Origin of the sequence: Sphingobacterium ginsenosidimutans, assembly GCF_039536865.1 — a bacterium.
Taxonomy (GTDB): Bacteria; Bacteroidota; Bacteroidia; order Sphingobacteriales; family Sphingobacteriaceae; genus Sphingobacterium; species Sphingobacterium detergens.
On sequence record NZ_BAAAZK010000002.1, the window covers coordinates 1800788 to 2031473 of the forward strand.

Here is a 230686-nt window from a genome sequence, read left to right on the forward strand (position 1 = left end):
CCTGTACAAAATCCAATGTATTCACAGCTCCCCGATTACTTATATACAATTGCTTAAGTGACTTACAATTGGCTATTGGGGATAAATCCTTAACACTTCCCGCAATTAATAAATTGCGCAAATTCCTTATTTTTTCAATAAATTTTAGTGAAATGCTCGTATAAAAAAACAGTTCCAATTTCTCAATCTGGTCGATCGGTTGATCTTTGAGAACATCCAAATCTTTCGCGCTATTGATCTCAATCGCTAATTCCATAGTACCTATTTTTATGCTTAACTCAAATATACTGAATGCAATAACCAACCCAATTATGCATTTACAATCCGTCAAAATCGTTTATGATTCGTGAAATTACTGAATATATCGACTGGTGATTTGTATCATATATTGAAAAAAACAGCACAAATATTAAATGAATAAGATTTTTTTACTCACAATTATTATTTTTACCGAACAGAAAAGTTTGAAAAATGATAACAGTAGCGATAATAGAAGATGAACCCGCTGTTCGTAAGGAGATCAGTTACCTTATACAAGAGGAAACCGACACAGCACTAATTGGTTGGAGCGACAGTGTCAGAACTGCTGTAAAACTAATTGAAGAAAAGAAACCGGATGTGATCCTAATGGATATTCAGCTAAAGGATGGTACTGCTTTCGATCTTCTAAAAAAACTCAATGTTATCCCACAAAACGTCATATTCATCACCGCATATAATCATTTTGCGATCAAAGCGATCAAGTATGGTGCGCTGGACTACTTGTTAAAACCTGTTGACCAAACTGAATTAAAAGAAGCATTAGAACGCTACCGTCGTCGCAGTGATAATAATCCACAATGGATGCAACAGCTAAATATGGCACAGAATGCAATGCACCACGGTGATTTGCCCGAAAGTATTGCTTTGACATCCATTCATAATGTGCGTATCGTTGCTGTTCATGAAATCGTCTACTGCAAAGGTGATGGTCCATATACTTTTTTCTTTCTGAGTGATGGTTCCAAAGAGCTCATATCCAAACCGCTGAAATATTATGAGGAATTGTTACCCGCCCCCTATTTCCTACGTACCCATCAGTCCTATCTGGTAAACCGTAAGTATATAACCGGTGTTAACCGTTCAGAGTATATCGTATTGAAAAACAAGGAAGAGATACCTATTTCGTCTCGACGGAAAAACATAGTTTTAACCCAGCTTTTCCCAGAGAAATGAGATATCTGTTACGAAGTATTTTCTTTTTGCTGCTTATTTTACATATTGTAGCTTGCGACAAAAAACCGACTTTTTCTTCCCGAGACCATGATGCTGTTTTAGCACAGATAAAGGAGCTCGAAGACATAAGGTTGACACCGACGAACGGCGACTCACTCAAGAGAGCTTGGCGACAACTCGGTGAAAATCCTAACGTAAAAAATGACACCGTATTCTTTGCAAAAGTTAAATACAACACCGCTAGGCTATATGCCATGCTCCAGCAAGATTCCGCAGGCTTTTTTGTAGAGCAGGCACTTGAATTGATCGAACCTACCGCCGGTAATCTAAAATACAAAGCACTTATCTACAATGGTATTGGCAATATCCGTAGTGCCGAAGCAAAAGAACGCGAAGCAGGCTATTACTACAACAAAGCAGCTGCGATCGTTCTCTCGGACAGCACCGCAGGACTTTCTGCCGAAGCGAAATCGGCTATATTGCTCTCTGCGGCACAAAATAACCTAAGTTCGTTTCAATACAATCTCGCTGAAAAAATGAATCGAGCGGCCCTCAATCTCTCAGATTCGCTTCCAAAGGAGCATATCAATCGCCAGCGTGCTTTCGTGCAGATGATTTATACACTAAATTCATTGCAGAGGCCCGCCAAAGAAATAGCGCCATACCTCCACAAACTAGAACAACTCCACCGACTATTTCCAGATAAGTATAATATCAGTTTTTTATACGATTCGAAAATACAATACTTTGAAACAACACAACAGCAAGATTCTTTGCTACATTACCAGCTACTGAAAATAGAAATTGATGAGCGACTGAGCAATATCAAGGAGTCCTCTGTGTTGATGAATAATCTATTTGTAAACTACTGTAATGTTGCAGTAATTTATGTGTTATTTAAGAAGCCTGTGCAAGCAGCTCAATATATTACAAAAGCTAAACATCTTAGAAAACAGTTCACCAAATTGATCTTTCCGCATAATGAAATACTCTTTCAAAAAAGCTTAGCCGAACTGTACCGCTTACAGGGCAAAAAGGAAGAAGCAATAGCCGTCCTAGATAATATCGTTCAATTACAGAAAAATGTCTATCATTCGGAAAACACACAAGCTATTGCCGAAATGAATGCATTGTATCAACTACAGGCCAAAGATCAGTCCATTCGCACATTGAATGAAAGCATTAAGATCAATAAACTACAATTACAGCAAAATCGTCTGTGGCTGGTCATATCCTCTTTGGGTCTTATCTTATTGATTATTATATTATTCTTTCTATACTATAGTTTCCGTCAGCGACGCCTAAGCCAGGAGAAAGAAAAAGTCCTGCTGCAACAACAACTATTGCGCACACAGATGGAACCACATTTTATTTTCAACACCTTAGCAGCAGTACAGAGTTTTGTGCGATTAGATAAGAAAGAAAGTGCCATCAAATATCTCAATCGCTTCAGTCGTCTGTTGCGGAGCAATCTGGAGTTAAGTCGAGAAAATCTGGTGCCTTTAAATGAAGAGATCGAAACACTGGAAAATTATCTGACCTTACAACAAATGCGCTTTGAAGATGCTTTTACCTATCATATTACACAGCCAGACGAACAGGATCTGAGTGCTATCATGTTACCTCCGATGTTGATACAGCCTTATGTAGAGAATGCCCTACTACATGGCATTGATCTCGAAACCTGTAAAGGCAATATCGACATTCATTTTCAATTGGATGGCGATATTTTATCGGTGGACATCCTTGATAGCGGTAAGTCTGAACCAAATATCCAAGAAACTCCACATCGCTCACTCTCTGGAACAATCAGCCACGAACGGATGCAACTCTTGGGTAGGAAAGCAAGCATAAAAATCACGAAAAATCCTGAAGGCGGGACACTTGTCAAATTGCAGATACCTGTCACCTCCTGAATTTTTTAAGACAATGATTTGGTTATTTTTTATATTTCAATTCGGACTCTTTATACTTGCCACCATTATCGCATTGGATTTGGCCCGTATTGCAATTTTCCTTTTTTACCAAAAAGATAAAACTCGCTTACTTAGGAATACCATTGTAAAGACTCCTTCTCCTATTCCATCGGAAAAATCAGGCTACTATTTGTTATAGAAATATGCCTGCTCATTGCCTTGCTATTTTTTGCAACGAAGGTTGATACAATGAATTTATTTCAACAAACGAGCATATAGACTACATGTCGACGCTGACTGCAGTGTATAATTGTCCGCATCTGAACAAAAACATGTTCGAATATGAACAGTCTCTCTCTCCAATAACACAAAATAAATCACTGAAAATCAATACACTAAAACAATGGCAAATCAATTGCAATTCTATTTTCACATGAAATAGTCATCTATTTATAATTGATACCGCTATGTTAAAAAACTACATAAAAACTGCTTGGAGAAGCTTAAAAAATCAACGCTTCTTCTCATTAATAAAAATAGGCGGTTTTGCCTTTAGCATAGCGATCTGTATGCTTATTGTTTTATATGTAAAGCATGAGTTGAGCTATGATAAATTCTACAAAGATGCTAACCTACTTTTCAGGGTCGTAGGCGTGGTCAATAAAGACAATACTGTTCTAAAAGGATTATCGCTACCGGCTCCGGCCGGTGCTACTTTAAAAGAAGAATTTCCAGAAATTATTGCCTCCGGAAGATTATTAACAAATCCACTTTTTGGTGCAGGAACCAATCAAGTCGCCACAACTGGTAATGCCGAATTATTTTCCGAAGAAGGCTTCTGTTTTGCGGATCAAGCGATTATGGATTTCTTCCCAACCAAGACAATCTTCGGTTCATTAAGCCATGCGCTTGACAATCCAAAGACCATTGTCATCACCAAGCGGAAAGCAGCGAAACTGTTTAACGGAAATCCGATCGGAAAACGCATCTATTTAAATAATGATAAGTCAAACGAGTATTCCATTACGGCAGTCATCGATGATATTCCCACAAACTCCAATCTATATGGATTTGATTTCTTTATGACTTTAAGTGGTCATGAGCCTTATGAAGGTGAAAAATTAAATTGGCTGGCCTCCAACTATACAACCTATTTTAAAGTCAGAGAAGGGACCGATATACAACAATTAGAAAAGAAAATAACAAAATCTTACATTCAGGATCATTATAAACCCGCTATGATTAAAGCAGGTATGACGGTCAATGAAGAGATTTGGAATACTGCAAGAATGACCTTACAGCCCTTGGAAAAGATTCATCTATATTCCAATGATGTGCAAACGCATAAGATTGAAAGCCAAAATCGTGGTGATATTCGATTGGTCTATATTTTTGGTGGAATAGCAATATTTATATTGATTATCGCGATGATCAACTTTATCAATCTGTCTACTGCCAATGCTACTACACGTGCGAAAGAAGTTGGTGTCCGAAAAACAATCGGTTCCGGTCGAAAGGCCCTCATTATACAGTTTATGACGGAGTCATTTTTATACAGTGGAATCTCGATTGCATTTGCCTTATTTTTCGCAGTGCTTCTACTTCCCTTTTTTAATCAGATTGCTGGCAAATCCTTGGCTTTTCCTTGGACAACCTGGTATTTCATCCCCGCCCTGGTCGTCTTCGGTTTATTGATCGCTGTGATATCCGGAATTTATCCTGCAATGTATCTTTCTAAATTTAAACCGATTGCTGTATTAAAAGGAAACCTAAATCTAAAATCTAGCCGCAACTGGTTTCGAAATGGACTTGTTATCTTCCAGTTCGCAACATCTATTATCCTGATCATTGGCACCTTGGTCATCAACCAACAAATAAAATATATTTTAAATAGAGACCTGGGGTTCAATAAAGAGCAGGTGCTCATATTAAGAGGAACAGGCACTTTGGATGGAAAGCAAAGATTACTAAAAAACGAATTAAAGGAATTGTCCAGTGTGGCTTCTGTCTCTATTGGTGATTACCTACCAGTTACAATGGATGGCGTAAAGCGTAATGGAAATTCATTTTGGAACGATGGTAGACAAAATCAAGACGTGGGTGTAGGCGGTCAGAACTGGATTGTTGATGATGATTATATCGCCACCTTTGGCATCAAAATCCTCGAAGGACGTAATTTCAACATGAACATGCCAACCGATTCCGCAGCGATAATAGTCAATCAGAAGATGGTAAAAGAGTTGAATATCAAAAATCCGATCGGTGCAAAAATTCGAAATTATGCAACTTATACAATCATTGCTGTAGTCGAAGATTTTATCTTTGGAAACATGCGCAATGAAGATGTTAAACCGCTGGCATTGGTTATTGGTGGTAGTCCGAATATGATGTCCATCAAACTTAAATCGGACAAAATGGAACAAAGTATTCAGGAAATCACGAACGTTTGGAACAAATTCTCTCCAAATCAAAAGATCCAATACACCTTCTTGGATGAAGGATTCGCCATGTTATATGCAGATGTACAACGTACTCAGGTTATTGTCTCAACCTTTGCAGGATTAGCGATATTTATTGCCTGTTTGGGCCTATTTGGACTTGCCGCATTTGTGACCCAGCAACGGACAAAAGAGATCGGCATCCGGAAGGTTCTTGGAGCCAGTTTACTAGGAATTATAAAATTGTTATCCACTGATTTTATAAAACTTATTTTCATCGCCATTCTAATCGCCTGCCCTATTGGCTGGTGGGCCATGAACACCTGGTTACAGGACTTCAATTACAGAATCAGTATTCAGGCTTGGATATTTATACTCGCAGGAATTGCCAGCATGTTGATTGCTTTTGGAACCATCTTTTACCATGCGTTAAAAATAGGACGAATAAATCCGGTCAATAGTTTAAAAGATGAATAAATACCTTTCATACATTTCACCGAAACAGGGTATATCGTATTGCTGTCGGTGAAATGTTGTTATTAAAAAACCTCTCTTAGTAATTTCAACTAAATTACTTAACTTAGCATATAGACCAAACGATTACGTTTTGAACACAATTCTTAAATTTATAGTTGCTTAGTTAGCCTCACAAACCACAGGCTAATCATTCTTTTATTTGGATAATCCTATCCAAACAGGTTTTCATTTGATTTTATTATTCACCCTACTGTTATAGCAAATATTTCTTTTTTGCTATGCAAGCTATCCATACCCTCGTGTTGCAATAGCAGAAACATCGTGAATAATATCAAAAAAATTAACAAAGAATATTAAGCACGACTATAAATAATGCAAAAGGAATATTCATGGACTGTCGGTCCAAACAATACACCACTACTAAAGAAATCATGTAGCCACTGCGATAGTAAACAATTTTATTGCAGTGAAAAATTCAGAATAAATGCACAGAAAAAAAACGTTGACGTATGGTTGATTTATCGATGTGTTAAATGCGATAGCACATACAATTTGACTATATTTTCACGTACCCGACCGACTGCAATAGACAGTATATTGTTCAACAAATTTCAAAATAACGATACAGAACTGGCTTGGAAATATGCGTTTTCCGAAGAAATGAGAAGAAAGAATAAGGTGGAAGCCGATTTAGCTACAGTAGCCTATGCTTTGCAATATGACCAGATTTCAAGCGATGAATTGCTGTCTTTGAATGAAAGGATCTTAACATTCGAGGTTGATTATCCCTTTGACTTCCAACTTAGATTATCAACCCTCATTCGTACCTGTCTCAACCTTTCCTCAAGGCAGCTCGATCAACTAATCATGCAAGAAGCAATTACAGTAGCGGGAAAACACCTACAGAAAAAGCATAAGCTAAAAAACAAAGACCGCATAGAAATTGATTGTAAAAAACTAAAAAGCATACTGTGTAACAAGATCCAAAGTATACAGTAACGGATTGGTTAATTTGGGTTTCCCTTAAATTCAATGAATAACAAAAAATAGGGTTTAAATTCATCAAGAACTTAAACCCTATTTTTTTTATCAGACTGAAGATCCAAAATATTATTTGGTATCATTTATCAAAATTCACCTTTTTATATGCTCCTTAATCCTGCGAATAATTCAAAAAAGCAGTCCAAAGAATAAAGGCATCCTCCTACGATTTGAATAGTTGACAATTTAATCTTTCAACTGCATTTTCACCGCCAAGACATGCTTACATACACCGCGTTTTCCCTGATGATTTGTATACCAATTGCAGGTACATCGCGCCTGTTCCCCTTCAATTAAAACGGTATGCTGCACACCCGAACCTTCTACCCGAGCCTCCAATATCCGTCCTTCCCGCCGTATAATCTGTACGCTATCAGTTTGCAATAATTTTTTCGCATTCTTTAAACGGGGATTAAGCGACAATATGCGTTCTGTTTTAAATGGCAGCCGTCGATAATAGTGTTTTGCCTCATGCATGTCATACCCCAATAATCCGATGGACGATAATGAGGCAGTTAAGCTATCCATGGTATCAAAGGCGATATCATGCTCTATCGACAGTAGGGTTGGGTTGAATAGTTCATTAGATTTCAGCAGGCTATTAAGTCCGTAAATCCATTCCTGCGGAACCTCCTGCACCATATTCTCCAGTACATTCCCTTCACCTGAAAACCCGCGATAATTGTCCGGAGAGAGCGCCAGAGTCATGCGCATTTTTCCAAAATCAGCCACCACACAGACACATTCGCCACCTGCAGCCTGATATACACGCATCAGGTCAACATAAGGTAACAATGATTCCAATAGTCGCAGACGTTGGATACCACCAATTTGTACTGCATCGGCACTCTTCAATGGTGAAAACAAGAATTTATTCCCCCTTTTGCTCAAGTAATAGTTCCCCTTGACCGAACCTCGTGGAATACTTTGAAATAACTGGACGACCTGCAATTTCTGTAAGACAAAAACTTCTTCCATTTCGGCAAGATACCACTGTACACTGGTCAATCCTTTGACCCATCGCAAAGGTAGCGTGACCTTTCTTTCTACGACAGTCCCCCCATCACTGTGCAGTGAAACTTCCTTTTCGCCGACTCCCATCACCATTGATTCTGACTTTTTGATGCTATTCAATGCATTTAACATCGGTTCATTAAAATCAACATTTGTTGTACCAGCGGCCAAAAATTCTCCATCTATCGCCTCTTCCAAAAGATCCAGTCGTGCATACACACCGTTACAGGAGGAGAAACCTTCAAAGCGAAGCTGCTCAGTTCCAGCAGAAACAATTGGATCTCTTAAACTCGGTGGTACAGGGCCAAAACTCGACCGAACGACCTTAGATAACGTCAATAAACATTTTGAACTCAATAAAGGATCAACCAATTTGCCCCAGAAAAAACAGGGCACTTCATTGACATCTTGCAACTCTGCCTGATGAGCAAGTACGAGCTGTTGTATTCCATTTCGTTCGGCCAGCATCGATGGTCGTGCAAAGCTTACTTCTAAATCTTTTAATGCCATTTTACAGTTTATTAAATTTTAATACAATGGGTTTTAACGCTGCAACTTTTTCCCATTCCGCGATTTTTTCCTTCAATTGTTTATCCTCTTTTTTGCCCAGACGAAGCGCAAGGTCGTACGTTTGCTCGATCAGCTTTTTAAAATTAGCTGGCATTTTTGTTTCCCAGCTGACACGCAACAGCAGGCTTTTTAACAGTTGATATAATGCATCGTTGTGAATCGGGCTGATGTCGCGGACTACTTCAAACAAATCCAGAAAACGGTTTATAGGTGCGTAGGCTTTACCTATTAAATCACCCAGATAATCACCCAGTGTCTGAACATCCAGCTTTCCTTTCTCCACCCATTGCATGACCAATTCCGCTGCCAAAGTACGTGTATTCTTTTCTTTCGTCAATAAGCTACAGGCGATAAACAATTGTGTGCTTGGATCAGTAGCGCCATGATAATCCAACAAGGCCGTCAACAGCGCTGGTATGGTCTTCGAAGTCTCCAATGCATAGGAATTGAAACGACAATTTAACACGAGACTTAGCGGTTCAGCCACCTGGGGAGTCAAGCTAAAAAAATAGCGGATATCAGCCTCGCTCACGTAATAAAAATATTCATTTTTCCGGGTGGCATAAACATCCATTGCATACAATAATGGTGTCGGTGTTTCCTGATAAGTAGGCATTGGAATAGCCAATTCCTGACCGATCAAATATTGCTCATTCTGTTTTGTCTTATAATCGTAGCTCGTATTGTAATTCGGTTTAATCTGATAGCTGGGACGATAAGATTCGACCACAAAAGGAAAACTGGCTAAGGCTCCGGTCTCGAATACAGGAAACTTTCCGTCCGGCTGCCGTGTCCGCGCAGCCGTTGCCCATACGGCCAGCCACTCCTTTTCATCGCCTTCTTTTTTGAATAGACGTTGAAGCCAGTTTTTTCCTTCCCCAACCTTGATATTGTCAGTATATCTCAAGGCGAATGCGAGCAACTCACGTAATTCCGCCGTTTGGATATGCTGTAATTGTGCCTTGATATCTTCGCCATCTATACGTGGCATCCTACTGATTGCAATAGCTATATCGACAGGATCTATGGCAACCTCTTGTTGCTCATGCGCAATGATCCGATCGATTAAGACCTCGGCTGATACCCAATAAGGCGCATGACTTGGCGTACTGAGCAATGAAACAGCAACATTTTGCTGTAAACGACCTTGAAATATAGCCAGTAAATGATCCAAAATCGAAATCGATCTGAATTCACTGTTATAACGGCTCTTATAGCGATATATCGTCTTGGGTTGATAAATAATATTCAGCAGCACGTTACCAAATAAACTGGCATAAGAAGCCTCATTGTAACCACTCTTTAACTGTTTGAGGTAAGGATCCAGTTGTCTGACATAATCCGCTGGAAATTCATCCCGCTTGGTTAACCAGGCATGGATAAGCAATTCCATATCCAAAGGATCCCCTCCCTTGATTATCTTTCCCCAATGAAATAAGATATCACTCCAATTGGCGAGATAAGTGATTGGTTGATCGAGGTGTATATCATTCCCTTTTGGGGCTTCATATTCATACACTTCATCCATTCCCCGCAATGGGGACAATACTTCTGCTTCACTCAACGGAGCCTCTTCCAGCCAAGGCTTTAGTTGACTACTGATATCCCCCATGAGTTGCGTGGCATACATCGTCAACCTCATTTTAATCTCCTCATCCTCCACAGCAGCATATTTGGCAATCAATTTTGCCGCGCGTTCCTGTAGCGAAAGATCAGATAACATAAAGATGGGAGTAATCGCCGAACATACAGCCGAAGCAAGTTCTTTTTCCTGTTTCAGCCATTTGTCAAATTGGATCAGAAGCGTCTTGATACCTCCTTTCAAATCATTACGCATAAAAACAGGTTCCAACCAAGATAAAAGCTCATTGCTGTCCAATTCCGAGCTTCCGATCAGAGGCTTCAGTCGATCAATGGCAAAATTAACGACCGCAGCCTGCTCATGATGCAATAAGGGGAAAAGATGGTTTTGATGTTGCAAAATTACCGCATCATTAATATTCAACTTCGTCAGAAGCTTTCGGAAAAAGCTTTTGAGATTAATATTCCAATCTTTTGTCTGCGTTTCAAAGAGTTGTTGTATAAAAAGATCGGTATCCAATTTTCCTTGTTCCAATAATCTCGGGAAAACATAGTCCCATACCAACTCCGATTCCTGCGTCTGATAATCATAACGCAAATAGTTGTTTTGCAGATTCGTTTCGTAGGCAAGCAACAAAGGTACATCACGTGTATAAGCCTTCTCGTCTTCAATCAATCTATCCAAATAGGCTTTCTTCTCCGGTTCATTATAACCTAGATTTGGGGCGTTGCCCAATGAACGTGCGTAGACTTCAGGTTTAAATTCAAAGTAGCCCCACTCTTCCAATAAACGGATGTTGTCATAGGTAATCGCCATCCATTCATTTTTAACCATTTGTTCCGCGGCATAGTCTGCCAACCAACTTGGTTTTGCCCAATCCAGTACCTTTTTTACCGAGGAGATATGCAGTGAGTTTAAAGGATCTATCAATTCAGTCCAGGTCGTCGTATCACTCAACGAAAAAGTCGCCAATGCACTCAATGCAATCAGTCGTTGTTGCGCCTGATCCGCACGTTGCCCCCAATTGTAATTGGCGTGTTTTTTAAATTCCGGTTCTTTGGAAAGATCCGTCCATGATAACCAATATTTCTTTGCTTTTCGGATTTCTTTTTTGATAAACTCGACATTCCCTTTTAAATGTCGGTCAAGAAATGGAATCAGACCATCAATATTTGTCTGACGAATAAGTTCAAGGTATTCATCGGCAATAGCTTGCTTGGATTGGGCAGCTCCTTTTTTCTCTGTGGGAGCGACGATCGACAAGCCATCATCCGAATAACCTTTTTTTATTTTCTCCGCAATCAATTTCTCAGCATCTTTCAAACAAGTTTCATCTGAATCAAAGGCTTTTGTCTTCGATTGTCCGTCGGTACCGTTTCGTCCGTAAGTTACCGTATGACTATTTCCCTTGGTTTCTATTTGCCAAAATTTATCCGATGATCCGTCAATTAATTTTAAATGTCTAAACATAATGATTCCGATTTATTAAAGCTGACAATCCTGTCACAACACAACTCACTATCAAATGGCAAATTGGCTTTTACGCAACAGGTGACTCACTCAAAGATACATTTTCAATGTATCTACAAGATAACGGAAATCAGTGATTTTTAAAAATTTATAGTCTACCGCAAAAAAATAAAGAAGTCGTCTATCAAGTGAAAGCGAACCTTCCAAAAATTGAATAGTTGACAAAAGCTTGGTGGAGAACGCAAATACCAGATTTAAAAAAAAGCCAAACAGAAAAGAGCCCGGCGGAATACCGGGCTCTGCTATAAAAAAAGGTAATTTTGTTTATCCATCCAATGATTTTGGAATCAATCCATTTTTTGTACTTCGTTTAAAGCATGGATATTTTCGCTGCTTATTTTTGCTGAAGTTTATCCGATAGCATCTTCATATAAAAACCACCTACAACACTACGTGCCTTAAAATTCTCACGTATCCCTGTATTCGCGTCGTAAAAATCATTTAGTGGAACACGAGATTCTGTTTGGATCGCATGGTTGTAAACCGGATGCACCAAAGCTTCGAATTCATCCCGTGTTGGTGCAAATGTAGCAGTCCACAAAATCCAGTCGTTTTTGGTATATGCTTTTCGGCTATCCAATGGAATTCCAAATCTACTTTGCTTGGTGAGGTAATACTTGATCTCCGTGTTATAGACTTTCTGTGGAAACAGATTTAGTCCCAGCACCTTGTCCCAAATCAGATTATATTTTTGGCTCCAGGTATTTTTATCGTCAAATGTCAGCGCGTAATGGTCTCCGGCATCTGCCATTTCCATCCATTTTGGCACCATCTCCTCTGCAATGGCACGATATTTCTTCGCCGTCTCAGTTTCGCCGATTGCTTCAGCCATTTGCGCATAACAGGCGATTCCCACAATAGCCTTTACCGATAAGTTTACGTTACGGGCGAGATGGCCTGCAAAATCATCTGTACATAATTGCGTTTTAGGGTCGAAACCATCCTTTACAAGATAGTCTACCCAAGTGGTGAGCGTCTTCCAGTGCTTGCGTGCATAGCTTGCATCCCCCTGTACTTTTGAAATCGCAGCGGTCAAAATAATCATATTTCCAGACTCTTCGACCGGCATTGGCTCACCATAAGTCTGTCCATTGGCCAATGGATATGTACCTAGATCATGTGCTGCCCAAGGGTGAGGATATTTGCCACTTTCACTAAAGTAAAAGATACCCGTCAACATGCCCTTCAACAATTCCGGATTATAGATCAGGTATAAAGGTGCCGATGGATAAGTGACATCGACCGTATTAATAAAACCACCACTGTTGTTCTCTTTGGACAACCAGAGCAATTCGTCCTGTGGACTTTTCACCAAGGTGTGCGCAGCAATACTCTGACGATAGGCCAGCGTTGTTAAATGGGCATATTCCTTTCCGCCAGATTTTAACGCATCTGTGTAAACCTGTTTATCAAAAGCAACACATCTGTCCATTACTGAGCGATATTCATTGGCTGCTAAGGTAAGCTGATTTTCAATCGTTTCCTGACCAGAATTATTCCACCAAGGCCGCAGATCTTTTTTGAAATATTGGATAGCATAAATCTCATCATAACCAAGTTCAACAAAACGTTCAACTTCTTTATTGCCCACCGTCCCAAAAGGAATGATTGTATTCAAAGATAATGCTGTTCCCTTTGTACTTGTTGACTTTGTATTCCCTTTTCTAAAGTCATCCACAGCTGTTGCCATTGGACTTACAAACTGCTTCGACTGATCTTTTTTGGGTGCGGCAACATAAAAATAGCCCCAGTCAATACGCATATCATCGGCTCCTTTTTGCAATATAGGTTGTTCGACTGTTCCTGTTTTCAAAATAGCTAATTTGTCAGTCTCATATTTTTTAGCAACGACCTCCTGTGATGGTTTATAAACCGCAATGTTGGATGCCGCACTTAAAAAGACTTTTACAGCATGTTGTTTTCCATCATTTGCTTTTACCTGATAAGTAATATAAGATACAGGACGAGCCAATAGATTAAGATCATCCATCAACAGCGGCGATGTAAATGTGAGCTTCAGATCGACTTTGCCTGCCTGGAAATTATATATGGTACGCGTGGCTGTTATCTCCACATCTTTCTGTACGGCAGTTTGTATTTTAGGTCCCCCCTCTTTAAGCCTATCTACTAGTCCAAAGTCAAGAAAACGGCCTCCGGCAGTATTGCGCAGATGAATAGCGATCTGATTTTGACCCGCCTTTAGGTCCGACTTATTTATCGGCAAATACTGAAAGCTGTTTGTCCACCCCGCCTTTTCATAAACCTTTTTCCCATTTAAAAACACCACGACATTATCATCATGGTTTAATTTTAAGAAGAGTTCGTTGATGCCTTGCGGGTCGGTCACATTAAAGGCACGACGTACCCAGATATCATCCGATTTCCACAAAGTCTTGACATGTTTTTGATCGTCTCCCAGAGGAGCAGCACCTGATTTCCAGCCACTGGCTTTATAAGAAGAGGACTGCCAATCTCCTTCGGGTTTAGACTCGGTATATTGTACAGTAAAAGACTGATCTTCCGCAGTGGGAAGAATCGTTTTATAATTGGGTTCCTCCTTACCAAGAAAACGATAAATATTGCCGTCGACATTAATCAGTCCCAAGAGCGAATGATCTGCTTCGGTCCAATGTTTGGTGGTTGATGCATTCAACTGATCCGTCATTGACCAGATACTAAAGTTTGGATTGTGGGTAATCAATGGGTAAGCTGGAGCTTTTCTTTGTTGCGCCTGTGCATCAAAAAAGCTCGATATACAAGCTAACAAGCAACAAATACTCACTTTTCCGAGTTTGTTCATCTTAAAAATAGGTTTTTTAAAAGGTTTAATCATATATTTTGATAAAATTAGCGATCTAGCTGTTTTCAGGCATAAAAAAGAATCATTAAAAATGCCTAAAGAAAAATATAAGCTTCACAACAAATAACGTTGGAATAACTGACATTCAGCAGCCTCTTCGTATCATTTTATATGCAATTTATATCATATTGCAGCAAGTCCCCCACAGATTACCGGATAAAAAAGATAATCGAAAAAAGATTAGAACATCCGATAACTGGGTTCAACAAAAAACATTATTATCTTTGGCTATCCGATCAAGATCAGATTGGTCAGGCTGATAGATTGGAATCAATTTTACCTTGGAGAATATGAGAAGATTTTACATTTTTTTCTTTACAATTATACTGTGTTTTTGTTCAACAATCGTTGGGCTTTATGCACAGGAGAACGATTCAATCAATAAAAAAGAACTTGGTTTAAGCACCTTATTAAATGATATCCGACAACAACAGATCAACGATTCACTCGAACGTCAGAAACTACAGCATGAAATCGCCAGTCTCAAAAGTCAGAATAGTCCCAAGAAAGAAAATCTAAAACAGCAGCTCAATAATTTTGACGAAGAAAACAATCTGCGCAAGCAACAGTTAAAAATCAAAGTTGACTCGATCAAAAAAAACACCAAGCGTTATGCTGTCGCACCATTTAATGACACCCTCTTTTATATCTATAACAAATTAGGTTCATCCCTAGCCAAAGATCGCGCCTACAATGTGGTCAGCAGAATTGAGAATCTCTATGAAGATGATTTTGTAAAAGTAGATTCCTTCAAAATTGAAAACAACGAAATCAGCGCCGATATTGTTTACAAAGATCTGATCATTACTTCCATCACAGAACTTGATGCCCTACTGGAAGGGAAAAGCAAAGAAGAGATTGCCACACAATACCTCAAGCTTATCCAACAGGCCATCAGTAAGGAAAGAGCGGACAATAGCATTACCAAAGTGCTGATCCGTACAGGACTTGTCCTCCTTATCCTTGTGGTCTTTTCGATTTTGGTGTATTTTATCAATAGACTAAAAAGATATGGCACGAATCGTCTATTGGCCGAACGTACAGAGCGGATCAAAGATGTTAAGATCAAAAATTACGTGTTCCTTACCTCCGTTCAGAAAACCCGTATTTTCATTAACACAATCAATATTGCGCGTTGGGGACTGATTGTATTGATCGCTTTCATCATGCTTCCCATTGTTTTCAGCGTCTTTCCGTTTACGCAAAGCTGGGCCTCCAATCTGATCGGACTTTTTACCAAACCCCTGAAAAAAGCGGTATTCGCCATTTGGGATTATATTCCAAATCTGATCACTGTTTTTGTCATTCTATTTGTCATGCGTTATGCGGTAAGGTTTGTAAAATATATTTTTAATGAGATTGATAAAGGTAAATTAGAGGTCAATGGCTTTCACCGGGAGTTTGCTATGCCTACATTTACCATTGTCCGGTTTCTATTACAGGCCTTTACATTGGTACTTGTATTCCCTTATCTTCCGGGCGCCAATTCAGACATCTTCAAAGGGATATCTGTTTTTATCGGAGTACTATTTTCTTTGGGATCATCCTCAGCTATTTCCAATATTATTGCGGGTCTTGTCATTACCTATATGCGCCCTTTCCGTATCGGTGACCGGATCACAATTGCGGATAAGACAGGTGTTGTCATTGAAAAATCACCCTTGGTAACCCGGCTAAGGACAATTAAAAATGAGGAAATCACCATTCCAAATTCATCCATCCTATCGGGCAATACGGTTAACTATTCTACTTTTTCAGAAGAAGGAATATGTTTTCAGGTTGAACTCACAGTGGGCTATGAAGAACCTTGGCAACGTATACACGAATTGCTCTTAAATATTCCCACACGTATAGCACGTGTCAATCAACTTCCGGCACCATTTGTATTACAAAAAAAACTAGACGATTTTTATGTCCTCTACGAGCTGAATGTTTATATTTCCAAATCTGGGGAAATTGAGCTGGCCAAATCCGAGATTTATCAACATATTCTCAATGACTTCCTAGCAGCAGGTATTGAAATGAATGGCCCACATCTATTTGCAAAATTGGATCATGTACCACAATACCAGCCTAAAAACACAGATAAATAATATTAAGGTCTGTGATCTATTTCTGGATCACTTTTATTGGCATGTAGCATCATTTTGGCGAGATTTCCCAACTGTACCAGTGCAAAACGTAGTTCATCCGTCCAGGGTAGTCCCAAGCAGAGACGCATACAATTTTGAAATTGATTTTGCAGGGTGAACATTCTCCCCGGAGCAATACTCATTTTCTTTTTTAATCCGTAGTTGTAAAGCTTTGTCGTGTCTATGTTTTTTGGCAACTCGACCCAAAGTGCTAACCCTCCTTGGGGTCTACTGATCCGCGTCCCTTCCGGAAAAGATTCCGCGATCACATTGGCAAACCGTTGATAGTTTTCCTGCAATGTTTTCCGAAGATCATAGAGATGATGATCATATCTTCCGGTCATTAAGAAATTACCCACTGCCTCGTGAATTAATGTTGTGGACGACAAGGCATGGATTAATTTCAAGCGGAGAATCTGATCCTTGTATTTCCCCGCAGCGACCCAGCCCACCCGGTAACCGGGGGCCAATGTTTTTGATACCGAGCCACACCATAACACATTGCCCTCTTCGTCAAAGGTTTTACAACATTTGGGTCGTTCACTCCCAAAATAGATATCGCCATAAGTATCATCCTCAATCAGTGGAACAGCGTGCTTAGCAAGTAACCTGACCACTTCCATTTTATTTTTATCGGGCATACAATAGCCTAATGGGGTATTGAAATTGGGCACAAGTAGACAAACATTGATCTCGGGCAGTAAGCGTTCAAGCGAACGGATATCAATCCCCGACATTGGATCGCAGGTCAATTCGATAACCTTTAATCCCAAACTCAGAACCAATTGCAAAATACCGGGGTAGCAGGGACTCTCCAATGCAATGGTATCTCCCGGCTTGGTCAATGCCATCAGACAGAGCGACAAAGCATGCATACAACCATTCGTTGTGATGACATCATCCGCTGTCAATCGACCATCCCAGCCCAGGGAACGGGCCGCTACCATCCTACGCAATTTCAGATTCCCCTGTAAAGGTTCATATTCAGCGCCGCCGGCATCTAATTCCCGGGTGGCAAGTACGATTTCCTTTTTTAATTTAGCCAAAGGCAGTAAATCTCCTGAGGGAACACCGATGGAAAACAAGGTTAGGTCTTTACGACCCATATTCGCGTAGACGCTACTGATCAGCTCATTGGGCTCAACACTATCCGCTATAAGCTGTATTTGACCTGTTTCCGGAAGTTGTAACTTATGTTGATTCAATGCGTTAACAAAATATCCCGACTGCGGTATCGAATAAATTAGTGATTGCGCCTCCAACGCGAGGAATACCCGCTTAGCTGTATTCATACTGATACCATGTTCTTTACTCAACACGCGCACCGATGGTAACCGTTCATTGGGTCTGAGAACACCATTTTTTATTTTACTCGCTATATTTTGAGCCAAAACACTGTATAGAAAGTCTTTTCCCATCTTGTAAATATAACTGTATCCATCAATTAAACAAAAACTGTAACTGTACTCAATCTTGACTATTCGCGAGATTTGTATCAAAATTTAGATAATCTAACAATGAGCATCAATACAGAAACAACGGAATCATCAAATGGCTGGCTAAACGGTTTACTTGGCGTCATTATATTTAGTGGATCATTGCCTGCAACACGGATAGCAGTCCTAGATTTAGATCCATTCTTTGTGACCGTAGCCCGCGCTACTATCGCAGGTATACTCGCCCTTATCGTATTATTGATCAACAAGGAAAAATTCCCTCAAAAAACACAGTTTTTATCCCTTGGTATTGTGGCGTTGGGCGTAGTTATTGGTTTTCCCTTATTGAGTGCCTTGGCCCTACGTTATGTGACTTCCGCGCATTCCATTGTCTTTGTAGGTATACTTCCCGTATCAACTGCAGTTTTTGGTATCATTCGTGGTGGCGAGCGTCCCCGTCCGGTGTTCTGGATATTTTCGATATTAGGCAGTCTTTTGGTTGTCGGGTACGCCCTCAAGCAAGGTATATCTTCCGCTCCTGCTGGTGATATACTCATGCTATTATCTGTTATTCTTTGTGGACTGGGCTACGCCGAAGGGGGCAAGCTTTCAAAGACATTGGGAGGCTGGCAAGTAATTTCCTGGGCACTGGTATTTTCATTACCAATAGCTCTGCCCTTGACTTATATTTTTCTTCCAACCACTGTAGCCCATGTAAGCATCGGAGCCTGGATAAGTCTTGTTTACGTTTCCCTCTTTAGCATGTTTATCGGTTTTATCTTTTGGTATAAAGGATTAGCCCAAGGTGGAATCGCCTCTATTGGACAGCTACAGCTCCTTCAACCCTTCTTTGGTCTAATCTTAGCTGCTAGCCTACTTCACGAAGAAGTGAATATCGGGATGTTATTCGTTACCATTGGTGTCATACTCTGCGTGGGTGGCGCTAAAAAATTTGCCAAATAAAAAGACATGAAGCGCAACAGACCTTGTCAGCTGACAATTATAAAACCAACACATACATCAGTTCAGCTGCGACAGTACCATCAGGCCATTCAACCTCACGGGAATGCGTATAGGTAAAATTAAAGGCTTGATTTGCTGCCTTTGACGATTCATTCCCCGCGCGATGCGATACGGTGATCTGTGCACATCCTTTTTCGCGGGCCCATGCAATACGTGCCTGATAAAATAATTTTGACAGTCCTTTTCCGCGATGAGGTTCGCGAACAAAAGAAGCAATCAGAATAGCATTTGAGGCATCATCACGGTCCACGACCACGCCCGTTAATCCAATGATATCCTCTTGATCATATAGTCCAAACATCGCACAATTTTGATTCTCAAGTAGTGCCACTCAATCCCGCTGGCTGTAAGCCCCCTCTCGTTGATAATTACTTCCAAATACCCCGGGATCTGTATGTAACGCTTCTAGCCTAACCTTCTTGTAATCTTCCCATTGTGCTGGAGCCAAGCGCTGCAATACGTAATTTTCTTTCTTCATTTCTTCTTTTACTATCACCAAAGGTAAATATAACCAACAATCTCGATTAAACCCACGAAAATTGTCACTGGACTATCCGCTTTATTGAATTTGGACCATTTATTCCCATCACTTTAGCTCTATTTTTGATATGATCAAAAAAATACCCATTGTATGTACGTACCCAAACATTTTCAATTTGAAGAATATACGGAACAGATCACATTTATGAAACAATATAGTTTTGCAACGATTGTATCCATAAAAGACAATATCCCTATAGCAACACAACTTCCCTTTCAGATCAAGGAACATGCAGATAAGCTCTTTTTAAGTTCGCATTTTGCTGTTGCAAATGAGCAAGCCAACTATATCGTAGAAAACACTTCATTGGTTATTTTTTCAGAACCACATGCCTACATATCCCCTATGCATTATGACAAAGAGGAAAGCGTCCCAACCTGGGACTATATCGCTGTACATGCCTACGGAACAGCACGGATTATAAATAATGAGGACGAAAAAACAGAAGTGCTTGAACAGATGATCAAGACCTATGACAGTGCTTATTTAAACCAATGGCGAGGACTTTCGGATCGTTTTAAAAAGGGCATGATGCGCGGCATCGTCGCCTTCGAATTGGAAGTTACGGATCTACGGGGACAAAAAAAGATCAGTCAGAACAAAACAGCTATCGAAAGGGAACGTATTGCGACATATTTAGAAAAAGGAGGCAATCCGATCGAAAAGAGCATCGCTAAATCTATCAGAAACTTACAGTCTTAATTTATTACACACGGTCACATGGACAAAAATTCAATAAATATAAAAATCCTCAAAGTGAAAATGACTAATATTGATCTATTGCAAAGTATAAGTCAGCAGACCTTCATCGAGGCATTTTCCGAAACCAATACAGCAGAAAATATGAGGAAATACATGGCGAAAAAATTCTCGAATGAAACATTATTGGCTGAATTGAGCAATCGAGGGTCGGAGTTTTATTTTGCACAACTCGGTAATAGGGTCATTGGCTACCTCAAAATAAACAGTGAACAGGCGCAAACAGAACTACAAGATGAGCATGCACTGGAAATAGAACGTATCTATGTATTACAAGAATTTCATGGAAAAAAAGTAGGGCAGCTTCTTTATGAAAAAGCATTGGATATCGCAAAATTAAAAAACGTAGACTTTATCTGGTTGGGTGTATGGGAGAAAAATCCCCGTGCGATTAGTTTCTATAACAAAAATGGTTTTGTCGCTTTTGATAAACATATTTTTAGATTAGGAGACGATGAGCAAACTGATATTTTGATAAAAAAAAGTGTCATTAACAATTAATTTCAAACTATGAATGCGACTATCAGTGACAATATAAAAACGATACTCCAGCGTATCGAAAAGGCTTGCCAGCGTAACGGCCGGGATCCGCAAGAAGTAACATTATTGCTCGCAACAAAAACTGTAACATCGGATCGTATTAAAATTGCGTTAAAAACCGGACAGACTTTGATTGCCGAAAACAAAGTGCAGGAACTAAAGGAGAAATACGAAGACCTGAAGGAAATTCCACATCGCAATCATTTTATTGGACACTTACAGACCAATAAAATCAAAGAAATCCTGAAATATAATGTCTCCTGTGTGCACTCTGTAGACCGCTTCGATTTAGCTCAAAAGCTCCATCAGCGACTCACAGCCGAAAATAAAACCATTGATATACTCATCCAGGTCAATACATCTTACGAAGAAAGTAAATATGGTGCTGACCCAGATCAGGTCATTGACCTCGTCAGGCAGATCGCCCCTCTGAACAGCTTACACATAAAAGGATTGATGACGATCGGCCTCCTGAGTGCCGAAGCTGATCAAGTCCGTAAGTGTTTCCAGTTGCTCAAACAGATTCAACAACAAATCATTATGCTCGATATTCCGAATGTATCGATGCAAGAATTATCCATGGGAATGAGTGGGGATCTGGAAATAGCGATTGCCGAAGGCGCAACTATTGTACGCGTAGGTACAGCGATATTCGGACAGCGAAATACCCCCGATAGTTATTATTGGAACGAGAATTTGATTTAAAAATAGCGCTTATGAAAGTACATTTTATACAGCATGAAGATTTTGAAGCTCCGGGAGCCTATTTGCAATGGGCATTAGCACGACACCATAAAACGAGTTTCTCCAAGGTATATCAATATGAAGCGCTACCACAAGACGGCACGATGATAGACTTTTTAGTTATTATGGGTGGTCCTCAAAGTCCGGATTCGTCTCAACAGGAATATCCCTATTATGATGCACGGGCTGAAATCGCATTAATCAGGCAATGTATACATGCTGGAAAAGCCGTTGTTGGGGTCTGTCTAGGATCACAATTGATCGGTGAAGCCCTAGGGGCAACATACGAACCGAGTCCGGAGAAAGAAATAGGTGTCTTTGGTATCCAACTTACCCAAGACGGTTTGGCAGATCCGAAAGTTGGGCATTTTGGCGAATTTCTACCTGTCGGTCACTGGCATAATGATATGCCGGGACTCAGTCTAGCCAGTCAAGTTCTTGCGGTCAGTGCAGGTTGTCCACGACAGATCGTAAGGTACACCGACCTGGTTTATGGCTTTCAGTGCCATATGGAACTCAATGCGGAAGTTGTCGAATTGCTGATTCAGGCAGAGACAGATCTTTTACACAAAAGCAAACTACATAAATTTGTGCAGACTCCAGATCAAATCCGCAGTTACGACTACACCGAGATGAACAATAAGCTATTTCAGTTTCTCGATCAGCTGGAAATTGCCTATCAACATACAAAAAACAATTTTTAGAACGGATCGAAGCAATCCAAATCCGGTTCCTCAGCCATAGATAGCAATCCAACATTACAGTGCATGTACAACGGATTTGAAAATGACCGACGGCAAATCATCTGTAGTAGATTTAGCAGATTTTAGGAACGAGGTATGAAACCATCATGATTTATTCAAACCGAGAGAACCGAACGATTGAGCTCACGAATACCTTAAAGTACTAATTTAATGAGTAAACGAGTTCATGAATACCATATAAAACATACGCTCGATGAATAAATCTGATAGCTTCATCACAACAAAAAAAATTTATATAGACGAAAAAAAACTGTAGATTTAGTTATCAAACAAAACGTCGATGGATTTTACACTTAAGCATTTTTTTAGATCAGCCACGCTATTAATCTTCGGTCTACTGTTATTTTCATGTTCGGTCAAAAAGAACGATGAAAATCTCATTTGGTATGAAAACCAAGTGATAGAACAGGCTGTGCCCGAACAGGATTCAGTTTACAGAATACAGGTTGGTATGATGGCTTCTTCTTTTTGGTTGGATAACAAAGGCAACGAGCGGAAAGATCAGTTATCTCTTTTACAAGAGAGTCTGAAGCAACGGAATCCCCTTACTATAGGCGTTGAAAAAGGAACCAATAAAATCATTCGTGTTACTAAATAGCAATAAACGATTAGCACTCCGTAACGCTAACACGAATGATTTCAACAGTCTTTAATATAAAAACCCGTCTGATCCCAGTTTAAATTATAAATTTTGTCCTCCCTATCAAAAGGGAATCAGGCTATTTTTTCCATTAAGTAAATCTGAGGTGTCTCTTGCAGCTTCTCCTCAACCATTCGCCCAAATGCGAGGATATAAGGTTGCTGGTTATGTGCATCTAGTCCGGCTTGGCTTTCCCAGATTTCATAAAATATAAACTGATTCTCATCTTCAGCCCGCTGATGCAGATCATACTGTATACAAGCAGCTTCCTTTCGGCTCTCTTCGACCATATGCTGCAATGTATGCATAACCTCGTTTCGAAATCCTGGATTTGCTTTTAAAATAGCTGTTATATAGATCTTCATGATAACTGAGTTTCAAAATAAAACACCTCTTCCAAATATGCCTTATATTCCTTTTCGTAATTATCCACACGCTCCTGCGTTGCACCTTTCTCCATATCATGGAAATGAAAACTTCCAATACTTTCCAGTCCTGCAAACTGATTCATCTTATGAAAGCCAAACAGAACACCTTCATCAACAGAATGTTGGTCAAAAAACTCACCTTCCATCGTAAATGCCGTATCCGGCGCATTCCAACTTGAGGTTACAAAATACTTTTTCCCATGCATCAATCCACCGGTACCGTAATTGATTGCCGGATTCTTACGTGAACGACCATCACTCCGATAGATGCCATTATTGTGTCCAGCTGTAAACACTTCATCTATATAAAGCTTGAGGCGATTAGGCACCTGAAACCACCATACAGGGAAGTGATAAACAATGATATCCGCCCATTTAAAATTTTCAGCTTCGACCATCGCGTCAAATTCATCATTTACATTGGTCACACGGATTTCAAATCCATTTTTAACTAAGGTTTGCGCTGTCCAATTTGTAATTGTGGTATTAAAAGAACCACCTGAGTGTGCGAACTCCTGTCCGCCATTGATAATAAATATATTCATCTCTATTATTTTTATTATTGATAATACAAATTTCTATCATTTTTATAGATCATACAAATAATTTAAATTGTACATTTGTATCATTAAAATAATAGATATGAAATGGAACTTAGAATGGCTTCGTACTTTTAAGGCGATTTATGAGACCGGCACACTGTCAGCAGCCGCACAGGAATTGTTTATTTCGCAACCTGGCGTGAGTCTACATCTTAACTCTTTGGAAGCCTTTACGGGGCACAAACTATTCGATCGGTCAGCACGTCGGATGGTACCGACAGAGAAAGGAAAAATTTTATATAATTACATTATTGATCCGCTTAAAAAGCTAGAAATAGGTGAGCAACATTTTCACAATCGAGCTCTCGATGAACGTATTACCATTAGCATCGGTATGTGTTTTGAAACCTTTCAATACACACTTGAGGAACATATTGCCCAACTTCCCTTCAACCTCATTATTAAATTCGGCGAGTATCCACAGATGCAACAGGATCTGGACAATGGCCTACTCGATTTAATTATTACACCGCAAAAAGGCAATCAGCAGAATTTAGTCTATCAGCCCTTTTCAAAAGAGCGTATCGTGCTGATCGCAGGTTGCCAAACAGATACAACCGAGTTGGAAGCTTTATTGCAGGACAATAAGATTAAGGAAGCTTCGCAGCTCTTAAAAAAACAGCTCTGGTACAGCACCGCAGCGGATATGGATCACCTCAGGAATTTCTGGTCAACACATTTTGGCGAACATCCTGATTTCAGCCCCAATTACATTGTACCCAATATCAGTTCCATTATACGTTGTCTCAGCAATAACAAAGGCTTTTCTATTGTTCCTGATTTTTTATGTGCAGAAGCTATTGCTTCCGGCAAAATAAAACTGGTCTGGGAAGGTCAATCTCCAGTCGAAAATACACTTTATTTTGGTACACGCAAGAAAACAATGTACCAAGAGGAAATCAGCAAATTGGAAACATTGCTGCAGGAAAAATGGTAGATTTCCCTTATTGATTCAGCATCTTACTTAAGAATTCGGGGGTCACGCCAATATAGGCGGCCACTTGCTTTTGCGGAAGACAGGCTATCAAGCTAGGATAACGTATGCAAAATCGTTCATAACGCTCCTTTGCAGTCAAACGGAGATTTTCCATGGCACGGCTCTGGTAATATACCAAGGCGTTTTCCGCCAACACCCTGAAATAAATATTCAATTTTGGGATCTCCCTATACAATCTATTGAGATCCGTTTTTGCGATCATGGCAATTTCAGAATCAAATACAGCATCAACGGCAAGATACCCCGGCTTACCCGTGACTAGGCTATACATATCCCCTATCCACCAACCTTCGGGTGCAAACTGCTGAATATATTGATACCCATTTTCATCCACACAATAACTGCGCAGACAACCCGAAACGACAAATAGTGCATAACGGCTCACATCCCCTTCCAACAATAAAAACTGTTTTTTCTTGACCTTTTTTATTTTGACAAAGGAAAAGAAAAGGTCCATTTCCTCCTTAGTAAGATCAATCTGTTTCAGGATGTTTTCCGTTAATATATGTTGGTCCATGCGACAATACTCATTGATATTTAACAAATATAGTTTATCCCTAACCCCGAACCAAAGTTTCTATCAATTGTTTATTGTCTGCAGAAAGTCAGCGACAGCGACCTTCTGCAAATTTAAATTCAGTTAAATATTGACCGATGGTCGTCCTGATGCTATGGTATGCGCTTCCTTCATCGCTTCGGAATAGGTCGGATGGGCGTAAGAAATCCTGGCCATACTATCCGCCGTAATTTCATATTCCAGCCCTACGACTGCCTGCGCAATAAGATCTGCAGCCCTTGCTCCCAGCACATGCACACCCAACAGTTCACCATAGACCGGATCCGCCAAAACTTTCACAAAGCCCTGCGTGTCCATTCCCGCACGTGCACGGGCATTGGCAGAAAATGGAAAGCTCCCAACAGTATATTTCATTCCCTTCGCCTTGAGTTCCTCTTCGCTGAAACCGACAGATGCGACTTCAGGCCAGGTATAAACAACAGCGGGTATTCGATCATAATGTATATGCGGTTTTTGACCATTGATCTGTTCGACAACAAATAGTGCTTCCTCCTCCGCTTTATGGGCCAACATCGCCCCACCGATCACATCTCCGATAGCATAAATATTAGAGGCAGCGGTCTGCAACTGATTATTGACCACAATTGTTCCCCTGGCATCCAACTGAACATCCGTATTTTCCAGCCCCAATCCTTCGGTATAAGCTTTGCGACCTACAGCCACCAACACATAGTCAGCCGTTAATTCCTGCTCCTGCCCAGAACGATCTTTGAACGAGACCTGCGCGCTATCACCCAAATTTTCTGCTTTATAGACAGCCTTTTGAAGCAGTATGCGAATACCTTCCTTTGACAGGATTTTTTTGAGCCCATCCCCAAGTTCATGATCCATATTTGCAAGAAGATGATCCGCATATTCGATGATCGTAACTTCAACGCCCAATCGATTGAATATCGAGGCCATTTCCACGCCAATCACACCACCACCAATTATAACCATGTTTTTTGGCTGCGCCTTTAGGGATAAAGCCTCCGTTGACGTGATAATTCTTTCCTTATCAATCACTACCCCAGGAATAGTAGCCGGTTTCGACCCTGTGGCGATAATGATCTTATTGCCCTGAATAAGTTCGGTCACATTGTCTTTCTTTACAATGCTTAATGTCGAATTATCCACAAAGGAGGCTGTACCCTGAATCACCGTTATCTTATTTTTACGCATAAGAAAATTAAGCCCCTGTGTATTCTGTAGTACCACCTGATCCTTACGCGCATACAGCCGTCTAAAGTCTACAGACAAGCCATCCGTCGTAATTCCATGTGCCTCAAAATGATGTACAGCATCATGATAATGATGGGTGCTGTCCAAAATAGCCTTTGTCGGAATACAACCAACATTGGTACATGTTCCACCTAATGTATTGTATTTTTCGACCAATACCGTTTTATACCCCAATTGGGCAGCACGAATAGCCGCAACATATCCGCCGGGCCCAGAGCCAATAATGACCAGATCATATTGTTCCATATCTCAAATTATTTTTGTACCTAATTCCTATTTATCACGCTAACACCTGCCTTTTGAGCTACCTATATTTGTTATTAATTAATAATACCACTTGGTATATAAATAATCAAAAAAAAGCCTACAAACGCCCAATTAAAACAATTAAAAATTTAAAAACGAATAACATGATGCAAATATATAAAATAAAATACCATTAAGTATATTTTATTATTAACCAAAAAAGAAAAGCATGACCACTATATAAGCGAATTGGCGGCTCCGATACCTCTCCATAGTCAATTGGAATTTATGGCAAAAAATGCCGCTGATATTTTATAACTTCACAAGGAATAAGCAATAAAAACATCATTTGTCGATGAAAGAACATCAATATAAAGCGACTGTTGAATGGACAGGCAATTTAGGAAGTGGTACAGATCATTATAAAAACTATGAACGAAGCCACCAGATCAGCATAAAGGACAAAGTGATTATCCAGGGCTCTTCTGATCCTGCATTTCGTGGAGATCCCAACAAGCACAATCCCGAAGATCTTTTACTTGCGTCCTTATCCTCCTGCCACATGCTATGGTATCTTCATTTCTGTTCGGTCAACAATATTATCGTGGAATCTTATATTGACCATGCCACAGGAACAATGATGGAGGAAGAAAGTGGCAAGGGCTTTTTTAAAGAGGTCATACTTAGCCCCTCAATCCGTGTACAGCGACCTGAAATGATCGCCAAAGCAATAGCGCTCCACAAAAAAGCCAATGAATATTGTTTTATTGCAAATTCAGTGAATTTTCCAGTCCTCCATCAGCCCCATGTAAGTGCTGAAGGATGATTTTACCTGTTCCCTAAGCGTTCCTGTAATTCTCTTCTGAAAGTAATCCCAACGGGGAGACTCATATTATTGATCTGCACCATACCATGTTCATATTTGCTGACCTTGTTGATGGAGGCAATATACGATTTATGGATGCGGACAAATTTGGACGCAGGTACCTGGGTTAAGATCTGTTGGGTGGTACTGGCAGTCAGGTAAGTCTGCGCCGGTGTCACGATTTTTACGTAATTACCAAAACTTTGGATAAAATCGATCTGAGAAAGCTTCACCTCAATCAATCGACCATCCATACGGATACTTATTGTTTTTGGCTCCTCCTCCTGTGGTATTGTACTCTGGTTAAAAGATAGAAAGCGCTGTACAGCTTTAATAAAACGGGGAAAAGATATTGGTTTCAACAAATAGTCCACCACCCCATAGTCGTAGCTTTCCAATGCGTACTCCGAATAGGCTGTTGTCAAAATCGTTTTGGGTGGATTGTCCAACATTTTCAAGAATTCCATTCCGGTAATTTCGGGCATATCGATATCCAGAAAGATCAGATCAACCCGGTTATTGCGCAGATATTCCAGTGCTTCAAAGGCATTATAGCATTGAGCGACCAATTCCAGATCAGCGCTTCTTTCAATATAATTTACCAATACATAATGTGCAGCTGGTTCATCGTCAACCACAATACAGCGATTTTTCTCCATGGCTAAAGATTTATAACTAAAGACACCTCAAACTCCTCTTTACTTGCATTTGTATTTAACTGATAGCGATTGGGATAGAGCAATTTTAATCGCGCTATCGTATTTTCCAAACCTATTTTTGCCGAAAATACATTCCGTTTTTTCACGGGAACTGAATTTCGTACATGCAAATATAAGTTCCCTTTTTCAATCCTGATCGAAATTGCTACGTAACAATCTTCTATACTACAGGTACCATGTTTAAAGGCATTCTCTACAAATGTGATCAATAGCATTGGTGCGATTTGGTACTTAACACCTTCTTCACGCTGATAATCAAAGTCAATCTTGGTTCGATAGCCCAACCGTTCACGTTCCAATTCGATATAACTCGAAATAAAATCAATCTCATCATCCATTGAAACAAATTCCTTGTCGCTACTTTCCATCTGATAACGCAGCAGTTGTGACACTTTAATAATCAATTCAGAGGTACGTTCCGGAAATTTAAGGCTGATGCCATAAATGGTATTTAAGGTATTGAACAAAAAATGGGGGTTCAGCTGTTTTTTCAAATTAGACAATTGTGTCTGATTGGAGAGTAATTCCCGTCGCGTTTTCAATCGTTGAAAACGATAGAATTCAATAAATTGGATACTTCCCAAAATACAGATCAACGAGCCCAATAATACACCGACCTGATAATGGAATGTTTTCTGTGCGAGACTTTTATACAAAAAACAGTTTTTATAAATAAAGTTTTCCGTTATTTCTTTTAGCACTAAAGCAAACACCAGCAATATTGCGATCGACGATAGCGCATACAATGTGGCTTTATTCTTTTTAAGTAGAAGAGGCAGCAGAAAAAAACGGTTCACCTGCGCATGGATATATAAGATCAAAAAATAGATCACCCCCATCAAGAAGCCTTTCCAGCTCAAAATCAGAATCCAGTCATTCAGCGTAAAGAGGATAAACGAGAAAACCAGTAACATGGTTTCCTGTATGATCTTATTTTCCAGAACCTTTCTCATACTCCCTTATTTTGTTAAAAATCTGTTACAAAGTAAAAGTATTAAGTTTACAACCACCGAAAAATAAATGACGAATTACATTGGTCACTTTTAAACGCCATAGATCATTTTAAACGGACTATACAACAAGGTCCAGCCTTATCTTCGTTTCCATAAAATGATATATAACCTATGCTGAAATTGAATTTAGTGTTGTCATTGGCTGTATCACTTGCGACCTCAACCTCATTTGCACAAAAGCTTACCATCCGTGATGCCGTAGACCAGGGTCTTGCAAATTATGGAATTATTAAGGCAAAGGCGTATTATGTCCAGTCAGCACTACAGACCAACGAACAGGTAAAACGCGACTTCTGGCCTAATTTGACCGTTGTAGCGCAACAAGATTATGGAACTATCAATGGACAGAATGGCCCATTGTATGGATTTGGTGGACTCGGTGTTGCTTCTTCGGGTGCGGCGCTTCCGGAGCAAAATTGGAATTCCGCTTTTGGAGCGCTTTATCTTGCCAACATCAATTGGGATATCTACACCTTTGGCCGCAGAAAAGAGCGCATCGAATTGAGTAAAGCGGACAGCAAACGATTGGAAATTGATCTTCAACAAGAACAATTCCAACATAAGATCAAGATTGCCGCAGCCTATCTGAATCTTCTGGCGAGCCAGCGTCTTCAAAAAAATCAACAGAAAAACCTTGACCGCGCTCTGGTATTCTTTAACATTGCGGCTACCAAAGCCAAGAACGGGATTTTACCCGGTGTCGATTCAACCTTGGCCTCGGCAGAAGTATCCCGTGCGAAGATCAGTTTGAATCAGGCCGGAGAGAATGTGAAGGAGCAAAACAACAAATTAACGGTACTGATGGGGATCAACGCAACAGATCTTCAGATTGACACTGCGCTGGTAACAAAAACACCCACCCAGCTACTGACCACCGACCCGACGTTGGTGGACAACAACCCTGTGCTTCAATATTACAAAAGCCGGATTGAAGTTGGTGAACAACAACTGCGACTGTCAAACAAGGAATACCTGCCCACCTTATCGGCCTTCGGTGTTTTCCAGGCAAGAGGTTCTGGCTTCAAAAGCGATTACACGACAGACCTCCATGCCTTTACAAGAAACTACTGGGATGGTATCCGCCCCAACCGACAAAACTATCTTTTGGGCTTGGGAATCAATTGGAATATAACCACGATCGCCCGAATCAACAAAAAAATCAGCGCACAACGGTATACCAACGATGCTTTACGGGAGGAATATCAAACCACCGCAGCACAATTTGTTGCACAGCTGGATGCCGCCGACGTTAAGATCAGATTAGCACAACAGAGCGATATCGAAGCCCCTCGACAGGTATCAGCGGCCCAACAGGCCTACAATCAAAAGATGGCTATGTACAAAAACGGTCTGGCAACACTTGTGGATGTCACCCAAACCCTATATACACTTAATCGAGCCGAAACAGATCGCGAAATCGTCCATATCAACCTGTGGCAATCACTTTTGCTGAAAGCAGCAGCAGCGGGGGATTTCGATATTTTCAACAAAGAACTATAAATAACACCGCATGAATTTAATACGTTTTGCCTTACGTAAGCCGATCTCCATCCTTGTGTTGGTCATGGGCCTTATTGTATTTGGAATAGGCGCAGTACGCACGATCAAGGTTGACATTTTACCCAAAATGAACCTTCCTGTTATTTATATTGCGCACCCCTTTGGAGGTTATTCTCCAGATCAGATGGAGTCTTATTTTGCTAAAAACTACGTCAATATCCTGCTTTTTGCCAACGGAGTCAAATCCATTGAGACCAAAAATATCCAGGGGCTGACCTTAATGAAAATCTCCTACTACGAAGACACCAACATGGCTCAGGCTGCAGCCGAATTGAGTGCATTGGCCAATCGTATCCAGGCCTCCTTTCCCCCGGGATCACAACCACCCTTTATTATCCGGTTTGACGCGTCTTCACTTCCAGTAGGGCAGCTGGTACTCAGCAGTGATAAACGCTCCAACAACGAACTACAGGATCTAGCCAACGTCTATGTACGAGCTTCTTTTACCTCCATACCGGGATTACTTTCCCCGCCACCATTTGGAGGTAGTCCGCGTACAATCGAAGTCAATGTTGATCCCGATCTGATGCGCAGTCACAACATGACCCCTGATCAGGTCGTCGAGGCTTTAAAACTCAACAATCAGACTGCGCCTGCCGGAAATGTCCGTATAAAAGATAAAAACTACATTACACCCACCAACAACACCATTCGTAATGTGAAGGATTTTGAGAAAATCCCACTCTTTAAAGGTGGTGTACAAAATCTCTATCTGGGTGATATTGCTACGGTGAAAGATGGTGCCGATGTCACGGCAGGTTATGCACTCGTCAATGGCAAACGATCAGTCTACGTCAGCATTGCCAAAGCCGGTGATGCCTCCACTTGGGAGGTCGTACAAAATCTGAAGGCCGCACTTCCAAAAATACAGAACACCCTGCCCGAGGATGTCAAATTATCCTATGAGTTTGACCAATCCGTCTATGTCATCAACTCCGTCAAAAGTTTGATTACCGAAGGCGCTATTGGAGCAATACTCACCGGCCTGATGGTCTTATTATTTTTGGGCGACCGTAGAGCAGCTTTAATTGTTATCCTAACAATCCCAATCTCTGTAATTTCGGGCGTACTCTTCCTGAAACTATTTGGACAGACGATCAATCTCATGTCACTGAGTGGATTGGCACTGGCAATCGGCATCCTCGTTGACGAGAGTACGGTTACGATAGAGAATATACACCAGCATCTGGATATGGGCAAACCCAAAGCACTGGCAATCTGGGATGCCTGTAAGGAAATTGCCCTGCCAAAGCTGTTGATTTTATTGTGTATCCTTGCTGTATTTGCGCCAGCATTTACAATGACAGGTATTCCGGGATCCCTATTCTTACCCTTAGCCCTGTCCATTGGATTCTCCATGATCATCTCCTTCCTGCTTTCACAGACTTTTGTACCGGTCATGGCCAACTGGCTTATGAAAGATCATCACAAGACCGGTCCACATAAAATAAATCCAAAAGGACTGAATGCAGATGAAGTAAAATTTGCCGAAACGGGTCTATCCGTCGAATCCGAACAAGATACCCTGAATCAAAAGAAACTTCTTGTCGAACGGGAAGATTTTAACAACGATGGAAAGATCAGCCTGTTTGAACGCTTCAGAAATCGGTTTATGAAAATGATCGACAGACTGTTCAAACAGAAGAAAATTATCACCGTCGTCTACCTAGTTGGTGCCATAAGCTTGGTACTCGTTTTACTCAATACGATTGGACAGGACGTATTTCCAAAGGTCAATTCAAGTCAATTTCAGATGCGTCTGCGTGCGGTTGAAGGAACCCGTATCGAACGTACCGAAGAGAAAGCCAAACGCGCGTTGGCCGAACTTGAAAAACTTGTTGGAAAAGAACATATAGGCATCTCCTCTGTATACATTGGCCAGCACCCTGGACAGTTCTCTGTATCGCCGATCTACCTATTTATGGCCGGGCCTCATGAGGCAGTTTTTCAAATCGCACTTAAAGATTACGAGCACGATATGGACAGCTTCCGCGATGAATACAGAAAGCGACTCAAGGCCGCTCTTCCAGATGTTCAAGTTTCCTTTGAACCCATCGAACTCACCGATAAAGTCCTGAGCCAAGGTTCACCAACACCGATCGAGGTACGAATTGCTGGCAAGAACAAAAAGAATAATGAGAAATATGCAGGTAAATTAATCGAAGAACTGAAAGCTATTCCCTATTTCAGGGATGTACAGCTGGCACAATCCATCAAATACCCGTCCTATGACATCAATATTGACCGGGTGCGTGCCGCTCAGCTAGGTATTGACCTTGCAGAAGTAACCCGATCACTGATCGCGGCAACATCGTCCTCTCGTTATACGGAGAAAAACACCTGGATTGATGAAAAAGCGGGACTATCCTACAATGTCCAAGTACAGGTTCCCATTGATAAAATGAAAGACGAGAAAGAGATTGGAGAAATACCATTGTTAAAAAATTCGTCAAGGCCAATACTGAGCGACATTGCAACCATTACGCCATCTTATACTTATGGCGAGAATGACAACTTAGGTGCTATGCCCTACATTTCCGTCACGGCCAATATCGACCATACGGATCTGAAAACAGCCTCCAATGATGTACAACGTAGTATTAAAGCTTTGGGCGAACTTCCACGCGGTCTTTCGGTGGAGCAAATCGGATTGGGAAAAGTATTAAATGAAACCATGGACAGCCTACAGGCAGGTCTGGCTGTAGCAATCATTGTGATATTTCTGATGCTTTCGGCCAACTTTCAGTCGTTCAAAGTATCCATGGTTGTTCTCACCACCGTGCCAGCAGTTGTCCTTGGATCCTTACTGATGCTCTTAATGACCGGTTCAACACTCAACATGCAATCCTATATGGGTATTATTATGTCTGTGGGTGTATCCATCGCCAATGCCGTGCTATTGATCACCAATGCAGAGCATATCCGCAAGCACAATCAAAATGCATTGGCAGCAGCACGGGAAGCAGCCTCACTGCGTCTACGTCCTATTATTATGACCAGTTTGGCCATGATTGTCGGGATGTTACCGATGGCTATCGGTCATGGTGAAGGCGGTGAACAGGTATCCCCATTGGGACGTGCCGTTATCGGAGGCTTACTCTTCTCCACCTTTGCAGTACTGGTGATTTTACCTTTAATATTTGCTTGGGCACAAGAGAAAAGTAGCACCCAATCGATCTCCTTAGATCCCGAAGACGAAGAAAGTAAACATTATATCGCAGCATTAAAACCTTTATCATGAAACACAATCTCCTAAAAATATTATCCGCAGTAGGCCTACTCGCCTACTTAACCGGATGTCAGTCCGCTGCCGAGGAAAACAGTACAAAAGTAGCAGCAGTAACGGCAAGTCCAGCAATGGAAACATTTGCGCCGTCCAAACAGAAACTAACTAACAAAATGCAGATACCGGGCGAGATCAGTGGATTTCAGCAGGTGGAAATTTATGCCAAAGTGAGCAGCTACGTACGGGCATTAAAAGTTGATATTGGCAGTCGGGTTCAGGCCGGACAGCTGTTAGCTGTACTTGAGGCCCCAGAATTGAGTTCACAATTGTCAGCTGCAAAATCAAGGTTAAAGTCGCAGGAAGCGATTTACATGGCCACCAAAAGTACCTACGATAGACTGTTCGAAACCAGTAAAGTCGAAGGTACTGTAGCCCGACTGGATCTTGAGGTCGCCGAAGCGAAAAAGAATGCTGATTTTGCCCAATTTCAGGCGGCAAAATCAGCCTATGCGGAGGTACAGAATCTATTGAACTACCTCGAAATACGTGCACCATTTGATGGTGTTATCGCGACACGTAATGTCAATCAGGGTGCCTATGTCGGACCAGCGGGCAGAGGTTCGGAGATGCCCATCATGACCATCCAGCAACAGAGCAAGCTCCGTTTGGCTGTTGCCGTACCCGAACAATATGCCGGCTTCCTGGCAGCAGATCAACCGCTGCAGTTTACCGTAAAGTCCTTACCGGGCCAACAGTTTTCAGGTAAGATCGCACGCAAGTCAGGGGCGCTGGATAGCAGATTCAGATCTGAACGAGTTGAAATCGACATTACCAATACCAACAACAAACTCCTCCCGGGTATGGTCGCTGAGGTCGAGTTGCCCCTGACTTCTCAGGATAGCACCTTTGTTGTTCCCAAAGCCGCAGTTTTTACCTCAGGTGAAGGAAGTTTTGTCATCGCCGTTGTGGACAACAAAACAAGTCGTGTTCCGGTACAAAAAGGACGTAGCATTGACGGACAGGTAGAAATCTTTGGCAACCTTAATCCGACCATGCGGCTCGTGAGTAAAGCCGATGAAGAAATCGCGGATGGCACCACCGTTAAATAAAAACAAGAAAGCTGTCCTAAGAATAAAAACGTAGCCCATGCGCATTGATCGTTGAAAAGAGATGCTCGGGAATACGAATAGATTAAAAGCCAATAGGCTGTCCAAAAATATCGGACAGCCTATTGGCTTTTATTATTTTCACACGACTATATGCCCATAAATTTAAAGGCGTTGGCAGATTTAAATAGTCCATTTGAGATGCCATTAATTGCTACACCCTGTTTTAAATCCAGTTTCATTGCAGGGGCGCCCTTTTTCAAATCAAATTTAGTAAGATCCACCCATAAAGTTCCCGGAGTCAACACATTCTCAAAATAATAAACTTTATTCTTTTGATCTGCGACTGACCGCCATCGGGTAGAGGAAATATTAGGTTCAGTTTCCGAGCTGATACCAAATGGAACAGAGCAATTACGAATGACACTAAATACACTCGCGACAGCAGTTCGTGTATCCTCCGTTTGTGGGATGGCATTGATATAATACGAAGCACGCACAAAACGATCTGCAGCCCGATTGGTACCCGGAAGCATAATTGTCCCCGGGATTCCCTGCCAGTATCTGTTTAAAGCCAGCTGTTCCTCAAATACGGGTGAATTTGTCATCACCGTATATGCTGCATTATGGTGAATAACCAATTTTCCGTTGATGTATTCAAAGATGGCATTGTCACCCGTTGCATCCGAAAGGGATAGATGTATTGTTGTAAACTTTTCGGTTCCCGGAATATAGTCACTCACAATTACAAAGGGCTCGTCCTGCAAAACCTTCACCGCCTCAGCTACCGTCGCAAAATTGTCAAGTACATATTGTGCCCATGCCGAGATTGCTACCCCCTTTTTTGTTCCGGCGGGATCAAATTTAGGATAAGTAGACTCGACCAGCCAAAGGACATTGGCGACCAGTCCCTTTTCATTCAGTCCATCCACGGTCGCAATATCCCATGCGCTAGCAATCACACTACCGTATTGTGATGTCCAGGTCAGCGATTGCGGCCCCACTTCACCACTTCTTTGCATACCCCGCGGAAATACCCAAATGTTAGCAGCAATGTCATCCTTCCAGTCCATGCTACGCGCTGTAATAACCGTTTGACCGGGTCCTTTGTAAACCACCCTGGTGCAGGCATTCGTCTCTCCATGCAGGAGGACTACAATTAAGATAATTGAAAAAAGATACTTCATAAAATAGCTGTTTGACATATTAACAAATACTTAATGATTTTGTTTAGACAAAACTATTAAACAAAAAAAACACCATTAAAAGCAACTTCCCCAGACAGTTTAACATCTCATCCGCTGAAAGATCCTGTTTTCTAGTCTCAGATCATTTTTTTGTAGTCTGTTTTTTTTAGTTTTTAACCTTATTTTTTGCTATTTTCAAAATATGTCGCTACAACGACAGTGAATCATTTGACTAAAAAATCAATAGCTAAAGGACATGTTGAAGATCATTACATCAGGGATGAAACTTGGACTTATCTTATTTTTGATCCAAAGTATATTGATTTGTATCGATGGGCTGCGTGACAAAAAGACCAAAGCGGCTATCGGTATTGTTCTCGGTAATAAAATCAACCCCGACGGTAGCCCCTCGGAGAGACTACAGGAACGATTAAATAAAAGTATCCAGCTATACAGGGCAGACCGGATTCAGATGATCCTTGTCAGCGGAGGCTTTGGAAAGGAAGGTTTTTGGGAAGGCGACAAAATGAAAGACTATCTGGTGCTGAACCATATTCCATCGCAGAAAATTATTGTGGACAACTATGGTAATGATACCGAAAAAACAGTGGTCAACAGCATCCGTATCATGGACAGTCTACACTATAAAAGTGCCATTTCCATCTCCCAATATTTCCATCAGACACGAACAAAAGCGCTCTTTCGAAAAAAGGGATTTGTCAATATCGAAAGTGCAAGTCCTATCTATTTTGAATGGCGTGATGGCTATTCCATCTTCCGGGAGTTTGTTGCCTACTACAAAGAGGCCTTATAACGCTTATAAAAAGGAGCTGTGTAAATCCATTTATTGTACCTTATATTTGAGCGCATCTCCCCGCTGATAACCATCCACGAGTCATTCAATCAAAAAGAAGTTTGTTTTATCGTCAAAGCAAATTATATTTACGACACACTAAACCAATCAAATGAAAGAGAAATTTATTGACAGAAAAGACCAACAGGCAAATAAAATATTTGAAAGACGAACATTAGCAAACGACTATCGGACCATTCTCCCACTGTTAAAACCCGGTTTAGCCATCCTCGATGTAGGCTGTGGCACAGGAACACTGACAAATGAAGCCGCATCACTAATCGCGGACGGCACAGTGATCGGTTTGGACAACACCCAATCTTTTATTGATATAGGGAATCAACAGTACGGTGACAGCGCCAATCTTAGTCTGGTCTGTGATAATATTTTCAGTTATGAGCCACCACATCAGTTTGATCTGATTATGACGGCAAGAACAGTGCAATGGCTAAGTGATATTCCTGCGGCCTTACAACGGTTCAAATCCTGGTTGAAACCCGGAGGACAGCTTTCGATCCTGGATTATAACCATACCGCAATTGAATGGAACCCAGCACCACCGTCCAGTATGTTGGAGTTTTATCATACATTTCTGAAATGGCGTGCCGATGCAGGTATGAACAACCGTGTCGCAGATGAAATCGCCACTTTACTCCAACAACAGGGATTTACAGCCATTGAGACGATCAACGCCGATCTGACCTATACCAGGGGCGACGATCATTTTCAGACCAATCTTGGAATCTGGATCAAAGTTGCCCAGTCGCAACAAATGGTAATAGAAGGATATATTACAGATGAACTGCGTTTAAAAGCCATTGAAGATTACAGCAACTGGATCGAAACAGAAGCCCTATCAATGACACTCAAAATGAACGACGTAAGAGCTAAAATTTAATAAATTCAATATGATCCCTATACACACAGCATTCTTTTCTATTTTCCTGTTACTCTCCGCGTTTGACCTGTTTGCACAATCGAAAGATACGACAATCAGTGTTGGTCAGCATAGTTTACATTTTAATATTATAGCTGGAAAAGGAATTCCTATCATTTTTGAATCAGGAGGCGGAAACGATGCTTCTGTATGGCAGAAACTATTGGCTCCACTATCAGCTAGATTAGGTGCACCATTAATCACCTACGATCGGGCGGGTTTCGGAAAAAGTGGCATAGATACCGCAAATGTCAATCTATCGACTGAAGTCGCTGATCTAAAAAGGGCGCTGAATAAATTGGGTTATAACGAACAATATTTCTTTGTTGCACATTCCTTTGGTGGTAATTATACGCTGAAATTTGCCCATGAAAACAAGGGGCAGGTACTAGGTGCGGTGATGATAGATATTGTCTCGCCTTATTTTATGACAATGGAGCGTGGAAAATCATTAAAGATAGAATATGCCGACCGACTTCAAGAGATCAAAAAAGAGAGCTTAGGATTCTATCATTTGACGATGAATTATGAGAATTCAACAGCTATTTTGCATGAAGTAGCGCCACATGCGACCATTCCAATGACAATTATCGGCTCAGGCATTACCGCTTTTGAAGAACCCGATAGAAGTAAATGTGTTGCCGCATTAAAAAAGTTTGCAGACGAAAAGGACAACAGAAAGTATGTCCTGGAGCCGAACGCACAACATCACATCTTTTACGATAATCCGGCTTTAGTGATCGAAGAAATCCAGTCATTATACAAAAAAACAACCTCAACAGAATAATTTGATCTGTTTGGAAATAAATTTATTTGTAGCTTAGTATTATTGTCAATGTCCAATCAATACAATATTTTATGAACAATCAAGCGCAGAATGTTATCGATTCACCCAGCAACAATACCGTTTTCATGGTATGGAATTTTCAGGAAAATAAAGAGCTGAAACCGGTCTTTGAACGGATCTGTGCCCTGGTCGTCAATCTGAATAATTCGGCTCAGGTACGTTCGACTGGTATAAAAGCGAGTATTGTCATGGGGATCAGTTATCATGCCTGGAAAAAATTGGCACTACAGGAGCCATTACCTAAAGAATTGGTTCCTTTTGAGCCCATCGTAGGTCAAAAACATGTCGCTGTTGCTACCCCGGGTGATCTCCATTTTCATATTCGCGCTGAAGAGCAAAGCTATTGTATTGACATGGCAGCCGAAATTTCCGATGTACTGGCAGCAGTTGCTGACTGCAAGGAAGAAATCCACGGCTTTCGTTATTGGGATGGAAGAAGCATTCTAGGTTTTGTCGACGGCACCGAAAACCCGACAGGTGAAGACCGTGCTTTCTTTGGTATTATTGGAGATGAAGATCAAGCCTATCAAGGTGGCAGCTATCTTTTTGTTCAAAAATACATTCACGACATGAACAGCTGGCGGGCCTTACCGGTATCCGAACAGGAAAAAGTTATTGGGCGAAGTAAAACCAATGATATTGAAATGTCGGATGACGTAAAACCGGCCAATTCGCATTCGGCCTTAGCCAATGTAGGCGATGATCTCAAAATCGTTAGGGACAATATGCCTTTTGGTAATATCGCCAATAATCAAATGGGCACCTATTTTATTGCTTATGCCAGTAGATTTAGCACCGTGATACAAATGCTAAAACGAATGTTTATAGGTGAACCAGATGGTAATTATGACCGTATTCTGGACTTTAGTGCAGCTCAGAGTGGCACATTATATTTCTGCCCTTCTATTGATATGCTGAAAGATTTTGCCGGATAGAGCAATCTTTAGGGCTTAAAGACAATCATTACCACTCAATATATTACGACTATGCAAATCGACGTTATCCAAGTAAACGATAGAAATATCGCTGAAGTAAAAGACACTGCTATCCTCATCAACAATCTCGATGATGGTTTACAGATCATGGTAGACTGTGGCGCACAGGAAGCATACAAAGCAATCTTATACCAAGAAAATATTTCGGCTGATTTTTTTGAACTTAAAACGAAGTTGGCGGGGGAAATTCTTCAAAAATATACGCAGTACGATTTTGACGTTGCTATTGTTGGTGACTTTTCCATCTATAATAGCAAAAGTCTGAATGATTTTATCTACGAAAGTAATAAAGGCCGTAAGATCAACTTTGTTGCTACGCGAGATGAAGCCATTACTAGACTATCAAAGGGTTAACGGTACAGCTCGATCCATTCAAGGCGGCCTGTCAACCTCCTTTCATAAAAAATAAGCGGCTAATAAAATAACCGCTTATTTTTTATTCCTGCTGCAACCAATCCTCGTAGGACATTACCCCCAGTTCTGGCCTCCCCTCGCCTTCCAATAGGGCAATAAATTCCAATTGATTTCCATCTGGATCGTTAAAATAAATTGCCAATGCCGGCATCCAGGCAAATACCATTGGTTTTTCTACACCATCTTTCAAAAAATTGTAAGGCTGCAAATCCCTTTCTTTGAGATAGTCTACTGCGTAATTCAAGATATCTTCTTTACTGGCTCTAAAAGCAAAATGCCGCGGTTGAAAATTTGCTTCCTCCTGCCAGAGTCCCAGCATATATTCCTTACCTGTACCGACCCACAAAAAGACGATAGGTCGATTGGGATCACGATGTGCAATCCGCAAACCAAGCACCTTCGTATAAAAATTGACAGACTCCTCCAGATTACGTACCTGGATATGCGTTTCATATAATCCTGTTATCTTCATTGTTTCAATAGTTAAATGTGATCCGGTTTCCATACATCATTCCAAACTTTTGTTGGCATGAACCGATGTATTTATTCCTCTATGACAATTTAAGTTAAATTCCGATCTCCCAATTGGCAAAATCAGAAATAAGACAGAAAAATGATTATTTGAAGTCCAACTTTTGATTTAATAGAAAAACAACCTTATCTTGTGTAGAAGACACATTAGCCATGTACAACACATTAGAATTAAAAAAATACACAGCCGAAGATTTCGCTCTTTTTAGAGAACTTACCAAAGACGATGAAATCATGAAATATATTTCAGGCAAGGGATTGACAGCTGAGCAGGCCGAGAAAAAATTCGCTTCAATTCTCGAAATCAATACAGATCCATTATTGGGCTATTTTATGGTGATAGATTCCGATAGCCAATTATTTTTGGGCGACTGCAAATTGGTCAACTATAGAAAAGATCCAACCGTCTTTGAGATCGGTTATTTGCTTAAAAGGGAGTTTTGGCGTAAAGGTCTCGGCACCAAAATCTGTGAATCTCTGCTGGCCATGGCCAAAAGCATCGACGCCAATAAGGATGTGATCGGCATCATTGATCCAGATAATGCGGCCTCCAGACAATTACTGACAAAGTTTGGTTTTCAAAGCTACTTTGTTGGTATAGAAGATGAGGTTGCTACAGAAAAGCTTATTTTAAAACGCACATAACCTATTTTATCCAACCGAAAGAATAAGGTCAATTGCACATGACAATCCCCCCTATGAAGTTTAGTATCAAGATCAATCCAAATACACACGACAGCCTACAAGACACTTTATCTTTCTTTGGTGTAGATTGCAATCGCCCTTACTACATCTCATCCGGCAATCCCCTTTTCGAATACCCCAGAAATTCCTTCCGTATTGATTTTTACGCCATTTGCATTTGCACGGCCGGAACGATTACAGTAGAAATTGATAATCAAGAATATACACTAGCACAGCATAGCTTACTTGTTTCAGCACCTTCCACCGTCATCAAATTTACAGCGGTCAGCAAGGATTTCAGAATGAAACTACTTTTCTTTGACAAGTTGTTTCTACTTAAAAACATTGCCAACCCATTTTTTATAGAAAAACTGGGACTATTCAACAATGCAACATTCGCAATTATACCCGAGGCAGAAAAACTCGCCGGAAAATTATTAAGGCTCCTCGAATATTTAAGCGAGGTAACCCTCAGGGCGACACGTTTTACCCCCGACATTATTCGCACCATTATATTTAACCTGCTGCTAGAAATAGCCGATGTGCTCGCCGTGGAGGACCAACATGCAGTTGAAACAATTCAGGAGGCCAATAGCCTCTACTTTAAGTTTACGGACCTGGTACAGCAACACTGCAGCCAATCCAAAGATGTGAAATATTACGCCGATCGGTTATTTATTTCAAACAAATACCTGATTAGTATTGTTAAGAAGGCATCTGGAAAGACGCCACATGAAATCATAGACGAAAATTTGCTCAAAGAAGCGTATGCCCTACTCGGAAATCCTGAGAAGACCATTTCCGACATCGCCTACGCCATAGGCTTCAATTCGATCTCTGCATTTGGACGTTTTTTCAAAAAGTACTCCATGTTATCGCCTTCTGAATATCGAAAAAGACAAAATATGTAAAAAAAGGAAATTCGGTAGAACAATAGCGAATTTGAGGGCATAAATGATCTAAGGAGTATGGCTAACTTTACTCAAGAATTAAAAACAATAAGAATCATGAAAGAAATCACCTCAAAATTCGACAAAGTATTAAATGCATCTGCTGAATATGGAAATGTAAATCATGAACCGGATTCAAGCACAGAACAACAACGTAACACGCCTAAAAAGGCAATGCCTTTTTCAGATCAGATAGGAAATTACCAACGCAATAAAGGTATACCGAACAAATCCTACAAAGACAGCAAAATCTATATTGTCGGTAGCGGGATTGCGGGGATGTCTGCAGCATACTATTTCATCCGTGATGGACATGTCCCTGCGGAAAATATCACCTTCCTGGAGCAGTTACATATCGAAGGCGGATCCCTGGATGGTGCCGGCAATGCCAAGGATGGTTATGTCATCCGTGGTGGACGTGAAATGGACATGACTTATGAAAATCTATGGGATATGTTTCAGGATATTCCAGCATTGGAAATGCCAGCTCCCTACAGTGTACTTGACGAATATAGATTGATCAACGACAACGATTCCAACTATTCAAAAGCAAGACTTATCCATAATCTTGGTGAAATCAAAGATTTTAGCAAATTTGGGTTGGCCAAAAAAGATCAACTTGCAATTATCAAACTCCTGCTAAAAAAGAAAGAAGAATTGGATGACCTGACAATTGAAGATTATTTCAGCGAATCTTTCCTGAGCAGTAATTTCTGGACCTTTTGGCGGACCATGTTTGCTTTTGAAAACTGGCATAGCTTATTGGAATTGAAACTGTACATGCATCGCTTCCTTCATGCAATTGATGGATTAAACGACCTTTCTTCCCTTGTATTTCCTAAATACAATCAATACGATACCTTTGTCACCCCATTACGCAAGGTGTTACAAGATAAAGGTGTTAAGATCCAGTTTAATGTACTGGTCAAAGATCTTGACATACAAAACAACACCGAAGGAAAAACCGTTGCGGGTATCATTACCGAACAAGATGGTCAGGAAGTACGTATCCCACTAGGTCCAAATGACTTTGTCATTGTCACGACCGGTTCAATGACAGAAGACACCTTCTATGGTGATAATACCAAAGCACCGATCATCGGTATAGACAACAGTACCAGTGGACAGAGTGCCGGCTGGAAACTCTGGAAAAATTTGGCTGCTAAATCAGCTATTTTTGGTAAACCCGAAAAATTCTGCAGCAACATTGAAAAGTCAGCCTGGGAATCTGCTACCCTGACCTGTAAACCCTCGGCTTTGATTGAAAAATTAAAGGGCTATTCGGTCAATGATCCCTATTCAGGAAAAACAGTCACCGGCGGTATTATTACAATTACAGACTCCAACTGGTTGATGAGCTTTACCTGTAACAGACAGCCACACTTCCCTGGCCAGCCCGACGATGTCCTTGTACTTTGGGTTTATGCCCTATTTATGGACAAACAAGGAAATTATATTAAAAAGACTATGCCTGAATGTACCGGAGATGAAATTTTGGCCGAACTATGTCATCATCTGGGAATCATTGATCAATTGGATGATGTCATCAAAAATACCATCGTTCGCACGACATTTATGCCCTATATCACATCGATGTTTATGCCTCGTGCTAAAGGCGATCGCCCAAGAGTCGTTCCAAATGGCTGTAAAAATCTAGGTCTCGTTGGACAGTTCGTCGAAACCAACAACGATGTCGTATTTACCATGGAAAGCTCAGTCAGAACTGCACGTATAGCTGTGTACGAGCTCTTGAATCTCAACAAGCAAGTGCCTGATATCAATCCTTTACAATATGATATCCGTCATTTGTTGAAAGCCGCACGGACACTCAATGATGATAAGCCGTTCATCGGCGAAGGACTATTGCGTAAAATCCTGAAAGGATCTTATTTTGAACATATTCTTCCCGGAGGAGATGAAGAAAATGAAGATCATGAATCATTTTTGGCCGAGCAGTTCGGTAAATTCAGAGATTGGTTAAAAGGAATTAAGGGTTAATTCTAATCCACACGCCAAATCGCCTATGTCTTTAGAAAAGACATAGGCGATTTTATTCTCAATCCGCAGACACGCTAATTCGCATAGACTGCATTTAGCCAGCCAAAAACAGATTTGTTTTGGGCACTTGGTCCCATGGGCTTAGGCAGTTTAAGGACAGCAAGCAGCGCGTCAAATGCATCCGCAATCAATAGATCATCACGATTGCTAAATAAAGTGATAACAAGGTCTTTCTGTTGATCTAAATAAACAATATTATGGAAGCCCGTTGATTCTCCCGAATGGAAGAACAGCCTATTTCCCTCCAAAGGATAGATAAACCAGCCTAAATTGTAGGAAACACCATCTTTTACCGGAAGGCGCTCTGTTTCCAGAAAATCCTGTATAACAGCTTCGGGAAAACGCTTATGAAGCAAATAATTGGCCCATTGATGGTACTCCAAAGCCGATAGATAAACTCCGCCATCACCTTGAGTCGCACTGGTCACACTCTGATCAGCAAACACAAAGGTATCCCCCTTAGGATGATAACCGAAAGCCCGATTGGGGATATTTGAATCAACAGTATAGACGATTCCATCGCGGATACCATTCGGCAGAAACAAATGCTTTTTTACGAATGCTGCAAAAGGCTCCTTTGCCACCTTTTCCACAATCAAAGCCAACAGGCAATAGCCCGTATTACTGTACCTGAATTGACTCCCCGATGGAAAATAAACAGCATCAGTCTGCCGGATATAATCCAGCACATCCTTATCCGAAACCTGTGCTGTTCGATCACTTGGTATCAATGCCTCATAATCCATTATTCCCGAACGGTGTTGGAGTAATTGAGCGACGGTAATACCCTGCAAAGCCAAGGGCAAATCGTCAAAAAAGAGTCCCAATTGATCCGTTGGTTTTAGCTTGCCCTGAGCAAATAAACTGCAAATAGCTTGCGCTGTCACCTGCTTACTGACGGAGGCCATCCGAAAATGGGTCTTTTCTGTGATCTTTTGTTTCGTTTTCAGATCCGCTATTCCGACTGCATAGTGGTAACGGATCTGTCCATGCTGACTAATCGCAACAGCTATCCCAGGTTCATCTCCCTTAGGATAATAGCTGGAAAGCGTTTTATCTAATAAAGATTTCTCCATATTTTGTCCCGTCGCATAGCTGGTTACACACATAAAAAATAAAACGAGTTTTAGGTACATGATACTATAGTGCTGCATTGCTTTTATTTTTGTGTATTAATACAATTTAAGATCTGTATAGGTGGTACCAATAGGTATTATTCTATCAGCTATCCAGATCTGGGCTCGATCAAACTTTGTCATTTTGCCTTTTGCAACAATAAACGCCCTGTGGCAACGCACAAAATCAGACTTTGGCAGCAATTCGCTGAGCTCACTGATGGTGATCCTTGAGCTAATCAGTTTATCCGACAGATGTATTTGCGTATAGTTACCGGAAGCTTCGATATAGTGTATATCTTCAAATTCGATCTTTACATGTTCATAGCCATCTTTTACAAAAAAATAGCCCTTGTTGGTCTCAGCCTTTGCAGATCTCAGATGGTACAATTCATGTGCTTTGTTGCAGGCCTTTAGAAATCGAGCCATGGAAAAAGGCTTTAACAGATAATCAATTGCGTCAAGTTCAAAGCTCTGCAAAGCATGTTCGGAATAAGCGGTTGTAAAAATAATCATGGGAACCGTACTCAGGCTTTTCAGAAACTCGATACCTGAAATATCAGGCATCTTAATATCCAGAAAAATCAGATCAACATGTTGCCGCTGTAAATAACTGATTGCCATAAATGCATCTGTGAATGTTTCTCTCAATTCAATAAAGGGAACCTTTGACGTGTGATGGCTAATGACCTCCAAGGCCAACGGCTCATCATCTATCGCTATGGCTATCATACAAATTATTGGTTTAAAATCTTGTCAAGCTGCTCGTAAAGCTGCTGTCCATGACTCGATCGAAGCGCTTTTTCAACGACCAATTTTCCTGTTTTATCAAATATAAAATATTGTGGGTAATATTCCGCTTCGTCCTTGGCATTTCGTAGCAGCTCCTTCCAAAAGGGATCTATCTGTTCCCTATTTTTACCTAGTCAATATGTAAGGTCAAGTGGACAAAAAATTCCTGTGCATTTTCACGAATGATCAGCTCATGCCTGTCCTTATACAACAGCAATAGGCGTTTCCGTACATTGTCAAACCCCACACCACTTTTTAACTTTTCAGGATCATTGTCATTTTTGAGATTGATACTGTTACTGACATCAAAGAATAGCACATTGCCCCTGACCTGTAAGGAAATTTTGATATACGAGGGTTTCTGTAAACTAATACCATGTTTGAACGCATTCTCAACAAAAGGAATAAGCAACATCGGGGTAATTTGGTAATTTTCAAACTGCTCTTCAATCAACGTTTCGATCTTAATATCGGCAGATTGTGAGGTCCGAAGAGTTTGCAAGGCGATATAATTATTCAGGTATTCGACCTCTCGGATCAGCGAAATCTTATCCTGTGTATTCTCATGAAGCATAAACCGCATCATGTCCCCCAGCCGCTGGATGCCCTCCCCTGTTCTTTCGGCTTTTTCCTGCAAAGCGGTACCATACAATGTATTTAATGCATTAAACAAGAAATGTGGATTGATCTGTGACTTTAAGAAGTTGAGATTAGCATCCGATTTACCCAGTTCGGTACGTAGTGAGGTCAACTCAGAATTTTGTAAAACACGTTTTCTATACAAAAACCATGAAAGTGGAATACTGACCAATAACTGTGTAGGTAGATGAAACAACGCTACGATAAAAATTACTTCGGAAGTCCGGTTAAAGAAGAACAACGCCAAAATACATAAGGGTAACATGAGGACCAAACTAATGACAAAGATGTGCCAAAAATAGCTACTAAATTTCTTTTGTTGCCTGTACAGTTCAGGCAATAGGTAATAAAGCGAATAAATCACAATACCGACCGCAGAGAGCACCACCATGGTCCAGAGGATTGCAAACTGAAAATTTGATCTGGATGTAATCCATAAAAATAATCCTACAAACCAAAATCCTATCCCGAAAGCCAGATCCATCTTCATCTGTCTTTGGACAGCTGTATTTCCGTCCATATTTTTGAGCAGATAAGCAATAAAATACTTGCCACAGGTATAAACCGAAATAAGGATAACCATTAATGCCGTCTTATTAAATGCATCAAAAAATAGACGATTATATCCCTGTTGAATTGTCTTATAGGCCAACAACTCATAGGTATGACTGTATGTCTTAGCAATACCTAGAACTAGGCTAACGACAGCTATCAGCAGAACGATCAGGGAGTAATTTAATGCTTCGCGTTTCCTATCAATAAGTGCGGGGATCAGTATAAAATTCAGCGCCAAAAAACTTAGATAGACCGCTAAAATATAAAGGAACTTGGGCACAAAAAAGTTAAAGAAATAGGAATAGCTTATGCCTACGGTATTGAATTGTTCATGGATACCACCATCATTCCTTTGATTGGTGTCTGATACAAGGTTATAGCTGAATATAATAAAAAGCAGCGTTGCTAACCAGAATTCTACTTTTCGAAAATCTTTTAGTTTCATAATGTAATCAATTATTCATTTGTGTTTGCATTTAATGGTATTCATGAATGCTTCACATTTTGTTGTTAAATGGTCAAATGGAATATCCAGTTTTTCTTCGCATTGTTTTTGCCTTTTCAACATGGATATTTCATCTACGATTGGTTTTGATGATACAATACTAATAGAAATGAAAAGTTAAATAGAAAAAATGTGACGAATGCCCTAAAAAATGGGATGGGTAATTATTCTAGGAATTTCTTAAGTTCCCGATTGAGGCTTCTGACCGAAATACCGAGATAGGCAGCCATATCCTCTTTCTTGATCGCAATATCCTGCTGGGATTGGATTTCCAATAAACGATGTAAACTATGTTCCAGACTGTATAACTGCTGGTAAGATGCCCGGCTCGAGGTATGCACAATACGTTGTGCCATCACATCCAGCAACATATTGCTCCATGTGATATCTCTTTCCAATAGCTCCCTAAAATACGTTTTGGAAAATGCATAGACCGTCACATCGGTCATGGCCTGTATACTACACAGACTGGGAATATGACGAATGCTTTCGATCTCCCCAACGATTTCCCCGACCGAAAGAAATTCAACGATATACTCCTTGTCATTGGCCTCGGTAAAATAACACTTGGCTATCCCTTCACTGATAACCATAACCTTGGTGGATGCTGTTCCCTGATCATATAAGTTTTGCCCCTTGGTATACTTTCTGACCACAATATCTTCCTGACGCTGCTGCTGAGCGTAAAGTGTTATCGTACGATCCAAAAATGATTGATTTGTTCTTAACATAATGATCCGGGACAAATGTCCTTTTAATAATGATTTCCTTTTGAGAAATTAGCTTCATAAAATTACAAAAGTAGATTTAAAAACAGCATGATTTATTCAAGACGACTCTTCGATGTGAGTGGGTTAGATGAACTCTTGAATACTATGCCGCCGAAGGCAGCGTGAACCGAGCGCAGCGAGCTCACGAATACCTTAAAATACCAACTTAATGAGTAAACGAGCTCATGAAGACCATTGAAAATAAATGATGAACAACTAATGATACAAATGAAAAATAAGATAACAACCATCGCTTTTGATGCCGACGATACCCTCTGGGCCAATGAATCCTATTTTCAGGAAGCAGAAAGACAATTTTGCCTGCTTTTAGAAAACTACCTTCCACAACATACCGTCTCGCAGGAGCTCTTCGCTACCGAGATGAAGAATCTGCACTTATACGGCTATGGGATCAAAGGCTTTATGTTGTGTATGATTGAGACCGCCAATCGAATCTCGGAAAACAGGCTGCCCGTTGAGATCATTAATCAAATTATAGCGATCGGACATGAACTCTTGCAGAAGCCCATTGAATTGCTTCCCGGTGTGACTGAAACGCTGACCCAGCTAAAGGGCAATTACAGACTGGTCGTTGCAACCAAGGGTGATCTCTTGGATCAGGAACGGAAGTTAAAAAATTCGGGACTGGAAGACTATTTTCACCATATCGAAATCATGAGCGATAAAAGAGAAAAAGACTATCGTAAGTTACTCAAGCATCTGGATTGCGCACCTGATCGCTTTATGATGCTGGGCAATTCACTCAAATCCGATATCCTTCCGGTACTCGAGCTCGGCGGGTTTGGTGTTCATATTCCCTATCATGTGACCTGGACACATGAACAGCATGAGGTTAATTTAGAACACGAACGCTTTATTGCCATTCAACGAGTCGATGAGATCCTGACACATCTGGGCTAAAGGCATTTGAACAGCGTAAGCTAGCACATTGTCTACAAAACACTAGCTTATGCTGTTTGACGCTTAATAGGTCATCTGCTCGTCCATTTCATATTTCATACCCGGATAACCGAGTATACGTCGCATCAATGCCATCTGACCGCAGAGATAATCCTGCCGTCCAATGCACATCCCTATAAAATTGAGTTTGTTCTCCTCGACAAAAGGAACGTTCATATCAATTTTGAAAATCTCCGCCAATTGCGCATCGTCTACTTCCAACAGACGCTGATAGACTTTTGGGGAAATGGCATAGAAACTATCTTTCAATTCTTTTAAACTTGGGTAGTTAAATTGTTCATCCAATGTTTTACCCATAAAAAATAAGTCGTGGTAGGGATCTTCCTCCTGAAGGCCCAAAATGTATGCAATCCCATAACGTACATTGACAAAATTACCGGCCATCCACACCATGTGGTTGGTCTGCCCGTTGATACGTTGACGTGCGTGCTCCTCCGTGATACCATCCAAAACATTGATAAAACTTTGACTGTGCATCCGATACGCAGGAATAATGACTTCTAATTTTGCTGATTTTGGTTTATCCATTGCTCATTGATCTATAGGTGCCAGGCACCTGGTTATTCATCAAAGTTAGCTGATTTAGCGCATGCTACTCTTGTCGTATGGCAAGAATATAAAAAGTTATGGCTTTCTGCTGTCATTGCATATCAGGGCGAATTTGTGTAGGTTTGAAGGACAAATTCTAAATTTCTTCAAATTTCAACGCTTATCTTAGCATCATGAAGATACTGATCATCGAAGACGAGGAAGAACTGGCCAAAGGTATAGCAACATACCTCTGTGAGCAACAGTATTTATGTGAGTTTGCCAACTCCCTGCATGATGCTTTGGATAAAATCCAGTTGTTTCAGTACGATTGCATCCTACTCGATATCGGTCTGCCCGATGGTAATGGTTTGCGTTTATTAGAAGAACTGAAGAAAGATAACAAGCAGGATGGTGTCATTATTATCTCGGCAAAAAATGCCGTAGATGATAAGATTGCCGGACTTCAACTTGGCGCAGACGATTATCTTACCAAGCCATTTCACCTTTCGGAGCTTGCTGCACGAATTTACTCCTTAATGCGCCGGAAACAATTTAACAATTCAAACGTTGTCAGCGTCAACGAAATTCAGATTGATCTGTTAGCGAAAACAGTACTTGCAAACAATAATCCTGTGATCCTGACCAAGAAAGAATTTGATCTGCTGATGTTTTTTATTGGAAACAAAAACCGGGTTATCTCTAAAAGTACATTGGCCGAACACCTGTCAGGAGATATTGCCGATATGCTAGATAATCACGATTTTGTTTATGCCCATGTCAAAAACCTCAAAAAAAAGTTGCAGGATGCCGGAGCCTATCCGTATATAAAAACGGTATATGGTACAGGATATAAATGGGAACATCAAAGCGATATCAGCACATGAAGCCACTACTCAAGAAAATAACCAATCCCTTCCTACTCTATGTGTTGATTGTACTTGGCGTTAGCGTCCCAGTTTATTATGTTGTTATTGATGGTATCTGGAAAAGCGAGCTTGACGAACACAATAAAATTATTGTTGAAAAGACGGCCTTCGAGCTCAACGGCCTACAGCTTTCTGACGACAAATTACAACACAGCATAGCGATATGGAATAGCATACAGCCAAGTACAGATATCCGCAAACTAGGGACAAACGATTCAGGCAAAGACAGTATTTACACCATAGAAAAACAAAAATCGTATGTTGCGCATGAAAATATAGATCGTTTTCGATGCCTCTCGACAGTGGTTCAAATCAATGGCAGCCCCTATCGCTTTACTGTCGAAACCAATATTGAAGAGTCCATAGAGACGATTGCCGCTATCGCTGCCACTACACTCTTTTTCTTTATTATGCTTGTTTTGGGGATACTGATCCTTTCAAGAAGGATATCAACAAAAGTCTGGGCACCTTTCCGGGATACTGTCGAAAAATTAAAATCATTTAATCTCAACAGTCAACATCAAATTACCTTTCAACAGACCGATACCATTGAATTTCATGAGCTGAATCAATCTTTGGAAAAACTGCTCAAAAAAAATGTAGCCGTCTACCGTTCACAAAAAGAATTTACGGAAAACGCCTCCCATGAACTGCAGACCCCCCTGGCTATCCTCAAAAATAAACTTGATATCCTACTCCAATCACCCAACCTAAGTACAGAACAATACTTACAAATTGAAGATATGCACAGGGCACTCAGCCGGAGTACACGTATTAATCGAAACCTCCTATTGCTGGCAAAAATTGACAACAGTCAATTTGACCATTCAGAGACATTGCGGCTGGACAGCTTGTTATTACAGTCCATTTCGACCATGCAGGAGCATTTTGAACAAAAACAGCTTACCGTTGAAGAAAATATCCAACCAGATGTGCTGTTTACAGGCAACAGCAGTCTGACCGAAATTCTGATCAATAATTTATTGTTGAATGCCATTCGTTATAGTGCATCAAACAATATGATCGCCATCCAACTGACCGAAACCTATTTAGAAATCGACAATCCGGGAGAAGTCGCCCTCGACCCCAACACCCTATTCAAACGCTTTTCCAAGCTTTCAAAAAATAATCTGGGCAGCGGACTGGGACTAGCAATTGTGCTGGAAATCGCGCGATATCAGGGATGGACAGTCCAATATCGTTTTGAAAACAAAAAACACATTTTTTCGGTCCAATTCTAAAAATTCCAAATATATTCTAAATTGCTTCGCAGCTTTACTTCGTACTATTTAAGAAGAAAGCTATGAAATCCACTACGCGCACAAGACCGCATCTTTGTTTATTTCTCTTCATGTTACTGTGTTTGGCGGGGTCCATGCCGACGACAGCACAGGTAAGCACAGCCACAATTTCGGGCATCGTCAAAAGTCAAACGACCAACAGTCCTCTGCCTTATGTCAATCTTGTCCTCAAACATACTACAGACAGCAGCTTCGTGACCGGAACAGTGAGTGATGATGCTGGACGATACAAACTTAGCAGTGTCGCCAGTGGCCATTATACACTGGAAGTTTCCTATACAGGATTCAAAACCGTCAAACAGTCCATTTTTGTTGGGACACTGTCTCCTTTCCTCGAACTGCCCACAATCGTTTTATCAGAGAGCGCTACCCAATTGCAAACCGTCGAGGTAAATGCAACGCGGAGTGGAATTAGCCAGCAATTGGACAAAAAAACCTATACTGTCGCTGACAACATCAGTCAAAGCGGTGGCTCAGCATTGCAACAGATGCAAGCGCTACCGGGAGTCACTGTTCAGGACGGCAAAGTGCTGTTACGGGGAAATGAAAAAGTAGCGATTTTGATTGACGGTAGGCAGACAGCCATGACTGGCTTTGGCAGTCAGACCGGACTCGACAATTTACCCTCCTCAGCGATCGAAAAAATTGAAATTATCAATAATCCCTCAGCAAAATACGACGCCAATGGGAATGCCGGAATTATCAATATCATTTTGAAGAAAAACAAACAGCTGGGATTCAATGGCAAGGTCGGTTTTACCACCGGACTGGGATCCCTCTGGGAGAGAAAGGAAAACCTGCCGACTATCCGGCCCCAATATACCCTGACCCCCAAAATCAACCCCACTCTTTCCCTGAATTATCGAAAAGATAAAGTCAACATCTTTGTCCAGGCAGACAACCTCTATACACATACATTAAACAAAAATGAATACGTAACACGTACCTACGATGATGGCACCCTGATCAAATCGCAGTTGAAACGCAACAGAAACACCAATTTTCTGACCACAAAAGCTGGAGTAGACTGGAATATGGATGCTCAAAACAGCTTAACCATCTCAGGCATGTATGGGAGTGAAAAAATTATAGATCGTGGTGATCAACCATTCTTTAATGGCGATTTATCCCAGCGCAACCGCCTTTGGCAGTTTTTGGAAGACGAGCTAAAGACGACAGCAATGGCGACAGCCTCTTTTCAGCATAAATTTAAAGAAGCGGGACATCTGCTCAATGCAGGTTTCAACTATACATTCCATCGCGAAGACGAAAAGTATTTCTACGATAATTATCTCCCGAATAGTACAGGGAAAGATGCGTTCAAACTACTGTCTGATGAACAAGTATATGATTTCAACCTCGATTACATCAAACCTCTTAAATATGGACGGATAGAGACCGGAATCAAGCTACGTGACAGAAAAATACCCACCAATATGCAGTTTATTCCCGGCACAAATTCCGTATTGGATAGCAATGCAGGTGGTTGGGCCACTTATAAAGAGTTGATTCCTGCCTGGTACGGAAACTACATCTATGAAAATGAGAAATGGGAAGCTGAATTAGGTATACGACTGGAATATGTACGTATCCAATATGATGTCAATCCCAACCATCCCACCTACAAAAGTGACGGATACAATTACACACAGCCCTTTCCAAATGTACGCTTAGCATATAAACTGGATGACAACAATAAACTGTCCATCTTCTATAACCGTCGGGTAGACAGACCCAATGAGGTCGATATCCGTATATTCCCAAAGTATGATGATGCCGAAATTATCAAGGTCGGAAATCCAGACTTACGGCCCCAGTTTACCAATTCCATCGAACTCGGATACAAACGCAACTGGACGAAAGGCTACCTCTACACAGCACTTTTCCACCGCTTTGCCGACGGAACAATCAGTAGAATCTCCACAACGAGTCCTGGTAGCAATTGGATTTATGCCGTATTCCAAAATGCCGGTCGTAGCTACAATACGGGTATGGAAGCAATCTGGAACCAAAAGGTCAGTGATAGCTATTCTTTTAATATCAATGGTAATCTCTACCGTAATCAGATCAATGCCTTTTCAGTTGAAAATCGATATCCCCAACCCAGTCTATTTTCAGCAGAGAGACAGACCCTGATTTCCGGTAACTTAAAATGGAACAATACCTTTCACCTCAAATCAGGTTGGGATGCTCAATTTACAGCGATCTACCTTGCTCCGGACCTGATCCCACAAGGCAAATTGTTTGCACGGTTTTCCATCGATGCCGGAGTCAAAAAAAGTATACAGCACAACAAAGGAGAAATATTCCTGAATGCCACAGACCTTCTCAATACGATGGTCAACAAACGTGAAATCCAGGGAATGGGCTTCCGCTATACCAGTGCCGACTATTATGAAACTCAGGTGATCCGCATCGGTTACAATTACAAATTTTAAGATTGATTAAAAACACTTTACATATGATCAAACCTGTCTTATTGTTGCTTGTGACAGCACTCTTCCCATTTAGCAGTGCTATCACGCAGATATTACAACAGCCCAAAACGGTAATTACCGAAGAACAGGGAAGTACCTTGGCATTAGTCAAAGATCCCCTTCGCTTAAATACGGTCACCGATCTTAATCAGCCGTCCCAGCGCTGGAAAAATGATTCAAACGCGAATTTATGGCCGATACAGGGCGATACGATCACCCATATGTTCAAAAATGCATCAAAGATGTCTACGAATTCGCCCTATAAACTCCGGTATACCAATTTTATTGTACCAACGGTGTTCATCGGGTTTGGTGTAGCCAGTTTAAGCAGCGATGCCCTTAAAAAGCTAAATTCGTCCACCAAAGACGAAATTGCCGAACATCGATTAAGCCACATGAAATTGGATAATTATAGTCAATATGTTCCGGCACTTATGGTTTACGGGCTCAATGCATTTGGTGTGAAAGGTAAACACAATTTTAGAGACAGAACAGTGATTTACCTCACCTCACAATTGATTTCCGGAGCGATGGTGATTCCGCTGAAACACCTGGTAAAAGAAGTTCGTCCAGACAGTTCCGATGCCCTATCTTTTCCCTCGGGACATACGGCGACGGCATTTTCTTCCGCCCAATTTATGTATCACGAATACCGGGACAGTAACTTTTGGCTAAGTATTTCGGGGTATCCCTTTGCTATATTCACAGGTATTTACCGTACGATCAACAACCGTCACTGGGTAGGCGACGTCGTTGCTGGAGCTGGCTTCGGCATATTATCGACCGAACTCGCCTATTGGCTCCATCCCAAAATCAATCAGCTGCTGTTCAAAGATAAACCGAATACCTCATCCATGGTCATGCCCTTCTATCAGAACCGGCAATTTGGGTTAAGCTATGCACGGCAGTTTTAAAGAATTCCACCCGAGGCAACAAAAGAATAGTCTTCAAATAACGAAACCAAGGTAAATTTGATAACTTTGTCCTGTACCGTCCATACGCTTTGGTCGAAGTCAATATTGAGGTTGAAGTATTAACGAATAATCTTTCGCTGTTGTATGAAGATTCTTTTAGTCGAAGATGATGTCCGTGTCGCGGGACTAATAAAACGCGGGCTGGATGAAAACGAATTTCAGACCGACATTGCCTATGATGGTATTTCAGGAAAGAAAATGGCCCTGCAGCACGATTTCGACCTGATTATTACCGATATCGTATTACCCAAGATGGACGGGCTTGATCTCTGTAAGGAAATCCGCCATATCAAACCCGACCTGCCCATCATCATGCTTACCGCACTCGGTACCACAGATGACAAAATAGAAGGTTTTGATGCTGGGGCGGACGATTATCTGGTCAAACCTTTCGAAATGCGGGAGCTATTGGCGCGGATACGGGTGCTGCTCAAACGCTATCAGAAACAGGACAGCACTACAGGAACCATCCTGCGCTATGCGGATCTGGAAATGAATCTGCATACCAAAAATGTCAGACGCAACAATATCGATATCAGTCTGACACCCAAAGAATTCAAACTACTCCACTACCTGCTGCTGCACCCCGAACGTGTATTGTCAAGAATGGAGATTGCCGAAAAAGTCTGGGAAACCCATTTCGATACCGGCACGAATTTTATTGATGTCTATATCAATTACCTCCGAAAAAAAGTAGACAAGGATTTTGATAAAAAATATATCCACACCAAATCTGGGATGGGCTTTATTTTAAAACAGGACTAATGCAGATCAGAACGCGAATCACCATACTTTTTACAGTCGTCACAGCGACCATCCTGATGGTATTTGCCTGCACGGTTTATTATTCGGCCGTAGAGAATCGGGAGAATGAATTTTATGCCCTCCTCAAAAAAGAAGCCTACACCAAAGCAAATCTGTTTTTAAATGCACAGGTAGACAGAAAAACACTGCAAGATATCTACCACAACAACCGAAAAATTCTCAACGAGGTTGAAGTAGCCATCTATGACACCCGTTTTAAGCTATTGTACCATGATGCCGTAGACATTGATTTTGTCAAGGAGACGCCGGCTATGTTGCGGGATGTTGTCAAAAAAAAGGAAATTGGCTTTTATCAGGACAAATGGCAGGTGATCGGCATTACCTATGCATACAACAATGCGAATTTCATCATCACTGCTGCCGCTTATGATCAGTATGGTTACAATAAACTTCAAAATCTGTTATCGACCATCATTATTGTTTTTATTTTTGCGGTCTTTTTAAGCTATGCCGCCGGAATATTTTTCTCAAAAAAAGTATTCCGTCCGATTCAGGCCATGACGCAAAAAGTCAAAAACATATCGGCCAATAGCTTGGATGCAAGACTTCAGAGCACAGGTAATAAAGATGAACTATCCGAACTGGCAAACACCTTTAACGATATGCTGAACCGTCTTGAAAACTCCTTTGATGGCCAAAAGCACTTTGTCTCCAATATTTCCCACGAACTGCGCACACCTTTGGCAGCAATGATTACCGAACTCGAAATTTCCACGAATAAAGACCGAAGCACCGCTGAATACAAGGTTATCATTGACAACACGCTAAACGACGCCCAGAAACTAAAAAAACTGTTTAATAGTCTACTGGATTTTGCCAAGGCGAGTTACGATAGTTCAGAGATTTCCTTCAAAGCACTACGTGTCGATGAAATCCTGCTTGACGCCTGCCAGCAGGTTTTGCAGGCCAATCCCGATTATAAACTCGACATTTTCATTGATCCCGCTCTGGAAGACGAGCAGATGATTTCGACTGTCGGCAATGGATACCTCCTCCAGGTCGCTTTTGTAAATTTAATTGAAAACGCCTGTAAGTTTTCCGATAACCAAAAATGTTCCATAGCGATTAAATCCAGTGGAACGTCTATACAACTAGAATTTAAAGATGACGGCATAGGCATCGAGCCTCAGGATCTTGAACGCATATTTACCCCTTTCTATCGCGGCAACAACAAAGCCTACAGTGAAGGGAATGGCATCGGTCTCTCACTGACCAAAAAGATTATTCTACTGCATCAAGGCGAAATTCTTGTCCGCTCAACGAAAGGCATCGGTAGTGTATTCCAGATCAATCTACCCCATCCATCAGCACTCTAATAAAATTCTAATATTTTTCTAAAGCCTCTCTAACTGCCTTCCAGCAGAGGCATAGATAGCTTTGCACCATAATTTTTTAGAAACAGAAACGCCGGTCATCAACCGCCCATTCGTTGAACAGTTCTTGAATGAGTAGAAGATGGCTTTTAGAAACTAAAAACAATGGTTAACCGCGCTATCAAAATTCCTATCCATCCCCTTAGATTCATGGGCTGGATCGCTGCCCTCACGATCATGCAAGCATGCACTCAACGCTCCGCTGTATCTTCGGACGAATCCTCGGCCCTGCATTTCGCAGGTGACACCCTGACGATCAACGCACATGCGCCACTGCTGTCCAAGATCAAGTGTACCGCCGTCGTCCAGCAACCGCATCAGTTGACATTCAGCACCGCCGCTATGGTCAAAATCATCCCCAATAGTTATGTTGAAATCCCCATGCCCTTTGCGGGGCGGGTTGTCAGATCCTACGTGAGCCTGGGGCAGAAAGTAGCGGTCAATACAGCCTTATTTTCAATCAGTTCTTCGGATTATTTCGATGCACAACGAACATACCTTGAGGCCAAACAAACCTATGCCCTGGCAGCAAATGTTTTAAAACGTCAAAAAGATCTGCTTAGCCACGGTGTCGGTACACAAAAAGAACTTGAAGAAGCGGAAACCAATTTTGCCATTAGCAACACGACGCTCAATAATGCGACAGCAGCTTTAAAAATATATGACAACAACCCGGCGCAGGTCGTGCTTGGTCAGCCCCTGCTCGTCCGTTCACCCATCCATGGTGAAATCCTCAGCAATACCATTGTCCTTGGCCAATACAATAAAGAAGACGCTCCAGCTTTACTCCGGATTGCCGAACTGTCGAAAGTATGGGTTTCGGCCTATATCAAAGAAAAAGACCTCGGTGCCATAGATCAGATCCGCAGTGTCGAAGTGCGCATTGACAACCAGCCCACAAAAAGACTGCAAGGAAAGATTGTCCATATCAATCAGTTTGTCGACGAAGCAAATCGCAATATCGAAGTGCTAGTTGAATGCGACAATAAAGATCGGCTGCTCAAACCCGGTATGTATGTCAATACGCAATTTGAACAGCTAGCTGCTGCCAGTATATTTATTCCTGCGAAAGCTGTACTCCAATTTAATGATAAAAGCTTTGTCTGGGTACAGCTAGCACCGCACACATTTATGAGGCGATATGTACAGACCGGTGTCACCGAAAATGAGCAGATTCAGATTATACAGGGTCTGTCCAACGGTGAACAGATCATCGGTGAGGGCGCATTTTATCTACTAGCAAGCAACTAAATCTTTATCCAAAAATCGTATTACAATGAAACAACTTGTTAGCCAGATCATCGCCAAGAGATGGGTTATTGCAGCTGCTTTTCTCCTTATTGCATTTTTCGGTTATTACGCTTGGAAACAGCTTTCGGTTGAGGCTTATCCCGATATCGCAGACGTGTCCTCACAAATCGTCACTCAGGTGCCGGGCCTGGCCGCCGAGGAAATGGAGCAACAGATAACAATTCCCATTGAACAGACCATCAACGGATTACCCGGAATGGAAGTCATGCGTAGCAAAACCACCTTTGGACTATCCATGGTCACCATCGTGTTTAAAGACGGTGTTGACGACTACTGGGCCAGGGCCCGTATACAGGAACGCCTGGCAGATCTCAGTCTCCCCTACGGGGCAGTACCCGGATTAGATCCACTTACCTCGCCGACAGGAGAAATCTTTCGTTATATTCTCGAAAGCAATACCCAGGATCTACGGAAATTGACCGAACTCCAAAACTTTGTCATTATCCCTAAAATCAAACAGGTGGCGGGAGTAGCCGATGTAACCAATTTTGGGGGCATCACGACGCAGTTTCAGGTCGAACTGGACCCTAAAAAACTTGATCAATATGAAGTTTCTCTAGGCGAAGTAACCGCAAAGATCGAAGCCAACAATGCCAATGCAGGAGGAAGCATGATGAACCGTGGCGACCAATCCTATGTGATCCGAGGTATCGGCCTTGTCAAATCGCTGGACGACCTCGGCAATATCGTTGTCAAATCGGTCAATGGAAACCGTATCTACATCCGGGATCTTGGACAGGTAAAGCTTGGCAACCTCGCGCGTAAAGGCGCTTTGGGCTACAGTGACAAACGTGGAGTAGACTATTCAGATAATATTGAAGGCATTGTATTGCTATTAAAGCATGAGAATCCCTCCAAGGTATTGGCCGGTGTAAATGCGGCGGTCGAGGAACTTAACAGTAAAATCCTTCCGAAAGATGTCAAAATACACGTGGTCCTGGATCGCACGAGCCTGGTCGACAACACCCTGCATACCGTATCCAAAACACTGCTCGAAGGTATGGTACTCGTCATTCTTATACTGATCCTTTTTCTGGGGAGCTGGCGTGGTGCTCTATTGGTTGCCATCACCATTCCACTCTCGTTGTTGATCGCCTTTATATTGATGCATTTTACAGATATACCTGCTAATCTATTATCGCTAGGGGCGATAGATTTCGGAATTATCGTGGATGGTGCCATTGTTATGCTCGAAACCATTCTGAAAAAAAGGGAAGAAAAACCCGATGCTCCATTGGTCGAGCAGACCTTAACAACGAAAATTGCTGAAGTGGCCAAACCAATTTTCTTTGCCACCATCATTATTATCACAGCCTATCTTCCTCTTTTCGCTTTCGAACGGGTAGAAAAGAAACTGTTTACACCGATGGCCTATACCGTTGGTTATGCGCTATTGGGGGCTCTAGCGGTATCCTTGCTGTTGATTCCCGGACTGGCTTACCTCATCTACCGCAAACCACAAAAAGTTTATCACAATAGATGGCTGGAAAAATTAACGGCGCTTTACCATCAGCGGATCAAAAAAATAATGCTGCGTCCCAGACGAGTGTTTGTTCCCCTCGGCCTTGTTCTTTTAGCGACAGGACTACTGACAGCATCCGTGGGTAAAGATTTTTTGCCTACACTTGACGAAGGTTCGATCTGGTTACAGGTCTCCCTCCCTCCGGGTATTACCGTAGAGAAATCCAAAGAAATGAGCGACAGTCTGCGTGCGCGTACCTTGAAGTACGAAGAGATCTCCTATGTCATGGTACAAGCCGGACGCAATGATGATGGTACCGACGCCTGGACCCCTTCACACTTCGAAGTCAGTGTGGGTTTGAAGCCATACAAAACATGGAAATGGGGAAAAACCAAAGCAGATCTCGTCAATGAACTGGCCGCAGAATATGCCCAAATGCCGGGCTATAATGTAGCTTTCTCACAACCGATGATCGATGGTGTCATGGACAAAATCGCGGGAGCACATAGCGAACTCGTGGTCAAACTTTTTGGGGATGATCTGAAAGAAACCCGGCGTGTTGCCGAAGACCTCATGACCACACTTAAAGGAGTGGAAGGCGCTGTTGACCTGGCCATTGACCAGGAGCCACCACTCCCACAGTTGCAGATCATCGTTGACCGGGACAAAATTGCACAATATGGATTGAATATTTCGGATGTCACCGACCTGATTCAAATTGCAGTTGGCGGCAAAGCTGTATCTCAGGTCTATCAGGGGATTAAAGTATACGATATCACCTGTCAGTATGCTGAGAACGAGCGAAACTCGCCGGAAAAGATCGGCAATCTGATGTTGTATCCCGATAATGGCACACGTATCCCCTTGTCGCAAGTCGCCACGGTCAAACTCAATACCGGAGAAAGTACCATTTCACGCGAACGCAATAGCCGCCAGCTGACCGTCAGATTGAATGTACGGGGGCAAGATTTAGGTACTTTCCTGACCAAAGCCCAGCAGGCAATCGACCAGAAGCTGAAATACGATCCACAGAAAATCAGACTGCAATGGGGTGGTCAATTTGAAAATCAGCATCGCGCCTACAGCCGACTGGCGGTCATCGTCCCCCTGACACTGGCGATTATATTTATCCTGCTGTATAGCACCTTCGGTTCTTTTGGACAGGCCGGCTTACTTATCGGTATTGTACCGCTGGCACTCTTTGGTGGAATGCTTGCGCTCAATATACGGGGTATGACCCTAAATGTATCTTCGGCAGTGGGTTTTATCGCTCTTTTTGGTGTTGCCATACAAAATGGTGTATTGATGCTTTCCCAGTTCAATGTGCTACGAAAAAATGGAATGGCCTTAGAAAAAGCTGTCATTGAAGGCGCTTTCAGTCGATTCCGCCCTGTACTGATGACCGCGACGGTGGCTACACTTGGCCTACTTCCAGCATCATTGGCGACAGGTATCGGATCAGATGTTCAACGGCCTCTGGCCACCGTGATCGTCTATGGTTTACTCTTTTCTACCCTGCTGACACTGTTTATGCTTCCACCCTTGTATTATCTGATGGAAAGAAGAAGGAAACACAGCAGTGGGTCCGGACCATCAACCGATCACATACAAGCGGAGACAAATTCCTAAAATCAAAACCACATTCTGTTTAAAGCAATACAGCTGCTTTAAACAGAATGATCAAGATAAAATTTCGATGAAAACACAGATCAGACTTCTTCTTTCCTTTATGCTGCTCATTGGAAATGCTGCTGCACAAACAATAGACTCAACTTTTACTCATAAAAATTTGGACTACAGCAGCTTTATTGCCCAGGTTGGAAAGAACAACCTCGGTTACGCCGCTGAAAAGTTCAACCTTTCAATCGCCGAGGCGAATATCATCAGTGCCGGTATCTTCCCCGATCCCGAATTCACCGTAGGGCTCTTTGACAATAGCGAAAGAAGCAAACAACTCGGGCGAGGTTATACCGCCGGATTGAGCTGGACGGTAGAATTGGGGGCAAAACGGCAGACACGTCGCCAGGTTGCAAAGGATGAGGCCGAAACCACCCGTCTCCTATTCGAAGACTATTTCCGAAATCTACGTGCCGATGCCACCCTTGCTTTTTTATCAGTAAGGTGCAACCAGCAATTGGCAGCAACCTATCGCAGTTCCTATCAACAACTCGCTCAGCTCGCCAGCTCAGACAGTATACGTTATCAACTAGGCGCTATTCCACAAATTGACTACCGCCAGTCAAAATTGGAAGCCGCCCATATGCGCAATACGCTTTCGGCAGCCGAAGCCACAGCCAATTCCTCCCTAGCGGGATTATCACTGCTTATGGGGGATAAGAGCCCCATTCTTTGGCTACCACAAGGATCTGATGTTTCTTTTGATCGCAACTTTTCATTAAGTACATTGCTATCAACCGCAGTACGAGAGCGTGCTGATCTTAAGGCTGCGCTACAAAACAAACAGCTCTCCCATAGTCTGCTCCAGCTGGCAAAGGCAAACCGTGTGTTAGATCTCGGTATTTCCATCGGCTTTACCTACAATGGTGAGGCCAGAAATGAAACCGCACCGACACCACAGTTTAATGCCATCAATGCCGGCCTAGCCATACCACTAAAATTTTCCAATTTTAATAAAGGCGAGCTGAAATCTGCTCAGTTCAAAATTGAGCAAGACGAATTGATCTATCAAGATGCAGCATTACGCATCCAGACTGAGGTGAATCAAGCTTATATGCAATATAAAGCCACTCAAAAACAGGTACTGCAATTTAATAATACAATGCTGCTCGAAGCAAAAGCAATCCTGGAAGGAAAGATCTACAGTTACAATCGGGGCGAAACCGCCCTGCTGGAAGTGATCAACGCACAACGCTCCTACAATGACACCCAACTTGCTTACAATGAAGCGCGCTACAATTATGCGGTCGCATTGGTGGAATTACAACGTGCCGCAGCCATTTGGGATATTGATCAATTGTGACACCGTTATACCGGTGAAATCTGATTCTTTTTAAGCTTCTTATACATGCTTTTCAAGGAAGGGGAAATCAGTATCAGCAGCAAGATGCTGATACTGATTATGGACATCAATTCATAGTAGTCCATGCCATACCGGACGAAAGACTGTATATTAACCCGCTCGCTGATGAGCTTCAATCCCGCGGCATGCTCCTTGTACTGCAATCCATGTTGCAGTACCCTGTGAGATTCCCGCTGAATATAGTCTTCAAATATCAGATTGCCTGATTGCAGCTGATCTCGAAAAACCTCCCGGTGCTGGGCATGTTCAAATAATTTAAAGAAATTCTGCAGACCGATACTACTGGTATAGCCCAGGTAACGGACGGCCAAACAAGCTGCCGCCGCTGAAGCTCCCAGATGAGGGCGTACACTGGCAATCACAAATAAGATTGTTGGCACCATGATCAGACCGACACCCAGCCCATGCAATACCAACGGCAACCAGAAGTGATCTTCATTGCCCTCACTTTCAAATGAAAAAAACATATATTGATGAAAGGTCAGCAGGCAACAGTAGCCAACAATCCAGATCCATTTCACTGTGCACCGTTTTAATAACCAGTAGAAGGATAACATAACACCACATACAATCCCGAGGATATTAAACCATTGAATATAGGACAGGTGAATGGGATCCAGGCGGATGACCTGTAGAAAATACTGATTGGAAATCGCCAGCGAAAACCGTTCGATATACATCATATACAGGACCAAGATTCCGAACAGGAACTTTCTATTTCCAAAGATGGACAGCTCAATATAAACACGTTTGATTGCTTTCTGCCTCATGATAAACAGCCCCAACAATAAAATTCCACCGAGCAATACGATCAGCATAGAACTGTCCGAAAACCAATAAAGTTCCTGCCCATAGACCATCAAATAACCGAAGCTTATCACAGTCAAGCTGTAAAGGACAAAACTGGCCCAGTCCAGGGAAAATAAAGGGTACGGTCGATTATGCCGGATGGGTTTCATTGTGACGATGATCAGTAGTAGCCCTGGTACAAAAGATAAGGCAGCATACAGGTAAAGTTCATCAAAGTTAAATGAATCTATAAATTCCGCTGTCACAAACGTATTGAAAGGCGAGCTACAGAGCAGCATACCAAAAAATATGGCATAACTTCCCTCCTTGGCCCTTTCCGTTTTCAGTCGGGAAAATATCATGGATATGGAGAGATTGACAGCCGATGCGAACAGCATGCCCTGAAAAAAGCGTAAGCCATATATCCAACTGATCTCGTTAATGCGATACATCAGGTAACAAATGAGCAGCTGTAAGAGATTGAAAATGATGTAGTACTGTTTGACCGGGAAATACTGAAAAAAGCGACGTTCCAGGACATAGAATCCGACAAATCCCGCATAGAAAAGAATAATGAGGAATTGAACATCACTGGGCTGTGCACCGTAGAACCCCGCGGTGACATTGACATTGGCACCGGGCAGAAAAAACAAGACCATGCTTGGCATCAATCCGCTGAATAAAATCAGCTTAATCAGCCATTCAGGTACCCAGTCTTTGAAGATCTCTTTCACTGTTATTGATTTTTTGAGACCGAAACATTGACATTCATTCCTGAGAGTAATTTTGCAGTTCCCTTATCCCTATCCAGTTCGATACGAACTGGAACCCGCTGTACGATCTTCACAAAATTACCAGTCGCATTGTCCGGTGGAAGCAATGAAAAAGAAGATCCTGTTGCTGGCGAAATAGAAATTATCTTTCCATAGAATGTTTCATCCGGGTAGGCATCCGCAACAACCTCTACACGCCCACCAAGGTTGAGATAACGCAATTGCGTTTCCTTAAAGTTGGCTGTCACCCAAGTTGGTGTCTCTGCATTGACAATAAATCCCAACACCTCGCCCGGATTTACCATCTGTCCTTTTTCAATGCTACGTTTCCCTACCCGACCATCATAGGGAGCCCGGATTACGGTATATCCTACATCAAGATGCTTTCGGTTTGCTGCAGCTGACAACCGTGCTTTCTCCGCATTGATCACCCCCTTTTTTACATCAACATCATTCACCCGATCCCGCGATGCCTCCAACTTATGCTGTAATGCGGCAAGTTCACTTTTGTACACCTCCAGTGTGGCTTTTATATCTTCCAGTTGCTGCGCCGTAGCAGATTTTTCATCAAACAGAAACTTATAGCGATCGTATTCCAGTTGCTGCTTCGTCATCCGCGCTTCGGCAGCAGCAATGGATTTTTCCAACGATTCATGTTCGGCCTGCAATATTTCCTTTTGGCTGCCCAGCACACTGATTTCCGCATTTTCTTTGTTTATCGAAGCCGAAGCTTGCTCAGCTTCATATTTGTATTCCCGATTGTCGATCAGTAGTAAGGTATCGCCGCGCTTGACCGATTGATGATCTTTAAAGTGAACCGAAACAATGTAACCACCCACACGGGAAATAATGGGATTAATATACTGGGTCACTTGTGCATCATTGGTATAGGTATACCGGATGCGCAGCCAGAGTATCCTTCCGCCCCATAATAAAAGTGCCAACAAAGCAATCCCAGCCAACCAATTGGTGATTCTGGTCAATTGTACATCGGTCATTGACCGGCCTGATTTAGGTTTCATTAGATAGTACCCTTCAAAAATTCAATAAAATAATAATGTTTCTGTATCGCGATCCGGGCGGATTCCAGATCAAAATTTGTCTTGAGGCATTGCATATCTGCATCCAATAGATCCGTAATCAGCGCCGAAGACTTGAAATACCTATTTTTTATAATACGGGCATTTTCTTTGGCCAGCGTTAGATTTTTTTGGCAGACAGCCTGTTGTTCCAGTGCTAGATTATAATCCAGATAAGCCTGCAACAGTTCATTTTCCACCACTTCCTCCTCATGATGGTGTTTGACCTCCTCTCGCTTTAGTGCGACTTGAGCTCCCCGGACAATATTTTTATTGAGGTACAATGCGGATATTGGGATGTTCAATTTAAGTCCTACTATATTTAAATTGTACCAGCTCCCATTATATGGATATAGAAATACCTGTGGATTCGCAAAAGTAAATGTATTGGTCAGGCCTAGTGCGGGTAGGTAGTTTGACTTCGCCTGTTTGATACTTAGTTTTTTCAACGCAACTTCCTGTTCGGATTTCAGCAGTACAAAAGCTTGTTGTTTGGCAACAGCAACGATTTCCGCATAGTTCAGCGGATGACTTTCCATCGTGGCACACATCGGGATAATTTCTTGTCGTATATCGGCGATCAGCTGCAATTTTTGGTTGATGATCTTGATATCATTAGCGATCTGTATCAAAAGCAGTTCACGCTTGGACAATTCGAGGGAAATCCTTAAGACATCACTATGCAGCACAACACCGGCTGTATAACGGTGTTCGATCTCTTTCAATTGTGTCCGCTGATCGTTGATATCCTGCTCGATCAGTAATTTGTTGCGATAGGCTAAATCTAGATCCAGAAACAAGTTACAGATCTCCAGCTTGATCTGTGCCGTGGAACTTTTCCAATCAATGTTGGCCAGTTCCATTTCGAGCTTTTTTGATTCGATTTTCATAAGATCCCGATGGCCGTTGTAGAGGTTCAGGTAGAAATCGAGTCCGGTATCATACAGGTAATGAATAACATCATGTTGTGATGGTTTGGCAAATATACCTTGATCGTAGACCGGCATATTGCTCGCATAACTGGCAGAAGCCCTGACACCGATTTTCGGCAGCAATTCCATCCGTTGCTGCCGCAGGGCTATTCCTTTTTCCTGTAATTGCAAATGCGACTGTTCGATATACTTACTGTTTTGCAACGACTTACTGATCAGATCAGCGAGTGAGGTGCGTAGCGAGTCCTGGGCCTGCGTTTCTAAAACCGAGCATACAAGTACCACGATGGTGCCCATTGCTTTTGCCCAATACGGCGAAAAAAAGTTCAATGTCTTTCTGTTATTTTTTTGCGTTGCAAACTTAGACACTAATTGGAAAATGAATTTCTTCACAAACGCCAATATGTTATGTAAAAAAGACATTTTTTGATCAATTTCAAATAAAAGATCGAAATCTGCCAAAAATAGAGGCAAGAAAGAAAACAATAAGATCGCTTTGCTTATTATACCTATATACTATTCACAGTAGCTATCGCGCTTATATCTTTTACATGCCAAATTGATTATGATTGATTATGAAAAAAGCTATCTTATTACTTCCATTACTTCTGATACAAATGAGCCAGGCACAAGAATTTCCATCCGCAGTGGATTCTGATCCCAGCAAACTGGGATGGATGACGGGATTTCCGCCACCACAGGATCGAATTATTTCAGCATTGGACGGTACATTTTTTAAGTTTCCGGCATTGCGTTACAGTGTTTGCCATATGCGTGAATTCTTTCCGTCGAAAGTCGTCCCTTCCGACCCCATCAACCGTTATTCTTTTTCCACTGCTGAGGATTCCGCCATTGATGCTTTGAGTTTTCAACCTCTTGGAGATGAAAAGTCTATCAGTTGGGCGGAATCTCTTTTAAAAAATTATACTGATGGTATCCTTATTCTTCATAAAGGGCGTATTATCTACGAAAAATATTTTGGTGCATTGACCCAGAATGGCAGGCATGCTGCTATGTCCGTCAGCAAAACATTAACCGGCACGCTAGCTGCTCAACTGATTGCTGAAGGCGTTTTGGATGAAAACAAATACTGCCGGGATTACATTCCCGAACTTGCACATTCCGCCTTTGGCGATGCAACAATACGTCAGGTACTGGACATGACAACAGGCCTGGAGTTCAGTGAGGACTATGCTGACCCCAAAGCAGAAATATGGGCCTTCTCCAGAGCAGGAGATCCCTTCCACTTCCAACGAAGTCCTGATGAACCGGCAAACTACTTTGATTACTTAAAGACGGTTAAGAAAAAAGGTCAACATGGTGACGCATTCGGCTATAAAACAGTCAATACAGACGTTATGGGCTGGATAATTTCTCGGGTATTAAACAAGCCCTTGTCACAAGTCCTTTCCGAAAAAATTTGGCAGCCCTTGGGAACCAATTTTGATGCCTACTATCTGATTGATGGTGCTGGAATATGCTTTGCGGGCGGAGGACTCACGACCAACCTCCGCGACATGGCCATGTTTGGTGAGATGGTGCGCAATAAGGGTTATTTTAACGGAAAACAGATCCTCGCGAAGGAAGTAATTGAATCCATCCGCTCTGGCGGAAGCCAGGCTGCTTTCGCAAAAGCCGGTTATACCAATCTAAAGCAGTGGAGTTATAAAAACATGTGGTGGGTAAGCCATAATGCCGATGGAGCCTTCTGTGCACGTGGCGTCCATGGACAGACCGTCTATATCGATCCCAAAGCAGAAATGGTTATCGTCCGATTTGCCTCTCATCCCCTGGCATCTAATTCAGCCAACGATGGATACTCCCTACCCGCTTATCAGGCGGTGGCCGACTACCTATTAAAAAAATGAAACCACTAATAATCAATACATTATAGTTAATCAACTTATTTTTCAGTTTTAAAACTGAAAAATAAGTTGATTAACTGAAAAATAAGTTATAGCTTTATAACTATGGAAGAATTAACAAAAAAAGAAGAAGAAGTTATGCATGCTGTATGGAAATTAAAGCAGGCTTTTGTCAAAGATATTATTGAATATATGGATCCGACACAAACAACGCCTTATAATACCATATCATCCATTGTACGGATTTTAGAGAAAAAAGGGTATGTGGGTTTCAATTCCTATGGAAAGACTTACCAATATTATCCGCTGATCTCCAAGATGCAATACCGAAAGTTTTTCTTTTCGCGTGTCATGAACAAGTATTTTGATGATTCTGTCGAAAATCTGGTATCATTCATTGTCAAGGAACAAAAAATCAGCGAAACAGACATCGAGAAAATCAAGGAAATTATCAATAAAAGTAAAGAAGATGAATAACCTATTTTCCTATAGCATAGAGGCCAATATCAGTTTACTTATTTTAGTCTCGCTCTTTGTCCTGGCTTTTCGGCAGCTTTCATTTTTTCGTTGGAACCGGCTTTTGCTTATTGCGTTGGTGAGCTTTTGTGCGCTGGTTCCTCTTCTTAAATTTAAGACCGATTATGTCAAATTAATCGATTCCAAAACAAATTCAAATCAGGAAATACAGTCGCAAGAGCAGTTGGGTTATTCCAATGTCCCTTTTTTGATCGAACCCGAAGAACAGCTCAATCTATGGGACCGAATGGAGTTTAAAAAAATACTCGCCTATGCTTACTTATTGATCGCCATCTTCTTTCTGACACGATTAGTTTATCGCAGCTTAAAGCTCGTATGCTGTTTAAAGAAGATGGATTTTCAGGAGCATCAGGGAATTAAAGTAATCCCGCCGTTTAATCGCTTCAATAATTGTTCGATCTTTCATTATATCGTTATGGATAAAAGCGCACTTGAAAGTCCCGAAGGCAAGCTCATCTTTGCCCACGAGGCACAGCATATTTTAAAAGGACATGCCTGGGACAAATTATACATCGAGCTGATGTGCTGCATCTTCTGGATAAACCCCGCCATTTATTGGGTTCGGAAAGAACTGCATCGCCTACATGAATTTCAGGTCGATATAGCGGTGGCTGAATACTATGGAAAGACCAATTATGCGAGCTTCCTGCTGAATATGACACAACAAAATCAACAATTAGATTATATGCAAAGTAGAATTTTAAAAAACCAAAATGAACTGGTAGAACGCATCGACAGGTTGATGCGAAATCTATCACCACGCACGAAAGGTTATCAGTATCTGCTGTTTGTTCCTTGTATATTCGTGTTAATTGTCTCTTTTTCTTTTATTGATCCTCCGAAAGAAAAGATCTCCACTACTAGCGCTGTCAAAAATAGCGCAAAGACCATTGTTCTGGATCCGGGACATGGTGGCAAAGATAGTGGTGCCACCAACAGCAGGGGCCTCAAAGAGAAAGATCTCACTTTACAGGCTTGTAAGATGATTCAAAATGAACTTGAAAAAGAAGGTTTTCAGGTTGTATTGACCCATTCGAAAGACGAATTTATGATGCTTAAAGACCGTGCGGCCTTTACTGGTGACGCATTAATTTCAATTCATTTTGACATTGATCCTTCAAACGCCAAGCAGCCAATCGGCCTACGGTATCCAAAAGCTGTTGAACTACCCAAGATACAGGATCAAAGCCGAGAACTTGCGTTCCGTCTCACACAAAATTTAAAAAATCAAGGATTAAGCACGCAGAAACCGGTTGAAAGCCATAATCATGCGATCTTACGGGGAGCAAAAATACCAGCGCTCATTGTTAGCTTAGGGAATATGAATACCTTTTCCAACACATTGGATCCACAATTTATCAGCGCTTTTACCCAAGCCCTAAAAAGGTCTCTGTCGGAATAGTTTTCCGTAAAATTATCAGATCAATTCTTTTTACAAAGAAGCCAAACAATAGAAGATTCCCTATAGGGAATCTTCTATTGCGTTCCAGAGTTCAATGCGCTTTTGAAGCGCCTCTTTACTGACTATTTTCATTTCTTCCCACTTCTCATCATCCTCTTTGGCCAGATCGCTGATCATCTGCATTGCCAAAGGGCCATGCTCATCACCGTCCAAATCAATATGACGTTGGAAATAGTAGATAAAATTATCTAAGCTCGATTCAGGGAAGTTGGTTTTCAGCTCCTGCAAAATGGAGGTAAACATACCCGGGATAAGATCCTCACGACCAAATGTGAAAGCGGCAGCAATTTTATGTACCTCCCCCTCTTCGATCAATTCGAAAGTAAAATTCAGAAAATCTTTGATCCTTTTATCCAAGGTTGTCAATGCAATGGCATCAAAAATACTTTTGGATTTCTTGGCGTTCACGATAAACTTGTTAACCAGGTGCAGGTCTGCCCCCATTTCACTCATTGCGTCCAGATACATTTCAAAATGGCTCAAACGGCGACCATCAATATATTCGTCGGATTCTTCCGCTAATACAATTTCGTTAATCAGATAGCGTGTCGAAGGATGCTCACTTGCAAACCAAGGCAAAGTTGTACAGGTCAATTTAATCTGCAAAGCTTTTAATAAAGACATAAAATCCCATACAGCGTACACATGCCCTTCGGTAAAAGAACGTAGATTCTTGATCGTTTTGATTTTAGGATACAAGGAGTGTTGCAATAATACCTCGCGTTCGGCAGCAATGTATTCGTTAATTTCCGCAATTCTATTCATGCCGCAAAAGTATTGTCTTATCTCTGTTTTTTAAAGTATTTTCGACGAGATTACAGTAACATGATAAATTATCGGGCAAGCTATCCACTTCATAACCAAACCACAGCCAAAAACCCAAACTCACTTTTGCCGGCCTTAGTCTTCTTATCCACACCCAATTACCAAAAAAACAAAAATATTTTTAATATTAAAAAATAATCTACTATATTTGTAGAGTATTCAGAATTGCATGATGCAATACCAACCGAGTGTAGACACCGCGGTGGTAAATTAATACGGGTTTCGACCAAAATAAACGTTATACAACGGTTATTTTCCCCAACAAGATCTGGATACAGTTTATGGTTTAATCCTTTAAATTTTTAAATTGTATGGCTACAACAACAAATCTTTACCAACACTTACTGGAAAAATTCAGCTACTATTCCACAGACGAACTAATACAGCTCAATAACGATACAATCTTGGGACAGGGTTGGGGCTCGGCCAAAGCGACCTTTCGGACAGCGCTGCTCAGTACTTTCTCCAAAAGAGGACTGGATCTATCCAACATCATTTCCAAGGAAGACGGTTTTACCTCAGTGAAGCATGTCCCTGTACGTTTGGAACACAATGTATTGATTCCATTGCAATCTTAAGACAGCAGTCATAGCACTTTCAGCGTAAAAGCACCGACTACCGTCTTGTCTTTTCTGTTTTTCATATTTACATGTAATTGTGAATAACACATGTTTATGCAATGAGATTTTTAAGACAAAAGGATCCCCGGCCTGCAAAAATTGCAGACTAGGGATCCTTTTATTTTTCTTTTGTATGATAGGCGACCCAGTTATGATCTATACATACCTGAAGTTGTTGTGATTTGGGTGAATAAATCTGATAATTCAGTATTTTACCATCTTTCCATTCCATGTCTATGGTATGATTTCCTTTGATGCGCATTCCCCTGACCTGACCTTCTTTTTTCCAGGCTTCAGGGATTGCTGGCAGGAGATACACACTGTCCTTATGCGACTGCACCAGCATCTCAGCGATACCAGCTGCTCCACCAAAATTACCATCAATCTGGAAAGGTGGCCCGGCAGTTAACAAATTTGCATAAACACCGCCCCCAGCGCCATAATTGATATGTGTATCGACACGTGGTGTCATCAGCTGCCGAAATAATTTATAGGCACGCTCGCCTTCATGCAATCTGGTCCAAAACAGTAGTTTATGGGCAATGGCCCAGCTCGGCCCATCATCTCCTCGTACATTCAGACTCTTTTTAGCGGCTAGCTGCCAGTCTGGATGTTCGTCATAACGGATCAGATAGCCTGGATACAAACCATACAAATGCGAGATATGCCGATGCTGCGGATCAACTTCTTCATAATCTTCGATCCATTCCATGATACGGCCATCTTTGGCTAGCTGCACTGCCGGTGCTAAGCGTTTCAATTGCGCTGAAACATTCGTTAAAAAAGGATCCGATTGTTTGCCTAATAATGCTGCCGCATGGATGACATTTTCAAATAATTCGCGTACGATCTGATTATCTATCGTTGGTCCCATCGTGACGTTTGCCTGGTGGCCATTAGGAAGCTTAAAGGAATTTTCGGGAGATACCGATGGCGAAGTCAACAACCAACCTTTACCGGGGTATTCAGTCAGGGCGCTGGCGTAAAACTGTGCCGCGCCATAGAGTATTGGGTATATCCGTCGCAGATAGTCCATATCTTCGCTATAAAGGTAATGTTCCCACAGATTATTGCACAGCCAGCCCGAGCCTGCATTGGCAATGCCCCAAGAAGCGGATTCCCCCGGCTCGGTATAGCCCCACACGTTGGTGATCACATGAGCCACCCAGCCCGGTGCGTTATAGTACGCTTTCGCGGTCTTTGCTCCTGGCGCCATAAGGCCTTCCACAAGACTCACCAACGGTTCATTGAGTTCACCCAAATTGGCCGCTCCCAGGTGCCAATGGTTCATTTGCACATTGATATCCAGGTGATAATCCCCATTCCAGGGTGTCTGAATCTGATTTGCCCATAGCCCTTGTAAATTCGGTGGCAGCAGACCTAAACGCGTACTGCTAATACTAAGGTAGCGACCATACTGATAAAATAAGGCTGCCAGCCCCGGATCCTGATCCGGTTCTTTACCGAAAGCCAGCAAACGTTGGTCGGTCGGTAAATTATCTTTCGAGCGGCCAAGACTGAGCGACAAACGGTTGAACTTTGTTGAATAGTTTTGTAGATGTTCGGCATATAGCTTGGCATAGGATTTTTTTAAAGCCTTTGTTAAAGTTTCGGTTGTTGTACGCTCAAAATCCTTGCCTTTAAAATCGGTATCTGTCGCCACATAAATCAGTACTTCGTCAGCCTGTTGAATGACAATAGATTGCCCTTGTACAAGCTGTTTTCCACCTTTAACTTGCGCCCGGACACGTGTTTTAAACTGCATACCTTTACCGTCCACACCATTATCCAATTGTCCCATCAAAATGAGCTCGCCATCTTTGGTCGTAGCAGTCGCCCTTTCGGGACGGTCGATCTTGATTGCTAGGTTTATCTGCCCTTTTTTGCTACTCTGTAGACGAATAATACCCACATCGTCTGCAAAGCTTGTCCAATATTCCCGGTTATATTTTACGCCTTTGAGCTCATAGCTCGTTTTTACCAGAGCCTTTTCAATATCCAGCTCGCGGCGATAGTTTTGTACCGCAGCAAGAGCTGTTTTTCCATCAAATGCAAGCGTCAAATTGCCAAGAACTTGATAACAGCCCCATTGCTTACCACCCGATCCCGGGCCTTTGCAGATGAAATGTTGGTCAATCAATCCCTGAGCGAGGTCATTTTTCCCGTTTTTGATCAGGTTTCGAATGCTATCCAAGTACCTACTGGCTTCATAATTATTGGCATCCTGAGGGCTTCCCGACCATAGTGTAATATCGTTGAGTACAATATGTTCATTTATTAAGCCACCGTCGGGCATCATACCGATCTTTCCGTTACCTAGGGGCAAGGTCTCCTCCCATTGCTTTGCCGGCTGCTGATACCAGAGTTTGCTCCCCTGCTCCTGCCCAAATAACTTGCCCGAAAAAAAGAAAACCATTAGCGTGTAAAGTAACTTACCTTTCCGAAGGTTTATTTTTGATGATCTATTCATGTCCCCTTAGTTTTTTGTCCAGTCATCTGTCCGAAAAGGAGATCCGGCGATCCCAGCATCATTATACAAAGTCAGGTCCGGGTTATCGGCCCAGCCGTAACGCACTGCCACCGGCGACAGCACTTCTTTGGCAGATACGATCAGCTTATTTCCCACCTGTTTGACCTCAGCGGGGTAAAAGACCTGATCTGCGCCAGCAATGGTAAAACTACCTTTCAGTTTATCCGCATCTTTCAACACCAGTTTTTTGCCCATGGGGTTAAAGCTGAGCTGCATCTCTGTTCCCTTTGTGATCCAATGTTCGAGAACAGGCCCCGAATAAGGGATCTTCTTTCCATAAAGCTGCGCTGTTGCAATCCAGCCTAGCCTTCTACCGACATCCTGTTTATTTTTTGGATGAATATCCACTACATCACCGATATCAGCAATAACAGCCATACCTGTGTAAGGCAGTTTGAGCGTTTGCCGCTGCGCCTCTCGTAATCTCGCCCAGGAAGAAGATTGCGGTGCCGACTTCTTCTCCTTATAATTTGCCAATTGCACAAAATAAAAAGGCATCTTTTCGTTGTTCCACTGTTGGCGCCAGCCCTGAATCAGCGCTGGCAACAGTTGCTCGTAAGGTGCATCTTTTGAATCAGCATTACTTTCTCCCTGATACCAAATAGCTCCTTTTATTTTAAGATCCACAAAAGGTTTAACCATAGCATTGTAGAGTACAGTCGGTCTATTGGGGCCCTCCATCGCGTTAGGCTTTGCGGGCAGCTTAGTCAGATCATAACCTACTTTGCATTTCCAGTCTCCAACGAGAGAAATCTGCTCCCCATTCGGTCCTTCCAGTCGTGGCTGTTCTGTACCGCCATATATTCCTCCGTCTCCAGCGCCATCAAATACCCGAACGGCAATATGCAACAGGCCACCATTGTTTGCCGCTGCAGGCACAGTATATTTCCGAATCTGGTTGTAACCGACAGTTTCGCCCACCTTTGTGCCATTGACATAGGTGATATCATTATCGTCTATCGCTCCCAAAATCAACTTGAGGGGTTTACCCTGCCAATGTGCCGGCAGCGCAACGTCTTTGCCAAAATAAACGACACCGTCCATACCCGGAAACAGGTTTTGGTCAAAAAAGCTGGGAATTGTAATCGTAGACCAGGTACTTTTATCCAATTGTGGCGCAAACCACTCGCCCTGCGTTGCTGTCTTCACCTGATCCTGCTGTTCGGCGACGCGATTCCATTCTGCCAAATCCTTCGCATAGACTTCCTGTGCATCTGGGCGTTGGATTTTTTCGATGGCCGCCGTATAGATTGAAAACGGTGTAAGTGCCTCTCGGCTCATCCAGGCTTCAATAATTGTTCCGCCCCAGGAAGAATGGATCAAACCGATGGGGATTCCTGTTTTCTCGTAGATCTCACGTGCAAAAAAATAGGCCGTCGCCGAAAACTCTGGAATACTTTGTGGCGTTACAGGATTCCATCCACCAGACTCAACCTTAACTGCTGTACTAGGTTGATTGGCCGTTGCTTTTGGAATCTGCAAAATGCGAATATTGGGGAAGTTGGCTGCTTTGATTTCCTGCCCGAAGTTATTGATCTTACCCCAACCCGCCAGGGGCATTTCCATATTTGATTGCCCCGAACAGAACCAGACTTCACCGATCAAAATATTATTTAGGATCAATTGATCCCCATCATTGATTGTAATTTGGTAGGGTCCACCGTATTTCGGTGTCTCCAAGAAGACTTGCCATCTCCCCTGTTGATCGACTTCTACCTGATAGTTTTTGTTATTCCAGCTGCTGTTTACGCTAAGTTCCTTGCCTACTGCGGTACTGGTTCCCCAGATCTTGACCTTTTCTTTCTGCTGCAGTACCATATTATCGCCAATAAAGGCAGGCAGCTGTACTTTGGCCTGTAGGGTAGAAAATCCACTGGCAACGCTGAGTAGCAGGGCCAGAAGAGTCCTCTTATACTGTTTAGGTTTTATCATGATTTTTGAGTTTATTGCTCAATTGGGTTTATAAATTTGGCGCATCCGAAGTCCAGACTGTTGGAATCGGAGCTTCGGATGTGCCACAGTTATTTTTTTAAAGTGCCGAGATCTTCAGCAAAACGCTGGTACGGTTGCTATTCAGATCAGGATTCACGCCGACTTTCATCAGGTAATCGCCCGAATAGGTTTGTCCCTGGCCTAAGCTCGACTTGGTTCCCGGATACAAGTTGATCTCCTCCACCCGGTATTGTTTTTGGGCATCTAGTCCTTTTAAACGCACTGGATCCGTTGAACCTATGCCATAACGGTTATTGACCAGATAGTTGAAGATGACAGCTTCTGTTTTTTTGCTATTCACATAACTCAGGGCGGCAAAGTCACCTTCACGCGGATCGGCCAAACGATACTGATCCCCATGCCAGATTGTTGCTTTAAGCGCCTCGTAATTCTTTACCGCCTGCTGGGAGAATAACAGATCCTGCTCATTCAGGTGACTCACCACAATATCAAAACCCAGTTTGCCCATCATGGCTACATCCGTACGGAATTTGAGGGACTGTTTTCCCCAGTCTGTCACATGGTTTGAGGTACTAATTGCCGGAAAAAAGTACGAATATTCGTACTGCATAAAAATACGTTCCAGGGGATCTGTATTATCCGAAGGCCAGAATTCGGTAAAGTACCGAAGCGCTGCATAGTCCACGCGGCCACCGCCACCCGAACATAACATCATCGGCACCTTTGGATACTTCGCACGAATACGTTCCAACACCTTATAAAGGCCTTCGACATACGAAATATAAAAGGCGCCCTGATCTTTCAGAAATGCGGAATGCGCATTGTATATCACCGCATTACAGTCCCATTTGATGTATGCCAATGCCGGATTTTTGGTAAACAGATCGTCCAAGATATGAAAAACAAAATCCTGCACCTTGGGATTTGTCAGATCCAGGATTAGCTGATTGCGGAAGTAATGTTCTTCCCGCTGCGGCTGTTTAACGACCCAATCCGGATGTTGCTCGTAGAGTTCGGATTTGGGGCTGACCATTTCGGGTTCTACCCAGATACCAAATTTAACACCTTGTTTAGTCGCTTCTTCCACAAGCGTCGCAATACCATTGGGCAATTTTGTGCGGTTAGGTTGCCAATCTCCCAAGCTCGAGTGATCACTATTACGCGGATATTTATTTCCAAACCAGCCATCATCCAATAAAAAAAGGTCTACTCCTAGTTTCTTGGTATCCTGAAGCAGTCCTTTCAATTTTTGCTCATTAAAATCAAAGTAGGTCGCCTCCCAATTATTAAGTAAAGTCAGGCGTTCGCCATTTCCATCCAACAACTGATATTTACGAGCCCAGTTGTGCAAGTTCCGGGAAGCCTCTCCTTTTCCCTTCGTCGATAAGGTATAAATCAATTTGGGCGTTGTAAACTCTTGGTTGCTGGCCAGTTTCACATTGGAAGCATAATTATTTATTCCGGCGATAATACGTAAGTTATTGAGGTAGTCGACTTCAAAATCCACCTTAAAATTTCCGCTATACCCAAGGCTTGCCATCAGGACGGTTCCTTCATCTTCGGATGCCGCCTTGCCCAATGACACCATAAAGGAAGGCGGTTGGAATAAGTTTGCGCGTGTTCCGAGTTTACTGTCCAACACTTTGATGCCGTGCGTCAATGGGGTCTCCTCCACCTGCATTTCTTTTGCCCAGTCGCCATGATACTGCCGCAACCAATACGCTTTTGAGCGCAGGGTCAGGTTGGCCGAAGCAAACTTTTCGAGGGTAACAACTTTTTTTTCTTTATTCTGGATAGTTGCCCACTGCTCAATGATATTTTCATTCGAAAATGATTTGTAGTGTAACACGACGTAAATATCATATACTGGATCTTTCAGCGTGATATCAAGCTGTTTAACATTGGCATCCAGGTCTTTCACCGCATGCTTTTCATAGCGCAAGTCCAGGGAGCGATTACCATCGGCATGGACAAGACTAATGGCAGGTTCCAGTAGATTTTTTGAACCTGAAGGGGTATAAGCCGCATTGGATAGGCCACTATAGTCTGTCAATTGTCTATAACCGCTTGCAATGGTCGCATACTCTTTTGAATCACTCAATTTTTCACCGTAATAGAGCATTTTCAGTGTTTTCGTGGAATCGTACTCCAATACAAGTGCATTTGATCTGGTTTCAATGGGAATCTGTTTGGACTGCGCCTGCACATCCAGATGGACAAGCCCTTGAGTCATCAAGAGCCCGAGTACAACATGTTTAAAATGATGGGTTGGCATATATAAATAGATTTAGGATTTGTTAACGAACTTGACTATTTTGTTTGCTTTCAGTTGAATCTTGTAAAGGTATTTGCCATTGACTTGCTCTTGCAATGCAAGACCTTCTAATCTGGAAGGACTTAATACCTGAATTGTTTGATCCTTCGGCGAAGAAAGGACGAGCTGCGTAATACTTCTGTTATTCCATTCCATCTTATCTAGCTGTACATTGCCCCGGGCTTTGAGTCCTTTGACTGTCCCGGCAGACCAACGATCGGGCAAGGCAGGAAGTAATTCCAGAACATCAGTTTGCGATTGTAGCAACATTTCACTCAGGGCAGCCACATAACCGAGGTTGCCATCAATCTGAAAGGGTGGATGCGCACAGAGCAAGTTGGCATACACTCCGCCTCCATTGTTATAATCGATGCCCTCTCCGCCGACGAGGTTAATGAAATTCGTTAAAATCTTATAGGCATGATTTCCATCCTGTAATCTCGCCCAGAAGGCAACCTTCCAGGCCATGGACCAACCGGTAGATTCGTCGCCACGTGCGGTCAGGGTGACTCGTGCAGCCTTGGCAAGTTCCGGTGTTTTCAAAACCGAGAATTGATTGCCGGGATATAGGCCAAACAAATGCGATACATGGCGATGTTTGTCCTGTGGATCATCACGATCGGTTTCCCATTCCTGCAACTGCCCCCATTGACCAATCTTGGGTTTGAGCAATGCATCGCGAAGTGCCGTAATATGTTTACGATAGTCAGCGTCAATATTTAAAACTGTGCTTGCCTGGATGTAGTTGTTAAAGAGATCGTAAATAATCTGATGGTCATAGCTCACGGCATCCTCCGTGGGGCCATGTTCTGGCGACCAACCCTGTGGTGCCACCACAGTTCCGTCCGGTCTTCGTACCAGACGATCATCCCAAAATTCACTTACTTCTTTTAAAATTGGATATGCAAACTCGCGTAGATACTTCCCATCCTTATTAAAGGCATAATGTTCCCACAGGGCCTGCGCATACCAAGCACTTCCAGGGGAGTTCCAAAGAAAACTCTCGCCACCGAAGATATTATTTTCGGTCTTTACGGTCCAGCCCCGTACGCCCGGAAATTCCTTTTGTGTATTTACTTTCTTTACCTCGCGCATGCTATTGATATAATCGAGGTAAGGCCAGGCCGATTCACTCAGATTGGCCACTTCGGCAGGCCAATAGTTCATCTGCACATTGATATTGGAATGGTAGTCCGAGCGCCATGGCGGATTGTTGCTGTTGTTCCAGAGTCCCTGTAAATTTGCTGGCAGGCCACCTTTTCGGGAGGAGCTGATTAAAAGATAGCGTCCATACTGGTAGAGCAAGGCTTCTAGCGCCGGGATCGGCTGTTTTTTATACGCTTCCAACAACATTTTTGTTGTCTGTTTGCCATCCAACTGACTATGGTCAAGATCCAGATCCACCCGGTTGAACAGTGCCGTATAATCTGCGACGTGCCTTGCCAATAGTTTATCTACGTCATATTTTCTCGCTTGGTTCAGATAACGTTCATTGGCGTGTACTGGATTTTCAGCCGACTTCCATTTTGTTGCCCGCGTATTGGCATAATCTGTTGCCGCACTCAGCAGCAGAACGATTCTATCAGCAGATTTTACCGTAAGGACAGCCTGTCCTTTTTCATCTTTTGTTTCGGAAAGTGAACCACCGACCACCTGTACCTTCACCTGGGCAGCATACTGCATGCCATTGGCTAGCTTACCCTGAAATCGCAAATGGCCATCTTCCACTTGTACGGTCTGCCCATGTGTATCCTGAAGAGCAATTACGGCATTCAGTTTCCCTTTTCTACTGTTTGTATAGTCAAATACCATGACCTGATCCGGCTGACTGGCAAAATACCGTCGATTGATCTGCTGTCCATCCTGCTGATAGGCGGTTTCATGCAGCCCCTTATCCAAATTCAATTTCCGGCTATAAGCTGTAAAAGACTTGTTAACATCGGAATCAAAGCGAACAAAAAGATCACCGAAAGCCTGATAAGCGCCCGTTTCCTGTTCATCACCAGTCCATAGGCTATTTTCATTAAATTGAATATGTTCTTGATTTACTCCAGCAAAGATCATGGCGCCAATTCGTCCATTTCCGATGGGGTAAGCTTCGGTCATCCAGTCCGTAGCGGGCTTATTATCCCAGAGGTAATAGCGTTGTGCATAGGTTGTGGCTGAGCAAAGGGTCAAGCATGTAAAGATGAGGTATTTAATTTTTCTGTGCATTAACATAGCGACTTATACAATTTATTGAGCGATGCCCAATGGTGAAAAAACAAAATAGATGACAATCATCAATAGAATGAGAAAGGTGCCGACCCCGTACCTCCCCTTCCAATAACTACCTTTGTCCTGACCTGAAAACTCAAATTGATAGACCGATAGGTAGTTTGGCTGGCTCAATTTACTTCCACTCCAGATGACCAGCGCAACAGCGATAAATAGTAATGCGAATAGGTGCAGATAGTGTAGTTCTGTCTTCCATACAAACACCAGCAGAAAATAACTAAACATATACAGGAACAAGCCAATTTGTGCCATCCTTGGTGTCACACGGCGGGAGAGAATCCCCAAGATCATAATGGTGAAGATCGGCATATTGAACAGCCCCGATACCGTTTGTAAGTACGTATAAAAACCATCGTGAGCAAAGAGAATAAAAGGTGCAATAAACATGGCCGAGATAGAGATGATCAATTCAAACAGTTTCCCTTTTCTGACCAGTTCTTTTTCATTAAGGTCTCTTTTCTTATATTCCAAATAAGGCTTGTAGATATTAAAAATAAATAAGCTACCACAGCTCTGAAGGCCGGCAGTATAGGTAGTCATTGCAGCACCAAAGACCAATGCCAAGGAAAAGCCAATCAGCACATCCGGAAAGATCAGTACAATAAGTTTTGGAAAAACGGAAGCTGTAGGCTGTACATGCGGTAATAAGTGTACCGCCAGGAGACCAGGCAAATTGATCAATAGTGGCATCAGGAGTTTTCCACCGGCAGCCAAAGTCATTCCCTTCTGTGCTTCTTTTAAATTTTTAGCGCTTAATGCCTGTTGCGCAATATAAGGTTCCATTCCCCAGTAATAGAAATTGATCAGCAACATCCCTGTAAACAAGGTGGAGAAAGGCACTGCATCCTGTTTTGATCCCACCGCATTGAGGTGATCTCTTTTATCGTGAAACAGTTGCAATACACCAGCCCAGATATCACCATTACCCAGCTGCCAAAACGCGAAAATCGGAATGAGCACAGCAAGTATAAACAAACAGAGCCCGAGTCCCATGTCGGACAAAGAAATCAGCTTCAATCCCCCCAATATGCTGTATAAACTACCGATGATACCCAATGCCCAAACCAATAGCCAGATACTCTGCCAATAACTGATATGCAGCAGTCCTGGCACATCAAACATTGTGGTCAGACTTAGCGCGCCACCGTATAATACCGGCGGCAATAAGTTAACAATATACCCGATCAAGATCAGAATAGAGACCAATATTTTGGTTTTGGAGTCAAACCGCAATGCTAAAAAGTCCGGTACTGTACGAAAGCCATGTTTGAAATAGATGGGCAGCAAAAATTCCGAAACCAAGAGCATGGCGACCACAGAGCTTACCCCCCAACCGATCACCGAAAGATTATTGATATAAACCGATTCATTTTCACCTATAAACTGATTGGCGCTCAGGTTGGTCAATAGCAAAGCCGAACCGACCATCCAAAAACTGTTGCTCTTTCCGGCAAGAAAGAAACCGTTTAATGTATTGGAATAATTGGTCTTAAACTTCCATAAGGATCCCAAAGCAACCAGACCAGTAAAAAGACAAAAACTAAAAACTATCATCGTAAAAACCTTTCCTATTTTATACGGAGTTGCGGTCTACCAATGTTGTTGGTACAACTTCCCTGATCAATGTTCTTTCCAGCACAAACCTGGCCGCCTCCGATCCGATCCGAGCAAAACTTGTCGAAAAGGTGGTAATACCGCCACTAATAATCTCTTTGATGACATCATCATTATGAGAAAGAATACCTAGATCCTGCCCCAAAGTCCAATCTTTTTGCAAAACTTCTTTCAGCATTTGGTACAGCTCTGGATTATGAATGGTAAAATAGAGCTTTCCTTTTTTTAGGTCGCCTACATGATATTGCTTTTCGATCCGACCTTTTACTTTATACTCTTTTAGAAAGCGTAAGAAAGCATCTTTGATTTCATTGGGTTCGGCTGTATTTTCCCGAAAATAGAAGATCACTTCTTTATATTTTTTGATCTTTGGGTAAAGTTCTTGAAATACAGCATAGGTTGCCTCCTCAAATTCCTGTGACACATAGGAATAGTCTTCGCCAAGGTCCACCAAGCGATCAATAATCAATAATTTGGAAGCCGGGATGGAACGTAGCAGCAATTCAGATTCTTTATTTTCAATTGGAGCGACAATATATACGGTATATCGTCCCTGGATACGATTGAAAATATCTTCAAAAGTCTCCATGTTGTTGTGATGGAAAAAGAGATCCACTGTTACCTCCTCCGGAAGATTGGCCCGCAATTCATTCACCAATGTATCTTGAAAGGTATCGTACGCATATAACAGTACCGCAACTTTTTGTTTCATCTGCGTATTGTTGCTCACCACAAAATATCCCTTTCTGTTTTTTGATTCCACGACACCATGGGCAATCAGATCCCGATAAGCCTTGGCAAATGTTTCGCGTGCATAGCCTAGGTATTGGATCAAGTTATTGACAGAAGGTAAGCTGGAATGTACCTCCAGCTCATTAGCGTCAATGGCGTCCAATACCCCTTGTACAATACATTCATGTTTTGACAGAGTATTCAATGCTTCCAAGCGTTTGATCCGATCGATCAATACTTTAAAATGTTCTTCTTTGCTTATCTTCATACGTTGTGATTAAAGCAGGGCAATTTTAAATAATTTTGCTCCTGCTTGCTCAAAGGCAATGGATTTTTCAGCGCTAAGCTCTTGATTTGTTTTATCAAACAAGTCCACCGCCTTATATTTTTTGTTTGGCGTTAGGCCAATCTGTTTAAAATCTATGTTTATTGCTGCCGGGATGGTATTGTAATTAAATACCGCCACATACAGATCTGTTCCTATCTTTTTGTAATAATAGGTATTTGCAGCTTTTCCTTCTACAAATCCTGCCGGACGGAAGCTCTTACCATCAGCTATAATCTTTAAAATTTCGGGATCCTGCAGATATTGATTCATCTTAGGTTGCCAGTTTTCCTTTTTCGACAAGTCATCGCCAAGGATAATGGTCCCCGTTACAACGCCTGAAAGCAATCTTGCTTTATTGACTTCAGGACTTTCATCGTGAAAGACCAGGTGGTCTGCATCAATAAAATCATAGAGATGGGTCTGCCACCAACCGTAGCTGACACTGTTTAAGGTATACTGTGTTTGGTCGATCGTCTTCCAGGCATCGCAGGCAATTCTGCGCATATGTGCAAATTGTGCTGTCGCCAAGGAAGGAGAAATCGCTGCATAGATCAACATCTTACCCTGCAAAACATCGACCAAATGCTTCATTCCTACAGCGTATGCCTGCATACCCGTCTGAATTTTATTATCATAGAAACCCGTGGATTCGATTGCGGCATGAGAAAGAAAGTCGATCTTGATCATTCTAAACCCACAGTCGACCAATTTCCCCAAGATCACATCCATGCGGGCCTGTGTACCAGGATGTGTTGGATCCAAAGCCCGCCCCCCGTCTAAATTATGGTAGCCTTTTTGTGTTTTGGTCCAAAGTTGGCCAAAGGTAAATTGGCTTCCCTCTGCCTTGCGGTCCGGTCCACTTCCATGGCCCCAGTCCGTAAAAGGAGCCCAATAAACACCGGGTTTAAGACCCAAAGAATCACAATAGCGAACAAACTGCTTCAATTGTGTATAGTCGCCCGACATTCCGCCTGGTGTCATATTATCCCAAAAGGAGTCCAGATCAATAAAAGCTTCGCCACCTGCATTACGGAAATAAGGTATATCCTTCGCAAAATATTCGGCTGTGGCCGTGGCATTCTGAAAATTGATTTTATCTTGTATCACACCCCAGCTATTCCAACCCACAGGGGTCGCACCTTGCCATTTTTTTACATAGGGCGGTGACAACTTACGGTGGATTTTAGCATAGTTTTCCAATCCCATACGCCAGTCATTTACATAAGACACCGCATATTTCGGCGAACGGATCACATTGCCGCTCACAAAACCATGGCCCATTGAATCCCGTGTAATAGCCACATCGGTAAATCCCGCTTTGGCAGCAATCAAGTTATACTGTCCATTGTCGCCTTTGATATCAATCCCCGATTTCCAGACCGATTGATCCAACGAACCGATCAATACGCCATGGCTACGCTCTCTGTCGTAAACCACAGCAACTTCTGCACTCACTTTATTGTTCGAAGAAATCGCCTTATTTTCATAGGAGATAAAGGTATCATTGTCAAAAGGAACAGCGACCTGATAAAGTGATTTCCCAAGCGATGATATGGTCGCATTGGACCATATCGGAACCAATTCATTACTTGACAGGTTTTTTCCTTTGACTTCCAGTTCAAGGATAACCATATCACTGTTGTCATAGAAATAAAAATGCTGTAACAACGTTATTCCAGTAGTAGTCTTGGAAGAAACGGTATAACGTGTACCCTTTCCCAAATTATCCTGAATTACCGTCTCAGTCACTTTACGGCCATCCTTCAGTTTGTCTGTACTAATTTTTTGTCCATTGGCAAGTGTTAGATAAGCACTGGCATCTTTTAAATAAGTGACTTGATCTTTGCTTAGCGAATATGTTCCGGTCTGCTTGTTGTAGGCCAAGGTTATCCCCCCTTTTTTTACCTTAAAGGACTGGGCCGTTAACATTACCGTACTGAGCATAAAACATAGCGCGAAAATAGCTATCTTCATTCTGTTTGATATTATTGTAAATTGATCTGAAACGCGTTAATCTTCATGTAATGGTCCGGTTGAAAATTGACCAGCATCCCCATATTTAAGGTGACTTTTTCCTTGATTTCAAAATAGACCCCATCGGATTTTACGTCTGCATGGGCCATTGCCTGTTGAATTTGCTCAAGATCTGGAATTCCACTATTTGCTTTGCTTACGACCAGTTTTGCTGGCGGTTGATCATAATTTGTCCAGGATAAGTTACAAAAAAAACGATATTTACCAGGAAATAAGGTTACTTTTTGCTCAATTTTACCATTTACGATCGCTGGAGCGCCCCATCCGGCTTCAATGTTAACCACACCCCCATCATCCGAACCAAAGCCACCATAACCATTGTGGTTTTTCATGCTCGTATTGGTTATCCAATGATCCAGATTTCCCCAACGGTTGCCATCGAAAGCCGTCGCTGTAAACGGAGTTTTGTAATTCTTCAGACACCAAATACTGATGTCGCCTTTTTTTATCGGTAGTTTGTTGCGCTGCACCATAAAGGTATCAATCGCATTGCTATCAGGCCGAAATACAGTCTGGTAAGCAATCTCCTGATTCGGCAGATAGTCCAAGAGATTAATTTTCTCATTCAGCTCTTTCGTCCGCACCACGGTATCCGTAGTTGTATTGTTTTGATTCTTATAAGTCATGCGAACGGCATAGAATCCCACACTCGGTGTCACATCCTGTAAGGCAAGTTGAAATTGTTGATCAGCCATAAAATTCTGATCCAATATTGTCCGCTGGAAAAGTCCTTCACGATAACGATCGCCATAAACATTTCCAACAAGAAAGGTCGGCACCGAAAATCTTCCTTGGCTATCTACTGTACGGATTTCGAAATTCATGGGCCCTTCCGGTAGATTTTCAATCACATAATGTACGGTATCGATAGCATCAGTCAATTTTACCGGAAACTTCATGGAATCCTGTCTACTGTTCCAATACACGCGCAGCTCGGAAACTCCGGCGTTCACCCGAAAGATGCCATCTACTTGTACACGATATTTTCCCGAACGTATTTTGATGGAATCCAGCTTCGCAGGATATACTATTTCCTGTCCATCGGTGAATTTGGTAAATTCATCCATCTTAGAACATGCGCCGAATAAACAAACGCCGAACAAGGCCAGTATGCATAGATATGTTCTCATCTTCATTTTCTTTTTAATAGTTAATAAACACCCCATACTTGTACTTGGGCAATCTGGATAAAGTAACTACCACGCCAGTTGCGCAGATTGCGGATCCGTAGATATTTGTATTTTGGTGCATCTTCGGGCATATCAAAAGACCAACCTGCGATGCCATATACTTCATCTGCGTTGGTATTTGTTCCAGCTGGAGTACCCGAAGGTTTTCGCACGGTACAGGTTGCCAGTTTAGACCAAGATTCCCAGGAGCCATCCAGATTTGGAATGTTACTTCCCCAGACTTCAAATTCACGCATGTTACCCTTATCGTAAAAACCATTTTCCCGACGTGGGAAAATCACGACACGGCTTAATTTTGCTTCCTTACCGATAGAAAAAGTCAGGGATTGCGGAGCACCGGCACTTTCAACTGTATATAAGGCTGGCCATCGGGAGGGATTCATGTTGCCGTCCCACATCATTTCCGAAGTCGTCCCGTACATATACTGCGCATCCCCCGGTAAGTGTAATGCTGCAAACTGCTGTCTCGGAAAAAGATTTTCTTCCAGAGGTGTCAGCGAGGTATACAACGTATCCGATTTATTTAACCATCGGTCACGCACATAAAAGGCAAATTTCATTTCACGGGATTTCAGTCCGCGGATATTATATAAGATCAGGGAATCCTGGCTATAATAGTTGTCCAAAGGCAAATATTCCCCATTATTCAGGGAGTCAACCATAGGGACAATAACGACATCACCTTTTTCCTGATTGATTGAACTTATCCGGACGCCGCCAAATGTCGGCGCAATTTTCATTTGCCCGAATACGAGATCAAAAATCGGTGTTTTAGGTTCTACTGTAACGTCCACAGCATCTGAAGCCACTTCGGCCTTATTGACGGCGTAAAGCTTTACAATATGTTTTTGTGTATCCGGAAAACCGTCGATTAAGATCTCATTTTTATAGGTTGATGATTTTACAATCCGTGTCTGTCCATTGGCCATGACATATTCGGCCTTTACATACAATACATTTTGACTGGACGGTAAACTGTAATGTATCGTTGCCTGTCCGTAGCCGTTGGTAACAGAAGTATTTTGCACAATACCTGGTTTCGTTTGGTCATCTTCAAGCAGCGTCCATCCCTTTTCCTCTTTACAACCAGCCAATAGATAAAAAAGACCGATCAGGACATAGCAATAGTTTAAATATTTTAGATTTTTCATAATTTTTCTATTTAATAAGGGATTACCAACCTGGGTTTTGTACTAAGTTGGGATTGACCAAAAGGTTGTTTTCCCTTATCGGCCAGAAGTAATCTCTCGGTGCCACAAAACGTTGTTGAAAAAAGGTCTGCTCTTTATAGAAAAGTTCGGGATGATCTTTATCCTGGTTTCTATCCCAGCCGGTAATGTTTTTATTCAGTTCCTGTGCCGCCAGCTTCCAGCGTTTCAGATCCCAAAAACGTGATCCCTCAAAGCTCATTTCAATATTCCGTTCACGTTGGATAATGCTGCGCAAGCCTTGCTTGCTTGTCGGTTTAGCAGGATTTAACGCATACTTTGACCAGGATTCTTGGATACCCTCCAACCCAGCCCTTTTCCGAATTTTATCGAGGTATAAAAAGACATCGGCTGTTGGTCCCTCGCTTTCGTTCAAGGCTTCGGCATACATCAAGTACAGATCCGCCAGGCGCATCATCGGCCAAGGATATTCTTCAATGTGTGAACTATTGCCATCTTTGAAAGCAAATTTCCAATTCACTAATTTTTTGGGATAGTATGTCGTCACAGGAATAGAGAGTCCGCTACCAAATAATCCCAGGCGCAACTGTGTGGTCCAGGTATTTTCATCACTACGGCTTGGACTATTTTCCATAAACCAGATCCCCCCGTCAAAACCAACATTGGCGTAAAACCTATTTTCGCGATCAAAATGTACACGTGCAGTCTGATAATTCTGAATATTATTGAACCGCTCTGCATAGTTACCCGAACGAAGCTGATTCTTATTACTAAAATCCAGGGTTTTATCTTCGTCCATTGGCACGCCATTTCGGGTATAGAATTGGTCAACAATCTTTAAGGAAGGTGCTAAGGTACCATGTACACTGTTATTACCTGCATTATTGGGATCAATATGTGCCATGGATGAATACTGCATCTGCCAGGCCCGTGAAGTCGGATTTGCCCAGATAATTTCCTTGTTCCATTTTTCAGTCACAGCATTGCGAACGCTCATTTGAATCATTGTCGTATCGGAGAGCGGAAATACAGTACCAGGAAATTGGTATAGACCCATTCCCAGGTTCTCGCATGCGGTAATCGCTTCCTTTGCAGCACGGGCGGCCTTCTGCCATTTTTCCAACTGAAAGCTCTGATTGAAGAACAGTGTCCCATCGACATTTTTAAAGGTCGCATAATCCGTATTACCGTTGAACAACGGACTCGCGGCATATAATAATACTTTTGCTTTAATCCCTAAGGCAATAGGCTTGGTAATACGGCCCAAATCCGTAACCGGAGACTGGACCGTATTGGGTAGTTTAGGAATTGCCTCGTCAAGAACCTTGACTATATAATCGACAACCTCATCAATAGGCTGGCGTTTAACTTTTGCATCCTCGATAGAAGTATTTACAGATAAGTTGACATCCATTGTAGGAATAGGTCCGTAATGCCGCATCAACATAAAGTGATAGTATGCTTTTAAGAACATCACCTCTCCTTCCCAAGTGGTACGCTCGTCCTGTGTCATATCACGTACTTTTTCGGGATTACGAATATTTTCCAGAAAAATATTACAATCGCGAATGGCATTATACATATAACCATCCCAATAGTTCACGTAAGGATTGGTGACATTCTGATTTCCACGGGCAATATTCCAGTTTGTTCCATCAATACTGAGGGTTGGGTAGTCCAGCCAGAATTCATCCCCTGCAAGGTAAGCTGGATTTCTGGTCGGATCACCATCCGGCGGCAGGTATGAATAACAGGTAGCCAAGTACTTTATTGCTTCGCTACGCATCGTAAATGCATTATCTATTGTCGCCACATTATCCGGCACGACATCCAAATAGTTGCAGGATTGAAAAAACAATAAACCTGACGCAACCAGTAATTTAATTAATCTTAGATTTTTCATGATAAACTGCCTTTTAAAATCCTACGTTAATACCTACGTTATACACAGCCTGCACAGGATAGCCTAATCCTTCACCACCCATTTCAGGATCCCACATCTTAAATTTGCTCCATACGGCAAGGTTGAGTGCATTGACATAAAAACGGACATTGGACATCTTAAACTTGTTGAGAAACTGATTTGGGAGATTGTAGCCCAATTCAACAGATTTCAATCGTAAGAATGCGCCATTACGCATCCACCAGGTTGAAAACTGATTATTATTGTTGTTAAAACCATCCGTCAAGCGTGGCCACAGGGCCCTAACGTCCTGGTTATCTTCGGACCAATAGCTGTTTGCCACTTCCTGCAACAAACCGTTTTGATAAGGTCCGTTGATCGCAAAAGGTGTAATATTTCCCGGATCAATAAAGAATGATGAACGGGCAGATCCCTGTAGGAATGCACTGACATCAAAGCCTTTGAAACCCACAGAAAAACCCATACCATAAATAATTTGGGGATCTGTCGGATAACCGATCGGCACTTTGTCTAAATCCGTGATTTTACCATCGCCATTGATATCCCTGTATTTGATATCACCACCCATGGTTTTAAAGGCGCCACCAAAATTCTGTAGCGGCGAGTTTTCCGCTTCGATATCATCGACAAACAGACGTTCAGCAATCAGACCATACGATTGTTTGATCGGATGTCCCAGCCGAGAGAGGTAGGATAAATTTGCCGGATAGTCAGGCTCTTCGTTAACCAGTAATTTGTTGGTTGCATAGGTCATATTCGCCCGCAACTGAGTCCACCAGGTATTTTGAAAGGACTTATTGTAATCCAGGGCCAAGTCAAATCCTCGGCTCTGCGCCTTTCCGATATTAGCCTGGATATCAGACTGAAAACCAGTTGTAGAAGGAATATTTGAACGCACCATTAGGATATTGCTGCGGGTAGAGTTGTAATAATCAAACACCACACCCAAGCCATTTTTTAGATTCAGGTCAAATCCAGCATCGAAGGTTTTTGCCCGTTCCCAGGTAATATCACGATTTTCATACCGCGATATGGAATAACCAGGCCGTGTGTAATCCCAGTTATTTCCCCAAGAGAAACCTCGGCCACCGTTATTCGGATTCACTTGCGATAGATAGAAGAAACGATCACGATCTTCGCCAATCTGATCGTTACCCACCAGACCATAGGTTGCCCTCAATTTTAAGCGGGAAACGACAGGGGTCATAAATTCAAACATTTTTTCCTCATTTAGGTTCCACCCTACACCAAAAGAGGGGAAGAAACCAAAACGATGATCTTTAGAGAAACGTTCGGAACCGTTGTAGCCAAAGTTAAACTCAAAAAGGTAGCGGTTTTTGAACGCATAGGTTGCGCGACCTGAAACCCCGAGGTTGCGAGCAGGCAAAGAAGCCTGCAAGTCGCCACCATTAGCGGTCTGATAATTACGGATAATACCGATCAACATCCCTGTGATATCATGGTCCTCAGCGATGGTGCGGTTGTAATTGACAGCAAACTCACCGTACGTCGTGGTATTTAGGATTTTATTTCCCTGGTTGTAATCCAGGTATTCCGTACCCTCATTTTCGTTGAGCAGACTTAAAACCGTATTGCTGGTACCTGGGATTCGGACCAGATTGTAATAAAATGGCTTAAAGCTCCGCGTGACAGAAAAATAAGAATAGCGTTGTGTATAGGCCATTAAGCGAGCGGATAGACCTTTGGTAATAAAATCGAAATTCTGTTTCAGTTCCAATTGCACATTGACTGTGGAGCTATTATATTCCTGAAAACCATTGACCATATTGGCGTAGGGATTGTTATATAGCGTTTTGGTGGTTGGGATAAAGTTATTTCCGAAAAGCGGATGCGTCGCAAATGGAGAATAGGAAGATGGATAAATTGCCGGAAACATTACCGGGTTGGACCAAATTGCTTCACGAAATACGCGCTGTCCACCATTGATCAGATTTCCCCATTTATCATAGCCCCCTATTGGTCCTGTATAGTCATCAAATTGGGCCGAAGTACGGATAATTCCAATAGTCGTTGGGGTAACATTTAAGGTAATATTAGAACGTAAGGAGTAGTTTTTCAGGTTGATATTATTATCAAAGCTATTACTATTTTCGGATCGCAGAATTCCCTTATCGTTATTAAAGGTACCTGCGACATAATATTGAGCAAGGTTTCCCCCACCGGTGACATTGAAGTTAAAGCGCTGGTTGTTGGTATAGTCCTTTATCAGTTGGTCGATCCAGTTATTATTGGGATAGAGCAACGGATCGTCCCCCCGTTCAGTATGATCAATTTTGTTTTGGCTATAAGGCAGGGTTCCTTTTGGATCCCTGGTCAATACCGCTTCATTAGCCATCTTCATATAGGTAATGTTATCGGCGAATTTAAAATTACGCGTGTTGGTTGAGATGGAGTTCTCAAAACGTGCATTGAATTTTGCCTTACCGACAATACCGCTTTTGGTATTGACCAAAACAACCCCATTTGCACCTCTAGCACCATATAACGAAGAGGCTGCTGCATCTTTCAATACGGAAAAACCAGCGATATCATCAGGCTGTAAGCGGGCAAGTGCCGTGGTATTGGATTCCATTCCGTCGATCAAAATCAAAGGGTCCTTTTTCCCTGCGCCAAAAGAACCGACGCCGCGAATAAAGAAGGAAGCGTTGTCATTACCTGGTTCCCCACTTCGCTGGTAAGCAATTAGTCCAGCTACCCGACCCGCCAGCATGGAGGTCAGATTGGATGTTGGTCCCTTAATTTCTTTCGGGTTGATCGAGGTAATGGAGGCCACCATGCTCGTTTTTTTCTGCGTACCGTAGGCTACGACAGTCACTTCATCCAGATTGGAACTTGATGAGGATAAGTAAATGGTCATACGGTTGGTACTCGTGACCTGAACAGTTTTGCGGTCGAATCCGACCGAAGTCAGGACAAGATGATCGTTGATGTGTGCATCTTTAATCAGAAATTGTCCCTGTGCATCCGTTGATACAACTGCATTCTTTCCCATAAAGGCAATTGTAACATTGGAAATTGGTAAATGTCCGACGCTATCCAATACAACTCCTCTCAATTCAAACGATTGGTTCTGTGCGTGCGCAAAACCAGCCATTAGCATAAAAAGGAAGACAAGACTACATCGCTGCCATTTACAGATTCGGTAATACATGTGGTAGATCATAAATTGGTCTTCTTATAGATTGGTTATTATACAGTAGTATGGCGAGTATTAATCTATACTATTCTATACTACTATACAATAGTAAAAACATTTTCCGACATCCGCAAATATTTTTTAATAATAGCTTCTGTTTGTACGATATACGGCACCAGAGGGCAACTCCAAAAGGTGGGATTTGTTATATAAATAAAGCGGTATATACCGTAAAGAGTGAGGTTATATACCGCTAGGGAATCTATTTAGAAAATTTTACACAAAAAAAAGGTAGGCCTAGCCTACCCTTTTGTCAATGAGTGGTGATATTTTAAGGTATGATTGAGCGAATGTGCAGTCTGTCGGGCATCGTCCTGATAAGACGACAGATCCCCACAATTTCGAATGTCTGCCACATCCACTTTCTTTCTTACTTTGCTGATGACCTGATTTAGTTCGGATTTCCAGTTGCCCGGATCACCAAAATCGTCCATCCAATTTTTATTGATAAACCTTTTGTAGTTCAAAAGCAAAATATACAATTCCTCACCACTACCGGCGCGATTGATTGACGTGCGCCAGTTCTCTAATTTGTCTTTAAAACTCATAACCAGCAATATACAAAAAAAATATTGCTTATCCAAATACTTGCCCTTATCGCGTCTCAGACCTAACACAAATATGACCGTACTTCCATAAAACCGTCCGCTTTGATGTCACATTATCTGTCAACTCTTAATTAGTCCTTTTGGGATATGTCATATATATCGGAATAAAAATTATCATGTATACTCAATTCAGGATTTATTCATGAATCGGTATAACAGGAACCAACCTACCCCCTCGTATGCATTTTCTTTACTTTTTGTTTACCGTTTTGATCCTATTTCTTTGCTATTATACCAAAGAAATAGCAAAGCAGAGGCAAGCCAGGCCCCTAGAAAGAACGAAGAAACGGCCTAGAATAAGTAATAAATAACCAAAGAATCACCAATAAATAAGCAAAGAAATAGCAATAAATAAGCAGAGAATAAGCAAAGAAAAGAGGCAATCTTTTTAAGAAGGGCTAGTTTTTCCGTTTTTAGCAACGGTACAACTTTGATAAAAGGTCAATGATTCACAAAAAAGAGAATCGGTATAAAATTAACAGAAAATAAAATCACCATTAAACCTTAAACAACTTTCTTTTGTCTTATCAATAAATAACAAAAATACGATTATTTTCTTTTAAGTTTACACAGAAGATTTATTTTATGATCAAGGCTACTTTAAAAATTCTCGCGCTAACACTGTCTATAACAGCTGTCACTATTCCCAATGTAAGCTTGGGCTATCCAATCGTTAAGGATCAGCCAAACCACTTCTTTTTACTCCCACAGGAACTGGGGGGTGGCTATATCAAAATCGGCAATCAGATCCTCTATAGAGGCCAAGAGGTGAAGGATGCCAATGCTTCTACTTTCAAATATCTCAAGGATGGTTATGCTAAAGATGCTTGGAAAGTTTATTTTCGTGGCAACATAATCAAGGATGCGTCGGCTTCTTCATTTCAAGTATTAACAGGTGGCTATACTAAAGATGCCTGGAAAGTATACTTCCGAGGGGAACCCATGCCATATGCCTCGGCTTCATCGTTTCAGATATTAGGTGATCATTACAGCAAAGATTCATGGAAAGTCTTTTACAGCGGTCAGGTAATCTCCAATGCATCAGCTTCTTCTTTCAAATTGTTAGGCAATGGCTATTCCAAGGATTCATGGAAAGTATATTTTCGAGGTGAGTTATTGCAAGAGGCGTCGGCTTCCTCGTTTCAGATACTAGGTGATCATTATACCAAAGATTCCTGGAAAGTCTTTTACAGAGGACAAGTAATCAAAGATGCATCAGCCAGTACCTTCACACTCGTAGGAGATGGTTATTACAGGGATTCCTGGAAAGTCTTTTACAGCGGACAGGTAATCCCCAATGCATCAGCCTCCACTTTCAAGGTCTTAGGGGATGGGTATTCCAGAGATTCATGGAAGGCATTTTATTTCGGGAAAGAAATAGCGGAAGCAAATGCTTCCAGTTTTGAAAATTTGGGGCAAGGTTATGCTAAAGACCGATGGAACAGCTACTACAAAGGTCAGAAGAATGGCCAACAAGGCGGGGCCGCAGTAAAGATACTTGGTGGCGGTTATGCCAAGGATAACTGGGAAGTGTTTTATAAAAGTGAAAAACTGCAGGGAGCGACAGCCTCTTCATTTGAATATATTACTGATGGTTATGCCAAAGACCGCTGGGAAGTTTATTATCAGGGGATCAAAATAACCGATGCCACTGCCAGTTCCTTTACCGTTCTTGGTGGCGGTTATGCTAAAGATCGCTGGGAAGTTTTCTACCGTGGTCAGAAAGTGGAAGACGCGACAGCTTCTTCATTTGAGTACCTTGAAAAAGGCTATGCCAAAGATAGGTGGAACCAATACTACCGCGGTGAAAAAGTAAAGTAATCCGGAGCCAACAGACTCCCTAAAAAAACACCCTCATTTCTTTCTATTTAAAAAGAAATGAGGGCAAACCGGGTCCTTCCGACACGAACCCTTACGGATTGATGACCAAGCTATTTCCCAGTCCCGTCATAAATCCCGGACCGATATTTTGTGCTTTCAGTAAATCCCGATGCTGGGCGTCCAATTTTGGAGCACCAGCATCTGCTGCTGCAGCAAAAGGATAATTACCGACAAAAGCACCCAACACCGGACTGGTACTGGTCGGCTCATAGATTCCATCAGCTGTCAACGTATATTTTGGATTTTGACGTGTAAAACCAGCTGGAAGCTGTTGGCTCGTCGGCACATCAAATACAATATTTCCCTGGTAGGTAAAATTAATGGGTTGATCTGTAAAGGTCAGCATGGTTGAACTTGCAGCTTGCGACACCACATTATTGGCGATATGTCCATCTGTTGGAGGCAAGGTGCGACTGTTCCCCCCTTTTCCCGAACCGATATCGAATGATTGCTTACATTTAATCATGGTGTTGGCCACCACCTTCACACGTTTTACTTGATAGTAACCACTTAACGGCGAATTAGGTACACCATCCATGACAGCCACCGGTGCTTTTTGTCCTGTTCCCGCCATATTTTGGAAGTAATTGTTGTAGACAACATGATCCTCCCCGATGATCCGGATACCACCAGCTGCACTATTGCCGTTACCGACAAAATAGTTCCCATAAACAGCAGAACCATTTCCATGTCTCAAACATAGCGTCCCTTCGCTCTCGTGGAAGAAGTTATTGCGAATGGTATCGCTCCCCATCTTGTTCGAGATAATTTCAGTTTCACCGTTGCAACGTTGAAAAATATTATCTTCAATCGTCGTGAATGCACTGGTCATAGACCAGTCACTTGTTCCGATACGGATGGTTTCACCGCCGTTATTCGGTAGCTCTGCCCGTTCCCCAAAGAAATTATGATCGATCCGGTGTTTCATCGTTTTATTTGTTCCCCAGACCACCATCGTAGGCCCCTGATGTAATTTCCCCTTAAGGTAACAATGATCAATACGATGATTCGATCCATTAATGGATACCCACCTATAGTCAGTCGTTGCTGCGGGCGGATTATAATCCACAATAGCCGTATTTGTCAACCGGCAATTTGATGAAGAAGAGGTAAAATCGACCACATTTTTTCCGGAGGTATATCCATTTTGGAAGACAAGACCATTAACCACGAGCCATTTACCCGTGATGCTGATGGAGGAAGTACCTTTCATGATCACTGCTCCGGGCTGTTCAGCGAGTAACACAATAGGCTGCTGGCTTGTTCCCTGCGCACTAAATGTCAATTCCTGATTTGTCCATTGCCCCGATTTCATAATCACCGTGTCGCCCGGCTGTAGACTTAAGGCCTGCAAATCGGCTGCCGATTGAATAGTATGGCATTGCACACAGGCGATACCATTTAGTTGCAATTTTACCGCAGCTGGTTTTTCACAGCTACTCCCCATCACTAATAACAGTGAGAGTGAAGCAAATACCGTTTTTTTTGTGGTCATATTTAAGTTTATTTAAGGTGTTTAATTTATTGTAAGGAAATAAAAGGATAGACGGTGGTGTTTCCCTTTACTCCGTAAACATGTACCACACCATTCGTAACACCATATCCCCCCGATCTATTGGTTGTTTTATTATTAATCTGAATCGGAGCCAAATCGTTGTTGTTCACCAGTTTCAAATACATGGCTCCCTCCTGATCAAAACCTTTCCCCTCATTCAAGTAGCCCAGCAGCGATCCTTTACTGGCGACAGTATTTGCCGGCAATAAGGTTTTTACCTTCACATTGGTGATGCTCAGATCAGCGAAGTTATATTTGCCCTGCAAGATGAGGTAAAGGAAATAATTCCGGACATCTTCTCTGCTATAATTTTCCCATTTCGTCGCAGGTTTGGTCAGTGGTTTTCCAGTACCATCCACTCCTGTTACGATAGGAAAATCAAAAAAGAGTCCACCCGTTACCTTTTTTGCCTTCGCATCCCAGATCTTAATGGCATCATTGTGCAAAAAAATAAATGTTCGATCTGCCTTTTCCAGTTCGTTAAGATCAATACCCGCGTATTCCAAACCAATGCGCATCCACTTGAAGGCAGTATCTGTTGGATTTTCGGGGGTTCCATAGGAACGATTTTCTAAAAACTTCTTCGCGCTAATGCCAATATTAGGGTCCAACGTTTTATGTTCGTAATCGTAATTTTCTTGCAATTCCATATCAAAAAGGGAACAGCCAGTTGTCAGTAAAGTCAGGAGTATCACTCCAACTTGTATCCACTTGATGTCAAAATTTCTTTTCATGATTTCCTTTTCTAAATTCCCGCATTAATCTGTATACCCCGGATTTTGAACCAACAAACTATTGGAGTTCAAAACATTTCTACTCAGCGGCCAGTAAGCTCTATTTTTAGGATCTAAGAATCCCGGCATTTCCAAGTTTCCGGCATCCTCTTGTCTACGTTTCAGAATAGGGTCCATTACAACCTTAACACGATTCGTTCGTACCAGGTCGAACCATCTTTTGCCTTCTCCGAAAAGCTCTAGCTGCCGCTCGTTTAGGATTGCGGTTTCCAGGGCATAGGGGCTTGCCAATTCAGGTGCACTCAGATCATACAATGGAAGTTGAGCACGTTTCCGTACAAAATTCAAATATTTAATGGCTCTTTCTCTGTCGCCCCTTGCGTTCAAGGCTTCAGCATAAAGTAGATAAATGTCACTCAGACGGTACATGGTCAGATAGACCGGAAGCAATTGATTTGTTGCGGGCCAGGGATCCGCTTTGGTTGGGTTTGCTTCTGTCGGATACCACTTAATAAATCGATCCCGTTTATTGCTTGGCATACCGAAATAAACATCCAACGTCTGTTTTGGTCGAATATCCGGACTTGGTGTACTCGTAGTTTGCGGCAAAAACCAGCTGGTCCAGATCCCTTCATCCACAATCACCTGTTTGTTATTTGATGTCCAGGAAGTTTGCATGCAGGCACAGCCATTTTTCAGATAATCCCAGTGGATACTCCAGATCGTCTCTTTGCTGGAAGATGGATTTGTAAAGATAGTTTTCCAGGTCGCTGCATCCTGTAGATTGGTTTCATTTAAACCAGCATAACTGACATTGGTCGGCGACTTTGCTACGAATAATTTTTCAATCCACTTTATCGCATTTTCATGATCTCCCTGCCACATATACACGTCGGCCATAATCGCACATATTCCAGCCTCACCAATAGTCCATAACGGGCTTCTGGCATCTTTGGTAATCAACGAATAGGCTTTTTCCAGATCTGGAATAATTATATCTTTTATGAGTTTCTCCTTCGGTTCGCGTGCCCTTCCAGCAGGTTGTTGCACATCTTCGTAGGGCTCCAACCAGATCGGTGCGTCACCCCAGACACGAACAATATAAAAGTAAGACATGGCGCGAAGCGCATAACTCTGTGCTAAATAATCGTTTTGCATTGCCATTGTTATCCGACTATCCAATTGAGCCGCCTGCGGAATATATTTGATGTTATTATTCGCTCTCCCAATTGTTGTATACAGGCCGCTCCAATCTGAAAAATCATTAGAAGGAGTAATACTGTTCAACACAATTTCATCGACATAGTCCTTTGTATAGCTAATAAAGCGATCGAAATTATCTGACCGATATTCTCCCCAATAAAGATATTTCTCGGTATACTGTTCTTTCCCGACCATTTCAAGCTGAAAAGCACTATACATGCCCGCCATTGCGGCCTGCACATCATACATATTTTTATAATGCTGACCCAATGTTCCATCTGCAAGTGGCTTTTCGTCAAGGAATTTTTTACAGCCACCCAAGGTGCCTAAAAAAAATAAAGCTGCTAAAATTTTTATTTTGTACATAATTGAAATCTTCTAAAAATTAACATTTACACCGAAACCAAACTCTCTCCTTCTTGGATAACGGCCATCGTCCTCACCAGGTGTCAATGGATTCGTTGTGCTGAATTCAGGATCGTAGCCATTGTAGTTCGTCCAGGTCAATAGATTTGTTCCATAGATATAGGCTGTAAGACCCTTCATTTTCAATTTATTGACCAAATTTGGACTAAACGTATAGGCCAGACGTGCACTGGCGAGTCTGATAAACGAAGCATCTTCGATGTACAGACTGTTTTGGTTGGTCTTCATGTTTCCACGGTTATTTCTTTCAGGATAGTAAGGATACTTAGCCTCATCACCCGGTTTCCGCCATACATTGTATACCATATCCGGTGACCCCGCCCCGGTATTTGAAGGATAGTTCTGGCGTTGTAACAAAGCATTATACACTTCTCCACCGATTGCGCCATTGAAAAGCACATTTAAAGAAAAACGTTTGTAGGTAAATGTTTGCATAAAACCAAAGTAGAAATCAGGGGTGGGATTTCCCAGAATCATGCGGTCATCGTCATTGATCAAGCTATCGCGTTTATTGTTGAGCCACTCGGCATCTCCCCCCTTCAACTTACCGTCTGGGGCATACATATGATGCACCGTACCGTCATAATTTTGACCATCTGATGTATAGACAGGTTTACCGTCACGGTACAATGGCTTACCTTGGTCGTCAAGTACAAGTGTCAATTTATCCCAATTGTCGTTATAGGCATTGGACTCATCCCAAGCATACACACCGATATTACGCCATCCGTAAAAATTACCGATGCGTCCGCCTTCTTCGAGGTACCATTTATTCCCCGGAAAGAAAGGAATACCGTCGGCCAGTTTCACGACCTTGCCCCGTTCGAAGGAGATATTTCCATTGATTTCCCAGCTAAAATTTGATTGAACGATTGGTCGGGCACTAACAACAAACTCCATTCCGCGGGTCCGGATTGATCCCACATTCACCTGAAGTTTTGTGTATCCTGTTTCTTTTGGTAATTCCCTTGGATATAACAGATCGGTAGTTGTTTTCACATAGTAATCTGCGGTAAAGCCCAACTTTCCATTGAGAAATGTAAGATCCAAGCCCACATTATTCTGTGTAGTCATCTCCCATTTGATCAAATAATTACCTAATGTCGGAGTCATTGCAGCTCCCCCCACTCCATTGTAGTTTCCGCCAAATGCTACCTTTGCATAAGATTCGTAATCCCCTATTTTATCATTTCCAAGCTGTCCAAAACTATATCTGAGTTTAGCATCCTGCAATGCCGGTTTAGCCCATTTCATAAAATTTTCGTCCGAAAAACGCCAAGCAGCGGATCCCGAGAAAAAATTCCCCCATTTGTTACTCGGTCCAAATCTTGAGGAACCATCTCTTCTGTATGAAGCTTGCAGGAGGTAACGGCTTTTATAGTTGTAGCCAATTCTGCTGAATAAAGAGGCTGTAGCATTTGCAGTCGCGGATGTATAGGTCTTTGATGAGGTCAGATAATCTGGGAATGTGACCAGGACTTCTTCGTTTACACTGTTCAGATATTCGGAATGGAAACGATCGAAACGTCTACGATCGGCACTAAATCCCAACAGGGCATATACGTTATGGTCCTGCGCGAATGTTTTGTTATAATTGGCAAATGCCTGAAATTCCCAGGAGAAAGTCTTTGTAAATTCATTCGATCCACTGTTCTGATCTTTATTGGCCGATAGAAAACGAGGCGAAAAACCTGTATTTTGCAAGTTATCCAACCTTGCATTAAACAAAGTCGTCAGTTTCAGATCATTCCTCAACTGATAGTCCAATTGGTTATTGAATTGACCAGAATAGGTTTCGTCAATATTTTGCTCATACAATGCATTGGCGATGGGATTTCGTTTGGATCCAACATAACTCGTTAATGATCCGTCAGGATAATAGATTAATGAATATGCCGGCCTATCCATAACGACGCGTACCGTATTGGCAATAGGAATGGTGTTGCCTTTTTGCCAGGCGAAGGAGATATTGTTTGAGTATCTCAGTTTCGATGAAGCTTGGTACTCCACATTGATCCGCGACTGTAAACGCTTTGCATAGCTATTCAGTATAATGGACTTATCATCCAAATAATTTAAACTGCTGTAATACCGAAGGTTTTTTTGGCCACCACCTATACTTAACTTGATCTCTTTCTTTTGTGCAAGATTGCCGAGAAGCAATTTTTGAAGATCATTATCAGCATTAAAGCTTGGATTTAGCGAGTCTATATTGCTATTTTGTCCTTGTATATTTCTAAACTCACGTACTTCAGCCGAATTACTCACAGGAATATAATGTGCCAGACGGCCAAAAAGATGGTTATAATTTACATTAATCAGAGGTTTTCCTTCCGCTCCACGTTTGGTTGTAATCAAAATAACACCATTCGCCGCCCGCGATCCATAGATTGAGGCAGATGCAGCATCTTTTAGCACTTCGATATTTTCGATATCCGTAGGGTTAATATTTGCACCGTCGGGATTGATAACACCATCGACCAGATACAAGGGTCCATTACCCCCATTCAAAGTTGAGGTTCCCCGCACCTGTATGGAGCCTGTTGCCCCAGGAGCACCACCGCCATCGTTAACGATCAGTACACCGGCTGCTTGTCCCTGTAAGACATCAAATAGATTAATGGGTTGTCTTTCCTGAATTTTTTTTGCGTTAACAGAAGATATCGCCCCGGTTAGATCTCGTTTTTTTGCAACACCGCCATAGCCGGTGACTACGATCTCATCCAAGGCATTGTCATTTTCAACCAGCTGTACGTCGATTTGTCGTTGAGCACCGACCGTACGCTCCTCGGCTTTCATCCCCACTTGACTAAAAACGAGTATACTTGCCGGAGCAGCCTCAATCTGATACTTGCCTGCAGCATCTGTACTTGTTCCTTGGCTCTTTCCTTTTACCCGGACGCTCACCCCCTGTAATGCGTCACCTTTGCTATTACTCACTTTGCCGGAAAGCCGAACATTTTGTTGGGCAAACAGCGGTAAGCCCATACTTCCCATTATTAAAAATAGGCAGAGTACAAAGCACCCCATTTTTGTGATACTTTTCATCATAAGTTAGATATTTATTAATTGGTTATTTATTATACTAAGGCATCCTGGCCATAAAGGCCACATTTCGTCTCAGCTTCCATATTGATCGAAGCTAATGACAGACTCATCTGTATTCCCTTATTTGGTTATTTGTTTATAATTCGTTATTACCCAAATATCGTTTACTTCCTCCTGTAAGATGGTGTAAATTCTGTTCTTTTTAGCAGTAAAAAATGGTCATTTAATCCCAAAAATCACCTTATTAAACCAGTAGGGATAAGCTATTTTGTTTTTTCTATTTTGTCATAAATTCAAATTGAACCCGCCCAAACGAATTTGGTTTTCCTGGTTGCGGCTTGGACATTTCTCCACTCAAGCTTCCTTTTTCATCTTTTTTGACCAACACCCGACGCCAGACATAACTTCCTTTTTCGTAATCAAAGCTTACACCGTCATCATCATATAGCTGATAGCTCCCTTCCTTCTCCCCATAATGACGGATGGTCAAATCAACTTTCTCATTGGGGAGTGGCGTGTGTAGACGACTGCCCATCATGGGTATAATACCACCATCTTTGACATAGACCGGTATGCGATCCATATCCGGATTGGCAACGATCTCCGCTCCATTGCCCACATATTTTCCGGTATAGAAATCATACCAATTACCTTTTGGCAATAACACCTTTCGCGATGACTCACCAGCGAATAGTGGCGCAACCAGTATATATTCACCACACATATACTGATCCTTTATTTCCCTATTCACAGCTTCCAGGTAAGGATTTGTTTCCAGATCCTGATTGTCCGCCACAGCTTTGGCCTGTCCTTGGAAACCTTCTTCCAATACCATCGCCCTAAATGGAGGCGTGCCATCAAAATGATACTTCGCAAATTCCGAATATAAGTACGGCATCAGTTCCATCCTTAATTGTGCATAATATTTCACCTGATCAGCGACTTCGGGAAAAGACCAGGGCTTTGTCCCACTGGACCAGGCATTGATCATGGCCATTGGCGAAAAGACAACGGACTGAAAGCGACGTAGCCACTCCTGTCCTGTCTTCGATCCCCGTACTTCCGGCGTCCATAGTACACCGCAAAATCCACTATTGACCAGTGCCGTAATAAAATCTTGATGACTGTAATAATCATTGTAGATGACATAAGGCAAATTATTGGCTCCGGCATTGGATGCGCGCACCAATCCATACGTGCGTTTATTCTGGTTTCTATATAAACTATCGGTCAGTTTCTGCGCAAGTACACCATAGGTTTGCCGCATCTGGATACCACTGATCCCCGATGGAAATTTGGCCATATCGGGCCAAAGATAATAATCATAGCCGTCGACCTCATCCATTTTATAACCGCTGACGCCAATGTTGAGCTGGGCATCCATAAATTGTTTAGCGAGGATTTTTTTAGCTTCGGGATGGTTCAAATCAGGCACTGTCCCATTCCAGACGGTATGAGAACCTGTATAAGGTTCGATCGCCTTACTAATACCAGCTTCTGGCGAGATATAAGGATTTGTCCAAAGATTTAGACGGATTCCCTTCGTGGCCAATTTCTTAATCAAAACAGCTGGATCCGGAAAACGCCCTTTGTCCCATTCAAAGGTACATGGATAGGCACGCGACTGCCATCCGGGCTCAAGCCCAATGAAATCAAGTGGAAAACCATGTTCCTCAAACTGGGCGGCTTCATGAATTACCTCTTCGGCGGTATAGAGTTTCTGTACCCGCTGTGTAAATCCCAGTCCCCATCGTGGCGGCAATGTACCACCACCACAGAATAAATTATATCGTTTGATTGCGTCCAAGGGATTGATACCTGCAAAGACATAAATTTCCACACCTGCAGCTGGGATATAAATCTCTACCGCATCTGAATAAGGACGCGAGTTCCAGCTTTTATCGGTATTACGATCCTTGGGTTCTGCCGGTTCCTTAGCATCTTTACGAACACCCGTACCCACGTAGTAGGTCAGATACTGCGCAGAATTAACAAGTACACCATAACCCTTGGAGGACACATAAAAAGGGACTGGAGCATGCGTCCGGCCATTATCTTTGCCACCATAGTGGTCGACATGCAGATTAAGGATCTTGCCACGTTGGTGAACAGTTTGAAAATTCAGGCCCAAACCATAGATCTGTTCATTTTTTGTCAATGGCATCCGCACATAGGTTTTCCCATCTATCAGTTCCGCATGAACTTCCATTTTCGGAAATGGAAAATCAGTTGATTGGAGCTGTTCAAGTATTGCAGCGCGCGGTTTACTATCGGCAGCACTCAGCAAGGTATATTTCTCGGGCTGACCAAAGGTACCTTTCCATACACCGGGATACTGTTCTTTCCATTGAATAGGTTGCGCTTTTGCCTGACTACAAAGCAGCAGCAAGAGGATAATCAGAATTTTCTGCATAATAAGTTATTTTTTCAACAAAGCATTTACACACCAGAGTATCGGTGCCTGCCCATGCATGTCACCTGTCTTTTGTTTTCGATCCAGGTAATATTGATAGTCATCTTTTCTATTCGTTCCTTCGCAAACATTGGAGATATCCCCTTGTTCGTTGATATAGTCAACGAGAGCTAACCAAGCTTTGCGTGCGATGGGTGTATATTCTTTGGCATCAAGCCAGCCGTTTCTCACGCCAGTAATAAGTGCGTAGGTAAACATGGCTGAACCCGAAGTCTCCACCCAGGATTCAGGTTTATCGATTAGTTGGCCCCACAGACCATCTTTACGTTGATACTTTTTGAGGCTGGCCATCATTTTTTTGTAAGAGGCTAATATCGCAGGTCTATTGGCGTTATCGATGGGTAAGGAAGAAAGCAGCTCACTCATCCCTGCGGCCATCCAGCCATTCCCCCTTCCCCAAAAGAAGGGTGCATCCGGGGCATGATAGAATAAACCGTTTTCCTTTTGAATGGTATCGAGATAGACCAGCATTTCATGGGCGGCCCGGTCGATGTATTTACGCTCTCTGGTCACCTGAAATGCCTTGGACTGCACCATGGTGATCATATACATATCGTCTATCCAATAACGTGTCTGCCAGGTGAGTCCCTTATCCAGAAGCTTTTGGTAGGCATTTTTCACGGTTTGGGGCGAATCAATGGGGAGGCTCCATTGGGCATCGGCAAAGCGCATTCCCATTTCGCGAAAAGTCTTGTTTTGTGTCTGCTGATAAAGTTCCAGGGGAACGGTTCCGAATACCGCAAAATCCACATGCCAAGGCCGTGGGACTAAATGTTTCTCTGTATCAAAAAGAGGCATAAAGCGTTGGGTAAGTTGCTCAAGCAGTACCTTGTCGTTACTGATGTCGGCAAACTTTAGTGCCCCGTACCAGGTACATACTTCGGGATAGGTAATAGATCTTGGGGGTGCTGGTGGTTTAAAGCTGTTATGTGGACTTTCGACAAAACGCTGTGCGACCAAACGCCCAACGGTTATGGGATTAGCCTTTTCGGGCCAGGTTTTCAAATCTATGTTTTGTGCCTGACCATATAGAGCCAAGGACACAGCAATACCCGCGAGTATTGACCTCACAATAGTTATCATTAGCTGGGTTTATATTTAGTTATTAGACCAAATATCGCTAAGTAACTACTTTTTTGAGGGGTAATTTTCGACCATTTAGGTGGAAATATTGACTAGAAAGCTGCGACAGATTTAACTCCCCCTTTTCAGGATATAGCGTTCGATACACTGTGCTAGCGGTTCCCGATGACTTCTACCAATCGGGAGCTGTCTATTATGTACCCAGATCATATTATTTTCAATACGATCAATTTTAGCTAGCGCAACGAGAAAAGACTGATGTATGCGAATAAATTCCTCTGCGGGCAGCTGCTCAGCAATGCTTTTTAATGTCAAATAGGCCATTATTTTCTTTTCAGGGAGATGGATGAAAACATAATTTCCGGCAGATTCTATAAAGAGTATATCCCCAAAATCTATCTTTTCGATCTTCTTTTCACAACGAACAAATAGAAATGAAGGTGCTGGTACTTCTGTCCGACCCGATTCCAGGTATTCTTTGGCTTTCAGCACTGCTTTCAAAAATCGTTTAAAGGCGATTGGCTTAAGTAAATAGTCAAGCACATCCAGTTCGTAGCCATCCAATGCATATTCGGGGTATGCCGTAGTCAATATAACGACAGGTCTGAGGTTGATTTCCCGTAAATACTGAATTCCTGTTTTTTGAGGCATTTCAATATCTAGGAATAGAATATCTGCTTTATTTTGTTGAAGCCATTGATCAAGTTGATTGGTGTTTTCAAATTCACCTACCAATTGTAGAAAATGAATATCCTCTATAAATTCACGCAATATTTTTCTTGCAATGGGTTCATCATCCGCGATAATACAACTCAATTTATTCATATCATAATATTTAATTTAACAGACCAGATTGCAGCATCATTTTCGATCTGTAATGTATGGGCGGCAGGATACAATAGTTGCAAACGTCGTCTGACATTTTCCAATCCAATACCACCAGTTTCCTGTACGCTGGGCCCATACGAGTTTTCACATTCAAATAAAAGCTTATTTTCTTTCTGCCGGAGTAAAATCTTGACAAAGCTTTCCTTTTCATTTGTATATCCACTAAACTTAAATGCATTCTCTACAAAAGGTAAGAATAATAAGGGTACAATCCGTTTTCCCTCATCCGTTACGTCGACTGTAAGTTCCACGGTTGACAGTTCATTTTTTCGCATCTGCTGAATTTCCATATAGCTTTTCAGGTAAGAAATTTCTTTTGCCAGATCGACAGTATCTGCATTAGCTTCATATAATCCATACCGCAATAGGTCTGCAAACTGCACCAATGCATCTCGGGCGGTACCATTATGTCTATCGATAAGTCCATAAACCGTATTCAGACCATTAAACAAAAAGTGGGGATTGATCTGTGATCGCAGGTAGTTCAGTTCGGAGTCCAGCTGTGCGATCTGAAAATTCTTCAATTGCTGGTCTTTTTCATAACGTGTTTGTGTAATAGAGATCATGCAGGAGACCACGACAAACCATAATGCATCCAAAAAGGAACTCCAGGCCAGTTGCTTATAGTCCGTAGTTGCAAAGTGAGGAAGTTTTTCGATAAGCTGATAATATTCTGTCAGCACAATGATCGTTACGTAAACGAGAATAGAAAAGAGCACGGCCGTGAGATAAGCAAATCCTCTTTTTGTCCGTTCAAACCAAGGAAACAATAAAAAGCCATTGACCAAAGTAATGGCGACCATTAGGCAAAAATGGACAAAAAAGATGGGTACAAAGGGCACCCAGTCGTCATCCGCAGCATATAATTTCCTGTTGAGCAGCATAAAACCTATATGGATCAGAATAAACAGAAAATAGTAAGTGTATTTTTTGTTTATAAACCAGTTCAGATAGGCTTGAATACGCATGGTATATTACGGTGATCTTATGAGTAAGATGAAAATTTATTTTAATCTCTTATGAAAATAACAAAATAGCCAATAAGGCCGCTTGAAAATCCGTCCAAGCGGCTAAAAATGGGCCTGCCTCTATTACACTTGCGAGTAAGACGTGGGTACCAGAAACGCGTTACTGATTTTCGATATTGTATTTGCATACTGGGCATCCGATATTAACCGTTTCCATTCGGGATCAGCTATAAAAGCTTTCCACCCTTTTTCATGCTCATCCATATTATCACAGGTGAGCAAATAAGTAATACGTGGCAACTTATCGCCTGCAATCACTTCCCCAAAAAACACGGGTTTTAATTTCGCCCGTACAAAAATCGGGAATTCCCCATCATGGAACATTTTGACTTTTCTTTTGACAGCACCTTCGCTATAACCTTCATAGCTTCTTAATTCAAAGATCCGAGGCTTGCCTTCCGGTACAGTCATCGTAGGCCAGCCTTCGAAGGCCAACATCAGGGAAGAGGTAAATCGGTTATATACCTGTTTGTCAACAGGTAAATTAGTATAGACTTCACTATTTTTAATATAATCGGTATCTGCAAGTATTTTTGCGTTTACAGTGGTATAGCTTTCGAAGGACGTATAGGGAATCAGCAAGTAAAGTTTGGCCGGATCAGTTCTCTTCCATTCTTTAAAAACACCTACTGTTTTTATGCCATATTTATTGAGCGCAGGTATCAGTGCGGATTTAAAATATTGTTCCAATTGGTCGATATCTCCTCCAAAGCGTATTTCATATTCGCGCCATTCATACAATTCCTTTTTTGTGGAATTCCCTTCCCCCGCCATCGCGGGGCCGACACCTACAGCCATACCGGCGGTCATTGCCAGTGAAGATTGGAGAAATTTTCTACGTTCCATATTTAATTTAAGTTTAATGGTTGACAGTCATCTAAGTTATATTCTAAAGTTAATTAATTTATTCTTTGTAATATATTTATTTTAAATGATTTACCTGTATTTATACTCCTAACATGGATTGCATTTTCTTTGCTTCTTAAAAATGTTCGTATTAATCTCTAGAGGGAACGAGGGTAAAGCGCTTTTTCAGTCTCAAAAATGGTTTTTCAAAAAAATGATAGGACAACATAGACAGCAGTACCGTGGCGATAAAAGCGATCACAAAGCCAAGCGTATTCCGCCATTCTTCTAGCCCCAGAGACTGGCTTAAAGTTGTCAGTTCTGTTGCAAATGTTTTATAGATCAGCCAATAAAAAGAGATATGAAATACATAGAGGCCATAGGAAATACGGCCAAGATAGATCATAGGTTTGGGTAAATAGCGTTCGGGCATCCCCAATAAACTGAGAAACAATAATACGCTACCAAGCAATATCAGCATCCAACCAATTACAGTTTGTGGCACATTCGAAAGATGGGGGGCATCAGCATGTATTCCACAGGCAATAGAAGCCAGCAACCAACATCCCAGAGTCGCGACAATCAGCAGAAAACGTGTGACCAGCGACCATTGAGGCATCCAACCTTTGAAATATAACGACAGTAATATGCCAACGGCAAAAAACTGAAACTGCACAAAACTATTGGTCCAGGCACTGTTAAACTCTTTGGTCGGGTGTAGCCCATAATAAATAAGAAAAATATAGGCCAGCGCGAGGAACAGATAGGCTGCCATTTTCAGACCACGACGACCACCATAGGCAGCCAACAAGGGAATCAAGATATAAAACTGTTCTTCTACAGATATACTCCATAGTGGATTGAGCGGATAAGCTGGCAACCATCCATGCGTATTGATGTATATATTGCCTGCAAATAGACTAAAAGAACACCAGGCCAGTGGCGGTAGCGCAAACGCAGGAAAAAAAAATGGGGTCAACAATACCCAACCAAAGAATACCACAAAATAAAGTGGCCAGATACGCAGTATACGTCGGATATAAAAAGCTTTTGGATGCACCCGACCAGTCTGCTCCTGCTCTCGGGTCAGTAATTCCGTAATCAAGAATGCGCTTAGTAAAAAAAAGACCGGAACACCGAAGTTACCTACCAAATTAATGTTATAGAGCCAGTATTGTTTAACAGGATCAAAGGGAGCAAGATCCATGCGGTGTACAAAAAAGACACAGAGGAAAGCAATAAAGCGTAATACATCTAATTCAGGGCGGTAATAACGTTGGACGGTCATCATTTTAAAAGGATTATTGATCAAATTAAAATACGTGATACCAGAAAGTTATAAAAATATTTTACATATAAAGTTCATTTAACGTGTCAAACGACAATTTCAACTTGATTTCTGTCTCCCTTGATAAAGCCCGCCTGCAAATGCTTCAAGCTGATTTTCTTTCCAAAATTGGATACCCGACGGAAAGTTGAGGATATTGGCACTTGTATGCTGAAAACTATGATCTGACGTTCGAAAGACTTACAGATCCATGAGTACCCTTAGGCTCATAAACGCCATTAACGCAACGATCGTTGCCCCAATCAATGTCAGCAGGATCGGTTGTTTATAGACGCCCACAATAGCAGGTTTGTAGGCAGCTATCAACATCACGGTCAACGAGATCGGCAATATAAAACCATTCACTGCACCAGCGATAATCAATAGATGGACAGGCTTACCAACAAAAACAAATATTAGGGTGGAAATCAATATAAAAGCAATGATAATCCAATTTTCATTTTTTGCGATCCGTGCATTGAATGTTTTTATAAATGAAACGGAAGTATAAGCCGAACCGATAATGGAGGTAATCGAAGCTGCGAACATGACCAGCCCGAACAGGCGATAGCCAAAAGTGCCTGCCGCAAGCTGGAAAACTGAGGCTGTAGGATTACCATCGTCAATCAACAAACCCTGACTCAGCACACCCAAGGCAGCCAAAAATAGACAGACCCTAACTAGGGAAGCAACAGATATCCCCATGACGGCACTTCTATTAACGGTCGGTAAGGCATCAAATCCTTTTACCCCAGCATCAATCAAGCGGTGACCACCTGCAAAAGTAATATATCCGCCGACAGTGCCCCCTACCAATGTTATGATCGAAACAAAGTCAATCTTTGACGGGGCAACTGTCCGAATTACAGCCTCACCCAGTGGCGGCGAAGATATCAATGTGATATAGATAAATGCTAAAATCATGATCGCCCCCATGAGCTGGGTAAAGCGATCCATGGCTTTGCCTATCTGTTTGTTTAGGAAAACAGCGATAGCAATAAATGCCGAGATACAGGCTCCGGTCATGACATTTACACCAAAGAGGGCTTCCAACCCCAGTCCCGCTCCAGCGACATTGCCAATATTGAATGCCAAACCGCCGAGGATAATCAGTAGCGAGATAAAACCACCCAATCCGGGCAACAGTTTGTTCGCGATATCCTGTGCCCTCATTTCGGATACCGCGATCACACGCCAGATATTTAACTGAACCCCGATATCAATTAGGATGGATACCAGAATCACGAATCCAAAGCTCGCGCCCAGCGATTTTGTGAAAACCGTCGTTTGTGTCAGGAAGCCCGGACCGATAGCCGATGTCGCCATCAACAATGCCGCACCAATAAGTGCTGAAGTATTTCTTTGTTTCATCGGATCAGTATATCGTGGTTTTTTAACGTTTGGTTGATTGTCTTGGCAAATTGTACTGCTTCTGGGCTATCACCATGCAGGCAGATGGTATCGGCTTGGATGTCCACCACATTACCTTGCAGGGAAGTCACTTTTCCTGTTCTGATCATTCGCAGCACCTGTTCCGCGGCCTGCTCAGGATCATGAATAAGCGCATTTTTATCCGACCTTGCTGTCAATGTGCCATCCTGTTGGTAAGTGCGGTCGGCAAAGACCTCACTATATACCTTCAAGCCTTTATTCCGACCGGCGTTAATGAGTTCGCTGCCCGAAAGACCATATAGGATGAGGTTTGGATCGATCGCGTAGATCGCTGCTGCGACGGCATCGGCCAATTCAGGTTTGCGCGCCGCCATATTATAGAGGGCGCCATGCGGCTTCACATGTCGTAATGCTGTCTGTTGCACCTTGGCACATGCTGCAAGTGCACCAATCTGATAGACGACCAGTTCGTAAACTTCCCGAGCTGTAGTCTGAACCTCCCGTCTTCCAAAACCTACCAGATCCTGAAAACCGGGATGGGCGCCTATTTTGACATTATATTTCAGGGCCAGCTGAATGGTTTTCATCATAGTCGAAGGATCTCCGGCATGAAAACCACAGGCAATATTGACAGCGGAAATATAAGGCAGGATAGCCTCATCATTGCCCATTGTCCAAGCGCCAAAACTCTCGCCCATATCGCAATTTAAATCTATAGTCAGTTGCTTATTCATATTTCAATGCGATTGCACTTTTCAGTTTAATTAATTGTTGATGCCGCTGTTTCAATAAATTTTGGGCCTCATCCAGGTCGACCCGTTCAAAACGGATAATATCCGATGGGTTCTTTTGCGCCAGGAGCGGAAGGTCTACAGTAGCAACCTGGCCAATGACGGGATAACCGCCTGTGGTCGGATGGTCAGCCATTAAAATAATTGCGTTGCCATCCGGTGGCACCTGTATACTGCCAAAGGTGACCGCCGTTGATAAAAGTTCCCTTTGTTCTTTGAGCTGTAGCGGTCTGGATTGTAAGCGGTATCCCATCCGATCCGAGTTTTTGCTAATGGTAAACACATCCGCAAAGAAGCTTTTCAGTGAGTTGCTTTCAAACTCATCCCGCTGTGGGCCGTCCATCACCCGGATGACTCCAGTAGAAAGGTCTGGATACAGCGCAGGGTCAATGCTCCAGGAGAATTGGGTTTCTCCACTATCATAGGGATGGTTGAAAGCAATCCGGTCCTGTTCTTTGAGTGACCGACCTTGCCAGCCACCTATTTCTCCCTTGCTATAAGTTGATCTGCTGCCAAGTACTTCGGGGATATCAAGTCCACCCCGAAAACAGATATAAGACCGGTTGCCCGAATTTGGTCTCCCGAAAGAAAGCAGTGAACCAGCCTCAATCAAGACAGGTTTCCACATTGGTAAGGGCAGACCATCAACCTTGGGCGACAGGTCTGCCCCTGTCACAGCGATAAGCTGTGCCTGTTCGAAATAAATGGTAGGACCAATAATAGTACATTCTATTGCGGCTTCGTTGTCTTCATTTCCCAGTATACTGTTGCCCAGCAGTAAAGCATAGCTATCCATCGCCCCACTAACGGCCATACCGTAGCGCTGTAGACCATAGCGTCCCAAGTCCTGTATCATAGTCAACATGCCCGCCCTGATGATCTTAATGCCCATAGGATGCTGCTTTTAGTTGAACAAACTCATCATAAGTGATTGGCACAAAACACACAAGATCCCCCACTTCAAGCAAGGAGGGTTTTTCACGTTTGAGGTCAAACAGCTGCAATGGCGTATGCCCAATGATCTGCCAACCTCCAGGGGTCGCGATCGGGTATACTCCTGTCTGTTGTCCCGCAATCCCCACCGCTCCAGCCTCAATCTTCAAGCGGGGTACTTCTTTTCTTGCTGTTGCGATCCTGCTGTCCATACCGCCCAAATAGGGAAATCCAGGAACAAAACCGATCATATATACCCGGTATTCCGGAGCACTGTGAATATGGATAACTTCTTCTTCCGTCAACCCATTGTATTGGGCTACATAAGCGAGGTCATCCCCATTGTAAAAGACGGGGATTTCCTTTTTTACAGCCTGATATTTCGGATCATCAGATATATCTTGTACGATTGTTTGTAACGCAGCTAATAGTCCCTGATAGGTAATCGTCAGCGGATCATAGTATATCGTGATTGTTGTATAGGCCGGAACATACTCAATAACGCCTGGCTGCGACCAGTTTTCGATACAGGCCACGACCTTACGAACCTGTGTATTGACAGCTTCGGAAAGCGAATCACCAAAAAAAAGGACGATCGCCTGATCTCCCATGGGATAATGCCGGATGGAATTTGGCAAGGCTATACCTAAAGACTGCTCGTGGGAACTTCCCATAATTTGTATGTTATAATCTATACAAAGATTATAAATACCAAACGATAATCAAACAACAGAATTTAAAAATCAGTTCACGAAAAACGCAAGATTTGCCTCAATCCCAGACTAGTTTTAGGCAGATATTATTCAACATTAACACGATTGCTTCCGATTAACAATCCCTATTTGCGTAATATATTTCAGAGAAAGCCGACCTTTTTCCGACAATCGGGTTGGTCGGTGACGTAAAATCTGTATTTAGGTCGTACTTAAAAAGCGCTGGAAATGTGCAAAAAAAACAGCTTTGGAATAGAATCTTATGTCAGGAAATGATGAGGGAGATAGATGACTTATATATAACTGGATTGTTTGCGAAAAAGTCTATTGAATAAAGCAAGCGCCCGCAATCGCTCAGTATATTTTGCAAAACACGAAGACAATTACGGGACATTTACACTTCCTCTAATCACTCTTTTTGCCTGGGAGGGTAGAGAAAGTAAATCATTGTCCATGATAACCTGGACAAATCTATATATTAATAAGTCTCGAACAAATTTATAGCTATCAATCGGGAACTGAAAGAAAAATAAGTTTCGAATTTCAATGATAAAGTTGTTATTTTCTATTGAACACAAGCTAATTACCTATACAAAACAGGTTGTTACGGACTGTTTTCTCCATATAGCAATCTTCCGTGTTACATGAGCAAAACCAACGCTCCTCTTGTCTAAAGCAGCACCGTATAGCTATTGCTATTCAAACATATGAAGCAAAAGAATCTACTGCATTATTTTATAGGATCGAAAGATATCGGCAGTACACTGATCTTTTGCAGTTGATTTGGTCAGTACAAATTCAAACGTAGGTTCTAACCCAGTAATATACATTGTTTCTCCATCCTGATTTTTGAAAGAACTTTCTTGCTGTGTGAGTCCGGCAAGTATACTAAGCTTGTACCAACCATTTTCCAGCTCAACTTGAGGTTTTCCAAACTTATGTTGGTGTTTGATCCGCTCTTTCACTTTCTCTGCGGTAAAATCTTTTAGTATCCACCAGGTGAATAACATGATCTTACCGTTCGCTACGTTCAAGATGTATCCGTCTTCCCGGATCTGAAGATCATTCCCCTCTTTCAATAGTTCGGGTGCTTCATCATCAGTTAGAAAGATAATGGTATAGGATAAATTTTCAACCTGTGACAAAGGAATCATGATCCCCGCTTCGACAACCCAGTCGCCTGTTTCTTTTGTTGTAAATTCGGTCGCAAGATCATTGGGTAAACCGTTTTTCACTTGGTAATCGTGCAGCAATTCAATATCTCCAAGTAGAAAATAAGATAATGTATCGTTTAAGACTTCCGTAAATTTTGCTTTCATAACTAAGTTTTTTTTGAGCACATAATTTATCGAACAAAAATGGGACACTTTGTTTCACTAATATATACAAAAAAATCCCTGTCTTGCGACAGGGATAAAAAACATCATAGTAGTCTAAAACACTAAAATATATATCTTACACCAACCTGCATCTTCCATGTAGTAGATAAAGCACTTACATTTCGGAATGGAGTTTTTGATAAATATGGCCCAGTTTCTCCCGTTGAACTATCATTTGTCGCATGCATACGGAAAGTAGGAATACCATCAGCTGGTACAGCTCCTGCAGTACTCAAAAATTGTCTTGCTGGCGTTAGGGTACTTTGGATACCCCAACTTTTATTCAATAAATTACCAAAATTGATAACGTCTACGCTTAATTGTAATTTGTGCTTGCGTGAACCAATATTAGTGAATAAATCTTGAAGAACACGTACATCAAAACGATTTAACCAAGGCATAGAAAAAGCATTACGAGGGAGGTATTTTCCGCGATACGATTCTAGCCCATTTTCTTTAATGTAAGCTTCAAGACCAGCTCGTTGTTCTTGTTCTGTAAAAGTTTTGGTATGTTCGACTTTATTATTATCCACATATTTCACTGAATACTCTTGAAATTTCAATGAAGATATCTCTTTTGGCAAATAGATAAGATCAGCATTCTGTCCATCATTATTAATGTCGTTTCCATAAGTATAAGAGAATCTGCCTTGAGAAGAACCATTATAATAAATACCTACAGTAGTCGATAAATGATTAGCATATTCAAAACGATAGCTCAAATTTGCTACCAAGCGGTGTGGAACAGCAAATGCTGACTGATATAAGTATTGATCATTCGGTCCGTGGATATTAGCAGAGCCACCCCATGCTGAGCTAGCATTTGACCCAGTATTACCCGTTACTTCTTTGGAATCAGAATAGGTGTAAAATAAACTTCCACTAAAACCTCTGTAATTTGGAACGGACACACCTAACGTCGCACTCATAGAGTGTCCTTTTACATTAGTATTAGTCAATACGACTGCATTATTAGCTCCTATTGCAGAGTTATAGGCTTGCACACCTTTAGGGTAAAATACTCTATTGTCTCCATAATCACCTACTTCACCCGATGAACCATAATTTAAGAATGTGTTTGGTGTTACTCGATTTGCTCCAAATTGGAATACAGCATTTATATCTTTAGTGTATAAGAAATCTCCTGTCAAAACTAACGGAGTATTAGGAATTTGATAATCCGCGCCGAAGCTGGTACGCCATATCATTGGCATTTTGAAATCTCTGTCGACTAAAGCGAATGAACTAGGAGCTCCATCTTTAGGCGTTTTGATAAATACATTTTCAGCTCCTTTAGGAACATTATTTAAGTGATAATAAGGATCTGTATTAAATGTAACATTTCCGATCCATCCTTGGACATCGTTGTAAGATCCAGGTTCAACAACATTTTGCAATACCCCTGCATTGGTAGGCATATTAGTTAACCATACAAATGGAACACGTCCTGAGAAAAATCCTGTTCCGCCTCGTAAAACTAAAGAGCGATCTTTAAACACGTCATAATTAAAACCTAAACGTGGAGATACTAATAATTTCGATTTAGGCCATAAACCAGAATCATAATTTTTAGGCATACCATTCACATCTAATAAACGTAATGCATCGATTGATGGATTAGCGGTCAACTTATTCATGTAGATAGGTAATTCTGCACGCAAGCCATAAGTCAAGGTCAAGTTATCCGATACCGACCAACGGTCTTGCGCATATACAGATGCAAGCCCAAAATTTACACGGGAATAAGTATCCTGCCCCTCATATGGATATGTAAGACCAAACATAATTGGCGCTTTTTCATTAGGGCCACCTGTGGAAAGAAAATCCTCAACTGAATTATAACGGTAGTATGATGTACCCATTCGGGTATAACTATTACCATAATTTTGAATTTCGAAAGCAGCACCAAATGTAAAATTATGTTTATCAGCTTGTAAATTTAAGTTATTGATAAACGAATAATTATTATTAACAACATCATTATTGTAAGAGAATAACTCTGTACCAAAACTCATATAGTTGTTATAGAAACCTGGCTGCTTACCTGCATTAGCAGGATTATCCAAAAATTGCTGATGACTTCCATCACCAATATCCACAAATGGGAATAATTGATCGCTTGGGGTACTTCTCGTATCCTGAATCCTAGTATATGTTGCTAAAAATTGGTTACTTAATCTTGAAGTAAAATTACTATTCAATTCCGCTGTGATTGATCTTACCACATTCTTAAATGCATAATTACCATTTTCAAAAGTGATGGAATTTTGACCTACACGAGCATATGAATCAAAATCTGCTCTAGGTCTTGGTCCCGAGTTTGCATTTGCAACCTGCATGGAATTCCCAACTACTTGATTGTAACGTAATGCAAACTTATGAACCTCATTAATATTCCAGTCTAATCTTGCTAAGAATTTTGTACTACCTTCCTTTGCTTCGTTCGCATATCCTTCATACCGACCGGGATCGTAGCCCCATTGATTAATTAAATGATTACGTACAGCATCCAAATCCGAACGTTTTGTTCTAGCAATATTATTAGCGGGATCAGCTACTCCGTCTTCAGAAGCTTTCCATAAATTTGCTCCAGAAGCATTCCCCCCTGTCGCCTCCTCACGTTCAGCATTAACAAAAAGGAATAATTTATCTTTAATTATTGGCCCACCTAAGCTAAAACCAAAATTCTTCTTTGCAGCATCAACTTTATCTAATGTTATATCATCAATCTTTCTTCCTTGTAAGCTTTGGTTTTGAAGAAAATAGTATGCTGTACCAGTTATTTTGTTCGTTCCGCTTTTGGTAACAGCATTAATACCTGCTCCTGTAAAACCAGATTGTGTAACGTCGAAAGGAGCTATATTGACCGAAATAGCTTCGATCGCATCTAATGAAATGGGCTGAGAGTTTCCACCTGGAATAGGCCCACCACTTAAACCAAATCCATTATTAAAGTTAGCCCCATCGATTTGTAAGTTATTATATCTTGCGTCTCTTCCTGCAAATGAATTACCATTAGCCTGAGGTGTCAAACGCATAAACTCTGTTATACTACGCTCTACTTGAGGCAATTCCTGCAATTGCTTTTGGCCAATACTCGTCGATGCTCCCGTCTTTTGAGTTCGTCTCACCTGACCTGTTACGGTTACTTCTTGTAAAGTAGTTGCATTTTCTCCAAACACAGGATTTAAAACAAATGGCTGCCCCAATTGAAGATAAATGTCATCGTAAGTCACTGGCTGTTGACCAACATATGTAACTTCAATTTTGTAAGGACCGCCAACACGCATGTTTGCCAAGTTAAACCTCCCTGCGGCATTAGCAGAACCGGAATAAACTGTTCCTGAAGGTACGTGAATAGCTTTAATTGTTGCGCCCTGTGTAGTACTTCCACTCGTTTGCGTTACTATACCAGTCATACTACTTGTAGTAACCTGAGCTTGTACAGCACCATAACTAGCCATAACAAGTGCAAAAAAGAGTAAAGATCTTTTCATATAATGTGATTTGTTAAAAAATGTTAAGCAAAATTACTAAGAGATTTCAAATAACAAAGGACTTAATATAAACTTAACACACTACAGCACATACACTTCATACTATACAGGAAGAAATTCTTATCTTCCTATATAATTTTTAAAGAAAAAAAACGTTATAACACCTTTTAAACCACCATTTCCAAAGAACCAAGTCTATATAAAATAGTTTTCCACAGTCAATCGCTCCGATTTATTTGTAACAACATTCTTCCATTCCCAACTTGAGCTTTTTTAAAAAAATTCATTAACTTTCTTTCAACCGAGAATTTTATTAATCAACTCGTTTTTTTGTAGCAATTGCGCTACTGTGCCTTGTATTTATTTAAAAACTATAAACTATTGTCCGTTCGAACTGGTTTCTTTAAAAATCTGTTTTTAAAAACGGAGAACTTTTTAGAAATTCGCACACCTTTATAATTCACTTTTTTCATGGAAGTCGGTATTCAAAATTCTTCTTTTCAGGAACCCGCAGACATTAAGTTGTCTCCAGCAGGGCTTTCTTTCTTAGCTTCAGCAGCTAAATGGGCTATTTTTTTGGCTATTCTCTGTTTTATACTTATTGGGTTATCGGCCATAACCATGATTAGCCTGATGTTCGGGGCAAGTGCTCTATCTCTAGATCAAGGTGAATATATATCCGCCAGCACAATATCAACCTTTGGTATACTTTACCTGCTGATGATGGCTTTCTCCTGCCTCCCGATCTATTTCCTCTATAATTTTGGATCCAAAGCAAAAAAAGCTATCGAAAACCGCGATAGCATCCAACTTGAGCTCTGTCTCGAAGCTTTAAAGAAACATTATAAATTCATCGGGATCATAGCCATCATCACCATCGGATTTAATTTCCTGGGACTTGTCGTAGGCATTATATTAGGTATCTCCGACGCAATCGCTGGCGTGTAGCGTAATATACAACTGAAACAAAAAAGGGAGCAAATGCTCCCTTTTTATTATAGTTAAATTACGTTTTTACTTTTTGTAATACCGCATTGCATTCGGAATCTGCTTCTCAATATCGGCAATACGTCTCGCATCGCTTGGGTGAGTGCTCAAGAACTCTGGTTGTCCTTTTTGACTGCCCGCTGCCATGCGCTTCCAAAATCCAATAGCTTCATTCGGATCGTAACCGGCCAATGCCATGATAATTAATCCTGCCTGATCTGCAGAAGATTCATCACTGCGTGAGAACTTTAACTGAGCCAAGCTTCCCCCCAAACCATACAGATTGTTAAAAATTCCAAGGGAACTGCTTCCAGTCATTCCTGCTGCTGAGCCCAGAATCTGACCGCCCATTTGTAAAGCCATTTGGTTGGACGCCTGTGCTACGGAGTGCTCTTCAATAGCGTGGGCAATTTCGTGTCCCATTACTGTCGCCATACCAGCCTCGGTACGCGTTACTTGAAGTATCCCTGTATACACAGCCACTTTTCCACCAGGCATACACCAGGCATTTACATCATCACTTTTCACCAGGTTAAATTCCCAATTGAAATTATATTTATTGGCGATGCCTTTGCTCTGCAAGTATTGATTGACAGCTGTTGCCAAACGGTTACCCACACGTTTTACCATTGCCGCATCAGCCGTACCGGTAATAACTTTTGTATTATTTTTTGACAAGAAATCTTTGTAAGCCAGTGCAGCCTGTTGGTTGACCTGGTCAGCACTGACCAGTTTCAAATATTTTTTTCCAGTAACAGCTGAAGTAGCACAACCTGACAACCCCGATGCCAGTGCCACACAGGCCATTACGATAGCCGAATATTTAAACATGCTTTTCATATGTATCTTATTATTCATCTGTGTTTGTTTCAATTGCATTCATGAGCTCATAGGCCCAGTCTCGTTTTTAATGTTGTATGGAATGTTCGGGCTAGATTTGGCAGGTTCTCTGTTTTTTCCAGCGCAGCTATTTCATAATAATCTCTTAAATACTTTTTTTAGGATGCAATTATTGTGCCTATTCTTTTGCCTTGTTTTTTTTCTTGAATAGATAAATCTTGGATTCATGTCCTTTTAGCAGGCGCTCAATATTCTTTTGATGGGTAATTAATAGCAGGGTACAGATGGCGATGCCATAAAGCAAAACCGAAGGAATGGTAGTCTTAAAAATAAATGCCAAGCTAAATGGAAAAGCAAAACCGGCCGAAATTGAACTTAGGGACACGTAATGTGTCGTCAATAGGATAATGATAAATACGGATACACAAACTAAAGCTGCCGGTGTATGTATCGCCAAAATCATCCCACACAATGTCGCTACCCCTTTTCCTCCCCGGAAGCCCGCAAATACAGGGAATAGGTGACCTATTACCGCAATCACTCCCAAGGCCAACTGAAAATTAACAAACTGAACATCACTGGTATTTTGGCCCAACTCAATCAGATAGGCGAGATTCGTTGCTGTCCAACCCTTGAATATATCTACAAACATCACGATGGAGCCGGCACGCGGTCCTAATACGCGAAAGGTGTTAGTCGCTCCAGCATTACCACTCCCATACTCACGAACATCTACGCCATAAAATGCCTGACCCAACCAAACTGCTGTAGGTATAGAACCAAACAAATAAGCTAGTAATACTGCAATTACTAAATAAATCGATATCATTAAATTAAATCAGTTCTTATAATAATTTGGCTTTCAGACTAAGATCTAAGCTCTTGACACTATGTGTCAAAGCACCCACCGAGATATAGTCTACTCCAGCCTCTGCATAGGCCCGAATAGTTTCAAATGTTATTCCCCCAGAAGCTTCTGTCTTAAATCGATGATCGATAATTTTAACAGCTTTAGCCACATCCGCAGGTGAAAAATTATCCAACATGATTCGGTCCACTTCGCCAAAGTTAAGAACTTCGTCAAGTTCCGCAAAATTTCGGACCTCTATTTCTATTTCAATTGGTTTATTTAATTTCTTTCGATAGTCATTTGCGCGTGTCAACGCCGATACAATCCCACCGCTATAATCCACATGATTATCTTTGATCAGAATCATATCGAATAATCCAAACCGGTGGTTGGTACCGCCACCTATTTTGACCGCTTCTTTCTCCAATACCCGAAGTAAAGGTGTTGTCTTACGGGTATCCAATACCTGCGTATCCGTACCTTTCAACAGCTCCACATATTTTTGGGTTGTCGTCGCTATACCACTCATACGTTGCATCACATTCAATACCAAACGCTCTGCCAGTAGAATACTCTGGATATTTCCGCGAACATAAAACGCGATATCACCAACTTTTACCTGGCTTCCATCAGGAATAAATACCTCACAGATCAAGGTTTCATCGATGTAACTCATGATCGCTTGCGCAACCGCTACGCCTGCCAAAATACCGTCGTCCTTAACAATCAGTTTTGCCTCTCCTTGTGCCCCCACCTCTATCGTGGATAAAGAGGTATGATCACCATCTCCGAGATCTTCCGCGACTGATTGTTTTACAAACTGCGCCAAATAATCCTTGATTTCCTTCTCCATAAATACAATTTATTGGGCTAAGATGTGGAATAATTTTTTAATCGAAAAATAGAATGATAAAAAAATAGCGTCTGACCTAACTTTTATCGATCCGAAGTTCTTCTATTGTCTGACTATTGGATCCCGCACTTATCTTGATAAATACCCGGTAATTGGCTTGTTCTGTCGCTAATGAAAAGGTGAAATATTGATAACCATTGTTTGCATTACTCGCTTGGGTCAGTTTAACGGTCTTGGGTTTATGTTGGTTAAAAAATGTGCCCAACATAATCTCGGATTGATATTTGGTATACACACCATTTTCTCCCAATAGGGACAAGGTCAGATTGGAACCAAAATACTTCGCGATATTCTTGGCATTCCCTTCCCTTAAATACGTTTTAAGTTCTTCGGAAATACTTCCCAAAGACTCCTCTCCTTCCCGTACAACAGGCTGTGATGAATAGTTTAAATCTTTCAAAAGATGCCCTGAGGCGTTAGTGTGTATAAAAAGACTATAAACAAATATAAATACGCAATAGCTTAAAAGTTTCATATAGCTCAAAATAAGACAGAACAGTTTCCACAATAGATGTAATCAATCATTAGGTAGCATAGTTTATACCAAACATAAACTATGCCACAAACCTATAAAATTATTGCATATAAACAAGGGAAGATTTTAAAGACGCATTGATAGATTCTAAAATTAAGGTTATCTTTGTTATACGATGAATAAGAAAAAAGTTGCACTCATGATCCTAGACGGACTAGGATACGGAAAACATGATAAATCAAATGCAGTTGAAGCTGCAAATACCCCATTTTTAGATCATTTATTGGAAACATACCCAAATTCAAGTCTGGAAGCTTCTGGTGAAGCCGTTGGCCTTCCTGATGGACAGATGGGTAACTCTGAGGTTGGCCACATGAATCTTGGCGCCGGAAGAGTTGTCTATCAAGAATTAGGACGTATCCACAAAGCGGTAAATGATGGCGTATTCAACACAGATATCGTTATCCAGGATGCATTTAAGTATGCGCTTGAAAATAATAAAAAAGTACACTTTATCGGATTGCTTTCGGATGGTGGTGTACATGCACACACCAAGCACCTTAAAGGTCTTTGTGATGCCGCCAAACATGCTGGACTAAACAGTGAGCAGGTCTTCATTCATGCTTTTCTGGATGGTCGTGATACTGACCCTAATTCGGGAATAGGCTATGTTAAAGATCTACAAGAATATCTAAAAACGACTTCAGGCACATTCGCTTCTGCCATTGGTAGATATTACGCGATGGACCGTGACAACAGATGGGAACGCGTTAAGTTGGCTTATGATCTTTTGGTGAAAGCCGAAGGTGAAAAAACCAATGACCTGGTTGCTGCAATCCAAAAATCATACGATGCTGGAGTAACAGACGAATTTGTTAAACCAATCGCCTTGGTCAATGAAGATGGTACTGCCGTAGCAACAATCCAGGAAGGTGATGTGGTCTTCTGTTACAATTTCAGAACAGACCGTGGTCGCGAAATCAGCATTGCACTGACACAGAAAGCTTTCCCTGAGTATGATCTTGTACCATTGAACCTGTACTATGTCACACTAACAGCCTATGACGAAACCTTCAAAAATGTGCGTGTTGTTTTCCAAAAAGATAACCTGACAAATACCTTGGGTGAAGTGTTGGAAGCCAATCATAAAACACAGACCCGTATTGCCGAAACTGAAAAATATCCACACGTGACATTCTTCTTTTCGGGTGGCCGTGAACAGCAATTCGAAGGTGAGAACCGTCTTTTGGTCCCTTCTCCGAAAGTGGCTACTTACGATCTTCAACCTGAAATGTCTGCACATGGAATCACTGAAGCAATAGTCAATGATATGGAAACTCTTCAGCCTGACTTTATCTGTCTCAATTTTGCAAATCCAGATATGGTAGGCCATACTGGTGTATTTGAGGCTGTCGTAAAAGCAGTAGAAACAGTAGATCAATGCACAAAAACAGTGGTGGAAACAGGATTGAAAAATGGTTATTCATTTATCATCTTGGCTGATCACGGTAATTCAGAATTTATGGTCAATGAAGATGGATCACCAAATACGGCGCATACAACCAATTTGGTTCCTTGTATTTTGATTGATGATCACTACAAAAAAATCGCAGATGGTAAATTGGGTGATATCGCTCCAACCGTTCTCAAACTTTTGGGCGTGGATATCCCCGTTGAAATGACAGGAAATGTATTGGTATCAGAATAAGAATTTATATAAAAAAGTAAGCAGCGCACTTCCACTATTGGTGGGAAGTGCGCTACTTTTTTGGAGCTGTAGCTCCCCCTCAGGCCAACAGAAAGCTAAAAAAACGACGGATATCTTTTCGGTAGACTCTTTTTTCAGCGCCGAAGCACAACGCTTGCAGCAACTCAACCCTTCGGTGTTAAAATCCGTCAACAAAGACGGTGAAAAGGAACAACGTGAGCTCAAAATTGAAAACTGGAAAAATGAACTTTCAGCTTTCCAGTCTGCGGATATCAGCAAAAATTTTGATCCCGCTCTCTACGATGTCAAAGCCGTAGATTGTGTAACGGAATTTACTGCCAAAAAGAAAGAACTGCAGATACAAAAACTCCGAATTGAGTTTGATCGTAAAAACGAAAAGGTTAAACATATCCAGATCGATAAAAAGATCGCAAACTCTCTTTATGATAGTGAGGAAAAACTGGATTATTATATCGATTCATTGTACAGTATTGTAAAACTCCAGGATGTACAAGGACTCGATGCAAACCAATATGAAATTATTGGGCGATTTGTACAATCAAAAAAATAACTCATGCCGAAAAATGTCTTTATACCCATTCATAAAGACATTTTTTTATTCCCCAATACAAATAAAGAAATGCAACATCATTGCTTTATTTATTATTTTTCTTATCTTTGCCTCATTAATGGCCTGCAAAGGCCTCGTATAGAAAAATAAAGTGCGCAATATTTCATTGAACAAATTAGCAGCGTTAACGCTTTTAATGACCTTTCTAATCGGTCAGTTCATTGTCTATACCCATTCCCATGAGTCGCCGGCATTAACTATAGTGGACTGCAGTCCCAAAAAACATCATGCGGACCATCCAAAATGTTCTATTTGCGACCAAAATTCACACCCGCAGTTACTCTTTCATTTTAGCCAACATGAAATTTCTCTTCCTGAACGGGAAATAACATTTGGTTTCTTTGTTCCCAGTGACCAAATGATCAGTGCATTGCTATCTGGCAATCGCGGTCCCCCCATTTGTTAAATTTCATCCACGATGCGACAACAAAGCTTTTATGGAAAGCCTTGTTTACTATGATCAGGAAACAAAGAACCAAAATTTTGGTGATTGCTACTGGCGAATTCATAATGGATTTTCCTCTTAATTTAACAATCAAGCAATTCAATGATGATTTCTCCGTATTGAACAGGTTATTTTTCATGACTGATGAAAAAGCAATTTTAATGCGACAGGCTATCATTTGGATAGGCACCATCTATTGATGGCATAAAAATATTTACAGATGAAACTCAAAATTAAAGGCGGCATATGTATGCTTGTCTGCTATTTCCTTCTATTCACGGTTAACGCTGCGACCATATCGGGTAAGGTGACAGATTCAAAAACAAATCAACCCATCGCGGGAGCGACCATATCTTTGCTCCAACTCCGCTCAAGTACGTCTTCGGATCAACAGGGGCGTTATACATTCAAATCACTGCCCTCGAGTGGACGTTATCTTGTCGAAGTACGTTTTATTGGGTACCAATCGCTGATCAAAACTATAGATCTGACATCAGCAGATGTATCGGTCGATTTCGCGTTGACAGAAAGTATAATCGAGACAAATGAGGTGGTGGTTACAGGTACCCTTGTGACTGCGCAAAGCCGTCGCAACAGTACCTCTGTCTCTGTTATTTCCAAAGACGAATTACAGGGTGGTGCGACAAATCTGATCGACGCACTAGCCCGTCAGGTACCTGGCTTAAGTCAGATTACAACAGGACAAGGTATTTCCAAACCTGTCATCCGCGGTCTTGGTTATAACCGTGTTGTCACCGTCAATGATGGTGTGAAGCAAATGGGCCAACAATGGGGTGACGAACATGGTATCGAGATCGACCAAAATCAGCCCGACCGGGTAGAGGTACTTCGGGGAGCAGCTTCGTTGATGTACGGATCTGATGCCATCGGCGGTGTGATTAATATCCTCGAGCCCAGCGTTCCCACTGCAGGTGAAATAAAAGGTGAACTGCTATCTAGTTATTCAACCAACAATGGACTCACCAACAACTCGCTGATGCTTACAGGCAATGAAAACGGCTTTGTATGGCGCGGACGTGGATCTTATCAAAATGCGTATTCCTACAATACACCAGCAGGGCGCTATATCAATAGTGGTTTTAATAATACCAGCTTCAGTGGTATGCTGGGTTTAAATAAGCAATGGGGATATTCACACCTTAATTTTTCCTACCTCAAAAATAATATTGGTTTTTACGATGGTGAAGTCGGCGATCCATTATACAATGAATCTAAAAGCCGGACATTGGATTTCCCCAAACAGGATATCCGCCATTATAAACTCGCACTCAATAATAATTTTGTAATCGGCTCAGGAAATTTAAAACTGGACCTAGGCTACCAGAAAAATCAACGTCGCGAACTTGAAGAAGCGACGCCTTCCCTATTTTTTGATTTAAATACCTACTCACTTGACGCGAAATATTACCTCGCTGAAAGAAACGGCTGGCAGCATGTCGTTGGTATCAGTGCTAGTCAGGAGCATAGTGTCAACAAAGGTGTTGAATTTCTGATTCCTGCTTATGACCAGGTCGAATTGGGCGTTTTTGGTTATGCCAAGAAAACCTGGGGCGATAACACGTTCAATATGGGACTACGCTACGATTATGTCAATAGCAAGGGCAAACAGCTTTACGTTGAGGATGAGGAGCAATTTCCGGGTTTTAAAAATAAATTCAGCAATATTAGCGGTGCTTTAGGTTTTACACATAGTTTCAGCGAAGATTTCAACTTCAAAGCAAATGCCGGATCTGCCTTCAGAGCACCTAACCCGGCAGAATTGGGTTCTAACGGTGTACACGAAGGTACATCACGCTATGAAATCGGTAATGAAAATCTGAAAGCAGAACGTAGCTTCCAAGCGGATGCAACCCTAGAATTTGGACATAGCATCGTCACCGGTAGTATCGGGATCTATGAAAATTATATTCATAATTTTATCTATGCTTCAGCAAAAAAGGGCGATACAAAAACCATCGTTGATGAGGACAATAATGAACAGACTTATGATGTTTATCGTTACGGTCAGGTAAATGCCAATCTTTATGGTTTTGAGGGAAGTCTAAACTTCCATCCGCTAAACTGGGTACACTTGGACAACACCTTTACCTATACCCATGCACAAAACAGGACTTTTGATAGGCCCTTAGCATTGATTCCGGCAGGTGTTTTACACAACACACTACGCCTTGAGCCCAAAATAAATGGATTACATGCTTTTTATGTATCGGTAGGTTTAGACAATTATTTTAAACAGAATCGCGTTGACGAAACTTTTGAGACAGCAGCAGATTCGTATTCATTGATCAATGCTGGAATAGGCACTACCTTACATTTAGGAAAACAACAAGTGAAGCTGTACGCGACTGCCTCTAATCTCACCAACAAGCGTTATTACGATGCTTTAAGTAGACTACGTCCGGGAAGATTATCGCAAGAAAATCCTACTTATGGCGTTTATAATATGGGCAGGAACGTTACTTTTGGAATCTACCTCCCACTTAGCATAAAAAAATAAAGCGCCGAAATTTTACCAAAAGGCAGATTTGGCAAATGTGCTAAGTAATATTTTGAGACTTCCTCTAAAAAATAATGTCCGAATTCTTAACGAATTCGGACATTATTTTTATGCGATCAGCGCACTAAAAATTATTCTCAGAATTTAAATTCCCACCCTACTTAGGATCATCTGCTGTGCCTTCCCGTGCCAAAGCCACATCGTCAGGCATGCTTTCCAATGAAGAATCTAATGCAAATAACGATTCATCTGAGGCCCGATCTCCACCGGCGATCTTCAATTTATCGATCAATTCAAGCGCAAGTTTCTCTTCTTCGATCTGCTCTTTGACAAACCATTGTGCAAAGTTCCATGTCGCCCAATCTTTCTGCTCCATAGACAGATTGACAATAGTATAAATCGCTTCGGTATTATCTACCTCATGTTTAAATACCCGCTGGAAACACTCCGTCAAGGTCTTTGGATCTGCTGGTGGTGCTGAAATAGCCTGGATCCGGGGACGCCCTCCTCTTTCCAGTATGTACCCCATAATTTTGGTCATATGATTCCGTTCCTCTTGCGCATGTCGATATAGGAAATTGGCGATACCACCGTAGCCTTGATCGTCGGCCCATACGCCCAAAGCCAGATAAATTTGCGCAGCTTCGGCTTCTTTTGTCATTTGACTGATTAAAATCTCCTGCATTTCTGCAGACAATCGATTCGTTTCCATATATTAAATTCCTGTTGATTCAATAAAGGAACAGTATTGCGAAGTATTTCGTTTGCAAATTTATCAAAGACAGACTGCAGAGCGGATCAGTCGTATCAGGAAAATCCTCAGAAGCTATTGGATAACCTAAAGAATGAAAAGAGCAAGGTGCTAGGTACCTGCATAAAAAAAGGGAAGCTCAGTTGAGTTTCCCTTTTTTCTCTCCTAGAAGATAAGCTTATTTCAAGTTATCTCTATATACTTTTGCTTTTTTGACTTCTGTTTGAATATCTTTTTTAGAAGAATCAAAGCTCAATACTTTTTCATAATCCTTGATTGCATTATTATAAGCATCTGTAGCCATTGCTTTGTTGTAATTAGGTGTACCAGCTGTACCGATCAAAATACCCAAATCGCGGTTTGCGATTGCTCTATTTTGATAGAACTTTGAGTCAGTAGGTGTGATAGCGATCGCTTTTGAATAATCTTCAATCGCTACGCGCAACAACTGTTCTTTGTTTGCCGCAGACACTTTGTTTGCTTGAATTGCAAGAGTATTGTTTGCTTTTGCTTTAAAGTACAATGCATTTGCATTTTTAGGGCTTAATGCAACAACCTTACCGAAAGTTTCAGCTGACTTTTTATAATCACCATTTTGAAATTGGGAGTAACCCAACATATACAAGACATCCGGATCTTTGCCTTCCTGCGGTAAAGCTTTTGTCAAGTATGACTCTGCATTTTTGAAGTCACCATCCAAAAGAGCTTTTTGGCCCATTCTCACATTGGCATTGCTATGCTCAGCTTGTTTTTGTTGTGCATTGGCACCAAGTGCAACCAAAGCAAAAACTCCTGTGAACAAACCTAATTTAAGTGATTTTAAGTTCATATCTAAATAGTTACGTTTTTTCAATATACCTTATTAATGATCAATATTGATCGTTTATTATCCCAAGAAAAAATAGTCCTGTTGCTTCACCTCTTGCAAGAATCTGCCATCGTTTATTCTTTCACATTCCAATATTACAATTATTATGCCTATTTATCCAACAAATGGCAGATAAATTTTATTTAACCTGCCTTTTTTGCATATTCTAGAAAATAGATTAGTAATTTTGCTACCTTTTAGCAATTGGCACTTCCCTTGCAATATAGGGGAAACAATATTTGAAGCTTAAAATTTGAAGGTCTGCCGACAACATGTCAGCGACTGCCAAATACACAAAATAAACACTATGAGCAAATTCGAAACTTTTGATTTCAGTCAGGCTATTCCAATCGTTACGGAAGACACAGAATTCTTCCCCCTATTGACACAGCAGGATGAAGACGATATGGCAAATGCTGAAATTCCAGAAGCACTATCTATTTTGCCTTTACGCAATACCGTATTATTTCCCGGTGTTGTCATTCCGATCACTGTAGGAAGGGATAAATCCATCAAATTGGTTAAAGAAGCTTATAAGGGCAACAAAACAATTGGTGTGGTTTCACAAAAGGATATGACAGTAGAGGACCCTGGGTTTGACGAGTTGAATAAGGTGGGTACTGTTGCCCATATTATCAAAGTGCTGCAGATGCCTGATGGAAACACCACCGTTATCATCCAGGGAAAGCAACGTTTTAACTTGATAGAGATCTTAGAAACCGAGCCTTATCTCAAGGCGCGTGTCGAGAAATTCAACGAGGCAAAACCCAAGATGACAAAACATTTCAAGGCGACAATATCCACCTTGAAGGAAATGGCATTACAGATTATCCAGCTTTCACCCAATCTACCCAGCGAAGCCGGTATCGCAATCAAAAATATTGAAAGCCCTTCTTTTCTGATCAATTTTATTTCGTCCAACATCAATGTCGAAATGATCAAAAAACAAGAGCTTCTTCAAATACCAAAGGTTGAAAACCGTGCAAAGCTCTTGTTGGAATTGTTGACCTTGGAAATCCAAATGTTGGAACTGAAACATCAGATCCAGAATAAAGTGCGTGTCGACCTAGACAAGCAACAACGGGATTATTTCCTAAACCAACAATTGAAAACCATCCAGGAAGAGCTTGGTGGAAATACACCTGACCTTGAGCTGGAAGAGCTTAAAAAGCGTGGTAAAACAAAAAAATGGGGCCTTGATGTCGAAAAACATTTTAACAAGGAACTTGAAAAGCTATCACGTATCAATCCAGCAGCGGCAGATTATTCCGTTCAGTTAAACTATCTTGAACTGCTGCTTGATCTTCCTTGGAATGAAACGACCAAAGATAATTTTGACTTAAATAAAGCACAAAAGGTCCTGGACAAGGATCACTATGGGTTGGAAAAAGTCAAAAAACGTATCATTGAATACCTCGCGGTATTGAAACTGAAAAATGATATGAAAGCCCCTATCCTTTGTTTGGTAGGCCCTCCGGGAGTTGGTAAAACCTCCTTAGGAAGATCGATCGCCAAAGCATTGGGTCGTAAATATACACGTATGGCCTTGGGTGGTGTGCGCGACGAAGCCGAAATCAGAGGGCACCGCAAAACGTACATCGGCGCAATGCCCGGTCGTATTATCCAATCGCTGAAAAAAGCAGGTGCTGCCAATCCAGTCTTTATCCTGGATGAGATCGATAAAATGAGCGCAGATTTTAAAGGCGATCCTTCTTCTGCCCTATTAGAGGTATTGGATCCGGAGCAAAACACACATTTCTACGATCATTATGTGGAAATGGAATTTGACCTTTCCAAAGTAATGTTTATTGCAACAGCCAATTCGCTAAGTGCTATACAGCCAGCTTTATTGGACCGTATGGAAATCATCGAAGTCAATGGATATACCATTGAGGAGAAGATTGAAATAGCGAAAAAACACTTGCTACCCAAACAACGTGAAATGCACGGTATGGCTGCCAAGGATGTTGCACTAAAAGGTAAGATTATCGAAAAAATCATTGAAGACTATACCCGCGAATCGGGCGTACGTGGACTGGAAAAGAAAATTGGTTCGATCGTCCGTGGTATTGCGACACGTATTGTCATGGAAAAAGATTATAATCCAAGTATCAACGATCAGGATGTTGTGGATATCCTGGGCGCTCCGATCTTTGATAAAGATATCTACGAAAACAATAATGTTGCCGGTGTGGTGACTGGCTTAGCCTGGACTTCCGTGGGCGGTGATATTCTATTTATCGAATCCTCTTTAAGTCCTGGTAAAGGACGCTTGAGCCTGACAGGTAATCTTGGTGATGTCATGAAAGAATCCGCTTCAATCGCCTTAGCTTATTTAAAAGCTCATGCTGCTGATTTCGGGATCGACTACAGGGTATTTGATCATTGGGATATCCATATCCACGTGCCTGCAGGTGCTATTCCTAAGGATGGTCCATCCGCTGGGGTAACGATGCTGACTGCGCTGACATCTTTATTCACCCAACGTAAGGTTAAAGAGAAATTGGCTATGACAGGTGAAATTACACTACGTGGAAAAGTGTTACCAGTAGGCGGTATCAAAGAAAAGATCCTTGCGGCGAAACGTGCAAACATCAAAGATATTATCCTTTGCAAATCCAATGAAAAAGATATCCTTGAAATCAAGGAAGATTATATCAAAGATATGCAGTTCCATTATGTGACCGAAATGGCACAGGTGATCAAACTAGCGCTTCTAGAAGAAAAAGTAGATGGTGCTTTGGATCTAACCCAAGGAATTGAAAACACAAAAAAAGAGGCTTAATCACCTCCCAAAAATTTAGATAAATTTATTCAGAAAAACGGGGATCCAAAAATATTGGATCCCCGTTTTTCTTTTATGCCATCCGTATTCCCCATTCTACCCTTTCAACTATTCAACACGCAGGGATTTACTTTTATTCTTTTGCCCCCTCGTATCACTCACTATTTAATTTCGAATATTCAATGCTCAGCACATTCACTTTTTGCTTTTGGACAAATCATTTCTTTTAAGTGCTTATCGTTTTAACATTACCACAAGTTAGCATAAACATGCAGTTCTATGCGCTATCAACCGAGTTTGTCATGGAGGACTTCCTCATCCAGGCTATTTTCATATTTGGAAATCACGAGTGTTGCCGCCGAATTGCCAATCAGATTGGTAATGGCCCTTGCTTCACTCATAAACCGATCCACTCCAAACACCAATGCCACGGACTCAACAGGCACATGTCCGACCACGGGCAAGGTTAGCGCCAAGGTCACAAAACCGCTTCCTGTGACACCCGCAGCTCCTTTGGAGGTTAGCAACAGCACCAACAGCAAGGTAATTTCCTGCTGCAAGGTCAGGTGCATATTGAGTGCCTGCGAAATGAATACTGCCGCCATGGTCAGGTAAATACTCGTCCCATCCAGATTAAAGGAGTACCCCGTCGGGATCACCAAACCTACCACGGACTTCGCACAACCTGCATCCTCCATTTTCTGCATAATGCCCGGCAATGCTGATTCCGAAGAAGAAGTTCCCAATACAATCAAAATCTCATCTTTGATATATTTCAGGAATTTGAAAATATTAACCTTCAGGTAGAAGTGTAATACCGCGCCAATGACAATAATGACAAAGATAAAACAGGTCAGATAGAAACTTAACATCAACATCCCTAACTTGGTCAGGGCTTGAATACCAAACTTTCCAATGGTAAATCCCATCGCCCCCATGGCTCCCAATGGAGCCAGATACATCACCATCTTAATAATGGAGAAAAGTACTTTTAGAAAAGATTGCAGCACATTGATTACAGGTTCAGCAGCTTTTTGACCGATCTTGGTCATCCCTATTCCAAAAAGCACCGCAAAAACCAGTACCTGCAATATATTATCTGAGGCAACCGAAGCGATAACGTTCTCCGGAATAATATCCATGATAAAATCCATGAAACTGTGGGGCTTCTGGGACTCGGTAATGTAGTGTGATACCGAAGATGTATCCAGACTCGCCAGATCAGCATTCATACCTGTTCCGGGCTGAATCAAATTGACAAAGATCAAACCGATAATCAATGCAATCGTGGTCATGACTTCGAAATAGATAATCGATGTCAGTCCGATCTTCCCTACTTTCTTCACATCTTGCATCCCCGCAATACCGATCACGATCGAGCTGAAGATCAAGGGTGCTATCACCATCTTGATCAATTTGATAAAGACGTCACCCAGCGGCTTTAGTTTAACGGCAAAATCGGGAAAATAGACCCCGCAGAAAATACCGATCAATATACCGACGATAACCTGAAAATAGAGACTCTTTACAATATGCTTCATGGCACTAACGATTAACGGCGATTCCTTCCGCCTTCAACATGCTTTTAAATTTGGGGTTGCGGATGTATTTATTAAAATCATGACTTTTCATACCTGTAAAATCCGTATACTTCATGATCGGATAATGCTTTACCAGCTCATTGCAGACGTCGGCTTTATACCCGAGATCTGTCGCTTTCAGCTTATTGGACAGAAAGCCGACAAACTTCTTTAACATGACATCGGTATTGTTGATCGTGATATGGATTTTTTTAACCTGTTTGCTCAGCGTACAGAAGGAATCTGTCCCCGATGTTACATCCCGGATCTTAAAGTCATCCAGTCCGATGGCGGGCGCCAGCATAATGCAGGTAATGTCATTGCCATTTTCAGCAAGCTTTTTCGCGGCATCCACGTCCACATTGTGGTTCTCCAATGTGCCCTTGGCAAAACTTTCACTAAAGGTCGCACTACTCAGGGCACTCAGTACAACCGATGCGCCGCGACTATGCGAAATCAGAATAATCTTTTTATTGCTAATGCTATTCAGGAGGTTGCGCAGACCAAATTCACCGGCCATCTGACTGAATGAAGTAGCCGAAAACCAAACCTTGGCCCCACCAAAGGGATTCGTTGTATGTAAACCATCCCAATAGAATTTTACGACCTCATCTTTGTTGGGATTAAGCTTCAGCAGCTTGCGCATATATTCATAGCTCTCATTGACTTCATCAGAGGGTGCATTGAACCCATGCACAAAGATAAACACACGGTCTTTTGCTTTCACTTTACTCCCCACAGCCAGCATACGGGTCTTTTCAAAACCTTTCAACTGGCTCTCAATACCCTTTTCTGTTGCAATCTTCATCAGGGAATAGGCATTCACATCACCACTTTTAGGTGGTTCACCATACGTTTTACGCCAATTGTCCGGATAGAAGTTTCCATTCTGATCCACAAACGAATTCACGATATTCGGTTTGTCAAATGAATTGGGGTAAGGATCCTTGGGCACGTTATGGGCTATATCACAGGAAACCATTGAAAAAAGAAGAAAAAGATAGAAAAGTTGTCCTCTCATGGAGCTATTTATTTACGCTGTTAAAAACCTTAATTTCAATAAGGCCAAAGGTTGATTGAATCATAAAAGTATATATTGGCAAAATACAGCAAATACCTTATGTTACTCCTGCTGTGTCATTATAATCAATTCCGTATTACGAATATATAAAAAAAGAAGCTGTACAAAAAGTAAAAGCTCTTCTTGGCGAATCCCTTGGGTCTAGCATATAAAAAAATGACTTCGCGGGGTAAAACAAGATGAAAGAAAAAGGGGGCAGTCCATCTTGAACGCCCCCTTCTCTTGATATTTTTATACTTAGCTACTGAAGTATGCACGTACATTTTTACCTTCAATCCAGTTCATATAGGCTTTATTAACAACCTTATTACCACCTGGGGTAGGGTAATCACCAGAGAAATACCAATCTCCGGTATGTGCCGGACATGCTTTATGCAGATTATCCAAGGTCTGATACACCACCTCAAGCTCGGCTTTCAAATGGTGTGGTCTGACGATACGGCCAATTTCTTCGGAAATCTCTTCATCTGTAAATGGCGCATAAATGGCTTTCACATAGTTTTCGATTTCATTGACATCCTGTGTCATCGACAACAGACATTTTTGATACACTTCATCAATAATATGTGCCATACCACGTTGTTTCAACAGGTTGATTGCCGCCTCGAATGCAACGAATTCACCCATACGTGACATATCAATACCATAACAATCCGGGTAACGAATCTGAGGTGCTGAGGAAACGATCACAATTTTCTTCGGATTCAAACGATCCAAGATCGTCAGGATGCTTTGTTTCAAGGTCGTTCCACGGACAATGGAGTCATCAATTGCAACGATGGTATCTTCATGATCTTTAACAATGCCATAAGTCGTATCATACACATGTTGTACCATATCTGTACGGTCCGCATCCTGTGTAATGAAGGTACGCAATTTAGCATCCTTTACATTCAGTTTTTCAAAACGGGGTTTGATGCTCAAGATCTCATCCAACTCCTCATCAGAAATTTTATCGGCACGTTTTAATAAGGTCTCTTTTTGGAAATCCCTAACGTAGGTATTGATACCATCCATCAACCCGTAGTATGATACTTCGGCCGTATTGGGGATAAAAGAGAAGACGGTATTCTTAATATTACTTTTGACAGATTCCAGTACCTGGGGCACTAATAATCTACCCAATTCTTTACGCTCTTTATAGATATCAGCATCTGACCCACGAGAGAAATAGATACGTTCAAAAGAACAAGAACGTTGTTCAACAGGTTGTCTAAACATTTCCTGTGACACAGTACCATCTTTTTTAGCGATCAAGGCATGGCCAGGTTTAATTTCTTTCACGGCACCGATAGGCACATTGAATGCAGTCTGGATAACTGGTCTTTCGGAAGCTACAACTAAGATTTCTTCGTCTTGATAGTAGAATGCCGGACGGATACCCGCAGGATCACGCATCACGAAAGCATCGCCATGACCAAAGATACCAGCGATGGTATAACCACCATCCCAAGTCTTTGCTGAACGCTTTAGGATCTTGGAGACATCGATATTTTTGGCGATCAATGAACTGATCTCGACATTGGAATACCCTTCTTTTTTGAATTGATCAAAAAGCTCCTGGTTTTCATCATCTAAGAAATGTCCAATTTTTTCCAAAACGGTTACGGTATCCGCTTTTTCTTTTGGATGTTGTCCCAACTCATACAATTGTTGCAAAAGTTCATCAACATTGGTCATGTTGAAGTTACCCGCAACAACAAGATTGCGTGACATCCAGTTGTTTTGTCTTAAAAATGGGTGACAGCTTTCGATACTGTTCTTTCCATGCGTTCCATAGCGCAAATGTCCTAAAAGTACTTCTCCAGTAAAACTGACATTATCTTTTAACCATTGGGTATCCTTTGACTCATCTGGAAATGCCTTCTGAACAGAAGCAAATTTTTTCTGTACATATTCGAATATGTCTGCCACAGCAGTTGAGCCCATAGCTCTGTAACGCGAAATGTAACGATTTCCAGGTTTAACATCAAATTTAATGGTTGCAATTCCAGCCCCGTCTTGTCCACGGTTGTGCTGTTTTTCCATTAATAGGTACAATTTGTTGATGCCATAGAATGGCGTACCATATTTTTCCTGATAATAAGATAAGGGTTTTAACAGGCGAATTAGTGCGATTCCGCACTCGTGTTTAATAGCGTCGCTCATATCTTGATTTGATGACGCAAAAGTAAGAATTATTTAGCACTTACCGATCCCTCCTCACACTTTTTCCGCAATAAAATTACAGTGAATAGACAGTGTCTCTTTGTGATAGGTTTCAAAGCCTTATTGTGCGATAAAAACCGGAACTTTTACAGCATGACGCAACTTGTTTACCGTCTCTCCAAACACAAAGTCTTTGACTCCGGTATGACCGTGACTCCCCACGACCAAAAGGTCTGCATGATATTTTTCGCAGACTTCGGCAATGCTCTTGATCCGATTATTGTAGCCAAGTTCATATTCCGTTTGATGTCCTTTGGACAATAAAAAGTCTGCATATAGCTTTAAGCGTTCCAAATCCTGTCGTGACTCAAAATCATCAGTAGATTCGCCTGTATATTTAACGGAAGCACTTTCGACAATGTGGACAACGACAAAGCTGGTATCGGCATGTGACAACTGCAAGGCATATTGTATTACTTTCTGATCTGAATTTGAAAAATCCAAGGCAATCACCACCTTCTTGAAAGATCCGCTGTCCTCAAAATGCAAGGCTTCAAATGGTGGGTGTATCTCCAACTCGATTGGTTTTGATTTGCGCATAATAGGGATTAAGACCGTCATGATCAGCAGAAAGAGCAGACCAACGGCTCCCAGGATAAGTAACACTGTGACCACAAGATTGTTTGCTTCGGTAATCCATCCAGTGACCTCGTCATAAACCAATTTAAAATTCAGTACCGCTATAACAGCAGCAATCAACCAGGCAAAAGCCTTGGTCAATGGTTTGATTGCAAAGATGCCCATCTTGGCCTTGTCGCTGACAAAGTGAATCAACGGTATGACAGCAAAAGCCAGCTGCATACTCAAGATCACCTGACTAAAGATCAACAGCTGCCCTACGCGACCTTCGCCGGAAATCAGGATCACCAATACGGCCGGTATAATCGCCAAAAGTCGTGTGATAATCCGACGCAGCGTTGGACTGATGCGCAACCTTAAGTAACCCTCCATTACAATCTGTCCGGCCAGGGTTCCCGTGACTGTTGAACTTTGGCCCGCCAAAATCAATGCCACAGCAAATAGCTTCGAGGCCCATTCTGTACCAAGTAAATTGCCCAATAAATGATAGGCATCTTCCAGTTCGGCTACATCATGCATACCATTTTTATGAAATACGGATGCCGCGAGAATCAATATTGCCGCATTGACCAAGAATGCCAAGTTCAATGCGATGGCACTGTCCCAAAAATTATATTTTAATGATTTTCGTATGGAGACTTCATTTCGGTCAATCTTTCGGGTCTGCACCAGGGCGGAATGTAGATAAAGGTTGTGTGGCATGACGGTAGCACCGATAATACCAATTGCTATATAGAGCGCAGCACTATTGGGAATACTGGGAATAAAGCCTGTGGCTACTTCAGAGAAATCAGGCTTAGCCAAAAACATTTCCACCATAAAACACATGCCGATCATAGAAATTAAACCGATGATAAAGAGTTCCATTTTGCGCATACCTAACTTCTGTAAGTAGAGTAACAGGAAGGTGTCGGCAAAACTGATCAGTACCCCCCAAAGCAGATCAATACCGAACAACAGGTTGAGGCCAATGGCCATACCCAATACTTCGGCCAGATCACAGGCAGCAATCGCAATCTCGGCTAGGACATACAGCACAAAATTCATCCGCTTGGGGTAAGTCTCGCGGTTACATTGCGCCAGATCCTTCCCTCTCACGATACCCAAACGTGCACAAAGGTTTTGCAGCAACAGCGCCATAATATTGCTCATCAGCAAGACCCAGATCAGCGCATAGCCAAACTGACTTCCCCCTGCGAGGTCCGTCGCCCAGTTGCCCGGATCCATATACCCCACACTGATCAGGTAGGCTGGGCCGAAAAAACTGAGTACTTTTTTGAATTTGGATTTTCCTTGATTGACATCCACACTTTCATGGATATCGGATAATGATTTATGATGGGAGTCGTCGTGATGCATAGTTTACATGAGGACAATATCTTTTATTGCTAGGGCTAAAGATAAAAAGCTTTACATTACTAGACAATTAAACAGCCATATAATTAGAATTTAAATGAAAGTTGCCCAGAATTTTCTTTCGACTGATTGCCAAATTTGACAAAATCAACGGGTTCATACTGTCCCATGTCCGGATTAAAGCGGCGGATATGCACACCGCTACACATAAAACTCAGATCAACCGAGCGCAATAGTTTTTTTGCGAAATCGAGCCGTTCCGGTTCCAATCTACGTCCAATAGAAATATGCGGTTCATCACTGATCTCGATCAGATCAAAGGAGTTGAGGGTGTGTACGACCTTTCGGGACCGATCCTTTAGGTAACTTCGGGCATGTACTGTGGGCGCAATATAAAAAGCTCCCCCAGCGAAGGAGGAAAAATGATCAAAATAAACATACTGACTACGTTCATAGAGCATTGTTTGTTGCAAAGCCGCAATGGCCTGAGCCAGTGTATCCTCATTTCCGGCAAAAGCACAGATGGTCACATGGGCTTTGGAATTGCAGCTGTGGTACCAGCCTTTGTCCTTATCTGGAAATTCTTCGGCCAAGGCGGCTCTCAACTGCTGTTTTAAACCGTCCACCAATACTAAACCCGCTTCATCAGGCTGAAAAACAAACGAATACTTATTGACACTACCCTCCATAACAAAAAATCACCTTTTGATCAGTAGGTAAGATACCAAATACGATGGAGATAACAAAACGATACTACCATCCTATTCCATAGTCCTCCCCATTGTTGCTGCTACCGCCCCAGAGTGTACCATGCTGCTGGTCGAAATAGATCGCATTGATCGGACCACTATTTCGTTCACCGAACTGTATGCTATAGCCCATTGTCTTAAGTTTTTCGACAACTTCCTTCGGCGTGCGTTTGTCCAGTAATAAGCTTCCGGCACGAGGTTTTCGGTCGTCTATTTTGGTGCCACCCAAAGATAGCCACAGTTGATTACTATTGATATTCGGGGCCTCACTTGCTTGCTGTGGTGTCATGCCGAACTCCACAGTATTCAGAAAGAATTGCAGCAAATTTTGATCCTGTGTGTCACCACCCTGTACCGCAAAAGATAGATATGGTTTTCCCTCTTTTAATGCTAGCGCAGGTGTAAGCGTTACACGTGGCCGTTTGCCCGGTGCCACGACATTAAAGGGATTGATCAGCGAGTCGAGGACAAAACTTTGTAAGCGTTGGCTCATACCCACCCCCGTGTTTCCGGCGATACAGGCCGGTAGCCAGCCTCCACTCGGCGTGATCGAAACAACCCAGCCTTCGGCATCTGCCGCTTCCACACTGGTCGTTCCACGCAATAACCTATCCATATAGACACTATCTGTTGCCAGCGAGGCCCAAAGGGCTGTATCCGGCAGGGATAACAAGGATGATGTTGAATTCGCATCGTGCTTGGGAACAAAATCTTTTTTTGACTCCGTATCCGGAGTGAATTGTTTGCTACGTTGTTGAAGTAGCTTGGCAAAAGGATTCTTCTTTCCTTCATAAGGATAAGGATCACCCGGAAGGACCTGTGGATTGTTCTGCTTTGGATCAATCGTAGCGGCCCGTGCCTTGGCATAAGACTCACTTAATAAACCCTGAATAGGTGCTTTAGGTTTGAAATAGGGATCCCCATAATAAAAATCCCGGTCTGCAAAGGCCAGATTCATGACCTGATATATTGTATGTATATAGGGCGCTGAGTTATAGCCCATGCCTTTTAGATCAAAATTTTTCAGCAGCTGCAAGCTCTGCAGCATAGCTGGTCCCTGCGTCCACTCCTGTAATTTATAGACGTCTATACCTTTATAATTGATATGTAAAGGTTCTTCTTCAATGGGTTTCCAGTTGGCGAGGTCTTCTTTGGTAATCAAGCCCCCCTGCTCTTTACTGCCACGGACAAATTCATCCGCAATATCTCCTTTATAAAAGCGGTCGTAGGCAGCCATGATGGCTGCTTTTCGGTCTTTACCGGCTGCAAGGGCTTTCTTTTCCGCTTCAACAAGCTTGGTTAATGTCTGAAGTAGATCCTGCTGTACAAAGAGCTCGCCGGCTTCGGGCGCTTCCCTCTCTTTTCCTTGATGGACCAGGAAGACCTTTTTGCTGTATGGCCATTCTTTGATACGCTCTTTACCACGTTCGATACTATTAGCGGTCTGTGCATCGATGGGATAACCGGCCGCCATTTCTAGCGCTGGTGCTAGTACTTCGGCCAGGCTCTTGGTGCCATATTGAGCCAGCATGTAACATAATCCCCCCGGTGTGCCAGGTGTAACCGCGGCAAGAGGACCGTATTCTGGTGGAAATTCATAGCCCTTTGCCCGAAAGAAATCAACCGTTGCCCCTGTCGGCGCAACACCGAGGGCATTGATAGCAATTACCTTTTTTAGTTTTGGATGATAGATCAGCGCCTGGGTCTCTCCACCCCAGCTAAGCACATCCCACATGGTACAAGTCGCCGCAAGCATTGCACAAGCGGCATCTATAGCATTACCCCCTTGGTGGAACAACTGGGCACCAGCAGTTGCCGCCAAAGGCTTACCTGTAATCGCCATCCAGTGTTTACCATGCAATGGCGGCTTCTCGGTACGTTGTATCTGTCCCTGAACTGGCGCAAATGCTGTTATCATTCCAGCAAAAGCAATAAATAGCGCATATCTTCTTTTCATCTGAGTTATTCTTTTTTGTCCAAAGTCCGCCTCTTTGGTCTCCTCCCCTATTGAAACAGGGATACCAAACCGGATTTGTGCCTCGCAGCACATGTAATAGTTATTGAAGACAAGATAGGAATTTTTTAAAAATCATCTGGCTATTGATGTAAACCATCTGGATAAAACGGTAGCCAAATTTTTTAAAAACAAAGAGCCCATCTCAACTGCGGTTGAGATGGGCTCTCTATATCGTCTTTTTGATAATGGGATTACCAATAGATGGAATACAATGCTGTCACCAATAAGGCAACAATCAATGCGCCTATCAAAAATGCTTTATGTGGTTTAAACATCGTTGTATCTACTTCCAGACCTGCAGGTACTACCCCACGTTTGTTGTCAATCAAACTGATAATGATCATACCGATGATACAGATCGCAAAGACAAAGCCCATCCGGTCCAAAAACGGAATTTCGTAAATCCCCGTTGTCGGATTTGGAATAGAGAAACCGGTAGAAGCCAAGAAAGAAAGATCTGCCCAATCCGGTAATTTTTTGAAAATAATGGATAAGATAAATCCACCGATCGTTGCAAATAATGCAGCATTTGATGTTGTCTTTTTCCAGAAAAATCCCAAGATGAACATGGCAAAAATACCCGGTGACACAAATCCAGTATACTCCTGGATGTATTGAAATCCACCTTTTTTGTCAATACCCAAATGTGGCGCGATAATCACGGCCAAAATCATGGCAACAACAACGGTTAATTTACCAATATTGACCAACTTCTTATCAGAAGCTTCGGTATTAAATACCTTTTTATAAATATCCAATGAAAAGATCGTGGCAATACTATTTGCTTTACCCGCCAATGAGGCAACTACCGCAGCTGTCAAAGCCGCAAATGAAAGCCCTTTTAGACCCGCAGGCAACAGATTCAATAAGACTGGATAAGCATGATCTGGATTTACTTCACCATGTTGCATCATTTCATTTTGAAATAAGCCATCTTTCCACATAACATACGCGGCAATACCCGGTAATACCACGATAATCGGCATCAACAACTTCAAGAATGCAGCAAACAAAATCCCGTTACGCGCAGTCTTCAAATCGGCTCCCAACGCACGCTGCGTGATGTACTGATTACAACCCCAATAGTTCAGATTCACAATCCACATACCACCGATCAGAACTGTCAGTCCCGGTAAATCCAGGTAGTTCTCGTTTTTACGTTCCAGGATCATGTGGAAGTGGTCAGACGCTTTTTCGGTCATCAGTTGGTAGCCCTGCAAGATACCAGAACCACCATAATGTTCTGAAACAAGGTTTAATGCCAAATAGGTTGTTGCCAACCCCCCCAACACCAAAAAGAATACTTGAATAATATCTGTGTATCCGATCACCTTCATACCGCCCAAGGTGATGATAACGGCAAAAATGGCTATAGCATACATACAGGCTTCCAGGCTTATACCAGAGATACTGCTCACCGCAATTGCTCCTAGGTAGAGAATAGAAGTCAGGTTGACCACCACATATAGTAGTAACCAAAAGACAGCCATAATCATGGCAACAGTGCCGTTATAACGTTTGTGCAGAAATTGCGGCATCGTAAAGATCTTATTCTTGAGGTATACCGGAATAAAAAACACCGCCACAACAATCAGGGTAATTGCCGCCATCCACTCGTAAGTCGCAATGGCAAGTCCCATCTTGAAGCCCGAGCCACTCATACCGATAAATTGTTCCGCAGAAATATTGGATGCAATCAGGGAGGCTCCAATCGCCCACCAAGTCAGCGATCCTTCGGCAAGAAAATAATCCTTGGAGCCTACAGATTCAGACTTTTTGCGATAATACACCCATAATCCATAACCTGCGACAATGACAAAGTATATCAGGAAAACGATGTAATCTTTTGTACTTAAATAATTATTCATGTATTGGTAATTGGTTTAATTTGATCGTCTAATATAGAAATATTTTGAATAACTATATATACCTGTTGATCAAATTTTCTAAATACTCCTGTCTTCCACTGATCGTTTGAGGCTCACCAAATTCTACCGCTAAATCTCTTAAAGACTCCAACGTCAGGGCACCTTGCTCAAAAGAGGCACCGTTGCCACGATCGAAGGATGCATAGCGGTCTGTTCTTATTTTGCGGTATTCACCGTCTTCCAAGATGCGTTCAGCCGTAAGCAAAGCCCGTGCGAAAAGATCCATCCCACCGATATGTGCGTAGAATAAATCTTGAGGATCAGTCGAGTTGCGACGGATTTTGGCATCAAAATTAACACCACCGCCCTGGAAGCCGCCACCCTCTAAAATGATCAACATAGACTCGGTCAGTTCATTGATATCATTAGGAAACTGATCTGTATCCCAGCCATTTTGATAATCACCACGATTGGCGTCAATGGATCCCAGTTTTCCGGCATCAATAGCAACCTGCAATTCATGTTGGAAGGTATGCCCCGCCAAAGTTGCATGGTTTACCTCAAGATTGAGTTTGAAATCGTCCAATAGGTCGTACTGTCTCAAAAAGCCCAATACAGTGGCGGCATCATAATCGTATTGATGTTTAGTCGGTTCACATGGTTTTGGCTCGATAAAGAATGTCCCTTTGAAACCATTTTTACGGGCGTAATCTTTAGCCAGGTGTAAAAACTGTGCAAGATGTTCCTGCTCCCGTTTCATATTCGTATTTAACAAGCTCATGTAACCTTCCCGTCCGCCCCAGAACACATAGTTTTCACCGCCAAGTGCAATGGTGGCATCCAATGCGGCTTTTACCTGTGCAGCGCCATGCGTCAATACCTGAAAATCCGGATTGGTCGCTGCTCCATTCATATAACGTCTGTGGCTAAAGAGATTGGCTGTACCCCAAAGAAGCTTGACACCGCTCGCCTGCTGTTTTTCTTTAGCGTAGTCTACGATCGTTGCCAGTCTTTTTTCGTTTTCCAGCACATTATCCGTGTAATCCACCAAGTCTACATCATGAAAACAGTAATATGGAATATTCATTTTGCTGATAAATTCAAAAGCAGCATCCATCTTATCTTTTGCACGTGTAATCGGGTCATTACTTTCATCCCAGGGGAATCTGTGGGTAGGCCCGCCGAACGGATCAGATCCATCACCATTGAAAGAATGCCAATAGGAACAGGCAAACTTAAAATATTCCTCCATGGTCTTACCCGCAACAACCTGTTTGGGATTGTAATAACGAAAAGCAAATGGATTTTTGCTTTCCTGTCCTTCAAATTCGATCTGTCCAATCCCTTTGAAAAACTCCTTTTGTTCTTTGATCATGTTCATTTTATTTAGTATTTATTTTTGTTTCTAAAATTTCTCTCCACTGTTGATAATTTTCTTCATACTGATCAACCCCCTTAGGTTCCACGGTATATACCGGTTTTAAGCTCTCGAAAGCCTCTACGAAACTGGTATAATAGCCACTACCGATTCCTGCACCTATAGCAGCGCCCACACTGCCATCATGATCGTAAACTTCCACAGGAACATTAGTCGCACCCACAAACGAGTCACGAAATACAGGACTCAAAAATAGATTGGCATTGCCTGCACGGATCATTTGTGGATATAATCCATTTTCGCGCATAATATCCAGTCCATAGCGAAAGGCAAAAGCTATTCCTTCCTGAATCGCTCGCAGGATATCAGCAGATTCATGTCTATTGAGGTCGATTGACGTTATCGATGCCCCCACCAATTGATTATTCAACATACGCTCCGCACCATTTCCAAAAGGGATAACCTGTAAACCTTTACTACCGATGGGCGAAGTCGCGGCCATACTATTTATCTGATCGTACGACAAATCCTTTCCCAGAAGCTTCCGACCCCAACTGTTCATAATACCAGTACCGTTAATGCAGAGCAATACACCCGTCCGGATCTCATCCGGCCCATAGTTGACATGGGCGAATGTATTGACACGAGACTCACGATCCGCTATCAACTGGTCACTCACTCCATAGATAACACCCGAAGTACCCGCCGTGGCAGCGACTTCACCCGGTTGAAGTACGTTCAGGGAAAGCGCATTATTCGGCTGATCTCCAGCCTTATAGTTGATTGTTACTTTCGGTGATAGCCCCAATTCATCAGCTACAGCTGGCTTAATCTGACCGTGCTCAGCAAAAACGGGCAATATGGACGGTATTAAATCGGCATCGAAACCATAATAGTCCATCAGTGCCGTAGACAGTTCATTGCGCTGAAAATCCCAGAATACCCCCTCCGATAAAGCCGAGATAGATGTACTGATGGTTCCTGAAAGTTTCATGGCTATAAAATCCCCGGGAAGCATGATCTTATCGATTTTCTGATAGATTTCCGGTTCATTGGCTTTGACCCACGCCAATTTGGAAGCGGTAAAATTGCCCGGTGAATTGAGGTGATGTTTTAAATTGAATTCCTTTCCAATCTCCTCAAAAGCTTTGTTTCCCAATGCGACAGCCCGGCTATCACACCAAATAATCGCATTGCGCAACACCTGTTGCTCCTGATCGACAACAACAAGCCCGTGCATCTGATAGGCTATACCGATTGCCTTAATCTGCTTGGGATCGTACAGCCCCGAAGCGTTTGCCTGGGATAAAGCCCATTTGAAATAGGTCCACCAGTCCTGGGGATCCTGCTCCGCCCAATTGGGCTGCGGCGAAATAATAAGAGCCTCTTCAGCTGGATATTGCGCCGAACAGACCTTACGTTGGGAGGATGCTTCAACAATGGAAACCTTTACCGAAGAAGTACCAATATCTATACCTAAAAAATACATATGAATTTCTGAAAACTGGTTATTAAAAACAATTGGCGGAAACAAAATTGCAACCGGTTGCATAAAAGTAGGATATGTTTCCGTATTTTCCAAAATATTCAATAAAATTATTTACTTTGGAGCGTGAATAAAAAAACAACGATTTATGATATTGCGCGGGCGCTTGGAATTACGGTTTCAACAGTTTCCCGTGCCTTGAATAATGTACCCACCATTAGTGAAGCTACGCGGCAGTTGGTCTTGGCGAAAGCAAAAGAGCTGAATTACAGTGTCAATAAAATCGCGTCTTCGCTCTCTTCGGGGCGCTCCAATACAATTGGTGTTATCGTACCTACAATGCAAATCCATTTTTTTGCCGAGGCTGTTCACAGTATTGAAAAAGAATTAAAGAAGCACAACTATAGCCTGCTGCTTTATCAATCGAACGAATCCTATTCGGATGAAGTAAATGGCGTCAAAACTTTGTTGGAAGCACAGGTGGATGGTATCATTGCCTCACTCTCCTTAGAAACGCAGCAAATAGCACATTTCCAGGAAGTCATCAAGCAAGGCAAAAGTCTGATCACCTTTGACCGTACCCACCAGGACATCGCAGCACCTGTAGTTAAATTGAATGATTTTGAGGCGGGCTATCTTGCAACCAAGCATCTAATCGAACAAGGGTATAAAAAAATTGGTTTTATCACCACAAACAAGGAAATCGCCATCTTCCAAGATCGCTTCAGTGGTTTTGAAGCCGCTCTAAAAGAGGCCGATCTTCCACAGTTAGATGATCTTATTGTCCGTGGAGAACTATCTATTGAAGCGGGGATAAAAGGTACGGAGCAGATCTTGCAATCTTCCATTCAACCGGATGCTATCATTGGTGGTGATGACTTTACAGCTGTTGGCATTATCCAGGCGCTTAAAGCAGCTGAGATTGCTATTCCAGCGACCGGTGTCATCGGTTTTGCAAATCAGACTTTCTCGTCATTTATTACGCCGACTTTATCGAGTATCGATCAACAGGCCAACAAGATGGGCGAAGAATGTGCTAAACTCTTTCTGAAGATGGTCAAACAAAAGGATCCTTATGAAGATATCGAACAAGTTGTACTCGATCCGATCCTAATAAAAAGGAAATCTACCTGTAGAATAGACAACTAATTGATATCATGATGAGGATATCCAAGAGTTTGTACCCGATCCGATCCTGATAAAAAGAAAATCTACCTGTAGAATAGACAAATAATTGATAACTTTGCCGAAATTTGAAATAAATGCAAGCCAGGCAGAAGTTTAGAATTTTAAGTATTTGCTTATTATTTGTTATCCAGGCACTCTTTCTAGTCGCCATTTTTGTTGAAAACACCAACTCATATATTGTACTGTCATTCATCGGATTACTTTCCTTATTCATCTTATATAGTTACCTCAAATCGCCGATACACCACCACATCCATGAATATGAGTCGATCAAAATTGCGGTTTGGGTGCCGATAGGCGCTATTGCGTCCTATTACTTCAATCAGGTTTTTGGTCTTGGCCCGGTCATGGGAGCCGCATTGACGGGTACATTGGCCTCGTTCATTCCCAATATCAATAAAGATTCCAGCTACTTTCCCCATCTTCCTGCTGCCATCTATTGTGGTGCTTTTGTGGGTATGTCAAGTTCACAGGTTGCTCATGGTTTTTCTTTTATATTGACAGCGAGTGTCTTTACCGCAGTCTTTCTCGTGATTTCAAAAAGCCTACTGAATGGTGTCGGTGGGAAATTGGGGACACTGGCTTTCCTCGGTGTTTCGTTGACCTATTTACTACTTTATCTTTTCAAATAACATGGAAACATTCATTTTATATCTTGTCGGAATTATCGGGAGCACAGCGACATATTATGTAAACACAAAATACAGACAGGGCGCAGTACGTTCCTCCGCACTGCTAACATTGATCGTATCCGGTTTCCTCTATTTCTTTCCCCATCTACTCTCCACTTATCTCACACAATATATTCCAGCCGTATTTATCGGTGCTTCTTTTATCGGTATGGTATCCAAAACGCAGCTGTCCACCTATTTTGGGCTTTCCTTGGCAGGTGTTATATTTACCACCATCCTACTCAACACCAGTAAGTTTTTCAATGGCTATGGTGGCGCATTGGGGACATCGGCCTGTATATCCTTGCTCGTCATATTAAGTATCCCCTATTTCAAATCACCAAGGAAAATGACAGTTGGCTTGCTCCTGTTGAGGAAAACAATCTTGAAAAAAGGACGTAAAGCATCCCGCAGAAGTGTAGATTTGTCTAAATAATATCCGTAGATTTACCCTAATAACGCGAATGAATTTGCTACAGTAATACAATTGAATCTAGCGTAAATTGATCTACTGCAATTATATGACTGAATTTAATGTACATGGATTTACGGCGAGAATAAGAACAGATCTAACGCAATAATACAACTGAATTTAACATAATTATGCAGCTAAATTCACTACAATAACTCGTATAACCACATGAAACCACTATTTCTTCTCTTTTTCATTCAGGTCTTTCTTGTCGAAAGTCTATCTGCACAAAAAAACACAATTCAACTCTTGAATCAAGAACGCAAGAGCAGTTATCGAGGACTAAGTGTTGTCGATGATCAAACACTTTGGGTCAGCGGAAGCAACGGCACAGTAGGCTTGAGTACCGATGCTGGAAAAAATTGGCAGTGGGTCAATCCGATCGGTTATGAAAAGATTGACTTTAGGGATATCGAAGCTTTTGATGAAAATCAGGCCCTGATTATTTCAGCAGGTTCTCCAGCCTTAGTATTGCTTACAACTGATGCGGGCAGAAGCTGGAAAGAGGTTTTTAAAGATACACGACCCGAAATATTTTATGATGGTTTTGCCTTTACCCCAAAAGGTGTCGGTATAGCTTTTGGCGATGCCATCAATGGGAAGATGCCCTTATTAAAAACAGTAGACTTTGGACAGACCTGGACGGATATATCCTCCAATCTTAAGTTTACTATTGCCGAAGGAGAGGCTGGGTTTGCCGCCAGTGGTACATCTATCTTTGGTCTTGCAACCGGAGATTTCTGGATCGCAACCGGCGGAACGGTTTCTAATATTTACGCTAGCGGTGATCAGGGGGACACCTGGCAACGTTATAGCTGTCCAATTACACAAGGACAAAATAGCACTGGCCCTTTTTCCATTGCATTTAGTTCCCCTAAATCAGGGATCGTCGTTGGCGGCGATTACAGAAATGATAAAAACAAGGATAAAGCCTGTTTTTTGAGCAATGATGGCGGCAAAACCTGGCAGGCCTCAAGCCAACCCATATCGGGTTTTAAATCGGCTGTAGTCTATCTTTCGAACAAACAACTGATCTGCACCGGAACCTCGGGAACGGATCTGTCAGCGGATAAAGGAAAAACATGGTATACAATCTCTCAAGAAAGCTACAATGCGGTGCAGAAGGCTAAGAAAGGTAAAGCCGTCTTTTTGGCTGGAGATAAAGGAAAAATAGCAAGGTTGGTCCAATAGTCCAACCTTGCTATTTTAAACCCGCGAGCAGGCAAGTCTCAGATAGTATCTAAGAGCCCAAAGCCTTTTCAATTTATCCTGTCCGGCATATTGGGACTGAACTTCACCACAGGTGCCAATGGCTTTTTTGAATGACTCTTTATCACGATACCAACGCCTGACAAAGCTTTATTACCGCCAGTTGTGTAAGCAGCCTATTTGCGCGTCAGGCGCGACTCTTCTAAATCCAATGAATATTCCAAATCTTTGATGACATCACTGTCGTACTCTTTGCTTTCCTTCATCTTCGCTAATCCGTTGCGACGTACCACCAGAATTTCCAGCATAATTTTATTGTACAATCCCCTAACGGCTGATAGCTGTGCTCGGGTATCCTCTTCTTTGGCACGTTCAGATGCATTTATACTTCGGATGAGCTGTTCTTTTACCCGTGCAATTGTCTCGTACTCCATCATCTCCTTGGCATAGTGCTTATCGAGATAGGCAATAGAGTCTCTACCGAGCCTAACACGAATTTCATCAATCTGTTCTTCCATCGGCACATCTTCATCAACCTCCTCGATCTTGATCAATTTTATCAGCAGGGGCAGTGTAAGTCCCTGAAACACCAGAGTCACCAGAATAACGACAAAAGTGATAAACAAAATAAGATTACGATGCGGGAAAGCTGTTCCGTCATATAATGTCATCGGGATAGCCAAGGCTGAGGCAAGCGAAACGACACCCCGCATACCAGCCCAACCGACGATCAAAGGCAGTTTCCACCCCGGGCCTTTTTCTCTGACACGGACTCTTTTGAACAATAAGCGCGGAACATAAGCCGAAAGATAAACCGCGACCAAGCGCAATACAATAACAATAACACAGATGGCTAAAGAAAAATCAATTGCCTCTTCCATCGAGTACTCACCCAATCCATTGATGATCACCGGAAGCTCAAGCCCGATCAGGATAAAAACAAAGCCATTCAATAGAAAACCTATTGTTGCCCAGACCTCCTTGGTTTGGATACGTGTATGGTAATTGAGATAATCACCTGCCCGGAAAGAAAGAAATAAACCACCACTAACGACTGCCAAGACGCCCGACCATTCAAAATGTTCAGCAACAATATACATCAGGTAAGGAGCAATCAGTGTAATCGGGGTCGATATACTGGAGGATTTAGCGACATAACGCAAGAAAAAATATAAGATATGACCGATCACAAGCCCCACAACAACGCCCATGACTGACAGGACTAGAAATTGTGTTGTTGCCGTCCCCATGGCAAATTGCCCTGTTAGGATAGCGATGGAAGCAAATCGAAATACGGTCAAAGAAGCCGCATCGTTAACCAAACTCTCCCCCTCCAGGATAGCAATACCCCGTTTGGGTATACTGACGCCTTTTAATACTGAACTTGCGGCGACCGCATCCGGTGGCGAAATAATACCACCCAGCAGAAAACCTAAAGCCAGGGTAAAGCCCGGAATAATACTGACTGAAAAATAAGCGATTGCCAAGGATGTGAAAAAGACCAGACCAAAACCCATAATAAAAATGGATCGACGCCATTTCAGAAAATTATTCCAGTTGGTATACCAGGCTGCTTCAAATAACAAGGGTGGCAAAAATACCAAAAAGACAATATCTGGATCTATACTTATCACGGGTGCTCCAGGAATAAGAGAAATCCCTAAGCCCCCAATAACCAATAAAATGGGATAGGATATCTTTAAGCGCTGGCTGAGTACAAACAGCATCGCCATAAAGAAAAACAGCACCATTACCAGGAGTACATTATTATGTACTTCATGACCAAGCTTCCCGCTGATAGCGGATTTAACGTCAGCATAAGGTGCAAGCATAGACAGATTATATTGTTGGATTTTCCAGTCATTGTCTATTTTGCTCAATACACCGGTACCCCTAAAGTACTTCGTGTTTATCTTAAAGGTTTCGTCAAACCAAGCCGTTGTACTGTCTGTATTAAAATGGACAGATCTGTTTTGGTAAGTATAGTTCCAGGCATACTTAGGGTTAAAATACTGTTCAGAGAATTTATCGCTATGGTTTTTATCCCAACGTTCCTCCCGATCAGCACCCAATATTACCGCATCTGCCGCAAGTGAATTGATAAAGGGGCCAAACTTCACCTCGCCTGAAGATTTATGCCAGGTATCTAATGTCTTATTGATTGCATCAATGGGTTCCTGGGCCATCAGGGGAACCGTAAATAAAAATAGACTCAAAAAACAATAAATCGCTATAAAGGTCTTTTTAATCATAAATTATGAAAACGTGTTTTTATTTTGTGGAAATATCTTTCCATGTAGATCATAAAACAAAAAGCTGCGGATGCAGCTTTTTGTTTTTATTTAATTATTTCTTCGATCTCGCGAATGATTTTTTGCGCAATCTGCTCAGCGGCTTCCGGTGTTGGTCCTTCAGAGTAGATCCGAATGATTGGCTCCGTATTGGATTTACGCAAATGCACCCATTCGTTTTCAAAGTCTATTTTCAGACCGTCGATGGTACTGTGTTCTTCATTTTTATATTTCTCCTCCATTTTTGCCAAAAGATTGTCGATATCCAGTTCCGGAGTCAGCGTAATCTTATTTTTGGACATGAAATATTGCGGTAGTGAAGCACGGTATTCAGAAGCTTTCTTACCCAGCTTAGCCAAATGTGTCAGAAAAATAGCTACACCTACCAAAGCGTCACGACCATAGTGTGAGGCTGGATAGATTACCCCACCATTACCTTCGCCACCGATCACAGCATCAACTTCTTTCATTTTAGTAACCACATTGACCTCACCAACAGCAGCAGCATAATATTCACCACCATGTGCTTTGGTTACATCGCGCAATGCACGTGTAGAGGATAAGTTGGAAACCGTATTACCTTTTTTATGTTGTAAGAGATAATCTGCAACTGCAACAAGTGTATATTCCTCACCAAATAGCTCACCATCTTCCATCATAAAGACCAAACGGTCTACATCTGGATCAACGGCAATGCCCAAATCAGCTTTATTTTCGATTACAGCAGCAGATAAATCTGTCAAATTTTCTTTTAAAGGTTCTGGATTATGCGGAAAATTACCATTAGGCTCACAGTGAATTTTATAAATTGTATGTACACCCAAAGCATCCAACAAGGCCGGGATAAATGTACCACCCGTACTATTCACCGCATCCAAAGCAACTTTAAAGTTCGCCGCTTTGATCGCTTCCTTATCCACATATTCCAATGCCAATACAGCATCAACATGTTTTTGTAGATAAGAATAATCTTTGTGTACTGAACCGAGTTCTTCCACAGCAGAAAAATCAAAATCCAGGGATTCTCCGAGGGCTAATACTTCCTGACCTTCCGCATCAGATATAAATTCGCCTTTCGCATTTAACAGTTTAAGCGCATTCCATTGTCCTGGGTTATGCGACGCTGTCAGGATAATACCACCTGCTGCTTTTTCCAGGGGAACAGCAATCTCTACTGTTGGTGTTGTCGATAATCCCAAATCAATCACATCAACACCGATACTTTGCAGGGTTCCGATAACCAGGTTGCTGACCATTTCGCCAGAAACACGAGCATCTCTTCCAACCACAATTTTCTTTATTCCGCTTTGCTTTACGATGATAGTTCCGTAAGCAGCTGTAAATTTAACAATATCTATCGGCGTAAGTCCTTCTCCTGCACGACCGCCTATCGTACCTCGTATTCCTGAGATTGATTTAATTAAAGTCATTTCCTTTGAATTGATTAACGTGTAAATTTAGCATTATGGCAATAAAATATCGAATTAAAATTATAATTATTGAATATTTAACGTATCTTTGTTGCAACAAAGTTGTTTTTAAAAGAAACAATCGTTTGCAATGAAATTATTTTTACTTTTGAAAAGCGAGTTTTTAAAAGTTTGGGAATTTTATTGTAATCAACAAGATTTATGATTCAACAATTAGTACACATCGACCAAGAAATTTTTCTTGCCATCAATCAAGGTTTAAGTAACCCTGTATTTGATTGGCTGTTGCCTATACTGCGTAATCCATACACCTGGGCTCCATTGTATCTATTTCTGGTTATTTTTTTCATTAAAACCTATGGAAAAACAGGCATACTGATTGTGGCGATGACATTGGTTACTTTTGGTATTTCCGATGGTATCTCATCTCATTTGATCAAAAAGACCGTCAAAAGAATCAGGCCCTGCAATGATGTGGAGTTTAAGGAAAATGTCAATATCCGGGTACGATGTGGCTCTGGATTTAGCTTTACTTCCTCTCATGCGGCCAATCACTTTTCCTTGGCTTTCTTCTGGATTGTGCTATTCCGAAGAAGATGGAAATATGTACTTTGGTTATGTATCGCCTGGGCATTCCTGATTTCAGTCTCTCAAATCTATGTTGGTGTTCATTACCCGTTTGACATACTCTGTGGCTCCGCGCTGGGAATCCTAGTTGGGTTGGCTACAGGCTATCTGTTTAAGCGGTTCGTGCCTAGCTTTTTTAAAACTGAACAAGTATAATGAATTCAATTTTATTGATTTTAATTTTATTCGTACCTGCATTTGCAAGTGGTATCGCTGTCTTTTTTGTACAGAAAAAAGGGACAAATTTTCTAAAATTGATCCTTTCATTTAGTGGAGCCTATCTATTCTCCATTACTGTACTGCATTTGATTCCCCATGTTTATCAGTCGACAAACACCTCACCCGAAATATTGGGTATCTATGTACTTGGAGGCTTTCTGTTCCAGTTATTCCTTGAGCAATTTTCGCAGGGAATTGAGCACGGGCATATCCATGCCGAAAATGAGCATGGTCATCACAGCCATAGTTTTCCGATCGGTATCATGTTTAGTTTATGTCTACATGCTTTCCTGGAGGGAATGCCATTGGCGGCAACACATCAGACCGAACTTGCATTAGGGATTTCGATCCATCATATTCCAGCTGCATTTGCCCTAGGCAGCATCTTGATTAGTACACATCTGAAAAAAAATACGATTATCATCACACTGGCCCTATTCGCGGCTATGACTCCTTTCGGCTTTCTATTAAGTAAAGCGATTAGCGCCGGTGAGGTGGGGAATATTCAACAATATTTTGATAAAATCATGGCTGTGGTTATTGGTATATTTCTGCATATATCCACAACAATATTGTTCGAGTCCGGATCTATAGACCATCATAAATTCAACAAAAAGAAGATGATTGCAGTAATTGCCGGGGTGGCCATTGCATTGGCAAGTTTTGCTTTCGTCGGTGAACACGACCATGCACATGGGCATAATGGAGGCAATCAAGAACTGCATGATCATGATCATCATGACCACGACCACCATGACCATGCACATTAATTAGCCTCTTAGCTTGTCCAATAAAGCACTGAGCTGGATTGCTTCCTTTTCACTGATTCTATCGGATAAAATATCCGTCATCAGCATCGGCTCTTCGAGATTTTCAAGGATCTTCAGGCCTTTATCGGTGATAACCAGATCAACGGCGCGTTTGTCACCTCCCGATTGACAGCGGGAAACAAGTCCTTTCGTCACCATCCGATCCATCATACGGGAGATATCGGGTGTTGTACTTAGCATTCTTGATTTGATCAGGTTATTGGTTGCAGGTTTTGGATATTGGCCTCGGAGGATACGTAAGACATTAAATTGTTTCAAAGTGATCCCTTCTTTGGCTGCTCTTTGTTCAAGTTCATTATTCAGCCAATTGTACGTATATAGAATGTTTACGGTACAACGATGCCATTCATTACTGAATTTACTTACTTTGATTTCGTCCTCGATTTTCATTTTGGTTGATAATTAATCCCTTTTTACCTGTAAAGATAGCTGTTTTTTGCGCTAAATACATAACTATGACATTAGAATCATTCTAAATGGTAGAAAATCTGTATATTTGGAGGATACAAAAAAATAGGTAGATGCGTAATAAAAATAGCTTAGATAAGCTAAAAAAAGGGGAAAAAGCGGTGATTATTGATTTTGATTCGCACGATATTCCAGCTAAATTTTTCGAATTAGGTTTTGTGCCTGGTACTGAAGTAGAAGTGAAACATATCGCACCTTTAGATGGTCCTATATGTTTAAATATTATTGCTAATAACGCCTTGATTGCCATTCGCAAATCAGAAGCTAAAGTCATCCTTATTGATCAGAAATAATGAATAACCCGATTATTGCACTTTTGGGTAATCCAAATGTGGGTAAAACATCCCTTTTTAACCGGATTACAAAATTAAATCAGAAAGTAGGAAACTATCCTGGTATCACTGTAGAAAAACGTGAGGGACAAGTTAAAGCCAACAACAAAACCTATCGTATTATTGACCTTCCAGGAACCTATACCCTGTTTCCGAGTTCAATGGACGAAGAAGTCGTCTTCAATACCTTGGTCAACAAAGAAAACAGTTTTAGACCAAATCTTGTTATTGTCGTTGCCGAACCAACCAACCTGAAAAGGTCTGTCATCCTTTATCAACAAGCACGAGAGCTTGGTCTTCCGGCCATCTTCGTCATCAATATGATCGATGAGGCCAAAGAAAAAGGAATAAGTATAGATATCCCAAAGCTTGAACAGTTACTTAATACAAAAGTTTACGAAACAAATGCACGTACGGGGCAGGGTATCGATCAGCTGATCAAAAATTTCGATGCGACCCCGCCGATGTATGTCAGCAAATTTCAGTTACCCCCAATAGCAAACGAAGCATTGGAAGAAACCAAACGATTGTTTCCTTTGGACACGGAGTACCATACCTGGCAGTATCTGGCTAAAGGTGAGGTCTCTTTTCTATCGAAAGAAAAAAACGATTCGATTCAGCAAATTCGCGACAAGCATCAGTTAAAAGCGGAGAAACTACAGAAAGAAGAGGCCATCCTACGGAGCAAATCCTTAGATGGAAACTTAGCTGAAATCTACTCCAAGGACGATGCTTCCAACAAAAATAAAACAAACGCGATCGACAAAATATTGCTCCATCCAATCTTTGGGTATCTGATCTTCTTTGGTATTCTCTTCCTGATTTTCCAGGCGATTTATACCTGGTCAGGGCCAGCAATGGACTTTATTGATGGTCTCTTTGGCGATCTTGCCGCTTATACACAGACCACGCTTCCTGCTGGTCCGCTCACAGATCTGTTGAGCAATGGTATTATCAAAGGTATCGGCGGTATCGTGATATTTATCCCACAGATCGTTATTTTATACATTTTTATTTCCATTATGGAAGAGACTGGCTATATGAGCCGTGTGGTTTTCCTAATGGATCGTTGGCTCAGACCTTTCGGGCTAAACGGAAAATCCGTAATCCCTTTAATCTCTGGGGTGGCCTGTGCTGTACCGGCGGTCATGTCTGCACGTAATATCGAAAATGCAAAGGAACGACTTGTCACCATATTGGTCACGCCATTCATGACCTGTTCTGCCCGTCTACCCATTTACATCGTATTGATCGGATTGGTTATTCCAGACACCAAATATGCAGGATTTCAATTGCAGGGTATGGTTTTATTTGTCATGTATCTTCTTGGGATATTTGCAGCTTTGTTTTCGGCCATACTCCTGACCAAAATCATCAAATCCAAACACAAGTCTTTTTTAATATTTGAGCTTCCGACATATAAATCTCCAGACTGGAAAAACGTTGCTTTAAATGTTTGGGAGAAAACTGCAAGCTTTGTATTCGGAGCAGGTAAGATTATATTGGCTATTTCTGTTATTCTTTGGGCTTTGGGTAGTTTCGGTCCAAACGACAAGTTTAGCAAGGCAAAGGAATATGTCACACAAAATAATCCCAACCTCTCCGGTGAGGATCTTGACCATGAGATCTCTTCTTACCGACTGGAACATTCCTTCCTTGGCTATCTTGGCATGGCAATTGAACCTGTTGTAGAGCCGCTAGGTTATGACTGGAAAATGGGAATCGGTTTGATCTCCTCATTTGCAGCGAGGGAAGTTTTTGTGGGAACAATGGCAACCGTATACAGCCTTGGCGATGAAGTGGATATTGAAGATGAAGCAACCAAAACAACAGTATTAAGCAAAATGCGGAGCGAGATTAACCGTAATACGGGTTTACCGGCTTACAATTTTGCTTCCGGAATATCTCTTCTCTTATTTTATGCTTTTGCCATGCAATGTATGAGTACAATAGCAGCGGTAAAAAGAGAAACAGGATCGTGGAAATGGACATTAATTCAAGTTGGTTTTATGACAGGCCTGGCTTATTTCAGTGCCTTGATTGCTTATCAACTCTTAAAATAAACTAGCTGTGCAAGTGAGATAGATGCTTTCACAGTTTAAAAAATAAAAGATCATGGATAATTTAACAGTACAATATCTCATCGTTGGAATTTTGGTGTTAGCGGCTGTATGGTATGTCGTTAGAAATGTCCGTAAATCACTGAAAGGTAAATCAGGTTGCTCCAAAGGTTGTGGATGCAGCTGCGAAACAGAGGAAAAACCACAGAAAGCAAATTAATTTATCTTTTACTGTATCATTTACAAACAAAATTTCGTTCTAAGGTGGAGTGGCCAAAAATCACACTAGCTACGAACAAATGAAACGCTACCATTCTCATGGTAGCGTTTTCTATTAAAAACCTGTCTTTCAGCAGTATTAATCAAGATTGCTTTCTGGTCCAGTAAAAAGCAAAGCCTTAGCTGCATAAAATACCTAAGTGTTTTATTAACTTTATGCGCTTAGGTCAAAATGCTGTAGTAGCAAATTAAATAATTTGTAGTACTTTGCAGATAAACCAATTTTCATCTCAATCCCGTGTTGGAAAAGAGATGAGTAGAATATTCAGGATCAAGACTGATCCACACTAAATAAGTAACCGTATTAACCATACAAATGGAGAAACAGAATAACAAGGATTCGAAACAATTAAAAAGGGGACTTCAAAATAGACATATTCAGCTGATCGCTCTTGGTGGCGCCATCGGAACTGGATTGTTTCTTGGAATAGGAAAAGCTGCCACACTAGCGGGGCCAGCGGTGATACTTGGTTATGCCTTTGCAGGGATAATTGCGTTCTTCATTATGCGCCAATTGGGAGAAATGGTGGTTGAAGAACCCGTATCTGGTAGCTTTAGTTACTTCGCTAATAAATATTGGGGTTCTTTTGCCGGTTATGCCTCTGGCTGGAATTACTGGGTGCTCTATATTTTAGTGAGCATGGCCGAACTAACAGCTATTGGAGTATATGTCCAATTCTGGTGGCCGGAAATCCCACTATGGGGATCCAGCTTATTTTTCTTCTTCGCTATCAATGCCCTGAACCTTGCCTCCGTCAAAATTTACGGTGAGACAGAATTCTGGTTTTCAATCATTAAGGTTGTCGCTATTATTGCCATGATTGTCTTTGGTGTCTATCTCCTGGTTAGTGGCACCGGAGGTGAACAGGCCAGCCTGAGCAACCTCACTTCGCATGGTGGCTTTTTTCCAAAAGGCTGGTTTAGCCAGACTGGAGATGGCAGTTATGAAGGTCTACTATCCGCCATGGCACTGATTATGTTTTCTTTTGGCGGACTCGAATTGGTAGGTATTACCGCTGCCGAAGCCGAGCATCCAGAAAAAAATATCCCCAAAGCGACCAATCAGGTTATCTACCGGATCCTAATCTTTTATGTAGGCGCTCTGATTATCTTGTTTTCCCTCACACCTTGGACAAATATCACCGCGGATACGAGTCCTTTTGTATTGGTCTTTGACAAACTTAATGGTTTTGAATTTACCCTATTCGGAAAAACATTCTACTTCACAAAAATTATCGCAAATGCACTCAATCTGATCGTGCTCACCGCAGCCTTATCGGTATACAATAGCAGTGTTTACAGCAATAGTAGAATGCTCTTTGGACTTGCCGAACAGGGTAATGCGCCTAGGTTTTTGTCCAAGCTAAACAAAAACCATGCACCTATAAATGCTATTCTGGTTTCAGCTGTGTTTGCTGCGATCTGTGTCTTTATCAATTATGTTGCACCTAAGAATGCATTGGAGATCCTGATGTCGTTGGTTGTTTCTTCGTTGATCATCAACTGGGTAATGATTTCAATCACGCATTTATATTTTAGAAAGAACAAGGTCGATGCTCATGTAAAAACGAAATTCCCTTCGTTTCTCTATCCATTGAGCAATTATATCTGTCTGATCTTTCTGATCGCTGTGTTGGGTATCATGTGGGTAACAGGCATGAAATTGCCGGTTGAATTGATCCCAGCCTGGTTATTATTACTATATATTAGCTATATATTGATCAAAAGAAAAAAATAGGGATTGTAAATCAATTTTATCAGCCTCATAATTCTGGAGCCATCGATCTCCGGACGAAATAAAGGGCCAGATTCGTTTAGGAATCTGGCCCTTTTGCAAAGAATGAATTAAATAATCAATCTTTATCGTTCTTTAATATACTCTAATCCAAGTAGTCCTGATCTAAAATTGCATATTCATAATTATCACTCCAACCGTCTTTTAAAGGCAAGATCTTTCTCCGATGAGCTTCCCTAATCATGCCTACCTTTTCCATTATCTTATAAGACGCGATATTTTCTACCGCACAGCCAGCTTCTATCCGATGGAGATTAAGTTGTCTGAATCCAAATTCAATTATTCGTTTTAATGCCTCTGTTGCATATCCCTTATTCCACATTTCCGGGACCAACTTAAACCATACTTCCGAATTTCTATATTTTACTTTTACAATACTGATATCAATCAGACCAACAAATTCCGCCCCCACAATAGTTTCAATATAAAAAGTATAGTTCTTTCTATCGTTGGATTCCTTTTCTTGTTCCGACCAGGTTTTTACCATTTGGGCGGTATCCCCTATCCCGTTAGGATGCCCGCTCGGATTAAATAAGGCCGTTTCCGGACACATTAATAAATAATGAATCTTTTCCAAATCTTCATTTTTCACTGTTCTTAACCGGAGTCGTTCTGATATAATTTCCATTTTTTAAAATTACACAAATAGCGTAATTTTCAGCGCTCATTTGACAATAATAACTAAAACAAGCCCAACTGCAACCCTGCATCGGGCAAGCGGAAAAGATCCCTTCTCAGGGGCGGAAGCACCCCGTTATTCATATATTTCTTCACAGAAAGCTTAAATAAATGCTGCAGGCTCTCTGCCATATTGCCGTCCCCTTTTATACGCCGTCCGAAATCAGTGTCATTAATTTTTCCGCCATGACAAGCCTCGATCCAATGCAATACCTTCTCGGCGCGATCGGGATAATTCTGATACAACCAATCTTTAAATATACCACCGATCTGCCCGTTGAGTCTAACAATGGTATAAGAGGCGGTAATTGCGCCCGCATCTGCTCCCGAACGGATCAAATCTGAAATCTCGTCGCTGTTGATCCCGGGAACGATGGGTGCCATCATCAGCATCACGGGTACACCTATCCCCGTCAGTCCCTCAATGAGTTTTAAACGGGCCGAGGCAGTAGCGGTCCTGGGTTCCATTTTTTGACGAACCTCCTCTCTTAGGGAATTAATGGTCACAGCAACGGATACCAGATTCAGTGCTGCAAGCTCACGCAAGAGGTCAAAATCCCTTCGCATCAATACATTCTTGCTGATGATGGAAACTGGATTTCGATATTTTAGCATCAATTCTAAAAGCGATCGTGTGATCCCCAATTTCCGTTCGATAGGTTGGTAGCAATCGGTATTGCCTGAGAGCATAATCAAATCAGGCTGGTAACTCGACTTCCGAAACTCATGCTCCAGGAGTTGAGCAGCATTGTGTTTGACCAGGATTTTGCGCTCGAAGTCTAATCCGGCGCTAAAGCCCCAGTATTCATGTGAATTGCGGGCATAGCAGTAAATACAGCCATGCTCACAGCCCTGATAGGGATTGATTGACCTTTCAAAGCGCAGGTCTGGACTATTGGATTTGGAGATAATGGACTTCGGGTGCGTCGGAATAAATTGCGTTTTTTTGGCCCCAAGAAATTCCTCATCCAAGCCTTCAATATGCTCCTGCACATACTGGTTGGAAAAAAATTTGTTATTGGGATTGATCTGTGCCCCTCTGCCCTTAAAATATTCTGACGGATTCATAAGTTAAAATTACTAAAATTATTAGTAAATAGAAAATAAAAAAATCTGTCTTTTTATATTCTCATTTAAACGATTATGGATACAATTTTGGCCACTTATCCATGTTCCAGATATAGATAAGATGAGCTGCTTCAATTATTCGTTGTAAATGCCGATGGAACTCATTCAGATAATCATCGCCCCTACTATCATCTGCACAGGTATAATCCATACTCACCACCAACCACCAATAAAGTGCATCCCGTACATGGGGCAGATTATACGTTTCCCATAACTGATAAAACACCTTTAGTGGATTATAACGCTCGTCTTTATCAAGGTAGATTAGATTATAAGCTTCCCACTGAAACTGTTTGGGATTATGAGAATTATTAAAATATCTTATAGCATTGTTCATTTCGTCTTTATCCGGCATAAAAGTTTTACTATGCATCTTATAGCGATGTCGAAGTTCGGAATCTGGCATCCAGTAACTTTTATCCAATCGACAAATCATAAAGACACCTTCAATCAAAATCTCTATAAATTCGTAACGAATGAACGTTCTTAACGTCTGCTCATTATTCATTCTATAAGATGGTCTGATTGCAGCCTCCTTCCACTCATCAAGGTGTTCTCTCCAAGCCGGGAAATTCTCCCAACCAAAGAAAAGATTAATTACATTAAATGGATTACCGATCTCCTGCGGATGCAATCTCCGCGGGAAATAGTCATAAGGTGTAGGGTTTGCAAATGGCATAGTTAAACAATTATTTTTCCTCCACTAGATTGCTATTCATAAACTCTCTATTCAATGCATATAGAATCTCCATAAGTTTGTTTATACTTGATTCGAGCTTTTCAAAATGCTCAATACTGTAATATTGACCCTTGGTTTGAAGCGCGTAATACAGAGCGTCTTCCAATGTCATTCTTCGATAATGAAACCAATCATTCGCTTTGTAAAAATTATGAAGTGATTTTCTAAGATTAGATTGTTCTTCTTTGCTCAAAAAAGTTAATACTTCTTCCTTGATATTCACTTTTGTTATGTCGAACTCCGAGTCCATCCGAGCCGGATCCAGCCAATGTTCCGGCATATCTTTGGTGTAAAGAATAAGCCAACCAATCTCAAGAAGTTGGCCGATATCTTTATATAAGCCTAAAAGCGTTGCCGGCTCATCCTTACTATAGATTTCTGTTTGGATTTTAGCGCAATACATCCAATATGAAAATTTGTTTTTTAATTCCGAAAGTTCATATCCTGTAAACAAATATGCCAATAGAAGAAACGGGTTATAACCGTCATACGTTTCAGAATAACAATTTAACATCATATAGTCAATACGAAATAACTGAGAATTCGGAGGGTAAAATAATGGACAAAACACAAAATCATCCATTAAATAACAGGCCTCAAACAGGCGTTGTAGATGACGAGAAGTTTCGGTTGGAGTATAATCATAGCATTCACTTATAAGCCCTTTCCCTCCCACGGAAAATTCCGCCCATTTATCCATTAACTTCAACCAATTTATCACATCCAGTTGGTTGAAAAAATCATCAAACACCAGAAAGAAATCCCGACATTCATATTCATTTATCAACGTTATTTTATCTTCAAAATGTCTTTTGAAAGAAATACGATATTGATGAAATTCTGAAATATTCTTCTTTTTTAAGGCATAAGGGTTCGGCTTCCATTCCATTCCAAGATACTCATGTTTGAACTCCATACGGTTCCTTTTTTGCAACACACACCATGCTTCTTCAATAATCTTTTTAATTTCCGAGACGAACGGTAAAAAGTCTTGGTCAACCAAATGAGTCTCGCAATAATTATTGGAAATCACCTGGACAAGTTCTTCAATCTTTTTTTTCCATTCAACTAGGCTATGCTGGCAATATAAACTACGTAAATCGTCAAACAAATAGTCCATTTTATCATCTTCGTCCTCAAAAGCATCAGGAAAAAAGTTAAAATCTGTATTCATAATAATTCATATTAAATTTTTAATCAAAATCTTAAGATAATTACAATACTAAAACCTTACGTTTAGACAAAGCGGTGGCTGCAGATACCAAACAGTATCTGTTTCTAAAGTCTTTTTTATATCGTTGTTTGTTTAGTCTTTAATTGGTTGCTGGTTCCATTAAAACCTTCAAATACACTTTGGCATCATCCTCGTTACCATAAATCTTATAATAACACGCCCAGTAAGTCCAATTCTGAGGACAATCACTCTCGGTTAGTAAATATTTGCCGAGTATTTTTATATATTATCTATACAAATGTACTAATAAAATTTTTATATAAAAATAAATTGTAAATATTTTCTATACAAATAGAAAGAAATATAATACAGATACTCACCTTTGATTCACCTGATAAAGATTACGATACCATCTTGGTATCGCTTTCGACCCTCTATCTTGAAAAAAGAAGTAGATATGCACTACTACTTAATTCGGTTGACTTAAATCCTGCCGGCATAATAGCAGCACAACCTTATGAAACTAGCGTAGCACGATCGTTTACACCGGTTGTAAAATAAAAATCCCTATACTGTAGATACAGTATAGGGATTAGAATTCTTATGCTGAATTTCAGATCAGCTTTTATTATTTCATCAAGAAACCACCGCCCAAGAGATCATTTCCTTCGTAGAATACGGCTGATTGTCCCGGTGCGATACCTTTCACATTGTGTACAAAGTCTATACGCACTTTATCGCCCTCTTGCGAGATGGTAGACAGAGCACCCGAATCTTTATAACGTACTTTTGAAATTGCCTCCATTGGCTGGTCAAGACCTGCATATTTGACAAAGTTCACATTGCGTACATAGGCATGTGATTTTTCAAGCTCATGCTCCTCACCCAATACCACCGTATTGCTTTCAGGGAGAATTTCAATCACAAACATCGGTTTACCCAAAGCAATACCTAAACCTTTACGTTGGCCGATGGTAAAATACGGGTAACCAATATGTTTACCAACAACTGTTCCGTCTGAAAGGATAAAATTACCCGGACCGATCTGCTGATCTAATGTAGGTACTTTATGTCTCAAAAACGCACGGTAGTCATTGTCTGGCACAAAACAGATTTCGTAGCTTTCCGATTTATTGGCAAGCTCTTTCTGTCCCATGTCAAGCGCCATTTGACGGATTTCCTTTTTCGTGAACGATCCCAATGGAAACTGTGTACGAGCTAGATTTTCTTGCGATACACCCCATAGGACATAGGATTGATCCTTATTTTCATCTTTACCCTTTGATATGACATGACGGCCATTATCATGCATACGAATATTGGCGTAATGTCCCGTAGCGATAAATTCACAATCCAATTTATCAGCACGCTTCATCAGAGCCTCCCATTTGATGTGGGTATTACAAAGAACACATGGATTGGGTGTACGCCCTGCAATGTATTCCTCTACAAAATTATCAATTACAAAGTCTCCAAACTCATCGCGTATATCTAATATATAATGAGGGAAACCATAGTTTACGGCTAATGTACGAGCGTCATTGATACTGTCGAGGCTACAACATCCTGTCTCCTTAGACGAACCACCTGCGGATGCATAATCCCAAGTCTTCATCGTGATACCTATGACCTCATATCCTTGTTCGTGGAGCATGACAGAAGCAACGGAGCTATCGACCCCTCCACTCATTGCAACTAAAACTCTTCCTCTTTTACTCATCTCTATTTATTGAAATGCAAAGATACAGCTTATTCCTTTTTCTCTATGTTAGTTTCTTGTAATTTTATCTCGATCAAAATCAACACTTTCGAAAAAAGAGCAAAAATAATCCACATAAAAATTTTAGAATTCAAATTATCACACTATATTTGCATCGCAATAGGGGAACAAACCCATAGCAGAAAGCGGTGCCATAGCTCAGCTGGTAGAGCAAAGGACTGAAAATCCTTGTGTCCCTGGTTCGAACCCAGGTGGCACCACGCTTCAATCTGATGATCACAGATTTAAATAAAAGGTCAACTGGTGCCATAGCTCAGCTGGTAGAGCAAAGGACTGAAAATCCTTGTGTCCCTGGTTCGAACCCAGGTGGCACCACAAAAAAAGCCTGTTCATTTGAGCAGGCTTTTTTTGTTTCTTATCCACAATACATTCGCAAAAGACTACAATCCCCTCCCCTGTAAAAAATCTGCTCCATAATGGTCTAATATCCGATTATAGGCTTCCGCTGCTGCACCATTGCCCCAATCGTAGATCGTAAACTCTCCTATACCCAGGCCTTTAGCGTTTGTCTCCCCACCATGACCATAGTTTTCCATCATAAAACCATAATCCTCTTTTCCAAAAAACGGCCAGGCTTCCTCCCATTGTGCTTTGGTATCCGGGTTTTCAGGACAATACATCATAATAAAGGAGGCCCGTAAAGCCGCCAAACCACGCTGAAGGTATTCCCTTTGCTTCAATTCCTTGCCATAGCGAATAATTAACTCAGCAAACAAACTCTGTCTGGCATCGTTCCATTCTCCATCTGCATTCATCACACCAAATCCGCCCAATGCTTTTATGGGAATGAAATGAGGTTGCCATGCGGCCTGTGTCATCAACAGTTCGTCCAAGGTACGCTGCCCAATCTTGAGGTATGGTTTCGCTTTAGTAGTTTGATAACATTCCAATAGCGCCTCCGCTGTCCAAAACATAGAAAAATTATTCTGCTTGTACATGTCGTTGCGCAATACCTTTTTCCCCACCCAATCTTCGGCACCGACACGGGAGCAAGACCAATAGGTTTCAAAATCTTCCCAGCGCCCATTGGGTATAATTTCCTTCATAATCGCTTGCATTGCTCGCAGAGCTGCTACTTTATACTCCTCTTTTTGCGTCATGCGATAAAGGGTCAATAAAAAGGTTACCGATAAGGCGCTTTCGGGTGAATCATTGAGGTGAGCAAGAGGCTTTAATGTTTCTACATCAAGCCAGCCCGGAAAAAATCCATCCGCTGATTGAACTTCTAGCAGAGACTTCGCATAATCTTCGGCATAAGCGAGCAAACGCGGGTCCTTTTCGAGCTCGTTGTACCAACGCAACATCAACAGCGCCGTCCAGCTCATATCCAACAGATGAAAAGGGGATTTACGGGCATCCCAGGTATAGGGATTTCGATTTGAATTTCCCCAATAATAGTGTTCCCAACCTTTACTCCGAGCGGATTTTTTATCGCCTTCCCCTGCAATAGTTTCTTCCATTTCAGTTCCGATCAGACCATAGAAAAATCCCTCCTTTTTGGGATAGGATAGTGCCAGTTCCTTGGTAAGATTCGCCTTATCCAAGAGCTCTTGGTCTCCTGTCCGCTTTGCAAAACGATATAGGCCACTGGCTGATCGTAAAGAACTAAACCAGGCCTGATTCCATATCGAACGGAACTCCCGTTCATTGGTTTTCCCAGGATAATTGGGGCTTTGTGTGGTATTGACGATAAAAGTTGGTGCGCCCACTTTTTTTCCATTAATTTCAAACGACTGCCATACCTGCTTGACCCAGGATTGAAATGCCCAGTGATAGCTATGCCGCACATAGGTTTCCATATCTCCGGAGATTGGTTCCCCCTTATCAAAAAGACCTGCGCCCCAATTTTTCCAATAGAAAGCCAGCGGCCTACGAAAGGGATTATCTGCGACTTCCCGATCGTCAAAGGCAAGAACATAAAATGCAAATTCAAATTTACCACGCGTGTATATATTGCCAGATTTCCGTTTGAACAAAACATGTTCGCCGACTTGCGCCAGCGACCGCCCCAGTGTTAACTGGTTTTTCGTCGCATCCATATCCATATACCAATCTCTGGCTAAAGTGCTATTCAACAGATCTACATCGGGAATAATAACCAGCTGCTTCCGTTGATCGGTTAGCATCATCATGGGAGCCCTAAAGACATGCTGTGCAATAATATGGTTATCCGAGGGCGTCAAATGTGGTGCCCAATGAAATGTGGGCTGAAATGCCGGCAAAATTCTGATCCGCCAATCATCGCAGCGCACATCTTCGGGCAGATCTACCGAAACCCGCACCTTAACAACCTGAGGTGCAATTTTCTGATAGCTCAATTGAGGTAGTTGCCCCCCTATACTATCAACTTTAATTGCTTTAATCAATGCATTTATTTTCCCTGGATCCCCATTCGCCCAGCACTGCTGGTATACACAACATAATGTCAACAGTATCGACAAACAGTAAGGAAATACGTTATTCTTGATCAATATCTTTATCATCACGCTTCGGTTTTGTTATAGGCATAAACTAATAGCCAGGATTTTGTGTATAATTCCCTTTCGCCCAGTTAATCTGAGGCTGAGGAATCGGAAAATATTCATCCCGACCTGCTGTAAAACGTCCTGCTCCCAGCCACTTAAACCTATTTTTTTCTACCGAAAAATAGGCATTCATCGTTGGCTCCAATATTCCCCAGCGTTGCAGATCAAAAAAACGACGCCCCTCCGCAGCCAGTTCAAGACGGTTTTCCCATTGTAATGCCTTCCAGGCAAAAGCTTTATCCCAAGTACAATTGACACCGGGTTGATAGGTTGCAATTTTGTAATTAAGTACCGGAGAGCCATCTTTTTTCACCAATCGTGCCGTGCTTTTAGCAGCCCGTTCGCGAATTTTGTTGATCAGTACCAATGATTCATTCCAACGGTCCAGCTGAATCAGCACCTCAGCTTTCCAAAGTAAAACCTCATCATAGCGAATCATTTTCTTGTTCATCGAATTAAATTGCCAACCATCGTATAGCAAACATTTACAATCTGGTTGTGGCAATTCCTTAATAGATTTCAAATAACCATATTCGGCACCATTTCGAATCCCTTTTGTTTCAAAAAGAAGATTCGGATTATATTTCCAAGGTTGCCCTGGCGCAGCTACTGTATGGCTAAATCGCGGATCAAAGCTGTTCCCGCCAAAAAATACAGCGTCCCCATCTGCGTAACTCCCATTATTGTATGTATCAAATAAAGGTAGACCATTTGTTCCGGTTTTAAATGCATTCGCCATGGTATAGCTGATCTGGTGAAATCCGCAACATTGAAAACCACCCCATTGGAAGGGGTGATTTAATCCCTCGCCCCGATTGATCTTACCTCCACTTGAACTTCCATCATCAATGGAATATTGAATCTCCCAAATAGATTCTTTTGTCTTGTTATCGAAATTTATATCAAAGTTTTCGGCAAAATCTGTCTGTAAACCAACCTTCCCCCCTTCCTGATCGGTCAATTTGTTGAGATAAGTCAATGCTTCGCTCAACCTTTCTTTATTGATATTGACAACAGCATGTTTATCATTTTGTTCATAGGCCATAAATAACAGGGTGCGGGCAACCATCGCTGTCGCTGCATTTTTATCAACACGTCCTTTCTCGGGTTGCGTCGCTGGTAGCAACTGTTCAGCCTCTTTAAAATCAGCCAATATTCTGCCCCATAGATACTGGTCATTGGGCTGCTCTTTTTCTCTATTCGGGACTGCTTCAAAGTCTGCACTGGTACCCATTACCTTTTCGTCGATATAAGGTATATATTTCCAAAATTGCTTTAACCTAAAAAAGGTAAATGTCCGTATAAATATCACTTCACCAAGACGGGCGTTCTTTTGTGAAAATTCTTCCTCCTTGATCAGTTGCAACTTTTGTATCGCCGTATTGCAGCGTTGAATAATCTGGTAAGATACATACCAGGGATAGTCTAGGGGCCATCCATTGGGATTGACTCCGACAAAGATTTCCATATTATGCCAGCCATCACCATCCCATGTGCCGCCACCACCTTTATAGGAATCATCGGCACGCATGGAACCCGACCACCAGGGGGCAAAAGGTGAATCAAATGACGGAATATCGGTCATCCTGGCATAGGCAGCTGTCACAAAACCGTCCATATCCTCTGGCTTCACCAGAAAAGATTCATCCAGCACCTGTTTGGGGGCAATATCAAGGGAATCAGTACAACTTACAGTAGTTAATAGGAAAAGCGCAAAGCATATTTTTATTTTAAACGTTTTCATAATAGGGAAGTTTAAAAGGTTACATTGATACCAAAAGTCAAAAACATAGGGGTGAGATAGCCATAGTCAGGCATCTCAGGGTCAAAACTGGTATATCGGTCTTTTCCCCAACCTTTTTTGAATGTTAGAAGATTACGTCCAGAGACATAAAATCTTAAATTATTCATGGCTGCTTTCTTGGAAATCGCCTGCGGAAGTGTATACCCAAGTTCTATATTCCTCAATTTCAAATAAGATCCGTCTTCAACAGTATAACTTGATGGGCGTTGCTCCGCATTTAATGTAGAATTTGAGATGGCGGGAATATCGGAGTCTGTATGATCAAAATACCATCCGTCCAAAATACGTGTGGGGTGATTTTTGTGTGCTGGAACATTGATATTCCACAGGTCAGATTCCAATTTCCACAGGTTATTTACCTTATTGCCAAAGACACCCTGGAAGAAAATATTAAGGTCAAAATTGCGGTAACTAAAATCAAAGGTTATCCCACCGAAAAACTTAGGATCTTTGACGCCAATATAAGTCCGGTCATAAAACTCCTCGATTTTTCCATTGCCATCGATGTCTTTGTAACGTATCCGCCCCACGGCCTTGCCGGGTTGCTCAGCATGATTATCGACTTCCTCCTGTGTCTTAAATATACCATCTGCTACCATGCCATACAAGATATTTGGCGTCCTTCCCAACACAAGGTCATTGACTCCATTTCCCGGGTATTTATTGATGACATCTTTAGGAAGACTAACGATTTTGGTCTTATAAGTTCCCAGATTTGCAGAGATGGTATACCGAAATGCATTTTGTGGATTGTTGTGATAACTAATATCCAATTCGATCCCGCGGTTATTCATACTTGCACCATTGATCCAAGGCTCCCCACCTTCACCCATGGCGGCAATGTATGGGGTCTGAACCAAGATATCTTTTGTTTTCTTAAAATAGTAACCAAAAGATCCACTCAGCCTGCTATCAAATAGACTAAAATCTAGGGCGACATCAGTTTGTGTTGTTGTTTCCCATTTGAGATTAGGATTGCCCAGCCAGGTCCGTCGATATCCTGAATACAATGGTCCGGTCTCATTCCCTTCGATCGGGTAAGATGTACCAAAATAATCTGTTGTGAATGGTGTTGAGGTATAACCTCTTGGCAGCCCCTGTACACTTCCATTAGCTCCCCATCCGCCACGCAGCTTAAGATCAGATATAAAAGTATACTTCTTCATAAATGGTTCGTTGCTGATCCGCCAACCAGCCGAAAATGCGGGAAACATAGCGAATTTATTGTTTGCACCAAAAAGTGAGGATCCATCCCGACGTAGAGTCGCTGACAGCAGGTATTTTTGGTTATAGACATAGTTGGCTTTGGCGAAATATGACAGGTATACATATTCGTCGGCCGTGCTTCCAAGTGAATATTTGGTTCCATTGGTTACACCAATATGTGCAAAGTCACGATCTTCCAGATATATTCCTTCCCGTCGGGCAGAGAAACCTTCCTCAACAAATCGTGTGTATTCAGTTCCCACTACCGCATCTAAGCTATGTTTGTCATTTTGTAGGCTGTAAGAAAGCGTATTTGTCCACACATAACTGAGGGGGTGAGACTGGATATTCCCCACATAATTCTCATCATCACTATTCCGCCCCCCCGTTTCCGACCATTTCTTTTCCACAATCCTTCGATAGGCATTTCCGTAATCGATACCAAATTGTGAGCGGGCGGAAATTCCTTTCCAGATATTTAAATCAACAAAGACATTACCGATCATCTTGACATAATTATTTACATTGTCTTTGTTATCGGTCAGTACACGCACAGGATTTGTGAAGTCGTCAAAACCTGCGGCACCAGCCCAGCCGCCGTGGATATCATATACTGGAACTGCGGGCGGATTGATCAGTGCCCACCGCATCTCGTTTGCATCACGGTATCTTAAATAAGAAACCGCAAAATTCTCCCCTACTTTTAGACGGTTATTGATTAAACTAATCTCATTGTTGGCCCGCAGTGAAAACTGCCTAAAGAAGGTATGGATCTGCGTTCCTTGGTTTTCAAAATAGCCCAATGAAAACATGCTCTTTGATTTTTCCGTCCCACTGGAAACAGATACCTGATGATTTGTCATCAGCGCTGGACGGAGGATTTCATCTAGCCAGTCGGTATCGGCACTTTTCACGGTTTTCTCGGCATTGAGATACTCAGCCGGTTTAACAGCATCCAGCACAGCGCGTCCTTCAGCATCCCTATGCCAGGTAAAATCGTACGTTTTGGGCAGCGTCAACGGCACACCATAGACCGCTTCATCGTAGGCATAGGCCCGAAAGGTCGCCCGCCCATACTCCTCGGCATTCATCAATCTGGGCTTGCGCACAATAGTGCTTACCCCGACGCTACCATTATAGTCCACTTTTGTCTGTCCAATTTTACCCTTTTTTGTTTGAACAAGAATGACCCCACCGGAAGCCCGTGCACCATAGATACTTGCGGAGGCCGCATCTTTCAGCACCTGAATAGATTCAATATCTGCTGCATTGATATCCCGTAAATTGAGATTCTCGGTAGGCATACCATCCAAAACAATGAGCGGTTTAACGCCGCCGGAGAGTGACGATAAACCTCTGATCTGCACATTCACGCCTTCTGCCGGATTTCCACCATTGGTGGTGATGTGCACACCCGCTAATTTTCCCTGAAGTGATTTCATGGCATTCGCTGAGGGGTTCCTAGCAATATCGCTCGCATTTGCGATAGCAACGGATCCTGTTAAATCGGCTTTCCGCTGCGTCATATAACCGACATAGACTTCGGCAAGCATATTGCTCTCATCCGTAAGGCTCACATTAATCAAATCGTTTTCACCCACCAAACGTTCTTCAGTCTTCTTCCCTGTATACGTGAAAACAAGTATACTTTCTTTGGAGTCAATCGGGATTTCATATTTTCCATTTGAGTTGGTGACAGTTCCGCCTGTTCTTCCTTTAACCCGCACATTGACACCTGCAAGTGTGGTATTCGTACCACTTTCCCGCACTTCGCCCCTGATGATCCTTTGCTGTAATACGGTCGGGGATTCTATAGCTTTTGCCTGCCAAAAAAGTGTACAAAACAGAAAGGCTATACTGAGCCAGTGTGCTAAATTTAGGTAGCGTTTCATAGTCATTAATATTAGGTGTTATTAATCAGTTTATACTACGGCACAAAAATTTAATCGTTTAAGCTAAATATCGGTAATGATGCAGCAATTATATACTTAATACGTTCGATCACATAAAATCCTCTGCTCGGAAACTATTTTTTTATTAAAAACCCGTTACGCGGGAGGATTCGTTATTTCGCTGGCTATTATTTCGTCGGTTAATGCTTGATATGTTGAATGAATGCTTCGGGCGAAAGCGGTGTAATCCCAAAAATAAAGGAATCTCCTGCCTTAAATGGTTCCTTCAATTCAAAATTTTCAATGGAGACACCTCCGGGTATGGGTTCTTTACTCGCCCAATAGGTGAATCTTCCGGTCAGCAGCCCATTAAGCTGCTCGCTTGGATTCTTTTTAATCCAGTATTGAGTCGCCGGTTTACCCCGGTACTTCCAATGTTGGTTAGTCCCAGCTGTATAAACGATTTTGAGATAATCTACTTCATCCGGTGCTGCAATAAAATAAACATACCCTTTTTTGTCTCTGATCATACGCTGTTGCGGGAAATAGGCATGTGGTGTAAAATGGATGTCTTTGTAATCGGGCCATAGCTCCAGCGCCGATTCTTTTCCATCTTGCAAGAAAAGTGTCCTCAGCCTAGATTTATTGCCCATTGTCGCGGTTAGTATGAAATAATCCAGTTCTTGAGACCCTACACAGGTATAGGTCGCCAATTCAAATTCATAGGGTCTGGATGCAAAAAAACGAAGCCTAGCATAAACTTTTGCACCATTGTCAAAGGGTTCTGCAAATACATATACTGTTAGGGTCTCCTCGCCACTGTTTTGGGCAATGATTCCACGTGCCGGATATTCTCCATCCAGGGCGGATACCCCTGTCGGATGATCTGCACTCCAAAAATGCTTTCCCCGTTTTTCGGGATGGATACTACTCATTTCAAGTTCAGAAAATCCGCGGGCTTCTTTACCCTTGGGAATAGGCTCAAAGGCAATAAAATTCATGACTTCCGGAAACCCATAATTTAAATAAGGGGTATAAATCCGGATCAGCCCTCTTGGTCCCGGTAAAGGATCTAATCCAATCCTTATACCATTTACATGTCCCCAAACCGGCATCGCCGGCTTCCCCTGAACAGGTTGTACCCAAGTCCCCATTGTATCCGGTCGTGCCAACTGCTGCCAGGGCATAGCACTTCCCTGGCCATATAAAAGGTCTGCGACCAACAAGAGTAAAGGGAGTAATAGCCGTTTCATTTTTATTTTTGACAAGACTTTCGTGCAACGATTTCCACATCCAACATAACCTTCTGTTCGCTGGATGCTTTCCCACGTAATTGTTCAAGCAATATCTTCACTGCTTCTTTCCCGATCATGGACAACGGTTGTTTGACATAACTTATTGGGCAATAAAACAGATCATAGGCTTCGCTCTCATCAAAGCAAAAAACTGCTAAATCATCTGGAACAGTAATATTCAGTTCGTTGATAATCTTTAACCCCATAATAGATAGGGTATTTGTTGAAAAGAGAATAGCGTCTACACCCCGATCCGGCTGCAACAGTTCGATAAATTGCTCCCTAAAATAAGCCGCATTATTAAACTCTACCTCACATATCAAGTTGCTGTCCTCAGCATTCCCATGATCTAGTAACGCTTGCAGGTAACCGCTATAACGATCCTCTGTATGCTGTAGCTGGTTTTTATAACATACATAGGCAACCTTAGTATGCCCCTGGTTCAGCAGCAGCTGGGTAGCCTGATAAGTTGCATTAAAATTATCGATAACCACATAACTGGTTTCCAAACCCTTAAAATAACGGTCAATGAGTACGAAAGGAATATTGGCTTTTTTCAAATACTCCAATTGCGAAGCCGTACCCTCTGCTGGTGCTATAATAAAACCGTCTATCTGCCGATTGATAAATGTATCAATCAAGCGTTGCGAGTTTTCGAGATTCTCATCAGAACTTCCAAACAGCACACTATAACCATGTTTTTTAGCTTCATCTTCTATCGCACGAGCGAGATTCCCAAAAAAAGGATTGGAAATATCAGCTACCAATAATCCAATCGCCTGCGACTTACCGCTTTTTAAGCTTTTCGCAATTTGATTGGGTTGGTAGTTCATCTCTTTCGCCATTTCCCGTATACGTTTTGCCGTGTCTTTATTTACCCTTGTCTGTTCGTCTTTATCATTCAATACATAAGACACCAACGCAGTAGAAACACCTACCGCTTCTGCTATATCCTTCAGTGAGATCTTCTTGCTCATATTTTTTTATACTAAATCGTGTGGATACCGTAATCGTGTTAATTCCAATGTACTTTAATAAACTGCATTGCTTTAACGATGTGGTCACTTATTGTTGATGGTGAAATATGCAATAATTCGCTTACTTCTTCATAACTCCTTCGCTCAAATTTACACAGTTCAAACACCTGCCTTCTTCGCGGGGGTAATTTATTGATAATTCCTTCTAATTTAGAAAATTTGTCCTCATGGAATATACATTCCTCATCAATTTGATCCACCACATTGATAAAATCACGATAGATTAGGGTAAAACCTTGCTCCCGTTTTTGCCTACGGTAATGATCCATAATTAAATTTCGGCCAATCTGAAACAGATAGCTTTTCAATGATTTTTCGGTCTTGATCGTATCCCGCAATTGCCAGGTTTTCAAAAAAACATCTTGAAGAATATCTTCCGCTGTCTCTTGAAAATTGAGCAGAAACATAAACTTTTTATACAAAGTCCCCTGATAGGTTGTATAGACCAGATTAAAAGTATCATGATCTAAAACACCTTGTAGCCCGCCCCTATGGGCTTGTTTTTGCGTTATCGTTTCCATCCTAAAAACATTAAGTCAGTGCTTTGTTATCACGATCGTTTTGCACGGCGCCATAACGCAAATACTGTGCGTACCGACGATCAAAATGCGTCCTATATTCTGGTCTAGGCTGTACAATTTCCTTATCTCCCTTTCCCATACGGGCTGCCGCTTCTTCTATCGTGTCATAACTGTTGCTAACCACAGCAGCAAACATACAAGCGCCCAATGCGCAGACCTGTTCTGTAGCTGCGATGTGTATGGGTCGATTTAATATATCAGCCATCATCTGCATGGCGAAGGGAGATTTACTAGCGATCCCGCCGATCGCATTGATACCTTCCACCCTTACCCCTTCGCTTTCAATACGCTCCATAATCGCCCGTGAACCAAAGCAAGTTGCCTCAACCAAAGCGCTAAAAATTGCTGGTGCCGTTGTTCCTAAAGAGAGCCCGCCGATCAGACCTTTCAGTGTCGGCGCCGCATCTGGTGTCCGTCGACCATTAAACCAGTCTAAAGCAAAAGGATCGTCGATATGCATTGGTAACTGCGCAGCTGCACGATTGAGTTCCTTTAACAGTTCTGTTTCCAAATGTTCATAAACGGCACTGAAATCGGCCGAAGAATTTAATTTTGCTGGCCAGAGGAGCAAATCCTTAAACCAAGAAAATACATCGCCAAAGGCAGACTGTCCTGCTTCAAGTCCTACCATCCCCGGAATAATGGAGTCTTCGACCTGACCACATATACCTTCCACAAATACGCCTTCCATCTCCGGTTTGGGCACAACCATCATATCGCATGTCGATGTACCTATAACTTTGCTGATGTAGTAAGGCTTTATTTCTCCGCCTACAGCGCCTACGTGCGCATCGATGGATCCAATACCGACTTGCACATCGGTAGAAAGCCCTAGTCGCTCAGCCCATTCCGCGCAAAGGTATCCAGCAGATTCAGTAGTCGTATATACCCTATCACCAAATCGTTCGGCATAGGGACCTAATATCGGATCGATCGCATTAAAAAACGCTGCATCGGGTAAACCGCCAAAAGCGGGTGACCAAAGTGCCTTATGTCCTGCCGCACATACATTCCGCTTCATCTGATTTGCATCATTGCCACCTGTCAACAAAAAAGGCATCCAGTCACTGTGTTCTACCCAGGTATAACAAGCTTCACTGACGGCTGGATCGACACGAAGTACATGTAATAATTTTGCCCAGTACCATTCCGAAGAATAGATTCCACCGACATATCGCAAGTAACCCCGATGATCTTTTTTTCCGACTGCATTGATTTCTGCCGCTTCATGGATCGCTGTATGATCCTTCCAAAGCACAAACATTGCATTGGGATTCTCCTCAAAAGTATCAAGAAGAGCCAGGGCCGTCCCCTGGTCATCAACAGCCACGGGTGTCGATCCCGTCATTGCCATAGATAAGGCGCCGATGCTTTGTCTGACTTCCGGATCCACCGTTTGTAGACAGTTTTTAACTGCTGACGTCAATCCTTCTATATAATCCAATGGGTGTTGACGAAATTGACTGTTGCCAGCATCACAGTATAAGCCTTTATGCCAACGTTCATATAAACAAACCGATGAAGAAAGGATCTTTCCGGTGATTGTATCCATCAGCATAGCCCTGACAGAGTCCGTACCAAAATCCACTCCAATAACATATTTATTCTTACTCATATTTATGTTCTCCTTATTAATGGGACGCGCCCACAGTGATACGTTCCGTTTTAAGTTTACGCTTGATCCAAAATCCGTAAAACGCAATAAACAAATAACATAGTAATGGTATAAAAAAACCAACAGCCATCTTAGAATGATCTGAAATCAATCCCATAATAGGTGGACAGAAGGCTCCCCCTGCAACAGCCATCACCAAGAAAGAAGAAGCTTTCTTCGTCAATGTACCTAGATCTTGAATCCCTAGGGCGAAGATTGTAGGAAACATAATGGACATAAAAAAATATGTCGTAAACAGGCTGAAAACCGAAAGCCATCCGATATCAGCAATGACAACCGTGACCAACACACTATTGGCTATCGCGTACCACATCAATAATTTACGTGGGCTCACAAACCGCATAAAATATGCTCCTGTAAGACGACCGATCCAGAAGGCTCCCATCCCACCGATAGCGAGCAGGATCGAAGCCGCCTGTTCATTATTTTTTGGCATAAAAAACTCGCCAAAATAACCTAAGTGTACCATGATATTGCTGATAGGTGTTTGCAGATCATGAACAGCATCTATGACATAATTGATAAAAAAGGAATTCGTGCCTGTCTGCGCGGCGACATATAAGAATTGTGCCGCAACAGCCAATATAAAAGCTGGATATTGCAATAGCTTTCGTAATGGCGGGTTTTCCTCCCCATCTGTATCGGGTTCTTCTTTGACTTCAGGCAATTTGATGACCATAAAAATAAGCAGAACCACCACTACGATACTACCGATCATCATATAGGGCGTCACTAAAGAATCAAACTTATCATGTTCACCCGTTGACTCCATTCCAAAAACGAAAAGCCCGCCGATAAGTGGTCCTAATATCCACCCAAGTCCATTGAAAGATTGAGAAATATTAATTCGTCGGGCAGCTCCTACCTTGTCCCCCAATACAGTAGAATAGGGATTAGCAGCGGTCTCTAAAAAAGTGAGTCCACAGGCCAGCACAAACAAAGCGATCAGGAAAGGAATAAAAGCGCCTAATGCTGCAGCAGGATAAAACATAAACGCACCTATAGCAAAAATAGCTAAACCAAGGATAATACCTCTTTGATAGCCATAGCGTTTAATGAATAATCCTGCAGGGAGGGCCATGGCCAAGTATCCAATATAAAGGGAAAATTGCACAAAGCCGGATTGCGCTTTGCTGACATGCAAAAGATCCTGAAAATGCTTATCCAGAACATCTAAGAAACCGTGGGCAAAACCCCAAAGGAGAAATAGGCTGCAAATAAAAATGAACGGCACAAGATAATTGACTCCTTGCTCATTGACAAAAAGGGATCTTTTCTTTTTTCTTGGGGATGTCGTGTTCATGGTGATAAAAATTATATTGAAGCCTAAATCTTAGTTATACAGGGGTCCATATACCTGACATGCTCTATAGTCGCTGCCCTCGCTGTCCATTCCAAAAGCTCCCCATGCCGATGGCCGAAAGATTGCCTCCTGCGCAACATTATGCATATTGACCGGAATGCGTAACATCGCTGCCAACGTGATCAGATCTGCGCCGATATGCCCATAACTAATGGCGCCATGATTGGAACCCCAATTGGCCATAACGGCATATACACTAGAAAAATTAGTTTCTCCAGTCAAGCGTGGTACAAACCAGGTGGTTGGCCAGATTTTATCTGTGCGTTCATCCAATATACGATGGACATCTTCTGGTAGATCGATTGTCCATCCTTCAGCAATTTGCAAAACTGGCCCTACCCCCTTTATGAGATTGAGTCGGCACATGGTTACGGGCATTCCCCCCTCAGTGACAAACTTGGACGAAAAACCACCACCCCGCATATAATCTCGATTGGAGGGGTAAAATGTCGTGGCCCTGAGGCAGGCATCCACTTCTTTATCCGAAATTTCCCAATGTGGTTTCATTACAGGCTTGTCCCCAAGGCGCTGTTTCCCCGTACCATCAAGAGTCGCCGATCCGGAATTAATCAAGTGCAGAAATCCATCCGCAGCCCTTCCCTCCGGCTTCCAACCGGATACACGCGCCACAGCCTCAGGACTCCAATAAGTCCGTACATCAGCAAAGATCTGCGCAGTATTGGTCAATAGATAATTAAACAGCATGGAAACCCCATTCAAGGCATCGTTTTCAGTAGCCACCAAATAAGGTGCACGTATGCCATTCCAATCAAATGACGAATTCAATAGTGCTTCGGAAAAATCACCATCCGGTAAGAAATCTGTCCATTGCCGTTGCCCCTGAAATCCAGCCAAGAGCGCATGGTGGCCTTGTGCCTCTTCTCCAAAGCCTTGATCGACAAGTCTTGGATTACCGATCATGAGATCACGCATAATCATCGTCATCTTGACAACAAACTCCCAATCCTGATCTTTCTCTTCGCGGCTTTTGATATTCTTTGGTTGATTAAAGTCTTCACCCTCCTGACAATGGTCACGCGTCCACTTTAATGCTAATTTAAACTCCTCCGGATCAAAAATATGCTGTTGTATCCGGCGTAGGATTTCTGAGGAATCCACATACTCATTACGCATACCCAGGTAACTTTGGAAAAAGTCAGCATCAACGATAGACCCCGCTATTCCCATCGAAACCGAACCGATAGCCAAATAAGATTTGCCCCGCATAATTGCCACAGCTAATCCTGCTCTCGCAAAAGCCAGTAACTTCTCACGCACGTCTTCCGGTATATGCTGATCGCCCATGTCCTGTACATCCTTACCGTAGATCCCAAAGGCTGGTAAGCCCTTTTGATTATGAGCGGCCAAGGTGGCTGCCAAGTATACTGCCCCGGGTCGTTCGGTACCATTAAAACCCCAAATTGCTTTGGGCAACAATGGGTTCATATCCATTGTTTCAGAACCATAACACCAACAGGGTGTGACAGAAAGCGATACACCGACATTCTCCCGCTCAAACTTATCGGCACAGTCTGCGGCTTCTTTTACACCTCCAATACAGGTATCCGCGACAACGCAGACCACCGGTGTTCCATCTGGATATTTCAATTCCGCGTTAAACAAAGCCACAACAGCCTTAGCCATATTCATTGTTGTTTCTTCCAAAGATTCACGAATACCGCCCAGGCGACCATCGATAATAGGGCGAATACCAATTTTAGGATATGTTTTCATATTTGTTACTTTTTAGGTTGACCAAAAATTGTTGAAACACGGGCTAGGGAGGTTCCTAGCACCTTCTCAGCAATTGTATTCAGCTCAGTTTTGTCCCCAGTAAAATGGAAGACACTATGATTGTGTACAATCTGTTCATTGGGTGGAATAAAAGCCGCCGGAGAAACACTTTCAATTTCATAAAAAGGCCCCATTTGCGTACCGTCCGCTAACGGGCCGTCGTTATATGCATTCATTGCATCACCTAGGAAAGGATCTTTTTTTGTCGTCCATTCCTGGTTTAAGTAAGTAGCATTGTTAGCTACGTCAAAAAGGGTAATCGTAAGCACACCTTCATCAACAGCATAACTTCCGGCGATAGGCTTGGCGCGATGAGGTGGTATACCGAGTTTGCCTCTTGACAAACCATCAGCCTTAAAGTATAAAACGCCTTTTTCCATTGCAATCCGATCAGATTGAATCTCACCAAAGTAGTCTGTTGTGGCCACTTTACCTTCAGCCCCTTCTTTATAGGGGATTAAAATCACGGTTTCCGGAGTCGGTGTAAACATATCTAAATTCCATATACAGGGCGCTCCGGTCTTTTTATCCCAGGTAAAATCACCTGTATTTCGCAAGCTATTGGTTGTTTTAAACCCAACAGATTTCACCTTATCCCCTAATACAATGGAAAGCATACCTTCGATCTCCTTGCGTTCCAATATCTCGACCTGACGGTTAACGTTTATTTTGAACTGCGTCCCGGCATAGTTTTGTAGTTCCATATCCTTGGCAAGTCGCACACTTTTCGTGGAGGATGAAACCAAAGACCAACTTTCGGTGTCAATTGCTGCTGGGGTGCGCCAATGATCAAAAACCATCTCCTTTTTCGGTGCAAAAAACAAGGAAAAAGGCCCACCTTCTGGCCCCAGCCATAGCCGATCTTCACCGCCATAAGCATTCATATGTGGATCAACAGCCTGATCAAAAGCTTTGTAGTTGATCCAGCCGAAACTCTTCCCTTCCTGACCTTCTGCGGTAGAAGTAAACACTTTGCCTTGGTATTTGGGCGAAACAATAAGCTTCGCTTCACCTCCAGAAGCTGAAAGGACAATCAGTTGTTGATCCCATTTTTGCAGAAAAGTGAGATCAGCCGCGAAATTAGGCGCAGCTTTCTGCGTGTGCCCTGGTACTTTATTATTACCCTGACAGGCTGAGAACAATACGGAGAATATTATCATAGCTTTGAATAGTTTTGTTTTCATGGTCCCGACCTTTAATTGATTTCTATCCCATTCTTTCCTGGAAGTGGTTTAAATTTGCCGTGAGGCTCCGTTTGGTACCAGTAAGCCACCGAAATAATATCAGATTTCTGCGGCAGATACCGGTCTTCGGACCGCCAGCCCAGATCTTGAACGGTTACCTTTAGGTCACCGTCAAAACGTACAGGATCCAGAATATGCCAACGGTACATTCCAAATCGCTGCTGCGAATCATATATGCCATCCGGACGGATCACTTGATGCAGACCAGCATAAGGTGTAGTAAATTCCTGATATCTACGCGTTTCTTTGTTTTCGAAATTATAAGATCCACAGAAGTAGTCTTCCAGACCCGTGGTGACGATCGTAGCAAACTCTTTATCGCCATCAAGGAAGAATTTGACTTCACCTTCACCCCACCAGCCTGTGTTGTTGACGCCCACAGCCAAATAGGTTCCAACGTAATGTCCTTTCCCTTTTACACCGTCCAGAATGGTATGTAAAGAGCCTTCCGTAGGGTGAGATCTTCGGTATTGCGCATGGAAATAAGCTTCATCATTACCAACCTCAGTCTCGGCATAATTGACTTGATAATAGAGGACCATGGGATGAATACTGACATTCTCCATCGTTATCTTGCATTTTTTTCGAAAAGGCATTTGCCAATAGGAGTTAAAAGCACTACCCGGATTGACTGTCATCGCGAGTGAATTTAAAGGGGCGTATTTATTCCAGCCCATTCCAAAAAAAGCTCCGACAGGTGCTTCAACCGAAGGTTCGGTCTCCCCATCCCAATAAAATCGAATAATGGATTGACTCCAGTTGCCTGTCGGTGTCATCCAGATGTGCTGAATAATTCCCGACCCATCTATTTCGGCCAGCGTAAATGTCTCACCGGCACCGATATGGACATAAGGATTAACTTTCCATCCCACGCCGAGCTCCCGGGCAGCTTTAGAAGCATTTGCCTGGTTACGTACGGCTTCCTTTTCATTGGGGATAGCCATTCCACCTTTACCTTTTCCACCGCTAAAGTTCTCAGGACTGATTGACCTCGTTTTAGCATTCGATAGTTTCGATAGATTACCTAATCCATTTGAATTTTGAGCGAAAGATGTATAACCGAATAGGACTACACACCATAAAAACATGAATCTTTTCATATACTGTAATTGATTATCTTATTGATTGTATATTTTAAACAGTACAAATGAGTGTGTTGCACGCTCTTTTCCATCAGTAAGATGGAGCATTTCCTATTTAAAAATTACATTCAATGGTGTAATAAAATTGAAATTTTAACTATGGACGGTTTATAATCCATGTAATATTTATTTGGAATTTATTCTATATAATCAGTTTTGTAGGATCTTTTTACCTTTAAAGCTTAAACGTTTAAACAAAAAGGGCAAAAAAAAGCAAATGGATCCGCTAGTTTATGTTCAGTTTATAATTATCAGTTATACAAGTATAAGCTTAATCGATTAAATAAACAAAATAAAATTTATATTTTTTTTATTAACATCAAACCCCTCAGCAGATTAGCTAGAAAACCGGCCTTATTTGTACATTTTCACGGTCTTGGGCATTGCACCTACCATCAGCGGGTATAAAAAAACAAAAAAGTCGGAAGAGTAGTTCTTCCGACTTTAACAGGCACAGCCCTATTTTCTTATCGCGTATAGTTCAATAGAACATGGCTAAACGCTATACTTCAAATTTCTTATGTTTACTGGATACTATTCCGCAATAATGGAACGGTCCAAATGCACATAACCACCATCAACATGGATCAATTGGCCTGTTGTATGGCTTGACTTGTCAGATAACAAGAATACGGTTGTATCTGCAATTTCCTCAGCGGTAGTCATGCGATTTTCTAAAGGAATACGATCGGTAATCTTTTTTAATATTTCCGCTGGATTTGGCAGAGTCTGGATCCAGGTATCGTATTGAGGAGTGGCGCATTCAGCAACAACAATAGCGTTTACACGGATTGAATAAGGCAATAGTTCTACAGCCCATTCGCGTGTCAATGCATTTCGCCCGCCATTGGACGCAGCATAAGCTGATGTATTGCCCTGCCCAGTTTCTCCTGTTTTGGAAGATATATTGACAATACTTCCTTTAGATGCTTTCAATGCATCCAATGCATGATGCGCCATTAAATAATAATGGATCAGGTTTTTATGTAATGAAGCTACAAATTTCGTATAATCACCAGATGCCAGACCCACCCCATCATTCTGTCCAGCATTATTCACCAGGCCGTCTATACGACCATAAACTTCAAGTGTCTTTTGTACTGCTTTTTCACAATCTTCAGGTTTGGACAATTCGGCTTCTATACACAAAGCATCAATACCAAACTGTTTCACTTCTTCTTTGACTTTCTCATTGTCGGCCTGCTTACGCCCTACAATAACAGGAATAGCCTGCTCTTTGGCCAAAGCATGCACGACAGCACGCCCTATCCCCTTTGCACCACCGGTAACAATAACTACTTTATCTTTTAAATGAAGATCCATAATAATTTTATTGAATTGTATGTTTCATTGATGAGTGTCTGTTTTCTACATCAACGAACTCGTTTCACTGGTTATTGATTAAAGCTTATCCCAACAGCAGCGAGTTGATTAGACTCGATCTATCTGCCATGAAAGGACTTCAGTATGCATTCTTCCCTTTCATACATACTGAAGTCTTTTTTATAGATTATATATACGTATGGCATTCTCAGCCCAAAACGCATTTTTTTCCTTTTCTGTAAAGTCACCCAATTTATCTTCGACGATAGCGATACTTTCCTCATAGGAGGCCGCTAACAGGCATACAGGCCAGTCCGATCCAAACATAATCCTTTGTTTTCCAAAACGTAGGAAAATATGGTCGAGATACTGTTTGAAATCATCCAACTTCCAGCTGGACCAATCTGCCTCTGTAGCCAGTCCGGACACTTTACAGACCACATTTGAAAAGGCAGCAAGTTTATCGATAAACGCAGCCCACTCATCAAACTCCCTTGATTTAATCGGAGGTTTGGCAATATGATCCAGCACAAATTGAAGGTTTGGATTTTGCTGTACACATTGTAATGTAGCCTGATAATGACGCGGACGGATCAGTAAATCGTAGGTATAGCCAAACGCGGCCAATGCTTTTAACCCATTCAACACAGCTGGTCGAATCAGAAAATCTGGGTCCAGCTCTCCCTCAACAATGTGACGGAAGCCTTTGATCACCGGTAGTTCTTTATAACTTGTCAACTGCTGTTCAATATCTTCGGCCTGGAGGTCAATCCATCCGACCACACCTTTGATAAAGGGGTGGCTTTTGGACAGCTGAACCAAATAGTTCGTTTCCGCGTCAGATTGATCAGCCTGAACGGCCACACTACCTGCAAATCCATTTCGCTCCAATACAAACTGAATATCCAATGGTGTGAAATCTCGTTTAATAACGAGCATCTCGTCTGTAATCCAACTGTCTCTAACAGGATCAAATTGCCAAAAATGCTGATGGGTATCTATGCGCATAATAAAACCTAAAATAGGAGATAAATTAATTTTTTGAATAAGCAACCACAGTCTGACGTGATTCGCCAAGTCCATCTGCACCCAATTCAATCACATCACCAGGTTTTAAGTAAATAGGCGGATTAAATCCAAGACCTACACCCGCAGGAGTTCCTGTTGAAATCACATCTCCGGGCAATAAGGTCATAAATCGAGACACATAAGAAACAACATGTGCAATTGAAAATATTAAATCTTTGGTATTTCCATCCTGATAGGTTTTACCATTAACTTTCAACCAGATACGTACATTGTTAATATCCTTGATTTCCTCTTTGGTAGCCATGAATGGTCCCATAGGCGCAAATGTATCACAGCCTTTTCCTTTATCCCAGGTTCCGCCGCGTTCCAGTTGATACTCACGTTCAGATACGTCATTGTGAAGTACATAACCTGCAACATAATCCAAAGCCTCATTTTCTTCTACATAAGAAGCTTTTTTACCAATTACAATACAGAATTCCACTTCCCAATCCGTCTTTACAGAGTCTTTAGGAATCATCACATTATCGTATGGTCCTATTAATGAAGTCGTGGATTTCATAAAAATAATAGGCTCAGCAGGAATCGGTGCATTTGTTTCCTTAGCATGATCCATATAATTCAGTCCGATACAAACTATTTTAGATGGACGGGCAAAAGGAGCTCCGATACGCTCGTCTTGTGGGATTTCAGTCAGTTTACCTGTATTGGCCTTGACAAATTCCTCTAAACGAGCCAAGCCATCTTCCGCAAAAAATTGCTCATTGTAATCACCACCAAATGCACTTACATCGTAGTTTACTCCGTCAACCTGAACTCCAATCTTCTCTTTGCCAAAGGCTCCAAAACGTATTAATTTCATATTTTTTTATATTTGAGATATGAGATAGTAGATAGGAGAATCTAATGTCTCAAGTCTAACATTTAGTTATTCAATTTAATAAAACCACCATCGATAGGATAGTCATTTCCTGTAATAAACCCTGCATCGTCGCTACAAAGGAAAAGTGCCAGTTTAGCAATTTCCTCGGGTTGTGCCATACGACCTATTGGTTGACTTGCAGACAACTTTTCAAACATTTCAGCCTCTTTACCAGGATAGTTCTTCGCGATAAAACCGTCCACAAAAGGGGTATGTACACGTGCTGGAGAGATACTGTTGCAACGGATACCGAAAGCCATGTAATCACGTGCTACCGACAAAGACATCGCATAGATCGCACCTTTACTCATGGAATAGGCAAAACGATCCGTAATTCCTACCCAGGCTGCAATCGAAGCGAGATTAAGGATAGCACCTGAACCTTGTGCTTTCATAATCGGTACAATAGCATATAACGCATTGTAGGCACCTTTCACATTCACATTGAAAACGCGTTCAAAGTCTTCGGATTTACAATTTTCCAAATTGCCAACGTGAGCAATGCCAGCATTATTCACTAAAATATCAATTTTCCCGATATTTTGAGCTATGTCGATAATTTCCTCTTGATCGGTCACATTACAACGATTGAATACAGCCTGCCCACCTAGAGCCAAAATTTCCGCTACTACAGCATTCCCACCTTCTTCATTTAAATCCAGAATGTGGACTTTCGCTCCTTCTGTAGCAAATTGCACACTGATAGCACGACCAATCCCACTACCACCGCCTGTAATAACAGCTACTTTTTGTTCTAATTTTCCCATTGTTATTTAATTGTTAGTGTTAAGACTAGATCTGCCTCGTCAGTCGATGCCGGCAAATCCAGTCGTAAACTATTATCTTTATTACTAAATTTAATATCCTTATTGCCGATAAATGTCTTTACTTTCTTCACCTGATAAGGAAGCTTGGCAATATACAATTCCTTCTTTTCAGGTTTAAGGATATGCAGGTACACCTGATTTCCTTTTCTAGTCAACGCATAATCATCCGTAGGTGGTACTCCTCCCGCTTCAGTTCCATAGATAGTCTCGCCATAAACAGCTAGCCATTTACCAAGATCTTTTAAGCGATCTTGTTGATAGTCCTGAATCTCGCCGTTCGGCATCGGTCCCACATTGAGTAACAGGTTTGAACCATGTCCCGCAGCTTTAACCAAGTAAGTCAATACTTCTCTAAACGATTTACGTGTCCTATCTTTTAATTCAAAGCCCCAAGATCCAGCAATGGTACCACAAACCTCTTTGGGCAATTTACCCACATCATGTGCACTTGTCCCAAATCCTGTGGTATTTTCTCCTGGTAGATCACGTTCAAACATCTGAAAGTCCTCTCCTTCAAAAGGAGCTAAATGATGATTATTCCCCACCAAACATTGTGGCTGCAACTTATGGATCAACTCATAGATTTCTTTAAAATGCCAATCTTCTTTAGGTTTGTCCCAATGACCATCAAACCAAATTCCATCAACTTGACCATAACTTGTAAGAAGCTCAGTCAACTGACTTTTCATAAATTGGACATAATGATTCCAATCACCTTTTGTAGAATCACGCCCAGCGATACCACCTCCTGTTTTACCTGCAGGTAGGTAATCATTGCGGTTCCAATCCAAAAGCGAGTAATAAAACATGACTTTTATTCCTTCTGCATGACATGCTGCGACCAACTCTTTTACGATATCGCGTTTGAACGGCGATTTTTTCACGATATTATAATCCGAAGTTTGGCTATTCCACATGGCGAAACCATCGTGGTGCCTTGTCGTGAATGTAATATATTTTGCCCCAGCCTGTTTAAATAATTTAGCCCATTCTTTTGCATCAAAAGAAATGGGATTAAAAAATTTAGGCAAGAGTGCATACTCATCCAAGCTGATGTTCTGATTATTCATGACCCACTCACCATCACCCAACACACTATAGACACCCCAATGGATAAAGACCCCGAATCGAGATTGTTCAAACCATTCCCTATTTTTTAAATTTTCAGGACTTGGCTGGTACTGTTGTTGGCTATAACCATAAGAAAATGATCCTATGAGTAAGGCCAAACTGCAGATGACATGTTTTAATTTCATTATGTTCGATTTTTTGGTTATTTACAAAGAAACGCCCCTTCGCCAAGGAATAAAATCATCCTGTCCCAACAAGACTGCTTTAGGCTTGACCTCACCTGAAGCAACTTCAATGACATAATCAAGTATACGATGCGCAGCCTGTTCAATAGTCTCTGTACCTTCGATAATGGTACCACAATTAAGATCTATGATATCAGGCATTTTTTCAAAAGTCTTTGTATTGGTCGATAGTTTTACAACTGGCGTAATCGGATTTCCTGTGGGCGTACCCAAACCGGTCGTAAATAAGACAACATTAGCACCCGCAGCAACCTCTGCGGTAGTACTCTCCACGTCATTACCAGGTGTACATAGTAAGTTGAGCCCTGCCCCATTAGCCAGTTCTGGATAGTCAATCACCGCAGCGACTGGTGAGGTACCACCTTTTTTAGCTGCTCCTGCAGATTTGATCGCATCTGTGATCAGGCCATCACGGATATTGCCCGGAGATGGGTTCATGTAGAAACCCGAACCGTCCGCTTCCGCTTTCGCATTGTAGGTACGCATCAAGCTCATAAATTTCTCCGCAGTAGCTTCATCAACACAACGGTCACTAAGTTCCTGCTCCACGCCACATAGCTCTGGGAATTCAGCTAAAATAACAGAACCACCCAAAGTCACCAGAATATCCGAAACAAAACCAAGTGCCGGATTGGCCGAAATACCTGAGAAGCCATCTGAACCACCACACTCCAAACCGATACATAGTTTATCTAGCTTGGCTGGTTTGCGCTCATTTTTATCCGCCTGCATCATCCCTGCGAAAGTTGCTTTGATTGCTTTTTGCATCAATTCTTTTTCAGTTCCTTCTTTTTGTTGCTCAAAGATGTATAAAGGACGGTCAAAACCTGGATTCCTTTTCTCTATTTCAGCCTTTAAAATGGAAGCCTGTGCATGTTGGCAGCCTAAACTCAATACAGTCGCACCTGCCACGTTGGGATGTGTAATATATCCTGCCAGCAAACCGCATAGCGCATCAGAGTCCATACGTGTACCACCACAGCCCATTTCGTGGTTCAAAAACTTAATGCCATCCACATTTTTAAACAAACGTTCTTGCTCATTTGATGTTGAATTAGCCAATAAATCCTGCCCCAGAATTTGGTTTACATCTGCACCGGATTTATATAATCCGATCAGGTCCTCTACCTCGGAGATATAATTGTTGGCTTTGACCTTATAGCCTAGTTTCTCTTCGAAAGCAGCTTTTAGCGTCAGTACATTCCTGTTTTCACAAAATACCAATGGAATGACCAACCAATAGTTAGCCGTTCCTACCGTACCGTTCGAACGGTGGAATCCGTTGAATGTTTTATCTTTAAATGCAGCAATATCCGGTTTGGTCCAAGTGGTCTTGCGATCACCCATTCTAAAATCTTCGGATGCATGACGTAGATTTTCTGTTGTGATCAACTCACCCGCACCTAAATCACCATTCAGCTTCCCAACCAAAACACCATACATCAATATTTCGGCATCTTGCTTCATAGGCTGAATCGTAAACTTATGTTTGGCCGCAACGGCTTGCTTCAATGTAAACTCTTTACCTTCGAAAACAATTGCTGTTCCTTCAGCCAGGTCCTGCAATGCAACCAGGACATTATCCATTGGATGGATTTGTAAATAACGTTGTATGGCCATAACTTATACTAATTCAAATATTTTATTCATCATTACCCACTTTTCACCTGGTTTGGATCCCGGGATAGCGGCCTGATATTTCCACATCAACTGCTCCCATTCCTGAACTTTTTCATTGGCAGCATCCATAGCAGATTTGCGCTCAAATGAAAAATCTTCACCAACTTCCATATTCATAAACAATCTATTCTCAAAACGATAGATCTCCATTTGCGTTACCCCAGCATCCAAAATCGATCGCTTGATCTCTGGCCACACTGCACGGTGGTAATCCTCATATTCTTTGATCAATTGTGGATCATTGACAAGATCCAATGCCATGACATATTTTTTCATTACTATCTATTAATGTGATTTAAGATTTTCTGTTTCGGCGATGCTCACATTCCTATTCTGAAAGGCAAAAGCCAATACCACGATAAAACATACTAAAGGCACAAAATAACCATATTGAAAATGGCCTGTTGTATCCGATATTAAGCCCAAAAGTGGGGGTAATAACGCTCCGCCAACAATAGACATGACAATCAGACTCGAAGCAGATTTAGTATCTGCGCCGATCCCCTGTACTCCAAAGGCAAAGATGGTTGGAAACATGATGGACATAAAAAATGCGATTCCAATCAAGGCATATAATGTTTGTACCCCTGTTCCAAAAATAACGAACAGTGATAATGCAATCGTAACAAATGAATATATGATCAACAGTTTAGATGCGGAAACAAAACGCATAAAGAAGGTTCCTATAAATCTGCCTAACATAAATGCTAATCCTGCAAAACCGGCATAGTCCGCACCATCTTTCCCTGATATCCCTGCTACTTCTGTTGCATATAGCACTAGAAAGCTTAAGATACAGACCTGAGCACCAACATAAAAAAACTGGGCAATGACCGCCCATCTTACATTTTTATGTCTCAAGGCATGAAAGAAGCCTGCTTTACCTTCTTCCTCATCATCTTTGATATCGGGCAATTTGGTAAAGAAGAACAAAGCAGCAATCAACAGGATCAATACGCCCAAAACAAGGTAAGGCATTTTTACAGAAGCTGTTTCCGACTGGATGTAAGCCAGTTTTGCCTGTTCAGCCATCTGCGCCAATTCTTCTTGCGATTTCGGCTCGTGTGACAAGATAAATTTCCCACCAAATATCGGAGCCAAGAAAGCTGCAAGACCATTGAATGACTGTGCAAAATTCAACCGCTGGGCAGATGTTGCAGGATCACCTAAAATAGCGACATAAGGGTTGGCAGCTGTTTCCAAAATAGTCAATCCGCATGCGACCACAAACAAGGCTCCCAAAAAGAAAGCATAACTTATGGTATTTGCTGCAGGAACAAATAAAAAACAACCTAGCGCAAAAAATAACAATCCGATCAAAATACCGGCCTTATAGCCATAACGTTTCATAATAATTCCCGCAGGGATCGCCATTACAAAATAGGCAATAAATACCGCTGAATCGACCAAGGAAGCCTGGAAATGCGATAAACTAAAGGCATTCCTCAAATGTGGAATCAAGATCGGATCAAGGTTATGGATAAATCCCCAAAAGAAGAACAAGGAGGTCACCAAAATCAAGGCAAATGTGTAACTCTTTTTGTTAGTCATATATTCAAATGGTTATAAGTAGTTATTTTATGTAAAATAAGCCTAAAAAACCTAGACAATATTCAGGTATATTATCAATTTATTAAGCTATATTACCATATCTAAACAGGAATATGTAACTTTAATGCATATATTTCATAGTTATGAAAGCGCAATTACTTCATTTAAATAACAATCTCACCCATTCATTCAACGCTAGACGAGATAATACACCACAATATCACAACATTTGGCATTATCATGAAGAACTTGAATTGATTTATTTTGCAGAGGGATCTGGTACACAGTTTATTGGCGACAGCGTTCGTCGTTTTGAATCTGGAGATATTACACTGGTAGGTTCTAATCTCCCGCATTATTGGCTGTTTGATGAAATCTATCTAAAAGAGGACAATCCACAAGTGGCAGATATACGTGTACTGCATTTTAAAGAAAATTTCTGGGGGAATGAATTCACCAATCTCCCTGAGAACAAAAACATCAAAGACTTGATACGGATTTCGAAAAGGGGGATAGCGCTTTCTAAAGCAAGCAAGGCTGAAACAATAACACATATTGATGCCATACTAGACAACGCTGGTACAACAAGAATCATCCACCTACTGCAAATCCTCACATCTATTGCCACAGAGGAGCAGCATGATCTATTAACCAGCACAGGCTTTACGATTCAGTCTCAGGATCAGGATGCTGACCGCATGCGCATGGCCATGCACTACATCGGCGAAAATTATCGCGACCAGATCCGCCTAGAGGAGCTTGCCTCATTGACAGGAATGACGCCTAATTCATTTTGCCGTTATTTTAAATCGCAGATAGGTAAGACACTTTTTCAGTTTCTAATTGAAATGCGTGTAAAGACGGCATGTAATTTATTACTTGAAAATAAACAAACGATCAAACAGATCTGCTTCGAGTCTGGGTTTCAAAACTTCTCGAGTTTTCATAAATATTTCAAGAATATCACGGGCACAACCCCACTTAACTATCAAAAATCAAAAACGTAATACGATTTTTCCCAACAAATTCGAATCCTCCATCAATTGATGTGCCTTTGCAGCTTCATGATAAGGCAAAACACGAAACAGTCTGGGTTTGAAATCACCAGAAATGAGCTTAGGCCATACCTCAGTCCAGATCTCATTACGTAATGTTTCTTTAAATTGATGATCTCTTGCTCTTAGGGTACTTCCGGTAAGTAGAATTCTTTTTTGCATCAATTTGAGCAAGTTGATTTCTGCTTTAGCCCCTTGCATGGCGTTGATATAGACCAGGCGGCCATCGGGGTTCAAAAGATTGATGTTTTTTTCGAAATAGGCACCACCTATACTGTCTAAAATCACATCAACTCCCAAGTCAGCCAATACCTGCTGGAAGTCCTTAGTTTTATAGTTTATTACTTTTGATGCACCTAGTGATTGGCAAAAAAGACCTTTCTCCTCCGAACTAACGGTTGTATAAACTTCCGCACCGAATAACGCCCCTAATTGAATAGCTGTACTACCGATTCCGCCGGCCCCACCATGCACCAGGAAGTGTTCCCCAGATTGTAGTTTTCCCCTGCGAAAGACATTGTCCCACACGGTGAATACTGTCTCAGGGAGTGCCGCCGCTTCTTCAAAACTTAGATTGGCCGGAATAGGGAGACAATGTCCCTGGTAAACAGAAACATAACTCGCATACCCACCACCGGCAACCAGCGCACATACTGAGTCACCAATATTCCAACCATCGACCAAAGAGCCTTTTTCCACTATAATACCTGCCACTTCGAGCCCTGGGATACGTGGATCAACACCTGGAGGTGCCGGATAATTTCCCTTTCGCTGGAAAACATCGGGCCTATTCACACCCGCCGCCCTGACTTCGATCAATACCTCCATATCTCCAACCAGTGGTCGCTCTAGTTCCTCAACCCTTAATACCTCTGGATCACCTGGCTTGCTTATCACAACTGCTTTCATCTGTAAATAACTATTTATTATGTTTCTAATATCTCATCTCACATCCAGTCAGGATAACAATGTCTTGTTACGCCCGGATGCCTATCAGGATTTCTTCGGGTATTTTTGTAAACGAATATTCAGTGAGAGCATAAAATAACGGGCTAAGCGATTATTTTGAACATCCAAGATATCATTTCCGACAACAGCACGGGATATTCCAGTATTCTGATTCATTAAATCGAAGCCCTGAAACCGCAACATACCCAGATTATTTCGTCCAAAAGTATATTCCATATATGCATTGATGATCGTAGGACTAATATTGCTCCAAGAACTTGAATATCCCGCGTTAAACTTTTGGGATAGCTCCAGCCCCATGGTGAAATGCTTTCCTAAATACGCCTTGGAACCAAGCCCTACTATTCCAGAATGTGCCGTGATATTGTCCCGAAAAGGCCAATCAAAAGTCGCCCGATTCAACGAATAGTTACCATTTAATTCGGCCTCAAAAATATCATTCCAAGCATAACGAAATTGAATGGCCTGAGTAATTAAAATATGCCCACCAAAACTCTTCTTATCATTAATGAAAGAGATATTGTTATAGTAATCCCCATTTCCATTGAGACTCAGCTGCAAATTATCCGAGAATAAAGAGGCTGTAAAAAGGTAATAGCTTTTAATATCAAAATACCCATCCGTATTCCGATAGGTTGTTTTTTGTATGGTAGAGTTAGGCTCAATGGTTCGATCAGCAACAATTTTATCATTTACCAGATTATAAGCAAAACTTGCTTCAAAATACTGTCCTTTTCCTGTCATTGATTTGCGGTACTTCGAAACAATTGTATTTGCAAATTCTGATTTTAACTCCCCGTTTCCAACAACAATATTTTGTGTATTTGTATTATCTACCACGGGTTGTATCTGATAGAAGTTAGGTTGATTATTACGTCCATAGTAATCTATGGATAGATCTTCGTCTTTGGTAAACTTCCACTTTAATCCAGCTGAGGGTACAAAATTTACATTCGGATAGGAGGCTGGATTATCTTGACCGGTTAGGGCGCCTTTCAATTCTGAAGCCTGAACAGCAAAGCCAAAATTTAATTTGACGTTTTTCCCCACATCCTGCCGATAAATCATTCCGACCTTATTACTCGCAAAAGAATAATTATATTTTGAACTCAGTGAATCGATAAATATAGGTTCCTTCTCAGAATTCGTATGATCGAAAGTTGAACGGCTAGCATCTATTTTTGTGTAATCAAGGTCATAGTTGATCTCTAACACACCTCCCAGATCCACGGGTTCGACAAGAGACAGGCGGCTCTGAATATTTTTGCTCTCGTTATCCGTTCGGATCATTTGATTTAGAAAGGTCTCCGTTATTTTAGGCGGAGCTACTGTACTGTCTATACCCTTGTTGTTATCGCGCAGTACTTCGTCCTTATCCAACGCATTAAAATCTGTATGAAAAGTATATAATATTTTCCGGCCAGGCTTGTCAAAACTCCTCGTATAAAACAGGTCCAGGGCTGCGGCTGGGCTTTCCGTACTATTAGCAGCTTCATAATTACCTGTACTGCTCAACCTGTTATTCTTGATCCGTCGATCCTTTAATGTTCGACTTGTCGAATTAGTCCAGGAGAGCTTTGGAGAAATCTTCAATTGGTCTTTTGCTGAGAGTTTCATATCGAAATCCCAATCCATTTTATGTGTCCGATCAACAGACTTTATCCTATAGTCCTCATAATTACTGATCGAGGTATTCACTCCTTTTCCAGAACCATAGATGGACTGTAAAAGAGAATTTCCGACAGTATAATTGTTGCGTTGTGTAAAAGAATATTTTCCGCTGGCATTGACAGTCTTTGAAAGTGGGCTGGAAAAACTAGCTCCGACGGAACTTATTTTGTTGACACCATCTGTAGGGTCAGCAAAATCGGCCAACTCCCCCATTTCCCGTTCCCGCTCGCCTCCATTTGGCGAACCAAAAGAAAAGAGATTGGTATTTGTATTATTGATAGAGGATACAATAGAATATTCCTTTCCATTATCAAATCTATTTACACCAATACTTCCAAGGTAGCGGTCGGCGGTACCTCCACCCACTGTTGCCTGTCCAAAAGTGATTTTTTTCTTATCCTCTCGAAGTACAATATTCAATATCTTTTCAGATTCGGTGCTTTTGATTCCTTTGGCCGTCGCTTCGTCTCCATAAAAATCAATAACCTGCACGCTTTTCACAAAATCTGCGGGAAGATTTCGTGTAGCAGTCAGGACATCCCCGCCAAAAAATCGCTTACCATCAACTTTTACCGAAGATATGGGTTTTCCGAAGGCGTAGACAGATCCATCTCTGGATACTTGCACATTTGGTAAGGCTTTAAGCGCCTCCTCTAAAAGTGCACGCCGATCGAATTGAAAAGCGTCTAAATTAAATTGTACAGTATCTTGTTTATAGACAATAGGCTTATATTTGAGAATAACAATCTCCTTTAATAAAGAAACATGTGGAAACATGGTCAATTTCCCGACGTCCAGTTTGGCCGTACTACTATTGTAAAGTGGATAACTACGTTCGAGAATACTCAAACCTATTTGCGTACAGCTTATCCGAATATCGTTTCCTAAAACACGTCCGAAGTGAAAATATCCCGTTGCTGATGTTGACGAAAACAGTGTGTCCCGAGAGCTCGTCAAATGTACACTAACACCTTTGAGAGGATTGCCAGCAGTATCTATAACAATTCCATAAACCTCTTTTTTTGTCGCCTGACCAAACGTATTCCTCGGCAGAAAAAACAAGCTTATAATAGTTAACAAAAGTATAAACCGGATGATATTCCCGCCCCTTAGTTTCATCAAACAGACTTTGCAATAATACAATTCAATATAAGAAATTCTTAAGCTATTAACGTAAAAAGTTGTGATTTTGTATAAAAAAAACGAGTTGTCAGGAAAACAACTCGTTTTTACTACTAAAATTCTTATGATTTGTTACTCACCAGCAAAGGTTACCTTAACAAGGTGTTTGTCAATTTCCCAACGTCCAGTACCATCTTCACCAATTACATCAAATAGTTCCAGGATACGTCTTGCAACAAATTCCTCCTCTACTTGCTCTTCCAAGAACCATTGTACAAAGTTGAACGTCACGTAATCCTTAGCTTTTGCACATTTGTCAGCAATGTTATTAAATTGCTCTGTTACAAACATCTCTTGCTCTAATGTCTGCTCAAATACACCACGGAATGATTCGAAATCTTGTGGAATACCTGTAATCTCCGGAGAGATTGCACGACCACCACGATTATTGATGTAGTTGAAAAGTTTCAACATGTGCTCACGCTCTTCATTGGACTGTTTTGCAAAAAACTCAGCCGCATTTTCCAAACCTTGATCATCACACCATGAAGACATTGCCAAATATAACGCTGAAGAGTGTGCTTCAACTTTAATTTGTGCATTTAGTATATTTTCGATCTCTTCTTTCAAAGAAGATTTCAATTTCAATAAATCTTTCATATTTACCTTAAGTTTAATTTCTAAAACAACATCAAGTGATATACCTTATCATCTGATTACATTACAAAGATACATCGGATTTCGAAAATCTGTATAAATAATATGCAATACAAATTCAGTCTAAATTAGACAAATAAACCACAACTTGTTTAGAATCAATACAATTACAAATACCGATCATTGCTACTTTCAATAGCCCATAAATTTAAAGAATAGGAAAGTATTTAGGTGTAATAAATACCGAATTACAATAAACACAAGAGAGAGACAGCGAACACTTATTTAATTTTAATTTAAATAAGTATTTAGCATAACAGAAAAAAGCGGTGTATGCCCTGATTGGACATATACCGCTTTTCCGATATTTTTATATAAGGTATTCTTCTTTATGCTAAGACAGCAAATGGAGAAACTTGTAGACAGGTTCTGATGACGGAATTTAATTCCATCATAAATTTAGCTCCATCCAGTAATTCACGAAGTTGAAGCACATCCTCTACAGCAAGAATAAAACATCTTTCTGTACGAAAAGGCATAACAATTTCAAAATCAGAAGAACGTGTTGTATCATTAATCATCCGCTCCACATCAATTGAATCCATACGCTTCTTGAATTTCAAAAAATCCGACACCGAAAAAGATGTAGTCTCATTATTATACTCCAACCAGAAGCAATTTTTACGACTACATTGATAAACCTTACCAGCTGCAGTGGAAAACACTTCTTCAACATGTGCTAATGGACAAACCAATTCTGACATTTCTATTACCCTTCTCTTTTAAACTGCTCAAAAATAAATATTATTTATAATCAATCCAAGTAAAATAAGTGATTATTTTGATTTAATATAAATAAACTACTTTATTGTTAATACCATCGCGAAACTGTCCTCCTCTATCGTAATATAAACAGCGCGAAAAGCCCGGGATAGTCCTGAACCGGCTAGAGAGATCTATAAATTAACTGACTAGCCAATTCATAAAATTCCATAGCAATCAATACGACAAACTCCTTCCAAAAAAAAGGAGGTCAATTATAGATTGACCTCCTCCGTTAAAATGTATGTGTTATATTTTAATCGTATTCTTCCTCTTCTTCTTCCTCTACGGAAAGTACTTCTTTGCGATTAGTAACGACTGTATTTTTTGTCTTTGTTTTATGTTTATTAATCTGCCTACGTAAGGACTCTACGGCGATATCCGTTGCCTCCTCAAAACTCTTCGCCTGCCCTTTTGCGAAAAGTTGGCTCCCTGGGATGTTCAGTTTGATTTCTGAAATCTTATTTGCCTCGTCATCGACATTCTCCAATCGCAGGTAGCATTCACCACCGATGATTGAATCCAAAAACTGCTCTAATTTTCCTGTTTTCTTTTTAATGAATTCGATTAACTTTTGATCTGCATTAAATCGAATGGATTGCACAGTAATGTTCATTTTTCCTCCTTTTTTTAAGCTTTTGGATGAGCTTGTTTATAAATAGACTTCAATCGTTCTGCTGAGTTATGCGTGTAAACCTGCGTTGCAGCAAGCCCTGCATGTCCCAACAGTTCCTTAATTGCATTTAAATCCGCCCCATTATCTAATAGGGCCGTTGCGAACGTATGCCTCAAAATATGAGGGCTTCGTTTACCTTGAGTAGAAATCAGTGTCAGATACCGATGCACAATATCATAGATCAGCTTGGCATAGGCTGGTTTCCCTTCTTTTGTAACAATCAATAAGCTGTTATTAGTATCAACAAATTGCGACGCTTTTTGTTGCAAATAGTTTTTCAATTCTTTTACTAAAAGATCATTTATCGGAACAAGGCGTTCTTTGCTCCTTTTACCTAATATAAGAATATTTTTATTAAAAAAATCGATATCCTGCTCCTTTATTTTCAACAATTCAGCCAAGCGAATCCCTGTCCCAAAAAGCAATTCCATTACCAAATAATTCCGGCATGATTCAAAATCATCCTTCTCTTGTTCCAGATGATCCAACAGCTGAACTAACTTTTCCTTCTCCACAACAACGGGTAGCTTCTTCGCAGTTTTTAACGCCTTAATAAGGGTCATCGGATTTTTATCAAGGCATTCTTCACGTTGAAGAAATTTAAAATAGGTGCGCAGCGCAGACATACTTCGATTGACAGAACTGGCATTTTTACCTGACTCCATCATCTGAGCGAAGTAATGACGCAGATCCCGATAGACAACATCCGATAACACCAAACCCTCCACATTCAAAAAGGATTGAAACATTTCCAGTTCATGCCGATAAGCAATAACGGTATGTTCTGAATATCTTTTTTCAATCTGTAAATACCGGATAAATTCCTTTTCCAACATAATTTCCCTCACTATACTATCCTTAAATTACAAACTTAAAAGCACAAAAAAAAGGGAGAAGCAATGCTTTTCCCTTTATATTTTTAAATTCTCAGCGAATCAATTAGTTAGCCACATCTTGATTCAAAGATTGTTTGTAAATCGCTTTTTTCACTTGAATGCGACGAGTTACAGATCTCTTTTCATAAGCTTGACGTGAACGCAACTCTCTTAAAACTCCTGTTTTCTCGAATTTCTTCTTGAAACGTTTCAATGCTCTATCTAAAGATTCTCCTTCTTTTACATTTACGATAATCATGCGTTGTATATACCTCCTTTCGTCGCTTTTAAAATTTAAAGTGGGACAAAGGTACAATATTTCCATAGAATATGAAAAGAAAAATATTTTTTATAGCAGTCCAAATTCTGTTAGAATCGATTGCAATGGTTTTTCCTTGGTACACAGTGCTGTATGCCAACCCAACTGCTGTGCTGCAGCCAAATGCTGCGGGCTATCGTCAACGAACAATGTTTCTGCGGGATTCAACTGCTGCTCCGCCATCAGCAATTCGAAAATCTCGGCGTCGGGTTTGCGCATGCCGACTAAATGCGAATAGTAAGTTTTTTCAAAAAATCCGGCATTATCGGCCACACCATATTTTTCTTGAATATCATTCATACAATAGGCATAGTGAATCGCATTATTATTACTCAACAAAAAAGTACGGTACTTATCTTTCAATTGCAACAATAGTTCGTGATACCCTTTAGGGACTCCAATCAACAGACTGTTCCAAGCTGCATCAATTTCTGTATCGGTCAATGCTGGATTTTTAGTAACCTCCCGGATTCCATCCCGAAATTGCCTAGCATCAATTTTTCCCTTATCAAAATCGTCAAAAAGTGCACTTTGACCATGATGCCCAAAAACTTCGTCAACATTTTCTATACCTAACTGAGTAAAAGCAACTTTCAACTTTACAAAGTCGATCATGAAGATTACATTCCCATAATCAAGAACAATATTTTTAATTTTTTCCATCGAATTATTTTGAAATACCGATACAAATATCGATAATTGCATCGTCAAAACAGCACAACCAATGCCAAAATTGACAAAACAAACGACCTGCTCCTATAGCTCAGTCGGTTAGAGTAGAAGACTCATAATCTTTTGGTCCCTGGTTCGAGCCCAGGTGGGAGCACAAAACAAAAAGTCGCTTTTCTGAATAAGAAAGCGACTTTTTTGTTTTAATACCCACTAAAACGGCTACTTCAATTTATTCGCTTTGGGATAGCCCCGTTGGCCATCAAAGACAAACGAACGTATGTCCTTATCATTTTCTGGAAAATATACTATCGAAAATACAGATCAAACAGCCCAACAATAATCGCAGCGACCAAAATAAAAAATTCTATTTTGTTTACTTTTATAATACCAAATTTCCTGACAGCAAACCTATCAACAACGATAATCAACATCACAGGGACTAAAAGCCAAAGTCCATATAAAGCCGTCAGTTTGCTCTTCTCGCTACCGGAAAGCAATAATTCTGCTGAGTGATAAAGGACAAAAACCATCCAGCCTATTCCAAGTACCAGAAATAAGCTGATTTTTGTCCCAAAACGACTGCCTCCGCTCATAAATATTCCCCGCTTAATTCCAACCGTTTTTACGATTTTTCCCATTTAATTCTCTGAAATCTGATTTTCATCAGGCTATACAAAGCAAATGACAGTCTCAGTACCTCAAGAATTTTGTTAGCAAAGATCCGGTCATAGGTGTGGCATTTCATTAGATCTTAATGTTGATTGACATCATTATACTGCCACAGGACGTTTGCAATTTTCCAGGCGCCATTCAATTTCACAACATGGATATAATCAATCCATTCATCCGCAATTAGCTTAACAGAGGCGGTACGTGCCGAAACATCGAGAAATTTCACCTCTTTCTTTGGATTAGCGGGAAATTTATCTCCATTTTTATTGTAACTCTCTGCCAGTAGAATCATGGATTCACTAGTTGTCTCGCGCAAATAGTCTTTACCGGTAGCCTTATCCTTCCAAAAAGTTCGTTTCACCATCCGCGGATGCAAAGCTCGCTCCATTTGTTCAGGTTTTACCTGATGTTGCGATTCAATATAATCAAGGGCAGCTTGCTTGATCGCTACACTATCCTGTTTTGTCTGCGCCAATAAACTACAGGTACATGCTAAGAGCATGACCAGGGTAAAAGAATATTTTATTCTCATTTCAAAATTAATTTACTCGTTTCACTAAATAACACAATAAATCATTGGCTGATGATGGCAGTTAAAATCCGTAGACCCCTATTTATTATTCGCTGGATAAAACCTGTTTTTTAACTATTGAATGCTCCGTAGACTGATTTCATCGCCCTCGCCACATTAAATATCTTTTCTATTATCATCCGAGTCGATGTCAATCAGTTTGTTATACGGATCGATACCGACCTGAATGGGCTCCTGATCAACAATCAATGTCAACTTATTATTAATTTGATCAATACGATGTTTTCTCAGATAAAGCTCCTGTGGCTTTCCGTTTTTCTTATCCGTTGATTTTGAAAAAATCCCAACCTCAATATAATCCCTAAGGGGCAAAGATTCTAATGTCACCCGATCAGATTTCTTAAACACGAGTGGTTTGCTCCCTTGATCATTATAGCTCTTTTTGCCATTGGCATCCACGCGATATTTGGCCACTTCAAATTGAATATCAACTTGGTATTTTCCATTTTTCAGCTTTTTAGAACTTACACTCTCCACCTTATTGTTATACAAAGTAATCGTTTCAAACATATCTTTGATCAGATAACGCAACGAATCAGGTGTGGCTCTGCGAAAGGAATCCACAAACTCCAATGATGTTGTGTAAGGCGGATTTTGGAAGGCTGTACTTTTCAGATACGCTTTTGCTGTCTGGTTGAAAACAGTTTCACCTAGATAATCACTCAGTGCGTACAATACCAACGACCCTTTCTGATAATGGATATACATCTGATTTTCGTTGTACATCAATGGTCTTTCACCCAATGTCTCCGACCCCCTACCTTTTAAATAGCCATCCAGCGCGTCTTTGAGAAACTTACGCATCTGTCCCTTTCCATACCTTTTTTCGAGGACTTTCAAAGACGAATATTCAGACATACTTTCAGACATCAACGTTGCTCCCTGCGCGTTGGCACCAACCACCTGATGGGCCCACCACTGGTGGGCTATCTCGTGTGCTGTGACAGCATAGGGATAATCCACCGCATCATCTTTCTTCTCATTCACATCTGCTATAAAGCCTATTGCCTCGGAAAAAGGAATGGTGTTGGCAAAAGACTGCGCAAACGTTCCGGCTGTCCGGGGAAATTCAACAATACGCAACTGCCGATGCTGATAAGGACTATATTCCGCAGTATAATACGCTAAAGAGGCCTTGCTCGAAGCCATCATCCGATCGAGGTTGTAGGTATGTCCTTTGTGGTAATATATCTCTAAGTTGACCCCATTCCATTTGTCTTTTTTAATTTCATAGCGAGCAGAGTTAAACGCAAAGAAATTCAATATCGACGAATCCATTTTATACTGATAATATTTCCGTCCATCTTTCTCCCATTGCTTGGTCAGGTACCCCGGAGCTATGGCCAGCTGGTCCGGATCCGTGCTCACAGTCGCCTCAAACCGGACCCAATCCGCATCATTTGAGATATAATTATTCCGCAGTGCCATTGAATCAGTGGGTGGAGCCATACGATCGCGATGAGGTAATCCGTATTTCTTGCGGATATCATTATCCACCAGTTCACCCCGATCCAAATACCCAATGTTTGGAAACAACATATTGTTGATAAAGGTTCCATTACCTTTGACAGGAGACTTCTCGTTCACCCAGGTATTGGAAGGGCTAGTTGTACTGAAATTTAAGACGATGGAATCTCCTGGAGCCATTGGCTTGGCTAACTTGTAGATATTGAAATTGTAAATATCATCTGTAGAGACCAACTTATTGGGAACATTGAAGGAGAAAGTATAGTCATAATCATTATAATTGACAAAAATAGAATCTATAGCGACTGCAGTCTTATTCTTTAACACATAGGAAGCTTGCGCTTTAAAACTACGCCCAGAAGGATAGATATCCATATTAAACTTAATATCAACAACACGGGGCTGTGGCCGAAATTGATATTTTTTATACTTCTTTTCCCATTCCACAGATTGTTTTTCGTGATCCAAGCTGGTATAATAAGGGTTTTTAATATGATCTTCATAATATATCCCACTACCGATAGCAACAAAACCAACAAAACTCAGGATAAGTACGGTCATAGTACTCGCCTTTACATTCGATCGTAAAATAGTCCAGCGCTCTCTTATACCAGAGAATCCACCCCTACGCCATAACAAAAGGGCTAGGGTCAGAAAAAACACAGCGAACAACAGCCAATACACCCGATAGGTTAAAAAAGGCAAGATATAGCCAAAACCGTCCATATCCGAATAATCGAGATCAGGCCCCTTGTTAAATTGATAAATCGCCTGCTCTACCCCTACAAAAGACAAAAATGGCAATCCAATAAATAAAGTTAACAGGATAAAAAAACCAGCCAGATAGTTCTTGAAGAGCGTATGTACAAAGATGGCTACAAATAGCCATACGATATTTCCCAACATACCATATACCATCAAGTGTATCACGTACTGCCCGATTTCGAAATTATAATAATGATGGTAAACCTGAAATGCCATACAGGTGAGCATTACCACCGCGAGCAGGGTCAATTGCATCATGATGATCGCGATTATTTTGGAGCCCATGAGTGTCCAGTTCGGAACGGGTGTCGCATCCAATAATCCGCCCATTCGTGTAATGCTACCGCGATGGACCAATAAACCGCTGAAGAGGAAAGTCAAGATCAACAAAAAGAACTTAAAAGTCGTACCTGGTATCATCAGCATTTTCCAGGTAACAGGATAAGTCGAGGTACCGAATATTGTACCGATTGTACTAGCCATCAAGATGATAAAAAGTACACCAACCAAAGTCAAAATCAAAAAGACTGGATTCTTAACAATATAGCGATAATCATACCGTGCCATTGTCCAGGTTGTTTTCAAGTAATGGGTTATTGAAAAATCGTAACCCACTTTCGGGAGGTTGATACGAAAAACGCTGTCAAAGTTATTTTTTGTCAAGCGTTTTCCTTTTTTCCCTGTCTTGATCGAGATGGAGTCCTGCGAGAAAGAAAACAACAGGTAAAATCCACCAATAAATAAAGCCGCTACAGCTAGCCAAATCAGTCGATTATAAATTATTGCACCAAGAAAAGGAAGATTGCTTGTATTCTTTTCTTCGGGAGACCAATATTGCGTATAGTAAGAAATGGCACTATCGCCAAAAGGGTCTATCAATGCCCCTAAGTAACGATTATCGGCATTGTCAGTCAGGTTTTGAATAAGCACCTGTAAAATGATAAGCACCAAAACGGCGACAAAACCGACATACACATTGCGGGTGAAGGTTACCAATACGAAAATAATGGCACTTAGGATAACCAGATTAGGAATAACCTGAATCAGATAGGTTTGAAAGTAAGCTAAAACATGTACCGGCCCCAATAAGCTTGAATTGATACCAGGGACAAACTGTGCGACAATAATACCTAGCGTGGATGCCAGTACGATTATAAGTACAACAGCAACTGATCCAAAAAACTTACCCAGTAAATAGTCTGTTTTGGTAAATGGGTAACTAAACAGGATGGTATGTACATTATATTGATAATCCCGGTACACACAAGCCCCCACAATGGAGGGTATCAAGAAATAGATCAATGAGGACATCCCATTAATCATCCCGTTAATAGCCCAAGGGGAATTTCTGATCGTATTGGATGAAGTAGTCGCTGTGACCCCGTCAAATATGCCCAAGGAAGAGAGCATGATGAACAACGATAGTGCAAAGAATAGAGCCATATAAATATAGACGGCAGCATTCTTAAACCAACGGGTAAACTCAAATTTAAAAATCGGACTAAACATGGCGCTGGTCATTTTTTAATGCTACAAAATAAACATCTTCCAGTTGCCCTTGCGCATTGACAAAAGATTCATCTGGTTGCACATCGCTATAAACCCGGATATTGAGCGTATTATCCTGATTGTAGTTGGTGGAAATGACATTATATTTCTGGGTATATTCATCCAATTGATCGCGACTAATAATACGCACCCAGATCTTGCCTTCTAATTGTTCTATCGTTTCCTTTGGCGTCCCCCGCAATAGTATCTTACCGCCATTGAGGATCGCAAGTTCATGGCATAATTCACGTACATCATCCACAATATGTGTAGAGAAAATAACGGTATGATCGGTACCGATCTCCCGTAAGACATTCAAAAAACGATGTCTTTCAGCTGGATCCAGTCCAGCGGTGGGCTCATCAACAATAATCAGTTTTGGATCATTCAATAATAATTGGGCTATTCCAAATCGCTGTTTCATCCCACCTGAATAGCCACTGACACTCTTATTACGAACATCCCAAAGATTGGTAACCTCGAGCACACGCTTGATGATCGCCTGTCTGTCGGCACTTGTTTTAATGCCTTTGAGCTTCGCAAAGTACTGCAACAAATCTGTTGCTGAAAGGTTCGGATAAACACCGAATTCCTGTGGTAGGTAACCTAAAACCTTTCGCAGTTCCATCTGCCTACCAAGCACATCAATATCACCAAAAGTAATACGACCGCTATCTGGCTTTTGTAGTGTCGCAATAGTACGCATCAAAGATGACTTTCCCGCTCCATTTGGTCCGAGAAGACCAAACATCCCCGGTTTAATTTCCAAATTCACTTCATCAAGGGCTTTTACACCATTCGGATAGGTTTTACTGAGGCTTTCTATTGATAAGTTCATAAATAAGTTTAACTGTTAATAATTTGTTAGTATGCTAAAACGACAATTTGTTACAACAATATAACAAAAGTTCACAAGAAAGTCCGTAGATCTATCTATTTTTCAGCGCAATATCAACTAAAAACAGTTATTGATTACAAGGCTTCCACATCTCGAAAAACGGTGGAAACAAATTGGCCTGATTAAAGCTCTCAAAGTTTTATCTCAAACAAACTTACGGTAGCATTGTCATAATGCGCCGGTAAGCCTGCTGTATTACGAAGCTTCTTTAATCCCAAAAAATCAAACCCACATTTCGTGTAGTGGTCAATCAGTCCTTTATTCTCACCTACTGTATCCAATCGGACAAACTTCTTATTATTTGCAATTGCATATTCAATCGACCAATTCACAATAGTGTTAACAAGATTCTTACCTCTAAAATTGGGATTCGTTGCGATGCGATGGATGTAAACTGCCGGATCGTCATTTCTCTCCTCCCAAATGTCAGGGTCGTCGAATGTTGTCGCCCAGACACAGGCGATATCCTGATCTGCAATCATTTTCCATTGCCTATTCTCCTTCAGCTCCTGTTCGATAAGCTTCCGATCAAACTCAGGCCAATAAACCATGGATTTTGCCTTTTGAAAATCAGTTGCAATCCTATAAAACTTAAAGATCGAGTCAATATCGTGAAGTGTGCTATTTTGTATCTGTAATTCCATCATGATGACTAAGCTATTGATAATAAAACTGTGCCTAAAGCACATACAAAGTTACACTCCCTCTCATCGTTGTAATGGGTACAGATCAGACACATCTTACGGTCTCAGTAACGCTGTCCGAAAGAATATCATGAGTTTAAAATCGTCGCAATAGGGGTTGCGTACTACAGCGGAATGAGCCACCAAAACTTCTGCTGATCTGGAAGTCAACATATTCGACATGTATCCCGTAAAGCGAAAGCTTATCGCCAATAGGTTTAAATACAGGGTCAGTGACGTAAACATTGGGGTTGATCGGTAGACCATTGGTTGCCAACTGTCCCGCCTCGCTTAGGGTAACGTTAATCTTATCCCATTGTTTTAAATGTTCCGGTATGCCGTCAAGAAATGCATCCTCACAAACAACCATTAGTCCTTCACGAATAAGTCCGAGAGCACAATCCAAATGTAAAATATCCGGATGCAATCTTATTTCCTCGACCTGATAACCATAAGATTTAAGTAATTTTGACAGCCATCGGATACCCAGGCTATTGGATGCAAGCCCAGAGTTACCGACAAATACCTGTTTGCCAAGGACCAATACATCACCACCCTCGATAAAAGGTCCGTGCCAGCGCGAAAGATCACCATGATCATGGATCGCAGGTTTGGGTGCGGCAACATAGAGGCAATCATCTGGATAGACCTGTTGTTCAAAAATATCCCGAATCGGCAAGATTTCATTTGTGCGTTGAAGAAAACGCAAGGAACCTTCTATGACAGCATTACCCACAGTAAAAAATGGATCACGCACAAAGAAGTTGGCATAACCATCGTCAGCTCCGACTTCCTTCTCCAAGTTTGTCAACAGACGAGGACGCAACACTTCTACCCCATATTTTTCCAGTACAGCAGCAAAATTTGAGCGTTCAAGATCCCATGCTTTTTGTTGCTCAGGATATACTTCCGCGAAATCTTTTCCTGCATTTGTAACATCACTTTCTGTGTTGGTATCGGGGAGAAAACGGAGATCGTCCGCTCGAACTGCTTTTGGAAATCCAAACTCTGAAACCGCCAAGATCACTTTTTGTAAAGGAGCGAACTCATTTTCTACATATACCATAACAATAAAGCTTTTTTATAATACTACTGATTTTGCCTTAACTTAACAAAAAAATAAGATTTAGAAAACACTATTGAATCCCCAATATCCATCTTACGTCAAAAATATCTGTTACTTCTACCAGCTGGTCCGTCTCATTATTTCCCAATACCGCCTGTCGTCCAGCCGTCAGCTTGGTGACAAGCTGACCACGATCAACCACATTTGCACAGGGCAAAAACACCGAAAGATAATTACCGATTTTTCGTCCATCATCATGTACCAGATCTGAGCCGTAGATAACCACATTTGGGGAAGTAAGAGAGGCACTTACAATGGGCAGTTCTGCATACCCATTTATCTTTTTATCCAGCCTGTCAAAATCTAGGCTCCCGCCAAAACATGACTGGTAAAAGGTAAGCGCCTTTCTACAATTTCCCGAAAATGTGATAAAAACCCCGCTTCTTAACCGTTCCATATCCTAAACAAATTGAATTAAACTATGCGTCTGGTATGACGGGCTCCACAAGTTTTTTCATTTTTTCCAAAGATTCCTGCCATCCCAAATAACACATTTCTGCTGGAATAACTTCAGGAATTCCTGTTTGCTCTATTTTAAGTTCAGTACCGCAGCTGACAGCACGCAAAGAAACTGTCGTTGTCATTTCTCCGGGTAAATTTGGATCATCAAAGCGATCGACATACTTGATAAATTCATTGGCTGTAATTTCCAAATACTCTCCACCAAAGGAATGACCATTACCTGTACCAAAATTGATAAATGTCATCTTAAATTGACCACCTACTTTAAAATCCATCTGCTGTACAGTACAGACAAAACCATAAGGGGGTAACCAAGTAGCCTGTGCTACTGGATCCGCGAATGCGCGGAAGACTTTTTCAGGGCTTGCCTGAATAACCCGATGTAAAGAAACACTATTTGTTTTCATCTCGATTGATTGTTTATAATGTAAATAGATAATACTACCTTTTTGTTCTTTCTAATAATTCTCAATAAACCTATCCTTTCGGATGGGCACACTGTCATACCAAGATATTACGATATCGCCGATGCGCCAGTATATGCATTCTGCTGCGAGGTACGACTTGTACCTGCTAGCTTTGACCGATAGACATAAGATAACATCAGTATACCCAATACAATAAGTGGCAATAACATGAATGTTATATTTTTATCCACGCAAGCGTGACTGATAAAGGCAAATAGCAAACTGAATGTCAATCCTGCATAAGCCCATTCTTTTAGTTTAGCCGGAAACTGTGGAATGGCAATGGCAATGACCCCTAAAACTTTACAGATAATAAGGGCATAGGCAAAATAATCCGGGTAGCCCAAGGGTTTGGTTCCTGCGTTCATATATTGTGGTGCAAATAGTAATGTGCCCAGTGGCATAACGCCTTCCCAGATAACAATAAATATTGTCGCTATCCAGAAGATAATTTTATTCTTTTTCATGATGTTGGTATTTTATGGTGATTAATTTGTTGATTCAACGTGTTTTACAAAATTATTGAGAATAGCTTGCCAACCTTGCTTCTGAAATTCAGGATCATTCATCTGCTCCGCATCAAAAGTGGTACTCATGATTGTCTTTCCATCTCTTTCAGAAAATACGGTGCTTACTGTCCGACCATCAGACATGGTATAGGCGATTTCTTGATGCAATTCAACCTTATCATAAGTTCCTTCAAAATCGAATCCAAAACTTCCATCCTTTGCTTCCATCCGATTTTTAAAAGTACCATTCACACGCAAGTCGTTTTGACTGCTTGGACAATGCCAGCTTGGATCCGCAGCATTCCATTGCATAATATCTGCTGGCGCATTCCATTGTTGCCATACCTTTTCTACTGGCGCGTTTACCGCTGCTTCTACCTTAATTTTTGTTTGTCTTTCCATGATTTCTTTTTATTTGTTGATTATGATATAGCAAAGATGCGAAGGATTTTAAGGGGCGGCACATTGTAAAAACGACAACTTTAGGGGTGGATTACGACAAAAACAATTTGTACCTTTATCCTATAAACCAAAAAGATATGCAAATCTCTGTTTTTGTTCCCCAATATGGTACTATTGAAGGTATTACGCCGGCATTTAGAACCTTTCTTACGGCCAATGAATTTCTTTCGGCTTTTGGAAAGAAACCGATATTCAATGTTGAGTATGTAGGTCTTAGTGAATATGTACCGGCCAACAGCGGTGAGTATACCATAAAAACCAATCGTTTGCTGCAAGATGTGGAACGGACAGACCTATTAATCATACCCCCGACTTTCGGAGATATTGACACCGGAATAAGGGATAATGCCGAGGCCATACCTTATTTCAGAAAACTCCATTTAAAAGGTACCCGCCTGGCCAGCTTATGTGTAGGAGCTTTCCTTTTAGCTGAAACGGGTTTATTAAATGGTAAAAAATGCTCAACCCATTGGGCCTATGTCAGCGAATTCAAGGAAAAATACCCTGAAATAGAAGTCGAAGATGGGGCCGTTATTACAGAAAACGATAATATTTACAGCAGTGGTGGCGCCAGCAGCCTGTGGAATTTGATACTATATCTTGTCGAAAAATTTTCCGACCGCGAAACGGCGGTTATGATCGCCAAATATTTTGCACTGGATATCAGCCGTGACAGTCAGTCCCAATTTGCGATATTCCGCGGCCAACGTAATCACGAAGACCTGGATATCCAGAAAGCGCAGGATTATATTGAACTAAAGTATGAGGAAAAAATTACGGTCGAAGATTTAGCCAATTTTGTTAATATTGGCCGCCGAACTTTTGAACGAAGATTTAAAGAAGCAACAAATAATACGCCCGTGGAGTATATCCAGCGTGTACGCATAGAGGCCGCAAAGAAATTTTTTGAAGCTTCAAGGAAGAACGTTTCCCAAGTGATGTATGATGTCGGATACACAGATACAAAAGCATTTCGGGATATTTTCAAAAAAATAACAGGCCTTACGCCTATAGAGTATCGAAACAAGTTTGCTAAAGTCGCTTAAGAGAGAAAGACTTATTAACAAAAAGTAGCTGAATAGCATAACAATAAAATCAGAAAGCCACCCGATATCAGGTGGCTTTCCAATACGGTTTCTTATACCTATTTTTTCAGCATCATTTCCCGGATATATTTTACGGGCGAATTACCAAAGCTCAGAAATTTCTCATTGAAGGCTTTTAGCTTAAATTGAGCACCCTCCTCCTTTTTCACAGCTTCTCTTAAATCATAGATTTCTTTATATCCCGTAAAATAAGATGTTAGCTGTACGCTACTAACAGATACCCTTTTCCATTTCCCGGCGGCCTCTGCCTGCTGTTGAAACGCTTCGTCAACCAATAAATGCATGGCATCCTTTTCACTCATATTCTTCACATGCACACTATAGTCCAAAATAGCGTTACATACAGTACGTAGATGCCATTTATACCACATCAACCACATTTCAGGTGCGTTATCGCCATAGCCATTTTCTAACATCATCTGCTCGGTATATACAGCCCAGCCTTCGATCATGGCTCCATTCCCCAAAACACTCTTGATTAAGCTAGGCGACTGGTTGGCATAGACCAACTGCGTATAATGCCCCGGAATAGCCTCGTGAATATTCAAAATCTGCAAAATATAGTGATTATATTCCCGTAGATAGCTTTCTGAAGCTTCTTTGGTCCATCCAGCAAGACTTCCAACATTGTAATATGTATTCCCACCTTTATCATAGGGACCCGGAGCACTGATAGACGCTCCAGCAACACCGGCCATATACGCAGGTTCTTTCCGTACGACCAAAGGTTTGCTATCATCAATGTACAGGAGATCTTTCTTTTTCACAAATTCCACCAATTTTGGTATCTGCGCTTCAATGGCCGATTGAAATTCATCTGCTTTGACGTGATTGACAGACAAGGTATCAATCATCTTGCGAATAAGCACCAAACTATCTGTGGGTTGTACCGCCTTTCCAAAATACTTTGGCCACAGTTCCTTACTGATTTTATACATTTCAGCATGTAAATAGCTCTTGCGTGCCATTGCCGCATCATAGATCTGTGCAGCAGTAGACCCCGACTGGATATCAAACTTGAACTTTTGATCGTATAGCTCCTGCCCCAATCTAAAGCTTCGTGGCGATGGATTCGGGTTCGTTTTTAAAAACGTTACAAATCCATTGATCGCCTTTACGGCCTGATCGGCTTTCGCTTGAATAGCCGCTTTTTCAGTCGCTGGAAGACTAGATTTTTTCAAGGAATCACGCAGATCCGTTTCAAACACAGATAATCCACCCAAATTCTGCTGTATGGCCAGATCTGTTAATACCAACGCTGGATTCTTAATCTGTCCTTTCGCAGCCTCATAATACGCTGGAATATGTGCCATCCGTTGTTCAATAGCGTGAAGACGATCATGCAATGGGGCATAATTCTCAGCCAACATAAAGGCGATAGTTCCACTTACATTGTAAGATGAAGGATTCCATTCGTAAGAACGCTCTTTTTCGATTGACCATACATTAGATTCCAGGTAGTTCTGGATCAGGTGGTAATCCGTCTGTTGTGAGAGATTCAGCTCGTTCAGATCAAAACTTTTCAATTGATCTAAATGTTGCTTAGAAAATTCCAAACGTAATGCCCTGCTTTTGGCATCGGGGATCGTCAACAACGAATCGTAACGGTGAAAGCCTACCTGTGTGGCCCATTCTGGATTTTCTTTCCAGAGCTGCTCGATGAATCGATCTTCATAAGCTTTAAAATTTGCATTCGAAGTCGTATCCGCAAGGGCTTTTTTTGTATTGGACCCCGACCCGCAGGATGCCAAGATTCCCAAACCCAGGACAGTGAATGTATATGTTATCAGTTTCATTGGAGTAATTTGATTAAAAATAACAATTGTTGTTGATTTTTAATCAAACCACCGCAAGGATTTTACAATTAAAAACAGCCCCATCCTTTTTACTTACAGCCAAGTATGGAATTTTTGAATAAACCAGTTCTTAACAAACTGTGTCAACAGGCAATAACCGATCAAAATACCTATTAGCCAAGGAAAATAAGACAATGGTAGCGCCTGTAATTTCAAAGCCTCAGCGAAAGGTGAAAATGGCAGCAGAATACCGATAACCATAACCAAGGAGGTCAATGCCACGACGGGAGCGGCAGCCCAGCTTTGTATAAAAGGTATCTTGCGTGTACGGATCATATGGATGATCAAAGTCTGTGAAAGCAGTCCTTCGACAAACCACCCCGATTGAAAAAGCGTCTGATGTTCGACCGTATTTGCTTTGAAGACAAAATACATCAATGCAAAAGTCGCAAAATCAAAGATAGAACTGATCGGACCAATAAAAAGCATAAACTTTGACACGCTCCCCGCATCCCATTTTTTCGGTTCCTGAATAAATTCTTCATCCATACTGTCCCAAGGAATAGAAACCTGTGAAATATCATATAACAAATTCTGTATCAGCAGGTGTACCGGCAACATCGGCAAAAAAGGCAGAAACGCGCTCGCGCCGAGCATACTGAACATATTTCCAAAATTACTGCTGGCTGTCATCTTAATATATTTAATGATGTTACCAAAAGTACGTCGACCATAGATCACACCCTTTCGAAGAACCATCAGATCTTTTTCCAATAGGATGATATCCGCACTTTCTTTGGTAATATCCACCGCCGTATCCACACTAATGCCTACATCAGCCTCTTTAATTGCGGCAGCATCATTAATACCATCGCCCATAAAACCAACGGTATGTCCCTTGGACCGCAAGGCTTTGACCACACGTACTTTTTGCAATGGACTTAATTTTGCAAAAACGGAAACGTCAACAATACATTGATCCAATTCTTGATCATTGATCTGATCCAGTTCGCTTCCATTAATAATACGTTGCACAGGGATCCCCACATCATGACAGATTTTACGTGTGACGATCTCATTATCTCCTGTCAGCACTTTTACAGCTACCCCCAATTTATGCAGGGCTTCAATCGCTGGTGCTGCAGAAGGTTTGGCCGGGTCCAAAAAACCAATAAAACCAGTCAACGTTAATTTGACTTCATCTGCAATGGCATAAGTCAATGGATGGGATCCCTCAAATTCCCGAATGGCAACCAACAATACGCGCAAACCTTCTTCATTCATCTTTTTGGATGTATTCAGCACGATTCTCCGCATAGTATCATCCATATATACAGTACGGTCATTTTCAATATGTAGGCTACGATCATCCCCAGGATCAAACGCATGGGTACATAATTCCAACATTTCCTCTACTGCCCCCTTACAGATCAGGAGATGTTTACCGTTATGCTTTTTGAGAATGACGGACATTCTTCGCCGTTGAAAATCAAAGGGTATCTCATCCACTTTCAGGTATTGATCTTCGACTTTTAGATAATCATGCAGTTCAACATGCTCCAGTACCGCCTTATCCATCAGATTTTTTAAGCCTGTCTGATGAAAACTATTGAGGTAAGCCCATTTGAGTACTTCGTCATCTTCTACACCATAGACATTGAGGTGCTTTTCCATCACGATCTTGTCCAAGGTCAGTGTACCTGTTTTATCTGTACAGAGAATATCCATCGCACCGATATTCTGAATGGAGTTCAAGCGTTTGACAATGACTTTACGTTTACTCATATTAACCGCTCCTTTGGCTAGATTTGCCGTCACAATCATCGGGAGCATCTCAGGTGTAAGCCCTACGGCCACAGCAATCGCAAATAACAACGCTTCGGTCCAATTCCCTTTCATCAAGCCATTGATCAAAAAGATCAATGGAACCATCACCAGCATAAAGCGAATAAGTAGAAAACTCACCTTGTTTATCCCTTTATCAAAACTTGTTTCTGGCCGTTCACCCGTAATGGATTTACTGATACTCCCGAAATAGGTATAGTTACCTGTGGTTACAATAATCGCTATAGCTGAACCACTGACAACATTGGTTCCCATAAAACAGATATTGCTAAGCTCAATGGCCTGCTTTTCTTTCGCATCTCGAATTGGCAAATAATTCTTCTCTACGGGAAGCGCCTCTCCTGTCAGCATACTTTCACTCACAAAAAGATCCTTACTCTGTATAATCCGGCAATCAGATGGAATCATATCGCCAGCAGAGAGATAAACAATATCCCCTGGTACGAGTTCAGCAATAGAGATCTCTCGTCGTCCTTTGAATTTTCGCAATACAGTAGCTGTGGTTTTCACCATGCCTTTGAGTTTTTCAGCGGCTGCATTACTTCTATACTCCTGTATAAAACGTAAGAGGGCGCTGATTAATACCATAATAGAAACCACAAGGACAGTCTTATAATCCCTATCGTCCGGTGATGCAAGCCAGACATCTAGAACGAAAGACACAACAGCAATGACCAGCAATATGTAAATAAAGGGATTAGCGAATGCCTTTATCAATTGAATATACCATTTGGGAGCCTTTTGATGTTGTATTTCATTCAGTCCAAATTTCTGGCGGCGCTCACTGGCCATATCATCTGTAATCCCACCATCACTACTTTCCAGCATAGCACAAGCCATTTTTTCATCCTGACTCGCAATTTCCTGCAATTTGGTGATCGTTCCCACATTCATACCATTTGAACTGATCATGCTATGCAATGGGTTTCTTATTTTGTTTCTAACGCTGATCATAACCCTAGTCTTTGTTTAATTTATATGCGATACAACTTACCGCCACAAGAAGTGGCACAACAGTTTTACAGATCGGCTTCAGTGCCGATAATTTCCCAGCTTATTTTGCTTACTTTTTCTTCCATTGTCAGTCGACTGGCTATCCGTTCAATCAGACTATCCTGTTGGCCAACAGCTTTGATAACAGCAGTAATTGCGGCCGCATTCGCCTCCACAGTATCATCGCTGGATAGTGATGTCAATAATACCTTCTCCTCATTGCCCAACATTTGGATCAACAGCACACGAATATGATTTTCGATAGCGATGCCGCATCGGATAGATACCAGATAGTCGGTTTGTGCCACTGCTGATTTACTAAATTTGATGAAACCCATCCGCTGGCCGATGGGACGGAAGATCAAATGTGTCAGAATAATGGCTGCAGCTACCAACGCTGCCTGTGGATACAAACCCAAACCCGATAATGCACCTACTGCAGCTGAGCACCAGATCGTAGCCGCAGTATTGAGACCATGCACATTCAATCCATCCTTCATAATCACTCCCGCACCGAGGAAACCAATCCCACTGACGACATAGGAAGCGATACGTCCTGTAGCATCACCACCTATTTCAATAGAAAGAAGTACAAAAGCAGCTGAACCTAGCGACACCAGTGTATTCGTACGAAGTCCAGCATTCTTCTGGCGCCACTGTCTTTCGGAACCAACTGCGGCACCCAAAAGTAATGCGGCCAATAATCGTAGTGCAAATTCAAAAATAACCATAGCTCATCCTCCTTTGCGTGCAAAGGTCAGCAATCGTTACCAGGATGACCGTTAGAGATCATATAGAAAATCATTAGAATTTTATTAGAAAAATAATAAGATTAAACATCTGAAAAACAATAATTTAAAAAGAAATAAAAAAATATTTCAAGCCTTATGTCCAATTTCTTTAACTTCAATCATTATTGTAGTGTAAAACAGTTACACTTAAAACAATAATAAAATGAAACAACGAATCAATTTTTTCGCAAAAGGCCAAAATGCTATGAAAGCTATGTTTGGATTGGGTGCTTATTTAGGTAAATGTGCAATCGAACAAGAGCTTTTGCATCTGATTTATTTTAGAGTATCACAGATCAACGGTTGTGCTTATTGCCTAGACATGCATTCAAAAGATTTGCTTGCTACTGGCGAAAATCCACAGCGCCTATTTTTATTGGACGCTTGGCGCGAGGCACCACTTTACAGTGCACGCGAACGTGCGGCCTTGGAATGGGCCGAAGCGGTAACAAAAATAACCAATGGTGATGTACCTGATGAGGTTTATGCCATTGCAAACCAAGAGTTTTCTGAAGAGGAACTGATCGATCTGACTTTGGCGGTAACAACAATCAATGCATACAACCGTTTTAATATTTCTTTCCGCACTGAAGCTGGCGGGTACAAAGTCGGTCAACATAAGGTGCAGACGGCATAATAACAAAAAACCAGGTAAATAAAATTATTTAACATATTAAACTATAAGCATGAAAGATTTCATCTTATTATTTAGGCAAGCAGGCAATGAGCAGCCTCTTTTGAATGACGAAGAAATTGCCAGAATAAACAAAAAATGGCAGGATTGGATCGGCGACATTGAAGCACAGGGAAAACTATCCGACCATGGTTCACGACTTGAAAAAGCCGGAAAGGTATTAAAACCCGGTGGAGTCATTACAGATGGCCCATTTGTAGAGATCAGAGAAAGTCTTGGTGGCTTTATTGTCATCGCAGCAGAAAACCTTGAGGAAGCGACAACATTGGCACATGGTTGTCCGATTTTAGAATCTAATGGTAGTGTTGAGATCAGGGCACTTTTAGTTTAAAAAAATTAAAGGGCGGTTGTGTAGTATACAACTGCCCTATTATGTATGATGGAATCTAATTTTCTAAAACAGCTTTTTCAACAGGAATTCACCAAGATTGTCGCTGTAATTTCAAAAGGTTTTGGTTTACAATATATTGAAATTGCGGAAGATATCGTCAGTGAAACATTTTTGCTGGCTACGGAATCGTGGCAGACAAAGGGCTTGCCTCCAAATCCAACGGCATGGCTTTACACGGTAGCCAAAAAGAAAACCTTAAGCTACTTTAGACGGAATAAGATTTTCGAAGACAAAGTAATCCCGGAAATACATCAAAAACAAATCGCAGTGGATCATAGCGATGAATTTAGCTTCACGCAGGAAAACATCAAAGATAGTCAGTTGAAGATGCTGTTTGCCATCTGTACACCTGCGATTGCTAGTGAGGCTCAGATCGGACTGGCACTACGGATTCTCTGTGGTTTTGGTATTGAAGAAATCGCCGAAGCCTTCCTCTCAAATAAAGAAACAATTAATAAGCGTTTATTCCGGGCAAAAGAAAAGCTCCGTACAGAAAAGATCCAGCTGGAGTTGCCATCCGAAAAGGAAATCGTCCAAAGGCTGGACAATGTGCTACATATTATCTACCTCTTATTCAATGAGGGTTATTATTCCAAAACGCAAAACCAGATTTTACGCAAAGATCTGTGTATAGAAGCCTTGCGTCTTGCGTTAATGCTATCCGCCTACGAGAAAACGAATGTTCCAAAAACACATGCACTCATTGCCTTAATCTGTTTTCATTCTTCACGTTTCGACGCCCGGCACAGTACCGATGGTGAATTTATCCTGTATGAGCAACAGAACGAGAAATTATGGAACCAAGAATTAATCAATCAAGGGATATATTTTTTGAATCAATCGGCCGACGGTGATCAGCTGACGTCTTATCATATCGAAGCAAAAATTGCACAATGCCATTGTACAAAAGCAGATACAGCAGAAAAATGGGGCGAAATCCTTCAGCTTTACGACCGATTGCTACTGGTCAATTATTCACCGGGCGCAGTACTCAACAGAACATTTGCTTTATATAAGGCAAAAGGAGCAAAAATGGCATTAGTTGAAGCAAAAAAACTGAATCTATCAGACAATCACTTTTATTTTGCACTCTTAGGAGAACTCTATAAGGATATAGATAGACAGAAAGCAATCGCGAACTTTCAGCGTGCGCAAGCATTGGCAAAAAACGCCCAAGAGCAGGAGACTATCCAACGCAAGATCGATATGCTGTAAAGTTCGCGAGCCGTTATACAGTGTTAATGCATGTACTCTTCCAATTACGGGCTTTTAGTGTATCCCCGATTCTTTTTTTGAGTGCTGCCAATAACTCATAAATAATTCGTAGAGTTCGGCAGGTTCGATGCCTATCACAGAAGCAGAATACATGATATTTAATTCTTGTGTAGCTTCATAATAAGCCATTTTCCATAACATCGATGGAAGCCGGTCTTTATAATTGGAAGCATTGCTCAAAGTGACAATCACCAAAGTATCACCACCTACTTTTTGCAAATTAATGGCTGTGACATCTTCCCAATTTCCTATCCCAAATGCCTTTGCCAATGGGGTTGTTTTTCCCGAAAAATGGTTTTTATTCAATACAATCTGAGCAGACTTGTCCCGAAGGCTTAATAAACTGCTCAACAACAGAATCAGCATCACCAATAATGCAGCACCCGAAAATACGGCAGGTTTAACTTTTAATTCACCATCAAAGAGTCCAATACAGTACAAAAAGGTCAACAAAAGAATGACACAAATCCCGCCTGACATAGCGAGAAGCTTAACGGTTTTGCTGCTATTTCTATATAAGTTAGTTTCCTGATTCATCTTAGTTACCCCAGTTCACATTAAGGTTATGTTTTTCGGCATACGATTTTCCTAAAACATATACTTCATCAAATACTTTGTCGATCTCAGGCATAGCATCTTTTTGAATCTTTTCAAGCAATGCCTGCTTTTCCTCAGCAGATCCCTTGGTATCACAAAGTTTGGCATAGGCCGTATACTCATTTTTATAAACCGGAAGTACCTTCTCAAATAAGGTGATAGACTTTTCTTTTAAGGCTTTTGCATCATCATCTGAAACATGAAGTTCATTGATGTCTTTCAATGCTTTCTCTACAGTTTGAATTTTAAATTCCACTGTTTTTTGAGCCTCATTCCCTTCTTTCTTACTGGAGGGGGTATTTGGAAATTCGACAGTTTCCTGTTCAAGACGTTTACCAAAACGCTCGGGAGCAAAGTCAGCGACAAGGTTTGTATTTAGAACAACTTTTCCGAAAAAATTTTCCGGACTTGGGGATTGGCAAGCCGTGAAGAATAAACTTGCCGACATGAAAATAATAAATAGTAAGTGCTTCATATAAATTTTATTTTGTTCCAAAGTACCTAATATTACTTAAACCCACAACCCCGTTGGTGACCCGCTCCTTCATCCGGAATAGTCAGCAAATCGTTATATTGAATGAAACACCTCACGATCTTTTATATTTTACTTGCCCAACACGCTAATTTTTAATATTTTAGTAAATACAAAAACAACAGATTAAAAACCGCTAATTATGGGCTTTGATATTAGTTACCACCCTATTTCTGAAGAACAGATTAATACCTGGTATTTTGAAGTGATTGCAAATCCAGAAAAAATAGAGGCGCTAGCATCCGATCACCAAATTGACGACTTCTATAAAACCAAATATCAGGACACAATAAACGCAGGTCGGGAAACAGATCAAAATGATTATTTTGACAAAACGCATGGTTTCTTTATCGCTGTTGTTCAAGGATTTTTTGAAACCTACTTTTACGTCCGCGGCGGTGCATTGTCCTTTTCAGAGAACAAACAGTTAGATTCCTACTATAAAAAATGGGAAGAATTTATCCCAATTGGATCCCTCACAAAAAAGGTACAAAACAGGCTTGTTGAAAATTATTGCTCGGGTGTATTTATTTCTGCGGATCAGGTCGTACGTTTATTGGACGATTATCACCATAATCTGGAGATTAAATCGGAATTGGATCAACTATTTTCAGATGGGCGCATCAACATTTTCCTAAAGGCTTTGAATTTTGCCAAAGAGCGCGGATTGGGTCTCTTGGAGGCCACAGAAGTTGTAGAACCTCAGCCCCTTGATTTGAATGAATCTAAAAGCTATTCCAACCTCTTTAACTGTGATAAAGAAGGTCCACTGCTCTATCAAACCACAGCATTCGAACAGATCAAAAACATCGAACAACGCAACGGTCTCCCTGAAAATGAGATCCTACATAATGTCAAAGTCGAAAAAGTTCATGTAGAACCCGCAAGTACAACGACTGATACAGAGAAAACCAATGAGGTTATCCAAAAGAAAGGCTTCTGGAAGCGATTATTTGGTTAACATAAACACAGCAGAGACAATGGTCACACCCCCTTTCATACTTTCACCTGATAATGAAATTGTCAGTTCGAGAATAGTAGATGCAGCAATAGACCTCGTCTTTGAGGCATGTGCTAATCCCTCTCATTTAGAAAATTGGTGGGGGCCAGCTGGTTTTACCAATACATTCGAAGAATTTGACTTTAGACCCGGAGGACGATGGAAGTTTATCATGCATGGTCCAGATAAAGGTAATTACCAAAATGAATGCATTTTTTCCGAAATAATTTACCCCAAATTAATTACCTGGGATAGACTGTCCAAACCGCTTTTCCGAATGGAGCTATCGCTGACTGATATTGCTCCCGGTAAAACAAAATTCGGTTTTCGAATGATATTCAATACTACTGAAGAATGCAACAAAATCAAAAGCTTTGTCATCGATAAAAATGAAGAAAACTTTGATCGCCTTGAACATGAATTAGAAACAATGATTTGATTACATTCGCCTAATAATTTTATTTGCTATCATGTACATTATATTTTTCCTTGTTGTTGCTTTATTTGCCGGATTGATCTATCTACTGCGCTCTGCAATTAAAAGACAGAATAAAAAGATATCCTTTGTTGAATATGCTGTTATTATTGGCTACATCCTGTCCTTAGCGATCTCTGGAGTTGGTCTATTAACCCATTCCAGTCAATATCATGAGGCTGTTGATCCTGTTGACGGTGCTTGTTACTTACCTTTTGGCGGAAAACATGCCTTATCATTGTTTATCTATTTTGTTGCTTTCAATGTCGCTGTGATGGCTATTTGGATAAAAGGCCGGAAAATACCACCTATTCCTCTTGTCCTCGCCCTCATTATTTTGATGATCGGATCAATAATCAGTATCTTTGTATTGACTCAGGTAAGTTATCACGATACATCTACCCTAAGTATCTATGTTGGTAATGAAGGAACATTTTACTTTATTTTCACGCCTCTTTTCTGTTTCTGTTTTGGCATAGGCTTTATCTGGAAGATCATCCGCCAGGAGAGAGAGACATCCTTGCACAGAACTTATCGCAATCCCATACTGAACAAGATCAATATATTGCTCTCATCCAAATTAGATTATCCGCTATGGGCGCTTATCCTGCTCGTTCCTGTCTTTCTCCTGGTGACCGCAATTCTTATTCTATTTGGTCAAGATAGCGATTCAATGGCCAAGGTATTCACGGAGACCACGACCTGGGCTTTCTCTCAAAAAATGCACCCTCCTATTTTAGATCACCGTGGACATTACCTTTGTACAGTGGCTGCCAAAGGGGATCCAACAGTTGTGAAGCCACTACGCTTAGGTAAGCGACATGGAAATACGATCATTGTTAACCGTCAACTATTGGTAGCTAATGCTTTTGAAGAAATTTTAAGTGATCTATCTCCAGTCCTTCATCGTTATGTACGTTCTTTTTACGACAGATACGGATATAATATCTCCACCAGAATCAACTCGGTCAGGGCATCAAATCTGACCTACATGATGATGAAACCACTGGAGTATATATTTCTTTTCTTTTTATATACGTTATATATAGAACCAGAGAAGAAAATCGCCAAACAATACGCTTAATCATTTTCGATTATTACACAATAATATCCTTCAAACAGACAATGCTGGGCTGTATTGGAAGGGTATGACATTTTTTTAATATGGATCAGACAAATTATTTTATTGTCCTCACCGGGGGACCCGGTGTAGGCAAAACCACACTACTTAACGAACTACAAAAACAGGGGTATAGAACTGTACCGGAAGATGCACGTAGAATCATTAAAGAACAATTGGATAGTAATGGTGATGGTTTACCCTGGAAAAACAGACAATACTATGCGACATTGATGTTGGCTGCGTCCACGAACAGTTTCCTTCATGAATTACAAGAAAGCGCTACAGATCCAGGCTATGTCTTTTTTGACCGTGGTATTCCTGATACACTGGCCTATATCGAAATGGAAAATCTAATTATCGAAGAATCCCTGCTTGCCGAAGCCAAAGCACACCGCTATTATAAAAAGATATTTATCCTCCCCCCTTGGCAGGAAATTTATGAAACCGATAATGAGCGAAAACAAACATGGGAAGAGGCCGAAGCCACATTCAATCAGATGAAAAGTGTATATGAGCGGCTTGGATATGAGGTCGTAGAAATACCTAAAACAACGGTCGAACAACGTTATCAATTTATACTTGAAGTGCTCAGATCAGCAGATCATTGATCTTTCATTAACTTTTAGTCATTTCTATAAATCGGTGTTAAAAATTGATATTGCAGTCCCAGGCGAAATACATTCAAGCGTGCCGGCCCTGGGTTAGCTCCAATTAACCCATCGAGATAATCCTTTAAACCCCACGAATAACCTGCAAAAATCGTATAACGATCATAATTGACATTAAACTGTAGTCGCGGGCGGATATCCACATCAATTGCTTTTCCTCTATCATGTGTAAAGCTTGTTTTATTGCCATTCTTGTCTTCTATACTTCCATTTTCCTTGATGCTCAACACCTTGGCAACATCAACACCAAATTGCATATCCATTGTCATCGGTTCAAAATAAACGCGATAACCAACAAAGGGATTAAAATTCAGGAATTGTTGATTGAGTTTGGTCAGCCCACGATTACCATTGGCAAATTCGCTCCCTTCCAGGTCAACTTTAGTTTGTAGACGTTCAAAAGCTCCCTCTACGCCTAAAAGAAAATTATTCGCAAAAACATAGCGATAGTTGACTGCACCACCCAAATTGATCCCGTACTTTTTACCATAAGGACTATTGGTATAATAGTCCTGCTGACTCGAACCATTGAGATTGCTCTGCGCGGTGCTTCCAGATCCCGTAAAATTGGAAACACCCGAAGTGATACCAACACGAAGTTCATGGGACTGTGAAAAAGCTGCAAATGGAACTGTACTAGCTATACATGCAATAAATAAAAATCTCTTCATCATAAAAAAAGTAAAAACAAACTAAAATTAAGAAAATTTATGCGATTGAACTTACATTAGCATTTAATTTTTCGAAGAGATATTTTTCATTCCATCGCGTAACAGATAACTATGGGTATAAGCGGGTAAATAAAAAGCCATTTTTTAGATCTTTTCCATATTTATTGAACTACATCAATGGAATTGAATCAATTCGACTTTAATTTTGTTTTACAAGAAGCAAAAGAGAAAATCGTATGAAATATATTCTAGAGAATCCCGTAAGCGGTCATATCGGCCAACAAAAATATAAAACAACCATCTTATGGCGAAATGGTGAACTTATTACGGACGAACCTGAGAAACTTGGTGGAAAAGATCTCGGTCCTGATCCGTATACCCTATTGATCTCTTCCCTCGTTTCCTGTACATTGGCAACCTTACGTATGTATATTGACAAAAAGGAACTTAACATCGATGAGATTCAGGTATCAGCAAATATGTATCTACGAATTGAAAAAGAACAAGTGGTTACTTATTTTGACCGTGAAATTTCATTCGGACAGGCTGTTGAAGAAAACACTGTATTGCGTCTTCAGCAAATTGCCGACGAATGTCCGATTTCTAAGATACTAAAGGGCAACGCCATCGTCAATACAACTATGAAAACCAACCCTTAGATGAAAAATTTGGTCATTATCGTATTTGGAAAAAACGAAGAAATTCTCCAAACGTTAAAGCGGATTATAGAAAGCAATCAGGGATGGCAGGCCATCATTCAACAGGATCTTTCAACCTGTAAGAATTACCTCTCAGAATATCCTTGTGATATCCTGTTGTTGAGCTCTGGTCTATCGACTCAGGAAGAGGCTGAAATCACAGATTATATAGCGCATTTAAACCATTCTATAGGTTTAATAAAACATTATGGCGGTGGAAGCGGGCTTTTGAAAAATGAAATTTATAGCTTATTTCCTGATTTGATTCCCGATAAATAAGCGAGAGACTTTCAAGATATATCCTAAAATTTCTCAAAGACAAATAATCTCCATCATCAGGCATATTTGCCAATTTTCTGAAAGCTATAAATTTCGATTACAAGGCTTTTATTAAACTAGTTCAATGAAAATTAATCCTTGGTAGATTAATTTTGAATACATCAATACGAAGATCATGAATAGACAAAATTTTATAAAAAAGGGGCTCTTAGGTTCCGGCATATTCGCTGCAAGCGCTGCTTCAGCACGTATTATGAAGAATGACATTGACGAAATAGAACCTTTGGAAGCACTAGATGCCAATGCTGTCCATTACGATTCAGATCAATTGGAAAGTCATAGTGTACTTCATAAAGCAACGAGCCGAGGTCATGCAAATCATGGTTGGTTGCAGAGTAATCATACCTTTAGCTTTGCTAATTACCATAATCCCGAACGCATGCATTTTGGTGTACTCCGTGTGTTGAATGATGATATCGTTGCCGCAGGCAGAGGGTTCGGATTACATCCGCACGATAATATGGAAATTATCAGTATTCCTTTAGAAGGGGACCTGGAGCATGAAGATAGTATGGGGAATCAAGCCATTATTCGAAAAGGAGATATCCAAGTCATGAGTGCAGGAACGGGCATCATGCATAGTGAATACAATAAAAATAACGATCAGGCTGTCAAATTTTTACAGATCTGGGTCTATCCGAATCAACGCAATGTAGCACCTCGGTACGACCAGATTACATTGGATAGATCGCAAAGACACAACAAGTTGCAACAGATACTTTCACCAGATCCGTCCGACGAAGGGGTATGGATACATCAGGATGCCTGGTTTCATATGGGACATTTCGACAATGGTATCAGCACAAATTATAGTATTAAACAAGCTGGAAATGGTGTTTATATATTCGTCATCAGCGGAAGTATCAATGTTGAAGGACAAGAATTGGAAACAAGAGATGGCTTTGGAATCTGGGATGTTTCAGAAATTAAACTTACCGCGACCTCAGCAGATACCGAAATCCTTTTGATGGATCTCAACATGATATTAAACTAACGAAACATCGTCTTAAAGCTACTATTCCCATTGATAATCAAGACATCGAATAGCTTCATAGCTTCCATTGTCGAACAAGTTCAGGATAATGACCAGCAAAATTACAGTTTCACTGTTCGCATGATTTTACAAAAAACGAGGGTATCCAAAACAGCTATTGGATACCCTCGTTTTTGTTTGATTCTATTTCTATCCCCTATCGTCTCTTTTCAAAGATTCAATGTTCAGGGGGTTGCCTTTACTTTCTAAAAGCTTATCGAATTGAGTTTTTTATCAACTAAAATACCATCTATAGCTTTTAAATTGAAATTAACGTTACGTTTGGCTTTCAGCTTAATCTTAAACAGAATTTCAGAACCATTCAGTGTTTCCCTATTGCCCAAATTCACAAAAGTAGGATACAATGCTTTACTACCGTTTGTATGCAGACGGTCATTGGTGTAATTACTCATCTCTTTCAGCTGTAATGGATCTATTCCCACAAACTCAAAATCTCCTTGATTATAAGGCAACGCAAAGCTAAGTGCGTTGACCGCTTTAAGGTTTTCACCACTGACTGCTATTTCAACGATATCACCAGACTTCAAGGTAGTCTTGGAGGCTGTCAATTTCAGCTTACCAGCAACTTTCTCCTCTTTGGTTGGTTTCGCTCCACCTTCGATCATCACAGCAACATTTGAGATATCATAGGCATCAATCAGATTATTTTTATTGACGTCACCATTACTCACATAACCTTCAAAATCTCCATCACCCATTCTTAATCCAGTATAATTGATATAAGAAGTCAAATCATTTTGGTCGATCAGACGGTCATTATTGATATCTCCCGGTAGATAGCTAGTGGATCCTGGCACCTTAAAGACATAGAGTTCCCGGCCTGAACCAAAACCTCCGACAGCTTCTGTAACCGAAATCTTAATGAAACGAGCGACAGGATGTTGGCTAAAATTAAATTGCTTCATTTCACCATCACGCTTCCAATCAAAGCTTCCAGCCTCAGACCAGGTGTCTTTGTCATTGCTATAAAACACTTTACCTTTTAAAATGATTCCGTTGCCACCATCCGTGCGAGGAAGATACGCAAACTTATCCAATTGATTGACCGATTTCAGATCTAGTGTCATGTCAAACGGAACAGCAGTTTGCCCCCATTTGGTATGCCACATGTCCCCTTCATCATAGTTAAACAACTTATTGATGCCATTGCCACCTTGATTGTCCACCGAGGTCTCTGCTTTAATACCTTCGATCGCAAATTCTAACGGATTAGCTTTTGTTTTTGCGGTGAATGTACTCCAATCGGAAGCACCGGCTTTATTGACGGCCCTAATTTTAAAGGCATAATCCGTCTCAGCGTCTAAACCTTCAAAGAGCAATTGATTGTCTTTAATGGTCGAGTAGATCAGATCATTGAAAGCGATCTCATAATAGTCCGCATTGGCAACCTTCTCCCAAGTTGGTGTTATCGTATAAGCTTGTGTATTACTTTCCGTTACTTTGGCTGTCGGAGCGGTCAGTACAGCTGTCTGTGATAAGTACTTATCAGCTGGCGTAAATTGGAAACCATCCACCTGTATTTCAATTGCAGTCGATGACACATCCTGTTTACCAATACGCACCAATACCATCGGATTTTTAATCAAGGCAACTTTCTCAAATTCTGATCCCTTTGTCGCAAATTGATTCAGATTAGGCTGTGCATCATAGAAATAGGCATTTTCTAATCCATTAAACTCGGCTAGTGAATGAGCCTCTTGAAGTTTTACACCTTTT

Annotated in this window: 185 protein-coding genes, 3 tRNA genes and 1 riboswitch (2 of these 189 cut by a window edge); of the genes, 69 read left to right on the forward strand and 119 right to left on the reverse strand. The window is 41.5% G+C overall.

Features of this window, described 5'->3' with window-relative positions; genetic code table 11:
• A protein-coding gene (locus ABFX33_RS07465; RefSeq protein ID WP_346085260.1) for a hypothetical protein crosses the window boundary here: on the reverse strand, nucleotides 1-256 show its 5' end (the start). The gene continues 452 nt to the left of window position 1, outside the view; the window shows 256 of its 708 coding nt (coding positions 1-256); it begins with the start codon at nucleotides 254-256; the stop codon falls past the left edge of the window.
• Between the two features lie 215 nt (nucleotides 257-471).
• On the opposite strand from ABFX33_RS07465, the gene ABFX33_RS07470 reads away from it, so the two are divergent.
• From ABFX33_RS07470 to ABFX33_RS07485, 4 genes are all read left to right on the forward strand, one after another.
• The gene (locus tag ABFX33_RS07470; protein WP_346085262.1) at nucleotides 472-1215 is read left to right on the forward strand and encodes a LytR/AlgR family response regulator transcription factor; all 744 of its coding nucleotides are present in this window, start codon (nucleotides 472-474) and stop codon (nucleotides 1213-1215) included.
• Complete coding sequence (locus ABFX33_RS07475; RefSeq protein WP_346085264.1) at nucleotides 1212-3131, forward strand: histidine kinase; 1920 nt, start codon at nucleotides 1212-1214, stop codon at nucleotides 3129-3131. Before ABFX33_RS07470 ends, ABFX33_RS07475 begins: the two co-directional genes overlap by 4 nt.
• Nucleotides 3132-3598: 467 nt before the next feature.
• Nucleotides 3599-6046: an ABC transporter permease gene (locus tag ABFX33_RS07480; protein ID WP_346085265.1), complete on the forward strand. Its 2448-nt coding sequence runs from the start codon at nucleotides 3599-3601 to the stop codon at nucleotides 6044-6046.
• A 372-nt stretch (nucleotides 6047-6418) separates the two neighbouring features.
• Nucleotides 6419-7045 carry a DUF1062 domain-containing protein gene (locus tag ABFX33_RS07485; RefSeq protein ID WP_346085266.1) on the forward strand — a complete coding sequence of 209 codons (627 nt, stop codon included), beginning with the start codon at nucleotides 6419-6421 and terminating at the stop codon, nucleotides 7043-7045.
• Between the two features lie 228 nt (nucleotides 7046-7273).
• Here the strand turns inward: ABFX33_RS07485 and ABFX33_RS07490 are convergent, their stop codons facing one another.
• The 3 genes from ABFX33_RS07490 to ABFX33_RS07500 form a co-directional block, all read right to left on the reverse strand.
• Complete coding sequence (locus ABFX33_RS07490) at nucleotides 7274-8611, reverse strand: SWIM zinc finger family protein (protein ID WP_120258986.1); 1338 nt, start codon at nucleotides 8609-8611, stop codon at nucleotides 7274-7276.
• A 1-nt stretch (nucleotide 8612) separates the two neighbouring features.
• Nucleotides 8613-11723: a DUF6493 family protein gene (locus ABFX33_RS07495; RefSeq protein WP_346085269.1), complete on the reverse strand. Its 3111-nt coding sequence runs from the start codon at nucleotides 11721-11723 to the stop codon at nucleotides 8613-8615.
• A gap of 394 nt (nucleotides 11724-12117) precedes the next feature.
• Nucleotides 12118-14583 (reverse strand): glutaminase family protein, encoded by a 2466-nt coding sequence (locus ABFX33_RS07500; protein WP_346085271.1) that lies wholly within the window; start codon nucleotides 14581-14583, stop codon nucleotides 12118-12120.
• Nucleotides 14584-14933: 350 nt separating this feature from the next.
• On the opposite strand from ABFX33_RS07500, the gene ABFX33_RS07505 reads away from it, so the two are divergent.
• Nucleotides 14934-16736 carry a mechanosensitive ion channel family protein gene (locus tag ABFX33_RS07505; RefSeq protein WP_346085273.1) on the forward strand — a complete coding sequence of 601 codons (1803 nt, stop codon included), beginning with the start codon at nucleotides 14934-14936 and terminating at the stop codon, nucleotides 16734-16736.
• Nucleotides 16737-16738: 2 nt separating this feature from the next.
• Here ABFX33_RS07505 and ABFX33_RS07510 read toward each other — a convergent pair whose 3' ends face one another.
• Entirely contained in the window at nucleotides 16739-18193 is a 1455-nt protein-coding gene (locus tag ABFX33_RS07510; RefSeq protein ID WP_346085275.1) for an aminotransferase-like domain-containing protein, read from the reverse strand.
• Nucleotides 18194-18292: 99 nt separating this feature from the next.
• Here ABFX33_RS07510 and ABFX33_RS07515 point away from each other — a divergent pair, with 99 nt between their 5' ends.
• On the forward strand, nucleotides 18293-19174 hold the full coding sequence (locus ABFX33_RS07515; protein WP_346085276.1) for a DMT family transporter: 882 nt from the start codon (nucleotides 18293-18295) through the stop codon (nucleotides 19172-19174).
• Between the two features lie 37 nt (nucleotides 19175-19211).
• Here ABFX33_RS07515 and ABFX33_RS07520 read toward each other — a convergent pair whose 3' ends face one another.
• Both ABFX33_RS07520 and ABFX33_RS07525 read right to left on the reverse strand, forming a co-directional pair.
• Nucleotides 19212-19535 carry a GNAT family N-acetyltransferase gene (locus tag ABFX33_RS07520; protein ID WP_257088053.1) on the reverse strand — a complete coding sequence of 108 codons (324 nt, stop codon included), beginning with the start codon at nucleotides 19533-19535 and terminating at the stop codon, nucleotides 19212-19214.
• Nucleotides 19536-19565: 30 nt separating this feature from the next.
• Nucleotides 19566-19712, reverse strand: coding sequence for a hypothetical protein (locus ABFX33_RS07525; RefSeq protein ID WP_346085279.1), 147 nt, complete (start codon nucleotides 19710-19712; stop codon nucleotides 19566-19568).
• 153 nt (nucleotides 19713-19865) lie between these two features.
• On the opposite strand from ABFX33_RS07525, the gene ABFX33_RS07530 reads away from it, so the two are divergent.
• The 5 genes from ABFX33_RS07530 to ABFX33_RS07550 all read left to right on the forward strand — a co-directional run bounded on the left by ABFX33_RS07530 (nucleotide 19866) and on the right by ABFX33_RS07550 (nucleotide 23180).
• Complete coding sequence (locus ABFX33_RS07530) at nucleotides 19866-20477, forward strand: FMN-binding negative transcriptional regulator (RefSeq protein WP_346085280.1); 612 nt, start codon at nucleotides 19866-19868, stop codon at nucleotides 20475-20477.
• A 60-nt stretch (nucleotides 20478-20537) separates the two neighbouring features.
• Nucleotides 20538-21035 (forward strand): GNAT family N-acetyltransferase, encoded by a 498-nt coding sequence (locus ABFX33_RS07535; protein WP_346085282.1) that lies wholly within the window; start codon nucleotides 20538-20540, stop codon nucleotides 21033-21035.
• Nucleotides 21036-21044: 9 nt separating this feature from the next.
• Nucleotides 21045-21779: a YggS family pyridoxal phosphate-dependent enzyme gene (locus tag ABFX33_RS07540; RefSeq protein WP_346085283.1), complete on the forward strand. Its 735-nt coding sequence runs from the start codon at nucleotides 21045-21047 to the stop codon at nucleotides 21777-21779.
• A gap of 11 nt (nucleotides 21780-21790) precedes the next feature.
• Entirely contained in the window at nucleotides 21791-22522 is a 732-nt protein-coding gene (locus ABFX33_RS07545) for a glutamine amidotransferase-related protein (protein WP_346085284.1), read from the forward strand.
• 340 nt (nucleotides 22523-22862) lie between these two features.
• A complete protein-coding gene (locus ABFX33_RS07550) occupies nucleotides 22863-23180 on the forward strand; it encodes a hypothetical protein (protein WP_346085286.1) in 318 nt (105 codons plus the stop codon).
• 116 nt (nucleotides 23181-23296) lie between these two features.
• Here ABFX33_RS07550 and ABFX33_RS07555 read toward each other — a convergent pair whose 3' ends face one another.
• A complete protein-coding gene (locus ABFX33_RS07555) occupies nucleotides 23297-23587 on the reverse strand; it encodes a putative quinol monooxygenase (protein WP_257088045.1) in 291 nt (96 codons plus the stop codon).
• On the reverse strand, nucleotides 23584-24195 hold the full coding sequence (locus tag ABFX33_RS07560) for an NAD(P)H-dependent oxidoreductase (RefSeq protein ID WP_346085288.1): 612 nt from the start codon (nucleotides 24193-24195) through the stop codon (nucleotides 23584-23586). Before ABFX33_RS07560 ends, ABFX33_RS07555 begins: the two co-directional genes overlap by 4 nt.
• Before the next feature lie 97 nt (nucleotides 24196-24292).
• On the opposite strand from ABFX33_RS07560, the gene ABFX33_RS07565 reads away from it, so the two are divergent.
• On the forward strand, nucleotides 24293-25189 hold the full coding sequence (locus tag ABFX33_RS07565) for a LysR family transcriptional regulator (RefSeq protein ID WP_346085289.1): 897 nt from the start codon (nucleotides 24293-24295) through the stop codon (nucleotides 25187-25189).
• Nucleotides 25190-25196: 7 nt separating this feature from the next.
• On the opposite strand, the gene ABFX33_RS07570 is transcribed toward ABFX33_RS07565, so the two are convergent.
• On the reverse strand, nucleotides 25197-25766 hold the full coding sequence (locus ABFX33_RS07570) for a Crp/Fnr family transcriptional regulator (RefSeq protein WP_346085290.1): 570 nt from the start codon (nucleotides 25764-25766) through the stop codon (nucleotides 25197-25199).
• A 123-nt stretch (nucleotides 25767-25889) separates the two neighbouring features.
• The gene (lpdA, locus tag ABFX33_RS07575; RefSeq protein WP_346085292.1) at nucleotides 25890-27293 is read right to left on the reverse strand and encodes a dihydrolipoyl dehydrogenase; all 1404 of its coding nucleotides are present in this window, start codon (nucleotides 27291-27293) and stop codon (nucleotides 25890-25892) included.
• Nucleotides 27294-27648: 355 nt separating this feature from the next.
• Between lpdA and ABFX33_RS07580 the strand changes: the two genes are divergently transcribed.
• Entirely contained in the window at nucleotides 27649-28119 is a 471-nt protein-coding gene (locus ABFX33_RS07580) for an OsmC family protein (RefSeq protein ID WP_120259003.1), read from the forward strand.
• Between the two features lie 2 nt (nucleotides 28120-28121).
• On the opposite strand, the gene ABFX33_RS07585 is transcribed toward ABFX33_RS07580, so the two are convergent.
• The gene (locus tag ABFX33_RS07585; protein ID WP_257088039.1) at nucleotides 28122-28817 is read right to left on the reverse strand and encodes a LytR/AlgR family response regulator transcription factor; all 696 of its coding nucleotides are present in this window, start codon (nucleotides 28815-28817) and stop codon (nucleotides 28122-28124) included.
• Between the two features lie 2 nt (nucleotides 28818-28819).
• Nucleotides 28820-29830: a sensor histidine kinase gene (locus tag ABFX33_RS07590; protein ID WP_120259005.1), complete on the reverse strand. Its 1011-nt coding sequence runs from the start codon at nucleotides 29828-29830 to the stop codon at nucleotides 28820-28822.
• 171 nt (nucleotides 29831-30001) lie between these two features.
• On the opposite strand from ABFX33_RS07590, the gene ABFX33_RS07595 reads away from it, so the two are divergent.
• From ABFX33_RS07595 to ABFX33_RS07605, 3 genes are read left to right on the forward strand one after another with little or no spacing between them, the layout of a single operon-like run.
• Nucleotides 30002-31390 (forward strand): TolC family protein, encoded by a 1389-nt coding sequence (locus tag ABFX33_RS07595; RefSeq protein WP_346085294.1) that lies wholly within the window; start codon nucleotides 30002-30004, stop codon nucleotides 31388-31390.
• A 10-nt stretch (nucleotides 31391-31400) separates the two neighbouring features.
• Entirely contained in the window at nucleotides 31401-34691 is a 3291-nt protein-coding gene (locus ABFX33_RS07600) for an efflux RND transporter permease subunit (protein ID WP_346085295.1), read from the forward strand.
• The gene (locus ABFX33_RS07605; protein WP_259183278.1) at nucleotides 34688-35785 is read left to right on the forward strand and encodes an efflux RND transporter periplasmic adaptor subunit; all 1098 of its coding nucleotides are present in this window, start codon (nucleotides 34688-34690) and stop codon (nucleotides 35783-35785) included. The genes ABFX33_RS07600 and ABFX33_RS07605 overlap by 4 nt, the downstream gene beginning before the upstream one ends.
• 146 nt (nucleotides 35786-35931) lie before the next feature.
• Here ABFX33_RS07605 and ABFX33_RS07610 read toward each other — a convergent pair whose 3' ends face one another.
• Entirely contained in the window at nucleotides 35932-36969 is a 1038-nt protein-coding gene (locus ABFX33_RS07610; protein WP_346085296.1) for a linear amide C-N hydrolase, read from the reverse strand.
• A gap of 256 nt (nucleotides 36970-37225) precedes the next feature.
• On the opposite strand from ABFX33_RS07610, the gene ABFX33_RS07615 reads away from it, so the two are divergent.
• The 5 genes from ABFX33_RS07615 (at nucleotide 37226) to ABFX33_RS07635 (ending at nucleotide 40955) form a co-directional block, all read left to right on the forward strand.
• Nucleotides 37226-37783: a YdcF family protein gene (locus ABFX33_RS07615; RefSeq protein ID WP_346085297.1), complete on the forward strand. Its 558-nt coding sequence runs from the start codon at nucleotides 37226-37228 to the stop codon at nucleotides 37781-37783.
• Nucleotides 37784-37934: 151 nt separating this feature from the next.
• Nucleotides 37935-38720: a class I SAM-dependent methyltransferase gene (locus ABFX33_RS07620; protein WP_257088029.1), complete on the forward strand. Its 786-nt coding sequence runs from the start codon at nucleotides 37935-37937 to the stop codon at nucleotides 38718-38720.
• A 10-nt stretch (nucleotides 38721-38730) separates the two neighbouring features.
• Nucleotides 38731-39546 (forward strand): alpha/beta fold hydrolase, encoded by an 816-nt coding sequence (locus ABFX33_RS07625; protein ID WP_346085299.1) that lies wholly within the window; start codon nucleotides 38731-38733, stop codon nucleotides 39544-39546.
• A gap of 71 nt (nucleotides 39547-39617) precedes the next feature.
• Entirely contained in the window at nucleotides 39618-40541 is a 924-nt protein-coding gene (locus tag ABFX33_RS07630; protein WP_257088025.1) for a Dyp-type peroxidase, read from the forward strand.
• A gap of 51 nt (nucleotides 40542-40592) precedes the next feature.
• The gene (locus ABFX33_RS07635) at nucleotides 40593-40955 is read left to right on the forward strand and encodes a DUF4180 domain-containing protein (RefSeq protein ID WP_120259014.1); all 363 of its coding nucleotides are present in this window, start codon (nucleotides 40593-40595) and stop codon (nucleotides 40953-40955) included.
• A gap of 82 nt (nucleotides 40956-41037) precedes the next feature.
• Here the strand turns inward: ABFX33_RS07635 and ABFX33_RS07640 are convergent, their stop codons facing one another.
• Nucleotides 41038-41487, reverse strand: a complete 450-nt coding sequence (locus ABFX33_RS07640; RefSeq protein ID WP_257088023.1) for a VOC family protein — start codon at nucleotides 41485-41487, stop codon at nucleotides 41038-41040.
• Nucleotides 41488-41699: 212 nt separating this feature from the next.
• Here ABFX33_RS07640 and ABFX33_RS07645 point away from each other — a divergent pair, with 212 nt between their 5' ends.
• The 3 genes from ABFX33_RS07645 to ABFX33_RS07655 all read left to right on the forward strand — a co-directional run bounded on the left by ABFX33_RS07645 (nucleotide 41700) and on the right by ABFX33_RS07655 (nucleotide 45178).
• A complete protein-coding gene (locus ABFX33_RS07645; protein WP_346085302.1) occupies nucleotides 41700-42191 on the forward strand; it encodes a GNAT family N-acetyltransferase in 492 nt (163 codons plus the stop codon).
• A 53-nt stretch (nucleotides 42192-42244) separates the two neighbouring features.
• Nucleotides 42245-43141: a helix-turn-helix domain-containing protein gene (locus ABFX33_RS07650; protein ID WP_346085304.1), complete on the forward strand. Its 897-nt coding sequence runs from the start codon at nucleotides 42245-42247 to the stop codon at nucleotides 43139-43141.
• 96 nt (nucleotides 43142-43237) lie between these two features.
• Nucleotides 43238-45178 (forward strand): oleate hydratase, encoded by a 1941-nt coding sequence (locus ABFX33_RS07655; RefSeq protein ID WP_120259318.1) that lies wholly within the window; start codon nucleotides 43238-43240, stop codon nucleotides 45176-45178.
• A 74-nt stretch (nucleotides 45179-45252) separates the two neighbouring features.
• On the opposite strand, the gene ABFX33_RS07660 is transcribed toward ABFX33_RS07655, so the two are convergent.
• The 4 genes from ABFX33_RS07660 to ABFX33_RS07675 form a co-directional block, all read right to left on the reverse strand.
• Complete coding sequence (locus tag ABFX33_RS07660) at nucleotides 45253-46392, reverse strand: serine hydrolase domain-containing protein (RefSeq protein ID WP_346085305.1); 1140 nt, start codon at nucleotides 46390-46392, stop codon at nucleotides 45253-45255.
• A gap of 18 nt (nucleotides 46393-46410) precedes the next feature.
• A complete protein-coding gene (locus tag ABFX33_RS07665; RefSeq protein WP_257088017.1) occupies nucleotides 46411-47085 on the reverse strand; it encodes a LytR/AlgR family response regulator transcription factor in 675 nt (224 codons plus the stop codon).
• Between the two features lie 190 nt (nucleotides 47086-47275).
• Nucleotides 47276-48784, reverse strand: coding sequence for a sensor histidine kinase (locus tag ABFX33_RS07670; RefSeq protein WP_346085307.1), 1509 nt, complete (start codon nucleotides 48782-48784; stop codon nucleotides 47276-47278).
• A 224-nt stretch (nucleotides 48785-49008) separates the two neighbouring features.
• A complete protein-coding gene (locus ABFX33_RS07675; RefSeq protein WP_120259020.1) occupies nucleotides 49009-49575 on the reverse strand; it encodes a Crp/Fnr family transcriptional regulator in 567 nt (188 codons plus the stop codon).
• A 267-nt stretch (nucleotides 49576-49842) separates the two neighbouring features.
• Here ABFX33_RS07675 and ABFX33_RS07680 point away from each other — a divergent pair, with 267 nt between their 5' ends.
• Nucleotides 49843-50535, forward strand: coding sequence for an HAD family hydrolase (locus tag ABFX33_RS07680; protein WP_257088013.1), 693 nt, complete (start codon nucleotides 49843-49845; stop codon nucleotides 50533-50535).
• A 63-nt stretch (nucleotides 50536-50598) separates the two neighbouring features.
• On the opposite strand, the gene ABFX33_RS07685 is transcribed toward ABFX33_RS07680, so the two are convergent.
• The gene (locus ABFX33_RS07685; protein WP_346085309.1) at nucleotides 50599-51123 is read right to left on the reverse strand and encodes a DinB family protein; all 525 of its coding nucleotides are present in this window, start codon (nucleotides 51121-51123) and stop codon (nucleotides 50599-50601) included.
• 194 nt (nucleotides 51124-51317) lie between these two features.
• Between ABFX33_RS07685 and ABFX33_RS07690 the strand changes: the two genes are divergently transcribed.
• From ABFX33_RS07690 to ABFX33_RS07730, 9 genes are all read left to right on the forward strand, one after another.
• Nucleotides 51318-52010, forward strand: a complete 693-nt coding sequence (locus tag ABFX33_RS07690; protein WP_346085311.1) for a response regulator transcription factor — start codon at nucleotides 51318-51320, stop codon at nucleotides 52008-52010.
• Nucleotides 52007-53293: a PorY family sensor histidine kinase gene (porY, locus tag ABFX33_RS07695; protein ID WP_346085312.1), complete on the forward strand. Its 1287-nt coding sequence runs from the start codon at nucleotides 52007-52009 to the stop codon at nucleotides 53291-53293. The genes ABFX33_RS07690 and porY overlap by 4 nt, the downstream gene beginning before the upstream one ends.
• A 62-nt stretch (nucleotides 53294-53355) precedes the next feature.
• Entirely contained in the window at nucleotides 53356-55791 is a 2436-nt protein-coding gene (locus ABFX33_RS07700; RefSeq protein WP_346085313.1) for a TonB-dependent receptor, read from the forward strand.
• A 23-nt stretch (nucleotides 55792-55814) separates the two neighbouring features.
• Complete coding sequence (locus ABFX33_RS07705) at nucleotides 55815-56744, forward strand: phosphatase PAP2 family protein (RefSeq protein ID WP_257088007.1); 930 nt, start codon at nucleotides 55815-55817, stop codon at nucleotides 56742-56744.
• Nucleotides 56745-56888: 144 nt separating this feature from the next.
• On the forward strand, nucleotides 56889-57569 hold the full coding sequence (locus tag ABFX33_RS07710) for a response regulator transcription factor (RefSeq protein WP_121125026.1): 681 nt from the start codon (nucleotides 56889-56891) through the stop codon (nucleotides 57567-57569).
• Nucleotides 57569-58945, forward strand: a complete 1377-nt coding sequence (locus tag ABFX33_RS07715; RefSeq protein ID WP_346085315.1) for a HAMP domain-containing sensor histidine kinase — start codon at nucleotides 57569-57571, stop codon at nucleotides 58943-58945. Before ABFX33_RS07710 ends, ABFX33_RS07715 begins: the two co-directional genes overlap by 1 nt.
• Nucleotides 58946-59107: 162 nt before the next feature.
• The gene (locus ABFX33_RS07720; RefSeq protein WP_346085316.1) at nucleotides 59108-60253 is read left to right on the forward strand and encodes an efflux RND transporter periplasmic adaptor subunit; all 1146 of its coding nucleotides are present in this window, start codon (nucleotides 59108-59110) and stop codon (nucleotides 60251-60253) included.
• Nucleotides 60254-60278: 25 nt separating this feature from the next.
• The gene (locus ABFX33_RS07725) at nucleotides 60279-63404 is read left to right on the forward strand and encodes an efflux RND transporter permease subunit (protein WP_346085317.1); all 3126 of its coding nucleotides are present in this window, start codon (nucleotides 60279-60281) and stop codon (nucleotides 63402-63404) included.
• Nucleotides 63405-63471: 67 nt separating this feature from the next.
• Nucleotides 63472-64755 (forward strand): TolC family protein, encoded by a 1284-nt coding sequence (locus tag ABFX33_RS07730; protein WP_346085318.1) that lies wholly within the window; start codon nucleotides 63472-63474, stop codon nucleotides 64753-64755.
• A 5-nt stretch (nucleotides 64756-64760) separates the two neighbouring features.
• Here the strand turns inward: ABFX33_RS07730 and ABFX33_RS07735 are convergent, their stop codons facing one another.
• Genes ABFX33_RS07735 through ABFX33_RS07745 form a run of 3 tightly spaced genes read right to left on the reverse strand, consistent with a single transcriptional unit; the run spans nucleotide 64761 to nucleotide 68781 of the window.
• Entirely contained in the window at nucleotides 64761-66338 is a 1578-nt protein-coding gene (locus tag ABFX33_RS07735) for an MFS transporter (RefSeq protein WP_346085319.1), read from the reverse strand.
• 2 nt (nucleotides 66339-66340) lie between these two features.
• A complete protein-coding gene (locus tag ABFX33_RS07740) occupies nucleotides 66341-67399 on the reverse strand; it encodes an HlyD family secretion protein (protein WP_120259029.1) in 1059 nt (352 codons plus the stop codon).
• Nucleotides 67399-68781, reverse strand: a complete 1383-nt coding sequence (locus tag ABFX33_RS07745) for a TolC family protein (protein WP_346085321.1) — start codon at nucleotides 68779-68781, stop codon at nucleotides 67399-67401. Before ABFX33_RS07745 ends, ABFX33_RS07740 begins: the two co-directional genes overlap by 1 nt.
• Nucleotides 68782-68963: 182 nt before the next feature.
• Between ABFX33_RS07745 and ABFX33_RS07750 the strand changes: the two genes are divergently transcribed.
• The 3 genes from ABFX33_RS07750 (at nucleotide 68964) to ABFX33_RS07760 (ending at nucleotide 72192) form a co-directional block, all read left to right on the forward strand.
• A complete protein-coding gene (locus ABFX33_RS07750) occupies nucleotides 68964-70256 on the forward strand; it encodes a serine hydrolase domain-containing protein (RefSeq protein ID WP_346085325.1) in 1293 nt (430 codons plus the stop codon).
• A gap of 102 nt (nucleotides 70257-70358) precedes the next feature.
• Complete coding sequence (locus ABFX33_RS07755; RefSeq protein WP_120259032.1) at nucleotides 70359-70730, forward strand: BlaI/MecI/CopY family transcriptional regulator; 372 nt, start codon at nucleotides 70359-70361, stop codon at nucleotides 70728-70730.
• The gene (locus ABFX33_RS07760) at nucleotides 70723-72192 is read left to right on the forward strand and encodes an N-acetylmuramoyl-L-alanine amidase (protein WP_346085326.1); all 1470 of its coding nucleotides are present in this window, start codon (nucleotides 70723-70725) and stop codon (nucleotides 72190-72192) included. Before ABFX33_RS07755 ends, ABFX33_RS07760 begins: the two co-directional genes overlap by 8 nt.
• A 60-nt stretch (nucleotides 72193-72252) precedes the next feature.
• Here the strand turns inward: ABFX33_RS07760 and ABFX33_RS07765 are convergent, their stop codons facing one another.
• The gene (locus tag ABFX33_RS07765) at nucleotides 72253-73017 is read right to left on the reverse strand and encodes a DUF3050 domain-containing protein (RefSeq protein ID WP_120259034.1); all 765 of its coding nucleotides are present in this window, start codon (nucleotides 73015-73017) and stop codon (nucleotides 72253-72255) included.
• A gap of 210 nt (nucleotides 73018-73227) precedes the next feature.
• Nucleotides 73228-73321, forward strand: a riboswitch (SAM-I-IV-variant riboswitch).
• A gap of 67 nt (nucleotides 73322-73388) precedes the next feature.
• Here ABFX33_RS07765 and ABFX33_RS07770 point away from each other — a divergent pair.
• Nucleotides 73389-73655: a 5-oxoprolinase gene (locus ABFX33_RS07770; RefSeq protein WP_120259035.1), complete on the forward strand. Its 267-nt coding sequence runs from the start codon at nucleotides 73389-73391 to the stop codon at nucleotides 73653-73655.
• A 160-nt stretch (nucleotides 73656-73815) separates the two neighbouring features.
• On the opposite strand, the gene ABFX33_RS07775 is transcribed toward ABFX33_RS07770, so the two are convergent.
• The 12 genes from ABFX33_RS07775 to ABFX33_RS07830 form a co-directional block, all read right to left on the reverse strand.
• Nucleotides 73816-76167 carry a glycoside hydrolase family 95 protein gene (locus ABFX33_RS07775; protein WP_346085328.1) on the reverse strand — a complete coding sequence of 784 codons (2352 nt, stop codon included), beginning with the start codon at nucleotides 76165-76167 and terminating at the stop codon, nucleotides 73816-73818.
• 6 nt (nucleotides 76168-76173) lie between these two features.
• Complete coding sequence (locus tag ABFX33_RS07780; RefSeq protein WP_346085329.1) at nucleotides 76174-78159, reverse strand: sialate O-acetylesterase; 1986 nt, start codon at nucleotides 78157-78159, stop codon at nucleotides 76174-76176.
• A gap of 97 nt (nucleotides 78160-78256) precedes the next feature.
• Complete coding sequence (locus ABFX33_RS07785) at nucleotides 78257-80455, reverse strand: alpha-galactosidase (protein WP_346085330.1); 2199 nt, start codon at nucleotides 80453-80455, stop codon at nucleotides 78257-78259.
• 12 nt (nucleotides 80456-80467) lie between these two features.
• The gene (locus ABFX33_RS07790; RefSeq protein WP_257087975.1) at nucleotides 80468-82708 is read right to left on the reverse strand and encodes a glycoside hydrolase family 95 protein; all 2241 of its coding nucleotides are present in this window, start codon (nucleotides 82706-82708) and stop codon (nucleotides 80468-80470) included.
• A 21-nt stretch (nucleotides 82709-82729) separates the two neighbouring features.
• Complete coding sequence (locus ABFX33_RS07795) at nucleotides 82730-84325, reverse strand: solute:sodium symporter family transporter (protein ID WP_346085333.1); 1596 nt, start codon at nucleotides 84323-84325, stop codon at nucleotides 82730-82732.
• A 19-nt stretch (nucleotides 84326-84344) separates the two neighbouring features.
• Complete coding sequence (locus ABFX33_RS07800; RefSeq protein WP_120259040.1) at nucleotides 84345-85385, reverse strand: GntR family transcriptional regulator; 1041 nt, start codon at nucleotides 85383-85385, stop codon at nucleotides 84345-84347.
• Nucleotides 85386-85394: 9 nt separating this feature from the next.
• Nucleotides 85395-87419 carry an alpha-galactosidase gene (locus tag ABFX33_RS07805; protein ID WP_346085335.1) on the reverse strand — a complete coding sequence of 675 codons (2025 nt, stop codon included), beginning with the start codon at nucleotides 87417-87419 and terminating at the stop codon, nucleotides 85395-85397.
• A gap of 11 nt (nucleotides 87420-87430) precedes the next feature.
• Nucleotides 87431-88609 carry a DUF4998 domain-containing protein gene (locus ABFX33_RS07810; RefSeq protein ID WP_346085336.1) on the reverse strand — a complete coding sequence of 393 codons (1179 nt, stop codon included), beginning with the start codon at nucleotides 88607-88609 and terminating at the stop codon, nucleotides 87431-87433.
• A 20-nt stretch (nucleotides 88610-88629) separates the two neighbouring features.
• Entirely contained in the window at nucleotides 88630-89820 is a 1191-nt protein-coding gene (locus ABFX33_RS07815; RefSeq protein ID WP_346085337.1) for a DUF5000 domain-containing lipoprotein, read from the reverse strand.
• Nucleotides 89821-89842: 22 nt separating this feature from the next.
• Entirely contained in the window at nucleotides 89843-91741 is a 1899-nt protein-coding gene (locus ABFX33_RS07820) for a RagB/SusD family nutrient uptake outer membrane protein (protein ID WP_120259044.1), read from the reverse strand.
• Nucleotides 91742-91754: 13 nt separating this feature from the next.
• On the reverse strand, nucleotides 91755-94946 hold the full coding sequence (locus tag ABFX33_RS07825; RefSeq protein WP_346085340.1) for a SusC/RagA family TonB-linked outer membrane protein: 3192 nt from the start codon (nucleotides 94944-94946) through the stop codon (nucleotides 91755-91757).
• A gap of 275 nt (nucleotides 94947-95221) precedes the next feature.
• A complete protein-coding gene (locus tag ABFX33_RS07830; protein WP_120259046.1) occupies nucleotides 95222-95527 on the reverse strand; it encodes a hypothetical protein in 306 nt (101 codons plus the stop codon).
• 645 nt (nucleotides 95528-96172) lie between these two features.
• Between ABFX33_RS07830 and ABFX33_RS07835 the strand changes: the two genes are divergently transcribed.
• Nucleotides 96173-97408, forward strand: coding sequence for a DKNYY domain-containing protein (locus tag ABFX33_RS07835; protein ID WP_346085341.1), 1236 nt, complete (start codon nucleotides 96173-96175; stop codon nucleotides 97406-97408).
• Between the two features lie 91 nt (nucleotides 97409-97499).
• Here ABFX33_RS07835 and ABFX33_RS07840 read toward each other — a convergent pair whose 3' ends face one another.
• From ABFX33_RS07840 to ABFX33_RS07915, 16 genes are all read right to left on the reverse strand, one after another.
• Nucleotides 97500-98963 (reverse strand): polysaccharide lyase 6 family protein, encoded by a 1464-nt coding sequence (locus tag ABFX33_RS07840; protein WP_346085342.1) that lies wholly within the window; start codon nucleotides 98961-98963, stop codon nucleotides 97500-97502.
• 26 nt (nucleotides 98964-98989) lie between these two features.
• Nucleotides 98990-99757 carry a hypothetical protein gene (locus ABFX33_RS07845; RefSeq protein ID WP_346085344.1) on the reverse strand — a complete coding sequence of 256 codons (768 nt, stop codon included), beginning with the start codon at nucleotides 99755-99757 and terminating at the stop codon, nucleotides 98990-98992.
• A 24-nt stretch (nucleotides 99758-99781) separates the two neighbouring features.
• The gene (locus ABFX33_RS07850; RefSeq protein ID WP_346085345.1) at nucleotides 99782-101326 is read right to left on the reverse strand and encodes a RagB/SusD family nutrient uptake outer membrane protein; all 1545 of its coding nucleotides are present in this window, start codon (nucleotides 101324-101326) and stop codon (nucleotides 99782-99784) included.
• Between the two features lie 12 nt (nucleotides 101327-101338).
• Nucleotides 101339-104437 carry a SusC/RagA family TonB-linked outer membrane protein gene (locus ABFX33_RS07855; protein ID WP_346085347.1) on the reverse strand — a complete coding sequence of 1033 codons (3099 nt, stop codon included), beginning with the start codon at nucleotides 104435-104437 and terminating at the stop codon, nucleotides 101339-101341.
• Nucleotides 104438-104711: 274 nt separating this feature from the next.
• On the reverse strand, nucleotides 104712-106847 hold the full coding sequence (locus ABFX33_RS07860) for a glycoside hydrolase family 31 protein (protein WP_346085348.1): 2136 nt from the start codon (nucleotides 106845-106847) through the stop codon (nucleotides 104712-104714).
• Between the two features lie 6 nt (nucleotides 106848-106853).
• Nucleotides 106854-107990: a glycoside hydrolase family 88/105 protein gene (locus tag ABFX33_RS07865; protein WP_346085350.1), complete on the reverse strand. Its 1137-nt coding sequence runs from the start codon at nucleotides 107988-107990 to the stop codon at nucleotides 106854-106856.
• Between the two features lie 111 nt (nucleotides 107991-108101).
• Nucleotides 108102-108815 (reverse strand): LytR/AlgR family response regulator transcription factor, encoded by a 714-nt coding sequence (locus tag ABFX33_RS07870; RefSeq protein ID WP_346085351.1) that lies wholly within the window; start codon nucleotides 108813-108815, stop codon nucleotides 108102-108104.
• A complete protein-coding gene (locus tag ABFX33_RS07875; RefSeq protein ID WP_346085352.1) occupies nucleotides 108812-109846 on the reverse strand; it encodes a sensor histidine kinase in 1035 nt (344 codons plus the stop codon). Before ABFX33_RS07875 ends, ABFX33_RS07870 begins: the two co-directional genes overlap by 4 nt.
• 123 nt (nucleotides 109847-109969) lie before the next feature.
• Nucleotides 109970-110752 carry an NIPSNAP family protein gene (locus ABFX33_RS07880; protein WP_346085354.1) on the reverse strand — a complete coding sequence of 261 codons (783 nt, stop codon included), beginning with the start codon at nucleotides 110750-110752 and terminating at the stop codon, nucleotides 109970-109972.
• 151 nt (nucleotides 110753-110903) lie between these two features.
• Complete coding sequence (locus ABFX33_RS07885; protein ID WP_346085356.1) at nucleotides 110904-112043, reverse strand: acyltransferase family protein; 1140 nt, start codon at nucleotides 112041-112043, stop codon at nucleotides 110904-110906.
• Between the two features lie 237 nt (nucleotides 112044-112280).
• Nucleotides 112281-113450 (reverse strand): NRAMP family divalent metal transporter, encoded by a 1170-nt coding sequence (locus tag ABFX33_RS07890; RefSeq protein ID WP_346085358.1) that lies wholly within the window; start codon nucleotides 113448-113450, stop codon nucleotides 112281-112283.
• Nucleotides 113447-114205, reverse strand: coding sequence for a LamB/YcsF family protein (locus ABFX33_RS07895; protein ID WP_346085360.1), 759 nt, complete (start codon nucleotides 114203-114205; stop codon nucleotides 113447-113449). The genes ABFX33_RS07890 and ABFX33_RS07895 overlap by 4 nt, the downstream gene beginning before the upstream one ends.
• The gene (locus ABFX33_RS07900; RefSeq protein WP_346085361.1) at nucleotides 114198-115154 is read right to left on the reverse strand and encodes a 5-oxoprolinase subunit C family protein; all 957 of its coding nucleotides are present in this window, start codon (nucleotides 115152-115154) and stop codon (nucleotides 114198-114200) included. Before ABFX33_RS07900 ends, ABFX33_RS07895 begins: the two co-directional genes overlap by 8 nt.
• Nucleotides 115144-115869, reverse strand: a complete 726-nt coding sequence (gene pxpB, locus ABFX33_RS07905; RefSeq protein ID WP_346085363.1) for a 5-oxoprolinase subunit PxpB — start codon at nucleotides 115867-115869, stop codon at nucleotides 115144-115146. The genes ABFX33_RS07900 and pxpB overlap by 11 nt, the downstream gene beginning before the upstream one ends.
• Nucleotides 115870-116630: 761 nt before the next feature.
• The gene (locus ABFX33_RS07910) at nucleotides 116631-117227 is read right to left on the reverse strand and encodes a hypothetical protein (protein ID WP_257087924.1); all 597 of its coding nucleotides are present in this window, start codon (nucleotides 117225-117227) and stop codon (nucleotides 116631-116633) included.
• A gap of 122 nt (nucleotides 117228-117349) precedes the next feature.
• Complete coding sequence (locus tag ABFX33_RS07915) at nucleotides 117350-120784, reverse strand: TonB-dependent receptor (protein WP_346085366.1); 3435 nt, start codon at nucleotides 120782-120784, stop codon at nucleotides 117350-117352.
• Between the two features lie 471 nt (nucleotides 120785-121255).
• Here ABFX33_RS07915 and ABFX33_RS07920 point away from each other — a divergent pair, with 471 nt between their 5' ends.
• Complete coding sequence (locus tag ABFX33_RS07920; protein ID WP_346085368.1) at nucleotides 121256-121732, forward strand: hypothetical protein; 477 nt, start codon at nucleotides 121256-121258, stop codon at nucleotides 121730-121732.
• A gap of 66 nt (nucleotides 121733-121798) precedes the next feature.
• Here ABFX33_RS07920 and ABFX33_RS07925 read toward each other — a convergent pair whose 3' ends face one another.
• The 4 genes from ABFX33_RS07925 to ABFX33_RS07940 all read right to left on the reverse strand — a co-directional run bounded on the left by ABFX33_RS07925 (nucleotide 121799) and on the right by ABFX33_RS07940 (nucleotide 124774).
• Nucleotides 121799-122629 (reverse strand): M48 family metallopeptidase, encoded by an 831-nt coding sequence (locus ABFX33_RS07925; protein ID WP_244211718.1) that lies wholly within the window; start codon nucleotides 122627-122629, stop codon nucleotides 121799-121801.
• Between the two features lie 160 nt (nucleotides 122630-122789).
• Nucleotides 122790-123440 carry a glycerol-3-phosphate 1-O-acyltransferase PlsY gene (gene plsY, locus ABFX33_RS07930; protein WP_259183333.1) on the reverse strand — a complete coding sequence of 217 codons (651 nt, stop codon included), beginning with the start codon at nucleotides 123438-123440 and terminating at the stop codon, nucleotides 122790-122792.
• 16 nt (nucleotides 123441-123456) lie between these two features.
• On the reverse strand, nucleotides 123457-124314 hold the full coding sequence (nadC, locus tag ABFX33_RS07935; protein WP_346085369.1) for a carboxylating nicotinate-nucleotide diphosphorylase: 858 nt from the start codon (nucleotides 124312-124314) through the stop codon (nucleotides 123457-123459).
• A gap of 76 nt (nucleotides 124315-124390) precedes the next feature.
• Nucleotides 124391-124774, reverse strand: coding sequence for a DUF4783 domain-containing protein (locus tag ABFX33_RS07940; RefSeq protein ID WP_167457247.1), 384 nt, complete (start codon nucleotides 124772-124774; stop codon nucleotides 124391-124393).
• A 250-nt stretch (nucleotides 124775-125024) separates the two neighbouring features.
• On the opposite strand from ABFX33_RS07940, the gene gpmI reads away from it, so the two are divergent.
• From gpmI to ABFX33_RS07955, 3 genes are all read left to right on the forward strand, one after another.
• Nucleotides 125025-126557, forward strand: coding sequence for a 2,3-bisphosphoglycerate-independent phosphoglycerate mutase (gene gpmI, locus ABFX33_RS07945; RefSeq protein ID WP_346085371.1), 1533 nt, complete (start codon nucleotides 125025-125027; stop codon nucleotides 126555-126557).
• The gene (locus ABFX33_RS07950; protein ID WP_346085373.1) at nucleotides 126538-127128 is read left to right on the forward strand and encodes a hypothetical protein; all 591 of its coding nucleotides are present in this window, start codon (nucleotides 126538-126540) and stop codon (nucleotides 127126-127128) included. The genes gpmI and ABFX33_RS07950 overlap by 20 nt, the downstream gene beginning before the upstream one ends.
• A gap of 725 nt (nucleotides 127129-127853) precedes the next feature.
• Nucleotides 127854-130151 carry a TonB-dependent receptor gene (locus ABFX33_RS07955; RefSeq protein WP_346085374.1) on the forward strand — a complete coding sequence of 766 codons (2298 nt, stop codon included), beginning with the start codon at nucleotides 127854-127856 and terminating at the stop codon, nucleotides 130149-130151.
• 157 nt (nucleotides 130152-130308) lie between these two features.
• Here ABFX33_RS07955 and ABFX33_RS07960 read toward each other — a convergent pair whose 3' ends face one another.
• A complete protein-coding gene (locus ABFX33_RS07960) occupies nucleotides 130309-130863 on the reverse strand; it encodes a ferritin (RefSeq protein ID WP_257087912.1) in 555 nt (184 codons plus the stop codon).
• Nucleotides 130864-131080: 217 nt separating this feature from the next.
• Nucleotides 131081-131731: a tetratricopeptide repeat protein gene (locus ABFX33_RS07965; RefSeq protein WP_120259076.1), complete on the reverse strand. Its 651-nt coding sequence runs from the start codon at nucleotides 131729-131731 to the stop codon at nucleotides 131081-131083.
• A gap of 346 nt (nucleotides 131732-132077) precedes the next feature.
• Here ABFX33_RS07965 and lon point away from each other — a divergent pair, with 346 nt between their 5' ends.
• Nucleotides 132078-134555 (forward strand): endopeptidase La, encoded by a 2478-nt coding sequence (gene lon / locus ABFX33_RS07970; protein ID WP_346085375.1) that lies wholly within the window; start codon nucleotides 132078-132080, stop codon nucleotides 134553-134555.
• Between the two features lie 287 nt (nucleotides 134556-134842).
• On the opposite strand, the gene dctA is transcribed toward lon, so the two are convergent.
• The 9 genes from dctA to ABFX33_RS08015 form a co-directional block, all read right to left on the reverse strand.
• Nucleotides 134843-136096: a C4-dicarboxylate transporter DctA gene (dctA, locus tag ABFX33_RS07975; RefSeq protein ID WP_257087910.1), complete on the reverse strand. Its 1254-nt coding sequence runs from the start codon at nucleotides 136094-136096 to the stop codon at nucleotides 134843-134845.
• A 4-nt stretch (nucleotides 136097-136100) separates the two neighbouring features.
• On the reverse strand, nucleotides 136101-137156 hold the full coding sequence (locus ABFX33_RS07980; RefSeq protein WP_346085376.1) for an alpha/beta hydrolase: 1056 nt from the start codon (nucleotides 137154-137156) through the stop codon (nucleotides 136101-136103).
• Nucleotides 137157-137453: 297 nt separating this feature from the next.
• The gene (locus ABFX33_RS07985) at nucleotides 137454-139364 is read right to left on the reverse strand and encodes an amidophosphoribosyltransferase (RefSeq protein ID WP_346085377.1); all 1911 of its coding nucleotides are present in this window, start codon (nucleotides 139362-139364) and stop codon (nucleotides 137454-137456) included.
• 120 nt (nucleotides 139365-139484) lie between these two features.
• Nucleotides 139485-141362: an Nramp family divalent metal transporter gene (locus ABFX33_RS07990; protein ID WP_346085378.1), complete on the reverse strand. Its 1878-nt coding sequence runs from the start codon at nucleotides 141360-141362 to the stop codon at nucleotides 139485-139487.
• 83 nt (nucleotides 141363-141445) lie between these two features.
• On the reverse strand, nucleotides 141446-142048 hold the full coding sequence (locus tag ABFX33_RS07995) for a 2'-5' RNA ligase family protein (RefSeq protein ID WP_346085380.1): 603 nt from the start codon (nucleotides 142046-142048) through the stop codon (nucleotides 141446-141448).
• A 64-nt stretch (nucleotides 142049-142112) separates the two neighbouring features.
• The gene (locus ABFX33_RS08000; protein ID WP_346085381.1) at nucleotides 142113-144065 is read right to left on the reverse strand and encodes a gamma-glutamyltransferase family protein; all 1953 of its coding nucleotides are present in this window, start codon (nucleotides 144063-144065) and stop codon (nucleotides 142113-142115) included.
• 251 nt (nucleotides 144066-144316) lie between these two features.
• The gene (locus ABFX33_RS08005; protein ID WP_346085382.1) at nucleotides 144317-145993 is read right to left on the reverse strand and encodes a sodium/sugar symporter; all 1677 of its coding nucleotides are present in this window, start codon (nucleotides 145991-145993) and stop codon (nucleotides 144317-144319) included.
• Between the two features lie 52 nt (nucleotides 145994-146045).
• Nucleotides 146046-147374: a xylose isomerase gene (gene xylA / locus ABFX33_RS08010; protein ID WP_346085384.1), complete on the reverse strand. Its 1329-nt coding sequence runs from the start codon at nucleotides 147372-147374 to the stop codon at nucleotides 146046-146048.
• 1 nt (nucleotide 147375) lies between these two features.
• Nucleotides 147376-148860 carry a xylulokinase gene (locus tag ABFX33_RS08015; RefSeq protein WP_346085471.1) on the reverse strand — a complete coding sequence of 495 codons (1485 nt, stop codon included), beginning with the start codon at nucleotides 148858-148860 and terminating at the stop codon, nucleotides 147376-147378.
• 123 nt (nucleotides 148861-148983) lie between these two features.
• Between ABFX33_RS08015 and ABFX33_RS08020 the strand changes: the two genes are divergently transcribed.
• From ABFX33_RS08020 to ABFX33_RS08035, 4 genes are all read left to right on the forward strand, one after another.
• The gene (locus tag ABFX33_RS08020) at nucleotides 148984-150006 is read left to right on the forward strand and encodes a LacI family DNA-binding transcriptional regulator (protein WP_257087902.1); all 1023 of its coding nucleotides are present in this window, start codon (nucleotides 148984-148986) and stop codon (nucleotides 150004-150006) included.
• A 113-nt stretch (nucleotides 150007-150119) separates the two neighbouring features.
• Nucleotides 150120-150677, forward strand: coding sequence for a hypothetical protein (locus ABFX33_RS08025; RefSeq protein WP_257087901.1), 558 nt, complete (start codon nucleotides 150120-150122; stop codon nucleotides 150675-150677).
• Nucleotide 150678: 1 nt separating this feature from the next.
• Entirely contained in the window at nucleotides 150679-151152 is a 474-nt protein-coding gene (locus ABFX33_RS08030) for a hypothetical protein (protein ID WP_346085386.1), read from the forward strand.
• 204 nt (nucleotides 151153-151356) lie between these two features.
• A complete protein-coding gene (locus ABFX33_RS08035) occupies nucleotides 151357-152379 on the forward strand; it encodes a WD40/YVTN/BNR-like repeat-containing protein (RefSeq protein WP_346085388.1) in 1023 nt (340 codons plus the stop codon).
• Nucleotides 152380-152573: 194 nt separating this feature from the next.
• On the opposite strand, the gene ABFX33_RS08040 is transcribed toward ABFX33_RS08035, so the two are convergent.
• Both ABFX33_RS08040 and glmM read right to left on the reverse strand, forming a co-directional pair.
• On the reverse strand, nucleotides 152574-154649 hold the full coding sequence (locus ABFX33_RS08040; RefSeq protein ID WP_346085390.1) for a Na+/H+ antiporter: 2076 nt from the start codon (nucleotides 154647-154649) through the stop codon (nucleotides 152574-152576).
• Nucleotides 154650-154735: 86 nt separating this feature from the next.
• A complete protein-coding gene (gene glmM, locus ABFX33_RS08045; RefSeq protein WP_120259089.1) occupies nucleotides 154736-156118 on the reverse strand; it encodes a phosphoglucosamine mutase in 1383 nt (460 codons plus the stop codon).
• 201 nt (nucleotides 156119-156319) lie between these two features.
• Here glmM and ABFX33_RS08050 point away from each other — a divergent pair, with 201 nt between their 5' ends.
• Nucleotides 156320-156901 (forward strand): phosphatase PAP2 family protein, encoded by a 582-nt coding sequence (locus tag ABFX33_RS08050; protein WP_120259090.1) that lies wholly within the window; start codon nucleotides 156320-156322, stop codon nucleotides 156899-156901.
• Nucleotides 156901-157734 carry a ZIP family metal transporter gene (locus ABFX33_RS08055; RefSeq protein WP_346085391.1) on the forward strand — a complete coding sequence of 278 codons (834 nt, stop codon included), beginning with the start codon at nucleotides 156901-156903 and terminating at the stop codon, nucleotides 157732-157734. Before ABFX33_RS08050 ends, ABFX33_RS08055 begins: the two co-directional genes overlap by 1 nt.
• On the opposite strand, the gene ABFX33_RS08060 is transcribed toward ABFX33_RS08055, so the two are convergent.
• Nucleotides 157735-158184 (reverse strand): MarR family winged helix-turn-helix transcriptional regulator, encoded by a 450-nt coding sequence (locus ABFX33_RS08060; protein WP_346085393.1) that lies wholly within the window; start codon nucleotides 158182-158184, stop codon nucleotides 157735-157737.
• Between the two features lie 131 nt (nucleotides 158185-158315).
• On the opposite strand from ABFX33_RS08060, the gene ABFX33_RS08065 reads away from it, so the two are divergent.
• The 4 genes from ABFX33_RS08065 to ABFX33_RS08080 all read left to right on the forward strand — a co-directional run bounded on the left by ABFX33_RS08065 (nucleotide 158316) and on the right by ABFX33_RS08080 (nucleotide 162671).
• On the forward strand, nucleotides 158316-158555 hold the full coding sequence (locus ABFX33_RS08065; protein ID WP_104383169.1) for a FeoA family protein: 240 nt from the start codon (nucleotides 158316-158318) through the stop codon (nucleotides 158553-158555).
• Entirely contained in the window at nucleotides 158555-160657 is a 2103-nt protein-coding gene (gene feoB, locus ABFX33_RS08070) for a ferrous iron transport protein B (RefSeq protein ID WP_346085394.1), read from the forward strand. Before ABFX33_RS08065 ends, feoB begins: the two co-directional genes overlap by 1 nt.
• 52 nt (nucleotides 160658-160709) lie before the next feature.
• Complete coding sequence (locus tag ABFX33_RS08075) at nucleotides 160710-160874, forward strand: FeoB-associated Cys-rich membrane protein (protein ID WP_257087885.1); 165 nt, start codon at nucleotides 160710-160712, stop codon at nucleotides 160872-160874.
• A 375-nt stretch (nucleotides 160875-161249) separates the two neighbouring features.
• Nucleotides 161250-162671: an amino acid permease gene (locus tag ABFX33_RS08080; RefSeq protein ID WP_346085396.1), complete on the forward strand. Its 1422-nt coding sequence runs from the start codon at nucleotides 161250-161252 to the stop codon at nucleotides 162669-162671.
• A gap of 142 nt (nucleotides 162672-162813) precedes the next feature.
• Here ABFX33_RS08080 and ABFX33_RS08085 read toward each other — a convergent pair whose 3' ends face one another.
• From ABFX33_RS08085 to mnmA, 5 genes are all read right to left on the reverse strand, one after another.
• Nucleotides 162814-163356, reverse strand: a complete 543-nt coding sequence (locus ABFX33_RS08085; protein WP_257087882.1) for a GNAT family N-acetyltransferase — start codon at nucleotides 163354-163356, stop codon at nucleotides 162814-162816.
• Between the two features lie 53 nt (nucleotides 163357-163409).
• The gene (locus ABFX33_RS08090) at nucleotides 163410-164474 is read right to left on the reverse strand and encodes a PA0069 family radical SAM protein (RefSeq protein ID WP_346085398.1); all 1065 of its coding nucleotides are present in this window, start codon (nucleotides 164472-164474) and stop codon (nucleotides 163410-163412) included.
• Nucleotides 164475-164547: 73 nt separating this feature from the next.
• Nucleotides 164548-165213: a hypothetical protein gene (locus ABFX33_RS08095; RefSeq protein WP_257087881.1), complete on the reverse strand. Its 666-nt coding sequence runs from the start codon at nucleotides 165211-165213 to the stop codon at nucleotides 164548-164550.
• Between the two features lie 10 nt (nucleotides 165214-165223).
• Nucleotides 165224-166447: a hypothetical protein gene (locus tag ABFX33_RS08100; protein ID WP_346085400.1), complete on the reverse strand. Its 1224-nt coding sequence runs from the start codon at nucleotides 166445-166447 to the stop codon at nucleotides 165224-165226.
• A 628-nt stretch (nucleotides 166448-167075) separates the two neighbouring features.
• A complete protein-coding gene (gene mnmA / locus ABFX33_RS08105; RefSeq protein WP_346085401.1) occupies nucleotides 167076-168167 on the reverse strand; it encodes a tRNA 2-thiouridine(34) synthase MnmA in 1092 nt (363 codons plus the stop codon).
• Between the two features lie 187 nt (nucleotides 168168-168354).
• On the opposite strand from mnmA, the gene ABFX33_RS08110 reads away from it, so the two are divergent.
• Both ABFX33_RS08110 and ABFX33_RS08115 read left to right on the forward strand, forming a co-directional pair.
• Nucleotides 168355-168427, forward strand: a tRNA-Phe gene (locus tag ABFX33_RS08110).
• Between the two features lie 42 nt (nucleotides 168428-168469).
• Nucleotides 168470-168542 (forward strand) — tRNA-Phe (locus tag ABFX33_RS08115).
• 65 nt (nucleotides 168543-168607) lie between these two features.
• Here ABFX33_RS08115 and ABFX33_RS08120 read toward each other — a convergent pair.
• From ABFX33_RS08120 to fucP (ABFX33_RS08210), 19 genes are all read right to left on the reverse strand, one after another.
• Nucleotides 168608-170710 carry a glycoside hydrolase family 88 protein gene (locus tag ABFX33_RS08120; protein WP_346085403.1) on the reverse strand — a complete coding sequence of 701 codons (2103 nt, stop codon included), beginning with the start codon at nucleotides 170708-170710 and terminating at the stop codon, nucleotides 168608-168610.
• 28 nt (nucleotides 170711-170738) lie between these two features.
• Complete coding sequence (locus tag ABFX33_RS08125) at nucleotides 170739-172496, reverse strand: RagB/SusD family nutrient uptake outer membrane protein (protein ID WP_346085404.1); 1758 nt, start codon at nucleotides 172494-172496, stop codon at nucleotides 170739-170741.
• 11 nt (nucleotides 172497-172507) lie between these two features.
• Entirely contained in the window at nucleotides 172508-175654 is a 3147-nt protein-coding gene (locus ABFX33_RS08130; RefSeq protein ID WP_346085405.1) for a SusC/RagA family TonB-linked outer membrane protein, read from the reverse strand.
• 200 nt (nucleotides 175655-175854) lie between these two features.
• The gene (locus tag ABFX33_RS08135; RefSeq protein ID WP_346085406.1) at nucleotides 175855-176907 is read right to left on the reverse strand and encodes a hypothetical protein; all 1053 of its coding nucleotides are present in this window, start codon (nucleotides 176905-176907) and stop codon (nucleotides 175855-175857) included.
• A gap of 2 nt (nucleotides 176908-176909) precedes the next feature.
• A complete protein-coding gene (locus ABFX33_RS08140; protein ID WP_346085407.1) occupies nucleotides 176910-177926 on the reverse strand; it encodes a LacI family DNA-binding transcriptional regulator in 1017 nt (338 codons plus the stop codon).
• A gap of 38 nt (nucleotides 177927-177964) precedes the next feature.
• Nucleotides 177965-178507, reverse strand: coding sequence for an RNA polymerase sigma factor (locus ABFX33_RS08145; protein WP_120259104.1), 543 nt, complete (start codon nucleotides 178505-178507; stop codon nucleotides 177965-177967).
• Nucleotides 178508-178517: 10 nt separating this feature from the next.
• The gene (locus ABFX33_RS08150; protein WP_346085409.1) at nucleotides 178518-180182 is read right to left on the reverse strand and encodes a ribulokinase; all 1665 of its coding nucleotides are present in this window, start codon (nucleotides 180180-180182) and stop codon (nucleotides 178518-178520) included.
• 16 nt (nucleotides 180183-180198) lie between these two features.
• Nucleotides 180199-181545 carry an L-fucose:H+ symporter permease gene (gene fucP / locus ABFX33_RS08155; RefSeq protein WP_346085411.1) on the reverse strand — a complete coding sequence of 449 codons (1347 nt, stop codon included), beginning with the start codon at nucleotides 181543-181545 and terminating at the stop codon, nucleotides 180199-180201.
• 30 nt (nucleotides 181546-181575) lie between these two features.
• Nucleotides 181576-183339, reverse strand: coding sequence for an L-fucose isomerase (locus tag ABFX33_RS08160; protein ID WP_346085413.1), 1764 nt, complete (start codon nucleotides 183337-183339; stop codon nucleotides 181576-181578).
• Nucleotides 183340-183344: 5 nt separating this feature from the next.
• Nucleotides 183345-184583 (reverse strand): DUF6786 family protein, encoded by a 1239-nt coding sequence (locus ABFX33_RS08165; RefSeq protein ID WP_346085414.1) that lies wholly within the window; start codon nucleotides 184581-184583, stop codon nucleotides 183345-183347.
• An 11-nt stretch (nucleotides 184584-184594) separates the two neighbouring features.
• A complete protein-coding gene (locus ABFX33_RS08170) occupies nucleotides 184595-185743 on the reverse strand; it encodes a glycoside hydrolase family 172 protein (protein ID WP_346085415.1) in 1149 nt (382 codons plus the stop codon).
• Between the two features lie 576 nt (nucleotides 185744-186319).
• A complete protein-coding gene (locus ABFX33_RS08175) occupies nucleotides 186320-187108 on the reverse strand; it encodes an L-fucose dehydrogenase (protein WP_257087855.1) in 789 nt (262 codons plus the stop codon).
• A 180-nt stretch (nucleotides 187109-187288) separates the two neighbouring features.
• Nucleotides 187289-188116, reverse strand: coding sequence for an amidohydrolase family protein (locus ABFX33_RS08180; RefSeq protein WP_257097417.1), 828 nt, complete (start codon nucleotides 188114-188116; stop codon nucleotides 187289-187291).
• A gap of 25 nt (nucleotides 188117-188141) precedes the next feature.
• The gene (locus ABFX33_RS08185) at nucleotides 188142-188999 is read right to left on the reverse strand and encodes a fumarylacetoacetate hydrolase family protein (RefSeq protein ID WP_346085418.1); all 858 of its coding nucleotides are present in this window, start codon (nucleotides 188997-188999) and stop codon (nucleotides 188142-188144) included.
• A gap of 62 nt (nucleotides 189000-189061) precedes the next feature.
• The gene (locus ABFX33_RS08190; RefSeq protein ID WP_223583433.1) at nucleotides 189062-189826 is read right to left on the reverse strand and encodes an SDR family NAD(P)-dependent oxidoreductase; all 765 of its coding nucleotides are present in this window, start codon (nucleotides 189824-189826) and stop codon (nucleotides 189062-189064) included.
• A 2-nt stretch (nucleotides 189827-189828) separates the two neighbouring features.
• Nucleotides 189829-191142: an alpha-L-fucosidase gene (locus ABFX33_RS08195; RefSeq protein WP_120259114.1), complete on the reverse strand. Its 1314-nt coding sequence runs from the start codon at nucleotides 191140-191142 to the stop codon at nucleotides 189829-189831.
• A 21-nt stretch (nucleotides 191143-191163) separates the two neighbouring features.
• Nucleotides 191164-192822, reverse strand: a complete 1659-nt coding sequence (locus ABFX33_RS08200; protein ID WP_346085419.1) for a UxaA family hydrolase — start codon at nucleotides 192820-192822, stop codon at nucleotides 191164-191166.
• Nucleotides 192823-192825: 3 nt separating this feature from the next.
• Nucleotides 192826-193158 (reverse strand): L-rhamnose mutarotase, encoded by a 333-nt coding sequence (locus ABFX33_RS08205; RefSeq protein WP_257087854.1) that lies wholly within the window; start codon nucleotides 193156-193158, stop codon nucleotides 192826-192828.
• Between the two features lie 9 nt (nucleotides 193159-193167).
• Nucleotides 193168-194433, reverse strand: coding sequence for an L-fucose:H+ symporter permease (gene fucP, locus ABFX33_RS08210; RefSeq protein ID WP_346085421.1), 1266 nt, complete (start codon nucleotides 194431-194433; stop codon nucleotides 193168-193170).
• A gap of 143 nt (nucleotides 194434-194576) precedes the next feature.
• Here fucP (ABFX33_RS08210) and ABFX33_RS08215 point away from each other — a divergent pair, with 143 nt between their 5' ends.
• Nucleotides 194577-195440, forward strand: a complete 864-nt coding sequence (locus ABFX33_RS08215; protein WP_346085423.1) for an AraC family transcriptional regulator — start codon at nucleotides 194577-194579, stop codon at nucleotides 195438-195440.
• On the opposite strand, the gene ABFX33_RS08220 is transcribed toward ABFX33_RS08215, so the two are convergent.
• The 8 genes from ABFX33_RS08220 to ABFX33_RS08255 all read right to left on the reverse strand — a co-directional run bounded on the left by ABFX33_RS08220 (nucleotide 195429) and on the right by ABFX33_RS08255 (nucleotide 203262).
• The gene (locus tag ABFX33_RS08220) at nucleotides 195429-196397 is read right to left on the reverse strand and encodes an NAD(P)H-quinone oxidoreductase (protein WP_346085424.1); all 969 of its coding nucleotides are present in this window, start codon (nucleotides 196395-196397) and stop codon (nucleotides 195429-195431) included. The two genes, ABFX33_RS08215 and ABFX33_RS08220, sit on opposite strands and share 12 nt — an antisense overlap.
• Nucleotides 196398-196481: 84 nt before the next feature.
• Nucleotides 196482-199247 carry an outer membrane beta-barrel protein gene (locus ABFX33_RS08225; protein ID WP_346085426.1) on the reverse strand — a complete coding sequence of 922 codons (2766 nt, stop codon included), beginning with the start codon at nucleotides 199245-199247 and terminating at the stop codon, nucleotides 196482-196484.
• A 135-nt stretch (nucleotides 199248-199382) separates the two neighbouring features.
• Nucleotides 199383-199910 carry a ferritin gene (locus ABFX33_RS08230; protein WP_108637070.1) on the reverse strand — a complete coding sequence of 176 codons (528 nt, stop codon included), beginning with the start codon at nucleotides 199908-199910 and terminating at the stop codon, nucleotides 199383-199385.
• A 386-nt stretch (nucleotides 199911-200296) separates the two neighbouring features.
• On the reverse strand, nucleotides 200297-200671 hold the full coding sequence (locus tag ABFX33_RS08235) for a DUF6686 family protein (RefSeq protein ID WP_257087846.1): 375 nt from the start codon (nucleotides 200669-200671) through the stop codon (nucleotides 200297-200299).
• Between the two features lie 314 nt (nucleotides 200672-200985).
• Nucleotides 200986-201345, reverse strand: coding sequence for a ribosome hibernation-promoting factor, HPF/YfiA family (gene hpf, locus ABFX33_RS08240; protein WP_120259123.1), 360 nt, complete (start codon nucleotides 201343-201345; stop codon nucleotides 200986-200988).
• Between the two features lie 14 nt (nucleotides 201346-201359).
• Nucleotides 201360-202241, reverse strand: a complete 882-nt coding sequence (locus tag ABFX33_RS08245; protein WP_346085428.1) for a tyrosine-type recombinase/integrase — start codon at nucleotides 202239-202241, stop codon at nucleotides 201360-201362.
• Nucleotides 202242-202344: 103 nt separating this feature from the next.
• A complete protein-coding gene (rpsU, locus tag ABFX33_RS08250; RefSeq protein WP_046672133.1) occupies nucleotides 202345-202539 on the reverse strand; it encodes a 30S ribosomal protein S21 in 195 nt (64 codons plus the stop codon).
• A gap of 90 nt (nucleotides 202540-202629) precedes the next feature.
• Entirely contained in the window at nucleotides 202630-203262 is a 633-nt protein-coding gene (locus tag ABFX33_RS08255) for an HAD family hydrolase (protein ID WP_346085430.1), read from the reverse strand.
• Between the two features lie 89 nt (nucleotides 203263-203351).
• Between ABFX33_RS08255 and ABFX33_RS08260 the strand changes: the two genes are divergently transcribed.
• Nucleotides 203352-203425 (forward strand) — tRNA-Ile (locus ABFX33_RS08260).
• Nucleotides 203426-203576: 151 nt separating this feature from the next.
• Here ABFX33_RS08260 and ABFX33_RS08265 read toward each other — a convergent pair.
• The 10 genes from ABFX33_RS08265 to ABFX33_RS08310 form a co-directional block, all read right to left on the reverse strand.
• Nucleotides 203577-203909: a hypothetical protein gene (locus tag ABFX33_RS08265; RefSeq protein ID WP_346085431.1), complete on the reverse strand. Its 333-nt coding sequence runs from the start codon at nucleotides 203907-203909 to the stop codon at nucleotides 203577-203579.
• Nucleotides 203910-204022: 113 nt separating this feature from the next.
• Nucleotides 204023-204475 carry a nuclear transport factor 2 family protein gene (locus tag ABFX33_RS08270; protein ID WP_257087842.1) on the reverse strand — a complete coding sequence of 151 codons (453 nt, stop codon included), beginning with the start codon at nucleotides 204473-204475 and terminating at the stop codon, nucleotides 204023-204025.
• A gap of 156 nt (nucleotides 204476-204631) precedes the next feature.
• Nucleotides 204632-208276 carry a M1 family aminopeptidase gene (locus tag ABFX33_RS08275; RefSeq protein WP_346085434.1) on the reverse strand — a complete coding sequence of 1215 codons (3645 nt, stop codon included), beginning with the start codon at nucleotides 208274-208276 and terminating at the stop codon, nucleotides 204632-204634.
• On the reverse strand, nucleotides 208269-209153 hold the full coding sequence (locus ABFX33_RS08280) for an ABC transporter ATP-binding protein (protein WP_120259130.1): 885 nt from the start codon (nucleotides 209151-209153) through the stop codon (nucleotides 208269-208271). Before ABFX33_RS08280 ends, ABFX33_RS08275 begins: the two co-directional genes overlap by 8 nt.
• Before the next feature lie 191 nt (nucleotides 209154-209344).
• Nucleotides 209345-209860 (reverse strand): GNAT family N-acetyltransferase, encoded by a 516-nt coding sequence (locus ABFX33_RS08285; protein ID WP_346085436.1) that lies wholly within the window; start codon nucleotides 209858-209860, stop codon nucleotides 209345-209347.
• A 133-nt stretch (nucleotides 209861-209993) separates the two neighbouring features.
• Nucleotides 209994-210962: a dimethylarginine dimethylaminohydrolase family protein gene (locus ABFX33_RS08290; RefSeq protein WP_346085437.1), complete on the reverse strand. Its 969-nt coding sequence runs from the start codon at nucleotides 210960-210962 to the stop codon at nucleotides 209994-209996.
• A 70-nt stretch (nucleotides 210963-211032) separates the two neighbouring features.
• The gene (locus ABFX33_RS08295) at nucleotides 211033-211419 is read right to left on the reverse strand and encodes a VOC family protein (protein WP_120259132.1); all 387 of its coding nucleotides are present in this window, start codon (nucleotides 211417-211419) and stop codon (nucleotides 211033-211035) included.
• A gap of 22 nt (nucleotides 211420-211441) precedes the next feature.
• On the reverse strand, nucleotides 211442-211891 hold the full coding sequence (locus ABFX33_RS08300) for an SRPBCC family protein (protein ID WP_120259133.1): 450 nt from the start codon (nucleotides 211889-211891) through the stop codon (nucleotides 211442-211444).
• Nucleotides 211892-211998: 107 nt separating this feature from the next.
• Entirely contained in the window at nucleotides 211999-212418 is a 420-nt protein-coding gene (locus ABFX33_RS08305) for a DoxX family protein (RefSeq protein WP_257087827.1), read from the reverse strand.
• A gap of 21 nt (nucleotides 212419-212439) precedes the next feature.
• Complete coding sequence (locus ABFX33_RS08310) at nucleotides 212440-212862, reverse strand: SRPBCC family protein (protein WP_120259135.1); 423 nt, start codon at nucleotides 212860-212862, stop codon at nucleotides 212440-212442.
• A gap of 137 nt (nucleotides 212863-212999) precedes the next feature.
• Here ABFX33_RS08310 and ABFX33_RS08315 point away from each other — a divergent pair, with 137 nt between their 5' ends.
• A complete protein-coding gene (locus ABFX33_RS08315; protein WP_259183416.1) occupies nucleotides 213000-213968 on the forward strand; it encodes a GlxA family transcriptional regulator in 969 nt (322 codons plus the stop codon).
• Nucleotides 213969-214066: 98 nt separating this feature from the next.
• Here ABFX33_RS08315 and ABFX33_RS08320 read toward each other — a convergent pair whose 3' ends face one another.
• From ABFX33_RS08320 to ABFX33_RS08330, 3 genes are all read right to left on the reverse strand, one after another.
• Entirely contained in the window at nucleotides 214067-215824 is a 1758-nt protein-coding gene (locus ABFX33_RS08320) for a DUF885 domain-containing protein (RefSeq protein ID WP_346085439.1), read from the reverse strand.
• Nucleotides 215825-215917: 93 nt separating this feature from the next.
• Nucleotides 215918-218623, reverse strand: coding sequence for a magnesium-translocating P-type ATPase (gene mgtA / locus ABFX33_RS08325; protein WP_346085441.1), 2706 nt, complete (start codon nucleotides 218621-218623; stop codon nucleotides 215918-215920).
• A 65-nt stretch (nucleotides 218624-218688) separates the two neighbouring features.
• Complete coding sequence (locus tag ABFX33_RS08330) at nucleotides 218689-219393, reverse strand: MgtC/SapB family protein (RefSeq protein WP_120259138.1); 705 nt, start codon at nucleotides 219391-219393, stop codon at nucleotides 218689-218691.
• 223 nt (nucleotides 219394-219616) lie between these two features.
• Here ABFX33_RS08330 and ABFX33_RS08335 point away from each other — a divergent pair, with 223 nt between their 5' ends.
• The 3 genes from ABFX33_RS08335 to ABFX33_RS08345 are packed head-to-tail and all read left to right on the forward strand — an operon-like array spanning nucleotide 219617 to nucleotide 221753.
• Nucleotides 219617-220090, forward strand: a complete 474-nt coding sequence (locus ABFX33_RS08335; RefSeq protein ID WP_120259139.1) for a carboxymuconolactone decarboxylase family protein — start codon at nucleotides 219617-219619, stop codon at nucleotides 220088-220090.
• A 49-nt stretch (nucleotides 220091-220139) separates the two neighbouring features.
• Complete coding sequence (locus tag ABFX33_RS08340; RefSeq protein WP_346085443.1) at nucleotides 220140-220478, forward strand: YciI family protein; 339 nt, start codon at nucleotides 220140-220142, stop codon at nucleotides 220476-220478.
• Nucleotides 220479-220523: 45 nt separating this feature from the next.
• Complete coding sequence (locus tag ABFX33_RS08345) at nucleotides 220524-221753, forward strand: RNA polymerase sigma factor (protein ID WP_346085445.1); 1230 nt, start codon at nucleotides 220524-220526, stop codon at nucleotides 221751-221753.
• A 54-nt stretch (nucleotides 221754-221807) separates the two neighbouring features.
• Here the strand turns inward: ABFX33_RS08345 and ABFX33_RS08350 are convergent, their stop codons facing one another.
• Complete coding sequence (locus ABFX33_RS08350; protein ID WP_346085446.1) at nucleotides 221808-222350, reverse strand: hypothetical protein; 543 nt, start codon at nucleotides 222348-222350, stop codon at nucleotides 221808-221810.
• A 1-nt stretch (nucleotide 222351) separates the two neighbouring features.
• Complete coding sequence (locus ABFX33_RS08355) at nucleotides 222352-222885, reverse strand: hypothetical protein (RefSeq protein WP_147420395.1); 534 nt, start codon at nucleotides 222883-222885, stop codon at nucleotides 222352-222354.
• A 199-nt stretch (nucleotides 222886-223084) separates the two neighbouring features.
• Here ABFX33_RS08355 and ABFX33_RS08360 point away from each other — a divergent pair, with 199 nt between their 5' ends.
• From ABFX33_RS08360 to ABFX33_RS08375, 4 genes are all read left to right on the forward strand, one after another.
• Nucleotides 223085-223903 carry a hypothetical protein gene (locus ABFX33_RS08360; RefSeq protein ID WP_346085449.1) on the forward strand — a complete coding sequence of 273 codons (819 nt, stop codon included), beginning with the start codon at nucleotides 223085-223087 and terminating at the stop codon, nucleotides 223901-223903.
• 19 nt (nucleotides 223904-223922) lie between these two features.
• Nucleotides 223923-224381, forward strand: coding sequence for an SRPBCC family protein (locus ABFX33_RS08365; RefSeq protein WP_346085451.1), 459 nt, complete (start codon nucleotides 223923-223925; stop codon nucleotides 224379-224381).
• 28 nt (nucleotides 224382-224409) lie between these two features.
• The gene (locus ABFX33_RS08370; RefSeq protein ID WP_487047293.1) at nucleotides 224410-225501 is read left to right on the forward strand and encodes a DUF6688 domain-containing protein; all 1092 of its coding nucleotides are present in this window, start codon (nucleotides 224410-224412) and stop codon (nucleotides 225499-225501) included.
• 80 nt (nucleotides 225502-225581) lie between these two features.
• A complete protein-coding gene (locus ABFX33_RS08375) occupies nucleotides 225582-226148 on the forward strand; it encodes an AAA family ATPase (RefSeq protein ID WP_346085454.1) in 567 nt (188 codons plus the stop codon).
• Nucleotides 226149-226162: 14 nt separating this feature from the next.
• Here ABFX33_RS08375 and ABFX33_RS08380 read toward each other — a convergent pair whose 3' ends face one another.
• Entirely contained in the window at nucleotides 226163-226882 is a 720-nt protein-coding gene (locus ABFX33_RS08380; RefSeq protein WP_346085455.1) for a hypothetical protein, read from the reverse strand.
• A gap of 233 nt (nucleotides 226883-227115) precedes the next feature.
• Here ABFX33_RS08380 and ABFX33_RS08385 point away from each other — a divergent pair, with 233 nt between their 5' ends.
• From ABFX33_RS08385 to ABFX33_RS08395, 3 genes are all read left to right on the forward strand, one after another.
• A complete protein-coding gene (locus ABFX33_RS08385; RefSeq protein ID WP_346085457.1) occupies nucleotides 227116-227538 on the forward strand; it encodes an OsmC family protein in 423 nt (140 codons plus the stop codon).
• A complete protein-coding gene (locus tag ABFX33_RS08390; protein WP_257087804.1) occupies nucleotides 227539-227856 on the forward strand; it encodes a hypothetical protein in 318 nt (105 codons plus the stop codon).
• A 175-nt stretch (nucleotides 227857-228031) separates the two neighbouring features.
• Nucleotides 228032-228910: a pirin family protein gene (locus ABFX33_RS08395; protein ID WP_346085458.1), complete on the forward strand. Its 879-nt coding sequence runs from the start codon at nucleotides 228032-228034 to the stop codon at nucleotides 228908-228910.
• Nucleotides 228911-229155: 245 nt separating this feature from the next.
• Here ABFX33_RS08395 and ABFX33_RS08400 read toward each other — a convergent pair whose 3' ends face one another.
• Nucleotides 229156-230686, reverse strand: the final stretch of a protein-coding gene (locus ABFX33_RS08400) for a TIM-barrel domain-containing protein (RefSeq protein WP_346085460.1). The gene runs 2336 nt beyond the window's last position; the window shows 1531 of its 3867 coding nt (coding positions 2337-3867); its start codon lies off the right edge, out of view; the stop codon is at nucleotides 229156-229158.

What these genes read in the sequence shown, in the direction of transcription:
- ABFX33_RS07470 (WP_346085262.1), top strand. Translation starts at nt 472, where the DNA reads ATGATAACAGTAGCGATAATAGAAGATGAACCCGCTGTTCGTAAGGAG.
- ABFX33_RS07475 (WP_346085264.1), top strand. Translation starts at nt 1,212, where the DNA reads ATGAGATATCTGTTACGAAGTATTTTCTTTTTGCTGCTTATTTTACAT.
- ABFX33_RS07480 (WP_346085265.1), top strand. Translation starts at nt 3,599, where the DNA reads ATGTTAAAAAACTACATAAAAACTGCTTGGAGAAGCTTAAAAAATCAA.
- ABFX33_RS07485 (WP_346085266.1), top strand. Translation starts at nt 6,419, where the DNA reads ATGCAAAAGGAATATTCATGGACTGTCGGTCCAAACAATACACCACTA.
- ABFX33_RS07490 (WP_120258986.1), bottom strand. Translation starts at nt 8,611, where the DNA reads ATGGCATTAAAAGATTTAGAAGTAAGCTTTGCACGACCATCGATGCTG.
- ABFX33_RS07495 (WP_346085269.1), bottom strand. Translation starts at nt 11,723, where the DNA reads ATGTTTAGACATTTAAAATTAATTGACGGATCATCGGATAAATTTTGG.
- ABFX33_RS07500 (WP_346085271.1), bottom strand. Translation starts at nt 14,583, where the DNA reads ATGAACAAACTCGGAAAAGTGAGTATTTGTTGCTTGTTAGCTTGTATA.
- ABFX33_RS07505 (WP_346085273.1), top strand. Translation starts at nt 14,934, where the DNA reads ATGAGAAGATTTTACATTTTTTTCTTTACAATTATACTGTGTTTTTGT.
- ABFX33_RS07510 (WP_346085275.1), bottom strand. Translation starts at nt 18,193, where the DNA reads ATGGGAAAAGACTTTCTATACAGTGTTTTGGCTCAAAATATAGCGAGT.
- ABFX33_RS07515 (WP_346085276.1), top strand. Translation starts at nt 18,293, where the DNA reads ATGAGCATCAATACAGAAACAACGGAATCATCAAATGGCTGGCTAAAC.
- ABFX33_RS07520 (WP_257088053.1), bottom strand. Translation starts at nt 19,535, where the DNA reads ATGTTTGGACTATATGATCAAGAGGATATCATTGGATTAACGGGCGTG.
- ABFX33_RS07525 (WP_346085279.1), bottom strand. Translation starts at nt 19,712, where the DNA reads ATGAAGAAAGAAAATTACGTATTGCAGCGCTTGGCTCCAGCACAATGG.
- ABFX33_RS07530 (WP_346085280.1), top strand. Translation starts at nt 19,866, where the DNA reads ATGTACGTACCCAAACATTTTCAATTTGAAGAATATACGGAACAGATC.
- ABFX33_RS07535 (WP_346085282.1), top strand. Translation starts at nt 20,538, where the DNA reads ATGACTAATATTGATCTATTGCAAAGTATAAGTCAGCAGACCTTCATC.
- ABFX33_RS07540 (WP_346085283.1), top strand. Translation starts at nt 21,045, where the DNA reads ATGAATGCGACTATCAGTGACAATATAAAAACGATACTCCAGCGTATC.
- ABFX33_RS07545 (WP_346085284.1), top strand. Translation starts at nt 21,791, where the DNA reads ATGAAAGTACATTTTATACAGCATGAAGATTTTGAAGCTCCGGGAGCC.
- ABFX33_RS07550 (WP_346085286.1), top strand. Translation starts at nt 22,863, where the DNA reads ATGGATTTTACACTTAAGCATTTTTTTAGATCAGCCACGCTATTAATC.
- ABFX33_RS07555 (WP_257088045.1), bottom strand. Translation starts at nt 23,587, where the DNA reads ATGAAGATCTATATAACAGCTATTTTAAAAGCAAATCCAGGATTTCGA.
- ABFX33_RS07560 (WP_346085288.1), bottom strand. Translation starts at nt 24,195, where the DNA reads ATGAATATATTTATTATCAATGGCGGACAGGAGTTCGCACACTCAGGT.
- ABFX33_RS07565 (WP_346085289.1), top strand. Translation starts at nt 24,293, where the DNA reads ATGAAATGGAACTTAGAATGGCTTCGTACTTTTAAGGCGATTTATGAG.
- ABFX33_RS07570 (WP_346085290.1), bottom strand. Translation starts at nt 25,766, where the DNA reads ATGGACCAACATATATTAACGGAAAACATCCTGAAACAGATTGATCTT.
- lpdA (WP_346085292.1), bottom strand. Translation starts at nt 27,293, where the DNA reads ATGGAACAATATGATCTGGTCATTATTGGCTCTGGGCCCGGCGGATAT.
- ABFX33_RS07580 (WP_120259003.1), top strand. Translation starts at nt 27,649, where the DNA reads ATGAAAGAACATCAATATAAAGCGACTGTTGAATGGACAGGCAATTTA.
- ABFX33_RS07585 (WP_257088039.1), bottom strand. Translation starts at nt 28,817, where the DNA reads ATGGAGAAAAATCGCTGTATTGTGGTTGACGATGAACCAGCTGCACAT.
- ABFX33_RS07590 (WP_120259005.1), bottom strand. Translation starts at nt 29,830, where the DNA reads ATGAGAAAGGTTCTGGAAAATAAGATCATACAGGAAACCATGTTACTG.
- ABFX33_RS07595 (WP_346085294.1), top strand. Translation starts at nt 30,002, where the DNA reads ATGCTGAAATTGAATTTAGTGTTGTCATTGGCTGTATCACTTGCGACC.
- ABFX33_RS07600 (WP_346085295.1), top strand. Translation starts at nt 31,401, where the DNA reads ATGAATTTAATACGTTTTGCCTTACGTAAGCCGATCTCCATCCTTGTG.
- ABFX33_RS07605 (WP_259183278.1), top strand. Translation starts at nt 34,688, where the DNA reads ATGAAACACAATCTCCTAAAAATATTATCCGCAGTAGGCCTACTCGCC.
- ABFX33_RS07610 (WP_346085296.1), bottom strand. Translation starts at nt 36,969, where the DNA reads ATGAAGTATCTTTTTTCAATTATCTTAATTGTAGTCCTCCTGCATGGA.
- ABFX33_RS07615 (WP_346085297.1), top strand. Translation starts at nt 37,226, where the DNA reads ATGTTGAAGATCATTACATCAGGGATGAAACTTGGACTTATCTTATTT.
- ABFX33_RS07620 (WP_257088029.1), top strand. Translation starts at nt 37,935, where the DNA reads ATGAAAGAGAAATTTATTGACAGAAAAGACCAACAGGCAAATAAAATA.
- ABFX33_RS07625 (WP_346085299.1), top strand. Translation starts at nt 38,731, where the DNA reads ATGATCCCTATACACACAGCATTCTTTTCTATTTTCCTGTTACTCTCC.
- ABFX33_RS07630 (WP_257088025.1), top strand. Translation starts at nt 39,618, where the DNA reads ATGAACAATCAAGCGCAGAATGTTATCGATTCACCCAGCAACAATACC.
- ABFX33_RS07635 (WP_120259014.1), top strand. Translation starts at nt 40,593, where the DNA reads ATGCAAATCGACGTTATCCAAGTAAACGATAGAAATATCGCTGAAGTA.
- ABFX33_RS07640 (WP_257088023.1), bottom strand. Translation starts at nt 41,487, where the DNA reads ATGAAGATAACAGGATTATATGAAACGCATATCCAGGTACGTAATCTG.
- ABFX33_RS07645 (WP_346085302.1), top strand. Translation starts at nt 41,700, where the DNA reads ATGTACAACACATTAGAATTAAAAAAATACACAGCCGAAGATTTCGCT.
- ABFX33_RS07650 (WP_346085304.1), top strand. Translation starts at nt 42,245, where the DNA reads ATGAAGTTTAGTATCAAGATCAATCCAAATACACACGACAGCCTACAA.
- ABFX33_RS07655 (WP_120259318.1), top strand. Translation starts at nt 43,238, where the DNA reads ATGAAAGAAATCACCTCAAAATTCGACAAAGTATTAAATGCATCTGCT.
- ABFX33_RS07660 (WP_346085305.1), bottom strand. Translation starts at nt 46,392, where the DNA reads ATGCAGCACTATAGTATCATGTACCTAAAACTCGTTTTATTTTTTATG.
- ABFX33_RS07665 (WP_257088017.1), bottom strand. Translation starts at nt 47,085, where the DNA reads ATGATAGCCATAGCGATAGATGATGAGCCGTTGGCCTTGGAGGTCATT.
- ABFX33_RS07670 (WP_346085307.1), bottom strand. Translation starts at nt 48,784, where the DNA reads ATGAAACTAAAAGATTTTCGAAAAGTAGAATTCTGGTTAGCAACGCTG.
- ABFX33_RS07675 (WP_120259020.1), bottom strand. Translation starts at nt 49,575, where the DNA reads ATGTTAAGAACAAATCAATCATTTTTGGATCGTACGATAACACTTTAC.
- ABFX33_RS07680 (WP_257088013.1), top strand. Translation starts at nt 49,843, where the DNA reads ATGAAAAATAAGATAACAACCATCGCTTTTGATGCCGACGATACCCTC.
- ABFX33_RS07685 (WP_346085309.1), bottom strand. Translation starts at nt 51,123, where the DNA reads ATGGATAAACCAAAATCAGCAAAATTAGAAGTCATTATTCCTGCGTAT.
- ABFX33_RS07690 (WP_346085311.1), top strand. Translation starts at nt 51,318, where the DNA reads ATGAAGATACTGATCATCGAAGACGAGGAAGAACTGGCCAAAGGTATA.
- porY (WP_346085312.1), top strand. Translation starts at nt 52,007, where the DNA reads ATGAAGCCACTACTCAAGAAAATAACCAATCCCTTCCTACTCTATGTG.
- ABFX33_RS07700 (WP_346085313.1), top strand. Translation starts at nt 53,356, where the DNA reads ATGAAATCCACTACGCGCACAAGACCGCATCTTTGTTTATTTCTCTTC.
- ABFX33_RS07705 (WP_257088007.1), top strand. Translation starts at nt 55,815, where the DNA reads ATGATCAAACCTGTCTTATTGTTGCTTGTGACAGCACTCTTCCCATTT.
- ABFX33_RS07710 (WP_121125026.1), top strand. Translation starts at nt 56,889, where the DNA reads ATGAAGATTCTTTTAGTCGAAGATGATGTCCGTGTCGCGGGACTAATA.
- ABFX33_RS07715 (WP_346085315.1), top strand. Translation starts at nt 57,569, where the DNA reads ATGCAGATCAGAACGCGAATCACCATACTTTTTACAGTCGTCACAGCG.
- ABFX33_RS07720 (WP_346085316.1), top strand. Translation starts at nt 59,108, where the DNA reads ATGGTTAACCGCGCTATCAAAATTCCTATCCATCCCCTTAGATTCATG.
- ABFX33_RS07725 (WP_346085317.1), top strand. Translation starts at nt 60,279, where the DNA reads ATGAAACAACTTGTTAGCCAGATCATCGCCAAGAGATGGGTTATTGCA.
- ABFX33_RS07730 (WP_346085318.1), top strand. Translation starts at nt 63,472, where the DNA reads ATGAAAACACAGATCAGACTTCTTCTTTCCTTTATGCTGCTCATTGGA.
- ABFX33_RS07740 (WP_120259029.1), bottom strand. Translation starts at nt 67,399, where the DNA reads ATGAAACCTAAATCAGGCCGGTCAATGACCGATGTACAATTGACCAGA.
- ABFX33_RS07750 (WP_346085325.1), top strand. Translation starts at nt 68,964, where the DNA reads ATGAAAAAAGCTATCTTATTACTTCCATTACTTCTGATACAAATGAGC.
- ABFX33_RS07755 (WP_120259032.1), top strand. Translation starts at nt 70,359, where the DNA reads ATGGAAGAATTAACAAAAAAAGAAGAAGAAGTTATGCATGCTGTATGG.
- ABFX33_RS07760 (WP_346085326.1), top strand. Translation starts at nt 70,723, where the DNA reads ATGAATAACCTATTTTCCTATAGCATAGAGGCCAATATCAGTTTACTT.
- ABFX33_RS07765 (WP_120259034.1), bottom strand. Translation starts at nt 73,017, where the DNA reads ATGAATAGAATTGCGGAAATTAACGAATACATTGCTGCCGAACGCGAG.
- ABFX33_RS07770 (WP_120259035.1), top strand. Translation starts at nt 73,389, where the DNA reads ATGGCTACAACAACAAATCTTTACCAACACTTACTGGAAAAATTCAGC.
- ABFX33_RS07775 (WP_346085328.1), bottom strand. Translation starts at nt 76,167, where the DNA reads ATGAATAGATCATCAAAAATAAACCTTCGGAAAGGTAAGTTACTTTAC.
- ABFX33_RS07780 (WP_346085329.1), bottom strand. Translation starts at nt 78,159, where the DNA reads ATGATAAAACCTAAACAGTATAAGAGGACTCTTCTGGCCCTGCTACTC.
- ABFX33_RS07785 (WP_346085330.1), bottom strand. Translation starts at nt 80,455, where the DNA reads ATGCCAACCCATCATTTTAAACATGTTGTACTCGGGCTCTTGATGACT.
- ABFX33_RS07790 (WP_257087975.1), bottom strand. Translation starts at nt 82,708, where the DNA reads ATGCACAGAAAAATTAAATACCTCATCTTTACATGCTTGACCCTTTGC.
- ABFX33_RS07795 (WP_346085333.1), bottom strand. Translation starts at nt 84,325, where the DNA reads ATGATAGTTTTTAGTTTTTGTCTTTTTACTGGTCTGGTTGCTTTGGGA.
- ABFX33_RS07800 (WP_120259040.1), bottom strand. Translation starts at nt 85,385, where the DNA reads ATGAAGATAAGCAAAGAAGAACATTTTAAAGTATTGATCGATCGGATC.
- ABFX33_RS07805 (WP_346085335.1), bottom strand. Translation starts at nt 87,419, where the DNA reads ATGAAGATAGCTATTTTCGCGCTATGTTTTATGCTCAGTACGGTAATG.
- ABFX33_RS07810 (WP_346085336.1), bottom strand. Translation starts at nt 88,609, where the DNA reads ATGAGAACATATCTATGCATACTGGCCTTGTTCGGCGTTTGTTTATTC.
- ABFX33_RS07815 (WP_346085337.1), bottom strand. Translation starts at nt 89,820, where the DNA reads ATGAAAAATCTAAAATATTTAAACTATTGCTATGTCCTGATCGGTCTT.
- ABFX33_RS07820 (WP_120259044.1), bottom strand. Translation starts at nt 91,741, where the DNA reads ATGAAAAATCTAAGATTAATTAAATTACTGGTTGCGTCAGGTTTATTG.
- ABFX33_RS07825 (WP_346085340.1), bottom strand. Translation starts at nt 94,946, where the DNA reads ATGATCTACCACATGTATTACCGAATCTGTAAATGGCAGCGATGTAGT.
- ABFX33_RS07830 (WP_120259046.1), bottom strand. Translation starts at nt 95,527, where the DNA reads ATGAGTTTTAAAGACAAATTAGAGAACTGGCGCACGTCAATCAATCGC.
- ABFX33_RS07835 (WP_346085341.1), top strand. Translation starts at nt 96,173, where the DNA reads ATGATCAAGGCTACTTTAAAAATTCTCGCGCTAACACTGTCTATAACA.
- ABFX33_RS07840 (WP_346085342.1), bottom strand. Translation starts at nt 98,963, where the DNA reads ATGACCACAAAAAAAACGGTATTTGCTTCACTCTCACTGTTATTAGTG.
- ABFX33_RS07845 (WP_346085344.1), bottom strand. Translation starts at nt 99,757, where the DNA reads ATGAAAAGAAATTTTGACATCAAGTGGATACAAGTTGGAGTGATACTC.
- ABFX33_RS07850 (WP_346085345.1), bottom strand. Translation starts at nt 101,326, where the DNA reads ATGTACAAAATAAAAATTTTAGCAGCTTTATTTTTTTTAGGCACCTTG.
- ABFX33_RS07855 (WP_346085347.1), bottom strand. Translation starts at nt 104,437, where the DNA reads ATGATGAAAAGTATCACAAAAATGGGGTGCTTTGTACTCTGCCTATTT.
- ABFX33_RS07860 (WP_346085348.1), bottom strand. Translation starts at nt 106,847, where the DNA reads ATGCAGAAAATTCTGATTATCCTCTTGCTGCTGCTTTGTAGTCAGGCA.
- ABFX33_RS07865 (WP_346085350.1), bottom strand. Translation starts at nt 107,990, where the DNA reads ATGATAACTATTGTGAGGTCAATACTCGCGGGTATTGCTGTGTCCTTG.
- ABFX33_RS07870 (WP_346085351.1), bottom strand. Translation starts at nt 108,815, where the DNA reads ATGAATAAATTGAGTTGTATTATCGCGGATGATGAACCCATTGCAAGA.
- ABFX33_RS07875 (WP_346085352.1), bottom strand. Translation starts at nt 109,846, where the DNA reads ATGCGTATTCAAGCCTATCTGAACTGGTTTATAAACAAAAAATACACT.
- ABFX33_RS07880 (WP_346085354.1), bottom strand. Translation starts at nt 110,752, where the DNA reads ATGGAACGTAGAAAATTTCTCCAATCTTCACTGGCAATGACCGCCGGT.
- ABFX33_RS07885 (WP_346085356.1), bottom strand. Translation starts at nt 112,043, where the DNA reads ATGATGACCGTCCAACGTTATTACCGCCCTGAATTAGATGTATTACGC.
- ABFX33_RS07890 (WP_346085358.1), bottom strand. Translation starts at nt 113,450, where the DNA reads ATGAAACAAAGAAATACTTCAGCACTTATTGGTGCGGCATTGTTGATG.
- ABFX33_RS07895 (WP_346085360.1), bottom strand. Translation starts at nt 114,205, where the DNA reads ATGAATAAGCAACTGACTATAGATTTAAATTGCGATATGGGCGAGAGT.
- ABFX33_RS07900 (WP_346085361.1), bottom strand. Translation starts at nt 115,154, where the DNA reads ATGGGCATTAAGATCATCAGGGCGGGCATGTTGACTATGATACAGGAC.
- pxpB (WP_346085363.1), bottom strand. Translation starts at nt 115,869, where the DNA reads ATGGGAAGTTCCCACGAGCAGTCTTTAGGTATAGCCTTGCCAAATTCC.
- ABFX33_RS07910 (WP_257087924.1), bottom strand. Translation starts at nt 117,227, where the DNA reads ATGAAAGCAAAATTTACGGAAGTCTTAAACGATACATTATCTTATTTT.
- ABFX33_RS07915 (WP_346085366.1), bottom strand. Translation starts at nt 120,784, where the DNA reads ATGAAAAGATCTTTACTCTTTTTTGCACTTGTTATGGCTAGTTATGGT.
- ABFX33_RS07920 (WP_346085368.1), top strand. Translation starts at nt 121,256, where the DNA reads ATGGAAGTCGGTATTCAAAATTCTTCTTTTCAGGAACCCGCAGACATT.
- ABFX33_RS07925 (WP_244211718.1), bottom strand. Translation starts at nt 122,629, where the DNA reads ATGAATAATAAGATACATATGAAAAGCATGTTTAAATATTCGGCTATC.
- plsY (WP_259183333.1), bottom strand. Translation starts at nt 123,440, where the DNA reads ATGATATCGATTTATTTAGTAATTGCAGTATTACTAGCTTATTTGTTT.
- nadC (WP_346085369.1), bottom strand. Translation starts at nt 124,314, where the DNA reads ATGGAGAAGGAAATCAAGGATTATTTGGCGCAGTTTGTAAAACAATCA.
- gpmI (WP_346085371.1), top strand. Translation starts at nt 125,025, where the DNA reads ATGAATAAGAAAAAAGTTGCACTCATGATCCTAGACGGACTAGGATAC.
- ABFX33_RS07950 (WP_346085373.1), top strand. Translation starts at nt 126,538, where the DNA reads ATGTATTGGTATCAGAATAAGAATTTATATAAAAAAGTAAGCAGCGCA.
- ABFX33_RS07955 (WP_346085374.1), top strand. Translation starts at nt 127,854, where the DNA reads ATGAAACTCAAAATTAAAGGCGGCATATGTATGCTTGTCTGCTATTTC.
- ABFX33_RS07960 (WP_257087912.1), bottom strand. Translation starts at nt 130,863, where the DNA reads ATGGAAACGAATCGATTGTCTGCAGAAATGCAGGAGATTTTAATCAGT.
- ABFX33_RS07965 (WP_120259076.1), bottom strand. Translation starts at nt 131,731, where the DNA reads ATGAACTTAAAATCACTTAAATTAGGTTTGTTCACAGGAGTTTTTGCT.
- lon (WP_346085375.1), top strand. Translation starts at nt 132,078, where the DNA reads ATGAGCAAATTCGAAACTTTTGATTTCAGTCAGGCTATTCCAATCGTT.
- dctA (WP_257087910.1), bottom strand. Translation starts at nt 136,096, where the DNA reads ATGAAGCATATTGTAAAGAGTCTCTATTTTCAGGTTATCGTCGGTATA.
- ABFX33_RS07980 (WP_346085376.1), bottom strand. Translation starts at nt 137,156, where the DNA reads ATGAGAGGACAACTTTTCTATCTTTTTCTTCTTTTTTCAATGGTTTCC.
- ABFX33_RS07985 (WP_346085377.1), bottom strand. Translation starts at nt 139,364, where the DNA reads ATGAGCGACGCTATTAAACACGAGTGCGGAATCGCACTAATTCGCCTG.
- ABFX33_RS07990 (WP_346085378.1), bottom strand. Translation starts at nt 141,362, where the DNA reads ATGCATCACGACGACTCCCATCATAAATCATTATCCGATATCCATGAA.
- ABFX33_RS07995 (WP_346085380.1), bottom strand. Translation starts at nt 142,048, where the DNA reads ATGGAGGGTAGTGTCAATAAGTATTCGTTTGTTTTTCAGCCTGATGAA.
- ABFX33_RS08000 (WP_346085381.1), bottom strand. Translation starts at nt 144,065, where the DNA reads ATGAAAAGAAGATATGCGCTATTTATTGCTTTTGCTGGAATGATAACA.
- ABFX33_RS08005 (WP_346085382.1), bottom strand. Translation starts at nt 145,993, where the DNA reads ATGAATAATTATTTAAGTACAAAAGATTACATCGTTTTCCTGATATAC.
- xylA (WP_346085384.1), bottom strand. Translation starts at nt 147,374, where the DNA reads ATGAACATGATCAAAGAACAAAAGGAGTTTTTCAAAGGGATTGGACAG.
- ABFX33_RS08015 (WP_346085471.1), bottom strand. Translation starts at nt 148,860, where the DNA reads ATGTATTTTTTAGGTATAGATATTGGTACTTCTTCGGTAAAGGTTTCC.
- ABFX33_RS08025 (WP_257087901.1), top strand. Translation starts at nt 150,120, where the DNA reads ATGCAAGCCAGGCAGAAGTTTAGAATTTTAAGTATTTGCTTATTATTT.
- ABFX33_RS08030 (WP_346085386.1), top strand. Translation starts at nt 150,679, where the DNA reads ATGGAAACATTCATTTTATATCTTGTCGGAATTATCGGGAGCACAGCG.
- ABFX33_RS08035 (WP_346085388.1), top strand. Translation starts at nt 151,357, where the DNA reads ATGAAACCACTATTTCTTCTCTTTTTCATTCAGGTCTTTCTTGTCGAA.
- ABFX33_RS08040 (WP_346085390.1), bottom strand. Translation starts at nt 154,649, where the DNA reads ATGATTAAAAAGACCTTTATAGCGATTTATTGTTTTTTGAGTCTATTT.
- glmM (WP_120259089.1), bottom strand. Translation starts at nt 156,118, where the DNA reads ATGACTTTAATTAAATCAATCTCAGGAATACGAGGTACGATAGGCGGT.
- ABFX33_RS08050 (WP_120259090.1), top strand. Translation starts at nt 156,320, where the DNA reads ATGATTCAACAATTAGTACACATCGACCAAGAAATTTTTCTTGCCATC.
- ABFX33_RS08055 (WP_346085391.1), top strand. Translation starts at nt 156,901, where the DNA reads ATGAATTCAATTTTATTGATTTTAATTTTATTCGTACCTGCATTTGCA.
- ABFX33_RS08060 (WP_346085393.1), bottom strand. Translation starts at nt 158,184, where the DNA reads ATGAAAATCGAGGACGAAATCAAAGTAAGTAAATTCAGTAATGAATGG.
- ABFX33_RS08065 (WP_104383169.1), top strand. Translation starts at nt 158,316, where the DNA reads ATGCGTAATAAAAATAGCTTAGATAAGCTAAAAAAAGGGGAAAAAGCG.
- feoB (WP_346085394.1), top strand. Translation starts at nt 158,555, where the DNA reads ATGAATAACCCGATTATTGCACTTTTGGGTAATCCAAATGTGGGTAAA.
- ABFX33_RS08075 (WP_257087885.1), top strand. Translation starts at nt 160,710, where the DNA reads ATGGATAATTTAACAGTACAATATCTCATCGTTGGAATTTTGGTGTTA.
- ABFX33_RS08080 (WP_346085396.1), top strand. Translation starts at nt 161,250, where the DNA reads ATGGAGAAACAGAATAACAAGGATTCGAAACAATTAAAAAGGGGACTT.
- ABFX33_RS08085 (WP_257087882.1), bottom strand. Translation starts at nt 163,356, where the DNA reads ATGGAAATTATATCAGAACGACTCCGGTTAAGAACAGTGAAAAATGAA.
- ABFX33_RS08090 (WP_346085398.1), bottom strand. Translation starts at nt 164,474, where the DNA reads ATGAATCCGTCAGAATATTTTAAGGGCAGAGGGGCACAGATCAATCCC.
- ABFX33_RS08095 (WP_257087881.1), bottom strand. Translation starts at nt 165,213, where the DNA reads ATGCCATTTGCAAACCCTACACCTTATGACTATTTCCCGCGGAGATTG.
- ABFX33_RS08100 (WP_346085400.1), bottom strand. Translation starts at nt 166,447, where the DNA reads ATGAATACAGATTTTAACTTTTTTCCTGATGCTTTTGAGGACGAAGAT.
- mnmA (WP_346085401.1), bottom strand. Translation starts at nt 168,167, where the DNA reads ATGAGTAAAAGAGGAAGAGTTTTAGTTGCAATGAGTGGAGGGGTCGAT.
- ABFX33_RS08120 (WP_346085403.1), bottom strand. Translation starts at nt 170,710, where the DNA reads ATGATAAAGATATTGATCAAGAATAACGTATTTCCTTACTGTTTGTCG.
- ABFX33_RS08125 (WP_346085404.1), bottom strand. Translation starts at nt 172,496, where the DNA reads ATGAAAACGTTTAAAATAAAAATATGCTTTGCGCTTTTCCTATTAACT.
- ABFX33_RS08130 (WP_346085405.1), bottom strand. Translation starts at nt 175,654, where the DNA reads ATGAAACGCTACCTAAATTTAGCACACTGGCTCAGTATAGCCTTTCTG.
- ABFX33_RS08135 (WP_346085406.1), bottom strand. Translation starts at nt 176,907, where the DNA reads ATGAAACGGCTATTACTCCCTTTACTCTTGTTGGTCGCAGACCTTTTA.
- ABFX33_RS08140 (WP_346085407.1), bottom strand. Translation starts at nt 177,926, where the DNA reads ATGAGCAAGAAGATCTCACTGAAGGATATAGCAGAAGCGGTAGGTGTT.
- ABFX33_RS08145 (WP_120259104.1), bottom strand. Translation starts at nt 178,507, where the DNA reads ATGGAAACGATAACGCAAAAACAAGCCCATAGGGGCGGGCTACAAGGT.
- ABFX33_RS08150 (WP_346085409.1), bottom strand. Translation starts at nt 180,182, where the DNA reads ATGAGTAAGAATAAATATGTTATTGGAGTGGATTTTGGTACGGACTCT.
- fucP (WP_346085411.1), bottom strand. Translation starts at nt 181,545, where the DNA reads ATGAACACGACATCCCCAAGAAAAAAGAAAAGATCCCTTTTTGTCAAT.
- ABFX33_RS08160 (WP_346085413.1), bottom strand. Translation starts at nt 183,339, where the DNA reads ATGAAAACATATCCTAAAATTGGTATTCGCCCTATTATCGATGGTCGC.
- ABFX33_RS08165 (WP_346085414.1), bottom strand. Translation starts at nt 184,583, where the DNA reads ATGAAAACAAAACTATTCAAAGCTATGATAATATTCTCCGTATTGTTC.
- ABFX33_RS08170 (WP_346085415.1), bottom strand. Translation starts at nt 185,743, where the DNA reads ATGAAAAGATTCATGTTTTTATGGTGTGTAGTCCTATTCGGTTATACA.
- ABFX33_RS08175 (WP_257087855.1), bottom strand. Translation starts at nt 187,108, where the DNA reads ATGGATCTTCATTTAAAAGATAAAGTAGTTATTGTTACCGGTGGTGCA.
- ABFX33_RS08180 (WP_257097417.1), bottom strand. Translation starts at nt 188,116, where the DNA reads ATGCGCATAGATACCCATCAGCATTTTTGGCAATTTGATCCTGTTAGA.
- ABFX33_RS08185 (WP_346085418.1), bottom strand. Translation starts at nt 188,999, where the DNA reads ATGAAATTAATACGTTTTGGAGCCTTTGGCAAAGAGAAGATTGGAGTT.
- ABFX33_RS08190 (WP_223583433.1), bottom strand. Translation starts at nt 189,826, where the DNA reads ATGGGAAAATTAGAACAAAAAGTAGCTGTTATTACAGGCGGTGGTAGT.
- ABFX33_RS08195 (WP_120259114.1), bottom strand. Translation starts at nt 191,142, where the DNA reads ATGAAATTAAAACATGTCATCTGCAGTTTGGCCTTACTCATAGGATCA.
- ABFX33_RS08200 (WP_346085419.1), bottom strand. Translation starts at nt 192,822, where the DNA reads ATGGCCATACAACGTTATTTACAAATCCATCCAATGGATAATGTCCTG.
- ABFX33_RS08205 (WP_257087854.1), bottom strand. Translation starts at nt 193,158, where the DNA reads ATGAAAAAATATGTCATGGCATTGGATCTTGTCAATGATCCACAATTG.
- fucP (WP_346085421.1), bottom strand. Translation starts at nt 194,433, where the DNA reads ATGACTAACAAAAAGAGTTACACATTTGCCTTGATTTTGGTGACCTCC.
- ABFX33_RS08215 (WP_346085423.1), top strand. Translation starts at nt 194,577, where the DNA reads ATGAAAGCGCAATTACTTCATTTAAATAACAATCTCACCCATTCATTC.
- ABFX33_RS08220 (WP_346085424.1), bottom strand. Translation starts at nt 196,397, where the DNA reads ATGAAAGCAGTTGTGATAAGCAAGCCAGGTGATCCAGAGGTATTAAGG.
- ABFX33_RS08225 (WP_346085426.1), bottom strand. Translation starts at nt 199,247, where the DNA reads ATGAAACTAAGGGGCGGGAATATCATCCGGTTTATACTTTTGTTAACT.
- ABFX33_RS08230 (WP_108637070.1), bottom strand. Translation starts at nt 199,910, where the DNA reads ATGAAAGATTTATTGAAATTGAAATCTTCTTTGAAAGAAGAGATCGAA.
- ABFX33_RS08235 (WP_257087846.1), bottom strand. Translation starts at nt 200,671, where the DNA reads ATGTCAGAATTGGTTTGTCCATTAGCACATGTTGAAGAAGTGTTTTCC.
- hpf (WP_120259123.1), bottom strand. Translation starts at nt 201,345, where the DNA reads ATGAACATTACTGTGCAATCCATTCGATTTAATGCAGATCAAAAGTTA.
- ABFX33_RS08245 (WP_346085428.1), bottom strand. Translation starts at nt 202,241, where the DNA reads ATGTTGGAAAAGGAATTTATCCGGTATTTACAGATTGAAAAAAGATAT.
- rpsU (WP_046672133.1), bottom strand. Translation starts at nt 202,539, where the DNA reads ATGATTATCGTAAATGTAAAAGAAGGAGAATCTTTAGATAGAGCATTG.
- ABFX33_RS08255 (WP_346085430.1), bottom strand. Translation starts at nt 203,262, where the DNA reads ATGGAAAAAATTAAAAATATTGTTCTTGATTATGGGAATGTAATCTTC.
- ABFX33_RS08265 (WP_346085431.1), bottom strand. Translation starts at nt 203,909, where the DNA reads ATGGGAAAAATCGTAAAAACGGTTGGAATTAAGCGGGGAATATTTATG.
- ABFX33_RS08270 (WP_257087842.1), bottom strand. Translation starts at nt 204,475, where the DNA reads ATGAGAATAAAATATTCTTTTACCCTGGTCATGCTCTTAGCATGTACC.
- ABFX33_RS08275 (WP_346085434.1), bottom strand. Translation starts at nt 208,276, where the DNA reads ATGTTTAGTCCGATTTTTAAATTTGAGTTTACCCGTTGGTTTAAGAAT.
- ABFX33_RS08280 (WP_120259130.1), bottom strand. Translation starts at nt 209,153, where the DNA reads ATGAACTTATCAATAGAAAGCCTCAGTAAAACCTATCCGAATGGTGTA.
- ABFX33_RS08285 (WP_346085436.1), bottom strand. Translation starts at nt 209,860, where the DNA reads ATGATGGAATTACAGATACAAAATAGCACACTTCACGATATTGACTCG.
- ABFX33_RS08290 (WP_346085437.1), bottom strand. Translation starts at nt 210,962, where the DNA reads ATGGTATATGTAGAAAATGAGTTCGCTCCTTTACAAAAAGTGATCTTG.
- ABFX33_RS08295 (WP_120259132.1), bottom strand. Translation starts at nt 211,419, where the DNA reads ATGGAACGGTTAAGAAGCGGGGTTTTTATCACATTTTCGGGAAATTGT.
- ABFX33_RS08300 (WP_120259133.1), bottom strand. Translation starts at nt 211,891, where the DNA reads ATGAAAACAAATAGTGTTTCTTTACATCGGGTTATTCAGGCAAGCCCT.
- ABFX33_RS08305 (WP_257087827.1), bottom strand. Translation starts at nt 212,418, where the DNA reads ATGAAAAAGAATAAAATTATCTTCTGGATAGCGACAATATTTATTGTT.
- ABFX33_RS08310 (WP_120259135.1), bottom strand. Translation starts at nt 212,862, where the DNA reads ATGGAAAGACAAACAAAAATTAAGGTAGAAGCAGCGGTAAACGCGCCA.
- ABFX33_RS08315 (WP_259183416.1), top strand. Translation starts at nt 213,000, where the DNA reads ATGCAAATCTCTGTTTTTGTTCCCCAATATGGTACTATTGAAGGTATT.
- ABFX33_RS08320 (WP_346085439.1), bottom strand. Translation starts at nt 215,824, where the DNA reads ATGAAACTGATAACATATACATTCACTGTCCTGGGTTTGGGAATCTTG.
- mgtA (WP_346085441.1), bottom strand. Translation starts at nt 218,623, where the DNA reads ATGATCAGCGTTAGAAACAAAATAAGAAACCCATTGCATAGCATGATC.
- ABFX33_RS08330 (WP_120259138.1), bottom strand. Translation starts at nt 219,393, where the DNA reads ATGGTTATTTTTGAATTTGCACTACGATTATTGGCCGCATTACTTTTG.
- ABFX33_RS08335 (WP_120259139.1), top strand. Translation starts at nt 219,617, where the DNA reads ATGAAACAACGAATCAATTTTTTCGCAAAAGGCCAAAATGCTATGAAA.
- ABFX33_RS08340 (WP_346085443.1), top strand. Translation starts at nt 220,140, where the DNA reads ATGAAAGATTTCATCTTATTATTTAGGCAAGCAGGCAATGAGCAGCCT.
- ABFX33_RS08345 (WP_346085445.1), top strand. Translation starts at nt 220,524, where the DNA reads ATGATGGAATCTAATTTTCTAAAACAGCTTTTTCAACAGGAATTCACC.
- ABFX33_RS08350 (WP_346085446.1), bottom strand. Translation starts at nt 222,350, where the DNA reads ATGAATCAGGAAACTAACTTATATAGAAATAGCAGCAAAACCGTTAAG.
- ABFX33_RS08355 (WP_147420395.1), bottom strand. Translation starts at nt 222,885, where the DNA reads ATGAAGCACTTACTATTTATTATTTTCATGTCGGCAAGTTTATTCTTC.
- ABFX33_RS08360 (WP_346085449.1), top strand. Translation starts at nt 223,085, where the DNA reads ATGGGCTTTGATATTAGTTACCACCCTATTTCTGAAGAACAGATTAAT.
- ABFX33_RS08365 (WP_346085451.1), top strand. Translation starts at nt 223,923, where the DNA reads ATGGTCACACCCCCTTTCATACTTTCACCTGATAATGAAATTGTCAGT.
- ABFX33_RS08375 (WP_346085454.1), top strand. Translation starts at nt 225,582, where the DNA reads ATGGATCAGACAAATTATTTTATTGTCCTCACCGGGGGACCCGGTGTA.
- ABFX33_RS08380 (WP_346085455.1), bottom strand. Translation starts at nt 226,882, where the DNA reads ATGATGAAGAGATTTTTATTTATTGCATGTATAGCTAGTACAGTTCCA.
- ABFX33_RS08385 (WP_346085457.1), top strand. Translation starts at nt 227,116, where the DNA reads ATGAAATATATTCTAGAGAATCCCGTAAGCGGTCATATCGGCCAACAA.
- ABFX33_RS08390 (WP_257087804.1), top strand. Translation starts at nt 227,539, where the DNA reads ATGAAAAATTTGGTCATTATCGTATTTGGAAAAAACGAAGAAATTCTC.
- ABFX33_RS08395 (WP_346085458.1), top strand. Translation starts at nt 228,032, where the DNA reads ATGAATAGACAAAATTTTATAAAAAAGGGGCTCTTAGGTTCCGGCATA.